This window comes from Flavobacterium artemisiae (assembly GCF_042678225.1).
GTDB lineage: Bacteria > Bacteroidota > Bacteroidia > Flavobacteriales > Flavobacteriaceae > Flavobacterium > Flavobacterium artemisiae.
The window spans coordinates 890,810-1,121,495 of record NZ_JBHUDZ010000012.1; the positions used below are offsets into that span (position 1 = coordinate 890,810).

A 230,686-nucleotide genomic window follows, 5' to 3' on the forward strand; every position below is an offset into this window, starting at 1 on the left:
AAGAAAGATTCTAAGGTTCTAAGTTGCTGAGAGAGTTATTCTTTCTGCGGTTTTCATGATTTAGTAAAATTATCTAATTGACACATTCCCAAATTATCTAATTGATTTTTTGAAGCAGAAATTTTGGTTTTCAAAAGACGTCTAGTCCCGCTATTCGTTTCAATCTTTTGTGTCTCGTTAAAGAAACGAGACACAAAAGGATTTCCACTTCTATCGGGGCTAAATTAGAAGTTTTTGTTTTCAGAAGAAATATTAAAGTAAAGTAACCACACCGTTTGTCATCTCGACGAAGGAGAGATCACACACGAAACCCCGATCCAACAATCGCCAATCTTTGTCGAGCTACTTGTGTGATCTCTCCTTCGTCGAGATGACAAAAATGAAGAATCAGCAACATCTGCAGAATCTGCGAGAAAATTAATCGTAACGTTTGTTTCTCGGCACGACAAGATTGCATTGAGAAATTATGTTCAAAGTGAAAATTAACCTTTGCGTCTTAGCGACTTTGCGAGACTAAAAACAACTATTTTATCCTAATCAATCTCCCTTTTCCAGTCACTTCATTAAGGTAATTAGCAGAAGAACTCTGCTTATCATGCATATAAAATTCAATAGTGTCTTTTTCAATTTGATCTTTCGAAATAGTTATAACCAAATCCGTATTAATGAAATGATCCAACAATATTACATTTCCATAAGAAACTTTTCCTTTCGGGAGATACTTGTTATCAAAAACAAAAACACTATCCTTAAAAGTAATTTTATCTTTTTGGATATATTGATTTTCGTCTTCTATCAAATAATTATAGCGACCATTGAGCTTCTCCGTTTTCTGATTGAAGTTTACAGAAAGCAGAACTATTAGTAAAGATAAATAATGCATAAAACTCTAACTGTACTGATTAATAAATTGTTGTACAACCATATCTGTATTTTCATGACGTTTCTTTTTCTCCAGAACAATTGGCGGGGCAGCTCTTTCTAGGCAATTTTCTACTGCACAGGTTTCGCAGGTAACGCCGACAATTCTTTTTACCAAAGGCTTTCCGTCAATAAATTTGAATTTCTTTTTCATTGCAGGATTAATCAAAATTCCAACCGAAATACTTCTCACCACATTTTCGGCAAAAGGATCTTTTGTAGCCGATGAAAAAACCAAATATTCGTTTCCGCTGTTGGCATAACTCGAAATCTGCGCATCAAAAAAATGAGGTTTATTTTGTCTGATGGCTTCGTCAATTGTTTTTACAGAAACCCATCTTCGGCAATAATGTTCGTTGGTTTCGTTGGCATGCGGTTCTTGCTGATGTGTAATGTGTAACTCTTTATTGATTTGATAAAAATCAGAACCGATTCTGTGTGACAATCTCAGGAAGAAAAGGTTTTTTAACTGAAAATCTTTTGGTAATAAATTAGTCAATCGCTGATAAAAAGATTCTGGCGAAACCTGAAAGCTTTCAATTAACGAAACAAATTCTTCTGGTTTTGGATTTTCATTTTCCAGAAAAAGATTAATCTTGTCTACAACTAATTTTCTCGGCAAAAGCAAAGCACCGGCAAAATATGAAGCGTAAAAATTATGCAGAACCTGATCAAAATTTTCAAACTTAATCCAACTGAAAGTCAGTAACCGATCTGATATTTTAAGGAAATTATAAGCAATTTCTTTAGCTAAAATAAAAGCTTTCTGCGGATCATCTAATTCGGTTGAAAGGAGCAAAGTTTTGCTTTTAGGAACATAAATCGAACGTAAATCTTCTAAAGCTTCTTGGTCTTTAAAAACGATTTCTTCAATTTTATAATCATATTCTTCTTTGAGAATGGCTTCCAGTTCTTCAATGCTGATTTTCGAATCCAAATTAATTTGAAAGGATTTCGAAAACGCAATTACTTTTTCTTCTAAATCTTCAAAATAGTTGCTGTGCGCTTCCTGATACGAACGCAATGCAGCAAGGAAAAAACTTTCTCGGCTTAAATTATAATGCTGTGCGATTTCGATAATGGTACTGATAAAAGCATTGACTTTCGCCGGTGCATTAGCAATAATATCAATTAAATCTGCTTCCTGAATTCCGAAAAGCTCCAGCGGAATCTCTTTTAAGATTCCGGATTTTAAAATTTCGCCAATCGGAGCGAGGTTATTATCTAGTTTTAAAGACACCATTTGATCGTAAGTCACGTCCAAATGTTCGCATAAAAGTAAAATTTTATCTGTTTTTGGATATTTTTTTCCCTTTTCAATCTCGTTTAAATACGATTTTGAAAGATTAGTCAATTTGGCTAAGCCAAAAAGTGACAGGTTTTTTTGAGTGCGAATTTGCTTGAGTTTTAGCCCAAAAATCAGTTTTATATAGTCTTTTTCGATATCCATAATGTCAAATATAGGTATTATAAAAACAATCGCAAAATAATTATTTTTTAAATTTAGCGAACGTTCGCTTGTTTTGTAAAAAACTTTTTTATAACATTGTACTGTCGAAACAAATTAATTATGAGTTAGTTATAATTTTTTGTTTTGATGAAATGAAAAATGATTGAGAAAGAAAACTTTTTGATCAAATAAAAATTAAAATCTGCAGCTATGAAAAACCAATTAGAGATTCCTGAAATGGCTTTAGAAATTCTGGCCGACAAGAAGCTTAGGTATCCAAAAATCTGGACCGAAGAAGCGATTGCATTTATTACCGAATTGCACAAAAAATTCGAATCACAGCGAAAATTATTGCTTTTGCAGCGAGAGCAAAAACAAACCGCTTTTGATCAAGGTGTCATGCCGGTTTTTACGCCGGAAACAAAAAACGTCAGAGAAGGTAATTGGACGGCTGGAGAAATTCCGAAAGATTTATTGGATCGAAGAGTAGAGATTACCGGACCGGTTGACCGCAAAATGATTATTAACGCTTTGAATTCGGGTGCAAAAACTTTTATGGCCGATTTTGAAGACAGCACATCACCAACCTGGCAAAATTTAATGGAAGGTCAGCTGAATTTAATTGATGCGGTAAACAAAACCATTACGTATACTGATTTGGTAAAACAGAAGTCCTATCATTTAAATGAAAAAACAGCCACATTAATTGTGCGCCCAAGAGGTTTGCATCTTCCAGAAAAACACATTTTAATTGATGGAAATGAAGTTTCTGGTTCTTTGTTAGATTTTGGTTTATACGTTTTTCACAATCATAAAAGGCTTTTAGAAAACAATTCTGGTCCGTATTTCTACATTCCGAAATTGGAACATTATCTAGAAGCAAGATGGTGGAATAGCGTAATTGATTTTACCGAAGATTATTTGAAACTGGATCGAGGAACGATAAAAGTGACGGTTTTAATAGAAACGATTACAGCAAGTTTTCAGCTGGACGAAATCATTTACGAATTAAAAGAACATATCGTTGGCTTGAATTGCGGACGCTGGGATTATATTTTCTCTTACATTAAAAAGTTCAGAAAAAATCCAAAATTCATTGTTCCAGACCGCGATCAGGTAAATATGACTTCGCCTTTTATGAATGCGTATTCCAATTTGGTTATCCAAAGATGTCATAAAAGAGGAATTCATGCAATTGGCGGAATGGCAGCGCAGATTCCGATTCGAAATAATGACGAAGCAAATGCACTGGCTTTCACTAAAGTAAAAGCGGATAAAGAACGAGAAGTTCGAAACGGACACGACGGAACTTGGGTTGCACATCCTGATTTGGTTCTTTTGGCAAAAGAAATTTTTGATAAAGGAATGCCAACGCCAAACCAAATTCATATTAAAAGAGAACACCGCAAAATAAGTGAAGCTGATCTAATTGAACCACCAATTGGATTAATCACTGAAAATGGTGTTCGAAAAAATATCAATGTCGGAGTTTTATACTTGGCTTCATGGCTGAACGGACAAGGCGCTGCAGCTTTACATAATTTAATGGAAGACGCCGCAACGGCCGAAATTTCAAGATCGCAATTGTGGCAGTGGCTTCAGAATAAAGTGGTTTTGGATAACGGCCGAAAATTAGATTTGGCGTATTATCACGAATTGGCATTAGATGAATTCCAGAAAATCAAAACGGAATTAGGTGAAGAAAATCACGAAAAACAACAATTTCCATTAGCTGAAAAAGTATTGGAAAGATTGGTTGTAAATGCTGATTTTGTAGATTTCTTGACGATTCCTTGCTACAAGTACTTATAATTAAAAATAAAAATCTGCTCAATCTGCGGAATCTGCGAGCAAAAAAAATTCTCTCGCAGATTTAGCAGATTAGGCAGATGAAACTAATTTTTAAACACATAGAAATATAGGATTTAGGTCTAGTAAAAAGGAAAAAGAAAAAACTAGTTTTCACACATAGCTATGTGCATTGAAACAAGTGAAACGCCTTTAACCACAAAGCAGAACTATGATTCTATGTGTTAAAACTTAACACGCGCAGTATTTCAAGTTTCAGAAAAAAACGGAACACTAAAAACTGAGAACTGAACACTATTACTTACTAACCACACTTTAACTATAACATTTATGAAAACAACAGAAGACAGAATTCAGGAATTGATTAACGATTGGATTACGAACCCGAGATGGAAAGGAGTAGAGCGTCCTTACACTGCGAGTGAAGTAGTGACGCTTCAGGGATCGTATAAAATTGAGCATTCTATTGCAAAAATAGGAGCTGAGAAATTATGGAGAAAGTTAAAAAGTCAGGATTATGTTGCGGGTTTGGGAGCGTTGACTGGAAATCAGGCGATTCAGGAAGTGGATGCTGGTTTAGAAGCAATTTATTTAAGCGGATGGCAGGTTGCGGCCGACGCGAATCTGGCTGGCGAAATGTATCCAGACCAATCACTTTATCCTGTAAACAGCGTTCCGATGGTAGTAAAAAAAATAAACAATGCTTTGTTGCGCGCTGATCAGATTCAGACCGTGAATAATATTGAAGATAAAAAAGATTATTTGGTTCCGATTGTAGCTGATGCCGAAGCAGGTTTTGGAGGAAACTTAAATGCATTCGAATTGATGAAATCAATGATTGAGGCCGGAGCTTCTGGTGTTCATTTTGAAGATCAATTGAGTTCTGCTAAAAAATGCGGACACTTGGGCGGAAAGGTTTTGGTACCAACACAAGAAGCAATTAACAAACTGATTGCTGCGCGACTGGCTTCAGATGTTATGGGAGTTCCAACTTTAATTGTTGCCCGAACAGATGCCGATGCGGCTAATTTATTAACCAGCGATGCTGACCCAAGAGATCGAAAATTTTTAACAGGCGAAAAAACGGCCGAAGGTTTTTTCTATGTAAATAACGGAATTGATCAGGGAATTGCAAGAGGTTTGAGTTACGCTCCATACGCCGATTTGATTTGGATGGAAACTAGCAATCCCGATTTAGATTACGCTAGAAAATTTGCAAAAGCCATGAAAAAAGAATTCCCAGACAAAATGCTGGCATACAATTGTTCGCCATCTTTCAACTGGGCGGCAAAATTAACGGTTGCTGAAATGGAAACGTTCAGAGAAGATTTAGCTACAATGGGATATAGTTTCCAATTCATCACTTTGGCAGGATTCCACGCTTTGAACACGAGTATGTTCGAATTGTCTAAAGCGTACAAAGAACGTGGCATGGCAGGCTATTCTGAATTGCAGGAAAGAGAATTCGCGCTACAAAAAAACGGATTCAGAGCTGTAAAACATCAGGCTTTTGTTGGAACTTCTTATTTCGACGCCGTTCAAAACACCGTAATGTTAGGAAAATCAGCAATAACGGCGATGAAACATTCTACTGAGGTTGAGCAATTTTAATTCAAATAAACACGGTTTCTAATGGAGCCGTGTTTTTTTGTCACAGATTTAAAGGATTAAAATGATTTAAAAAAAATGTTGCCACGAATTTCACGAATTCGCACGAATTTTTATTCAATTTTAATTAGTGGAAATTTGTGAAATTTGTGGCAAAAAAATCCTTTTAATCTGTGTAATCTGTGGCTGTAATTTATTTTTTCAAAAGGCGAGCTTTCATTTTGCTGAAAAATTCAGGCGTTACTCCAATGAAAGAAGCGATTTGTTTTTGAGGAACTTTGTGAACTAATGTTCCGTATTTTTTAGTGAATTTTTCAAAACGTTCTTCCGCGGGTAAACTTAAGTTGTCCATTAATCTTTGTTGATTCGCAACTAATGAATTTTCAATCAAAATTCTGAAAAAGCGTTCCAGTTTTGGGATTTCAAGATACAATTGCTCTTGATTTTCTTTGGATAAAGAAACAACTTCTGCTTCTTCTAAAACTTCAATAAAAAGCTGTCCCGGTTTCTGCGAAAAAAAGCTGTACATATCGCTCATCCACCAACCTTCGCATGCGAAAGAAAGTACATGTTCTACAATATTATCGTTGATATTGAAACTTCTTAAAATACCAGAATTTACAAAATACGAATGTTTACAAACTTCGCCAGCGTTTAGCAAAAGTGTTTTAGCTTTATAAGTGTTGGTTTCTAATTTAGATAAAAAAAGCGCCTGTTCTTCTGGAGTCAGAGAAACGTGTTTGGCAATGTTTTCAAGAATTAATGCCATTATTTTTTATCGTCTATTAAGGTAAATGAAGTTGCTTTAAATCTGTTTCCTTTAATTTCTCCTGTAACCAAAGCTTTGCTGATGGCATTGCAAAAACCTTTTTCAGCGTGAGCATCTCCGTGATCGTGAATCGTTGTTCCGTCCACAAAATAACTTTTTCCGTCGATGCGAACGGCTAAATCACAGCTTTTACCTTTCATTCCGAATTGACATTCTCCGCAAGAAGCTTCAACGATTGTTGGTTTATCAAATTTCTTTTTGTCTTGTGCTTGTGTTGAAATTCCAATAAATAGGAAAATCATGAATATAAGTTTTTTCATTTTTTAAGAATTTACAGTTATTAATTTTGCCGTTTCTTTGGCGCGTTCTGTTACTTCGTCAATTGGAGTCGAAAGTGAATCGTGGCTTAAAACGACTCCCATTCTTCGGTACGGTCTTGAAGTTGGTTTACCAAAAATTCTGAAATCAGTTTTAGGTAAAGCCGCTACTTTTTCGATTCCAGTAAAAGTTGGATTTGTTGAATCTTCTGATGCTAAAATTACAGCACTTGCTCCCGCTTTTTCTAAAGTAATTTCGAAAATCGGAAGACTTAAAATAGCTCGTAAATGTAATTCGAATTCGTTGAAGTTCTGAGTTCCAGCCAAAGTTACCATTCCGGTATCGTGCGGACGTGGCGAAAGTTCAGAGAAATAAACACCTTCGCTAGTTAGGAAAAATTCAACACCAAAAAGTCCAGCACCGCCAAGCGCTTCGGTAATTTTTTCGGCCATATCCTGTGCTTCGTACAAATCTTTTTCTGAAACCAAAGCCGGCTGCCAGCTTTCTTGATAATCGCCTCTTTCTTGTCTGTGTCCAATTGGAGCACAAAACAAAGTTGGATTGCCGTTTTGAGTAATTGTTAAAAGTGTGATTTCTGAATGGAAATCAACAAAAGCTTCTACAATTACTTCGATAACATCGCCACGTGAACCCGCAACGGCATATTGCCAAGCTTTTTCGATATCACCTTCAGATTTAATTGTCGATTGTCCTTTTCCAGAAGAAGACATTAAGGGTTTTACCACACATGGAATTCCAACTTCTTGAACTGCTTTTTGAAGCTCTTCTGCCGATGTTGCGTATTGGTATTTAGCGGTTTTTAATCCTAATTCTTTTGAAGCTAAATCACGGATTGCTTTACGGTTCATGGTAAAGTTGGCCGCTTTCGCTGAAGGAACTACGGTAATGCCCTGCTTTTCGTAATCGTAAAAACGTTCGGTGCGAATGGCTTCTATTTCGGGAACGATGAAATCTGGTTTGTGTTTGGCTACGATTCGGTCAAGCGCTTCGCCGTCAAGCATATTGATGACTTCAAAACCGTGTGCGACCTGCATTGCCGGAGCATTTTCGTAACTGTCAACTGCGATTATAGTTTGTCCGATTCGTTGTGCGGCGATGACAAATTCTTTGCCTAATTCGCCTGAACCTAGGAGTAATATTTTCATTTTGGAGTAGTGTATTGTTGGAGAAGTAAAAGTAGGGAAAAATGTTTTTAACCGCAAAGTTCTATTTGGATGTATTGAATGTAGAGGCGTACTGCATTGCTTGTACGTAATCTATAATTTAACCGCAAAGTTCGCTAAGTTTTTTGTTTTTTAAGTTAAAAGAAAAGGACGCAAAGAATTCTCTCGCAGATTTTGGAGATTCGGCAGATTTATTTTTTTTATTGAATTGCCTCCAGTTTTAGCTGGAGGTATTGAGGTAATAATCTTAAGTGCTTTAGCAAAACTTAGTTTTTGGCTAAAGCCTTATTGATTATCATTATTTAACCTCCAGCTAAAGCTGGAGGCAATTCAATTTAGGATTGTCTATTTTGACTTGCTTTCACAATTATTAAACTGCTTAAAAAAGTTAAAAACATTAATACAAATGATAGAAACAAAATCATTAGTAGAGAATATAAAATAACATATGGAATTTGTGATCTTAGCACAACAGAGATTCCATTGGTAAATAGTGCAATTGTATAAATTGTAAAAAGTGCAATTATAATTTTTGAACTTACTCCAAAAGAGAATTGCGAGCAAGCTTTAAAATAAGAGATTTGATTTAATGAAAAGCTGATTTTTTTCGCGGTATTCCAAAAAAGAAAAATAATAAATAAAGGAAATAAAATACCCCAGAAAATCGGATTCCAAAACAGACCAAAGTCACATATTTGAATACATAAATCTATGAAAAGACTTTTTGAAAAAATTAGAAGTGGAAAAAATGAACTCACAAAAAGTCCTGCAATGATTGCATGTTTTTGAATATTGGTTTTTGATTCCATTGATTTTTTTATAGTAAATATAAAGAAAAAGTTCGCAAAAGATTATAAAACAATCTTTGCGAACTTTGCGTATTCTTTGTGCCTTTGCGGTTAAAAAAAATTAATGAAAATGATCTTCTTCAATCTCAAATTCGGCATCTTTTTCCCAAATTTCCATTTCGCAGGGTTTGCAGTTGAATTTTAGTTTGTATTCTAACTCGCCCTGTTTTAAAACCAAAGGTTCTTTGACCTTAACACCCACAATATCTTTTTGGTGGATTGGGCATTTTTTTAATTCGTATTTAATGCAATATTTGGTCGTCATTACACGAGATTTTCCAGGATCCCATTGTAATTCGAATGCTTTTTCGATTTCGGTAACACCGTGGCGTTCGTAGAATTTACGAGCGGTTTTGTTGGAAACGTTGTACATGAAATCCAGTTTGGTTTCTGGATAAGGATGTGACGTTTTTACCAATTGGTGTTCTTCACGTTTGTAATTTGCCAGACGAATTTCTGATAATTGTTCGAAAACATTTCTTCTCATTTCGTTGATTTTTGAAATAGGAAGGAACCAGTTTTGAGAAAATACGACATCAATTTCATCGGCGCTGTAAGGTGTAAAACCTGTTTTAGCCAATTGTACTTTAATGTTTTCTTCTATTGATTCACCGGTTTTTGTCTGCTCTTTTGCGTGCTCTAATTTTACTGTGCTCACGTTTCCGTCTTCGTCGGTTGCGATTAATTCGAAACCATTTTCGTTTTCGGTGAGCAATAAAGTAGTTCCGATTTTACGGATGGCACTGTCTTCTCTTTCAACAATTTTGATGAAAGCAATATCGTTGTTACGGTAAATAAAAGTTCCGTCTTTGATTTCTTTAAGTACGTTTGGATATACTTTTCCGTTTTCAGCTTTGTTTACATAGATTCCATCGGCTTCGTTGTTTTCGTTGATGAAGCAAAGTCCGTCACCGTTGTTTAGCAATTCGCCGTTTTCGATTTCGTAAGCGTCTCCAATAGTTCGGATTAATTTACCAATATATTGTCCTTTTGATTTTGGGCTTTCCCAAGAACCAATACTAGCGTGTCTTTCGTTTACGAAATAATCGGTATAACCGCGGTTGAAGGTTCTGTTTAAAGTAGAATCGAAAGTATAGGTACATTTTCCAGAAGAAGCTTTGATGTATTTATCGCTTCCTTCTAAATAACTGTCTAATTTTTGACGTAGATAAGAAACGTTGTTTTTAACGTAAGCCACATCTTTTAATCGACCTTCGATTTTGAAAGAAACGATTCCGGCTTCAATTAAATTCGGAATCTGATCTGAAACGTCTAAATCTTTAATCGAAAGTAAGTGACTGTTTCTGATTAAAGTATCTCCGTTTCCGTCGATTAAGTTATAAGGTAAACGGCAGTTTTGAGCACAAGACCCACGATTGGCGCTACGTTCTCCATTGGCCACACTCATATAACAGTTTCCGCTGAAAGAAACGCAAAGTGCTCCTGTTACGAAAAACTCTAATTCAACGTCAGCTTCGTCGTAGATTGTTTTAATTTGATGCAAGTTTAACTCACGTGCTAAAACGACACGTTTGATTCCGGCATCTTTCAAGAATTTAATTTTATCTGCATCACGGTTATTGGCTTGTGTGCTGGCGTGAAGTACGATAGGAGGCAAGTCCATTTCCATAATCGCCATATCTTGAATGATCAATGCATCAACACCAATACCGTATAATTCCCAAATCATGGCACGACACGTATCTAATTCATTGTCGTATAAAATGGTATTCATTACCACAAAAACCTGAGCATTAAATAAATGTGCATATTTTACTAAAGCCGCAACATCTTCAATTGAGTTGTTGGCATTAGAACGGGCACCAAATTGTGGCGCACCAATATATACGGCATCTGCACCGCTATTAATAGCTGCCATTCCGCCAATTAAATCTCTTGCTGGAGCTAATATTTCTATCTTCTTCTTCATTTCTAAAACTTTAGCCTTTTGTGGTATTCACGAAAAAAAGTGTGCAAAGGTCTAATAAATTATTTGAGTTTGCTAGAGATGAAGCGATTTTTTTGAAATTGTTAACTTAATATGGAATGATGATAAACGAAAATGAAGCTTATACTAATCTAGAGGGAAAGTATAACCGACAGCAAATACCCCGGTTGATTGTTTTGCAGCTGGATGAAAATAGCCAGAAAAACCTATTTCAAAGCTGTTCTTTCTACCTAGAGCCAATCCAAAGTTAAATGGAATATGTAATAAAGCATCGCTTTTATTAAAATTAACGCTGGGTGTAAATGTTTCAAATTTACCTATTGATGCTCCAATACCACTTTCAATAAATGGTGCAACCCATGGTATTGGGGCGCAAATACGAATTTTCCCTCCCACTAAAAAAGCATTAGTTGTTACTTTATACTGAGGTTGATTCTGAATATTTTGATCTTTATCAACAGATTCAAAAATAGCGCCTGCGTATGGTCTTACGCTAAACCATGATTTTAATCCTATAATATATTCACCTTGAAGATAAAGTCCGCCACCCATAACATCGACTTCTTCTTGACTTCCGTAATCTTCTATGTAGTAGGAACTGCTAGAGCCATAACCTATAGATGCTTTTATAAAGTTACCTGTTTTTTGAGCTTGAGTAAGACTTGAAGAGAAAATTATAAAAAGAATAAAAAAATGGTTTAAAGTTAGTTTCATTTAATAAGGCTTTTTGGTTGAAATTTGATCGCGACGAATGTAAGATTTATTTTTAAATTTTAATAAAACAAAAAACTACCATTCCGAAGATCAAATAGATGTCAAAAAAATCTTGCTGTATTCAAAGTTGTGTCTTTTATTTATTTTCCGACAACCAATTCCAGCGTTTTGCCCAATCCATTAAAATAGCTTTTCTCCATTTTAAAATCGTTTTACCGCCTTGTATTTTTCCGTCATATAAATTCGGATCTGCTTTATCAGTATACCAATTGTCGCCTAACTTATAATCAGTGCTGTGTTTTTTGCCTGGCCATAAGTTATCTACAACCAATACTCCTTCCTGTGTTGGGAAGTCGGGCATATTTGAAACAAATTTATAATGCAAAATTTCAGCTTGTTTTGGAACGTATTTTATGGCATATTCTCCATTACTCAAATAATATCCCGGCCATTTTTGGACTTTGCCTTTAAGGCTGGTTTCCATCCAGAAGCAGGAAGAATCAGCAGGTATGTTTTTAACTGGACCTTTTAAGTGAAATTCTGTAACAGTACAATATGCGACCGTATCTTTAATCGTTGTAATTCCGTTGAAAACCACTCTTGGACTTTGAGTGAATTTTTCATAACTGCCTCCCCAGCTTTCACGTGTTGGATCGTTAGGATTTCCATCCATCATATAAAGAAGTGTTGGAGTGTCTCCCATTTTGACATTTCCATCATAATAGTTTTTAAAATCCGCGCCGAGATTGCCTGCATTCTTCATGTATTTATCGTAGTAATCGGTAGTTTTTACACTATCGGGTTCGTTATTATTGGAGAAAAAACCATAATAAGAAGAGTTGTTTTCAATAAACCAAAGGTTTGGAAAATGTTCAACGATGTAGGCATAACTGTTTGCACTCCATTTTTTGTTTGGACCGCCAATCCAAACCACTCGTATTTTGTTTTGAATTTCAGGCGAATCATGTAGAGCTTGAGCTAAATCTTCTAATCCACCCCAAACCAAAATCCATAAAGGTTCTTTACTTTCTTTTTTAGCACATTTTATAATCCACTCAGAACCTTCTGTTGCTGTTGTGTAGCCTTTGTATGGAGCTCCGCCGTGACGTCCCTGCTTTGTAATAGAACGTAAATAATCTGGAGAAAGTAATCTTTTTTGATGTTTTTGTAATTTCGGCAGATCTTTTTCATAAAGATTTATCATACGCAGAATCTCTTCTTTGTTTCCATCTCCAAAAGAAGGTGACGAAACAAGTCCTTCAATGTTGAATTGTTCACTATACATGAACAAATGTGTGAAGGATTGATTGTCATCTGGATCAGTACCGCCAATATCACTGCTAATAAGAATTCGAGGTTTTACAGGTACTTTTTGCTGGGCAATTGTGGTAAATGAAAGAATAAACAGTAAAGAGTACAAAATAGTTCTGATCATAACTGACATTGTTAAAGAATTAGAAATAGTATTATGCCTGTAATATAAGATTTTTTTTGCTTTTTTATAAAACAAAAAAACCACCCAACCCGAAGGTTAAAGTGGTTTCTCAAAAAAAAGCATGAATCGATCGATCGACTAATTAGCTCTCATTTTAATTTGTGATAAAGTATTTTCAATACTATTCAATTGTTTTGAAACTATAGAAACTTGGCTGTGTTCTAAGTGGTTTTCTTCGAGTGCATTTTTATATTTTTCGATAGCAGCTTCTTCTCCTGTTACACAGGCATTAATGATTGCTTCTGTGTCACCGCCTGTAAAAGATGATTTAATATCAATCCAAGTTCGGTGTAAAGCTCCTAATGGTCCTCCGCCGGCAGTATCTGTTGATTTTCCTAGTTTGTTGATTTCGTCTTGTAATTCAACAATAAATAAAGCTCTTTCGCGTGCGTATTCTAAGAAATCTGTTTTCATTGCTGGATTTTCTACATGCTCTGCTGCGTTAGTATATCCTAGTTTTCCGTCTTCAAGAATTGAAATTAATCCTTCTAAGGTTTTAACTGCTTCTTTTGTGGTTTCATCTGTATGTATCATGACAAATAATTTTTTGAAATTAATATATTACAAAGTTGGCACTTTATAAGTTGTTTTGTCTTATAGGATTACAATCGGTGTTTTATAATATTTTAGAATGGGAATTTTGAAAGTGATGTTTCTGGATGTAACCCAAGGTTGTCTTGTATCGTCAAAGTAAGCATCAATCATTAATCAATCACTTTATGAAAACAATTTCAAAATTCTTAATTATTGCGCTTTTGGTTTTTCAGAATTCATTTTCTCAAAATTTGGAAGCAAAAATAGACAGTCTAATTCCGCCAAAGTTTAAATCTGAAAATCCGGGAGCTGTTTTTTTGGTTGCAAAGAATAGGAAAGTGATTTATAGAAAAGCTTTTGGAATGGCAGATTTGGAATGGAACGTTAAAATGAAACCTGAATTTGTTTTTGAAATTGGGTCGATGACAAAACAGTTTACAGCAGTTTCTATTCTGATTTTGGCAGAGCAAGGAAAACTTAATTTGAATGACGAGATAACGAAATATATTCCCGATTATCCAACAAACGGAAACAAGATCACGATACATCATTTACTTACGCATACTTCGGGAATTAAAGATTTTACCAGTATGAAATCCATTAAAGATATTGCGAGAAATGATTTGTCGCCTAAGGAAATGATTGATTTTTTTAAGAATGAACCAATTGATTTTAAACCTGGCGAAAAATATAAATATTGTAATTCAGGATATGTTCTTTTAGGATATATTATTGAAAAGGTTTCAGGTCAACGTTATGAAGATTTTATTACACATCAGATTTTTGAGAAGGCGGGAATGAAGAATACTTTTTATGCTAATCATGAAAAGATCATAAAAAATAGGGTTTCTGGCTATCGTGATCGCGATGGATATGTGAATACAAATTATATCAGTTTTTCGATACCGTATGCTTCGGGATCAATTATGTCTAATGTCGATGATATGCTGGAATGGCAAAATGCAATTACGAAAAACACGCTGTTAAATCCGTTATTTACTGAAAAAGTATTTACAAATTATGGATTAAATGATGGATCAAAAATAGATTATGGTTATGGCTGGCACATCGAAAAAATAAAGAATAAAGTAGTTCGCAGTCATGGCGGCAGTATTTTTGGTTTTAAATCGATGGGAGTCTATGAACCCGAAGAAGATTTGTATGTAATTGGTTTGAGTAACTGCGATTGTAATTCGCCAACAGCTATTACTACAGCTATTGCTTCATTGCTAATTAACTAAAAACAAAAAAGGTGTGTTTTCTAAAACACACCTTTTATTTGCTATATAATTTTTTGAATTAAGCTGCTAAAGCTTCTTTAATTCTGCGTAAAGCTTCTTTTAAAATATCGTCGCTTGTTGCGTAAGAGAAACGAATACAGTTTGGATTTCCGAAAGCATCTCCAGTTACTGTTGCTACATTAGCTTCTGCTAAAAGATACATCGAAACATCGTTTGCATCTTTAATTTCGTGTCCTTTTAATGTTTTTCCGAAGAAAGAAGAAACGTCTGGGAAAACGTAAAATGCTCCTTCTGGAACATTGATTTTGATTCCTGGAATTTCTTTTAATAATCCAACAACTAAATCTCTACGTGTGTGGAATGCCTGAACCATGTGGTTTAATACGCTTGGGTCTGCATCTACAGCTGTAATAGTTGCGCGTTGTGCTACAGAGTTTGCGCCAGAAGTTACTTGCCCTTGAATTTTTGTGCACGCTTTTGCGATAAATTCTGGTGCTCCGATGTAACCAATTCTGTATCCTGTCATTGCAAATGCTTTTGCAACTCCGTTTACGGTAATTGTTCTTTCTAACATTCCTGGGATTGAACCAATACTGCAGAAAGTTCCTGAGAAATTGATGTGCTCATAAATCTCATCTGCAACTACATAAATATTTGGGTGTTTTTCTAATACTTTTGCTAAAGCTGTTAATTCTTCTCTGCTGTAAACAGATCCAGATGGGTTACAAGGAGAAGAGAACCACATCATTTTTGTTTTTGGTGTAATTGCAGCTTCTAATTGTGCTGGTGTAATTTTGAAATCTGTATCTACAGATGTAGGAACTTCAACAGGAACTCCGCCAGAAAGTTTTACGATTTCAAAGTAAGAAACCCAGTAAGGTGCAGGCAAAATAACCTCGTCACCGTCGTTTAACATTACTTGTGCAATGTTGTATAATGATTGTTTTGCTCCTGTAGAAACTACGATTTGAGTTGGTTTGTACTCTAATCCGTTATCTCTTTTGAATTTTCTGCAAATTACTTCTCTTAATTCTAAATATCCTTCAACTGGAGAATAGGTGCTGAAATTTTCGTCTACAGCTTTTTTAACTGCCTCTTTAATAAAGTCTGGAGTATTAAAGTCAGGCTCTCCTAAGCTTAAACTAATAATGTCTTTTCCTTGTGCTTTTAATTCGCGTGCTAAAGCAGCCATTGCCAATGTTTGCGAAGTCGCTAAGTTGTTGATTCTGTCCGAAAGAATATGATTCATTATAAAATTTTTGAATGTCCTTAAATTTGCTGTGTTGTTTAAGGAAGGTTAATTATTAATAGATTTTTTTAGTTTTATACTGATAATTCTGGTTTCATACCCAAATCACGTAAATGTTTAAAGTGAGCAATAATGGCACTTCGCATTGTTTTGTATTCGTAATATGGCAAGTTGCATTCTTTTGCAGTTTCTTTTACAATTTTAGCAATTTTACCGTAATGGATATGACTAATATTTGGGAAAATATGATGTTCGATTTGGTGATTTAATCCACCAGTGTACCAGTTTACAATGGCATTTTTAGGAGCAAAATTAGTTGTAGTAAACAATTGGTGAATCGCCCATGTATTATCCATTTCGCCTAAGTCGTTTGGAGTTGGGTTTTCTGTATGATCTACCACGTGCGCTAATTGAAATACAACACTTAAGATTAATCCCGCAGTATAATGCATTACAAAAAAGCCTAAAAGAACTTTCCACCATGTAATTCCAATTGCCATTGGTAATACAATCCAGATAGAAATGTAAATTAGTTTTGTAATTACTAAAGTTGTCCAAAGAATTTTAGGACTTTTAGGTTCTCCGTAAGATAATTTTCTTTTTAGGTAATTACGCATTTGTTTAAAATCGGTTGTAATAGCCCAGTTGAAGGTTAATAAACCGTATAAGAAAACAGAATAATAATGTTGAAAACGGTGAAAACTATGCCACTCTGCATGTTCTGTAAAACGAATAATTCTTCCTGCATCTAAATCTTCATCATGCCCAGGAATATTTGTATAAGTATGATGTAGAACATTATGCTGTACCTGCCAGTTGTAAACGTTTCCTGCCAGAACATAAATAGTTCCTCCCATGAATTTATTGATCCAGTTTTTGGTCGAATAAGATCCATGATTTCCGTCATGCATTACATTCATTCCAACTCCTGCCATTCCGATTCCGATTACAATAGATAAAAGAAGCATTACCCAAAACGGCATGTCAAGTGTAAGGATCAAAAAGTATGGTGTTAAAAACACAGCAAAAAGAATTACAGCTTTAAGATGTAATTTCCAGTTACCTGTTTTTTTGATGTTATTTTCTTTAAAGTAATTGTTTACCCTTGAGTTAAGGGTTCTGAAAAACTTCATGTTATCTTGCCTTGCAAATGTAGGTGCGCTGTTATTCATAATTATTTTAAATAGTTTTCAAAGGTAATTATTATAAATTTTCAATTTGCAAAATTGAGTTAAATATTTCAATCGTAAAGTAGTACTTTTGTTAAAAATTTATAGCAATGGATGAGATATTGAAATATTTTCCTGATTTGACCGACTTGCAAATCGAACAATTTCAAAAATTAGACTTTTTATACCACGATTGGAATGAAAAAATCAATGTTATTTCGCGTAAAGACATTGATTCCTTATATACAAAACATATTTTGCATTCTTTGGGAATTGCCAAAGTGATGAAGTTCGAACCTGGAGCAACTGTTTTGGACGTTGGAACTGGAGGTGGTTTTCCGGGAATTCCATTGGCAATTCTTTTTCCTGAAACTCGTTTTTATTTAATTGATGTTATTGCTAAAAAAATAAAAGTAGTTCAAGGAGTTGTTGATGCATTAGAATTAAAGAATGTAAAAGCAGAACAGAAACGTGCAGAAACGGTAAAAGGTGATTTCGATTTTATAGTAAGTCGCGCTGTAACCAATATGCCGGATTTTGTTTCTTGGATAAAAGACAAAATTAAAAAACAGCATAAACACACTTTAAAAAATGGAATCCTGTATTTAAAAGGTGGTGATTTAACAGAAGAATTAAAAGATTTTCCGAAAGCAACTTTGTATGATTTGACTTCAATTTTTGAAGATGAGTTTTTTGAAACTAAAAAAGTTGTGCATCTGCCTTTGAAGTTTAAATCTTAAATTTAAGATATCTATAAAATGTAAAACCACGGTTACTAAAGTGACCGTGGTTTTTTTTCAGAATTATTTAACCTACTTAATCTAAGACTGATTTACTGTCTTTTATTTATTTTTTGATCAAAACAAAATAGATTTGAACTGCAGTCGATTCTAGAAATAAAATTATGTAAGGCTTCTTTGGATTTTACTTCATCATACTTAAACGCTGCATCAAAAAAGAATTCTCGGCAAATAGAAGGTTCATTAGAGAAGTCATAAAATGAATTTTCAATTTCTACGGCTTTATTAAGATTTTGATTCGGAAATGTTTCAATCAAACCTTCCATAACATGATCAAACCACGCATCAAAATATTTCTTTTTAGGAGTTATATGTCTTGCCAATAAAACAAGTCCGACCAACTCGCTCTGAAGAAAATTGGAGCCTTGTTTGTAAAAAGTGTCGATCATACGTACATTCATTAATGCTGCCCAAATTGGACCATTTACAAAACCTAAAGCTGGGAAATCTAAATTCTCGTCAAAAACCAATGGTTTTGTATTTTTTGGATTTTCAATAGAACTCCAAATTGCTTCTATGCGCTGCTTAATTTCTTCGTTGCAAGTCCCAAAACCTTTAAATCTCCAATAAATCCACTCCAGAAGGGCTGCAGTAAGCCCCATAGCAGCTTTATGGCCAATGCTGTTAAGAAGATTTTCTAATTCATCATTTTTTTCTAAAGGATCAATTATATTTTCAATTGTTTTTTTTGTCCATTTGTAATTTAAAACATGTCCAAAGCTTTTGGCTTTTAGAATTATTTCAGGGGTATTTTTTAAATTTTCCATTCTATTGTTTTTTAAATTTATGATAGGCTCTATAAATTTTTCTTTTGATAAATTTTGGTTAGAAAATAGTTTATAAGATTTTTCAAAAGTAGCAGTAGAAAGGAAGTGTAAATTGCCTAAAAAGATTTAAAAGTATTAAAATAGGGTATTTTGGAAATGTATATATCTGGAAATCAATAAAATAAGAAAAGTATTACAAATTTGCTTATTGTTGAAAAGTGGAAAAAAATCGGGTATATTAATGATTTTTGTGTCTTTTTTTTATTGAAATAGTATTGTAACTTTTTGTTTTTGAGTTGTTTATTTGTTCAAATTTAAAAGATTTTAAAAAAGATTAAATGATTTTAGAAGCACCCTAAAAAACATTGAAAAACAAAAAAGCAGCAAAAAAATGTGATCGTGATTTTGTTATTATTTGGGAGTGTTTGTGTCTAAAAAAAAGAAAAATAAAGAATAATTCGAGAAAAAAACTTGCAATCAAAACAAATTTCTTTAAAGTCTTAACTGCAAAATAACAAAAAGCCGACTCAAAAAGAATCGGCTTTGTTACATAGACAAAGTTTCAAAAACTGAAACTTTAAACCTGAAACAAAATATTAACCTAAGAAAGGATATCTGTAATCTTCTGGAGTTACAAAAGTTTCTTTGATAGTTCTTGGAGAAGCCCAACGTAATAAGTTCAATGCAGAACCCGCTTTATCGTTAGTTCCAGAAGCTCTTGCTCCACCAAATGGCTGCATACCTACAACCGCTCCAGTTGGTTTATCATTAATATAGAAGTTACCAGCAGCGTTTTGTAATTTAGTAGTTGCTACTTCAATTGCATAACGATCTTGGCTGAAAACAGCTCCTGTTAAGGCGTACTCAGAAGTAGTATCAACTAATTCTAAAGTTTCTTCCCATTTAGCATCTTCGTAAACATAGATGGTAATAACTGGTCCGAACAACTCGGTTTCCATTGTAGTATATTTTGGATTTGTAGTTACAATAACCGTTGGTTCAATAAAATAACCCACAGATTTATCGTAATTTCCTCCAATGATGATTTCAGCATCAGCATCTTTTTTAGCTTGGTCAATATAACTTGCTAATTTGTCAAAAGAACCTTCGTGAATAACTGCTGTAATGAAGTTTCCAAAATCTTCTGGAGAACCCATTTTCATCGATTTTACATCTGCAGTTAATTGCTCTTTTACAGCTGGCCATAAACTTTGCGGGATATAAGCTCTAGAAGCTGCAGAACATTTTTGTCCTTGGAATTCAAATGCACCACGAGTAATTCCAGTAACTACTTGTTTTACGTTCGCGCTTGGGTGGGCGATGATAAAATCTTTACCGCCAGTTTCGCCAACGATTCTTGGGTATGTTTTATAATTGTGAATGTTTGCTCCAATTTTAGCCCAGATATCTTTAAATACATGAGTAGATCCTGTAAAGTGAACACCAGCAAAATCACGACTTGCTAAAACTGTATCAGTGATCATTAAAGCATCTCCGAAAACCACGTTGATAACACCATCAGGAACACCAGCTTCTTTGAAAACTTCAAGAATAATTTTTGTAGAAAAAACTTGGCTGTCACTTGGTTTCCAAACCACAACGTTACCCATCATTGCAGCACTTGCAGGAAGATTTGCAGCGATAGCAGTAAAGTTAAAAGGAGTAATTGCGTAAACAAATCCTTCTAGAGGTCTGTACTCTAAACGGTTCCAAACTGTAGAATCAGATTTTGGCTGATCGTTGTAGATTTGTGTCATGAATTCTACGTTGTAACGTAAAAAGTCAATTAATTCACAAGAAGCATCAATTTCTGCTTGGTGAATATTTTTAGATTGTCCGATCATTGTAGCAGCATTGATACGCGCTCTGTACGGACCAGCAATAAGTTCAGCAGCTTTTAAGAAAATTGCAGCTCTTTGTTCCCAAGCCATATTTGCCCATGCTTTTCTTGATTCAAGTGCATTTGCAATAGCTTTTTCGATATGTTGTTTTTCAGCTAAGTGATACTTTCCAACCACATGTTTGTGATCGTGAGGAGCTGTAATGTTTTTAGTATTTCCAGTTTTGATTTCTTCACTACCAATGTATAAAGGAACATCAATTTGAGAGTTCCACATTGTAGTATAAGCAGCCTGAACCGCTGCTCTTTCTGGTGAATTTGGTGCGTAACCTTTTACTGGCTCGTTTACCGCTTTTGGTACATGAAAGAATCCTTTAAGCATCTTATTTAAAATTAGTGAATTAGACAATTTAAAGTTCGACCATTCATTTTGTTACGAATAATCTAACGCTGCACAAAAGTACAAAGGATAAATTAATAAATTGACAATTTTATGATTAAGATAACGATAAAGGCAATAGTTTTAAACTATGTCTTAATTTAATGCAAAAGGAGCACACATTCTAAAAGTAGGAACAATTACTTTGAATGTTTTTGTCGTAGTAAAGTTGATCATATTAAAATGACCTTTCATAGCGCCATAAGGAGACGATAACAAACAGCCAGAACTATAAGTATGATTTTCTCCTGGTTTTAAAACTGGTTTTTTACCAATTACACCTTCGCCGTCAACAACCTCCAAGTCGTTTAGAGAATCAAAAATCTCCCAGTGACGTGAGGTTAACTGTACAGAATCTTTGCTGTGATTTTCAATGGTAACTACGTAACTAAAAGCAAAGTGAATCTTATAGTTCTTGAAGTAAGTACCTTCAAAACTTGTTAAAACAGATATTTTTATGCCTCTTGTAATTTGAGAAACCATACTAACGCAGTATATATGTGTGTGTTATAGTGGCAAAGCTACAAAAAAAAATCTTGTAATCTAGAACCTTAACATTGTTTTAATTGACTATATTGATAGAGTTTGCATTTCCTTTTCCGATAACACGCTGATATCGATCGGTTGCCTCTTTATAATAAACCAAAATAGTATACTCATTTTCGGTCTGATAGAAGTTCCCGTCAATCGCATTTTCGTAGTCGATCACGCCTTTTTTATCAGCAACAGTATATTGAAAATTCGTAAATCCCTGCTTAATCATAACGGCTTTTTCAAAAACACCTTTGTCGCTGTTATAATCCATTTTGTATTCTGGCGAAAGGCTGTAATTATTGAACATTCCCGTAATATAAATATCTTTGTTTAATCTAAAAGCGGGAGCAGAAAGCGTAAAATATACCCAAGCATAATCGGCTTCTATATCATTGTTAGAACCATTGATATTCTTCACGACAAAATTTCCGTTTACATCTTGATACAAAGTATAAATCTGATTTCCTCTTGCAGCGTTGGTGTATAAATAAGCATTGTAAATATCGTTGTTAGAACCTATACGTCCTACATTGTTATTTGCAGCGCGAATATCTTTATTTTCAAAATATAAAAATTCATTACCGCCCCAGAACTGTGTTTCCTTATCATATTTATAAACCAGTTGATTCCCGATAGTATATTGCGGCACAATATTTTTGATGGCAGTATTAAAATTTCCGTTTTGTAATAAAAGGACTTTTACATTTTGCAATGGCGTTTGAAAAACAATATCATTAGACAAAATCGCAAAATCTAGATTTTGTTTGTAATCAATATTAGTCAAATTTCGGCTTCTTTTTACCTGCGCCGTAACCGTTGCGTGATCTTCATATAAAATAAATTTTCTCGAAACCACAACTTCTTTATCTTCATTTAAAATTCGCAGCATATAATTTCCAGAAAGACGCAGCTGCGTTGTAAACTGGTTTGGAAATGAAAGTCTATAATGCGAATAAATCTGAAGCGTATTAAAAGAATTAGAATAATCCATAATTCTTTGATTATCTAAACCAGAAATATAATCTGTTTTCGGAATTTCAGTTTGTTTCCAGTTGTAATCGCAATGAATGACTTCGAAATAATAATTGGCTTCGTTAGCAAATAAGTCATCAAACTGAAAACTGAAAGAAGAACCCAATTCGAAAATAGGAACGACATTACTTCCATTTTGAACAAACGAAACCGTTTTAATGTTATAAGGAGGTTCAACTTCAGTTTGTACTTGTTGCGCAGTTATTGAAGTATATACGAAAAAAAACAGCAGACTCTGATATAAAAATTTTGACATCTTATTACGTTGTAAGATTGTAAATATACAATTTATCTAACGTAATAAGATGTCATTTATTGAAAGCATTTTCTTAAGAACCTAAAATGTATTCCAAATTACTTTCGATTTCTTCATTTATAAAACTTTCTTCTAAAAGCGAATCGGATAAAAGTTTTTTGTTTTCCTGCAGATTGATGATTTTTTCTTCAACTGTATTTTTCGAAATAAAACGAATCACATTTACCTTATTCATTTGTCCGATTCTATGTGCACGCCCGACGCCTTGTTTTTCTGCGAAAGGATTCCACCAAGGATCCAGAAATAAAACATAAGAAGCTTTTGTAATATTCAAACCAACACCTCCGGCTTTCAGCGAAATAAAAAATAACAAAGGTTCTTCTTTTTCCTGAAAACGTTTTACTTCTTGCTCTCTTTTATTGGCTGGCGTTTCTCCGGTAATTTCGCAATAGCTTATTTTATTTTCTTTACACCAATTGGTATAAAAACTCAAATTGGTTACAAACGAACTGAAAATAATAGCTTTCTGCTTTCCTTTAACCAAACTTTCCAAATAATTGGTAACCGCAATATATTTTCCAGAATCAATGTCAGAATCCTGATCGACCATTTTCGGGTGATTACTTAATTGACGCAACTTCATCAGCGTATTAATAATGCTGATTTTATCTGGTGAACCGTCAGTTTTCAATAAAAAGTTACGGGCTTTGGATTTTTCCTGCTCGTATAATTTTTCCTGTTCAGGATCCATTTCGCAGTAATAAATCTGTTCTGTTAATTCTGGTAAATCCTTTAAAACCTGTTCTTTTGTTCGCCTTAAAATATAAGGCTGTATTAGATTTTTTAATTCGTTTAAAACCTCTTCATTCTGTTTTTTCTCAATCGGAATTTTAAAGTTTTCTGCGAAAAAATTATAACTGCCTAAAATATCCGGATTGATAAATTCCATTTGTGACCATAAATCATCAAGCGAATTTTCGATCGGCGTTCCGCTCAAAGCAATTTTATGAATCGTATTGATTTTGTTAATCGCTTTAAAAATCTTAGAATTTTTATTTTTAATGTATTGACTTTCGTCTAAAATCAAATAGCGGAAATTGTATTTTTCTAAAATTGAAATATCTCGGTGAATAATACTGTAACTCGTAAAAATCAAATCAGACGATTCTAATCTGCTCGTCAATTGTTTTCTGTCGTTCCCCACATATTGAATTCTCGAAAAATGCGGCGTAAATTTTCCAGCTTCATTATACCAGTTAAAAATCAACGAAGAAGGTAAAACAATTAACGTTTTTAGCGGTTCTCTTTCGATAGTGGTTTCATTCGCAAACAAATCAAAATTGGTAGTTTTGGTTTTAAAACCCAATTGTTCCTGAACGGCAACCAGAACCGATAAAGTCTGAAGCGTTTTTCCCAATCCCATATCATCGGCAAGGCAAGCGCCCAGATTAGAATTAAAATGACCTAAAAGCCATTTTACACCTTCAACTTGATACGGTCTTAAAGTTGCTTTTACCAAATCAGAAGCCACATATTCTGCTTCTTGAACAGGATTTGCATCGTTTTTGAGTTCTGGAATGGTATCTAAAGCAGTAAAATTACTTTTACGCAAAAGAAGATTGCCGTTTTCTGTTTTGGCAAATTTTGCCAGCGAACTGTATTTACTAAACCATTCTAACGGAATCAAAAAGTAGTTTCCATCTGGCAGTAAAAACAATCTTTCTTTGCTTTTGATGTTTGGAATAATTTCACTGAAATTAATTGTGTAATTTCCAATCGTAATAATAATTTTAATGTCAAACCAATCTTCTCTCGTAGATTGTGAAGCTGTAACAATATGGTTTTCGGCTACAATTTCTTTGCTTTCTAGTTTTAGATTTTCAATGGTAAAACCTAAATTTTCCAGATCTTCTTTGTGATCAATAATTAATTGAATATTGAGATACGGATCTTCAATTTCTGTTTCTGGATTCAAACCAAATAATTCGTTTTTGATTTTTATTAAACCAATTTCTTCTAATTTTTTGGTGTATAAAACCTCAACTGCACTTCGCTTAAACTGAATTATTTTAGGCTCGTTCGCTATCGCAAAATCTACAAATGAATGTGTTTTTTTGGTTTTAGAAACATCAAAAGAATAACCATCATAATCAAAATAAAGATTGAGATAATAACAGTTTTTAAAGAAATCATAAACGGGTTGAATCGTACACGAAATGATTTGGTCTCGAAGTTCAATCTCAAAACCATCCGCTTCAATGTCAATCTTTTTAGCAATTTCGGGAATAAAACTTTTGAAATAATTATCGACTAATTTCGATGGAATTTCAATTGATTTTTTCTTTAAAAATGGCGTCAGTTTTTTTGCATTGAGTTCCTTTAACTTTCCTAATTTTTTGTCGATAATCAGCCAGCCGGGTTCGTCTAAAAGAATTTCTACATTTTTGTTCATTGGCAGAAATGTAGTTTCGTTTTCTTTTAAAGAAAGGGTATAAGTAATTCCTTCAGCATGTTTATCAAAATGAATCTGCGGTTCAAATTCAAGCGCTTCTACGCTGACTTTTGAACGATAGAAATCTTTTTCTGGTCCGATATTCAAAGACAACGGAAATTGTTTCTGCACAATTAAACTGTAAAAAGAAGTCAGATGAAATTTTAAATGCTGGCGAATTGCAAATTCAATTTTAGAATCTTTTTGCAGATCCGCAATAGATTTAGCCGATTTGATTTTCGCACTGAATTTCTTGAAGATGAATTCAGGTTTTAAAGAATCACATGCCGTTAAAATCTTTTTTGTATTCGGATTTAAATTTTCAAAAACAAGACCGAAACTTTCAAGAACGTCGTTGCTTGCTTTTTTATTTAAATATTTGATTTCGTCGATTCCTTCGACAATGTAGGCCGTTGGAAGATAGACATTCAGATTTTTATCAAAACTGATGTCAAAGCAGAATTGAAATAAGTTTTCCAAGATTAATGGTTTGGTTTTGGTAGAATTTTGGGGAATTCTGTTTGGTTAAAAAATAAAATACTAATCATTAAAAAGAAAAATTCTATCTAATGATTAGTACTTAAAATGCTTTTTAAATGAACTTATATCTTAATATGGTTCGGAAAAATCTAGTTTTCAGGCTTAAAGCAAAGCGGTATAATTTCGCCTTTCGCTAAACAATATTTTTCAACTAATTCTGGTGTGATTTTATTGGTATAATCTTCTTCGATTACGATAAAACCAATGCTTCTTAGTTTGTCAAAATAATCTCTTCCGTAGATACGAACGTGATCGTACTGACCAAAGATTCTAGCGCGTTCTTTTTGATCTGTAATAGAATCATCTGCAAAAGTAACGTCCCTATTTAAATCCTGTGGTATTTGAAGAACCGCCATTCCGCCTGGTTTCAAAACGCGGAATAATTCCTGCATCGCTTTTGTATCATCTGGAATATGTTCTAAAACGTGATTACATAAAATCACATCATATTCGTTGTCTTTAAAAGGAAGATTACAAATATCTGCTTTTACATCTGCCAAAGGCGAAAACAAATCGGTTGTAGTATAATCCAGATTTTTCTGCTTGCGGAATAACTTGTAAAAAGCTTGTTCTGGCGCAAAATGTAATACTTTTTTTGGTGCCGTAAAAAAATCAGTCTGATCATTTAAATACAGCCAAAGTAAACGGTGTCTTTCTAAAGAAAGTGTACTTGGCGAAAGCACATTATTACGTTGCTTTCCGTATCCGTAAGGCAAGAATGATTTAAAACTTCTTCCATCAATAGGATCCGTAAATTTATCTCCTTTTAATGAAAATGCTAAAATCGGACGGGCCACATAACTCAAACGAATTAATAATGGGCGGGGTATTGTATTTAAAACTAATTTAAAAAGTTTTTTCACTGTTAAATAAATTTGAACACGAATTTCACTAATTGACACGAATTACCGTTGCGGTGAAATTTCACGAACCTTGATTTGGGTTAAAGTATTATTCTTTTGTATTTAAGGCTGTCTTCTCCAAAATTGACTAACAAACCAAGTTTGTTTTTTGAAGCAGCCAAGTAATTTAATGTTTGTTTAATTTCACTTGTTGAAAGTGCTGTAATTGCTTTTAATTCTAAAATAATTTCATCAAAAATAACAAAGTCAGCAAAATAATAACTCGGTAATATAATGTCTTTGTAAACGATATTATATCTTAATTCTCTGTTATACGGAATCTCATTTCTTTGAAACTCATATTCTAAAGCATCGCCATAAACCTTTTCATTGTGCCCTTTCCCTAAAATTTTATGGACTTCCATACAAATCCCAATAATTTTATAGGATTCCTCTCTTAAATATAATTCACTCATTTATTTCGTTTTAGTGTAATTTTTAGGACAACACTAATCCGTGATAATTCGTGAAATTAGTGTTATAAAATAAGTGGTATTTGTCTGAATTCGTCTTCTTCATTGCTTTCGATTCCTAAAGCTTTGTAGATATATTTGAAAGTGGACAATAGCTCTGGTTTTCCGTCAATTAAAGCTACATCATGTTCGAAATGCGCGCTTGGTTTTCCGTCAGCCGTTAAGATTGTCCAGCCGTCTTTTAATTGTTTGATGTTTCTTGTTCCCATGTTGATCATAGGTTCGATAGCAACCACCATTCCTTCAACAAAAAGTTTTCCTCGGCCTTTTTTACCATAATTTGGCATTTCTGGTTCTTCGTGCATTTTTTGACCAACACCATGTCCGACCAATTCGCGAACAACGCCGTAACCGTGAGCTTCAGTATATTTCTGAATTGCATTTCCAACGTCCTCAACGCGGTTTCCAGCTTTAAATTCGCGGATACCAACATAAAGAGATTCTTTAGTAACTCTAAGAAGTTTTTTTACTTCTGGAGCTACTTCGCCGATTTCAAAACTATACGCATGATCTCCGTGGAAACCATTTTTAAAAGCACCGCAATCCACCGAAATAACATCACCGTTTTTAAGCGGAACATTATTTGGGATTCCATGAACAACCTGCGCGTTCGGACTCATGCAAAGTGAATTTGGGAAATCGTACAATCCAAGAAAACTTGGAATCGCACCGTGATCACGGATAAATTCTTCCGCTAATTTGTCAAGATATAATGTAGTAACTCCTTCTTTAATTTCAGAAGCAATCATTCCTAATGTTTTTGATACGATTAAGGCACTTTCGCGCATTAATTCAATTTCTTCTCTAGTTTTTTGGATAATCATATTTTTCCCATTTTCAGTTCGCAAAAGTACAACTTTTCATGTGATTTTCATGTGATTTTTTTCGCCTCGAATTTCACAAATTTACACGAATTGCTATTTCGGAATTTAGAAAGGAAAAATTAGTGCAATTCGTGTAATTCGTAGCAACTCCTTTTTTAACTTAATTTTTTCATCAAAAAGCCTTAAATTAGTAGTAAAAACGTTTACAATCATGGAAACTATAACAGATCAAGATATAATAAAAGTAAAGGCTTTAAGAAAAATGAAGCAAAATGCTTTGGCGCTTTTAGGAATTGCAGTGCTTCTTTTTATTGTTGCGATTTATTTTAAAATCCCAATACTTCAAGCTTTTAGTGAAGCGGCAATGGTAGGCGGAATTGCAGACTGGTTTGCAGTTGTGGCATTATTTCGTCACCCGATGGGAATTCCGATTTGGCATACAGCTATTATTCCGACCAAGAAAAATGAGATTGGAGAAAATCTCGGAAATTTCGTTTCGGAAGAATTTCTAAATCGAGAAAAATTAGAAATTAAATTGGACGAATTCAACTTTGCCAGTAAAGCATCAGATTGGCTTTCGCAGGAAGAAAATGCCAATAAAGTGGCCAATGTTGTAGCTGTAAATATTATTCCTGGAATCTTAAAAGCGATAAAAGATGAAGATATAAAACGATTCATTCAAGTTCAATTTAAAGAAAAACTCGAAGGCGTAAATTTTGGAGATTGGGTTGCAGTTGCATTAGAACCTTTGCAAAAAGGAGATTTGAAAAACCAAATGCTGACAAATCTTCTAGAGGTAATGAGCAGCGAATTGACCAATAATAAAGATTTAATTCGACAAAAAGTAAAAGCTTCAACACCGTTTTTGAGTTTTGGTCTTGCAGATAAAAGCATTACAGAAGGCGTTTTTAATGGTTTGCAGGATTTTTTGAATGAAGCTAAAAGACCTGAAAGCGAAGTACGTCTAAAAATTGACGAATACATTTTTAATTTCTTAGAAAAAGTAAAAAACTCAGAAGAAATGAGAATCAAAATTAACGATATGATTTTAGGTTTCGTCGGAAAAAAAGAAGTTCAAGATTATATTAACGGAATTTGGGATGAAATAAAACTTTCGATAACAACTGATTTAGAAAAAGGCGACGATTCATCCATCAAAAACAGCATTGCAGGGTTAATTCAAACTTTTGGAAATGGATTGAAAGAAGATAGAGTAATGTTTGAAAAAATAAACAGTTTTATTAAAAACGATTTATTATCGGTTCTTCTGAATAATAAAAAAGTAATAGGAGATTTGATTTCATCAACAGTAAAAAGTTGGGATGGTAAAGAGGTTTCGGAAAAACTGGAATTAGAAATAGGAAAAGATCTTCAATATATCCGAATAAACGGAACTTTAGTTGGCGGATTTATCGGACTTGTAATTTATGCTGTTGAGCAATTGTATCATTTGATTCTTTAATAAAAAAGTCCCATAGGGACGACATATTTGTAGAAAAAGATGATACATCGTTATCAGCCCCAGCGGGGCTAAATATTTTCTCGTAAAATGTGTAGCTCCGCTGGAGCTTTTTTTCGAGGGAATTTTGTTTAGCTACAAATATTATACTCCGAAGGAGTATTGATAGGTAAAAAAAAAGAGGCGAATTCTCTTGAATTCGCCTCTTTTATGAGTTATGTTTTAAATGAACTTATATCACTTATATGGTTAAAAAACATTACAAAAGCGAATGACAAGTCATTGCGTTTGGCTGTTGTACGCCCATCAATTCTAAAATAGTAGGAGCGATGTCGCCTAAAACACCATTGTTTATGTTTTTCAAATCTTTGTCAACCAAAATGATCGGCACCGGGTTTGTTGTGTGAGCTGTATTCGGGCTTCCATCAGGGTTGATCATTGTTTCGCAGTTTCCGTGATCTGCAATTACAATTGTAGTATAATCATTGGCAAGAGCCGCTTCTATAACTTGTTTTGCACAAGCATCAACCGCTTCGCAGGCTTTAATAGCTGCTTCCATAATTCCTGTGTGTCCAACCATATCTCCGTTTGCAAAATTTAAACAAACGAAATCCACTTCTCCTTTGTTTAATTCAGGAACAAGAGCATCTGTAAGTTCGTAAGCACTCATTTCTGGTTTTAAATCGTAAGTGGCCACTTTTGGAGAATTTCTTAAAATACGAGATTCACCTTCAAACGGAACTTCGCGTCCGCCAGAGAAGAAGAAAGTCACGTGAGGATATTTCTCTGTCTCTGCAATACGAATTTGTTTTTTACCCGCTTGTTCTAAAACTTCACCAAGTGTTTCAGTAATATTATCTTTATTGTAAACTACTTTTACGTTTTGGTATGTTTCGTCATAGTTTGTAAGCGTAACATAATACAAGTTTAATTTGTGCATGTTTTGCTCGTGGAAATCTTGCTGCGAAAGCGCTTCTGTAAGTTCACGTCCGCGGTCAGTTCTGAAATTGAAGAAAATCACAACATCACCTTCCACAATAGTTGCAAGAGGTTTTTGCTCTTCATCAACGATAACAACCGGAGCGATAAACTCGTCTGTTACGTCATGTTCGTAACTTTCTAAAACGCTTTTTACAGGGTTTGTAGACGGAATTCCAACTCCATTTACCACTAAATCGTAAGCCAATTTTACGCGTTCCCAACGTTTGTCGCGATCCATTGCATAATAACGGCCAACAATAGAAGCGATTTTTACTGGAGTATCTTTAATGTAATCTTCTAAATCATGAATGTATTTTGCTCCCGATTTTGGATCAACATCACGACCGTCTGTAAAGGCGTGAACATAAACCTGATCCAAACCATATTCTTGAGAAGCATCAATTAGTCCGCGAAGGTGTGAAGTATGTGAGTGAACACCACCATCTGAAACTAATCCTAAAAAGTGTACTTTTTTATTGTTGTCTTTAGCATACGTAAAAGCATCGATAAGAACTTGCTCTTTTGCTAAAGTTTTGTGCTCTACAGCTAAATTAATTTTGGCTAAATCTTGATAAACAATTCTTCCTGCACCAAGATTCATGTGTCCAACCTCGCTGTTTCCCATTTGACCTTCTGGTAAACCAACATTTAAACCGTCGGTTCTAAGCTGTGCATTTGGGTAATTTTTGTAAAGGCTGTTTATAAAAGGAACATTTGCATTGTCGATTGCAGATACTTTAGGGTCAGGAGATTTTCCCCAACCGTCTAAAATCATAAGGATAACTTTTTTGTTCATTACTTTTTGTTTTCTACAAAGATAAGTGATTTCTAAAATGTTCAAGAAAGTCGTCGATACAATTATGTTTAATAAAATGAAGCAAGTAAAAAAATACTAATTTAATTGCAGAAGTCTGAATTTTTTAAAATTATTTCACGCTACGCTCTCTTTCTAACTTTATTTTTGACAGCATTGTAGTCAATAAAGTATTTTACGCTGACAGAAAAGATGTGTTTTAGAGCATCATTATTCAGTAATCCAGCAACATTATGCCTGAAATCTTTGTCAATTACGCGCTCAAAGTTGGAAGCATTGTTTCGGTACAAAGCAGAAAGCTGACTTCCTGGAGCAAACCACCAAGAAAATGACAAATCGGTATTCCAAGAATAAAAACTGGAATTTTTGTTGGTTGTAAACTGCGGATAAGGCGTAAGAGTCCCGTCTGGCTCTAACTCCAGAATGTTTTTATTATCGGCATAAGACCAATACTGGCGAACTGCAAGATTAATCGTTATGGCGCTGTTTACAGCGTATTTTCCACTCAAAGTATTAGAATAGGTAATCACATTTCTGTTGGCAAAAACGATGGTATTTGGTGAGCTTTCGTTATCATCGTCATCTACGCTGTCAATATACCCTTTGTTGTTGTTTCTTCTAAAATAGCTAAAGAAATAAGTCAGCAGTAATTTATCGCTGAAACGGTATCTCGGACCAATATCAAAACCGTATGATATTCGTTCGGTTTCATCAAAAACATTAAAAGTTCCGTTTAAATCAATCGCAAATTTATGGTTGTAATTAGTCGAAATGCTTCCCCAAGATTCTATTCTTCGTGGAATTGCAACATATCTCCCGTCTACACGCGGTTCGTAATAATCGTAAATTTCCAACGGATAAAAAGTGATTCCTCCACCGTAGTAATTATTTTTTACGGTTGTTAAGTTAACATTTGCATTGATATTATTATCCTGCAATTTTCCAGATTCTTTGTTGAATTCTGAATACATATTATAATTAATACTAAACTTATTGAATTTCTTAGTCGGATTCAGGATTCTATAATTAGCGTTTCCGTAAAAGTTGTAATAATTGGTATAGAAGTTAATTCCCAAATCATTCGGATCAAAATCTTTACTTACATAATCAGTTCCAAAACTGTAACGATAGTTACCACTTGTTTCGGCAAAAGTAACAGTAGAATAAACACCTTTCTTATCTTCGGTATCGTTTATTGTGCTGTATTTTACATTTCCGAACAAGCTGTAAGTATTTGCTTTTGTATTTAAATCCCAAGCCAGCCCCGTTACGTTTGCATCTCTAAAACCGCCGTTTCGAATTACATTTGTATTAATTAAAGTAACCGATGAATTTTTGCGAAAGCGCTGATCCAAAACCAAAACATTATAATTGGTTAATGGTTCTACCACTACACGTCTGGTTTCTCCAGTAATAGTATCTTTTATAGAAGCAAAAGTTTTTTCGGTAACAGCATTTAAGATTCCAACACCTAAACCGTTTTTGGTTCTTCCAGAAACTTTTAAGGCATTTACAAGATTTACGGCTTGTGGAAATTCGGTTACTTCTTCATTATCTTTTAGTTCAGGATCTGTTGAAGGGCGCCCGCCGATTCTTCGTGAATAGAACATGTTTCCTTTACTAAACAAATCGGTACCTTCAGTAAAAAAAGCCCTATTTTCATTAAACTGCTGCTCAAACGGACCAAGATTCAAAATCTGATCATCGTATTTTGTCTGTCCGAAATCGGGAATTAAAATTGCGTCAAGCGTAAAAGCATCTGTAATTCCGTATTTAATATCCATTCCGCCTTTAATTGTTCCGTATGTTTTTTGTCCGTCTGCTGCATTCAAATAATAAGAAGCATAAGGCATCAAGAATAATCGAGTAGGAGGTTTGATGTTTTCAATTCCTTCAAGAAGACCATTTTGTTGGGTAAAAGTTCCAATTTTGGTATCAATCAGATTCCAGGTATATTTTTTACGCTCGCGTTTAATTTCCCTAAAAAAATTGATTCCCCACGTTTGTTTATTTTCACTAGAAAAACGCAAAGCAGCATACGGAATTTTAATTTCTACCGCCCAGCCTTTTTCATTCAAAACCGCTTTGCTGATCCAGACAGCATCCCATGAATAATCTTCTCCGTAGGCATCGGTCATAATACAATCGCCCTGAACATCTGCCGCAGAAACGAAAAACTCAAAGTTTTGCTGACCGTCATTAAAGCCATTTATAAATACGCCAAAAATATCTGCAGTTCCAAAATTATCACGCTGCGAGATTTCCTTTAAAATCTTATTCGGTTCATCGTCATACATCATCGCGCCTATATAAATGGCGTCGTTATTATATAGAACTTTTACTTCGGTTCTTCTGTTTTCTGGAATAAGTTTTCCGTTATCGGGTTCGAACATTAAAAAATCAGAAGCGGGAAATGCATTTTCCCAAGCAGGTTCATCTAGCTTTCCGTCAATAGATATAGACTGTGAAGTTACCTGCGCCTGAATTGTTTTTTTTTGATTCTGGGCATAACTACACAAGCAGGAAAAAAGAAAGCCGAAGAAAATGATGTTTTTCATTGAATTTTTGAATACGAATAATTGCAAAACGCCTTTAATATAAAAATAATAGACAGCATTTTGTTTTACTTGTTACACTTGAAGTTTCAAAATTCCCACTTTTTTTTCTTTTTTTTAAGAAAATCCTTCTTTTTCTTATGATTGTTAGCAGAAGAAAAAATCTTACAGAAACAACATTTTTATGTTAATAATGTTAAAATTTCAACAAAAAAGGCCTGAAAATCAGCATTGTATTTTGTCAAGGGTGAATTTTTTATACTTTTGCCCTACCCAAATTTTTTGTTTAACCTAAAGAAATTCAATGATTTACAAAATTTATCCGTTGTTTGTGTTTTTGTTATTGTCTTTTGGAAAAGAGTCTAAAAACACTACTGATCTTAAAAAAGAAGCAACTGTAAAAACAATTGCTAAAGTTGAAAAAGTTGCAGTTGACGCTAAAATTGAAAGCGTTTACAATGCTTTAAATCCGAACAATTATAAAATGCCTGAGCTTAAAACGTTCTCTGAAGCTTTGAAAGGATTTTATTTATTGAAAGACAAAGGAGTTATTAAAAAGAACATTTTAACTCTAATTGATTTTAGTTTGTCTTCAAACTCTAAACGTTTGTGGGTTATTGATTTAACAACCAATACCATTTTATTCAATTCGCTTGTGGCGCACGGAAGAAACACTGGAGAAGAATTTGCTACGGCATTTTCAAATCTTAATTCTTCTTTCAAAAGCAGTTTAGGTTTTTATGCTACAGGAGAAATTTACCAAGGAAAGCACGGTGCTTCTCTTCGTTTAGATGGATTGGAAAACGGTGTTAACGACAATGCACGCGAAAGAGGTGTTGTTATGCATGGAGCAGATTATGTTTCTGAATCTTTTATCAGAGATCATAAAAGATTAGGCAGAAGCCAAGGTTGTCCAGCAGTTCCAGTAGAATTGACGGATGAAATCATTCAATTAATAAAAGACAAATCGTGTTTGTACATCTATCATCCGTCAAGAAGCTTTGCGATGGAGGAGAGATTAATCTCTTAATTTAGAATACAAATCAGCATCTAAATCATAAATATCAGCTCTGAATAAGAGCTGATTTTTTTTGCTCCAAGCTGTCCAGTACCATTGGTATAAAGCATAGTTTTTAGTGATTTTGACACTTGTTGTTTTTTTAGAAGCAATAATAGTGTCAATTCTATCTTGTGGCCAAGTACCTTCATCGTCCAAAATATGTTGTGCCAATTCCAGTGGATTTTCCACACGAACACATCCAGAACTCAAAGACCTGTTGTTTCTTCCAAAAATATTACGATGATTGGTATCGTGAAGATATACGCTGTAATGATTCGGAAACATGATTTTCATTAAACCTAAAGAATTATTGTAACCTGGACTTTGAACATAACGATATCTATTCGGTTTGTTTTCGTTCCAGGCTGAAGGCTCCACAATGTTTCCAGAAGAATCGTAAATAGTGATATTCTTTTTAGCCAAGTAATTGCGGTTTCGTTTCATGGCAGGAACCACATCTTCTTTTAAAATAGTAGGCGGTACCGTCCACGTAGGATTAAAAACAACAGTTCTCAGTTTTGAAGTTAATACAGGTGTTTTCCTTTTATTTGTTCCAACGGCAATATTTCGAACCAAAGTTGTGTCTTTATTCTCAACAACATTTAGACTGTAATTGGCAATATTAATGATAAAGTAATTTTCTGCAAATTCTGTAGAAAACCATCTCCATCTTTCTAAATTAACAATAATCTGCTGTCTGCGATGTTCTTTAGAATAATTTAAAGCTTTAATTGTTCCAGCACCAATAACTCCGTCAGGTTCTAAACCATGTCTTTCTTGGAATCTCTTCACAGCCTCAAAAGTTTTTTGATCGTATATCTGAGTTAAACTGTCTTTTCCAGACATATCTTTCCAGAATAATAGTCTTTTTTTGATAGCAATTAAGGCATTACTGGTATCTTTTAAATTTAACTTTACAACACCTTCTATAGACGGAATATCTTTATCGTCAGGAAAATCTTTAATGATTTCTAATGATTTTAAAAGCTCTTTGTAAGTTTCTGCTTTTGGCTGTATGTTTTCGACAATGCTGTCTAATTTATTTCTATTAAAAGCTTTTACTAAAACAGTATTTACATCAAAAGTCTTTTCTTCTAAATCCCAATTACCATACAGTTTTTTAGGGTCTAGTTTTCCTTTATATAAATGATTAAGGTATTTTTCGAAATTATAAGTCAGTAAAATGTCATAAGTAGCAAGATCTGTATCGCTCAAAGAACTGATTCTTTGTTCGAATTTTTTCAACTGCGAAAATTTGTAATCTTCAGGTTCTAATCCTAACGCTTCTGCTTTTTCAAATTGAGATAAAACATAAGTTCTTTTTTTTAAATTTCCCCAGACAGTTTTGTTTTCAGAGGCCAAATAAAACTGTTTCAGCGTTTCGCTTTTATATCGGCCAATTGCGCCCGTATCGATCTCTACCGTTCTTTCGTCAGTAAGTATAATGGCTGGTACAGTTTTTTTTACTGTAACAGGTTTGGTTTTTGGAGCTTCTTTTTTGCATCCAATAACAATCAATAATAATAATGACAAAAGGTAAAGTTTCTTCATAAATTCTATAATTGCTTAAACATTAAATAATGTTCTCCGACATCTTTAATGTCAAAAGGTTCTCCTGCTACTTGATAATTCATTTTTTTATAAAACCCAACAGCGGCAGTTCTAGCGTTAAACCAAATTAAATCAACATTTTGACTCTCGCAATAGTTTTCGCAATGTTTTACCAGGGCTTCTCCAAAACCTTTTTTCTGATGATTTTCGAGAACGGCCATACCGCGAATCTGTGCTTGGTTTTCGGCGGCAAATATAGTATTGATTTGTTTGAATAACGAAATAATTCCTATTAATTTTTCATTTTCAAATAATCCGAAGTGATGTGTTGTTGGTAAATCATCGCCTTCAAAGATGCAACTTTCTATAGGTTTTCCTTGTCGAAGTACAGGTTGGCGTACGGCATAAGTTTCTTGAGACGGGATTTCTTTAATTGTATTCATAAAATTTGTAAAATAAATGAAATTATAACTTTTTAATTTTAAATCAGTTATAAATAATTGTTGATTTTAATTGAATTTTTTTGCAAAAATACTTGTTTTGAACTTAACTTTCTCTTTATATTTGCACCACCAATGCGAAAGTAGCTCAGTTGGTAGAGCTCCAGCCTTCCAAGCTGGTTGTCGCGAGTTCGAGCCTCGTCTTTCGCTCTAAGAAAACAAAAACTTAAAAGTTTAGTTTTTTAGTCAAAAGTAAATAATTTTTGATTTTTATTTTTTAATAATAAAAAATTGTTTATATTTGCACCCTGTTAATGCGAAAGTAGCTCAGTTGGTAGAGCTCCAGCCTTCCAAGCTGGTTGTCGCGAGTTCGAGCCTCGTCTTTCGCTCTTCAAAAGCCTCAAACATTGTTTGAGGCTTTTTTGTTTTTATATCCTTTTTGAACCATATAAGTTATATAAGTGATTTTAAGTTTTGCTTTGACTTAAATTTTAAATGAACTTATATAACTTATATGGTTCAAAAAAGAAAATTATTTTAAAGTGCTTAAGTCGCTTTCTGCTGGTAGTTCTTGCGGTTCTTGATTTTGAGTAAAAAGTCTTGCAGATAGATTTCCTTTTAAAGTAATCTTGTCGCCTTTTACTTCCAGCCAGCTTCCTTCTCTTAATCCTAAAACAGGAATCGAATTAAAAGCGTGAAATTCTTTAATTCTCGTTTCGCGAGTTTCTCCCATATGTTTTGACTGAAGATCTGCATCTAAATAATGCGGATTAAGATTGAAAGGAATTAGACCTAAAGTCTGAAAACTTGGCGGGTAAATGATAGGCATGTCGTTTGTGGTCTGCATTGATAAACCGCAGATATTACTTCCGGCGCTTGAACCTAAATAAGGTGTTCCGTTTTTTACAGTCTCGGAAAGTAACTGCATTATGTTGTTTTTGTATAGTTGTGTTACCAATAAAAAGGTATTACCGCCGCCAGTAAATATTCCCTCGGCGTCTTTTACAGCATCCTGAGGATTTTCAAATTCGTGAATACCTTTTACTTTAATTCCAATTGTAGTGAAAACCTGCGCCGCTTTTTGAGTGTATTCATCATGTGAAATTCCTCCTGGCCTTGCATAAGGTATAAAAAGTAAGCTTTTACAGTTTTTAAAATGTTCCTGTAAAGTAGGAATTATATATTCTAGATAACTGCCGCCATGCAGTGTCGAAGTACTGGCAATAATGATGCTTTTCATGATTTTTATCTCAAAATTTTAATGAGCTAAAGATATTAAAAACTCTCTCTTTGGTATGTTTCTTATTATTTTAATTAACATATTTTTACCATGTCCTTAATACTATATTGGCAGGACATTAAGATATTTTTACCGTTTTAGGAATTCTTTTAAATTGTTTTGCTTTGATTAAGAAATTTGCTTGTTTTTTGGTTATTACAGCTGTCCAATCTGTTTGGTGTCAAACGGAGGAACGTTCAGTCATAAACGGAAAAATTACCTCAAATACTTCAGATTTAGATGGAGTTTATGTGATTAATGCTCAGACAGAAGCGACTACAACTACAGATGCATCTGGTGCTTTTTCTATAATGGCAAAGCCAGAAGATGTTTTGGTGTTTTCTTCGGTTGGTTTTAAGGAAAAACGAATTACACTTGTTTCAGAGAATTTCTCAGATCTTAATTTTAGTGTAAAGTTAAGTATGGTTATGCATCAGTTGGAAGAAGTTATTGTGAAAAGATATGACAATATTAATGCGGTTTCGTTAGGGATCGTTCCTGCGGGGCAAAAACATTATACCGAGGCAGAACGAAAATTGCATACTGCAACCGCTTTAAATCCGACAGCAAATGCGGGTGGTATGGTTGGCGGTTCTATTTCGGCAGATCCGTTATTGAATTTTTTCTCAGGAAGAACAGCAATGCTTAAAAAAGAAGTTGAGGTAGAAAAGAAAGAGTTTTTTATGAAGCTTTTAGAAAAAATGTTTACTTGGGAGCATTTTGTAGAACGTTTAAAAATTCCTGCTGAATATGTTAAAGGTTTTGAATATTACGCAGTTGAGAATGATAAGTTTACCAAGATTTTAAATACAAAGAATAAAACATCAACAGAATTTTTGCTGGGAGAACTGGCAGTTAAATACAAAGAATTAATTGCAGGTGAAATTAAGTAATAGAATCATAATTGTGCTTTTAGTGCTTTTTGTTCAGATAAGTTTTGGGCAAAAGACAGTGGCAAAAGAATTGTTGGGCAGGGTTTTAGAGCAGTCGTCGGTTGTTGAGGGTGTTAATATTATTAATAATACTACGCAAGTGGCTACGATTTCTGATGCTGACGGAAATTTTTCAATTGCAGTTCGTGAAGGTGATGTTTTGGTTTTTTCTTCTGTTAATCTTGAGCCTTTAAAACATCGAATTACTGCCGAAGATTTGACTTTGAGTCTCATTGTTTTTAAAATGACTGCAAAAGAAGTGGAATTGAAAGAAGTTATTGTGAATGAAAATGCGCATATAACGGCAGAAAACTTAGGAATTATACCGCACGGACAAAAAAAATATACTCCAGCAGAGCGAAAAGTTTACACTGCAACTTCAACATCAGTTGACAAGATTCTGAATTCAATTTCGGGACGTACTGCGATGTTGAAAAAAGAAGTAAATGTGGAGAAAAAAGAAGCGCTTTTTAGAAAACTTGAATACCTTTTTGAAGAGAATTATTATACTGATCGTTTAAAAATACCTGTGGATTATATAAAAGGATTTCAGTTATTTTGTGTAGATGATGCTGAATTTGCCGTATCTTTGAATACAAAGAACAAAACAATGAGTATGTTTTTGATCACAGATTTAGCAAGGAAATATCTAACAATTCTCGAAAATGAAAAATAATTTAGTAGTACTCGTTGTATGCTTATTTTGTCAAATTGTAATAGGGCAAAACGGTTCGCGAAAACCTCTGCACGGTCAGGTAAAAAATGATTTTCTAGCGATAGAAAGCGGTTATGTAATGAATATTAATGCAAATGTGAGAACTTTTATAGGTTCTGGCGGTTTATTTGATATTATGGCTCGGCCAAAAGATACATTGTTGTTTTCGGGCTTGGCATTTCAATCTAAAAAGATTGTTTTGACTGAAAAGAATTGTGCAGAAGTATTGTTTGTTGCAAAATTAGATTTGGTAAACAATCAGCTGAAAGAAGTAGTTGTTCATAAAGAATTAAAAGTGAAGTCTCTTCAAGGAGGATCACAAGGAATAGTAGATATGCAGTTTGAAGATGATAAACTATCTTCTCCTGAAAATAAAGCAATGCTGTCTGATCAGACTATTAAATACGGAACCGATTTTGTGCGAATTTTTAAAGATGTTAAAAAGCTTTTAAGTAAAAAAGAAGAGGTTAAAGAAGAAGAAATTACAGATATTGCTTTTGTAGAATATGCTAAAGATAATTTTACCAAAGATTTTTACAACAAAACATTAGGACTTAAAGACGATGAAATAGAGTTGTTTTTAATGTACTGCTCAAATGATGCATCATCTCGACAATATTTAGAGCCGGAAGAGAAGTTTCAGTTAATGGATTTTATGATTAACAAGAACAAAGAATTTAAGAAAGCGGCTTCTGTTAAAAAATGAAAAATAAATTAGTTTATTGCGTATTGACGGCGGTGTTTTTTTTATCGTCGTCTTTTGCTTTCCACAAATTTTATGTAGGTGTTTTTCAGGTGAATTATGCTGCTGAAAAAAAAATGCTTCAAATTACTTCCCGAATTTTTATTGATGACCTGAATAATGCGATGGAGAAAAAATACCATAAAAAGACTTTTGTGGGAACAAGTAAAGAAACTCCAACAGATGTAGATTTGTTGAAAAAATACCTTTCAGAACATTTTTCAATTAAAGTTAATGGGCAATCCAAAACAATTACTTTTTTGTCTAAAGAAGAAGAAGCTGGAGATGTTTTGGTTTGTTATTCCAGAATAAAAGATGTAGATAAATTTAAAACTTTAGAAATCTCAAATTCAATTTTAGTCGACTGGAATGCTGAACAGCAAAACATTACACATATTTCAGCATTTGACACTAAAAAGAGTGTTCTTTTTACAGAATCATCAAGGAAAGAATTGTTAAAGTATTAATTAATTAGTTAAAATTATTATTTTAATTACTATTTTCACACCCAGATAAAATTACCATTAAATTTTTATGAAAAAACTTTCATTATTGCTGCTTTTTCCTGCTATGCTGGTTGCGCAGGAAAAAAATGCGACCAATCAAACACCTAGACAGCAAGGGAAATACGATACAAACAAATTTAGCCAGATGTACGATCTTTTGGCTACACCAAATATGTTTCGTACTGCTTCTGGTGCTCCAGGTCCAGCTTACTACCAACAACAGGCAGATTATAAAATTGATGTTGAGCTAGATGATAAAAACTCAAAATTAAGTGGTTTTGAAACTATCACCTATACAAACAATTCTCCAGACAGTCTGGAGTATTTATGGGTGCAGTTAGATCAAAATCAGGCTAAGGCCAATACCCAAACTTCATTGGCTGAAAGTGATAAGATTAATCAGGTTTTACCATTAGAAGGTTTTTCAACAAAATATCTTAAAAAAGATTTAGAGCGTGGTTTTAATATCGAGCAGGTAAAAGATGCTAAAGGAAGTCCGTTGTCGTATACAATCAATGAAACGATGATGCGTATCAATTTGACTTCGCCTTTAAAACCAGGAGAAAAAATCTCTTTTTCAGTAAAATGGTGGTATAATATCAACAATTATAGAAAAGAAGGCGGTCGTTCTGGATATGAATTATTCGAAAAAGACGGTAATAAATTATATGTAATTGCACAGTTTTACCCAAGAATGGCGGTTTACAATGATGTAGAAGGCTGGCAGAATATGCAGTTCTGGGGAAGCGGGGAGTTTGCACTTCCTTTCGGAAATTTTGATGTAAATATTACAGTTCCTGCAGATCACGTAATCGATGCTACAGGAGAATTAACAAATAGAAGTGAAGTCTTTACAGCAGAGCAGGTAAAACGTTATGAACAGGCTCAAAAATCATTTGATAAACCCGTCGTGATTGTAACGCAGGCTGAAGCTGAAGCTGCTGAAAAAGGTTTCTCTGACAAGAAAAAAACTTGGAAATTCAGCGCTAAAAACGTTCGTGATTTTGGAATTGCTACTTCAAGAAAATTCATTTACGATGCAATGGCTGTGAAATTGAATAATAAAGTAGTAATGGCAGAATCTGTTTATCCAAAAGAAGCCAATCCGCTTTGGGGAGAAACTTCAACGATGACTGTTGCACATACTTTAAAAAGTTATTCATCACATACATTTGATTACCCTTATCCAAAAGCAGTTTCTGTTTCGGCAGAAGATCAGGGAATGGAATATCCGATGATTTGCTGGAATTATGGACGTCCAGACGAAAAAGGCGTAACGAGCAAAGAAGTTAAAAACGGAATGATTGGGGTTGTTATCCACGAAGTTGGACATAATTTTTTTCCGATGATTGTAAACTCAGATGAGCGTCAATGGACTTGGATGGATGAAGGTTTAAACTCATTTTTAGAATATTTGGCAGAGCAGGAGTTAGATCCGACTTTTCCATCAAGAAGAGGACCAGCTAAAAATATTGTTCCTTATATGAGTGGTGACCAGAAATTTTTGGAGCCAATTATGTCTAATTCAGAAACGATTCACCAATTCGGAAATAATGCTTACGGAAAGCCAGCAACGGGTTTAAACATTATGAGAGAAGTGGTAATGGGAAGAGAGCTGTTTGATCATGCATTTAGAACGTATGCAAACAGATGGAAATTTAAGCATCCAACCCCGGAAGATTTCTTTAGAACAATGGAAGACGCATCTGCAGTAGATTTAGATTGGTTTATTAGAGGTTGGTTTTACTCAACAGATTTTGTAGATATTTCTATCAATAATGTGAAGCAATACTACGTTTCTGAAACACCAACAGCTGATTTGAAAGATGTAAAAGTTAGAAAAGGACGTTTCGGATTAGAAAAAGGACCATTTGTATATTTGGTTTCTGGGGATAGTAATGAAATAAGTGCATCTACTAAAAAACCATTAAAAATAGCTGATGTAAAACCTTTAGCGGATTATGTAGATCAAACTTTTTCTGCAGAAGATAAAGCAAATATCAAATCTCCGAAATATTTCTATGAAGTTGAATTTGGTAAACCAGGCGGGATGATCATGCCAATTTTAGTTGAGATTACTTACGAAGACGGCACCAAAGATAATTATCAATATCCAGCTCAAATCTGGAGAAAGAATAATGATACTGCTAGAAAAGTTTATGCTACAACTAAAGCTATTAAAAGTATTCAGGTTGATCCAAAATTGTTAACAGCAGATATCGATGTGACAAACAATTCTTGGCCGAAAGTAGAGACAAAGTCGAAATTTGACTAAATAAAATAAATTGAAAAGAAAAGTTCATCAGGTTTACAAAAGCTTGATGAACTTTTTTCTTTTGTATAAAATGCATTTTAAAGGACTTTTTAAGTTAATTTTAAAACTCTACGCTGCAAAATTTAATATCTTTGCGACACACAAAATCTAAAATTATGTTTGGTATAGGAGGAGGAGAATTAGTTTTTATACTATTTATAGTGCTAATGCTTTTTGGTTCAGACAAAGTGCCGGAAATTGCACGTACAATGGGTAAAGCAATGGCTCAGTTAAAAAATGCAACTAATGATATTAAAAGTGAAATTCAGAAAGGTGCTGAGGCTAACGGTCTTGATGCCAAATCATTGAATGACATTACAGGAAATATCAACGCAGAAATTAACAATGCAAAAACAAATTTGTTAGGCGATAATTCAAATTTATTAGGGGAGACGGGTAAGGAGATTGAGAAAATAAAAGAAGATATCGATTTGATTCCCGGACCTATTAAACGCCAAAGATAATGCTGGAAAAAATAAAAGAATTTGACATCAATCTTTTGGTGTATCTTAACGGATTAGGTTCTGAAACATACGATAAGTTTTGGCTTATTATTACCCAGCAGCTTTATTGGACGCCTTTTTTCTTGCTTCTTTTTTATCTTATTCATAAAAAAATAGGAACAAAACAAACGCTGTATATATTACTTTTTATAGCGATTTTGATTGCTTTTACAGATCAGACTTGTAATTTGTTTAAACATACTTTCCAGCGTCTGCGTCCTTGTAATAATCCGGATCTTAAATCAATTATACGTATTGTTCAAGTTAGAACTTCTTACAGTTTCTTTTCTGGACACGCTGCCAACACAATGGCAGTCGCTACTTTCTTATTCTGGATTTTAAGACGTTATTTTAAATATTTCGGATTCATATTCTTTTGGCCTCTAATTTTTGCTTACAGCCGTATTTATTTAGGCTTGCATTATCCAGGCGATATTCTAGCTGGATATTTCTTCGGTGCACTTTTCGGTTCACTGCTTTATTTAGTTTATCGAAAATTAAAGCCTCAGTATTTTCCAGACAAAGTATAACTTTTTTAAGTTACTAAGTTTCTGAGAAACTAAGAATTAAGTTTACTTAAAAACATATAAAAAAGGCTCTAGCTAAAAACACTAATGTTTTGCTAGAGTCTTTTTATTTTGACTTACTTTAATCGCTGAAGCTTATAAAAAAAGCTTTCTACTACGACATAGAGAATTCCATTTTTTCGCTCCATTCAATTCCCATCGGAAGTTCTTGTCTGCTAAATTCAATATGAATGACTCTTCTTCTTTCGTTGTTTGTAGTTTTATTTGATGCATGAAATAACAAAGGTTTCATAATCATGATACCGCCTTTGTCAACTTCGCAGATGGTTTCTTTGTTATTTTTAAAATCAAGATTTTCGATTCTCAAAATTCCTTTTGAATGGGAGTTATTGATCACTTTTAAAGCTCCGTTGTCTTTTGTCGTTTTATCAATATGAATTCTGATAGTAAAATTGTCTTCTAAGATTTCTGCAGATGGTTGAACAGCAAATTGATTTTGTTTTACAGTCCAATTTTGAAAGTTGTTAACTTCAATCTTTTTGTCAACAGAAATCGTTAAATCTTGATGATAAGCTACAAACCAATTTGATTTTTCTGGTTTATCAAAATAGATAGCCTTCTTTATAAAAAAGCCTTCTCCAAAAGTAGATTTTATAATATTCTGTAAATTTTCATTAAAGATAAAATCAAGTGTTTCCGGCACTTCTTTATGAAATTGCCTGATTGCAAATAAATCTTCTGATTTTCTGAAAGTAGTGTTTGCTTGATTATTTGCAGTTTTATTTTCAATTAACGAAACGATATTTTCAATTTCATTTTCTGTAAAAACATTATTTATTATCGAAAAACCTTCTTTGTCTATCTCGTTTAAATAGGGCATTGTAAAATTAGTTTTAAGTATGAAAAAGAAATCTCAGAATTGTAGTCTTTTAGATCTTAGTGTTTCAATTAAAGAACTCTAGAAACCGTTAATCCATCGCGGATTGGCAGTAAAACCGTTTCAACTCTTGGATCTTCTTTTAAAAGTTTGTTGTATTCTAAAAGCACTTTTGTACTCACATCATTTGGATGTACAGGATCAAGTATTTTACCGCTCCATAAAACATTATCAGACAAAATAATACCGCCTTTATTCATTTTAGGAACAATCATTTCCCAGTAGTTCAAATAATTTTCTTTATCCGCATCAATAAAAACCAAATCAAACTTTACGTCAAGATCAGGAATAATGTCGACTGCTTCACCCAAATGCTGAAAAATCTGTTTCCCCCAAGGTGATGCATCAAAATATTTACGCTGAAAATCGACTAATTCTTCTTTAATATCGATTGTATGTAACTGTCCGTTATCCTGCATTCCTTCGCACAAACATAAAGCAGCGTAACCTGTATAAGTTCCTATTTCAAGAATGTTTACGGGACGAATTAATTTAGAAAGCATACTTAAGACGCGACCTTGAAAATGACCGCTGAGCATTCTTGGTAAAAGAATTTTCTGGTAGGTTTCTTTATTTAATTTGGCAAGCAATTCTGGTTCGTTTTCAGAATGTTGTTCGATATAATCTTCTAATTCTTGAGAGATAAAATGCATTTGTAGTTTATTCAAATTTAGATTGCAAAAATACAAAAAAAGATACTGGATTTCGGGCATAAAAAAAGCCATTCAATTGGAATGGCTTTCGTTTATTAGCTTTTAAAATGTTATTTTTTCAAAGCTTCATTTACTTCTTTGGCAGTTTTTACAGTTCCGTCTTTCGCAACTTTCGCAGCATTTTCAACTTTTTGAGCTCCTTTTTTAGTAGCATCTTTTACATCAGTAGCTGTTTTTTTTGCAGCTTCTTCAACATCATTTGCTGCTTTTTTAGTCGCATCTTTTACGTCATTTGCTGCGTTTTCTGTAGCGTCTTTAGCTTTTGCAGTAGCACTTTCGGCTTTGCTTACAGCACTATCTTTTACTTCTTCAATGTCAGTTGTAAGCGAGTCAACTTTGTTTCCAAGAGTTAATTCATCTTCTGCTGGTTTTGGCTCTTTCTTCTCGCAAGATTGAACACCGAAAGCTAATAAAGCAATAATTGCTAAACTTAAAATTTGTTTTTTCATGATTACACTTTTTTTAGGTTGATAAAATCTAAAGGTTAATGGCCGAAAAATAAAAATACAAATTTTAAAATGATTGAGCTCTTTGTAAGATTACTTTTCTTTTGAGAGCAAAACAATTCTTGTGCCAAAATTTTTCATTTTCATAATTGAATGTTCAATTTTTTTGCAAACACGAATTTTAATTTTTATACAAGGTAAAGTCTATAACTATTTCGTCTTTCACTTTTATTAAACCGCCCATTTTTACAGGAGGTTCTAGCCCGATATCTGAAAAATTAAGATTAAAGCTTCCTTGAATTTTGTTGTCTGAAGTTTTTAAAATGAAGTCTTTGTATTTAAGAGTTTTATCTGTTATTGCAAACGTAAGGTTGCATCTATAGTTTTTAGCACAGGGCTTAATTTCAGAAATTGTAACAAAGCTGTTTGGGTATTTTTTGACTTTTACAGTAGATTGTAAATCTTTGGTCATGATTCTGTTTTTGCAGTCAAATGCTGCCATCGGAATCTGAGCAGAGATGCTGTTCTTTTTATTTAAGTTCAAAAAAATACTATCATTTTTTATCAATGAATTGTCACAATTGTAATCCCCAACAGTTGATTTTCCTTTAATTTTAATTTCAATTTTATTGATAACCAAAATTACGTCGTCATTGTTAAAGGGTGGGGTGGTACTTCCTAAGCAGCAGAAAAGTACCAATCCCAAGAATCCAATTATGCCTAAGTTTTTCATGGTAAAAATTAGAAAGTGATCACAGCTTCAAACATTAGACCTTTGAATTCCCCTTTATATAAATCGTTCGGATTACCCGCAGTAAACTGACTGTAATTTTTGTATTGCTGGTCAATGTAACCAAGTTTTGCTAAGATGTTTTTCGTCATAAACCAACCTGCACTCGTTTCAAATCGATTTATGTTTACAGCTTCTGCATCTGAATTTCTTAGTTTTCCGTTTACAACATTGTATTTAGCGCCTACAAATAAGTTTTCGTTATTTCCGAAACGGTAAACCAAATCTCCCACATATTGATTTACTGTACGAGTATCTTCGACACCTTTTGCATCTCCTCCAGAAGTAAACTCTAAAGTTCCAAAGAATTCTAATCCTTTATATTTGATAAATGGATTGACCATATAAGAAGTTGCCCAATTTCCATAATTTGGATTAAAGTTTCCCGTGTCTTTATTCGCAGTAGGATCAAAATTGTTTGCCACTGTATTTCCGTCAATTCCTGTGTAAGCAGAGTGGCTCATTACACCATAAAAACGGCTTCCGGCTCTATCAGAGGCATATAAATTACCGCTAGAATTTGCTGTGTGATACAAAGATCCGGTAATTCTAATTCTTAAATCTTCATCGATTTGTTTGTCAAAACCTAACTTAGCCAATATTGTCGGGCTGATGGTAGTGTTTTGAGTAGGCGTTGTTTGTACAATTTCTTGAACATTTTGGTTTAGTTTAGAGTTTGTCACCCCGATCATACTTACAAAACCGCTTCTGTTGTAGTAAAGCTCAGCACCCATTTCTGTAATAAATGCGTCCATAATATTGTTACCAATAAAAGGATTGTTTAGAGCATTTCCGTTATCAGATCTTCTAAAGTGAGCATCACCATAGTTGTTTTCCATTTGTCCGATTTTAATCGTAGCATATTTCATGAAACCTGCTAAGAAATCTTTTTTAATGAAATCCAATTTGTCGATTTGCAAGTAACCGCCTTTTACCCAAGTTTCGTTATGGTGACGAGAAGCCAAATAAACATCTAAGTTTACACGAACACCGTCAAAGAGTTGAGCGCCGATAGTGAAGTTGGCAGTTGGCAGGTTAAAATTGTTTTCTAGATTGTTTAAGCGATATCCTGAAATTGGTGCAGGTAAATTTTCCTGTCCGTTAAAAGAATCCACACCTTGAAATTGCAGCGCAAATGCAGCTCCCACATCAACGCTGAGTCCTTTGTATTCTGCATTATCTTTTACAACATCAAATTTGTTGATTCCGTTTTTATCCCTTGGAATTTGATTTTGGATATGTCCAAAACCGTTTTGTGCATTGACAGCAAACGTAGTAATCAAAGTTACAAATAGAACATAAATCTTCTTCATGGCTGTTATAAATTAAAGGTTAAATTAAATTTTATGGTAAGGTCCTGGCCTGTTTTGATAGTTCCCAGCATTGCAGTTGGAGACTTCATACCAAATTCTGTAAAAGTGATTTTGTTAGATCCCTGTAGGTTCAATCCGTCTTTTGTAACAGTTGTTTTTACAGTCGTCTTGTATACTTTACTAACTCCGGCAATGGTGTAAGTTCCTGTCAATTCCCAAGTATTGTCGTTTACTTTTTCGGCAGATTTCAAAACGTATTTAATGTTTTTATTTTTATCTGTTTTTAAAGTCTCGTAAGCCACTTTATCCATGCTTTTTTTCTCACTTTTTACGCTTTCTGCCAAAAGAGTTACAGATAATGATTCTATCTCTGTGAGTTTAGCGTTAGCAATTGTAAAGCTGGCTGTTCCGGTTCCAGATGCCGATTTCATTTCCCAATCGTGCAGTGTAGAAGTTCCGGCAACAGAAAAAGTTGATTTACCATCTAAAGCATAAGATTTCTGTGCATTCATAAATGATGTCATTCCTAAAAATGTAATTACAAGTGCGAATAATTTTGCTATATTAATTTTCATATCGTCATGTTTTAATAAATTGATAATTTGGTTTTCTATTTTTAGTACTAAGAATATTGTTATGATTTCTCAAGCGTCTAATTGTAAGTCGCCAGAAGAAAATCCTGTTTTTTATAATTGATTATTAATTGATAACCAGTACATTTTCATTTTTTGCGTAATCAATCAAATAGAGATTAAAAAAGACAGTTAAATCTTTACCAGCTTTAACAACTCCAAGAGCTGCTTTTGGAGGAGCCATTTCAAAATCAGCAAAAGTGATTTGATTAGAGCCCTGAATTTTAAAAGCGCCATTGTTTACAGTTATATTAACCTGCGTTTTGTATTCTCTGCTTACGCCGGCAATGGTATATGTTCCAACTAATTCCCAAATATTTTCGTTTACTTTTTGAGCAGATTTTAAAACGTATTCAATGTATTTATTGGTTTTTGTGTCCAAAGCCTCATAAGCTACATCATCCATACTGGTTTTACTGCTTTTTAAGCTTTCTGCTAAGAGAATAACTTTTAAGCTGTTGATTCCAGATAGTTTAGAATCTTTAATTATTAATATAGCATTACCAGTTCCTTCAGTAGATCTCATTGTCCAATCATGAACTGTAGAAGTTCCAGCAACCTCAAAAGTTGATTTAGAATCTACTGTATATTTTTTTTGAGCATTTACTTGAAATGTTAATGTGCTAATAAGTACTGTCAGAAAAATTGCTTTAATCGTTTCCATTTTTGGTGCGGTATTTAGTTATTCATTTAAGACCTTTTTGTTGTTCTCCTATTTGAAGAATCAACTTGTATCTTTTTGTTGTATCAAATGTATTATGTATGCATACCATTACACATGATAAAAATCATTGTTAAAATTTTATTAAAGACCTATAATGAAAGGAGAGGTATATTTTTATGAATGAGATGTTTATAATTATGAAACTTATTTTTGGAATAAGGTTTTGAAAATCAATGTTTTGAATAATCAGGTTTTTCTGTTTTAAGAATGATTATTTTATGAAAAATTAAAAAGTATATGAGAAGATTTTAGACGTACCCTAAAAGTCAGTGTTAATGCGCTGTAAGCGGTAATAAAACGATTGAAATTTTCATCAAAATATTTTTCAATTTTTCTGAATTTCAGTAAGAATGAATTTAAAAAACAGAAAAAAATAACAAAAGTGCTTAACTTTGCAGCATGCAAATGGAGAAAAAAGACATACGAGCGTTATCAAAAGAGCAGCTTCGCGATTTTTTTGTTGAAAATGGAGATAAAGCTTTCCGCGGAAATCAGGTTTACGAATGGTTATGGAGCAAAGGTGCTCACAGTTTTGAAGATATGACAAATGTGGCCAAAACCACGAGATCTATGCTTGAAAACAGTTTTGTAATCAATCATATTAAAGTAGATACCATGCAGAAAAGTGCTGACGGAACTGTAAAAAATGCTGTTCGTCTGCATGATGGCCTTGTGGTAGAGTCTGTTTTAATTCCGACCGAAACTAGAACAACGGCTTGCGTATCTAGCCAAGTTGGCTGCAGTTTAGATTGTAATTTCTGCGCAACAGCAAGATTAAAAAGAATGCGTAATCTGGAGCCTGGCGAAATCTACGATCAGGTTTTGGCGATTGATAAAGAAAGCCGTTTGTATTACAATCATCCGCTTTCGAATATTGTTTTTATGGGAATGGGAGAGCCTTTAATGAATTATAACAATCTCATTAAAGCTATCGACATGATTACGTCGGAAGAAGGTTTAGGAATGTCGCCAAAACGAATTATGGTCTCAACTTCGGGAATTCCGAAAATGATCAAAAAAATGGCAGATGATGATGTGAAGTTTAAGCTGGCGGTTTCATTACATTCTGCAATAGACGAAACCCGTGCGCGCATTATGCCTTTTAGTAAAAACTTCCCGCTAAAAGATTTAAGAGAAGCCTTAGAATATTGGTATAGAAAAACCAAAAGCAAGATTTCATACGAATATGTAGTTTGGAAAGGAATCAACGATGATAAAGCCTCGGTTGATGCTTTGGTGAAATTCTGTAAATATGTGCCGTGCAAAGTCAATTTAATTGAATATAATCCGATTGACGACGGGGAATTTCAGCAAGCCTCAGAAGAATCGATTATGGCGTATATAAAAGCCTTGGAGAATATTGGTGTAGTAGTAAAAGTTCGACGCAGTCGAGGAAAAGACATCGACGCCGCTTGCGGACAATTAGCCAACAAAGAAGCGTAAAATAATCCGCTAGGATTATCTCATAGGCAGAAAAAAATAGAGATAATTGAATTATTTCCCATCGGGACATTTTGATTGATGTAAACAAAAAAGCATTAAAAACGAGAGAAATCTTGTCTTTAATGCTTTTTTTTGGGCAAAAAGGATATTATTTTTTCAAATCTATTTCTTCTGTAACCCCATCTTTTGTTACCGTTGCAAGCGTATCACACTCTCCAGTTCCATAATCAATAACTGCCGAAGCACCGTTTTTAGTTACAGAAACAATACCTTTAACAGCAAAAGATTTTCTGCAAGAAGCTTTAAACTCTAGAGGAGTTGTAATTTCTGCCGAAAAAGTATCTCCGTTAGGGAAAGTTGTTGTACCGCTTCCTGTTACAACAAAAGCATTATCATCCCAGTCAAACCAAGTATCGTATCCAGAAGTCATTTCTTTAACCAAAGAACCTTTTCTTGCATACACTTTTCCGTCATCAAAAGTAATCGTTAAATCTATAGAAGCAGTAGAAACCGGATGCGGTGTCACTAAAATATTAGTCTCTTTAACAGTTCTCACAATACTTTTACTTCCCTGCAATTTTCTTCCATTATGATAAAATCCTTCAAAAGTATAACTGATAGTCTGTGTAGAAGTGTTGAAATTATTAGAAAAAGAAACTACCATTTTTCCTTTTACTGTATTTCCATTGTTTAAAGTACAGCCTTCAACACCAAAATCTACTGTTTTAGTCCAGGTATTATTGGTTAAAACTGTTGTTATTGTAGCGCAGCTCGGAAGGAAATTTTTTATAGGTCCGCCGGCCTTTGCGTTAATATTTAATTGTGTACTAAATTGATCTTCGGCAATATTAGTAACATCTTCTACAGAGGCGTCGATTTTAGAATTTGTGATAATTTCTTCATTTGTAATCTTTGCACTAGAGCCGTCATTTGTTTTTTCATCAGAATTACAGCTGATGAAAAAAGACAATGTAATAATACATGTTCCAATTAATAAAAATTTTGTTTTCATAAATAAATAATTTTGGGTTCTTAATTAATGAATTCAAATCAGTATTAGTTAGAGCTATTTTTGGTGGTTATTTTTAGGGTAGTCTATAAATTATTGAAATCCTAACCTAAAATACACAACGTATTTTTATTTAAAATAGTATATTTGGAGTCTAAATGAATATTACCTCTCAAATAAAACAACCTATTTTTAACGAAATGGAACTTTTCGAAAAAAAGTTCCATGAATCGATGACTTCAAAGGTTGCGTTACTAAACCGTATTACTTATTATATCGTAAACCGTAAAGGAAAACAAATGCGTCCGATGTTTGTTTTTCTGACTGCAAAAATGGTTTCTGGTGGTATTGTAAACGAAAGAACATATCGTGGTGCTTCAGTAATTGAGCTTATTCATACCGCAACATTAGTACACGATGATGTGGTTGACGACAGTAATCGCCGCCGCGGATTTTTCTCGATCAATGCACTTTGGAAGAATAAAATTGCCGTTTTAGTTGGAGATTATTTATTGTCAAAAGGTTTATTGCTGTCGATCGATAATGGTGATTTCGATTTATTGAGAATCATTTCAGTTGCCGTTCGCGAAATGAGCGAAGGAGAATTACTTCAAATCGAAAAAGCCCGCAGATTAGACATTACCGAAGACGTTTATTACGAAATCATCAGAAAGAAAACAGCAACTCTTATTGCAGCATGTTGTGCGCTTGGCGCGAAAGCCGTAATCGAAGACGACATTCAGGTAGAAAATATGCGAAAGTTTGGAGAGTTGATCGGAATGGCTTTTCAAATCAAAGACGATTTATTCGACTATAGCGAAGAAGCAATCGGAAAACCAACAGGAATCGATATTAAAGAGCAAAAAATGACATTGCCTTTAATTCATGTTCTAAATACTTGTACGCCGCAAGAAAAAAAGTGGTTGATAAACTCCATCAAAAACCACAACAAAGACAAAAAACGTGTAAAAGAAGTTATTGCTTTTGTAAAAAATAATAATGGTTTGGCTTACGCCGAAAATAAAATGGTGCAATTCCAGCAGGAAGCACTTGCATTACTTCAAAACTTCGATGATTCAGAATACAAAGACGCCTTGACTTTGATGGTGAATTATGTTATTGAGAGAAAAAAATAATTTTATTTTATTTTTTTACAATTAAAGAATAGAAATCTAAATCTGTTCTAATAAAAATGCTATTACTGTAATTCCATTTTTTATTGTAGTTTGTGTAAATTTTGAATTCGTCTGAATTTGGTCTTTTTGAAATTGAATCACCAATTTTTAGTTTCTCTTCATTGTTACAATACACATTAAAATATTTCTTAGTAGCAGTGCTTATTTCAGTACCTCCTCTGCCTTGCCTTATATTAATGATAATACCTTCTCTTTTTTCTGCGTAAAGGTTTTTAAAATTATAAAACCAAAATAAATCTTTTGAAAACCAAACCAGAATCATAGCTATTATGATTCTGATTATTTTTATTTTCGGAAATGTAGTCTGAGATAATATCACGTTGTTAGATTTCTAATCAAATATAATTAGTATAAGTTTGTTTTGCAAAATTAGAAAACAAGCCAGTATTGGAATTTGGAATTTTTTTTTGAAATTTTTCCAACCTCATGCAACCATTTCAAATCGACAATCGTCTATGCTAATAGAAGTCTGTTTCTAAAACCAAAACCAAAGCAAAACCGAAGCTTATTAATGAAAATTATTCAATTACATCAAGAAGAAGCTAAAATCATAAAGCTCGCTGTCGAAAACAATCGTCAGGCGCAGCAACAGATTTATAGCAGGTTTTCTTCAAAAATGTTAAGTGTATGTCGTCAATATATAAAGGACATTCAATTGGCAGAAGATGTAATGATAACCGCTTTTATGAAAGTGTTTACGAATCTAAAAAACTTTGAACACAAAGGAAGTTTTGAAGGCTGGATTCGCAGAATTATGGTTAATGAATGTATTTCGTATTTAAGAGTTCAGAAAAAAGTAAAATTTGCCGAAGATGAGTTTTTTACAGAAGAAAGCTTTAACGAAATCGACAGTCAGTTTACAGTAGAACAGATTCAGTTTTTAATTGATGCTTTGCCGGACGGCTATAAAATGGTTTTCAATTTATATGCGATAGAAGGTTACAAACATAATGAAATTGCCAAGATGTTAGGAATAAATGAAGGAACATCAAAATCGCAGTTATCGCACGCTAGAAAAATGCTGCAAACACAAATTACTATTTTAAAAAAACAAGATAATGGAACCGAATAATTTTGAAAAGGATTTCCGTGAAAAACTAAACAACCGTCAGATTGAACCAAGCAATAAAGGCTGGGACAGACTCGATGCGATGTTGAGCGTTGCCGAAGAACAAAAAACTAAAAAGAAAAATAGAAAATGGTTGTATATCGCGGCCAGCTTTGTCGGTTTTTTGTTAGTTGGAACTTTCTTTTTCAATCAAAACAAAAACACAATTGAAGCTCCAAAAACGGTTATTGTAGAAAAAGAAATGCAGCAAGAATCGGTTAATGAATCAGTTGTAAATGATAGTGATTCTATGAAAACTCAAATTGTGAGTTCTGAAAAAAACGTTGAGAAAAATATAATTAAACAAGAAAGAATCAATAATCAAACTTTAAATAAAAATCGTAAAAATGAATTAAATCAAATAGCGGAGTCTTCAATCATCATCAAAAACAATCAATCAAATCAAGTAGCAAACAATTCACCAGCAATAGCAGAAACGTCTAAAAAAGAAAATGTCGATCAATTGCTGCAAACAGCCGAAAATAAAGTTTTAGCTGAAAGTCCAACAAAAAAAGCAAAAGTTAGAGTCAATGCATCAGATTTATTAAATCAAGTCGATGGTGAACTTGAGCTTTCTTTTAGAGAAAAAATGATCACAAAAGTCAATAAGAACTTTCAAGAAGTTAAGGTCGCTGTAACGAACAGGAATAAACAGGAATAACATTTTTAATTATCATAATCATCAATCAAAATCAATCAAATTTTAAACAATCAATCATGAGAAATTTTACCATTCACCTTATTATTTTCTTCTTTCTATTAGTAAGTAAAGTAATGGGTCAGGAAACCTTTGAGTCTGAGGCAAAACGAATTGCCAATAAGATTGAGAAAATCACTAAAGAAGAAAAAGAAACTTTAAAACAAGAAATTGAAGCTGTAAATGTGCAGTTGTCTGAAGGAAAAATTACGCAGGAACAAGCTGACAAGCGCAAAAAAGAATTAGCAGAAGCTAGAGCGGTTATTATTGAAGAAAAAGTGACTTTGGCTCAAAATGAATTAAATGATCTGGTGCAGAAAAAAGTAGACGGAAAAATAAAAGAAGATTCGTCTCGCGTGTACATGATTCGATGGAAAGATATAAAACATCATAAAGATTCGATTCGCGGCGAAAAAAGAACCACCTCACAGTTTGTCTTTGCAATGGGTTTGAACAATATGCTGGCAGACGGAAAACTTCAGGATGCTAATTATCGTTTTATGGGATCGCATTTTTACGAATGGGGTTTTACCTATAATTCAAGATTAATGAAAAATGACAATTTGCTTCATGCAAAATACGGACTTTCGTTAATGTATAATAATATTCGTCCGACAAATAACAGAAGTTTTGTAGTAGACGGAGATCAGACCAATTTGGTAGAAAATACGATCAATTTAAACGAATCTCGTTTTAGAAATGTGTATTTGGTGGCGCCAGTGCATTTAGAATTTGATTTTACAAGACCAATTGAAAAAAATGGAAAAACGTATTTTAAAACCCATAAAAGTTTCCGTTTCGGAATTGGAGGTTATGCGGGAATCAACGTTAAATCAAAACAGATTTTAAAGTTTGAAGAAGAAGATTTAAAATATAAAACTACTATAAAAGGGGATTATAATGTAAATAACTTTATTTACGGATTGAGCTCTTATATCGGATACAGAGATTTGAGTTTGTACTTCAAATACGATTTAAACCCATTATTTCAGAATAATTTAGTCAAAGAGAACAATATATCGTTAGGACTTCGATTAGATTTGAATTAAGTACTGGTCGTTTAGTTAGTGAAAAAAGCATTTCGAAAGAGATGCTTTTTTGTTTTAAAAAATCATTAAAATTCCAATAGGATTTGCGTATTTTTGCAAGCTCTCAACGCTAAAAAATATTTTACATTTTGATTTCACAAAGTACCATAGATTCTGTTTTCGAAACTGCTCGAGTAGAGGAGGTTATCGGTGATTTTGTGAATTTAAAACGTGCAGGAAGTAATTTTAAGGGGTTAAGTCCGTTCTCAGACGAGCGTTCACCATCGTTCATGGTTTCGCCCGCAAAAGGAATTTGGAAGGATTTTAGTACCGGAAAAGGAGGAAATTCGATTAAGTTCTTGATGGAGCATTCCCAGTTTACTTATCCCGAAGCTATTCGTTATCTGGCAAAAAAATACAATATCGAAATCGAAGAAACCGAACAAACTGATGCTGAAAAAGCAATGACAGATGTTCGAGAAAGTATGTATTTGGTTTCGGAATTTGCAGCAAAGTATTTTGAAAATATTCTTTTAAATTCTGAAGAAGGAAAAGCAATTGGACTCTCTTATTTTAAAGAAAGAGGATTTACTACAGAAACGATTAAAAAATTTAATTTAGGATATTCTCCCGAAACGTGGGATGCTTTAACTAAAGAAGCTTTAGGAAAAGGTTATAAATTAGAGTTTTTAGAAAGTACTGGTTTAACAATTGCCAGAGAAGACCGTCCGTTCGACCGCTTTAAAGGACGTGTAATGTTCCCAATTCAAAGTATGTCGGGACGAGTTTTAGGATTTGGAGGACGTATTTTAACGAATGATAAAAAAGCGGCAAAATACCTGAATTCGCCTGAAAGTGAAATTTACCATAAAAGTAAAGTGCTTTACGGAATTTATCACGCCAAACAATCTATAGCGAAACAAAATAACTGTTATTTGGTTGAAGGTTATACAGATGTAATTCAGTTTCACCAAGCCGGAATCGAAAACGTTGTGGCATCTTCAGGAACTGCATTAACACCCGATCAGATTCGTCTAATAAATCGTTTGACTCGAAATATTACCGTACTTTTTGATGGTGATGCAGCGGGTTTAAGAGCAGCAATTCGAGGAATCGATTTGATTTTGGAAGAAGGAATGAACGTTCGTGTTTGTTCTTTTCCGCAAGGAGAAGACCCAGATAGTTTTGCTCGTAAAAATTCTCACGACGATTTAGTTGCTTATTTAGAAGAAAACAGCAAAGATTTTATACAATTTAAAGCTTCAATCTTAATGGATGAAGCGAAAAATGACCCTATAAAAAAAGCTGATTTGATTCGGGATATGGTAACGAGTATTTCTAAAATTCCAGACCGTATTCAGCGTGAAGTTTACATTCAGGAATGTGCTCGAATTATGGATATTTCAGAGCAGGTTTTGGTAAGTACGCTCGCGCAGCTGATTCAAAAAGATATTGCTGATGCTAATAAAAAACAAAAGCAGGAGCAAAAGCCTTTTGAGGTTGTTCGAAATAATCAGCCTCCACAGAATGCAGGTTTTTCTGGAGGAGATCCAGAAGATCCAAGAACAGGACCGCCAGATGGTTATTATCCAGAAGAACCAGGATTTTATCCGCCGGCGCAAGCAGAAAAAGTAGATATTTTAGATGGTTTTGAAAGAAAAATCATTGAAATATTGCTTCTGTACGGAAGTGTAGAAGAAAATTTTGAAGATGTTTTCTTAAAGGCAGATGATGAAGGAAATGTAAAAGAAGTTTCTGAGAAGAGACAATATAAAGTGTACGAAAAAATATATCTGAGTCTTCAAGAAGATGAGGTAGAATTATCAAACCCCTTGTTTCAAAATATTTTTACCAATATAATTAACTTTTATAATCAGAATGAAACTTTCAGTCTTGATAAATATTTGATGCATTTAGAACCTGAATTTGCGCAGGAAGTAACTAATATTTTGATGGAAGACGAAAGACTTACTATTCATAATTGGGAAGGTCAGAATATTTTTCCGAAACATAAAAATGAAACCATTGAGCAGAATGTGTCGGATACCGTATTTTCTATGAGGTGGTTTTTGGTTTCTAAAATTATATCAGAACTCAAAAATTCATTGATTACTGATCCTCAGGAGGATAATTCTGAGGTGATGATGATGGTTATAGATTATTCTAAACTACTAAATAATTTTTCTAGGAAATTAGGACGCGTAGTAGTTCCTTATCATTAAAAAAATAGCATAAAAAAAAACGCTGTCTATTTTTGATTTCTCAAATTAGACAGCATTTTTATAATCTTCCGATTATTTTAAAAAAGATAATCGATGTGTAATTAAATAATTTCTAAAGTCTTAGCTTTATTTACTAAGTCAACTAAGTTAGTAACGTTTAATTTAGTTAATAATCTCAGTTTGTAAGTACTGATCGTTTTCTCGTTCAGGTTTAAGATTTTAGAGATTTCATTATTTTTCTTACCATCACTTAAATAACGTAAAACCTCGATTTCACGGTTAGAAAGTTTTCTGTACAAACGTTCACTTTTGCTTTGTTTAGCAATAAGTGCCATGTTTTTGCGTACTGTTTCGTTGATGATAATTTTTCCTTCGTGTACTTTAATAATAGAATGACCTAATGTTTCAAGTTTTTCTGTTTTGTGTACATACCCGGAAACTCCTGCTTTAATTGCATTTGGAGCATACATTTGCTCAGCAAGATCACTAAAAATAACAATTTTTGTTTTTGGGAAATTTTTCAAGATTGACTTGATTTCAAAGATACTAGAAAGGCCTTCTAATTCTAGATCTAGAATTAAAATGTCGATTTCCTTCGTCTGAAGAATATCTCTAACCATTGAAAAATTGCCTACGTTGGCAACAATTGAAATTTGATCGTGGTCTTTAAAATAAGACTTTACACCAAAGTGCGTAACAGGATGATTGTCTGCTAGACATACTTTAATCATAATTTTTACCTTTTTTAGAATTGTTCATGTTTTTGGAACTGTAAAATTAATAAATAAATTCTGTAATTAATTGCAGACAAATGTTAAAAAAATTATTTTAACGTTTTTGGGATCAAACAAACGGGAATTGGATCCATTTTATGCTTGTTACTGGTGTTTAATCTTTTATAAATTTCAAAGACAGATTTTTCTCTCCCATCGAAGTCAGCCACCGTATTTCCTGACTCCGACGCTAACATGGCCCATTCTAATTCGTCGTAACTTGCACCTAATTGGTCTTCATCTGTTCGGTTGTCTCCAAAAAGTCCATCTGTCGGCGCAGCGCTTAAAATTGACTCCGGAATCGATAAAAATGCTCCTAAAGCATAAACATCTGACTTCATAAGATCGGCAATTGGACTCAAATCGACGCCGCCGTCGCCATATTTTGTGTAAAAACCTACTCCAAAATCTTCAACTTTGTTTCCGGTTCCGGCAACAAGTAAACCATGAATTCCTGCTAAATAATATAAAGAGGTCATTCTGATACGTGCACGTGTATTGGCTAAAGCTAAATTTACTTTTGCTTCATCATCAGTTTTAGGAACTGCGCTTTTAAAAGATTCAAAAACAGCAGTTAAATCTGTCTGAACGTTATCAACATTTGGGAAACGTTTTTTTAATTGATCAATATGTTCCTTTGCTCTGTTGACTTGACTTTCTGCCTGATGAATAGGCATTTCAACACATAAAACTTTCAGTCCTGTCTGCGCACATAAAGTTGAAGTTACAGCAGAATCTACGCCGCCTGAGATTCCGATTACAAATCCGTTTACTTTTGCATTCGCAGCATAATCTTTAAGCCACTCTACAATATGTGTATTTACTTTTTCTGTCTGAATTGTGCTTTTTTTAGCCATAATTGTTTAAGTTTTAAGATGCAGGGATGTATATTTGCAGAATTATTTGAAGTATGCATTTACTTTAAGTTCTGGTAACACAAATCTAATTAAAATAAAATGAAAATATATCGCTTTGCAGTGCTTCTGTGCCTGTTTTTTTTGTCTTGTGATCAAAAATCTAAGGTAGAAAAAGAAGTAGAAGAAATTCCGGTTGATGTTAAAATAGAACGTTTTGATAAAGTGTTTTTTGAAGCAAAACCAGAAGATCTTGCAAAAGTTAAAAAACAATATCCGTTCTTTTTTCCTGCAGGAACAGATGATAAAGTATGGATTGAAAAAATGCAGGCTCCAATTTGGAAAGATGTTTATGCAGAAGTTCAGAAAAAATACGGCAATTTTGAACCAGTTCATAAAGAGTTTGATGCACTTTTTCAGCACGTAAAATATTATTTTCCTAAAACCAAAACGCCTAAAGTAATTACGGTGATTGGTGAAATGGATTATACCGCAAAAGCAATTTATGCAGATAGTCTTGTAATTGTAGCTTTGGAATTGTATTTGGGTAAAGAACACGAATTTTATCAGTTTCCAAGTTATTTGAAACAGAATTTCGAAGAAAGACAAATAATGCCAGACGTGGTTTCGAGTTTTTCTTATAGAAATATTCCAAATTCATCAGATAAAACATTGCTTTCTCAAATGATTTTTGAAGGAAAACAATTGTATGCAAAAGATTTATTACTGCCAAATTATACAGATGCAGAAAAAATGGGATATACTCCAGAACAACTAAAATGGTGCGAAGAGAATGAAGCTTACATGTGGCGTTATTTCTTAGAAAACGAAATGTTGTATAACGTAGATCCAAAACTTAATACACGTTTTATAACGCCGGCTCCATTTTCTAAATTTTACTTAGAAATAGACAACGAATCACCAGGACGAACAGGTGCTTGGATAGGCTGGCAGATAGTACGTTCTTACATGAAAAATAATACTGTTTCTTTGGCTGAATTATTTAAAACCGAAGCCAAAGAGATTTTCGAAAAATCAAAATATAAACCTAAGAAATAATGGCAAATATAAACTCAGAGATTAAATTCAATATAGAATTAGATGAAAACCGCGTTCCTGAAAAGTTAACATGGAGCGCGCAGGATGGCGGTGTAAAAGCAGAAGAAGCAAAAGCAATTATGCTTTCTATCTGGGACAGTAAAGCAAAAGAAACTATGCGTATCGATTTATGGACAAAAGATATGCCGGTTGATGAAATGAAGATTTTCTTTCATCAGACATTAGTAGCAATGTCAGATACTTTTAAAAGAGCAACAGACGACGAAAAAATGTCAGACACAATGAAAGATTTCTGTGATTATTTTGCAGAGAAACTGGAATTGACTAAGCAGTAAAATTCCAATAAAAAAATCCCAAATTCTAATCGTAAAATTGGAATTTGGGATTTTTTATTAAATATTTTAAATTTTGGAACTTAATCCTTAAAATTCTGAGTTGTTTTTAAAAACTTCCTGATTCACTTCATCGATATAAGAAAGCAATTCTTCTTTTCCGATTGATTCTGTAGAAGAAGTTACAAAATACTGAGGCATTTCGGCCCAGTTATTCGCAAACATCTGTTTTTTGTAAGCGGCAATATGAGAATCGACTTTTACTTTACTGATTTTATCTGCTTTTGTAAAAATAATACAAAACGGAATCTCGCTTTCGCCCATATAAGACATGAATTCAATGTCAATATTTTGAGCTTCATGGCGAATATCGATTAAAACAAAAGCGCATACCAATTGTTGTCTGTTTTCGAAATAATCGGTAATAAATTGCTGAAAGATTGATTTTGTCTTTTTTGAAACTTTGGCATAACCATAACCTGGTAAATCGACCAAAAACCAATTGCTGTTAATCTTAAAGTGATTAATTAGCTGTGTTTTTCCTGGTTTTCCAGATGTTTTAGCTAAGTTTTTATTATTGGTAATCATATTAATCAATGATGACTTACCTACGTTAGATCTTCCAATAAAAGCATATTCTGGCAAAAATTCCGGAGGACATTTTGATGCGTCAGAATTGCTGACAATAAATTCGGCGGTGTTAATTTTCATGTTTCTTAGTTTTAAAACCTCCTAAAAAAAATAGATTTTAATGGCTATAAATTCTTTTCGGTAAGCCATTTTTCAAGAATTTCATTAAATTCCTGAGGGTGTTCCATCATCGCTGCGTGTCCGCATTTGTCAATCCAGTAAAGCGTTGAATTTGGTAAAAGTTTATCAAATTCTTCCGCAACATTTGGCGGTGTTACAGAGTCATTTTTACCCCAAATAATGCAGGTTTCTACATCCATTTTTGGTAAATCTTTAGCCATATTATGACGAATTGCGCTTTTGGCAATCGTAAGAGTTTTGATTAATTTGATGCGGTCATTCGCAGTTGCGTAGACTTCATCAATAAGTTCAGGAGTGGCAATTTTTGGATCATAAAATACAGCTTCCGCTTTTGTTTTTATGTATTCATAATCTCCTCTTCTTGGGTAACTGTCTCCCATTGCGCTCTCGTAAAGTCCAGAACTTCCGGTTATTACAAGTCCTGCGACTTTTTCAGGATACAATTTTGTGTGGTAAAGAGCGATATGTCCTCCAAGAGAATTTCCTAGAAGAATTACTTTGTCAAAACCTTTGTAGGTGATAAAATCTTTAACGTATTTGGCAAAGCTTTTTACGTTAGTTTTTAAAATACTCTGGGTATATATTGGCAAATCTGGAATAACAACTTTATATCCTTTTGTTGGGAAATATTGCGCTACACCATCAAAGTTACTAAGTCCTCCCATTAATCCGTGCAGAATAACGATTGGAGTTCCCTCTCCAGCTTCAAAATAGCTGTATTTGCCTTCTTTTTTATAGTGTTTGTCCATCTAATCTAATGCCAATTTCAATTTCGACAAATATAGGGTTAATTAAATAAAAATGAATTTTTGCTGCCATTTTTTAACTAGATAATTTGAGTAGAATTTATAAGTGATTAAAAATCAGTCCTTAAAGCGGGGTTTGTTATATTTCTAAATTGTTAAATCTATTGTGTTATAATTATTTTTTTAAGAGAATTACTATGTAAAATTTATAATTGTTAAAGGAAACTATTTCGATGCTGATTAATATGCAAAGTATTGATTAGGTATTAATTAGCGGAAGTGGTAGTAAAGTGGTTAAACTTATTAACAAAGTGGTAGAATGTGGTAGAATGTGGTAAAATTTTTTATATTTTTGCTGTATAACATGTTAACTAGTTTTTTTGAACACAATTGTTGGAACATATGAGTGTAAAGTTGATGCTAAAGGAAGGCTGATGATGCCTGCGCCTTTAAAAAAGCAATTGACTGCATCTCTTCAAGACGGTTTCGTTTTGAAGCGTTCTGTTTTTCAGCCGTGTTTAGAGTTGTATCCGATGGTAGAGTGGGATGCGATGATGAAAAAAATCAACAAGCTTAATCGCTTTGTAAAAAAGAACAACGATTTCATTAGAAGGTTTACGGCTGGTGTTAAAGTGGTTGAAGTTGATGCATTAGGAAGATTACTTGTGCCAAAAGACTTAGTGACTTTTGCGAGTATTTCTAAAGATGTTGTTTTTTCATCGGCGGTTAATATCGTAGAGATTTGGGATAAGGATTTATACGAAAAATCAATAAGCGGCGAAGATATGGATTTTGCAGATTTAGCCGAAGAAGTAATGGGAAATATTAATGACGACGAAGATGGAATATCATAATCCGGTTTTGCTTCATCCAACAGTTGATGGTTTAGATATTAAACCAGACGGAGTGTATGTAGATGTTACGTTTGGAGGCGGTGGTCATTCAAAAGAGATTTTAAGAAGATTAGGACCAAACGGAAAGCTGTTTGCATTTGACCAAGATGAAGATGCGCTTGCAAATGCACTGCCAGACGAGAGGTTTACTTTAATAAATGAAAACTTTAGATTCATAAAAAGGTTTCTGCGTTTTCATGGTGTTAAACAAGTTGACGGAATTTTGGCTGATTTAGGAGTTTCTTCTCATCAGTTTGATGTTCCCGAAAGAGGTTTTTCAACCCGATTTGATGCCGAGTTAGATATGCGGATGAGTCAGAAAAATGATTTAAATGCTTATCGTGTGGTTAACGAATATGAAGAACAGGATTTACGTCGTGTTTTTTTTGATTATGGGGAGTTGAAAAATGCACCGGTTCTGGCAAGGACAATTGTGGAAGCAAGAAAAGATCATCCGATTAAAACGACAGATGAATTAAAAGAAGTTCTTAAAAAATATTTGCCGGAGAAAGTTCGAAATAAAATTTTGGCTCAGATTTATCAAGCTATTCGAATCGAGGTAAATCAAGAAATGGATGTTTTAAAAGAATTTATTGAGCAGTCATTAGAAATTTTGAAACAGGGCGGAAGATTTTCTGTTATCTCTTATCATTCTTTAGAAGATCGATTGGTAAAAAGATTTATCAAAAACGGAATGTTTGAAGGAGAACCAGAAAGAGATTTTTACGGAAATTTTTCAGTTCCATTTAAAACAATAGGAAAACTGATTGTTCCAGATAACGAAGAAATAAAAATTAATAACAGAGCCAGAAGCGCGAAGTTGAGAATTGCTGAAAAAATATAATACATATATATAGGTAGAAAATGAAAGGTGGAGTATTTAGTATATTAAAAGCAAGATTTCTGATTCATGAAGATGCAGTAAAAAACTGGAGATTCATTGTTTTCATAATTCTGCTGGCTATTTTGATGATTGCCAATACGCAGCGATACGAACAGAAGGTTTTTGAAATTGCGAAATTAAATAATGAAGTGAAAGAATTGCGATCTGAATTTGTAGATCGACGTTCAGAATTGATGAAATTAAAAATGGAGTCGACTATTTCGGATAAAATGCAGGAAAAGCAAATTTTTCCGTCGACAGTTCCTCCAATAAAAATAGAAGTTAAAAAAGAAGAAGAAAAAGGTTTCTTTAAAAGAATATGGCAGTAGAAGATAAACATATATCCTACAGAATTTACCTAGTAGCAGTTTTCATCTTTTTGATGGCAATTGCTATTGTCGTTAAATTAACCAATATTCAATGGGTTCAGGGTGATCATTACCGTCAGCTGGCAAAACAGCGTACGGTGAGAAACTTTGTAATTCCAGCCAATAAAGGAAATATTTATTCTGCTGACGGAAGTTTACTGGCAACATCAATCCCAAATTATGAGATTCGTTTTGATGCAAAAGCGCCGAAATTAGAAACTTTTGAAAAATATGTAAAACAATTATCAGATTCTCTGGCAACTGTTTTGGATAGACCGGCGGGTTATTATGAGAAAGAATTAAGAAAAGCGAGAGCAAATAAAAACCGTTATTATTTAATTGCCCGTAATCTTAGTTACACAGAATATGTAAAAATTAAAGGTTTTCCATTATTTAATTTAGGAGCTTTTAAAGGTGGGATTATTGTTGAACAAGAAACGGTTAGAAAACACCCAATCGGAAAAATTGCTGAAAGAACAATTGGATACGACCGAATTGATCCAGCAACTGGAGTGGAAGTTGGAAAAGGAATTGAATGGGCGTTTAAAAATTATTTGAACGGAAAAGATGGTAAAATTCTAAAACAGAAAATTGCAAAAGGCCAATGGAAGCCAATTCGTGATGTAAACGAAGTAGATCCAATTGATGGTTACGATGTAATTTCGACTATAGATGTTTTTATTCAGGATATTGCGCACCACGCTTTGTTGAAACAATTGGAAGATTACGAAGCAGATCACGGTTGTGTGGTAGTAATGGAAACAGAAACGGGTTACGTAAAAGCAATTTCGAATTTAGGAAGAGCAGAAGACGGATCGTATTATGAAACTACAAATTATGCTGTTGCTGAATCTCATGAGCCAGGTTCAACTTTTAAACTAGTTGATTTAATGGCGATTCTAGAAGATAAAGTGGCAGATACAAGTAAGGTTTATGATACTCATGGAGGAGTAGTAAAATATTATGGGCGTAGTGTTCGTGATTCGCATAATGGAGGTTACGGAAAAGTTTCTTTAGCACGCGGATTTGAACTTTCGTCAAATACTGTTATGGTTCAGGCGGTTTATGAAAATTACAAAAGCAACCCGTCAAAGTTTATAGATCATATCAAAAGTTGGGGATTAAATAAAACTTTGGGTTTGCATTTTAAAGGAGAAGGAAGACCAAGAATTCCACAACCGGGAGATAAAAGCTGGTCAGGAATTTCACTTCCGTGGATGGCCTTTGGATATGAAGTTTCGGTTACGCCGATGCAGACTTTGACATTATATAATTCTGTAGCCAATAATGGTGTCATGGTAAAACCGCAATTCGTGTCAGAAATTAAAGAATGGAATAAAACCATCAAAAAGTTTGATACAGAAGTAATGAACCCAAAAGTTTGTTCGCCTGAAACACTTAAAAAAGTAAAAGCTGTATTGCAAAATGTGGTGAAGAAAGGAACAGGTTCTAAGTTGTATTCGAAAGATTTCTCGATGGCTGGAAAAACAGGAACGGCTCAGATGAATTACGGTGGTGTAAAAGGGAAGTCAGATTTGTATTATGCGTCATCTTTCGTAGGGTATTTTCCAGCAGATCATCCAAAATATTCTTGTATTGTAGTGGTTCATAAACCAAATACATCCAAAAATAATTATTACGGAGCAGACGTTGCGGGACCGGTTTTTAAAAGAATCGCACAAAAGATTTTTACAGATGCGCCTTCAACCAATAGAATAAAACAGCTGGATTCTAAAATTGCAAAACAAGAAACGAGCTATGATAAGTATGATTTGGATTCAAGAAAGAAAACAAATCAGATTCCAGATTTAAAAGGAATGCCTGGAATGGACGCAATTGCTTTACTAGAAAATTTAGGTTTGAAAGTAAGGGTAAATGGGATGGGAAAAGTTAAGAATCAATCTATTCAGGCTGGAACTAGTATTAGCAAAAACACAACAATTGTATTAGAATTATCGTGAAAGTATTAAAAGACATATTATATAAAGTTGCAATAGAATCTGTAAAAGGTTCTACAGATATTGCTGTTCATAAAATTGAATTTGATTCACGTAAAGTAGAAGCAAATGACATTTTTGTGGCTATTCGCGGAACACTTTCAGATGGCCACGATTATATCGGAAAAGCTATTGAGTTGGGTGCAAAAGCAATTATTTGCGATACGCTTCCAGCAGCTATTGCTGAAAATGTGACTTATATTCAGGTAAAAGATACTAATACGGCTTTGGCTTTTGTGGCAGCTAATTATTTTGAAGATCCTTCTTCAAAACTAAAATTAGTTGGTGTAACAGGAACAAATGGTAAAACGACGATTGCGTCATTGTTGTTTCAGATGTTTGAAAAAGCAGGATTTAAAGTTGGTTTGTTATCAACTGTAAAAATCATGGTGAATGATACAGAATATCCTGCAACGCATACAACGCCAGATTCTTTGACAATCAATCATTATTTAAATGAAATGGTTGAAGCTGGAGTTACGCATTGTTTTATGGAAGTAAGTTCGCATGGAATCCACCAAAAACGTACAGAAGCTTTGCATTTTGTGGGCGGAATTTTTACGAATCTTTCTCACGATCACTTGGATTATCATCCAACTTTTGCAGAATATAGAGACGTTAAAAAGTCATTTTTTGATTCGCTGCCAAAAACTGCTTTCGTTTTAACGAACATTGACGATAAAAATGGAGCGGTTGTGCTTCAAAATACTGCAGCAAAGAAATTGACATACGCTTTAAAATCATATGCTGATTATAGAGCACAGATTTTAGAAAGCCAATTGTCTGGTTTGTTATTGAAAATAAACGACAATGAAGTTTGGGTAAAGCTGATTGGTACATTCAACGCTTACAATGTTTTAGCAATTTATGGAACAGCAGTAGAGCTTGGGATTGATAGCCTTGAAGCGTTGCGCTTATTGTCTGATTTAGAAAGTGTTTCGGGTCGTTTTCAATATATCGTTTCAGATGGAAACATCACAGCGATTGTAGATTACGCACATACGCCGGATGCATTAGAAAATGTTTTAAAAACGATAAATGATATTCGTACTAAAAACGAACAATTGATTACAGTTGTAGGCTGCGGAGGAAATCGTGATAAAACAAAGCGCCCAATAATGGCAAAAATTGCTTCAGATTTAAGTACTAAAGCAATTTTGACTTCAGACAATCCAAGAAATGAAGATCCAGAAGTGATTTTGGACGAAATGGAACAGGGAGTTGAGCCTCATAATTATAAAAAAATGCTTCGAATTACTGATAGAAAACAAGCAATTAAAACAGCTTGTCAGTTAGCAGAAGCTAAAGATATTATCCTGATTGCAGGAAAAGGACATGAAGCCTATCAAGAAATAAAAGGGGTTCGCCACCATTTTGATGATATGGAGACGGTTAAAGAAATTTTAGAGCAACTAACAAAATAACAAAATGGAAATTCCAAGTTCCAATTTAAGTTGGAATTTAAAAATTGGAATTTAATTCGAAATCGGAATTTAAAAAATAGAAAAATATGCTGTACTACTTATTCGAATATTTTGACAAGACATTGGATCTTCCTGGAACAGGAGTTTTCCAGTACATCACATTTAGATCAGCTTTGGCATTTATGCTTTCGTTGCTTTTGTCAACAATTTACGGTAAAAGAATTATCAACTTTTTGCGTCGTCAGCAAGTTGGTGAAACAGTTCGTGAATTAGGTCTTGCAGGTCAAAATGAAAAAGCAGGTACACCAACAATGGGAGGTTTGATTATTATTTTCGCAACCTTACTGCCGGTTTTGTTATTTGCACGTTTGCATAACATTTATATCGTATTGCTTATTGTAACTACTTTATGGATGGGAACAATTGGTTTTGTTGACGATTATATCAAAATATTCAAAAAAGATAAACAAGGTTTAAAAGGTATTTTTAAAGTTATTGGTCAAGTTGGTTTAGGGATTATCGTTGGAGCGGTTTTGTATTTTAATCCAGCTGTTACGGTGAGAACAGATACGGGCCGTACAGACGTTTTTAGAGGAGCTGTAAATTCAACTGTAATTGTTCCAGCAGGTATTGAAGAAAAATCTACAGCAACGACAATTCCGTTCGTAAAAAACAACGAATTTGATTACGCAGAAGTATTGTCATTTATGGGAGATGGATATGAGAAATGGGCTTGGTTGATTTTTATTCCTGTTGTGATTTTTATCATCACAGCAGTTTCAAACGGAGCTAATTTAACAGACGGAATCGACGGACTCGCCGCAGGAACCTCGGCAATATCGGTCCTCGCGCTCGGGATTTTTACATTCGTTTCGGGTAATATCATTTTTTCGAATTATCTGAACATTATGTATATCCCTAATTCGGGAGAAATGACCGTCTTTATTTCAGCCTTTGTAGGAGCGTTGATCGGATTTCTTTGGTACAATTCATTTCCAGCCTCGGTATTTATGGGAGATACGGGAAGTTTAACAATTGGAGGAATCATCGCAGTTTTGGCAATTGCAGTGCGTAAAGAAATATTAATTGTTTTGTTCTGTGGAATTTTCTTAGCAGAAAGTGCTTCAGTAATTATTCAGGTAACTTATTTTAAATATACCAAAAAACGTTTTGGCGAAGGAAGAAGAATATTTCTAATGTCGCCTTTGCATCATCACTATCAGAAAAAAGGATATCACGAAAGTAAAATCGTAACCCGTTTCTGGATTGTTGCCGTAATGTTAGCCATTTTATCAATCATTACTTTAAAATTAAGATAAATGAGATTGGTGGTTTTAGGAGGAGGAGAAAGTGGTGTAGGAACCGCAATCCTAGGGAAGAAACAAGGATATGAAGTTTTTGTTTCTGATTTCGGAAAGATAAAAGAGAGTTATAAAGAAGTTCTTATCATTAATAAAATTGCCTGGGAAGAAGAGCAGCACACAGAAGATTTAATCTTGAATGCTGATGTTGTAATGAAAAGCCCGGGAATTCCAGAAAAGTCGCCAATTGTAAAAAAACTGGTGGAGAAAGGAATAAAAGTAATTTCTGAAATAGAATTTGCAAAACCTTACACAGAAGCTTTAACGGTTGGAATTACGGGAAGTAACGGTAAAACAACTACAACAATGCTGACCTATCATCTGTTAAAATCTGCAGGATTAAATGTGGGTTTAGGGGGTAATATCGGAAAGAGTTTTGCCTGGCAGGTAGCTGAAAACAAATACGATGCCTACGTTCTTGAATTAAGCAGTTTTCAATTAGACGGAATTATAGATTATCGGCCGGATATTGCCATAATTACAAACATAAGTCCAGATCATTTAGATCGATATGAATATAAATATGAAAATTATATCAATTCGAAATTTAGGATCACGATGAACCAGACCGAAAGCGATTATCTGATTTACGACGCAGATGATGAAGCTAGTACAGAATGGTTAAAAAACAACAAAACAAAAGCAAAATTAATTCCTTTTTCATTGACGAAAAGTTTTGACGAAGGAGCTTCTATAAATAACAACAAAATGGAAATAAAGATCAACCAAGAAGAGTTTACAATGGATACAGAACACATTGCGTTAGAAGGAAAACATAATATGAAAAACGCAATGGCAGCAAGCTCGGTAGCAAAATTGATGCAGATTAGAAATGCAACAATCCGCGAAAGTTTATCTAATTTCCAAGGTGTTGAACACCGTTTAGAAAAAGTATTAAAAATACAAAACGTTCAATATATCAACGATTCAAAAGCAACAAATGTAAACGCTACTTTCTTTGCTTTAGACAGTATGAATGCGCCAACAGTTTGGATTGTGGGAGGTGTTGACAAAGGAAACGATTACAACGAATTAATGTCATTGGTTCGCGAGAAAGTAAAAGCAATTATTTGTCTTGGTGTTGACAATAGAAAAATAATTGACGCTTTCGGAAATGTTGTCGACATTATGGTTGAAGTTAATAATATGAACGATGCTGTAAAAACAGCTCAAAGATTGACAGAAAAAGGTGATGTAGTTTTATTGTCTCCAGCCTGCGCAAGTTTCGATTTATTCGAAAACTACGAAGACAGAGGAAAACAATTCAAGCAAGCGGTGCACAACTTGTAATGTATTAGTTTCAAGTTTCAGGTTTCAAGTTGACTCCTGAAACTTGAAACCTGAAACAAGAAAAACCTGAAACAAAAGATTATGAAAGAACTCGTAAATAAACTAAAAGGAGACAGAGTAATATGGTCATTCGTGGCTTTATTAGCATTGTTTTCGTTTATGCCTGTTTTTAGTGCGAGTAGTAATTTGGCCTATATCGGACACGGAACAGGAAATACGCTTGGATATTTGGTTAAACATTTGGCGCATATCTGCATCGGATTTTTGATTATTTACTGGGTTCACAAGGTGCCGTATCATTATTTTAGGGCAATTTCTAAAATTGCGCTTCCTGTCGTGTGGCTTTTGTTATTGTACACTTTGCTGAAAGGAACTGTAATTGCAGGTGCAAATGCGAGTCGTTGGATTCAGGTTCCGTTTATCGGAATTACATTTCAGACTTCGACTTTAGCGGCAAGCGTTCTGTTTATTTACGTGGCGAGATATTTATCAAAAAAGAAAGAAGAGAATGAGCCTTTTCAAACGTCGTTTATACAGCTTTGGATTCCGGTATTCATTACTTTGATTTTGATTTTACCAGCCAACTTTTCAACCACGGCATTGATTTTTGCTATGGTAATGATGTTGACGTTCATTGGGAAATATCCATTAAAATATATTGGATTCATTATAGGTTCAGGAATTGCGATGCTGGCATTTTTCCTTTTGGTGGCAAAAGCATTTCCAGAATCAAGATTCTTTAGCAGGGTTTCAACATGGGAAAGTCGTATTGCAAACTTTACTACAGATAAACCAGACGAAGATGATTATCAAATTGAAAAAGCAAAAATTGCCATTGCATCTGGACAATTTGGTGGATTGGGACCAGGAAAAAGTGTTCAAAAGAACTTTTTACCGCAATCGTCTTCCGACTTTATTTACGCCATTATTGTAGAAGAATATGGCTTAATTGGTGGTGTTTCGATTGTGATTTTATATTTATTGCTTTTGTTCCGATTTGTGATTGCTTCGCATAAAGCCAATACGCTTTTTGGAAAACTCGTGGTAATCGCACTTGGCTTTCCAATGATATTTCAGGCGATGATCAATATGGCGGTTGCTGTTGAATTATTGCCGGTAACGGGACAAACACTTCCACTGATAAGTTCTGGAGGTAGTTCGATTTGGATGACTTGTTTCTCTTTGGGAATTATTATTAGTGTGACGAGAAAAGAAGAAGAAATAGCTGAAGAGAAAGTAGAAAAAGAAAAACGTAAAGAAGCGCTTCAAAGATTAATTGATAAAGAACTGGCGGAAGAAGATTTGCCAGTAGATGAAAGAGAAGAAATTTACGAAGAAGAAGCGATGTATTCTATTCAGGATAATTCAAGAAATCCTATGAATGCAGTTTTAAATAAATAAAAACAAACATTGTAATTTTTAGAAAAATGAAAAATTATAGATTCATACTTAGTGGCGGCGGAACAGGAGGGCATATCTATCCTGCGATTGCGATTGCGAATGAATTAAAATTACAATTTCCTGATGCAGAATTTCTTTTTGTAGGTGCCAAAGATAAAATGGAAATGCAGAAAGTACCTCAGGCAGGTTACGAAATAAAAGGTCTTTGGATCGCAGGTTTACAGCGAAAACTGACTTTGCAAAATATGATGTTTCCATTAAAACTCGCAAGCAGTTTATTGGAATCAAAAAGAATTATCCGAAAGTTTAAGCCAAATGTGGTAATTGGAACTGGAGGTTTTGCTAGCGGACCGTTATTGCAAGCAGCAGGTTCGGCAGGAATTCCGACTGTGGTTCAGGAACAGAATTCTTTTCCAGGAATTACAAACAAATTGTTGAGCAAAAAAGCGAATGCAATTTGTGTGGCTTACGAAAATTTAGAACGCTTTTTTCCAAAAGAAAAAATTGTTTTGACAGGAAATCCGGTTCGTCAGGATTTGATTGATATTGAAAGTAAGCGCGACGAAGCAATTGCGTTTTACGGTTTAGATCCGAATAAAAAAACATTGTTGATTTTAGGCGGCAGTTTAGGTGCAAGAAGAATCAATCAATTAATTGAAAAAGAATTACAAAATTTTCTTTCGCAAAACGTTCAGGTAATCTGGCAGTGCGGAAAATTATATTTTGAAGATTATAAAAAATACAATCAGCCAAATGTAAAAGTGGTTGATTTTATTGAAAGAATGGATTTTGTTTACGCAGCTTCAGATGTCATAATTTCACGCGCAGGAGCATCGTCAGTATCAGAATTGTGCATTGTAGGGAAACCAGTGATTTTTATTCCGTCACCCAATGTAGCTGAGGATCATCAAACTAAAAATGCTCAGGCAATCGTGGAAGCAAAAGGTGCAATTTTGTTGAAAGAATCTGAGTTAGAAACCGAGTTTAGCATTGTTTTTGAAGCGCTGCTGAAAGATCACGGAAAACAGAAACAATTAAGCGATAATATTAAAAAACTGGCTCGTCCAGATGCAACAAAGCAAATTGTAGAACAGATTAAAAAGTTGTTATAATATAACTTTTAAAGGAAATTATACAACATCAAAAATAAATTTGAACGCTATTTTAGGCAATTTAGGCCTCTAACCAGCTAAAAATTATAAAGGTTTAATAGTTAGTTTTTTACAAAAATAAAGAATTAGTAAAGGTCTGAAAAACAAGAATTAAAAATGAATTTAAATCAAATACAAAACGTTTACTTTATTGGTATTGGCGGCATCGGAATGAGTGCTCTGGCACGTTATTTCAAATTTATCGGGAAACAGGTTTCTGGTTACGATAAAACGCCTTCTATGCTTACCACTGAATTAATCGAAAGTGGTATTGATATTCATTTTGAAGATGATATTAATTTAATTCCCAAAGATTACTATGTAGAAAATACATTGGTAATTTTTACTCCGGCGGTTCCTAAAACACATTCAGAGTGGAATTATTTCATTGAAAGAAATTACGAAGTTAAAAAACGTGCAGAGGTTCTTGGAATTATAAGCAAAGATACTTTTTGTTTTGCAGTAGCGGGGACGCACGGAAAAACAACAACTTCTAGTATTCTTGGGCATATTTTGTTTCAAAGCGGTGCAGATGTTACAGCTTTTATTGGCGGAATTGTAGAGAATTATAATTCAAATCTTATCGGAAGCGGTAAAACAGTTACAGTTGTTGAAGCGGATGAATTTGATAGATCGTTTTTGCATTTACGTCCCGATATTGCCTGTGTGACTTCTATGGATGCAGATCATTTGGATATTTATGGAACAAGTGATGCAATTGAAGAGTCTTTTAGAGAATTTGCTTCGAAAGTTGAAGATAGAAATAAACTCTTCATTACAAACGAATTACCATTAGATGGTGTTCAATGTGCTGTAAATGAAGATGCTGTATATAAAGCGTTTAATGTTAGGATAGAAGATAGCAGTTATGTTTTTGATGTGCAGACGCCGTCAGAAATTATGAAAGAGCTGCGTTTTGGACTGCCTGGCAGACATAATTTAATGAATGTATTAATGGCTATTGCAATGGCGAAAACGTACGGCATTGCGACCGATGCTATCGCAAAAGCAATTGCGTCATTCAACGGGATTAGAAGACGTTTTTCATATCAAATTAAAAGTGAAAACTTAGTTTATATTGATGATTATGCGCATCATCCAACAGAAATAAATGCTGTTCATCAGGCGGTTAGAGAGCTTTATCCGGGTAAAAAAGTATTGGCGGTTTTTCAACCGCATTTATTCAGTAGAACAAAAGATTTTGTTGACGGGTTTGCTGCAAGTTTGTCTCAGTTTGATGAAGTTTTTTTATTGGATATTTATCCAGCGAGAGAACTTCCAATGGAAGGAGTTACTTCTGAATGGTTGTTAGGAAAAATGACAAATTCGAACAAAAAAATTGTTGCAAAAGAAAATTTATTAGGTGAAATCAAAGCCAGTGATGCACCAATAATTGTAACAATAGGAGCTGGTGATTTAGGTGAAATGGTTCCTTCAATTAAAAAGATTTTAAATGAAAATATTTAATTGGGCAAATATACGTTTGGTTCTCATTTTAGGGGCTGCGGTCTTTTTATATTCATTCGCACAACATCGAAATGGCGATAGAAAATTGAAGAAATCGATGGTTGTTTTTGTAGGGGAGAATACACTTTTTGTGAAGCCTGAATCGGTTAATAAATTGTTAATAGAAAATAAACGCGACGCTTCCACTATTAGAAAAGATGAAGTAGATTTGAATAAGATAGAGAAAATCCTTGATGCGCAAGACATGATTGAAAAGTCAGACGTTTTTGTAAGTATCGATGGTGTTCTAAAAGCAGTAGTAAAACAGAAGACGCCCATAGCAAGAGTTTATGATGGCGGCGCTTCCTTTTATATTGACTACGAGGGTAATAAAATGCCATTGTCAGACAATTTCACTGCGCGCGTTCCTCTTGTTTCGGGGGCAATAAATGAAAAAAATAACGAAGATTTAGCTGCTTTATTTCGCACAATTTATGACGATGCGTTTTTGAAAAAAAACATCATTGCTATACAAATTATGCCGAATGGCAGCCTAAAAATGTTTAATCGAAACTTTGATTACTTCATAGATTTTGGAAGAACAATGAATGTTGATAAAAAATTTAGAAACTATAAAGCGTTTTTTCAAAAAGCAGTTTTAGATAGTTCGTTATACAAATACAGTAAGATTGACCTTAGGTTTACGGAACAAGTAGTTTGCACTAAATAATAGAAAATGGAAAAAGATAATATTGCAGTAGGTCTAGATATTGGAACAACCAAAATCGTTGCCATGATTGGCAAGAAGAATGAGTATGGTAAGTTAGAGATTTTGGGCATTGGTAAATCCAAAAGTTTGGGTGTTGCCAGAGGAGTTGTAAACAACATTACGCAGACGATACAATCGATTCAGCAAGCGATAATCGAAGCAGAAAATAATTCAGGATACAAAATCAAAGATGTTGTTGTGGGTATTGCCGGACAACACATCAGAAGTATTCAACATACAGATTATATCAGTAGAAATAATCCAGAAGAGGTAATTGGTGAAAATGATATCCAAATGTTGATCGATCAGGTTAACAAATTGGCAATGCTGCCAGGAGAAGAAATCATTCATGTACTTCCTCAAGAATTTAAAATTGACGGTCAGTCTGAGATTAAAGAACCAATCGGAATGTACGGCGGAAGATTGGAATCTAGTTTTCACGTTGTAGTAGGCCAGGCTTCTTCAATCAGAAACGTGGGAAGATGTATTCAGAGTTCAGGAATCGAATTATCTGGATTAACATTAGAACCATTAGCTTCTGCAGATGCTGTTTTAAGTCAGGAAGAAAAAGAAGCTGGGGTTGCACTTATTGATATTGGTGGTGGAACAACAGATTTAGCAATTTTCAAAGATGGTATCATTCGTCACACAGCGGTAATTCCGTTTGGTGGAAATGTAATTACAGATGATATCAAAGAAGGCTGTTCGATTATCGAGAAACAAGCAGAGCTTTTAAAAGTAAAATTCGGATCTGCTTGGCCGGGAGAAAATAAAGACAACGAGATTGTTTCTATTCCTGGTTTAAGAGGAAGAGAGCCGAAAGAGATTTCGTTAAAAAATCTTTCTAAAATTATTCACGCGAGAGTTGTGGAGATTATAGAACAGGTTTTTGCTGAAATTAAAGCGTATGGTCATGAAGATCCTCGTAAAAAACTAATTGCAGGAATTGTATTAACGGGCGGTGGCGCACAGTTACAGCACATTAAACAATTGGTAGAATATATTACAGGAATGGATACCAGAATTGGATATCCGAACGAACATTTGGCAGGAAATTCTAGTGAAGAAATTTCAAGTCCGTTGTTTGCTACTGCAGTTGGATTAGTAATGAACAGTATCGAAAACAACTCACAAAGTGCTGTGAGAATGGAATTGGTTAACGAACAGCCAAAAGTTGTTTACAGAACAGTACCAACTCCGCAAGTGCAGCGATACGAAGTTGAAGAAAACTACGTTGAGAAAGTAGAAACTATTCAAGAGGAGCCAAGAGAAGTTAAAACAACTAAGGCTTCTTCAGAATCTACTGAAAACAAAATAAGAAGATCATTTTTTGATCGATACGTTGATAAAATCAAAGAATTTTTAGACAACGCAGAATAATTTAGAATAAAAAGAGAAGGAGATTACTTTTTGCCCCAAGTCAAGAAGTAAAAAATGTACTTAATAAGAATTTCAAAAAACCAAAAAGATGATGAGCAACTCAGAATTTGGAAGTATATCATTTGATTTACCAAAAAATCAATCAAATGTAATCAAAGTAATAGGTGTTGGAGGAGGCGGAAGTAACGCCATCAACCATATGTTTAAACAAGGGATTAAAGGCGTAGATTTTATCGTTTGTAATACCGATTCGCAAGCGCTTCAAAATAGTTCAGTTCCTAATAAAATTCAGTTAGGACTTAATTTAACTGAAGGATTAGGAGCAGGAGCAAATCCAGATGTTGGACAGCAGTCGGCTATAGAAAGTATTTCTGATATTGAAAAAATGTTGGATAGAAATACTAAAATGGTATTTATTACTGCTGGTATGGGTGGTGGAACAGGAACAGGCGCTGCTCCGGTTATTGCACAATTAGCCAAAGAAAGAGAAATATTAACAGTTGGTATCGTGACGATTCCGTTTCAGTTTGAAGGGAAAGTTCGTCAGGAGCAAGCGCTTTTAGGAATCGAAAAATTGCGTAAGCAAGTCGATTCGTTAATTGTAATCAACAACAACAAATTAAGAGAAGTATATGGAAATCTAGGTTTCAAAGCTGGATTCTCTAAAGCGGATGAAGTTTTGGCAACTGCCTCTAGAGGTATTGCTGAAGTAATTACGCACCACTATACTCAAAATATCGATTTACGTGACGCAAAAACTGTTTTGGCAAACAGTGGAACTGCGATCATGGGATCTTCTGTGGCGACAGGTGAAAATAGAGCAAAAGACGCGATCGTTTCTGCTTTAGATTCTCCGTTGTTAAACGACAATAAAATTACAGGTGCCAAAAACGTATTGTTGCTTATCGTTTCTGGAACAAATGAGATTACTCTAGATGAGATTGGAGAAATCAACGATCACATTCAGGCCGAAGCTGGTTACAATGCTAATATTATCATGGGAGTTGGTGAAGACGAAACTCTTGGTGAAGCTATTGCCGTAACTATTATTGCTACAGGTTTTGATGTTGAACAACAAAACGAAATTGTAAATACAGAACCAAAGAAAATCATTCATACATTAGAGGATGAGCAAAGAAGTGTTCATAATTTGACAAATAGACCGCTTACTTCTTTTGACTTAACTACAGATACACCTACAGCAAAAGTTGAAGAGAAAGTTGTTTTTGAATTAGTGGATGATGATGAAACATTTACTCCGACTTCGGCTCCGGTCCAAGCTGTTGCTCCAGCAATCAATCAGGAAGAGTTGGTGGTTATGTCTGAGTTTATCAAAAACCTTGATGTAACTTTCGAAATTGTTTCGCCAATAACAGATATCGATTTTACAATTTCAACTCCACAACCACCAGTTCAAGAAGTACAGCCAGTACAACAGCAAAGAACATTTGAAAGAGAAGAGCAGACCACTTTTTCTTTTGATCTTCCTTTGTTCAAACAAGAACCGGTAAAAAGAGAGCCAGTTATTGAAGATAATAGAGTTTTATTTGAATTAACAAACGAAACTCGTGAGATCAAAGTAAACGATCCTGTACAGTTTGTGCCAGTTACAGAGGTAGCAGACAACGGAATTATCAAATATTCTCTAGAAGAGTATATGGAGGTTGAAAATGATTTAATAGCTTCTAAACCAGTTGAAAAAGCAAAAGAAGAAACAATTCCGGCAGAATTGAATATCACTCTAAAACCAAGAGTAGATTTTACGAGCCAGCCAGATTTTTCTACAACTTCTGAAGTTTCTCCATTAGAATTAACTATTGAAGAAACATTGCGTTTAAGAGCTGAAGAAAGAAGAAAGAAACTGAAAGAATTTAACTATAAATTCCACAACAACGTTTCTAGAATTGACGAGTTGGAAAAAGAGCCAGCTTACAAAAGATTAGGAATAGATTTGTCTAATTCTCAATCCAATAATACAAATTCTAGAATCTCTGTAGGAACAGATAGTAATAATGATTTACAGTTACGTTCAAACAATTCATTTTTGCATGATAATGTAGATTAATTTAAAAATCTTAATATTAGGATAGCCCGAAAATTGGATTTAATTTTCGGGTTATTTTTTTTATCTTCGCACAGAATTTATAGATTTGACTTCTTAACTTAACTTTTAAAGTTAATTCTGTTGTCGGTTTGAGCAAATTGCTAAACACTTTCAATATCAAATAATCAATATATAAGCGAGCATTGCTTATCTAAATAAAATATTAAACATGAGTTTACAAACACAAATCATGGACGAGATTAAAACGGCCATGAAAGCAAAAGATACTGTAGCTTTAGAATCTTTAAGAGCAATTAAATCTGAATTATTATTAGCTTCAACAGCTTCAGGCTCTAACGAAGATTTATCTGAAGACGAAGAAATTAAACTGCTTCAAAGATTGGTGAAAACGCGTAAAGAAAGCGCAAGAATCTTTACAGAACAAAACCGTCCAGACTTAGCTGAGCCAGAATTGGCACAAGTTGCTGTAATCGAGAAGTTTTTGCCAGCGCAATTAAGCGAAGAAGAAGTAGAAGCTGTGATCGCAAAAATCATTGCAGAAACAGGCGCTTCTGGAATCGCTTCTATGGGTAAAGTAATGGGATTAGCGTCTGCTCAATTAGGCGGAACTGCTGAAGGAAAAACAATCTCTACAATTGTAAAGAAATTATTGTCGTAAATATAATTTTAGATTTTAGAGTTCAGATTTTAGATTTAATCTGAACTCTAAAATCATAAATCTAAAATAAACTGACCGCGTAGTTCAACTGGATAGAATATCAGATTTCGGCTCTGAGGGTTGGGGGTTCGAACCCCTCCGCGGTCACTATAAATTTTGAAAGCCTGCAAAGTGTATATTTTGCAGGCTTTTTTTGGTTCGAGAATGGAATCCTTCAACATTTTATTTTTTACTAAGTCGTTGTTGAGAGAAATGATCATTCATTTTTTATTCTGTTTCTTTTAATTTTTCTATAGTTTTCAATAACCAACTTTCTTCTACTTTTTTCAACTTTTTATTTTTCTCAATTTGTTTTTCGATTAACGAAATAAATTCTTTATCGTTGAATTCCTCTATTGCTTCTAAAATTAAAGAACCAAATTCATCAATATTTTCAAGTTCAGTTACTAATATTTCTTTTATTCTTTTGTCTTTTCGTTTTGCCAAACCAAATATTGCTTCAAATCTTGGAGTTTCGTATTTGTCGTTAATTCTTTTCCAAAGAGCATTTCTAATATCTTCATTATCAGTTTCTATTTGAGTTCCAAGACCAAATGTTGCCCAATCTCTTATTTCATAATCTTGATCTTTGCTTAATTCTATTAATGTATCAATTGCGTTAGGTTCTTCTTTTGTTAACAATGCAAAAGCTAAACTAGATCTAATTTTACTGTTTTTATTTTTCTTAAATGAACAAATCAAATCGATTTGCTTAATAGTTAAGTCTTCATTGTTGTGACCAATTCCATAAAATAAAGAACTTATTGCGTTTTTATCTGTTTCGTTTTTTAGTAAATGAAAGAACTTTTTTAAGATTATTTTTTTGTGTAATCTTGGATATCCAAATTGAGCCAAAACATCAATTCCAATAATTCGTTCTTTTGCTATTTTGGACTCCATTAGTAAAATACTTTTTTCAAAAATATCTTTTGATTTCCTTTTTCTTAATTCACTAACATAATTCCAATAATTAGCATTAGACTTATTACCTAATAGTCTAGTAAATATTTTTTCGTTAGAGTAATTGATTAATTTTTTCAAATTTTTGGTTTTCATTTTGTTTGGCTAAAATGACGCGCAATGTTTTTATTCTGGAGTGATTCTAGATAGAATTAGGTTCCATTCTTCGTTTTTGTTAAATCTTTCAAATTAAATCCCGATCGCGTAGATTTATCTCCGCAACGATCGCGCGGATTTGTAATGCGTGCCCACAAAGATTGATTAGTTTTCTTTGCAAATATAAAAAAGCACATTAATTTGTGTAATTTTTGTTTTAATGATTCGTTTTGTGTCTTACTGTTGCGGGCACGGATTGCAAATCCGCGCTATCGGAAAACAGTATATTTTACTTTGAAAAATCGTTTTAAAACAAAAGATTTTTCTAATACATCTTTAACTTTACTCTTTAAATTCGTGTGCTTATTTTAAATATCAGTCAAAGAAACAACAAGTATGACAAAGGAAGAGTCTATTAAAGAGTATTACTTTAGAATCAATAGAAGTATAGATTATATTAAAGAAAACCTTCAGGAAGAACTTTCTTTAGAAAAATTAGCTGGTCATTCTAATTTTTCAAAATTTCACTTTCATAGAATTTTTAAGTCAGTAACAGGAACAACAATCAATGAATTTATTAAAAATGCAAAAATAGAAAGAGCTTTATTTTTCTTAATGAATAATCCATCAAAAACGATTAGTGAAATTGCAGTCGATTGTGGTTTTTTAAGTATTTCATCTTTCTCAAGAGCTTTTCGCGAGGCAAAAGATTTGACACCAAGTGAATGGCGCAAACAGTATAAAAATAGCAATATTGGTATAATTGATAGCAATATTGGAAAAATGCAGTCAAAAATCGAAGACTACCTTGCACTCAAATTAAATAATTTAAAAAAAAGTGAAATGAGTGAAATTGTAAAACTTGATTTTGAAATCAAAAAAATGGAGGAATTTAATGTTATCTATATTAGAAACCTCAGTATCCACAATCACGACAGTGAAACATTTGGTAAGATGTTTGAACAGCTTTTTAGCTGGGCTGCTCCCCGAAATTTAGTTAATTTTCCTGAAACCAAAGCATTAACGGTGTATAGAAGCAATGCTAATTTATCTGGAATGCTTCAGGCAGATGTATGTTTGTCTGTTCCTGATAATATAGTAGGAGAGGGAATAATTGGCAATACCAAAATAAGTGGCGGATTATATGCTGTTTTTCATAAAGAAGCACCAATGTCTGAATGTTTTAAAACATGGAATTATATTTACGAAGTTTGGTTTGAAGAAAACGGTTATCAGCCTGATAATAGAAATTTCTTTTTGAGTCATCTAAATGATCCTAAATTACATCCTGAAAATCATCACATAATAGATATTTATATACCAATAAAATTACTGTGATAATTGTGAAGTTTCAAAAAATAAAAACTAACTAAATTTAAATGTAATGAAACTCTCATTTATTTTTTCATTTTCCTTTATAACTGGTTTTCAATTTAATTTTACAATAAAGTATTTCTAAGCGATTATATAGAGAATTTAAATTTTTATCAGTACGATTAAACATCACTTAAAATCTTTAAATGACCCAATAAAAGGTTCGAATTCTGCCCATCAAGGCATTTGACGGGACAAAGAAGATTATTTCTGCTTTGTCCCTTTTTCTTTGCGAGCGAATGCTAAAAGAAAAAGACGAAATGATGGCAAGACTTGAAAAGCTAATCAATAAATAATTCGGAAATATTGGTTCGAATTCTGGATTGCAAAGATCACGAAATAAATCAAAAGCCTGAGAATGTAGATTCTCAGGCTTTTTTATATCGTTTGAAAATTCTTTTTTATAAAGAGAAGTTCCAGTATATTTCAATTTAGTAGAAAATGAATATATTATAAACTCTATAAAGGTTTATGAAGAAGTTTTCCGTTTGAATCAAAATTTTTAATAATTAAACTTGATAATAACTTGCAATCCTGTATCTCTTTCGATAACTCTTTGTTTTTTTTATTTGTAAGTTTTGATTTAATATTATCAGCATTCAGTTCTATTTTACTTGAACAAGATAATTTGTATTGATGAAAGTATTTAAAGTTATTTTTAATATCAAATTCGACAATAACAAAATCACCATAATCATCTCTTTCCAACTTAGTATATTTATTTAAGGATATATCCTTAAGAGAAATATTGTTTTTTAATTTCATACCATCTTGAAATATATTCATTTTAGTTTCAATATTAGTAGGAGCAAAACCTTCTAAGTCAGTATAAGTAACTATAATTTTTTCCGATTTAGAATAAAAAAACTCACACACCAGCCATTTGTCATATTCATCATTGGCAATATATTTCTTGGTTTTAAACCAATCATATTTGAGCATCGTTTTATAGCTGCTGTTTAATATTTTTTGTTTAGTAAGAGTTCGAGGATCATTATTATTTGAACCAAAATGGAATAAAAAGCTAAGGAAAAAGACAGCTGTGAAATTGAAAAATGTTTTCATTGAAAAAGATTAAAAGTACTTATCATATATTAAAATCAAACTATCGTTATTTTTAAACATCAAAAAGCTTTTATTCTCAGAAAAAAGCAAATTACGATCATAATCCTCTTCCAGTGCAATATTGCAGTTTTCATCAATCAATTTGATGGTGTATTTTTTTGATGCAGTATCTTCAGAAAGTAAAGAATGCGTTAAATAGAACGATTTTAAAAGAAGCACATTTGTATATTTAGTTTCATTACAATCAAAAATGGTTTTTGCTGAAGGGATCTTTTTAAAAACTATTTTATTTAAATCTTTTGTATCTCTTATTTTATTGATCGCAGCAGTATTAAGTTTAAAATTGTTTTCAATTGTATCTTTTTCATAAGTCTCTTTCAAGAAGTAATTGTATTTATTTTTTGAAACAGAAATCCTTTTCACAGTCAATGAATCATTCATATCTAGTAAACCTGATTTTAATTCTTCAGCCGAATATACTTTAGTGAAAAAAACTAAATTTCTTTTTTTATCTATAAAGCAATTATCAGCCGAATAACTAAATTTTTGCATGAAGATATTATGTACTATTTTATTTTGAGAATAAATATTTATTGCGTTATAGATACAGAATAGAATCCAAAATAATTTTTTCATGATTCTTAATTACTCTTAAGCATTTTAAAAACATATTCTTTGTAACTAGCTCCAATCGGAATTTCGATCTGGCCGATTTCGACATCGTAAGCTGTAAATGCAGTAATGTTTTTTAAATTGATGATAAACGAGCGGTGTATGCGCAGGAAATTTTTATCTTGAAGTTCCATTTCAATATCGCTGATTTTATATTTAGCATTCAGTTTTACGCCGTCTTTTTGATGTACGATAATATAATCTTTTACACTTTCGATGTATAAAATAGAATCGACATTAACTTTATTAAACTTTGGTCCGTTTTTGATGTAAATAAAGTCTTCCTGATCTGGTGTAATAATTTTAGTATTGACAGGACCGCTGATTCGTAAATAACGATCTGTAGCCTTAAAAAAGCGGTCAAAAGTGATTGGTTTTAAAAGATAATCGACAATATCAAGCTCATAACTTTCTAATGCATATTCGCGGTAAGCGGTAGTAAAAATAACAGAAGGCGGATTTCGTAAAGTCTTCAAGAAATCAATTCCGGTAATTTGAGGCATCTTAATATCCAAAAACATAAGGTCAACGGCAGTAGTTCTTAAAACCTCAGCCGCCTTTAGCGCATTCGGGCATGTGCCAACAACTTCTAAATAATCTAATTTACTAATATGATTTTGCAGTAAACTGATTGCCAGCGGTTCGTCGTCGACTAATAAACACTTTATTTTCATCTCTATGCTAAATTATATTGGGAAGTAAGATTTATTTTTAATACTGCAGTAAAATCCTCATCTGTTTTGGTGACATTAAAAGTATAATTTTCTGGATAAATTTTATCAAGCTGCTGGATAATATTATTCAATCCAATTTTACCGCTTTCGGCTTCAAGTTCTGTTTTGCAGATTGTATTTCGAATCGTAAATTCAAAGTTGTTGTTTACTAATTTTAAGTCAATTTCAATTTTTGGTGCACTTCCTATATCTTCTCCAGCTCCATGTTTAAAGGCATTATCTACCAAAGAAAGTAAAATCAAAGGTGCGATCATTCCATTTTGATCCATTTCATGATTGAAAACCACGCTTAAACGATCGCCATAACGCAATTTTTCCAGCGAAATATAATTTTCTAACAATGTGATTTCTTGCGTAAGAGGCACATATGTACTGCTGCAACGGTATAAAATACAATCTAATATTTCGGATAAAACCGCAATGGACTGCGATGTTATAGGAGAATTTACAACAGAAAGCGAATAAATATTATTAAGTGTATTGAACAAAAAGTGTGGATTTAATTGTGCTTTCAAAATTTTTAATTCCGTTTCAGCTTTTTGTTTTTCTAATAATAAAGATCTTTTTTGAATGATATATTGATCTTTTATCAACTTTATAAAAATGAAAAATATGGATAAAGAAAGTATGTGCAGCGAATAGGAGACAAATAGAGTCGGCAAATCTGTGAGAATCTCTTGTATAGATTCCTGAGGAAAAGGCGGTGTGCGAGTAATAGTTTCAACGCCATAAACCATCGTTATTCTTGCAGCGGCAGAAATAATGTAGGCTCCTAAAAAAAGTTCTGCCCAAACCCAATTGTATTTTTGCGGCGTCATTAAACGAGGCAGGATTCTGTAGGATAAAAAATAAGCCCCAATCATCGAAAAGATTTCGTAATATACAGTGTATAATACATCAACCCATAATTCCTCGGGGTCTGAAGAAGTATTTTTACTAAAAAACATAATAAAAATAAACACCCAAAAAATAACGTGAGTAGTTATTCTGTGGGCTGTAGCGAAGTTTATAATTTTCTCGAATGGTGTCATGTAGTCAAAATTACGATTTATTTGCAAAGAGAATTTAATTGTCGATGAACAAGCAGAAAAAAGATACGAACAAATAAAAATTGCATATAAACACAACTTAAAGCCGTTTTTTGATTATTTATCGCTCAAAATTGCCCTTATATCATGCATGAGAATTTTGATTGGATTTATTAAAGAGTTTTGCTTCAAATTCTAAAATCAATCAAAATGGAACCATTCAAATTACTAATTGCATTATTATTCGGATTCGCTGCTTTTGCGCAATCACCAGAATTTACAATCAAAGGAAAAGTTGTAGATGCTAAAACAAAACAGCCTTTGCCATACGTAACAATTATTTTGTTGTCATCATCTCAAAAAGTAAAAGAAACTGCTTCGGATGAAAACGGAAATTACATTTTAAAAAGTGCCGCTGGAAATTACCAATTAAAGGTAGAATTCCTGTCTTTTAAGACCTTTATTTCAGAAAGTTTTACAATGAATCAGGATTTGGCTCAAAATATTTCTCTGAATGAAGGAGTTCATCAATTAGAAGAAGTAAATGTAGTATCCGAAAAATCGGCTGTAGAACTTAAATTGGATAAAAAAGTATTCAATGTCGGGAAAGATATTTTGTCTCGCGGTGGTTCTGCCAATGATATTTTAAACAACGTTCCTTCGGTAAACGTAGACGTTGCCGGCGTTGTAAGTCTTAGAGGAAATAATAGTGTTACGGTTTTAATTAACGGGAAACCATCGATTTTGGCGGCCAACAATGGTTTATCGCAGATTTCGGCGGCTAATATTGAAAAAGTAGAAGTAATCACCAATCCGTCTGCCGCTTATGAAGCGCAAGGTGGCGGCGGTATCATTAATATTATTCTGAAAAAGAATAGTTTAAAAGGTTTTAATGGTTCGCTTCAGGCTGGAATTGGAAATCCTGAAAATTATAATGTGAATGCGAATGTGAGTTATAAAACAGAAAAAATAAATCTTTTTTCGAATATAGGTTATCGTGAGTTGAATGTGTATGGTTATGAAAAACAATTTCAAAGAAACAACGATAATGGCGTTACGACTATTTTAAATCAGTACAATGATAATAAACGAAATTATAGTACGGTAAGTCTTTATTTTGGAGGAGATTATTACATCAATGATAAAAATACGTTGACGGGAAGTTACTACCGTTCTAAAAACACCAATAGAGAAAATACCAAATACAATTATAACTATTCTGATGCGAACAATGCAGCGGATAGTATTATTTCGAGATCTCAAAAATATGTAGAGCCTCAGATTTACAATGTTTTAGAGTTAAATTATGCGAAAACATTTGACAAAAAAGACAAAAAATGGACTTCAAGTCTGCAATATGTTTTTTGGAATGATAATGAAAATCAATACATCGACCAGCAAAGAACATTTCCTGATCAATCGCCGGTTTCTAATTTGTATACCAATGATATTGAAAGCAGTAATGATATTTTTATAAAATCAGATTTTGTGAATCCGATTAGTGAAAACTCAAAAATTGAAATGGGAATTAGAAGTGATTTGAGAGCCATAAGAAGTGATTATTACACTATTTTGGATGATATGCTCCAAGAGCAATTCACAAATAAATTGAAATACGACGAAAACTTATACAGCGCTTATTTTCAGTTTGGAAGCAAAATAAAGAGATTTAATTATCTATTAGGTTTGCGTTCTGAATTATCAGACATCAAAATTTCCGATCGAAAAAACACTTTCAATAACAGTAAAAACTACATCAATTTGTTTCCGACTGTACATTTGGTTTATAACTTAACATCAAAAACAGATTTGCAATTGAGTTACAGCAAAAGAATAAACCGACCTAGATTTTGGCAGTTGAATCCGTTTTCTGGACTTTCAGATTTAAGAAATTTAACCGTCGGAAATCCAGATCTTAACCCAATGTTCACCGATTCATTTGAGTTTACTGTTTTAGCAAAACCAGGAAAATTTAGTATCAATCCGTCAGTTTATTACAAGCATACAACCAATTTTTTTGAATACATAGTCGAACGCACCGATGAAAATTATTTTATAAATACTCCCGTAAATCTTGGAACAGAGAATCGCTATGGCGCAGAAGTTTCTACAACTTATAACCCAACAAAATGGCTTCGATTGTCGTTAGATTTTAATTATTATCACTTTAAACAAAACGGAGAATATAAAGGTGTAAGTTACAATGCCGAAGATCAGACTTGGTTGTCGAGTTTTCGTTCGGTGGTTAAATTTCCTAAGATTATTTCAGGAGATTTTAGTTTCAGATATCGCGGAAAAAATCAAGGCGTGCAGACGCTTACAGAGCCACAGTACAGTGCGAATTTAGGTTTGAGTAAAGATTTTCTTCAAGAAAAAATGTCGGTGACTTTAAATGTAAACAACCTTTTTGATTCTCAAATCAGAAAAAGCGAAACCAGAACTTCGTCCTATTATTTGGAATCAGAATTTAAGTCGCAAGGACGATATGTAAACGTAACTGTAATTTATCGTTTTAATCGTAACAAAACTGAAGCTGATAGATTGCCAAGTTCAATGTAATGTGTTGATTACTGTTTTAGAAATGTTGTAAATCATAAAAGAAAAAAGTCTATTTTATCACGAAATAGACTTTCTTCTTTTAGTATAACTGTTCAATTTTTCCATTTTTTTCCTTGTACAGCCCATTTTCGGAGACGATGTAAACATTAAACTTTGTTTTGTGAATATTTACAAACCAGCCTGGAAACTTATATTGTCGCAATATTTTATCATTAATAAATTGAGCATAATAGCCATATTCTTTGCCAGATTTCTTATCATAGCCGGTTCCAGCAATATGTACAACACTGTCCTTTTGAGCTATTTCTCGAATTTCACTACATAAATTTAGATGCGCTAATGTGTCTGTTTTATGAGGTCCCATTTTATAAAGCTTCACATTCTCAAACCGTTCGTGCGCTCCATAAGGATAATCAATTTCATCTCTCGTCAATTCAGGTTCCGGAATGGTTTTTACATAAACCCAGTCTTTTTTGTAATTTGTTCCTTTAAGTTTGTAAATTTTGTTTTCATCGGTAAGTATACTGAGTGGTTCTTTTGGATCTGAAACTATTTTTACAGGAAAAAAAATCTCGGTGTCAAAAGTTATGGTTTCCCATGAATTTCCAAAATCTTTTGAAATATGCATCTTAGCATAACTTGGTTCATGAATGCCTTGCCAGCTATCAATTCCAACAAGATTTTTTTTATCGGTATAGGTAACATCTTTAAACATTAATGACGTTTTAAAATGTTTCCAAATTTTACCACCATTTCTAGAAAACATTAAGCCTGAAATATAATTACAAGCAATAACCGTATCTTTTGAGATATCTGTAATATTCGTAATATACTTTTCTGCGGTCTGTTCTTCTTTTTCTAGAGATTTGATATCAGTGTGACTTAAAGAAACCTCATCTGTTGCTTGATTCGTTTTATTAGAACTGCGATCAACGCAACCAAAACATAAAAGTGCTAAAACTAAGATCTTGAATTTTCTCATAAGTAATTATTCGTTTTCGGCAGCAGCTAATATAACCCTATTTTGTTTTTTATTTTTACATTAGCGTCAGCAAATTCTTCCAAGAAAACTAAATTTATACAATGAAAGAAAACCTCGTTAAGGCCGAAAATAAGACCTCATACATTGTAACCTGCATTATCGGAATCTTATTTTTCCTGTTTTTAACAATTATGATAGGAAGTAAATATCAGGACGCAAAATACGAAGGAATTTCTATCTTAATCGGGTTTGCGTTTTTTTTGATATGTCCTGGAATATTTGTTTACGCTTTGATTAAAATGCCTCAATTGTACTATAATTCCATGAAAGTAGAGTTTCGAACTATTTTTGGAAGAACAAAAAAGACAATTTTACTTGCCGATATCACAGGCTGGGTGACACAGCAGAAAAAAAGCAAAAACAGCAGCTGGGAAAATCTAATTATTATTACCAAAGATCAAAAAAAACATAAGCTGCACAGCTATCATTATAGCGATTATGAAAGACTAAAAAGACATCTTACAAACGGTAAAAAGAAAGATGAAGCGCTCAAAAAAGAACTGGACCGTAAAGAAATTATACAATACGCCACAGTTACGTTTGGTATAGCAATACTATTTTTCGGTATTGCATCCTATTTGTTTACATATAGTAGTCTTAAAGTTAATCAGGTTCAGGAAGTTAAAGGTGTACTTTCAGAAGATATTCATGTAGAAAAGCATAGGAGAAGCGAAACCCTGCATTTCTATTTAGAAAATTATCCAAAGATGAATTTCGAAATCAGAAAAAGCATTTTAGCGGCAGATTACGAACAATTGCTTCAAGATTATAAAAAAGGAAATTCTATTTCTTTTAAAATTAAAAAAGATGATTTTCAAAAAAAATTACAGCCCAATCAAAATCTCAATTTTATAGAAAAATATTGGAATCCGTTTGAAGTAGAGATTGTCGAGTTAAAAGATCAAAATAATACGTATTTAACTTTGGAAAGCTATAACCAAAACAGTAGCGAAAGCAATTATTCTGGTTTGGGTTTTGTACTTTTTATAGGAATATTGTTTTTGTTTATCAGTGCAATTTTCTATAAAAACAGGAATAAAGTAATTAACTGATCCAGAAATATACAATTTCTTAAAAAAACAAAAAAGACAAAGAAGAACCAGATCTAATTTGTCTTTTTTAAGGAGCATATTCCAGCCATCCGCTGTATCTTTTATGGTGAACCCCACCATAAAAGGATGCCGCTACTGTCTGGGCTAGGCATTCGTTTTCATAAGAAGCTTTCTTTTATTTCGTATTCTCGAGGAAATTTTCGATATAATTAACCACCAAAGGTACATTCTGATGCTGTGGTGCGTGACCTGTCTGCGGTAAAACAATGAACTGTGTTGTTGGTAATTCTCGTGTCAGCGGATACCAGTTTTCTACAGCAAAACTAGTATCATGATCGCCAGAAATTGCTAAGATTGGTGTTTTAGTTGTTTTCAGTTTATTACGATAATCTTCTTTATCTTCGGCGGCGCCTTCGCCTCCTGCAAAATACAGTTGAAAAACTTCCATTGTCGACGGAATTTTAGAAACATCAATTCTTTTGGCAATTCGTTCATGAGATGCTTTGGCCGCTTTCCTGCTTTCTTCAGATTCAGGTTCAAAAAACAGGATAACCTCATCCTCAAAATCATTGATTGGTTTTAAAGCGTGATCTAGAAAAGACTGTTCCAAAGGCACAGCCCTTTTTCCGATAGGGCCTGTACCCAGTAATATTGTATGAGTCACCAATTCAGGAAATTGATGCATGGCAGCCTGAGTGACCAATCCGCCATAGGACCAGCCCATTAAAACGGCTTTTTTGATTTTTAGAAAATCGGCCAGATCTTTAACATCTTTTGCGACTTCTTTAATGTCTGTTGGAAGAGCTCCGGTCGAATATCCAATTCCAGAATAATCGAAGGTAATTACTTGATGTTTTTCGGCAAGAACATCTAGAAAAAGCGGATCCCAAGTATCCAAAGTTCCGCGGAAACGGTTGATTAAAATAATCGGATTTCCCTCGCCGATACTTCGATAAGCTATTTTTCGGTTGGAGACGTCGGCAAATTCAGTTTGCGAATTTGAAGCATTTGTTTTTTGAGCACTCATAATAATAGATTGTTTTTAGGTTATTACGTAACAAAATCAAACAATTTTAATGCCTTTTGAAAATTATTTTGCTAAACGTGGTTTTGTCCAGTGAAGCTGCTTTTTAATCTTTTTTATTTCGCTAATAGAAAGTGATTTTAGCGATATTTAGAAGAATCAGATCTCGATTGTTTCTCCAATTTCAGGAAGAAATAAATGCAATCCAGCTCCTTTAAAACTATCCAAAGCCTTTTGATGATCCATTTTAATGAAACCAAAAGTATCGTAATGCACGCCCAGAATTTTGCTAACTTCAACCAGTTTTGAGGCTTCTATAGCTTCTTCGATTCCCATTGTAAGTCCGTCTCCGATTGGGAAAACCGCAAAATCAAGTTTGGTAAATTTAGTAATCAGCTGCATATCCAGAGTAAGCGCCGTGTCACCGCTGTAATAGAAATTTCCGTCGGCAGTTGTCAGCACAAAACCAGAGGCAATACCGCCATAACTTCCGTCCATAAAACTGCTTGAATGCTGTGCTGTAACACACTTTACGGTTCCAAAATCAAAATCAAATTTACCGCCTGGATTAATCGGATGCGAATTTTCGATTCCGTTTTTCAAAAGCCAGTTATAGATTTCAAAATTTCCGAGCACTTTAGCGCCTGTATTTTTGGCAATACGTTCAACGTCAAGAATATGATCGTAATGCGCGTGCGAAATAAAAATATAATCGGCTTTTATAGCATCAACATCAATATGTTTTGCTAACTCGTTTGGAGTGATAAAGGGATCAAACAACAAATTTTTACCATTCGCATAAACAGAAAAACACGAATGACCGTAATAGGTTACTTTCATAAAATATTCTTTTAAAGTTAATAGTTTTAAGTTGTTGATATTCAAATGATATGCCGATATTAAATATAACAAAAAAGCACAACATTTGGTTTGTTGTGCTTTTTTAAAGTTGCTGCTATCTTAGAATTCATTTCACACAAACAGCAATTTATTAAACTATAGTTTCTATTTTTTAGAAAACAAATTCTCTACAACCCATGCCGGACCAATTAATAAGAATTGTAAGTCTTTTAAGAATGAAGGTTTTTTACCTTCGATATTATGACCATAAAACTGGCCGATCCAAGCAATCACAAAAACGCCGATTGAGAAAATCCATAAAGGCACAAACTGACCGATGTAGTAATTAACAACCAGACAAATTCCAGAAAAAATGGCAATTTTTACCGCCATTGCAATCGATAAACGGATGTAAAAAACAAGAACAAAAAGCAAAGTCACAAAAGCCCAATTTTCGATAATGGGTAAATTCAGTTTCAAAGTATTGGCAATAATCCCGCTCGGAATACTCATTAATAAACCCACAATAGAAAAGAAAATTGCAGGAACACAAATGTAATGTATCGCTTTGTTTTTTGGGTTTTGATGACTTACAGCATATTCTGCAAACCATTGGTCTAATGTTCTCATTGTTTGTGGTTTTAAGGTTAGTTAACGTAAATCTAATCAAATTTCTTTTAGAAGAATACGAAAGAAACCAATAATTCTAAAGAATTATACCACATTATATTGAAAAACATTATCCCACAATTCATCAATTTTAATAAGCGATTGTTCTAGCGAAATAACCGTCCATTTTCCGTCGTTTTCAATTCCAAGACCAATATTTTTCAGTTTAGATAAAGCATCAATGACATCAAAATCTAAAACAGTATTTAGTGTATCTTCGAACCAAGATTCGATTTGATTGTCTAATTCTTCAGCCGTTAATGGTTTTTCACTTTGATGTAAAAAAGAATAAGCCAAAATGGTTTCTTTTAAAACTTCTTCTTCAGATGAATTTAATAAGGAATAAAAAGCACCGCTGTTGTTTCCGAGATTCTTAAAATATAAACTGTCAGACAGCATTTTAGAATATCGAATCTTTTTATTGACAAAATTATTATATTGTCTAAAGCAATAAGCAGAAAGAATTCCCAGCGCTATTAAACCTTGATTTAAAGACGTTTTACTGTTTAACAAATCGATTGCTTCGCGGGTTTCATAAGCATCGTACATATTGATTAAAGCCGGAATAACCTTGGCACTCAATAACGAAAGTCCGCCAAAAAGTCCTGGAACCCAAAGCAGTAATTTGTCTTTTGTTGACATTCTCGGTATAGCATTCGGAAAAACCGTTTCGATATCATTTTTCGGAACTCTTTTAAAGATTTTTAAACCAATAGAACCAGGTTCAATCGGCATTTTTCCGAGTTTGACTTTCTTTTCATTTAAAACATCAGAATCGCTGTAGTTCAAGTAAATCAAGACGCGATCGTAATATTCGATTTCGATTTCCTTTTTCCAAAACCAGAATTTGGTTATTTTTTCTGTTGATTTATGATGACCTCGAACGTATATTTCGTAATCTTTAAAAGCATTAAAATCGATAGAAAGATTCAAACCGATTAAATCTGAATTTTCAAATGCTGCAGCTAACGTTTCCTGATCAATGCGAATGTAGTTGCCACGCTCTAAAACCTCTAATAAAGTTTCTTTGAAAACTTTGAAATCGCTTTTTTCGATAAAACTTTCACGTTCTTTCGGACTTAAATCGGGATCAAATAAGGCGTAATTTTGTTTTAAATTTCGATTAAGATTAAAAGCTTCGTAGTGATAATAATGTTCTACAATGTCGAATAACTTTTTAAAATCTTCAATCTTTTTTTGGTCTTCACCAAAAGCGTTTATTTGCTGCTCGAGTAAGAATTCCTTATGAAATGGAATGTAATTTTCTCGTGTCATGTTTGTTTTCAAGAATTTAGATATGTGGCGTTTATGAGATGCAAAAATACAAGAACTTTGAAATTTTACCGCAAAGTTTCGCAAAGAAAAAAGACGTAGAGTTTCACAAAGATTTATTTAAACTTTGCGGTAAAATTTTGCCCATAAAAAAATAAGGTTTTAATCGTTGGCATCGATTAAAACCTCACTAAATTGTTCCAAAAAAAATGACAGCATTTATAATTTACCTCAGCGGAAAATCTTAAATAAAAATTATCTGTTGCAATTTTACGTCTAATTTTATTTTTGACACCCCGTATTTATACCTGTTTTTTGCAAAAAATCTTGATTTTTGAACTGATAAAGCAATAATAAATACACTGTTTTTTCTTTTTATAAAACTAATCTTGCAAAGAAATAAAAGCTTAAGAAGCAGTATTTTTTGATTTTTTAAAAATGTAATGCACTTTGAGCCAATAAAAAACGATAAGCGAAAAAACGAGCAGACCAATATTAAGTTTCAATTGTAAAAGAAAATCTAAGTATTTCCAATTGTCATTGATCGTTTCTTCATAAGAATTGGCAATAAATCCAATTTGTTTTTGTTTGTTTACCCACGCATAATAATAGAAAATCGATTCGTTTTGAGGATCAGGAACGGCGTCAACTGTAATGTCGTTTTCAATAACAGCACTTCCGTCTGGAGTATTGAGATCGAAAGTAGTTTTGTAGTTGTCAAATTTTTTAGAGAAACCATAATAAAGTTCTCTTCTGGTTTTTTGCCCTACAGTTTTGTGGAAAATAGAATCCATCAAAACATATTCTTTGGAGTATTGTTTCGTATTATGAAACATTTCTCTATTCTTAAAATAAAATTGCAAATTGCTTCCTGTTAAGGCAATTGCAACAACAAATGAGAAAATAGCCAGTGCAAATGCGATTAACTTTAATTTGTACATTAATTATATGGTTATGATTTGGGATAAATGTATGTTTAAGATTCGGTTTGATTTTTAAAATCAATTATTTTCTGAATATACAGCACCAAGCTTTCTTTATCTACAGAAAAAGCGGCTTTCTCATCTTCTGTGCTGAGATATAAATTGGCAATATCTTCCGCATTCCTATCATGCGAAAGATGCTGATGTTCTACATATTCAATAAGATTATCTACAAAAAGTTCGAGTTGTCTGCCTTTTTCGACGGTTTCTTTATCGCCTTCTTTTATTTTTTCAAGTTCAGATTCTGGCAGATCAATAGTGAGATAAACGCAGTCTACGGCTACTTTAGAGAGCTGATCTTTATTTACTTTTCCCTCGCCGTTACAATAAGCGCAAGGCGCAGGAACCCATCTAAGTTGTTTGTTTAAGCGACGGATATCTTCCCAATCGACAAACCCTTTTCCGAGGCATCGCGGACATTCTATATTTGATTTTGTAAAAAAATTAAAAATAGTCATGATTCTAAATAAGTTAACAATTTGAGGCTGTGCGAAGTTAAATTATTTAGGTAAGAAAATTAACCCTATAGAAAGTTTTTTTTAAGGAAAAATTAACAATCGAAAATCGAATTGTAATAAGTTTAAAAGTAAAGTTACTCAATTACAGAAATGCCATATTTGATACCACTTTTTTCGAAAATTGCTTTAAGCATGTCGTACTTTTCATTACAAAAATCACCCAGACTAAATTGTTTATCACTGGTTCTGTATTTATTACAGCCAAAACAGATTTCGATATAAGCCATAATATGATTTTCTGCATCGAGAAAGAAAATAGCGTTTCGCGGATTATAACAATAAACTTCTGAGTCTTCTAGCGGTAGTTTTGTATAAGAAAAATTAAAAATAATGTCTGATAATTGATTTGTTTGTTCGGGAGTTAAAGTCGCAGTTTCGTCATATAATTTTTCATTAAAAACCTCTTTTCCTATTTTAATAGATTCTATATGACGTATTAATTCCGTTCCGGGCATTACATCTTTTACTTTATCTTTAAAAGAAATAATCTTAATCTGCGAAGCTTCAGAAAACGGAAAAAAACTCGACCGCTCTTTTTCTGAGAAAGTATTTTTTCTAATGCATTTTCCGTTCTGAAATTCAATTTGCGAAACAGAGTTTTGAGCCAGTAAAAGAAATAGGAAGAAGAGTTTTTTCATTTTTGGAATTGGTTTGGTAAAACGAAAATACGATTTTAAGAGAATAGAAAATAGAAAATAGAAAATAGAGAATAGAGGATAGAGCATCGACTGTTTTATTTTGACATGGATATTTCGCAGCTATTTGCAATTAACAATAGAAAGAAGTTTATTCTTTAATGTTTTACATTTGTTTGAAGATTTTTACTCAATAAACATTAAAGATGGAAAATATACAAACAACCAAAACGCAAAACTTTTTTAGAATTCTATTAGGGCTTTTTATGATTATGGCTGCGTTTGGCCATTTTACTTTTCAAAGAGCCGATTTTCAGGCGCAGGTTCCCAATTGGGTTCCGATGGATAAAGACCTTGTCGTGATTCTCTCTGGAATTGTCGAAATAACTTTAGGACTCAGCATGTTGTTTCTTACCCGATATAAAGTTTATGTAGGTATTGCGTTAGCGGTATTTTACATATTGATTTTCCCAGGCAACATCGCACAATATTTAAACAAAACTCCCGCATTCGGACTCGACACCGATCAAGCCCGATTGATCCGATTGTTTTTTCAACCTGTTTTGATTTTTCTGGCTTTGTGGAGTACTGGAGCGATTGGTTATATTAAAAGAAAGATTTAGTGTTAAAAAATGCTAAGCTGTCTCAAAACCAGCAGGATTTAGTGAATGTTTTGTCTCAGTTTTAAAGACAAGTAAATTCAAAAAGCTTGTGATAATGTGATGAAGGCGAAGGGTGTTTAAGGCTTTTATTTATTTTTTAAAAAATTGGAAAAGCTCCGTTTTTGGGGAGCTTTTTTGTTTTTGTAATTTTAAGGTTAAATTAGTTTTAGCCTATAGGTTAATTATCATCTAAAATAGATTTACCTTTAACGAGCCATGAAAAACCAAAAGCTTCTACAGCTACTACTTCCATCCAAAAGGTTATAGGGTACTTCTCATAAACTAATGGAAAAAATTGCCTAAAAATAATAATTGCAGCTATAGCTGCCACTATTAAAAATGCACAGATTCTATAAATTCTATTTCGAATTATTTTTTTCTTTCCACGACTTTGCGCTGGTAAATTAGATTTTGTAAATAAAAAAGCCGACATATATGCTAATGACAACAAGAAAATCCCAGCACATATAAAATGAAAGTACATTCTGAAATCACTTGTTTTAAGTACTGTTACGCATACAGGATCAAAATTTTGCGATAGGTTATCAGTTGGAAATAATAAAAGTAATAATGACGAAATTCCTGCTATAGTAGAAGTGTAAAAATCTGCGGTGTCTTCACCTTTATAGATAAGAAGAAAAACAGAAAGCATACTAACAATAATTACAAATATTCCCGCTGCTCGAGTGTAATAATAATGACTAATTGAAGGTAAAACTGTAGAGTAATTGCTATCAATCTCGATAAAAAGATAAAGTGCCAAGGGCAGAAACATTCCAAGAGCTCCAACAATTCTACGTAATGTATTTTGATTTTTTAAGGCTATATCGCCTGTTTCAGAGTAGTTAATATTTAGCATTTTTTAGGGTTTAATAGGTTTATTAATTTACAGCCAATAAACATGAGCTAAATGCTCACTCACGTAAATAAAGAGAATTTTTATTCAGTTTTTAAGGAAGATTTTCCAAAACCATAATTTATTCCAAATAATGTAAAAAGATTGTTTTCTGCACCAAAATTTTTCCCATATGTGCCTGTAAAATATAAATTATCATTGAGCTTATATTCAAGAAGACCAACTGTTCTTTCACTATTCAATTCACTATTATCAGAATATTCTCTTTTTAAATATTCAATTGAAACTGAAAAATCATTAACAGTATATTCAGCTTTTAAACCATAATCAAAAGCTTTATTTTTTTTAAACTCATTGAGGGTGTTTTCTACAAGTGTGTTATCCGTTATAAATCTTAAAGTTCCTAATATTGAAAGACAATCGTTTAATTTTTCCTTATTTATGCTGAGAGCATTAAATGAAGCATTAAGCCAAAAGCCACTTCTATTAAATCTGTTGTTTTCGTATTTATTTCCAGGAATAGCTTCAGAATATGCAAAAGCACCATCAAGTTGAAATAAAGGGAGCTGCTTCAGTAATTTTATATTTTTTTGAACCTCTTCGTCTGCATCTAGTTTTTTTTCTAACTCTTCAGGAGAAGCCTCTATTAAGTTGTCTATTTGAGTTTCAATTGAAGCAATTTTGGATATTATTACAGCCTTTTTGTCTTGATCAGTCTCATTATTTAATTCACTTCTATACTTAACACGCATACCGATTAATTTTCTCTTTTCTATATCATTGCTTTTAATCTCTTTTATTTTATCTGTAATATTTTTTAAGGATTGATTTAATTTCTCGTTTTGAGAAGCCTCTCGATATGTAAATAAAGTAGTACGAACACCAAATGAAATATAGTTAGTGTTTTTTATTAAACTTCCTGAGGTTGAATCGTTAAATACAGAAGCTATAGAAATACTCATTTTTCTAAGAATTCCTTTTATATCAAAAGTTTCTTTGTTCTCAGTATTAATACTTAAATATTGATAAACATTAGCGTTATCAGATTTTGTGTACCAGTAGGGAGAAATTTCCATTGCGAAGTTCTTTGGTATAACTGTTCCACTACTTGTTAAGCTAAGTAAACTCACCCCCAAAGCTTTTGGATTTGCTGGGCGCTCAATAGAAGTTGGTGCAATATCGAGAATTTGAAAACCAGGAGAATGAGGTGTTTTTAAGTCTTCAATACTTATGTCTTGTTGAGCATTTGCATTAAATATGATAAATAAAATAAGAATAATAGATTGAATACAATTTTTCATGATTAAAGAGTTATATCAATAAATTTTTCAGCTCCAATTGTTTTTCCAGATTTACTTTTATGTTTGTCTGCTGGCAGACAAAGAAAAGGCTGTTGTTGATCTGCTTTTCCTCCTTCTAAGTAATATTTAATCTGTAAATTTTTATAGCAAACAGGCCAGTCGTCTTTTGGAATATGATCCAAATAAATATCAGTGTCAATTTCGATAGATTTTCCAACTAATTCTTTACCAGTGCCTAATAGAGTTCTGGGAATAATGCCAGTCGCATTAGGAGAATTTGCAACAACAATATAACTTCCATTGGTTAAATATTTGGTTACTTCGGTTTCCGCAATTCCCGGTGTTAAAACCGTAACAGTAATAAAGACAGGGGTGTCATTATTTTCTACTTGATAAATTTCTGATTTCATAGTGCTAAGTTTATTTTGGGTTATCTTAAGCAATATTAACACTTGTTTAACTTTTTACAATGCGTATAAATACGGTTTTTTACTACAAAAAAAAGCCCAACTATTTAAAGTTGAGCTTTTCAAAAATTATCTAATTGACAAATTCTCAAATTATCTAATTCAAACATTATCTAATTATCAAATTGTCTAACAAAATCTGGTATTTCCGTCCCACAGGAATAACATCATTATTCGACATCGTTAAAGATTTAAAAGTAACCGAAATGATTTCGCGGGTGTTTACAATATAGGAGCGATGCACTTGAATAAAATTAGCACAATCAATTTCGCTGCTAATGCTCGAAAGCGAACCGTAAATAATAATTGGCGATTTAAGTTTACAGCTGTAGAGTTTCATGTAGTTTCCGAGACTTTCGATATACAAAATATCACTTAAGATAATATCAATCATCTGGCCGTTCGAACGATACGAAATGGTTTTTTCGTGGCTGTTATTTTCTTTTTTAATATTGTTTCCAGAATGATACGTTCGGGCTTTTTCGATTGCTTTAGAAAATTTTTCGAACGAAATGGGTTTCATCAAATAATCAATCGCATCGTTTTGGTACGCCGAAAGCGCATAATCAGAATACGCAGTAGTTACAATCGTGATGGGGCGGTTGGGCTGGGATTCCATTAATTCTACGCCAGAGATTACAGGCATATTAATATCCAGAAAAATAATATCGTATTTGTTTTCGTTAAGCATTTTAAGCGCTTCAATACCGCTGTAGGCGCTTCCAGAATGTTCCAAATCGTCAAACTTGGCAATATGCGATGCGAGCGCCTTGTGTGCAGGCGATTCATCGTCTATAATCAGGCAACGGTAGGTAAATTCCATATACTCAATTTTACGATAAAGGTATCTTTTTCTTTCTTGCACGACAAATCATGACGAAGGCCGTAGACTTTAAGACGTCGTTTGAGGTTTTCCATTCCGATTCCCGTACTCGATAATCGCGAACCCGATTCGAGACAATTGTTTTTTAAAGTAAAAGTCAGATTACGGCATTTTATTTTTAAATCGGCGGTAATAAACGGTTCTGGCATTTCGGCAGAAAACTTAACGGCATTTTCAACCAAAGGAAAAAATAGCAAAGGCGGAATTTCGAGATGCTCAAACTCCACTTCAAAATTTTGAGTTACGGCAAGTCTTTCATTTCGAAACGTATAATATTCGATATATTTTTTGATAAAGCTGATTTCTTCCGAAATAAAAACAAAATCCTTTTTAGTCGCTTCTAATTGATATCGTAATAAATCAGAAAGGTTCAGGATTCTGTCGGGAAGTTTGTCTGGTTCTGCCAGCGATTCTCCGTAGAGATTATTCATAGCATTCAATAAAAAATGCGGATTAAGCTGTTGTTTTAAAAACGAAAGCTCTGATTTAAAATTTATGATGTCTTTGTCGGTCTGCGAAATTTTTTTGGTAATTACCATATGAACAAAAAAGAATAAAATACCGTTTACAATTAACGATAAAATCTGCAGGGTTTTTAATTCTCCAAGTCCGACAAGAGGAAAAAACCAATTCATGAAAAAATAGAAAGTTGTCCAATACATCAAGAAGAGCAAGAAGAACAACTTGACTTTTTTTCGAAATAAAACTTCCTTGATAATAAAAACATTAAAACTCGTAATCCAGACAATACACGGAAAATAACCAATGGCAACCATGCTGAGAAGATAGGTCCAGTTGTGACCGCCTAATTTTACCTCATCATAAACGCACGCAATGATAATGACATAAATAAGGGTGTTAATAAAGAGATTTCGAAGAAAAAAGTTCTGATAAATTTTGAGAATCGTCATAACGGCAAAAATAAGTCAATAATATAATTTATAGCACTTTGCAGTTTAAAATTATGCGAACGCCATTCGTATAAATCATACGCCGTTGGTATAAAAAGGCTATATAATTAAGTACTTGAGATATATTTTTGTTTTGAAATTTAAAACTGTTTTCAAAAAGTTACAGTTTGCGTGTAACAGAAATAAAAGAGAAGCGTCTAATTGTTTTACAGTCACAAAAAGAAGCTCAAGGTTATTTTAGATTCTGAATTACAATGCATTTAAAAATGTTTTTAATTTAAAGTTTAGTCCAATAAATAAAAGTAATCATGGTAGAAGTTTTTAAAACAAATGTTCAAAAAGAAACCGATACAAATTATATTATTGCTGTAATCAAAAGACAGTTTCCGGCATATAAAATAAATTTTGACTTAGAAGACTGTGATAAAATCTTGCGTGTTGAGGGTGTTGATCTGCAATGGAAAAACATCATTAATTATGTAAATTGTCTCGGGTATAGTTGTGTAAAATTAGAGTAAACGATTATGATAAGTTTTATTATTACTTGTGTTGTACTGCTTTTGGAGCAGTTTTAAAACAATAGTTTTTTAGTTTTTATTGGAGAAAGGTTTCTGCGCATTATTTTCTAATTTTGCGCGGTATGAAAAAAGCACTCCAATTATTTGACTTTACTCAAAAAGTCAATTACAAAAACGAAATTTTAGCAGGTTTAACTGTCGCCATGACGATGATTCCGGAATCATTGTCTTTTGCTATTTTGGCTGGATTTCCGCCTCTTGCAGGTTTATATGCAGCTTTTATTGCTGGTTTGGTAACAGCCATTTTTGGAGGCAGACCTGGAATGATTTCAGGCGGAGCAGGAGCGACAGTAATTGTTTTGATCGCTTTAATGAAATCGCATGGAATAGAATATGTTTTTGCTGCCGTCGCTCTTGGCGGTATCGTTCAGATCTTGATCGGACTTTTTAAACTCGGAAAATTTATTAGGTTAGTGCCGCAACCCGTTATGTACGGTTTTGTAAATGGTTTGGCGGTTGTGATTTTTATGTCGCAATTGGAACAATTTAAAACCATGATCAACGGACAAACTTCTTGGCTACAGGGAACACCGCTTTATATTATGCTGGGTTTGGTGCTTTTGACGGTTGGAATTGTTTTGGTTTTTCCAAAAATCACAAAAGCAGTTCCGGCTTCTTTGGTTGCTATTATGGTAGTTTTTGCTTTAGTGATTGTTTTTAATATCGAAACCAAAACGGTAGAAGATATTGCGTCTGTACAAGGTGGTTTTCCGCCGTTTCATATTCCGAATATTCCAATTTCTTTGGAGACTTTTCAAGTGATATTTCCGTATGCGGTAATTGTGGCAGCGGTTGGTTTAACAGAAGGTTTGTTGACATTAAATTTAGTTGACGAAATAACAGGAACTCGCGGAAACAGTAATCGTGAATGTATAGCGCAAGGAAGTTCAAATATCTTAAATGGATTTTTCTTCGGAATGGGAGGCTGTCCGATGATTGCACAGACGTTAGTTAATCTTGGTGCGGGTTCACGTGCACGACTTTCTGGAATTATTGCTTCTTTGACTATTTTAATGATAGTGCTTTTCGGAGCGCCCTTAATCGGAAAATTGCCAATGGCTGCTTTGGTTGGCGTAATGATGATGGTTGCCATTACCACGTTTGAATGGGCAAGTTTCAGGATTATTACCAAAATGCCGAAACACGACATTTTTGTTGGAGTTCTGGTAGCGGTGGTTACAATTGTACTGCATAATCTGGCTTTGGCAGTTTTAATAGGTGTAATTATTTCGGCTTTGGTTTTTGCATGGGAAAGTGCCAAACGTATCCGCGCGCGAAATTATATTGATGAAAACGGAATAAAACATTACGAGATTTATGGTCCGTTATTCTTTGGCTCTGTAACCGCTTTTGCTGAAAAATTTGATATTCAGAACGATCCAAATCATGTCATTATTGATTTTAAAGAAAGCCGAGTTTCAGATATGTCAGCGATTGAAGCACTTAATAATTTGACTAAAAAATACAATCAATTAGATAAAGTAATCGAATTAGAACATTTGAGTCCAGACTGCAGACAATTACTTAAAAACGCAGATGCAGTCATTAAGGTGAATGTTATTGAAGATCCGAATTATAAGGTGGTGTCTTGAGAATTAGATAATGTGACAATTAGTAATTAGATAATTGATGATTTTAATAACGCTAAACCCGACAGGTTTCTAAAACCTGTCGGGTTTGTTTTATAAGCCCTTTTTAATAATTATCTAATTGTCTAATTATCTAATTGACACATTTTTTAATTGGCACATTTTCAAATTATCTAATTAATAATTTGATTTTCGTAACTTTGTAAAATGAAAATGACAGAAACCTTAGAAGATTTTTACACCGTTAAAATACAAGGAATGCCCGAGAATCTTAAAAAAGAAATCGGACATTTTAATGTTTTTAAATTGGACGAATATATTGGAAGTACTTGCAGTCCTTTGCCTTATACTCGAAAAGACTTTTATAAAATAAGTCTAATCATCGGAAAAAACAAAGTGCATTATGCTGATAAAGTTGTTCCTATTGAAGATCAGGCTTTGTTTTTTGCAAATCCCCAAATTCCATACAGCTGGGAGCATATTGATGAAAATCAAACCGGTTTTTTCTGCATTTTTACAGATGCTTTTTTTAGTCAGTTTGGTAATTTAAAAGAATATCCTTTGTTCCAGCCAGGCGGAAATCCGGTTGTTCCCGTTTCGCAGGAATTGGCAGCATCTTTGAAAACGGTATATTTAAAAATGTTAGAAGAAATTAATTCCGATTACGCTTTTAAATATGATGTTATTCGAAATTTGGTTTTTGAGATAATTCATCTTGCGCTTAAAACACAAACCGTAACTGCTTCATTATATAGTAAATCAAACGCGACTATTCGAATTTCTTCCTTGTTTTTAGAATTACTAGAGCGCCAGTTTCCGATTGAATCTATTTCGCAGCAGATTAATTTTCGTTCTCCTTCAGAATTTTCGCAACAGTTAAATGTGCATGTAAATCATTTGAATAAAGCTTTAAAAGAAACGACTGGAAAGACTACTTCTCAGATTATTTCAGAAAGAATTGTGCAGGAAGCGATGATTCTACTCAAACAAACTAATTGGAATATTAGCGAAATTGCCTGGTGTTTAGGATTCGATGAGTTGTCTCACTTCATTAATTTTTTCAAGAAAAATGTTCAGGTTTCGCCTAAAAACTATCGATTAACCGAAATTGTTTGATTTTTGCAGCTTCTTGCTTGATTGCTTTAATTTTTGAGAAGCACTTCGCCAATACCTTTGTCCTGTAATTATAACGTAAAAAATTAAAATCATGGGAAATAACAAAGTTTGGTTCATTACAGGAGCCTCAAAAGGAATCGGATTAGAATTGGCTAAAAAATTATTAGCGCAAGGTTATAGAGTAGCAGCAACATCAAGAAATGAAGCTTCGTTAATTGCTGTATTGGGAAATTCATCTGAAAACTTCCTTCCATTGGAAATGGATTTGGTTGATGAAAAAAGCGTGAAAAATGCAATTGATAAAACGGTAGGACATTTTAAAACAATCGATGTTTTGGTAAACAATGCAGGTTACGGATTGTTAGGCGCTTTGGAAGAATTAACAGATGCTGAATCGAGAAAAAACTTCGAGGTAAATGTTTTTGGATTGCTTAATGTAATCAGAAATACAATGCCAATTCTACGTGCTAACAAATCCGGACATATTTTTAATATTTCTTCTGTTGGAGGATATTTTGGAGAATTTCCGGGCTGGGGGATTTACTGTTCAACAAAATTTGCAGTTGCAGGTTTAACAGAATCATTAGCAGCAGAAATCAAACCATTTGGAGTTCATGCAACGATTGTATATCCAGGTTATTTTAGAACTGACTTCTTAAAAGATAGTTCATTATTATTGCCAGAAAATCCGAATGAAGCTTACAAAGAAGTAAGACAATCGGAAAGTGCCCACAAAGATCAGATCAGCGAAAATCAGCCGGGAGATCCAGTAAAATTAGCAGAAGCTTTAATTAAAGTAAGCGAAGATCAAAATCCGCCGTTGCATTTGTTTTTGGGTGAAGATGCATTCAATATGGCCAATCAGAAAATTGCAAGTGTCCAAAGTGAATTAGGAAAATGGAAAGAGGTTTCTGTTGGGACTAATTTTTAATTAGAAAATGTGGCAATTTGATAATGTGATAATTAGATAATTAGGCAATGGGATAATTGTTTGAGTAGATTATTTTATCTATAATTATTGTAGAGGCATACGTACCAAGAATCTAACATAATGCATATTTAGATGAATTGCCTTTAGCTTTAGCTGAAGGAAAATAAATGCCATTGAAAAAGGCTTTATCCGAACTAAAAAGTTTGGCTAAAGCCTTTTGTTTTCGCATTCTATAACCTCCAGCTAAAGCTGAAGGCAATTGATTTTTTTAGATAATTATCAAATCATCGCATTATCTAATTATCTAATTGATACATTATCTAATTATCAAATTGCCACATTATCTAATTAAAAAATTATCGAAGCATTAAATTTACATCACTCAATTTACCGTCGATTTCGCCGATTTGTAAACCTAAAATATGAGCAATTAGCGGATAAACTGAAACATTTTGAAATGTATTTACTTTTTTATTGACTTTAAAAGCTGGGCCTTTTGCATAAAAAATGGCGTGCATCTCTTTTTCATTATTATCATATCCGTGCGTTCCGCCCTTAATATGTGTGCTTTCTTTGCTTACTAAACTCCATCCTTTTTCAGCTACAATAACAAAATCATGCACTCTTGGATTTGTTCCGTAATGAAGTCTTTCTGGAACTTCAGTAGTTTTCCAAAACTTGATATGCGGCACTTGTTTTAAAGCATTTGCAATGGAATCTTGATAACCTGATTTTGCCTGTAAACTCATAATCGGATTAACAACGTCTTTATAACCCAGCCATTCTGGTTTTAAATAATCTAAAACAGCTACTTTTTTATCATTAGAAATATCGGCCATTCCGTGATCAGAAACGATTATTAAATTGATTTTCTTTCCGATTGGTAATTGATCTAATTTTCTAGAAATCTCACCCATAATTGAATCCATTTTGATGACCATTTTTTTGTTTTCCGGAGAAAGCGGACCAAAATTATGTCCTGTATGATCGGGTTCGTCAAAATATAAAGTTACTAGATGAGGTCTCTGTTTTTCGGGAAGCTGTAACCATTTTAAAACCGTGTCGATTCGTGCACCGTACGGAATTTTATTATCGTACTTTTTATAGATACTTGGATTTCTATTGTCAATATCAGATCCCGGCCAAAAGAAAGAGGCTGTTTTTACTCCTTGCTGTTCTGCCAGATTCCAAATAGGATTTCCACCATAAAAACGGGAATCATTCTTTGCATCGCTTGATAATGAGAAAGATTGATTTAGAGATGCATCATAAAAAACATTATTAATGATTCCGTGATGATCTGGATAAAGTCCTGTTACAATCGAATAATGATTTGGAAAAGTTTTAGTTGGATAAGAAGGTTTCATGGATTTTGCGTGAACGCCTTCTTTTTCAATCTGCTTTAAATTCGGAAGATCAAATTGTTTCTGAAAATCCCAACGAAATCCATCCATCGAAATTAAAACAACATAATTGTCTTTATTATTTTGGGCTTGTAAAAAGAATGAAAGTGAAAAGAAAATTAATGATAGGAGAAGAGTAAAATACTTTTTCATTTTTAAAATTTATTGAAGATGCAAAGTTATCCATAATAGATTTTTTAAAGAAAAAGAGAATGTTAAATAAAAAAGTTTGCCACGAATTGCACTAATTTCCACTAATTTTTTACGCAAAAAGTTACCACAGATTAAAACGATTGCAATTATTGCAATTATTTTTAACCACAAATTACACAAATTTCCGCCAATTCAATTTGTGAAAATTTGTGTAATTTGTGGCAAAAAAAACCTTCTAATCATCCCAATATTTATTGGCAGTGGCGAAAAAAAAAGCGCCAGATAAAAATCCAGCGCTTTTAAGTTTTAAGAAGAGAATGAATTACATCATTCCTGGCATACTGCCGCCCATTGGCATTCCGCCTCCAGCATTTTCTTCTTTAATATCAATTAATGCACATTCTGTAGTTAAGATCATTCCAGAAACAGATGCAGCGTTTTCAAGAGCTACACGAGTTACTTTTTTAGGATCGATAATTCCAGCAGAAAGCATGTCTACATATTCGTCAGTTTTTGCATTGTAACCAAAATCACCTGAACCTTCAGATACTTTAGAAACAACAACAGAACCTTCAAGACCAGCGTTTTCAACGATAGTTCTCAATGGAGATTCTACAGCGCGAGAAACGATTTGAATTCCAGTCGCTTCGTCAGCGTTGTCCGCTTTTAAGTCAGCTAAAGCAAGTTTAGCTCTTAATAAAGCAACACCACCACCAGCAACGATTCCTTCTTCAACAGCAGCGCGAGTAGCGTGTAAAGCATCGTCAACTCTGTCTTTTTTCTCTTTCATTTCAACTTCAGAAGCTGCACCAACGTAAAGAACTGCAACACCTCCAGCTAGTTTAGCTAGACGCTCTTGTAATTTTTCTTTATCGTAATCAGATGTAGTAGTTTCCATCTGACCTTTAATTTGGTTCACACGGTTTTTGATGATATCTGCTTCACCAGCACCGCTTACGATAGTTGTATTGTCTTTATCGATAGAAACTCTTTTTGCGTTTCCTAACATTTCGATAGTTGTATTTTCAAGAGTATATCCTCTTTCTTCAGAAATTACAGTTCCGCCAGTTAAGATGGCAATATCTTCTAACATTGCTTTTCTTCTGTCTCCAAAACCAGGAGCTTTTACAGCAGCAATTTTAAGAGCACCTCTTAATTTATTTACTACTAATGTAGAAAGAGCTTCTCCGTCAACATCTTCAGCAATAATCAATAATGGTTTTCCTGATTGAGCAACTGGCTCTAAAACTGGAAGTAATTCTTTTAAAGAAGATACTTTTTTGTCATATAATAAAATGTAAGGAGAATCTAATTCAACTTCCATTTTCTCTGGATTAGTTACGAAGTAAGGAGAAAGATATCCTCTGTCAAACTGCATTCCTTCAACAACGTCAACGAAAGTGTCAGTTCCTTTAGCTTCTTCAACAGTGATAACACCTTCTTTTCCAACTTTAGCGAAAGCTGTAGCGATTAATTCACCAATAACTTCATCATTGTTTGCAGAGATAGAAGCGATTTGTTTGATTTTGTCTGAGTCACTTCCAACAACTTTAGCTTGTTTTGCTAAGTCAGCAACGATAGTTTCAACAGCTTTGTCAATACCACGTTTTAAGTCCATTGGATTTGCACCTGCCGCAACGTTTTTCAAACCTTCTTTTACGATAGCTTGTGCTAATACAGTTGCAGTTGTAGTTCCGTCTCCAGCTAAATCATTAGTTTTAGAAGCTACTTCTTTAACCATTTGCGCTCCCATGTTTTCTAGAGCGTCTTTTAATTCGATTTCTTTTGCAACAGAAACACCATCTTTAGTAACTGTAGGTCCTCCGAAAGATTTTCCGATGATTACGTTACGACCTTTTGGTCCAAGAGTTACTTTTACAGCATTTGCCAATGCATCAACACCACGTTTTAAACCGTCACGTGCTTCAATATCAAATTTTATATCTTTTGCCATTTTAATTTTTGTTTAAAGTTTGATTTGTTTCAAGTTAGCGAAGTTCTTGATTCTTAATACTTCGTACTTAATACAATATATTTTTAGATAATTGCAAGAATATCATCCTCACGCATAATCAAATAATCAGTACCTTCTAATTTTAGTTCAGTACCAGCATATTTTCCGTAAAGAACAGTATCACCAACTTTTACAGTCATAGTATGATCTTTAGATCCGTTTCCTACTGCAACTACAGTTCCTTTTTGTGGTTTTTCTTTGGCAGTATCAGGAATAAAAATACCTGAGGCAGTTTTGGTTTCAGCTGCAACAGGCTCAATAAGTACGCGGTCTGAAAGCGGTTTAATGTTTAAAGCCATGATTTTATATTATTATAAGTTATACATTTTTTTTATGTTCTATAAACTTTCAGAAATTATGCCATGCTGGTAAAACTGACATTATTTCTTAAAAAAAATGCCAGCTTTGACAGGCTGGCATTAGATTTTTATATTAAACTAAAATTATTTAGTTGCTGGTGCTGCAGGAGCAGGAGTAGTTCCTTGTGCTGGAGCTGCAGGTGTAGTCGCAGGAGCTTCAGTTTTGTCAATGATTTTAGATTCAGTATCGCTTAAAGATCCTGTGAAACTTAAGCTAGAAAGTAAAATTAACACAATTAAAATAGTTGCTAAAGTCCATGTACTTTTATCTAAGAAGTCAGTAGTTTTCTGTACGCCACCTAACATCTGCGTTCCACTGATTGTAGAAGACAATCCGCCTCCTTTAGGATTTTGTACCATGATAACTACGATCAATAGAAAACAAACTATTGTAATTAAAACTAAAAAAATTGAAAATGTGCTCATTACTTAATTATTGTTATTGTTATTTTGTTGTAAAATCTTTATATCCGATATGCGGTCTGCAAAGAAAGTAATTTTTTCTGGATATTTCAAAATTAATATTTCATATGCCTGAATTGCCTTTGTATATTTCTTTTGTTCCAGATATACTCTGGCCAGAGTCTCGGTCATTATATATGAATTGTCCTCGTCATTACTCTCAAATTGAATAATCGGTGAGATGTTTCCAGATTTAATTGGTGAAATTTTCGGGTTGTTTTCGATAAACTTATCGATTATTTCTGCTTTTTTTTGTCTTACATCTACCACAGGCTGTTCTTTATTTTTGGTTTCAGCAACAGCATCATCGGATTCTGAATCTTCTGAAGCATCTTTAGAACGATCAATAGGTTCTGTTCTAGATAATTGAAGCCATTCTTGAAACGAATGTTTCTCGTTAAATGAAAAATCTAATGGTTTTTCAATCTCAAGATGTTCTTCGGCAATGTTTAGAGATTCGATAGATTCTTCTATTTCTTCATTTTCTTGTTCAATTACCTCTTCGGTTTGCTCCTCAATTTCGTTTACTGTTTCTTCTTCAACTTCAGTCTCGATTTCTTGTTTGGTTTCTGCTGTAATAGGTGTTTCAGTTTCTCTTACAGTTTCAGCTTCTTTTATCGAGGATAGAATAGATCTTTCAATTGGATTTATTTTAAATTCTGGAATTATCATTTCTTCGATAACCGAATCCTCTTCCTCTTCTATAGTATTTGAAACAGTTTCTTCTGCAAAAGAATCTGTTTTAGAATTTTCAATTTCTGTATCGACAGATTCTGCCTCTTTAATAGAATTTATAATTGATTGCTCAATTGCGGTGTCAATTTTGGGCTCTTCTGTTTTTTCTTCAACATCAACATTTTCAGCTGCTTTAATAGAATTTAAAATAGAACGTTCGATTGGGTCTGCTTTTGCTTCTTCTTCAGCAACAGCTTCTTTTGTGTTAGTAGTTGATTCTGGTTCAGCATTCGGTTTTTCATAAGTAACCGAATGAGCATCTTTTAATGTAGCAAAAATAGATTCGTCAATAGCAGGCAGTTCTTTTGGCTCTTCTTTTTTTACGACTTTTTCATAAGTAACCGATTGCGCTTCTTTAATAGCTAAGAAAATAGAAGGATCTATGTTAAGATGATTTTTTGGTTCTTCTGTTTTTGTAGGCTCTTCAAAACTTGCAGCTGTAATTTCTTCAACTGCATTAGAACTTTCGTTTACTACAGGAGTAATTACAGGTTCTTCTTTCGCAGGTTCTTCAATTATTATAGTTGTAGTTTCTGGAACTTTAGGTTGTTCTGTTTTTATCGGTTCAGCAACAGTTTTAGCTTCAGCTTCTTTTATTGAATTTAAAATAGATTGCTCAATTGGATCTACTTTTACCGCAATCGCTTTTTGAATTTGTTCTGGCGAAATAATTTCGCTGTCAAAAACTTTAATTTCAAGAAGGTCTCTCAGTTTTTGTTCAAAAAAGTCATTCTGAATAGACGTAAAAGTTTCAGAAGTAATAAAGTCGAATAAAACCGAACGATCTGCCGTATGTGCCGCTGTTACTTTTAAAGCATAATTATACTTAAAGCTGTTTTGATTGTAAAGCCCTTTTAAGCGCAGTGCGCGTGCACTCTGAAAATATGGAAATTCATTCAAAACACTGCTTAATGCATCTGCCTGTTTTTCTGTAATCACATCAGGTTTGTTCATTAAGTAGGTATAATCGGTAACGTTCATTTTTTACAGTTTATCGTCGAGTTTTATTTATTATATATATAGGTATGATTTATTTTTTTTAAATCAATTACCATTTTGCAAGAGTTTCATTAAAGATGTCCTGCGTAATTCTTTCGTAAATAGTTTTTATGGCATCGTTTAAGACAGAACCTGATGGAAGTGCTTGTCCGTCAAAATCATAATAAAATTCAAAAGCTCTTTCAAAGTCGTCAGTTTCTTTCTTTTTATTCGTAAATCTTACATTGATACGAATTGTCAAACGGTTTTTTGCTGCTTCTTGATTTGCAGTTGCCTCCATTGGAGTAGTTCTGTAATCGATGATTTCTCCTTCGTAAACCAAATCCCCGCCATTACTTACCAAGTTTAAATTGGTTTGATTCATAATCAAATCCTGCAAAGTCAATGTAAAATCTCTATCAATTCCAGGCTCAACAAGATCGGCATTGTTGTGGAAAAAGTTAACCTGAAATGTTTTTGCATCAATTGGTTTTGCTCCGGTAAAGTTATATATGCCGCAACCACTCAACATAAAAAGGCTTAGAAATGCGAAAAGAGAATATATTTTTTTCATAATGTTTATTAATCAAATTCCAAGGATTTTGAAACTCCAAATTCCAAATCTTGCCAAATATACTAATTTGGTATTTGGAATTTAAATATTGAGATTTATTATAGGTCGAATTGTTTGATTTTACGGTATAAAGTTCTTTCTGAAATTCCTAACTCGTCTGCAGCGGCTTTACGTTTTCCTTTGTTTTTTTCTAATGATTTTTTGATCATTTCGATTTCTTTTTGCTCCAAACGCAGAATTTCTTCTTCTTCAATGGTTTCTGCGAAAAGATAATTATCTTCTGGAATTTGATAGCTTTCTTCGCGAACAGCAGGCGCAGTCATAACAGCAGTTCTTGGTTCTTCTTCAAAATCAATTTCGCTGTCATTCTGTTGGTTGCCGTATATTTTCTGAATAAGATTTGGATTTATGTCTTGTACTTTTGAAGTGCCGTTTTTCATCAGCTCCAAAGTCAGTTTTTTCAAATCGTTCAAATCGCTTTTCATATCAAAAAGCACTTTGTATAAAATGTCTCTTTCGGTACTGAAATCGCTTTCTTTTTTATTTTCGCTGATAACAGAAGGCAGATTGCTTCCCTCTGCAGGCAGATATGATTTTAAAGTTGCCAGGCTAATGTCGCGATTAGTTTCTAAAACAGAAATCTGCTCAGCCACATTTCGCAGCTGACGAATATTTCCGCTCCATCTAAATTTCTGCAAAAGCTGCACCGCATCATCATCCAATCTTAAAGGAGGCATTTTATATTTATGAGCAAAATCGGCTACAAACTTTCTAAATAATAAATGAATGTCGTCGTTTCTTTCTCTTAAAGGTGGTAAAGTGATTTCTACAGTACTTAAACGATAGTACAAATCTTCACGGAATTTACCTTTTTCAATTGCGTTAAATAAATTCACATTGGTTGCAGCAACGATACGAACATTCGTTTTTTGAACTTGCGATGAACCTACTTTTATGAATTCTCCGTTTTCTAAAACACGTAATAATCTTACTTGAGTAGTTAACGGAAGTTCTCCAACCTCATCAAGGAATATTGTTCCGCCGTCAGCCACTTCAAAATAACCTTCACGTGTGCTTGTTGCACCTGTAAAAGCACCTTTTTCGTGACCGAAAAGCTCACTGTCAATTGTTCCTTCTGGAATTGCACCGCAGTTTACGGCAATATATTTACCATGCTTTCTGTGCGAAAGCGAATGTATAATTCTTGGAATGTTTTCTTTACCAACACCACTTTCCCCAGTTACCATAACCGAAATATCAGTTGGAGCAACCTGAATGGCTTTTTCGATAGCACGATTTAATTTCGGATCATTACCAATAATCTCAAATCGCTGTTTTATTGCTTGAACTGTTTCCATGTGTGATTTGTTTCAAGTATTTATTGTTTCAGGTTTTGCCTAAAACTTTGGCTTGTAATTTTTGTTTGCCACGAATTTCTCGAATTTCACTAATTTTTGAAATCGTGTCAATGAATAACTCTTTTGTGTTGTAATGTCTTTTTATTAAAATTAACGATAATTCCTAAATCACTATCAGCTAATTTTAAATAATTTATTGTTTGAGCGATATGTTCGTCAATAATTTCTTTTAATGCTTTCACTTCTAATATGATTTCATCATAAACCACAAAATCAGCATAAAACTTATGTGCTAAAACAATTTCTTTATATTGAATGTCATATTCTTTTTCACGTTCATAAGGAATATTATGTTTCCTAAATTCATATTCTAAGGCATCTTTATAAACAATTTCTAAAAGGCCTCCACCTAATATTCTATGAACTTCCATGCAAATCCCAACAACTTTATAATATTCTTCTTTTCTATACAATTCCATTATTTTGTTTTTCGGCAAAGATATAGAATTTTTTGAGAGAAAATTCGTGTAAATTTGTGTAATTAGTGGCTAAAAAAAATCAATTCATGCTACTAAGCCCAACAGCTTCACCCTTAAGAGTTCCACTTGTACAGCTTGTGATTTTTACGTTTACGAAATCACCGATTTTGTAATTCTCTTTTGGGAAAACTACCGTAATGCTTTGAGAGTTTCTTCCTGAGAATTCATCTTTAGATTTTTTAGAAACTTTCTCCACTAAAACTTCAACCGTTTTACCAACGAATTCTTCACTTCTAAACCAAGCGTGTTTTTGTTGTAAATCAACAATTTCCTGTAATCTTCTTGCTTTAGTTTCTTCTTCGACATCATCTTCCATTTTTCTTCCTGCAAGAGTTCCAGGACGTTCAGAATACGAATACATATAACCGAAATTATATTTTACATATTCCATTAAACTCATTGTGTCTTGGTGATCTTGCTCAGTTTCTGTTGGGAAACCAGCAATCATATCTTGGGAAATCGAAGCATCTGGAACAATTGCTCTAATTTTATCAATCAAAGCCATATATTCTTCGCGAGAATGCAGACGATTCATTTCTTTTAAAATTCGGTTACTTCCAGACTGAACCGGTAAGTGAATGTGTTTACATATATTTGGATATTTTGCAATCACGTGTAAAATACTTTCGTGCATATCCTGCGGATTAGAAGTCGAAAATCGAATACGCATTTTAGGGAAACCAACAGCAACCATTTCCAATAATTGATCAAAATCAACCGCAGTTGCTTTTTGCATTTCAGAAGCGTTTACGAAATCCTTTTTCAAACCGCCGCCGTACCAAAGGTAACTGTCAACGTTTTGCCCTAAAAGTGTAACTTCTTTATAACCTTTACTCCATAAATCTTGAATTTCAGTCATAATACTTTGTGGTTCACGACTACGCTCACGTCCACGGGTGAAAGGCACAACACAAAACGTACACATATTATCGCAACCACGAGTTATAGAAACCAAAGCGGTAATTCCGTTACTCATCAAACGGACAGGTGAAATGTCTCCGTAAGTTTCTTCTTTTGATAAAATAACATTGATCGCATCACGTCCTTCTTCAACTTCAGCTAATAAATTCGGAAGATCTTTATAAGCATCTGGACCAACAACAAGATCAACAATTTTTTCTTCTTCCAAAAACTGACTTTTCAAACGTTCAGCCATACAGCCCAAAACGCCCACTTTCATTTTCGGATTAGTGCGTTTTACTGCATTGTATTTTTCAAGACGTTTACGAATAGTTTGTTCTGCTTTGTCTCGGATAGAGCAAGTGTTTACCAAAACCAAATCGGCTTCTTCTAAAACTGAAGTTGTGTTGTATCCTCCGTCAGATAAAATCGAAGCTACGACTTCACTGTCCGAGAAATTCATCGCACAGCCGTAACTTTCTATAAATAGTTTTTTAGTATTCTCAGGTTTATTTTCTAAAACAAGACTTTCGCCCTGCTTGCTTTCTTCAATAATCTTTTCCATTGTAAAAATTCAAAGTGCAAAGATAGGGTAATTGTGCTAAATATGACAAGATGGCAGAAAAAGAATTTTAGATTTCTGATTTTAGATTTTAGGTTGTTGTAGAGTCTAAATAATAGACTTAGTCAGTAGTCTAAAATCAGCAATCTATATTTTTTGAATAAAGATTTTAGACTGAGCGGGATTTAAATCATTCATAATTGCAAAATCTAAAATCTACATTCAAAATCTAAAATTTAGAATAAAAGGACATTTTCGGGTAAAAGTTATACCTATATATATAATACAGAATATTACAGATAAATCTGCAATTTTAAGTTTCATAATATCAAAATACTTCAAAAATGCATCCTTAAGGTTAATATTTAAAAAAAATAAATACTTTTGTTGCAGAAAATAAGAGCAATGGCAAAGAATTTAGTAATAGTGGAGTCACCTGCAAAGGCGAAAACGATAGAGAAATTTCTCGGAAGTGATTTTCAGGTGGAGTCAAGTTATGGTCACATAGCCGACTTACCATCAAAGGAAATAGGAGTAGATGTAGAGAATGGTTTTAAACCTAAATATGAAGTTTCTCCGGATAAGAAAGCCTTGGTAACGAAACTTAAATCACTATCAAAGAATGCCGAAACGGTTTGGTTAGCGAGCGATGAGGACCGCGAGGGAGAGGCTATTTCATGGCACTTGGCGGAAGAATTAAAACTAGATACAAAAAAGACCAAACGAATTGTTTTTCACGAGATTACAAAAACTGCGATTCTAAAAGCAATCGACAATCCAAGAGAAATTGATTATAATTTAGTAAATGCACAACAAGCGAGAAGAGTTTTAGACCGTTTAGTAGGTTACGAATTATCTCCAGTTTTATGGAGAAAAATTAAAGGTGGACTTTCTGCTGGACGTGTGCAGTCGGTTTCTGTGCGATTAATTGTAGAGAGAGAACGCGAAATTCAAAATTTCAATGCTGTTGCAACCTATTCGATTGTTGCAGAATTTGTAAACGAAGCCGGAAAAGCTTTCAAAGCAAAACTTCCAAAAAACTTTAATACTAAAAAAGAAGCCGAAGATTTCTTAAATCAAAATATCGGTTCTAAATATAAGGTAGCAGATTTAGAAACTAAACCTACCAAAAAATCTCCAACAGCACCTTTTACAACTTCTACGTTGCAACAGGAAGCAGCGAGAAAATTATACTTGCCAGTTGGAATTACCATGCAGCTTGCGCAGCGTTTGTACGAAGCTGGACTTATTACATATATGAGAACGGATTCAGTAAATCTTTCTAACGAAGCAATGAATGCTGCAGAAGCAGAAATCATCAAATCTTACGGAAAAGAATATTCTAAACCTCGTGTTTTTGCTAACAAAAACAAAGGAGCACAAGAAGCGCACGAAGCAATTCGTCCGACAGACATGTCGCGTCATACTGTAAACATTGACCGTGATCAGGCTCGTTTGTACGATTTGATCTGGAAAAGAACTTTGGCATCTCAAATGAGCGATGCGCAGTTAGAGAGAACAAACGTAAAAATTGAAGCAGACAATCACAGCGAAATTTTTACAGCTTCTGGAGAAGTTTTGCTTTTTGAAGGTTTCTTAAAAGTATACTTAGAAGGTCACGATGATGATGAAGAAGAACAAGAAGGGATGCTTCCGGCTTTAAAAGTAAACGAGAAATTAGCAAATAACTATATTACAGCTACAGAAAGATATTCAAGACCGCCTGCACGTTACACTGAGGCATCTTTGGTTAAAAAACTAGAGGAACTTGGAATTGGACGTCCTTCTACTTATGCACCGACTATTTCAACTATTATCAACAGAAATTATGTTGAAAAAGGAACTTTAGAAGGTCAGGAGCGTAATTATACACAACTTACTTTGCAAAACAGCAAAGTTGGTGAGAAGCTTTTAAAAGAAAATACAGGTTCTGATAAAGGAAAATTAGTTCCAACAGATATCGGAACAATTGTAACGGATTTCTTGGTAAAGAATTTCGGAAACATCTTAGATTATAATTTCACTGCAAAAGTAGAGCAGGATTTTGACGAAATTGCCGAAGGAAATATCGATTGGGCAAAAATGATGCAGGATTTCTACAATCAGTTTCACCCAAATGTAAAAGAAGTTGAGGCTAATGCTGAACGTGAAAGCGGTGAAAGAATCTTAGGAAAAGATGCAGACGGAAGACAAGTTTCTGTTCGTTTAGGAAAATTTGGTCCAATGGCTCAAATTGGAGAAGCGGACGACGAAGATAAAAAATTTGCCAGCTTAATGGCAGATCAAAATATTGGAAACATTACACTTGAAGAAGCTTTAAATTTATTCCTGCTTCCAAAAAGTTTAGGTGACTATAAAGGAGAAGAAGTAGAAGTTAGTAATGGTCGTTACGGTCCTTATGTTCGTCACGGAAGTGTCTTTATTTCATTACCAAGAGGAGAAGATCCGTTGAATGTTTCTAAAGAAAGAGCTCAGGAACTAATCGATGAAAAAGCATTAGCTGATGCACCGATTGCTACTTATAAAGGAGAAGCGGTTCAAAAAGGAGTGGGACGTTTTGGTCCATTCATTAAATGGAACGGACTTTTTGTTAATGTGAGTAAAAAATACAATTTTGATAATTTATCACAAGCAGATGTTGAAGAATTAATTGAAGATAAACTGCAAAAAAATATTGATAAAGTACTTCATAATTGGGAAGAAGAAGGAATTGTAGTTGAGAAAGCACGTTGGGGACGTTCTGTAATCCTAAAAGGAAAGATCAAAATTGAATTAAGTAAAGATGTTGACGCTGCAAAATTGACATTAGCACAAGTTCAGGAAATGATCGCAGCTAAAACTCCAGCAAAAAAAACAGCGGCTAAAAAGACAACCGCAACCAAAAAAACAACAACCGCTAAAAAAGCTCCAGCTAAAACAGCTGCTAAAAAGAAATAATAGATGGAATTTGATTTTCTAGAACCAGTAAATGACGCAATTGTAAAATTCGTTGGTACACTGTCTTCACAAGAGCTTGGGAGTAAAATTGTATTTCATACCCAAGATCAGTTTCCTGATATCGAAAAAATAAATATTGCTATTATTGGTGTTTTAGAAGATCGTACAAACATCAATATGGTTAATGAAGTGAATCTTACTGCGGTTCGTAAAAAACTATATAGTATGTTTCCTGGTAACTGGGATGCATCTATTGCAGACTTGGGAGATATACTTGCAGGAGATTCTATAGAGGATACTTACTATGCTTTGAAGAAAGTTACGGCTTCCTTAATTAAGAATAAAGTGATTCCTATAGTCGTGGGAGGTTCTCAGGATTTGACTTATGCTTTATACCGTGCCTATGACGACTTAGAGCAAATGGTAAATTTAGTAGCTGTAGATAATAAATTTGATTTTGGAAAAGAAAATGAATTAGTTTCGGCTAATTCATATCTTACAAAAATCATAATCGATGCGCCAAATAATCTTTTTAACTATTGTAATATTGGGTATCAAACCTATTATAATTCACAAGAAGAAATCGATTTGATCGAAAAGTTGTTTTTTGATGCGTATCGTTTAGGAGAGATTTCAAATAAAATTGCTTTGGCAGAGCCTATTTTTAGAGATGCCGATTTAGTAAGTATCGATTTGAATTCGGTAAAATCTTCAGCATCAGGAAATTCGGTTTCTTTTGAGCCAAATGGTTTTAACGGAAAAGAGATTTGTGCTTTAGCAAGATATGCTGGAATAAGTGATAAAGTCTCTGCTTTTGGGATTTTTAATCACAATAGTACAATGGCAGAATCTGTTATAATTGCTCAGATTGTCTGGTATTTTATTGAGGGGTATCATTATCGTTCAAAAGAATATCCATTCGGAAGTCGTGCTAACTATTTAAAGTATATAGTTCCGTTAGAAGATGAAGAACTTATTTTCTATAAAAGTGACAAAACCGATCGTTGGTGGATCGAAATTCCATACCAATCTAGCGGTAACAATAAATTAAAAAGAAATACGTTATTACCATGTTCTTACGACGAATATTTGTCGGCTTGCAATCAAGAATTGCCAGAAAGATGGTGGAAAGCGCAGCGAAAAAACGCTTTATAATTGCAAAATTTGCTCGAAATTTTAAATTTTTAAAATTTCTTGAAAAAAGTTAAAATTAATTAGTAAGAAAATTAATATATACTATAAAAATTAACGTTTTACATCGAGTTTTTAATACAGTTTATCGATGAAATATTTTTTTTTTATTTTATTTAACATTATTTTTGAACGGTAAAATAAAATTCGCAACTAGTATTGTTTTTTAGATAAATAATAAATACGTTTACGGACTTTTAATAATGAATAGATAATCCAAATTTATATGAAGAAGTTTATTGCATTTGCAACAATGGTAACACTAGTAATCGGCTGTGGTAAGTCAGGTGACAAAGGTGAATTAGTTGGTGTTACAGGAGGGAAATGGCATCCTGAAAAACCATATGGAATGACTTTAGTTCCAGGTGGATCTTTTATTATGGGTAAATCAGATGCTGATTTGGCTAATGTAGAAGATGCTCCAACTAAAACAGTAACAGTTCGTTCATTTTATATGGATGAAACTGAGATTACTAATAGTGAGTACCGCCAGTTTGTGGAGTGGGTTAGAGACTCTACAATGAGAGTTCGTTTAGCAATTTTAGCTGACGAAACTGGACAAAAAGCTACTGGTGACGCTAAAGGAAAAAAAGGCGGAAGCATTGCTGATTATGCATTTAATGATTCTGATCCAGAAAAAATGACAGCTTACGATAAGTATATGTACGATAACTATTATAGTGTTGGTACAAAAGATGATCCGTATGCTGGAAGAAAATTAAACAGAAAAGTAAAACTTATTAAAGATACAAAAGCGTATCCAGATGAGTATTATGCTGAAGTAATGGACTCTATGTATTTGCCAATTGAAGAATCATACAATGGTTTAAGAACAGTTGATGTAAATAAATTGAAATTCCGTTATTCTTGGATGGATATTCAAGCTGCTGCAAAAGCAAAAGTTGGAAAAAGAAGTGACTTCGTAAAAACAGAGCAGATTAAGGTTTATCCTGATACTGCAGTTTGGATTAAAGATTTCGCTTATTCATATAATGAGCCAATGCATAACGATTACTTCTGGCACAAAGCTTATGGAGATTATCCAGTTGTTGGTGTAACTTGGAAACAAGCTAAAGCATTCTGTGCTTGGAGAACATTAAACAAAAACAGTTATATTAAATCTAAGAAAAAAGGACGTGACTTAGTTAACTCGTTCAGATTACCAACTGAAGCAGAATGGGAATATGCTGCTAGAGGAGGTCTGGAATCTGCTACTTACCCTTGGGGAGGTCCTTATACTAAGAGTGATAGAGGTTGCTTCATGGCAAACTTTAAACCAAGTAGAGGAGATTATGCTGCAGACGAAGCATTATATACTGTAGAAGCTAAATCTTACGAAGTAAATGGTTACGGATTATATAACATGGCTGGTAACGTTTCAGAATGGACTGACTCAGCTTACAATCCAAATGCTTACGAATACGTTTCAACAATGAATCCAAACGTAATCGATGGTAAAAACCAAAGAAAAGTGGTTCGCGGAGGATCTTGGAAAGACGTTTCTTACTTCTTACAAGTTAGTACTCGTGATCACGAATATGCAGATTCTGCAAGAAGTTATATCGGATTCAGAACGGTACAAGATTATATGGGAACTCAAGTAACCGGTAACAGAAAAAAGTAATTTATAATTAAATCAATTCAATATCCAACAAATCTATTTTAAAACCTAAAAAAAAAGTATTATGGCATTATTAAGTAAAAAAGCAATGAATTTCGCTTATGGTATGGGAGCGGCAGTGGTAATCGTTGGAGCTTTATTCAAAATTACTCACTTTGAAATTGGACCATTGACAGGAACAGTTATGCTTTCAGTAGGTCTTTTGACTGAGGCATTAATTTTCGCGTTATCTGCTTTTGAACCAGTGGAGGACGAGTTAGACTGGACTCTTGTTTACCCAGAATTAGCTAACGGACAAGCTAGAAAAAAAGAAGCTAAAGCTGAGACTCCATCTGATGCCCAAGGATTATTGTCTCAAAAATTAGATACATTATTGAAAGATGCTAAAATTGACGGTGAGTTAATGGCAAGCTTAGGTAATTCTATCAAAAATTTCGAAGGAGCTGCAAAAGCAATTTCTCCAACAGTTGACTCTATCGCTGGACAAAAGAAATATGCTGAAGAAATGTCTATGGCAGCTGCACAAATGGAATCATTAAACAGTTTATATAAAGTTCAATTAGAAAGTGCTTCAAGAAATGCACAAGCTAACAGTGAAATCGCTGAAAACGCTTCTAAATTAAAAGAACAAATGGCATCTATGACAGCAAACATTGCTTCTTTAAACAGTGTTTACGGCGGTATGCTTTCTGCAATGAGTAACAAAGGATAATTAGTTTTTAACTAGATATTACATTTATTAATAAGAACTAATTAGAAAAAAATGGCAGGAGGAAAATTAACCCCTAGACAGAAGATGATCAACCTGATGTATCTGGTTTTCATCGCAATGTTAGCAATGAACGTATCAAAAGAAGTGATTTCTGCTTTTGGTTTGATGAACGAAAAATTTGAAGGTGCAAATACTAGTTCTACAGAAACAAATGCAAGTTTATTACAGTCTTTAGATCAAAAAGCAGCTGAGGCAAAAGGAGAATTTGCTACTGCAGCAGTTACAGCTCACAAAGTAGAAACAATTTCAAAAGATTTTTATGATTATATCGCTACTCTAAAAGCTCAATCTATTAAAGGTTTCGAGGTAGAAAAAGAAACTGGAAAATTGCCTTACGAAGCAATGGATAGAGGAGATAATATCGACGACTGGTTTACAGGAGACGGTTATACTAAAAAAGGTAACGAAATTATCGCTAAAATCGAAAAATATAAAGCTGATATTAAAGCAGCTTTAGGAACAGATAAAAAATACGCTGGAATTATTTCTGAGGTTGAAAAGAAATTTGATGTTTCTGATGTGAAAAACAAAGAAGGTATCAAAGAAAAATATTTAGCTTACCACTTTAAAGGATTCCCAGCTATTGCATCTGCTGCAAAACTTTCAGCTTGGCAAAATGACGTTAAGAAAACTGAAGCTGACGTTTACAACAGTGCATTAGGAAAAGCTGCAGTTGCAGCTGCTTCTTACAGCAACTACCAAGCGATTGTTGTTTTAGACAAAAACGCTTATTTCCAAGGAGAAAAAGTTACTGGTAAAGTTGTTTTAGGTCGTTATGACGAAAACACAAAACCAACTTCTTTCCAAGGTCCTGGACAAATCGTAAACGGACAAGCTGTTATCTCTTTAACTGCTGGTGGAGTTGGAGAACAAAACATCAATGGACAATTTACATTCTTAGAAGATGGTAAAAACATTCCTTTGAAATTTGCTGGTAAATACGTTGTAGTACCAAGACCAAACTCTGCTACAATTTCTGCAGATAAAATGAATGTAGTTTATAGAGGTGTTGTTAACCCAATCTCTGTATCTTTCGCAGGTGTTGATGCTAACAAAATTAATGCAAGTGCTCCTGGATTATCTTCTGCTGGGAAACCAGGGAAATATAACATGAACCCAGGTTCAGGTACAGAAGCTACTATCTCTGTAACAGGTACATTGCCAAACGGTGATAAAGTAACAGACAAGAAAACATTCAGAATTAAAGGTATTCCTGGTCCAACAGGAACAATTAGAGGTGAAATGGGTGTTGTAAAAGGACCTAAATCTAACCTTGAGATTGCTACTATTGGTGCAAAACTTCTTGATTTTGATTTTGAAGTTGGTTTAGATGTTGTTGGATTCAATATGAAGATTGCTGGACAGCCAACTGTGGTTGTTTCTGGTAACAAAATGAATGCACAATGTAAATCAGTACTTTCAAGAGCAGGTAAAGGAGACCAAGTTACTATTTCTGAAATTAAAACTAAACTGGTTGGTGCAGGTAGTTATTTATTACCAAGAACTGCTCCAGTAATTTACGAAATACAATAATAGAGTAGTTTAAAACTACGTTCAATATCTTATAATGATACCACGATGAAAGTAAGAAATTTTTTATTAGCCATTGTTTCTATTGCTGGAGGTTTTGCTTCTAATGCACAATCTAATTTGCTAAATGCAAAAACACCAGATCAGATAGGACTTAAAACTCCTGCACAACTTATCTCAGACAACGATAAGCCTCTTGCTTACGGTTATGTAGATGATAGAGATGTTTTGATGGGAAAAACTACTTGGGAAATTATTGATTTAAATGAAAAAATCAACTTTCCATTGTATTTTCCAGTAGATACAGCTAATATTGGTTCTAATAGACGTTCTCTTTACGACGTTTTGACGAAAGCTGTTAAAAACGGCAAAATAACTGAGGTGTATGCTGATAGTTATTTCAATACCAAAAAATCTTTGAAAGACATTCAAGGTGCATTATCTCGTATTGATACTACAGATGCTGGTAGAGAATTAATTAACCAATATCCAGATGATTACAAATCACGTGTAGTGAAGAAAAAAGTAGTTACTGGTACTGGTAAAAAGAAAAAAGTTTCTTATGTAGAAGAAACAGTAGGGCCAACAAGAACGGTTCCTGCAGAATACATCTTGAAACAAGATCTTACAGCAGCTGATGTTACTCAGTATAAAATTAAAGGATACTGGTATTTTGACAAACGTCAAAGTGAATTAAAGTACCGTTTATTGGGAATCTGCCCAGTTACTCCAGACGTTTATACAATGAACAGTGACGAAAAAGATTATATCGAATTATTTTGGATATTCTTCCCGAACTCAAGAGATGTGTTGCATGAAGCAAAAGCATTTAATGACAACAACTCGGCGCTTCCGATTTCTTTTGACCAGATTTTAAATTCTAGAAGATTCAATGCAGTTCTTTACAAAGAAGAAAACTTGTACGGCGATCGTGAGATCAAAGAATACATGAAAGACAATGCACAGAATCAATTATTAGAGTCTGAAAGAGTGAAAGAGAAAATCCGTAACTTCGAACAAGATATGTGGAACTACTAAGTAGTTGAAACATAAATAAATAATATAAAAACTCTTACTATCTTTGTAGTAAGAGTTTTTTTTATTCCTATTATCAAAGTTCTGCCTCATCTAGAAAAAAAACTCTTATGTTCTCAAGCAATTAGTGTGATTTGGGATTTAAAAAGTAAGAAAAAAACATTAATTATTATACAGTTTTTGTTTTTTATTGTAATTATTGTAAGAATATTACAATATAATAGATAATTTTGCGTTTAATAATCTGTAAATTTTTATTAAGATGAGAGTAAGAAGAATTTTTGTAACTGTTTTTTTTGTGATTGGAGGATTAGCATCTTTTGCACAATCTAATTTGCTCAATGCAAAAACGCCAGCTGAGATTGGTTTGAAAACGCCGGCACAGCTTATTTCGGATAATGATAAGCCATTGGCCTATGGTTATGTAGATGATAGAGATGTTCTAATGGGAAAAATGGTTTGGGAAATTATCGACCTTAATGAAAAGATTAATTTTCCGTTGTATTTTCCAGTCGACACTGTGAATATTGGATCTGATAGACGTTCTCTTTATGATGTATTGACTAAAGCAATGAAAGATGGTAAAATAACCGAAGTGTATTCAGATAGTTATTTTAATACCAAGAAGTCTTTAAAGGATATTCAAGGTTCATTATCTCGTATTGACACTACAGATGCCGGTCGAGAATTAATTAATCAATATCCAGATGATTTTAAAACTCGTGTTATAAAGAAAAAGGTGGTGACGGGAACGGGCAAGAATAAAAAAGTAAACTACATTGACCAAACTGTAGGCCCAACAAGAACAGTTCCTGCTGAATATATTCTGAAACAAGATCTTACTGCTGCAGATGTTAGTCAATATAAAATTAAAGGTTTTTGGTATTTCGATAAACGTCAAAGCGAATTAAAATATCGTTTGCTTGGAATTTGTCCTGTAACTCCTGATGTTTATACAATGAATAGTGATGAGAAAGATTACATCGAGTTGTTTTGGATTTTCTTTCCAAATTCAAGAGAAGTGCTGCACGAAGCAAAATCTTTTAATGACAAAAATTCTGCAATGCCGATTTCATTTGATCAAATTTTAAATTCAAGGTATTTTAACTCTATAATTTATAAAGAAGAGAATGTTTACGGAGATCGTGAAATTAAAGATTACATGAAAGATAATGCACAAAATCAGTTGTTAGAATCGGAAAGAGTCAAAGAGAAGATTCGAAATTTTGAAGAGGATATGTGGAACTACTAGCGGGTTTCGCAGCATAATAACCAAAAACTCTTGTTACCTTTGTGCAAGAGTTTTTTATTTTATTACCATGTTAGATTATTTAATCGTTGGATCGGGATTAGCAGGGATTTCTTTTGCCGAAGTTGCCCTTAAAAACAATAAATCTTTTTTAGTTATTAGTGATGAATCGCAGAATTCATCTAAAGTAGCTGGCGGTTTGTATAATCCGGTAATTTTAAAGCGTTTTAGTGAAGTTTGGGACGCACAGCATCAATTGACTTTAATGAACGATTTTTATGATCGTGTAGAAGCTAAATTGCAGACTAAATTTAATTTTAAACTGCCGATTTTAAGAAAGTTTTTTTCGATAGAAGAACAGAATAATTGGTTTGCAGCTTCGGATAAAATAAATCTCGCTCCTTTTTTATCTACAAAATTGATTTTAAAAAAATACGAAAGTATAGATTCTCCATATGATTATGGCGAAGTATTGCATACTGGATATGTAAAAACCAGTTTATTGCTCGATAAATACAAAGAGTATCTTAGAGAAAATAATTTATTATTAGAAGAAACTTTTCATAGTTCTTATATCGAATTCATTGAAGGCGGCATTCAATATAAAAACATACAGGCAAAAAACATCATTTTTGCAGAAGGTTTTGGAATGCATAAAAATCCGTTTTTTAATTACCTTCCGTTAGATGGCACAAAAGGGGAGCTTTTTATAATAAAAGCTCCTGATTTAAATCTTGATGTAATTGTAAATACGAGTGTTTTTATATTGCCTTTGAAGGATAATTTGTTTAAAGTTGGAGCAACTTATAATTGGTACGACAAAACAGATGCGCCAACCGAAGAAGGTAAAAAAGAACTCTTGGACAGAATTAAAGAAATTATTACCTGCGATTTTGAAATTGTAGAACATTTTGGCGGTGTACGCCCGACTGTGGCAGACAGAAGACCTCTTTTAGGAACTCACGAAGTTTACAAATCTATCCATATCCTTAACGGATTAGGTACGCGTGGTGTTATGCTGGGACCGGCAATGGCTCAGGCATTATTTGATTATATAGAAAATGGAGTTCCGTTAGATTCTCACGCCAATATTACTAGATTTCATAAAAGATATCTTAAAAGTCTTATTCCTGACCGGCCGTAGGATCATAAGAAACAAACATGTTAATGTATAGGTTTCTAGACAAGCGAAGCACAAAAGGAAATAAAACGATTAAAGTCACGATAATCGAAATGAAAGCCTGTTCTATTGTTGCTCCAAAAAAGACAAAAGAAACGATAAACGCAGCAATTCCTACAGCAACATTCAATCCGTAGCTCACGTACATAGCGCCGTAAAAAAAAGAAGGTTCAATTTGGTATCGAAAACCGCAATGACTGCAATTTTCGTTCATTTTTAGAACTTTACCCAAATGAAGCGGATTTGTGTCTTCGTACATGCTTTCTTTTTGGCATTTTGGACAACTTCCGGTTATAATGCTGTTTAGTTTTGATCCTTTTTGAAACATTTTTATTGTGGTTTAGAATGTAAGAAAATTACAATTAAGTAATTGTCAGTGATTTCAGTAAATGTCTTGATTTTTATTGAATTTTCCTGACTATACAAAGGTAAGAATTAAGTTTGTTTTTTTTATTTTTCTTGTTTTCTTTAAATTATATATTGAATATCTCCTGTCCTCTTTTTTTAAACTCATAAACATTTCTATAAAATACGAAATTGCAGAAAATTAGTAGTATTTTTTTCGATTTTGTTGATAAATATTTTGCTTTTTACGTGATTCCTCATTCTTTCATGGTCTGCTTTTTTGTATCATTGTATAGTTTAAGAATTTAATTTAAATATTGTAATGGCAATAAATTTACAGAAGGGACAAAAGATTGATATAGGTTTATCTAAAATTACGGTTGGACTTGGCTGGGATCCAAATGAAGGTACTGGACATGCTTTTGATTTGGATGCGTCTGCAATAATGATCAATGCAAATAGAAAGCTTTTGGGCGAAAGTTATTTTGTTTTTTATAATAATCTAACTTCTCCAGATGGTGCATTAGAACATACCGGAGATGACCCTACTGGCGGCAATAGTGATGGAGATGATGATGAAGCAATTAAAGTAGATTTAAGTAAAATTGATGCTGGTGTTGAAGAAATCCTTTTTGTGGTTACAATTGAAGATTTTGAAAGAAGAAAACAAAACTTTGGCCAGGTAAGAAATTCATATATCAGAATTGTGGATGATGCCAATGGTCAGGAAATTGCAAAATACGAATTAGGAGAAGATTTTTCTATTGAAACCGGAATTGAGTTTGGCAGATTATATAAACGAAACGGTAATTGGAAATTTGAAGCATCGGGTATTGGTTACAGAGCAGACTTGAGTTTCTTTCTAGAAAAATATTATTCTGGCGAAATAATTAAATAAGATAAGTTGAAAATAGATTATGAAAAATACCACCACCTTTCTTTTGATTTGTGGCTTACATTAATAAAATCTCATCCTGAGTTTAAACAAAAAAGGAATTTATTGTTTAAAGATTTTTTTGAAGTTGAACAGGGAATTGAAAAGGTGAATGAAGTAGTAAGACATTATGATGTCTTATGTAACAATATTAACGAAAATACAGGATTAAATTTAGATACATACGAAATATATTATTTAATTTTAGGCGGTTTGGGCGTTGATCTTAGTAAATATGGAATTGACAAGCTTTCTGAGTTTTACAATCATACCGAAGAATTGTTTTTAAATTACAAGCCTGTCTTACTATATCCTGACGTACAAAAAATGTTTGTTGATGTTACCAATAAAGGGAAATCGATTAATGTTTTGAGTAATACTGGATTTATTAAAGGTAAAACATTAAGAAAATTAATGGATTATTATGGACTTGCAGATCACCTAAAATTTCAAATCTATTCTGATGAAGTGGGATTTTCAAAACCCAACAAAGAAATTTATCAATTAGTGTTTGATGAAATTAGTAAGTATAAAAAAATAGAGAAAGAAGATGTTTTACACATCGGTGATAATGCCATCGCAGATCATAATGGAGCATTGAAATTTGGTTTTAACGCATATCTTTTAAAAATATAAAAGTGAATATAAGCTACAGTCTACATAAAATTGTTGAACAAGAGACCTGCCCTTTTAAGGAAGCAGAATACAGCCGATTTAAATTTGGAGATAAGTTATATGCAGAAAAATTTGCAGAAGACCTTTTTGATGGATTTGTCGCGCAGCATAGGGACTTAATTTTGTCGGATAAGGATATTGTTATTTTGCCAAGTCCGTACTTGTCTATTCCAACAGCATCAAATTTTTTGTGCTATTATTTTAAAAAAGAGCTTAACAGCTATTTATTTAAAAATGGAAAAAAGGCCTGTATCGAATCTAAAATTTATAGAAATCAAACGTATGTGACCGATTACGGAAATTTGGATTTTGAACAAAGAGTAAAATTGATATCGAATGATACCTATTATATCGATCGTAATTTTATTGAGGGTAAACTCTGCATTTTTGTAGATGATATTAAAATAACTGGAAGCCACGAGCATACAGTAAATAAAATTCTGAATCAGTATAATGTTAAAGGAGATTTCCTATTTGTTTATTATGCAGAATTGTCCAACAAAGAGATTCATCCAAAAATAGAAAATCATTATAATTACTTTGCTGTCAAAAATGTAGAAGATATTGTTTCTATCGTAAACGGCGAAGATTTTCAATACAATACCAGAATTGTAAAATATATATTAAGTCTTGATGATAAGCAGTTTGCCTATTTGGTTTCGAATATTTCGAGAAAAAAAAGCAACGAATTGTTTCATCTTGCGATAAGCAATAATTACCATCAGATTTTAGAATATCAAAACAACATTAACGTAATAAAAATAGATTAGATTATGGCTATTAATTTGCAGAAAGGACAAAGAGAAAATATAAACGCACCAAAATTTACAATTGGTTTAGGATGGGATACCAACAACAGCAGTACAGGGACTAGTTTTGACTTGGATGCTTCGGCTTTTATTGTTGGTGCAAACGGAAAAATATTATCTGATTCTCATTTTATATTTTACAATAATCTAAAATCTCCAGATGAATCTGTAATTCATACTGGTGATAACTTAACAGGAGATGGAGATGGAGATGACGAACAAATCAAAATTGATTTAACTAAGATTGATAGTGCTGTTAAAGAGGTTTGTATTGTAGTTACGATTCATGATGCCGAAGCTAGAAGACAAAATTTTGGACAAGTGCGTAATTCATTCATTCGTATTGTAGACGATTCTAATAATACAGAAATGGTGAAATATGAATTGGAAGAAGATTTCTCTATCGAAACTGCAGTTGAATTTGGAAGAATTTACAATAAAGACGGACAGTGGAAATTTGAAGCAATGGGTGTTGGAATGAAAGGTGGTTTACAAGATTATTTAAATAAATATAACTAAGATATGGCAATTAATTTAGAAAAAGGACAACGTATTAATCTTGAAAAAAGTAACGGTACTAAACTGGTAAACATCTGTGTAGGTGTAAATTGGGGTGCAATTGAGAAAAAAGGATTTTTTGGTACCAAAAAAGAGCCGGTAGATTTAGATGCAAGCTGTGCTGTTTACGACGACAAGAAAAACCATATTGATTCGGTAAACTTTAGAAAATTAATTTCGAGTGACCGCGCTATTAAACACAGCGGAGATGATTTAACAGGAGATTTAAATGGTGACGACGGACTGGATAATGAAGTTATTACACTAGATTTTTCTCAGTTAACGCCTTCTGCAAGTTATGTTGCATTTTTTATAAACAGCTTTAGAGGTCAGGATTTTAAAGATATTCCTTTTGCTTCTATCAGAATCTACGAAGGAACTCCAACAAGAGTAAGCCAGGAATTTGCACGTTATGATATTGCAAATGATGCTTCTTTTGCAGGAAATGTTTCTATGGTTTTGGGTGTTTTTTACAAAAGAAACGACGAATGGAAATTTAACGCAGTTGGAGTACCAACAAACGATAAAAAATTAGAACAAACAATTGTTACAATTCAACAGAATCATTTATAATTATGTCAGAAAATCAATTAGTTACCCAAGAGAATACGGCTTTAATTGATAAAGATGGAAATGTAAACTTAGCTGTCATCACAGAAGCTGATGTTAACAATTACAAATCTATTTCGAATCAATTGAATGAGAACGACGCCAATTCTATTTTGAATTATGGTGCTGAAATTCAAAACTCTATTGCGAAACAAAGTGATACTTTCTTAACAAATGTTAGAACTTATAATTCTGGCGAAGTTGGAACTTTGATTAACGATCTGCTTACAGAATTAAACTATGTAGACGTTGACCAATTAAATCAAGGTCCGTTTAAAAGATTTGTTTCTAAAATTCCATTGCTGAACAAGTTAATTATTGACGTTAAAAAATTATTTCAGGAATACGACAGAATTACGGTTAATATTGATAAAATCAGTAATAAAGTAAAAGCCGGAATGATCAATTCTGTTAAGGATAACAGCGCGCTTCAAACAATGTTTGACGGGAATGTGAACCTCATCAAAGAAATGGAAAAACACATTATTGCAGGACAAATTCGATTTAAAGAATTGAATGAAGAACTTGCTGTAATGGAAGCAAACAGCGCACAATATCAGGATTATCAAATTTCTGACAAAAGAACTTTCATTAATCGATTAGACAAACGTCTTGCCGATATGAAAATTGTACGTTTTATCATGCTTCAGTCTTTGGCACAAATTAGAGTGGTGCAAAACAACAATACTTCTATTGCAGAAAAAGCACAGTCTATCCTGACTACAACAATGCCAGTTTGGAAAAACCAGCTGACACTTGCTGTTGCTCTTCAAAGACAAAAACAAAATATTGAAGTACAAAGAAAAGTTTCTGAAACAACGAATACCATTTTACAGAAAAACGCAGAAATGCTGAAACAAAATAGTATTGAAGTTGCCAAAGAAAACGAAAATACAATTGTATCACTTGAAACATTGAAGATGACAACAAAATCTTTGATCGATACATTGACAGAGGTAAAACAAATACACGAACAAGGCACCGAGACAAGAAGACAACTGGATGCCGGTTTACAAAGCTTAGAACAAGAACTTAAAAAAGGTGTTGTAAGCTAAGATTAATAAAAATTGAATGTTTGAAATTAGATAATGCAGGAGGAAGAGGAGAGATATCTTGAAATAATAAAAGAGAGTAAAAGAAAACTTGTGATTTTAGAATTGTTGTCCAATTTCTTTAATCACAAGGATCTTGTTGGAGTTTTGGTACGTACAAAAATCATTCATAAACTCTTTGAAAAAAATAGAACTTTAGATATTAATAAACTAGAACTCTTTCATATTCAATATACTAATAGTTTGATTGATTTATTTCAAAAACTAAAAAAATCAAAAGAGCAGCAGTATGTTTTGATTTCAGATGAGATTTATATTAATGAAGATATTTTAGTAAAATTAAAGTCAGAAATTGAGGAGACGAAGCTTTCTAAACAATTACAGCTGCACGCTCAGAATATGTCCAGAAAGATAGAAGAACTCTATCAATTGCTCGCTGCAGAAAAAGATGATTTTTTTAATTGGAATGACGTACTGTCGTTTTCAAAAAGTATTCAGGCCGAATATTATAGAGAAATCACAATTGAACAGTATGAGAAACTTTCGCAATTTAGTAAAAGCGTTTACGAAAATGCATATGCAAGATTTGAAAGAAAGCTTTTAGGACGATTGAATATTTTAAACTTTAAAATCAAATTTTTGTGCGGATTGGTTTGCAATAATGAAATAATTGAAATTTATGAATTTAGAGATTCTAATGACAAATTTGTTTTTGTAGCCAACGAAAAATCATTCTATTTCTTGAATGAAGAAGCGGTAAAAGACATTGATATTTCTAAAAATGATTCTTCAAAACAGGTTATTGTTAAAGATCTGAAGAATAAAAATGAAGCATTAAAAAGTGAACTCAGTACCATAAAAACATCTCTTCCTGAAAGCGTTTTGGAAGTATTGAGCGAATATCTGGAGAAAATTTCGTCTGTAGATTTTCTGGATGAATTACAGAATGTTGACGAACAGACAAATATTTTAAAAACAATGTTGAATATTAATATTAATTAAAAAAATAGAATGGCAATTAACTTAGAGAAAGGACAAAGACAAATTATTGATGCTCCTAAATTTACAGTAGGATTAGGTTGGGATAGTAATTCTAGCAGTACTGGAACAAGTTTTGATTTGGATGCTTCAGTTTTTTTAGTTGGAGCAAATGGAAAAATCCCAAACGATAATCATTTTGTTTATTATAATAATTTAAAATCTCCAGATGGTGCAGTTACTCACGCTGGTGATAATTTAACGGGAGACGGAGACGGAGATGATGAAAAAATATACATCGATTTGTCTACAATTTCTCCAGAAATTCATGAAATTTCTTTTGTTGTTACCATACATCACGCAGATACAAAAAGACAAAATTTTGGACAGATCAGAAATTCATTTATTAGAATTTTAGATCAGTCAAATACAGAATTGGTAAAATACGAACTTGACGAAGATTTTTCTATCGAGACGGCAGTAGAATTCGGAAGAATCTACAAAAGAAATAACGAATGGAAATTTGAAGCTGTTGGTATCGGAATGAAAGGCGGTTTACAGGATTACTTAAATAAATATAACTAATTAATTATTATTCAAAATGGCAATTAACTTAACCAAAGGACAAAAAATTGATTTAAGAAAATCTAGTGGAGAAACGTTAACAAACTTCTGTGTTGGAGTAAACTGGGGAGCAATCGAAACAAAAGGCTTTTTAGGATTATCTAAAAACGTTAAAGAAATCGACTTAGACTTAAGCTGTGTACTTATTGACGATCAAAATAAAATCTGTGATCATTTGTACTCGCCTTTATACAGAATTGAAGTTTTACAGCAATTTGGACTTCCAAAAGGAAAACTCATAACTGTAGACGGAGCTTTAAAACATACAGGAGACGATCTTGCTGGAGATACTGGAGGAGATGATGGTCTTGATAACGAAATTATTACAGTAGATTTATCTAGAGTTGATGCCAAAGTTAGCCAAATATTTTTCTTTTTGAATAATGCAGGAAACGAAGATTTCTCTCAAATTCCGTATGCTAAAATCAGAATGTACGAAGGAACGCCGACAAAAGTAAATTCAGAATTTGCTTCTTATAATGTAGCGGCAGACCGTCAATATGTAAACAAACGTTCTATCATTATGGGGAAATTATACAAACGTAATGGAGAATGGAAATTTAGTGCAATTGGTGATCCAACAAATGATACTTTTTTAGGACAAACAATTCACAAAATTGTAGAATCGTATCTATAATTGCAATTCGCGTTTGTATTGTTACCGTTTAAATTTTTGTAATTCTATTATCAATCATTTTTGCAAGGTTATATGAGAAGACTACCAGTATATTTTTTATTAGACACGTCTGGTTCCATGTACGGCGAACCAATACAAGCGCTTAATAATGCGCTGAGCGGTATGATTAATACATTACGCTCAGATGCACAAGCCTTAGATTCGTTATGGATCAGTATTATAACTTTTGACAGAGAAGTAAAAGAAATTGTGCCTTTGACAGAATTGGTTCATTTTCAACTTCCAGAAATAACCTGTCCTCAGAGCGGTCCGACCAATACTGGTGCAGGATTAGAATTTGTACTTAAAAAAGTTAAGAATGAGGTAATAAAAAGTTCTCCAACTCAAAAAGGAGATTGGAAACCCTTACTTTTTGTTTTTACAGACGGAAAACCTTCGGATATTCAGTTATATAGAGAGAAAATTGTAGAAATAAAAGCGCAGGATTTTGGTGCTGTCGTGGGCTGTGCTGCTGGTCATATGGCAAACGACAGTATTCTTAAAGAACTTACAGATAATGTGGTACATTTAGATTCTGCTGATAGTTCTACGTTAAAGCAGTTTTTTAAATGGGTTTCTGAAACAATCGAACAAGGAAACAAAAGCCAAGGAACAGGAGAAAACGTCACACTGCCTCCGCCGCCAAGCGAAATAACGGTTGTAATTTAATCTAAAAAATGCTTGACATGTTATATACATTTTCAAAAGCACTAATTCATGTAGCGACAGCAATCGACGAAGCTTATTACGAAGGAAAAGAAAATGAGCTTGAGAATATAGAACTTACTTCTGATCAAATATTAGAAACCATGAACATAGACAATCTTACGATTTGCTATAAAAGTACTGGGATCGAAAATTTTACTATCAAAAACATTGAGCAGGTTTTAAAACAAAATTATATTAAAAATGATTTTAAAATTCTGGATGTCATTGTGCGTAAAAATTGTGCGTATTTAAAAGTGATACACGGTATTCCATTCAGCGGCAGTAATAAATGTTACGGAACTTCTTTTTCGATAAATTACATGGAGCCAAATAATGGAGTCGCAGTATATGGCTTGGATACAAAAAATGCGAACGAAAAATTGGTTTTTAAAGAAATTGCAGAAGAAATTATCAGCGCAATTTCATAAAAATCTTCTTTATCATTCTTTCAAAAGCTCTTTAAAACTCCTTTAAAATGAGAAGACTACCTATATATTTTTTAATTGATATTTCAGAATCAATGGTTGGCGAACCAATTCAACAGGTTGAAGAAGGATTAGCAGCCATAATTCAGGCATTAAAAACAGATCCGCATGCTTTAGAAACTGTTTTTGTGTCGATTATAGTTTTTGCAGGTCAGCCCAAAACATTGGTTCCGTTACAAGAAATAGTTAGTTTTTATCCTCCAAAATTCCCTATCGGAAGTGGTACATCTTTGAGTAAAGGTTTAGGGCATTTAATGTTCGAATTAAGAAATAATATTGTAAAAACAACTTATGAAGTAAAAGGAGATTGGAAACCAATTGTGTTTTTATTTACAGACGGTGCTCCAACAGATGATACAAAAGCAGCTATAAATGAGTGGAAAAATAATTGGCAGCGAACGGCAAATTTAATTGCAGTTTCATTTGGAAACGAAACAGACAATCAATTGCTTGGAGAGCTGACAGAAAACGTACTTCATTTTAAAAATACTAACGCACAGTCTTACAAAGAGTTTTTCAGATGGGTTACAGATTCTATAAAAACCAGCAGTATTAGTGTCGAAAATAATTCATCAGGTTTTGAATTGGCAAAATTAGACGGCGAAACACTTTCTAAAATAGACTTGACCAAGACAGAACCAATTAAACAATATGTTGATGATAATTATGTGGTTTTAAACGGAAGATGTCAAAATACCAAAAGACCCTATTTAATGAAGTATCGCAAAACTCTTGCGCCGTCAATTTATGCAGGTGTAGAGCTGGCTTCAAAAAATTATAAATTAGTAGGCGCTTATCAGGTTGATAATTCTTATTTTGAACTGGCAGACACTACTAATTTCAATACCAAAGTTAATACAGAAGAACTTATTGGAGGTCCGACTTGCCCATGCTGCGGTAATCAAATTGCATTTGCTGTTTGTATTTGTGAAAAAATACATTGTATTGGAGACGAAGAAATCAGTACTTGTCCTTGGTGTAACAATCAAGGTTCTTACGGTTGCGGTGAAGGTGGTTTTGATGTAAATAGAACACAAGGATAATATTTATTATGGAAGAGACCAAAAGATATCTTCAATCCTTTTTATCTCAAAATAAAGTAGATATCCCAGAAAGTAAACAGCATCTTTTTGAGGATTTTATCCATAATGAATCAAATATTAATGCCGTAAAATTAATTAAGGAAAAACAGCAGATGATTATGAATAATTGGAAGTTGAAAAATCGAATTGATGACATTTTAAATCAGTCTGTTTTTCTACCAAACGGAACTGTCAATAAAACATATGAAGCAAAAATTGATTTTGAGCAATTAGAATGGCAGGATGTTGTTTTTTACGAAATTAAAAACCTAGAAGATACAGGACTTATATTTGATACAGACAAAAAAATCATTCACGGAATTCCTAAAGTTAATGGTGATTTAAAAATAAAATTCCTTTTCAAAATAAAGATAGATAAAGACGTTGAAGAATCTCCGTTAAACGAGAAAATCATCACGCTGATTATTAATCCAGATCCCAAATCATTGTGGAAAAGCATTGAAAGTGATGCAGCAGCTCCATTCAGTAAAAAAGATATTGAAGCGATTTCGGATAGATTTTTAGATAAAAAAATGGTTGCCGTTTCCAAAAGAGGAAGAAGTCACGCCAATGTCGGCGGATTTAGAGAAGACGATTTTAACGTTGCTAATTTCTCAAACGGCTGGAGTTTAATAGCCGTTTCAGATGGAGCCGGTTCTGCTTCTTTATCCAGAAAAGGTTCAAAATTAGCTTGCGAAACTGTTGTTCAATATTTTGAAGAAAATTTAGAAAAAGAAAATCTAAATGAATTTGACGAACTGCTTTATAATTATTACAATAAAACAGACGAGGAATCGATAACAAAAATAAACCATTTGGTTTATGACCTTTTATCCAAAGCAGCTCATTTTGTCAATCAAAAAATAGAAGAGTTTGCTAAAAATATAGATGAAGAAATAAATAAATTTCACGCTACCTTAATTTTTGCTCTAGTAAAAAAATATGAGTTTGGTTATGTAGTTTTGACTTTTGGAGTCGGCGATTGTCCAATTACTTTAGTTAATAAAGATCTCACGTCAGTCACATTAATGAATACGATAGATGTTGGTGAATTTGGCGGCGGAACACGATTTATTACAATGCCGGAAATTTTTCAAAATGAAAAATATGCATCACGTTTTGGTTTTAAATTATTGAATGATTTTTCATATTTGATGTTAATGACAGACGGAATTTACGATCCGAAGTTTGTTGTGGAAGCTAATCTCGAAAAAATTGAAAAATGGCAGGCGTTTTTGTCCGATTTAAATGGAAATAATGACGATAATGCCAAAGTTGATTTTAAAAATGATTCAGATATAGCAAGGCAGCTTTCTACTTGGATGGATTTTTGGAGTCCTGGAAATCATGATGACAGGACTTTAGTTATAATTTATTAAATCATGAATATAGTTACAGTACAATCCATTAACGATACCAGCAAGTCTTATCAATTTGAAGATAATGGCGAACCGATGCGTGGCGGGGTTAAAGACGTTTATTTTAGTCCAGACAAAAGATACGTTGTTGCTATTTTTAGAGAACAGCTCGATGATAACCAAAAAGAAAGACTACAACGAATAACCAATAAATATTTTGATCAAATTCAAAAAGGAGAAGCCAGTGATTTTTATATCAATGATATATTCAGATGGCCTACAGACGTGATTACGTATAAAGGCTTGACAGGAGTTATTGTACCGCTTTATAAACCTAAATTCTTCTTTAGAAAAGGATATCAAACCAGCGATTTAATTCAAGGAAAAGAAAAACACGGATTATGGTTTTCGAGTTCAAAATTTAGAAACCCGCATTATCCTTTGCGTATTGCAAATTCAGAATTAGGAGACTGGCTGAGTTATTTTCAGATTTGTGTAAACCTTACGCGCGGTGTCAAAAAAATGCACGCAATGGGTTTGTCGCATTCCGATTTATCACATAATAATGTTTTGGTAGATCCGGTTGAGAAAGCGGCCTGTATTATTGATATCGATGGTTTGGTCGTTCCCGGATTATTTCCTGCCGAGGTAATCGGAACTCCTGGTTTTATAGCTCCAGAAGTACTTGCAACAAAGCATTTACATAAAACAGATCCTGAAAGAAAACTGCCAAACAGATTAACCGATCTGCATTCGCTGCCCATTTTAATTTACATGTTTTTATTGCACAGACATCCTTTAAAAGGCGGAAAGGTTCATGATCTTGATACCGAAAAAGATGATCTGTTATCAATGGGAGAAAAGGCAATTTTTATAGAACACCCGACAGATGCAACTAACAGACCTAAAATCAATCAGGTTTCAAAATGGGATTTACCTTGGGCAGATAGCAGTAAATTGCCATATACTATTACAGGACCCTACTTAAAAGCGTTATTTGATAAAGTTTTCATAGACGGACTTCATAATCCGATGTTAAGACCAACTGCAGAAGAGTGGGAAACAGCACTTTTGAAAACTACAGATTTAATGCAGAAATGCCATAATACTTACTGCGAGCAAAAATGGTATGTTTTTGATAATACAAACAGACCAAAATGCCCTTTTTGCGGTACGCCTCATGAAGGAACATTGCCAGTTTTAGATCTGTATTATCAGTTTCAGGAAACAACTTGGAAACCCGAGAATCATAGATTGATGGTTTATAACGATCAATATTTGTTTCAATGGCATGTTAATCGTAATATTGCCAGAAATGAGAAATTAACCCCGCTGCAAAAAGTGCCGGTAGGTTATTTTACGTTCTTTAAAGACAAGTGGGTAATGGTGAATCAGAAACTAACATCTTTAAAAGATTTAACAGAAAACAAAGAAATTCCGATAGGAACAATGGTTGAACTTACACACGGGAAAAAAATACTGCTTTCTAATGAAGAAGGAGGAAGAGTAATCGTAGTAACAATGGCCAATACATAACTTTAAAAATTAACTTAATTAATATCTAAAATGAATCAACACCCAATCTTTTCGGAACATCCCGGTTTAATTGTCGTTTTCGCGATTGCAGTAGTCATTATGCTTTTACTGGATTTAGGAATCTTCAACAAAAAAAGCCACGTCGTATCAAATAAAGAAGCGATTACGTGGTCATTAGTATGGATCAGTTTAGCCATGATTTTTAGTGGTTTAGTATATCACTATGCCGGAGCAGCAAAGTTCTATGAGTTTCAATCAGCTTATTGGATAGAGAAAGCACTTTCTGTAGATAACCTATTTGTATTCATATTAGTATTTAAGTTTTTTGATGTAGCCAATCAAAACAAACATAAAGTATTGTTTTGGGGAATTATTGGAGCCTTGGTTTTAAGAGCGATATTTATATTCTCTGGAGCATTCTTAATAGAATTAACTTATTTAAACAAACTTTTAAGCCTTGCAGGAATAGAAGGATTTAAGTATGATATTAACTTGATTATGACTGCTTTTGGTTTATTCTTGGTTTATGCAGGAATCAAATCATGGTCTTCTGGTGACGATGATGACGATGAAGATTACAACAACACAAGAGGAGCAAGATTAATTAGAAAGTTTTTTAGCGTAAGCGATAAATACGACGGCGATAAATTCTTTACATTCGAAAACGGAAAAAAATTGGCAACACCGCTTTTAGTAGTTGTGGCAGTAATTGAGTTTACCGATTTGTTATTTGCAGTAGATTCTATCCCGGCAATTTTTGCAATTTCAAACGATCCGTTTATTCTTTACACCTCTAACATCTTCGCAATTTTAGGACTTAGAGCATTGTTTTTCTTATTAGACAACTTCATTCACCTGTTCAGTAAATTACAATACGGATTGGCAATTATCTTGTCATTTATCGGAATCAAAATGATCATTTCTCCATTTTACCACATCGATTCAATTTATTCGTTATTGGTAATCGGAGGCGTATTGATTATTTCAGTAATAGCATCTATTATGTTCCCTGAACCAAAAGAAGCTTAATTCAAAATTTAGCGCAAAACAAATTCCTGCGTTTATATAAACGGATTGATATTTAGTATCAATCCGTTTTTTTGTGTTTAAGAAATACAAAAGCGATTGGTTTTGAGGAGCGAAACTTCAATTAAAAGTTATACTTTTGCACTTTCAAAATCGTAATTCAAAAAGAAGCATATTCAAAAAGCTTTTACATGCGATAATTTAATAAACAACAATGGTTTAGTAAACCATTCTATTTTACAGCAATCAAGTTATGCTTAACATACACAATCTTTCTGTTTCTTTTGGAGGAACCTATTTATTTGAAGAAGTTACTTTTCGTTTAGGAGCCGGCGACCGCGTGGGTCTTGTCGGTAAAAACGGAGCCGGTAAATCTACAATGTTAAAAATGTTAGCAGGAGATTTTAAACCAGATTCTGGAGTAATTTCTCAAGAGAAAGATATCAGAATGGGATTCTTGCGTCAAGATATTGATTTTGAGCAGGGAAGAACCGTTTTGGAAGAAGCGTATGAAGCTTTTACAGAAATTAAAGTTGTAGAAAAAAAACTAGAACAAATCAATCATCAATTGGTTACCAGAAGCGATTATGAAAGTGAAGAATACGGACAGATAATCGAAGATCTTTCGGATTATACACACCGTTTTGAACTTCTTGGAGGGTATAATTATGTTGGAGATACAGAGAAAATCCTTTTAGGTTTAGGTTTCAAAAGAGAAGTTTTTAATAACCAAACCGAAACCTTTTCTGGAGGATGGAGAATGCGTATCGAATTGGCGAAATTATTATTACAGTCCAACGATGTATTGCTTCTGGATGAGCCAACCAACCACTTAGATATCGAGAGTATTATTTGGTTAGAAAACTTCCTTCGCAATTATCCTGGAGTTGTTGTAATCGTTTCGCACGATAAAATGTTCTTGGATAATGTTACCAACAGAACAATCGAAATCTCTTTAGGAAAAGCATACGACTTCAATAAACCTTATTCTCAGTATTTAGAATTGCGTCATGAAATTCGCGAAAAGCAATTAGCGACTCAAAAAAATCAGCAGAAAAAGATTGAAGAAACAGAAAAATTAATCGAGAAATTCCGTGCAAAAGCTTCAAAAGCTTCTATGGCGCAATCGTTGATTAAAAAATTAGATAAAGTAGAAAGAATCGAAGTTGACGAAGACGATAATTCTGTAATGAATATCTCTTTTCCAGTTTCTAAAGAACCAGGAAAAGTAGTAATCGAAGCAGAACATGTTACAAAAGCTTACGGCGATAAAACGATTCTTAAAGACATCAGTTTATTAGTAGAAAGAGGAAGTAAAATTGCTTTTGTCGGCCAAAACGGACAAGGAAAATCGACTTTCATTAAAGCATTGGTAAACGAATTTGAATACCAAGGAAATATCAAATTAGGACATAATGTACAATTAGGATATTTTGCTCAAAATCAAGCCGAATATTTAGACGGAGAAATCACATTGTTACAAACAATGGAAGATGCTGCAACTGACACCAACCGTATGAAAGTGCGTGATATGTTAGGTTCGTTTTTATTTCGCGGAGACGATGTAGAGAAAAAAGTAAAAGTACTTTCTGGAGGAGAACGTAACCGTCTAGCGCTTTGTAAATTGTTATTACAGCCAATCAATGTATTGCTGATGGATGAGCCAACGAACCACTTGGACATTAAATCTAAAAACGTTCTGAAGGCGGCACTTCAAAAATTCGGTGGCACTTTATTATTAGTTTCTCACGACAGGGATTTTCTTCAAGGAATGTCGAATATTGTTTACGAATTTAAAGATCAAAAAATAAAAGAATATCTTGGAGACATCAACTTCTTCTTAGAACAGCGTAATCTTGAAAATATGCGCGAGGTTGAGAAAAAAGATGTTGTAAAAACGGCTGCTCCGGTAAAAGAAGCAAGCAAAGTTTCGTACGAAGATCAGAAGAAAACAAAAGCGCTTCAGAACCGTTTAAGCAAAATCGAAAGTCAGATTCAGCAGTTAGAAAAAGACATTCAGCACAATGACAAAATGCTGGAAAGTAATTACGATAAACATATCGAAGATGCCTCTTTTTTTACAGCTTATAACAAAAAGAAAGCAGACTTAGAACAATTATTAATGGATTGGGAAATCGTTCAAGAAGAGATTGATAATTTTAAAGCTTAGTTTTTTGTTTTAAGGTTTCAACTTTCAAGTTTCAGGTTTCAAGTTTTCGCACGTAACTTGAAACCTGAAACTTGAAACAAAAAAACTACCCAATAATCCCAATAGATTTAGAATGTTCAATCGCTTGACTGCTTTCTTTAAAATAGCAAACCGAAACATTAAGACTTTCTAAATTCTGCAGTATTTTTTGAACTTCTTTTTTAGGCGAACTGCCTGTTTGTCTAATATAAACTGCAATCACAGTAACCGGGAATATCTTGCAGATTCTTTCATACAGCATCGGATCATGTTGCGAATCGTCGCCCATTAAAACATATTTTAAAGTTGGATAAAACTCTACAACATGTTTAATTTTTTCGAATTTATGATCGTGATTTCCTCTTCCGCTCATAAAAAAATCAGTGATTCCTCGTTTAATATCTTTTAAAAGAAAAACCGCTTTTGGCAATTTATGAATTCGCGTAAATTTTCTAATAAAGCGATACAAATTCCATTCACTGCTCGAAATATAGAAAAATGCATTTACCTCTTCCGTATTGGTTCTGCCTGCCGAACTCAAAGCCTGATAATGCGCAACAACATCTTTAAAAACCCTGCGGTCGTTCACATTTTTAAAAAGAAGAATATAAAGTTTTCGGAAGAAATTATTTGTATGAGAAATTAAAAAGGTATCATCAATATCCGAAATAATTCCAAGCTTGCCTTTGTGAGGTCTAATAAAGCTGCCATTACAGATTTTGGTTTCAGTTCCGTATTTTAAACTCACTTCATAAGGCATCCATCCAAAATGAGTTTCCTTTTCAAGCGGAATACAAAATTTAAAATAACCATCATCCAATGTTTTGGTGTGAATTACTTGGCCATTGTAATGAAGATAAACGTCAAAATTTTTGATCGTTTTTATTCGGAACAATTTTAGAATCGAAGTAGCATTTTTTAGCTTCCTTTTCTCAAAATCATAATTATGTTCCCTTTTTAAAACATGTCCCATTACAATTAATTCTTGTTCGTTTGCATAACCTCGATATAATTGTAAAATTGGTTTCATTAATTCCGTATATTTATGTAACTGTAATTTACTTAATATAATTGGTTTTAAAAATAAAATTTTGAAAAAGAACGTACTCTTTGTCGTAAATCCCATCTCTGGAGATTTGGACAAATCGGATTTAATAGAAGCTGTTCAAGAATTTGCAGCGACAAATCATTTTGATTTAGAAGTTTATGAAACAACTGGAAAGAATGATTTAAAAGAAATTCAAAAAATATACGATCAATACATTCCTGAACGAATAGTTGTTGCAGGCGGAGACGGAACAATCAAAATGGTCGCCGAAGCAATGGAAGAACACGATGTAATTATCGGGATTCTGCCAGCGGGTTCTGCAAACGGCCTTTCGGTAGATTTAAACCTGCCAGCCGGAATAGAAGAAAACCTTAAAATTGCCTTTTTAAATCACTATATCGAAATGGATATGATTTGCATAAACGGCAAAAAAAGCATCCATTTAAGCGATTTGGGATTGAATGCAAACTTGGTTAAAAACTACGAAAATAGCGATGTAAGAGGCTTTTGGGGATATGCATTGCAGGCTTTTACAACGTTGAAAGAATCGGAAGAACCTTTTGTAGCAACAATTTCGGCAAATAATAAAGTGGTAGAACATACTGCCAGAATGATTGTAGTGGCCAATTCGCAGAAATACGGAACAGGTGTAATTATCAATCCGAATGGCTCTATGAACGATGGAAAGTTTGAATTGGTAATCTTAAAAAGTCTCGATTTGCTTTTAATCGGAAAAATTATCACAGGAAATATGCCGATTGATTCCGACGATATTGTAATTATTTCGACAGATAAAGCAACTATTGAAACCGATTATCCTGTTAATTTTCAAATTGACGGCGAATATTGCGGCGCTCAGAAATCTTTAGAAATTCATATACTGCACAAACAAATGAAATTGGCTGTGCCTTGATTATTTAAAAGGATTTCGTTCCTGCCATTCTGTTTTTGGCTCCAAATAATTAAAAAACCTAGAAATGTTATGGTTTATTAATGCATTACTGTGCGTAATTAAACCATACATTTTTACAGGTTTTGCACCCACAGAACTTTTAATTTCAAGTGCCGTTCTGGCGAAAACAATTTCTTTAAAGCCTTTTTTGATAGAGTAGGCGATCATGTCGTACAACATGTTTAGATACAACATTTTTTCGCGTTGTACACTTTCATCATAACCTAAAAAATACGTGTCCATCGTATCTCCGTTTTTAATTAACGTATTAAAACCAATTAGTTTTTCGTCAACGAAATAACCATAGAGCAAAAAGTTTTCGCCCATAATTTCTTTGAAAAAGCTAAAATGATTTCGAGCTAGAAAAAAAGTATTAAACGGCGCATTTTTGGCTACATGAAAATACAAATCGTAGAGTACATCTTCGTATCGTTTTATATCCGACAAAGACAATTGCTGTTTCGTAATTCCTTCCGATTTTTTTCGGGCGCGTTTGTATTGATCGCGGTATTTTTTTGACAAAGCGTCGATATAATCCTGTTCGTTTTTCCAGTTTTCTCGAATTTCAAAAACCATATTTGGCTGCGTCGAAAAAGTATAGTTGTTTTTAAATTCAGCTTGCAAAGGTTTGATTTCTTCTGCAGTAAAATCTTTGACGCTCGTAATATGAACTTTTTTACCGCTTTCTTTCAACTCTTTTTTAAGCTGATTAATCGCTTTATGAAGTGTTTTTACGGCTTTAGATTCTTTGATGTTTTTATCAAAAATAAATGCATTTTGACCTGTGAGCATATTATTTCCGACAAATAATACATGCGATGCAAAATTTTTAAGTGCAAAATTTCGAACCGAAGTTTTCAGGCATTTATCGCGTTCTCCAAACGATTCTAGTTTTTCTGCAAATAAAAATTGCGTTAAAACAATTCCAACAAGTTTTGTTTCTTCAAAAAGTCCGATAAAATGACACGTCATGTTTACGGGGCAGGAATTTTCTAAAACTTCGAGATATTCACGCGTAAGAAATATATTGTCAACAGCCAGCAGATTCCATTCAGAAGGCAGCGAAGAAGTGTTTTTGTAAATCTGGAAAGAGTAAGTTGTAGTCAAAAGTGCGATGTAATTTCATCAAAATTAGATAATATTTATAATAACGAAATGGCTTTAAGTTATTATTAAGAAAAAACCCGTTTTAAGATTTAACTTCAAACGGGTTTTAAGAATTTTGATTATGCAAAAGCACAGATAATACCGCCCATCAGCGTAAGCGTAACAAGCCAGTAACCTGAGTTTACAAAAATATATTTCCAAGATTTTCTTTCAAACAAACCATTAATTCCAATTAGCGGAAACGCAAAAAATAATCCAGACATAAAGCCGTGAAGCGCACCATGTTTAAACGTTCTATAAGCCATTCCGTAATCAGCCATAAAAGCCGCAAACGATGGTTTTGCACTCTCCAGCTTCGGCGGTCCGCCAACCATTCCGATAGCTCCAGATTGATGAATGGTAAGCGACATTAAAATAACGGTAATCATTAACGAAAAAATATACGTTAATCCGAAGATTTTAAGCATATTTCCTTTTTTAAGATCTTCTTCGGTTAGATTATTTTCTCTCATCCAGATGGTTTCGAACACTTTTGGATTGTACCAAACAAAGCCAACTATCAGGGTAACAATTGCAGAAACGAATAATGCGGTAAATTTAAATTCCATAATATGAGGTTTTTAGAGTTAGTTAATTCAAATGTAATGAAAAAGCAAATAGACAGATGATTTTTTTGAACATTACACAAAAGTGTTAATTTATTTTTTGTTAACACTTTATCGACAAAATACCTGTTTTCATGTATGAATTTTCTATTTTTGTCGAGAAATTTGATGTAAGCCCCCTCATGAAAAGTCTAATCGCTTTTGTTTTAATATGTTTTTTTTCGATCCAAATTGGTGCAAAGCCAGTGTCGGAAAAAGATAAAAACGCGTTGCTTGCTTTTTATTATGCTGCAAACGGAAATGACTGGAAAATAAAGTGGGATTTATCAAAGCCCGTAACCAATTGGCACGGAGTTGAGATTGAAGACGGAAAAATAATCGGAATTTCTTTAGCGGATAATAACCTCAACGGACAAATTCCTGAAGCTTTTTTTGATTTAACGAATTTGGTAGCGATCGATCTTCATAAAAATAAGTTAGAAGGAAATTTAGCGTCTTCAGTAGGGAATTTAAAAGAGCTGGAAGTTTTAAATCTGTCTCAAAACAAATTATCAGGAAGAATTCCAACTGCTATTTCAGAATTAATAAAACTCAAAGATTTAGAGCTTTTTAAGAATGATTTTACAGGCGAATTACCGACTCAAATTGGAAAATTGAAACAGCTTGAAATTCTTGTTCTGTCTAATAATCAAATTCAAGGTGTTTTACCTGTTTCGATTTATAAAATGGATCATCTGCGGGTGCTTCTTTTAAACGGAAATAAATTATCAGGTTCACTAAACAGCGAAATTGCAAACTTTGCAGTATTGCAGAATCTAAGTTTGTTTGATAATAATTTTGAAGGAGAAATTCCGAAAGAGCTTGAAAAGTTAGCTGATTTGTCAGAAATAAATCTTTCGTATAATAAATTCAGCGGACAAGTTTCTCGAAATCTGGCGCTCTTAGATGCTTTAAATATGACCATGCTGGACAAAAGCGGGAATCCGTTTTTGCTCGAAATACATGAAGAAAATAAATTACAATAATTCCCAAAAATTAATCGTGCTTATGAATGAATTTTACTCTCGTTAACAAGTTGATTAAATATATTTAGTTAATTGCTGAAACCGTAACTTGTTACGGTTTTATGTTTTTTAGAAGGTAAATTTTCTTCAAAAAATAACATTTAATTTGGAACCTATTTTTTATGTTTGTCTAAATTTTTTATAACTTTAATATAAGTATTCGAACAAGCAAAAGCTGCTGCGTCAGCGGTATTACTAATCTTTAATAAACTAGAAATTATGACACTGCAATATCAAGGAGAACAACACGGAAAAGCTACTACTTTTACCTTAAGAATTATTGGTAATAACTTATCAAAAAGCAGTTCAAACTACCAAATCGATCTTTTGGTGGGCGATAAAAAAGTACCAACTTTTACAAGCGAAATCCATCAAAGTCTTTCTAATTGCTTAAAAGAAATCTATTTGTTTAGAAAATACAACGGAATCAAATTTGACGAATCATCAGAAAAAATTGTTTCGCTTTATGTTCCTTATGATAGAGTGTTGTTCAATTACAATAAATATGCTTTGTTTAGAGCATAATTTTCTCAAAAAATAGTATTTAAAAAGGCCATTCTAGAATGGCCTTTTTTTATGATTAAAACATTCAGAATTATTAAAAAAATAATTCAAAACACATAGAAACATAGATTTGCCTTGTCTGAAAAAGGTAATTAAAAGAAACTCGTTTCTCACACATAGCTATGTGAATTTATATAAGTGAAACGCCTTTTTAGTTCTAAAAAACTATGTTTCTATGTGTTAGAAATAATTGCGTTTAGTGGTTTAGATAGTATCTTCTTTAGATAATCGGTCTAATTCTTTCAGCAATGTCGGAAATCGAAACGCTCCAGCCATGCTTTCTACTTTTTTAAAAGCATCTTCCAGATCAATTCCGATCGAAGTAATATATAGCGGCTTTTGACTGTCGCCTCTAAATAAACTTTTTTTGTCTTTATTTAAAGAAGCAAAGTTGGTTTTGGCAACACCGATTACAGGGATTTTCGGATTTAGATTTTCGTATAAATGCCCTCCCAAGCCAAACTTTTTATCATCGTCCAAATAGACAAAACTATCTACAACTATAGCTTCAATATTCTTATTCTCAATTTTATTTAAAAGGCTTAAAATACAAGGCAGTTCTCTTCTATAGAATTCGCCTGGAATATATTCTTCTACATTCTCGATAATTTCGGTATGAACTTTATAGTTTTCCGTTTGATTCCATTCAGTAAATTCAATGCAGATTGTTTTTGCTTTTCCGTCAAAATAATACGTGTCAAAGGCTAGAATGGCTGGTTTTTCACTCATTTTTGTTTTGGTATAAAAGTATCCGCTTCGCTTAAAGTATAAGTTAATTTCGGATAGATAAAATTCATATTGTTGTTTTCCAATCCTCTTAATTGGTAAAATTCTTTTTTCTGATCTTCGTTGGCCAAGGTTAACAAATTTCCGTTAGCAAAATAAGGAAGATTGTCTTTAAAATGAATAAAGGTTTTCGATTTTCTAAAAGTCAGTCCGAGCCATTTATTGTCTTTTTCCATTTTCTTGAGACTCGGAAGCGACTCGAGAATAATTTTATGAAGATATTTTGAATTAGTCTCTAAATCAAACAAAACAATCGAATTGTGGGTTAACGGCACATCAAATTCTTCATTGCTTTCTTTGTTTTTGACTTTTAACTTTCGAATGTTCTTTTCGGTCAATGTCTCTGGATTTTCATAACAAGTAAAAAGTCCTATGTAAGAATCTTTTTCTAAATCTAAATCTTGATCCGAATGGTATTTCATAGTCGAATAATTACAGTCGTAAATTTCAATCAGAGCATTATTGAAATCCACTTTTGGCAGATATTCTTTTGCATGATTTTCGATTGCAGCATTTACAGTTTCAATAATTTGATGATGAACCGAAGAAAAATCAAAAGCAGGTATGCTGTAAATTGTGCTTGTTCTCACAATCGGAACCTCATCATTTTGCACGCGTACCAAATGATTTCCGATTCTGCCTTTTGTGACAGATTCGAACTCAGCAGAATCAAATAATTCGTCAAACAAATTCTGCTCAAACGGAAGCGTAATTTTATAAAAAAAAGGTTTGTTCACTTTGTTGAGGTTTAAAATATTGGTTTTTCGTAATCGCCGGAATTCATACTGAAATGAATTTTTCCGTATTCCATTTTCTTTTCACTAATATTTTCTTCGTAATAAGAATCTCTTAAATTAATCATCGTCTCTTCTGTCATTTGTTCTAATTTGACTAATTCGCCGTTTTCTTTAATATAAGTCTGATTATTCATAAAAATGGCTTCTAAGTTAGAACAACGCGCAACATAGCCCATTCTAACTGGAATTTGATCTGCGTTTAATACAGACGGTTTAATTTCGTGCGTATATAATCTGTTGGTAGAAAGGGGAATCAAGAAAGCAGAATTTGGATATAATGTAACGCTGAATTCTTTGTCTAAATCGGGATTTGTTACCGTATTTTTTAGTTTGAAATGCAGTCTTGTCAATCCGCTTGTTTGCTTATAACACCAATCGTAACGATCTTTTTTTGAAGGCAAAAGCTGTTCAAAATTAGATTTGTCATAAAAAGTACAAAACGCAATAAGACCGTCTTTGGGCATATCTTTTGTTTTATCCGAATGCGCTTTTATTTTAGATTTTACTTCTTTAGCATTTTCAGCACTTTTGAGTTTGTTTTCGTAAATCTGCGCTAGGACATGATTAAGTTTTGTTTCTTCTTCAAAAGTAAATTTAATAGCTTCATTAAGTGTGTTTATGATAAAATGATCGGCAGTGCGAAAATTATCTGTCGGTCCTGTAAAATTGCTGGAACACCTCAACAAACGATAATGGAATGCTTCGGCATCGTTTTCTGTTTTTTCTTTAGAAACTTCGGTTAAGTAAATACCTTTTCGTAAAGCTTTAGATTCTTTGTTGGATTCTGTTAATTCTTGAAAAGCATGTTCCGATTTTATTTTATTAAAATAATCTTCTTCAGTAAACATTTCTCTAAAATAAACTCCAGCTTTACTAATCAAAAGAGGTACTTTTCCGAGTTCGATTAAGTGAGTGTTTGAGTCAGCATTTTCAAAATTGATTGACAGCTCTTTTATGACCAATATATTGTTTCCTTTGTGTTCCAATTTTTCAATATCACCGCAGCAATAAATAATTTTGTTTTCTAAAGTAGTTTGAATTTCAGACAGATTATTTAAAACAGTTCCGCAGAAATTTTCAATTAAGTAACTCAGTTCAGAGTCAGATGCTATGTTTTCTTGTAAAACAATTAAGAAGTTTTTTGCTTTAGTAATTTTATTTTCTGCAGGTAATGTTGGTATCATTCGGCTATAGTTTTAAACAATTGAAAAGTAATATAATAGATTTAGAAAAAAAACTTTATTTAAGTGATAGTAAAGCAAGAAAAAGAATTATCGCTACAAGACCAATTATTACTGCTGGATCCATTTGATCGAAAAGAATGGGTTTGTTTTCGAAAGCAAACACAATAAAGCACATTAAAGAGATTCCAAATAACATGATGCATCCTCTTTTTCCATCACTGTTGTCTGCTGAATTACGGCATTCTATGTCAAGATAATCCCTGTCATTTTTAATAAGCGAATGAATTTCGCAAGAAGTTTCGGCGTCAAAATTTTCCATTTCTTTATTGAGAACCTGAATAGAAATAGTATCGCCAGTCTTTATTTCTTCTACTATTTCAGAACGGAGCGCGCATTTATAATCAAAGCCTTCAATTTCAAAAGTACTGTAATTTTCGGCGCATTTAAACTCAATCCATTTTCTTCCGTGTTTTCCTTTCTTTTCTTTAAAAACAGGGTTTTTAGAAATGACTAATTTTTCTATTGTAGTAAGATCAGCAGGTTTTATAACATAACTTTCGTTAATTACATTATAGAAGAAACAAGCTCCGGCAATTAAGCAAATTATGGATACGGCTAAATAATCTTTTCGTCTTTGCTGCCAAGTTTTCGGGGCTTTTTCCATAAAATATCAGTTGAAATATGGTAGTAATATAGAAAGATATTTAGATATATAAACTTAAAATTGCACAAAATCGGCGCTTATTTATTTGCATTTCGATACTCATTAGGCGTCAGACCTGTAACCTTTTTAAAGGCTTTGTAGAAAGTAGTTTTAGAGGTAAATCCTGCTTCTAGTCCAATCGTCAGCAGATTGTAGTTTTCATATTCAGAATTTAAAATCATTTCTTTTACAGCTTCTATTCGATATTTGTTAATGTAGTTTGCAAAATTATCCTCAGTAATAGTATTTACAATTTGTGAAACGTAACCTGCACTTATGCCCAATTTTTCTGCAATTACTTCGCGGGTTAACATACTGTCTGTATAAATATGTTGTTCTCGGCACAAAAATTCCAATTTTTGAAAATAAAGATTGTCGGGAGTAATAGATTCTTTGATTTCTTCTTTTATGGTATAATCATTTAAGAGCAGACTATTATCAGAAGTTACGATTTCTTTATTCAGAAAATTATAAATACCTGGCTGATCATTGGCTAGTTTAAATTTGAAGATTCCGATGTAAGTTGTCCAATGAATTAAAAATGTGCCAAATAATGCCAGACTTCTCATAATATAAGTAACATCATATTGAAAAAATAATGCAAGGATTAATGCAATGACCCAAGAAAATAATAAAACAGAAAAGATAATCCATAAAGTGGTCAGCCATTTTTTTTCCTGCAGATTTTTAGAATACTTCAAAAAACGATAAGAGTAGAGCAGCAGTAAAGGAATGAATGTTAAGGCTAGAAAAATTTCGATTTCACTCAATACCTCCAATATTTTGAGACCTAATGGCGGAATTTTATAAAAACCAAATACGTTATCAAGATCTGATGTTATATTAATGACGGCAGAAAATCCGAAAGGGAAAAACAATAATCCGATTTTGTTTTGATCTTTTAAAGTCCGGTCAACGCGCTGTATGATAAATAAAAAGAGAAAAACCGGTAAAAGAAATGCCCATTCGACATCGTCAATTAATCGTAAAAAAGGCAGTGATTCGTATGCGCCTCCAATATCCAGAACCAGATTTAGCAGCAATATTGAAAGAGTGAATATCGCGCAAGCCAAATATCTATTTGATTTACTATTGAATAAAGGCGATTTGAAAATAATTAATCCTAAAATTATTCCTTGAAAAATCGCAATATTTATAAGTGTTAGATAGATCAAAGTTATTTAAGTTTTGTTTTTGGATGTTTTACAAAACAGCAACATAAAGTCTGTTTGTCTGAATTGCGGGACGAATTTAAAAGAACTCCGAAAATTTTCTTACATCATTAAGAAATGATTAACTAAAACATTTTTTATCCTTAAAGGTGACGCATCCATCAATGCTTTTGAGTTTTCTGAACACGATAAATAAGTTCGGATTTGTGCAGTTTTAAGGTTTTGAAACCTTTCACTTTTTTAATCATTTAGTTTTGACCGATGAAAATCAACTTAATTATCTCAATCTTATATGAAATTAAATCGACTCCTTTTTACGACTGCAGTTTTGTCTGTGGCGGCTGTTCAATCGCAAACTGCTCCAAAAAAGAATCAGCTGGAATTTTCTGTGGGAAATAATTTCGGCTATTTAAAAAATCTCGAGTTTGCTCCAGTGTCTATGTATGAGTACGAAGGTTTGGTGTATAAATTAAACTACACCCACACGAGTAAAAATGAAAATTTGTTTGAAGTTAAGCTCGATTATTTGAAATCGGAATTAAAAACAAACGTATCATCCAATTTGAATAATGATTATTCAAAATTCGGAATAGGTTTTTCTTATCTCAAAAAAAATTATAACCAAGATAGACTCACTGTAAATTTAGGATTGCAGTCGCAAACCAATATATCAATTTACAATAATGAGAATGTAACTTTTAATAATGGGGATTACTATACTGTTCATCAAGAATTTGGTGTTGCAGGTAAGTTGAGTTATCAATTAAATGACAAACAATATTTATCATCAAAATTTGTTGTTCCTGTTGCGTTGTTTAGAGCTACCAATGCTGCAGGTAAATTTTACACTTTAAATAAGTTTCAGAGTGTTTTCTGGGATTTAGAGTATGGTTATAAACTTTCAAATCATTTTGATGTAAAGGCAATATACAACTTCAATTATTCCCGACTTCAGGTGCCAAGTGCTTACAGAGAACTGCAGCATCAGCTAAATCTGGGTATTAACTATAAATTTTAATCATGAAACATATCAAATTTACAATTTACACTTTTGTTGTTGTCACAGTTTTTTTATTAACGTCTTGTGCTGATATGCTAATGGGAGATGAAGGTAAGTATGATGAAGATGTATATTTGAATTACAAAACAAAAACAGTATTAGAATTACCCTTTGAAGACGATTGGTACATTGCTGCGGGAGGAAAATCTCTAGAGATAAATCATCATTTTGCTCCTAATCGCCATCAAAGATATGCGCTGGATATGTTTCATGTAATAAACAGGAGAGGAGGGATTGGAGACGGAACTAAAAATGAAGATTATTATTGTTTTGGAAAGCCTCTAAATGCTCCGGGCGACGGAAAGATTATAGCTCTTGAAAATGGTATTGATGAGAATGTTCCTGGAGTTTTAAACACAAAGAAGCCATTCGGGAATTATATTGTAATTGACCACTTGAATGGAGAATTTTCGTTTATGCTTCATTTAAAAAAGAACTCCATTATAGTAGCATTAGGAGATACTGTAATTAGAGGTCAAAAAGTTGGTCTGGCCGGAAACAGCGGTTATTCTACAGGTCCGCATTTGCATTATCATTTACAATCAACCTCATCTGTTGAAACTGGCGTCGGACTTCCGATACAATTTATAAATTACTATGCAGATGATGTTTTTACAGAAAGGGGAGAACCTATTACTTCTCAAATAGTAAGAAAAAAATAAACTGCAAACAGCATCTTGAGAAATGGATTGATCCAGAAATGATCTTCTCTGTGAATGTGATAAAAACAAAAAAGCTTCAGATTTCTCTGAAGCTTTTTTTTGTAGTCCGTGGGGGAATCGAACCCCCCTTACCAGGATGAAAACCTGGCGTCCTAACCGATAGACGAACGGACCTGCTTTGTTATTGCGGGTGCAAAGATGCAACTATTTTTGAGATGTACAAAGGATTTTAGAAAAAACTTTTTTCGATTTTACTAAAAGTATCGCATTTTGGAATTAATAAACCTTCGATAAATTGAGTTAAGTAAAATGTATTTATTTGATTAATAATTGGTTGTTTTGTCTTTATAAAATATATAATTGACTTTTTTAATTGAAAAATAATTTTGAATAAAATTTCAATTTTGTTGTTATGAAAGAATATTCTTTAGGTATTTTGTCCCTTTTTTTATTTATTCTAAAAATTTGCAAGCGTAACCAAACAAAATATACGAAGCGAAAAACAATACAGTAAATGCAAGTATAAAGACTAGAAAGTTGTTTTTGGGCTTTAAATTAATTTTGGTTAAAAAATAAAACAATATCGCTAGAATGTATGGCAAAACCAATAAACAGGCTAGTTCGAGATAAAAATTTTCAATTGTCTTTTGCTGATAGGTATTTATATTTATTAGATTTTTGTGGAAATCAATTTTTATCGCTTCCATATTTTTCCAAATAATGTGTATAGAAATGTATCTAATGACAATTGCTGTAATTATTGAAAATGATAATAATTTTAAAAACTCTTTTTTTTTATTTTGCATTTCTCTGAAGCGCTTAAAATTTCTTCTTTATTAAATAAACAATTCCTGATTTTCTGAAGGCTCTAAGAAAAAGCCATTTCAATTAAAAAGTCGTATTTCAAAGATAAAAAAATATGCGATCATGTAACTTTTAAATGTTTTTCACTAAAAATTATCTTATAATATCTGTATCAACAGGTATATAACCCAAATGTCTGCTAAGAGATAGAATCTGACCTTTATGATGATATTCGTGCGTTATAACATGTGTAAATATTTTGAAAGGTTCGGTTCTTGTTTTTTGACCATTTCTTTCATACTGAATTTCATTATCTGATTTTTCTGTTAATTCAAAAAAATCATCCATAAATTCATCTATGGATAGAAACAATTTTAGTACATCCTCAATGTTTTGATAATTTTCATAAGGACTGAAAACAATGCTTTTTTTCAAAGAGATATTTGCAATCCAAAATTCATAAGTATTTGCAATATGTACTAATAAATTTCGCATGCTTCCACCTCTTCCAAAAGAAGAATTTTCATTTATAAAGTCTTCATTTTTAATTGTTTTGCAATAATCAAAAAGAACATTCCTAGATTCTAAAACAAGATTGTATTGTTTTTTTAGATACATGATAACGTTGATTTTTAATGTTTTATAAAGTTAAGTTTTTTAAGTTAATTCCATTTAATAAAAAAAAGCTCCAGATTTTCTCCGAAGCTTTTGTCTTATTTTTAGATTGAAAAGATAAAGTTTTTCAAAATCGATATCCAGCACTTAGTCCAAATTTGGCAACAATATCATGATCTGTTTTATCTGCATTAACTAATATACTGCCATAACCAACATTTGCTTCCAAAAGAAAGCCGCTTTTACTGACCCATTTCCAGCCTCCGCCGGCACCGAGAGCAAAATTAATAACGGCGGGATTTTCGGTATATATGGAATGATCTTCCGAAGCGTATATTTTTTTGCCATCTGTTGAAGCGAGCATTCCAAATCCTTCAACAAACCAGCCTGATGCATATTTTTTACCAAAATATCTTCTGTAATATGGGGAAATTGAATAATTTAAATCTTTTTCATTCTTTGTATTGTCAAACACATAATAAAAAGAAATTCCTAGTGACGAATTATGATTTAAATGCCTTTCGTAACCCACCTGAAAGGATGCCCATATTGGAGCAAGTGCATTTAATTTAATTTCATTATTTTTCTGATAAGGATCAATTTCATTTTGTGCTTTAGCAGCATAAAAGACAAATAAAATAATAAGTAGTAAATATTTTTTTTTCATAAAATGGATTTCATTAATGTGCCGTTTCAAAAAGAAAACCCTTATTCAATAAAGAGTAAGGATTTTCATTTTATTAAGTTTTAGAAAAAGAAATAACCAACAGATACTTGAAATACTCCGTTTTTATTTTTAATAGAAGAATTATCGACGTTATTAATATTAGTCAATCCGAGATTATATCTTACGCCAAAATTAATCCCGTTCTCAAGTTTATAACCTAAACCAAAATTAACGCCGAAATCAACAGTGTTAAACGAATCTTTTACATTGGTTTTTTCGTTTTTGGCAGAAAGTAAAAATCCTACTTGCGGTCCTGCTTCAACACTAAATCCTTTTGTGATATAGTATTTTCCCATTAAAGGAATGTTGAGATAATTTAGCGCAACAATATCATCGCCGAAACTATATCCTTGACGCGAATACATTATCTCTGGTTGAAATGAAAATTTCTCAGAAAGCGGAATTTCTGATAAAATACCAACATGTTGCGATGTTACATAATCGATTTCGGTATTATCTCCGCTGACAGTTGAAAAGTTTAAACCTGCTTTAACACCAAATTTAATTTCTTGAGCATTTACATTTACAAAACCTAAAGCTGTAAAAACAGCTAGTACTAAAATTTTTTTCATAAAAATTGATTTGAATTATTGAAGTCCAAAATTGATATAAGAAAAATTAGAAAAGGTCTCAAAACCTTAAAAATGGATAAATTGATACCTATTTACGGGTGTTTTTATACTCATTAGGTGTCTGGCCAGTATGTTTTTTAAAGGCTTTGTAAAAAGTAGCTTTTGAGGTAAAGCCAGATTCTAATCCCATTGCCAGGAGATTATAATTTTCATATTCAGAGTTTGAAATCATTTTCTTAACTGCTTCAACTCGATACTGATTAATGTAATTGGCAAAATTATCTTCTGTAATTGTATTTATAATCTGCGAAAGATATCCCGCGCTTATTCCTAACTGTTCTGCTGCTTTTTCTCTGTTTAATGTGCTGTCAGTATAAATGTGCTGTTCTTTGCAAAGCAATTCTAGTTTTTGAAAATAAAGATTATCTGCCGTGATCGATTCTCTGTATTCTTCTAGTGTACTATTTTCTTCGATTAGGTTGTTTTCTATAATTTGCAGACTGGCAGGCGAAACTGCTAAATCGTTGTTTAGAAAATTATAGATGGCATCTTTGTTTTTGGCCAGTTTGTATTTGTAAATGCCTATATAAGCTGTCCAGTGCATTATAAATGTGGCTGATAAACCCAGAACGCTCATGACAGAAGAAACATCTGATTTAAAAAACCAGCCCACCAAATAAGTGGTAAGCCAGACAATTAACAGCAGAGACATACTAGTTAATAAAGTAATGACCCATTTTTTCTCTTTAGGATCCTTTAAATGCCTTATCATAAAATAAGAGTAAAGAGGTAAAAACAGAATAATGATAACGGCCAATAAGAGCTGAATCATCCTAAGTATATTGATGAGGTGCATGTAGGACTCTGGAATTTTATAAATTCCTGCTATAATGTCAAGATAGACGGCAACAGTAAGAACACTGTTATAGGCAAAAGGAATGTAATATACATACGTTTTTTGTCTGTTTTTTACCGCATCATCAATACGGTGTATAATAAACAAAAATGTAAAAACAGGTAATAAAAATATCCAATCGAAAGCCTCTATAAAATTTAATAAAGGATAAGACTTAAATACACCTTGAATTTCAAAAACATAATTTAGTAAAACAATAGAAAGTGTAAATAGTAAATAGGCCAGATATTTATTTGATTTACTATTAAATAAAGAAGACTTTAAAATAACGAATCCTAAAACTATTCCCTGAAAAATCGCAATATTTAAAAGTGTGGTATAAATCAATTTTTAAAAATAAAAGTTGTTTTTAAGATTTGCTTTGGGTTATTATGGCAATTAAGTTATTCTGGAAAACATAGTGTATTTCATACGAATTAACAGAACGAATTTATGTTAATGCGAATGATTTCCTTAACGGATTAAGAAATGATTAACTAAAATGATAATTTGCAGTGTTTTGGTTATAATGATAAAGCTCCAGATTTCTCCGAAGCTTTATTTCTTTGTAACGAAAAGGTATTTAATCCTTTAAGAGATATTTTTTAAAAAGCTTAAAAGCTGTATTTCTTTTTTAATTATTTTGATCATTAACAGGCCAAAAATCAGGAAAAAACCGAATCCGCTTATTACGATGTAAAGATAAAATCCGTTAGAGAAATTTTCTTTAAAAATAGGCAGTAGAATAGTAAAACCTGCTATGTAAATCAGATAAACTACTGGCGTAAAAATATAATGAATTTTTTTTCTCCATTGATAAAACTGTTGTGCCAGCTTGCTGTATTCGATCAATGAAACATCTGATTTTAGGTTTTTCAGCTTTTCCATACTAATCCATTCTAAAATTATACGGAATAGGAGCATCGTAATCATAATACATAATCCTACATTAAATAATGTATTTTTATAAGCACCAACCCAAATATAATACAAGATTAGTATTAATGAAGTCAGACTTAAAATTGCTCTGGTCCAAAAATGATTGCGTTTAATTTTTTTAGTGTGTGCCTCAGCTTTTTTTATAATTTCGACAGCAGCGGGTTTGGTATCAGATTCTGTCTGCTGATCCCAGATATTTTGTAGATCTTCAAATGTTTTCATTTTGTACACATTGAGTTAAACTTTTTTTGATTCTATGGATTCTAACACGAAGCGTTTCTTCGGTTATCCCGATCACTTCTGCTATTTCTTGATATTCTATTCCGTCCAAAGTCATCAAGATGATCATTTTGTTTGTTTCTTCAAGTTTCTGTATGCATTGATACATTTGTTGAAGCTGTTCGTCTTTTTGACTCGAATAGGTTTCTGAAACAGTTTGCGGTAGTATATCGGTTCTGATTTCTTTTCTTGAAGAGGACTTTCTCAAATAAAGAAGACAAGTGTTTACTGTAATCCTGTAAATCCAAGTGCTGATACTTGAGTCATTTCGAAAAGTATCTAGTTTCTCCCATACTTTTATGAAGATTTCCTGCGTTGCATCTGATGCTAACGTTGTATCTCCGCAAAAATAACCTTTACACAACCGAAATACTTTATTGTAATGTCTATTGTAGATGTCGTTAAAATGTTCTTTTTCAGCCACTTTATTTTAATTCAAGTTTTACTTTATCCATAAACCATTCGGGTTGATCGTACATCACAAAATGAGCTGCGTTTGCCGCATAATAAATTTTAACAGACGGTAAGTTTTCATACTGCGCTTTATAAGTGTTTTGTACAGTGTTCAGATCTGGATTTGTGGCAGCTAAAATTACTACCGGAATTTTAATTTTAGAAATTTCTTTTCGCAGATCCAGATTAAGCATATCAATATAACCATAAACATAAGTTTTTCTATCAGCAACACTCATCCATTCGTTTATTGTTTTCTGTTTTTCTTTGTTCAAACACATATAAGAAGTCGACTGCGAATTCATTGCATTAAACGCTTTTTTATCCATGCTCAGCATCATTTTACTTTGCGGATTGTCGTACGGAATCTTTTCTCCTTTGTAGTTCGGAATCATTAAAGCGGCGCTCGCCGGTAAAGCATCAACAATAATTAAATTTTTAAATAAATCGGGTTCCTCAGAAGCCAGCCATAAACTTAAAGTTCCGCCTAAACTATGACCAATTAAAGTCGCTTTCTTTATTTTTTTCGTTTTCACATAAGCGATCACTTCATTTTTTATAGTAGACAACCAAGGTTCTTCAATTGGAGAAACATTTCCAAACCCTGCAAAAGTAAAAATATGACATTCGTGATTTTTAGAAATTTCAGCTACCGTTTCATTCCAAACTTCTCCAGTACAGCCAAAACCAGGGAATAATAAAACAGGAGTTCCTTTTCCTTTTACCTCAACCTTAAAAGCAGTTTGCGAAAAAACAGGTTTAGAAATCAAAAGGATAAATGCAATAATTAAAATAGATTTAGTTTTCATAATGTTTGATTTTTTAAAGTTATATCCTTTTGATTCAGTGCCCTATTAATTGTTACCTCAAAAAAGCATTTTTTTTTAAAATATTTTTTTGTTGGTTTTGAGTTGTAAGGTAAGTTGTTGTAATTCAGTGCTTAATAGGCTTAAGAGAAAAGGTAAAATTTAAAATAAAAAGGAGAGGGGGAGAAAAATCGTTTTACGAAAAGTTTATTTTTGATGATTTACGAATGTCTTTTGACTTGTTTTAAATATTATATATTTGAAAATAAATAATGTTTTATTTTAGCGAAAAAACTACTGCAATGAAAAAACTCATTTTGTCGATATTATTATATTCATTTCAAATTTATGGACAAAATGCTGATTTAGAAAAAACTATAAATTTAATAATCGCAGAAATTACACCGAATAACTTTAAGTATATAAATCTTGTAGAGGAAAATTTAATTGAAAAAGAATTTGATTATAGTATTCAGAATTATCAAAAAAGAGAAATGTTAAGTAAAGATTCGCTTTTTCCTACTGAATTAATAACGACACCTCAAAAAGAAAAAAATAGAATAAGTTGGAAAACTTTTAAATTGAATAATTGCAAAATATATCCTGAGAAAGATTGTGAACGTATTGTTACAAATTCAAAATATTTTATCGAAGTAAAAAATAAATTAGAATATGATAGCATCATAAAACTAAATATTCCGAATACAGTTATTGTAATAACTAAATTGGGAGAACCTAAGGCAGCATTGAAAAGAAAAAAAGCAGTAGAAAAAGCAGAAAAGGAAGAACAAAATATGGAAGACAAATCTTATTTCAGTTTTTCAGTTCCTGTTTTTTCAGAAAATAAAAAATATTTCAGAATTACAATTTATGAAAATAAAAAAGGTAACGGAGAAGGTAGTTCAAAAATATATAAAATTGAAAATGATATATTAACAGAAATATTTGAATATAATCGATGGTCGACCTTCAGATCAATCGTAAATTAAATTTTAGACCACAATTATTGCAAACGATTTTGGCAATTGGTTTAATAGTAATGTATTTGGTTAGGATCTAATTTTCATATTCTTTTCATATTTTATATTTCCACTTAAATGATCAGTATCGAAAAAAAGTTGCCAATCTGCGATCTTTGACCATCTTTTAGAATTAAAAACATCTAGAAATGAGAATTTATTTAATTTCCTTAATAAATCTTTCTCTGTAAATTTTTCCTTTAAACCGATTATTAATGAGAAATTAAATAGAATGAATAACTCATATAATGTATGTTCATTATTAATAAAATCCTCTTTACTTATTATAATGTAATATTCAAGATAAGATGTTTTTTCTTTTTGGAGAAAAGTATGTTTTTCTAATATTCTAAAGATTTTGTCGAACGAGGATTGATATTTTGTCGCTCCTATATAGTTTTTATATCCCAAATTTTCAGAAGAAACTATAATCAATAAATCATCTGAATGAACATGATCTTTTAAAAAGAAGTATTTTTTATTTTCTAAATATACTTCTAAGTCTAAAATCGTGAAGGCATCCTTTATTATTGAATAATTTTTGAAATTAGATATTTTAGTTGATGTTATTTTGATATTATCTGTTAGCTTCATTAGAATTTTCAGTTTTGTAATGCTTGTACAGAGATTTTTAGAATAGGAATGAAAAAAGCAAATATAAAAAAAGCTCCAGATTTCTCTGAAGCTTTGGTCTTAGTAGCGGGAAGCATTCAATTATCTAACCAGATTTTCGTGGATTATTATAATATTTTAAAATGCGCATCTTGATTTTTCTCATGATGTTGTTTGCATAGCCACTCATATAAATGCCAAAAATCATCAATCAAATTAAAGGTCTTTTGATAATTCATAGTGAAAATATATATATATATTTGAAAGTAAATAATATGTGAAATTTAATACACATATCTGCCCCAAATTGTATCGCTTTGTGTGATTTTGTCACACAAGTTATAAGCCATTTCAAGAACGATTAAAAGACATTTATGGTAAGAAAAAATGATTTAATAATAAAATTCATTTCGGAAAATGAAACCAACGAGCTACTTCCTGCTTATTTTGATAAATGTTATGAAAATTTAAAAGACTTAAACAAAAGCGAGGAAAAATTTACTATTGGTTTGGTGCTATTAATTTTTCTGCATATTATTTTTAGTAAAGACAGTATAGAATCTTTCACTATTGGCCCAATAAGTATAAAAGATATTTCTATTATACCGAAGCTTCTTCCAATTTTAACTACTTATGTTTTGTTTAATATGTATGCTATTGAGAAACATAAAGCTAATGTAATCAATGCAATAAAGATCTATTCATACACATTTTATAAACAAGATTATTCATCCGAACATTTAAAAAAAATAAGAACTACATTTATAACCAGACTGTACCTCCCATTTTCATTTTCAGTTGTAATTAGCTCATTACTTGATGAAAAACCAAGTTTAATAAAATCAATAATGGGCTTCATAATTTTATTACCAACAATAATTCTTGGATTATTACCTTTTTATTTCTTTTACCAAATGTTGAAAACTATATTCTATCAATATTACGATGATTCATTAGGTTTTTATTCTTTTTGGGTTAGTCTTTGGGTTTTTATCTTGATAATCTTCTATATTATTTCTGAAACTATATCTGAAAACAAAGCTGATAAAAAAAAATTATTCTAAAAATTAAAGATAAGATGATAGATAATGGAAATATAGTTTTGTATTTGGGAAGATTCGACAACACAAATAATTGGCTTAATTTAGTCCTAAACCGCTGTAGTACCAAAACATTAGTAGTTATTTAATAAAGTATAGAGCTAAAATGAAACTTGAAGAAGCAAATATCGACATTGATTGTGTAAAAGAAATAGGAGAGCAATTAAATTCAGACTATCTAAAAATTATACATACTAAATATTGCGCTTCTGTGGAGCAAATCTTAACGATGATTTCAAGTCCGTTAATTTTAATGACATTTGCTATGGCTAAAGTCAAAGAAGACCACTTATCCATTCAAAGCGCGGTAAAACTTGGTTTTTTAGTTAACAATCCACCAAAAGACCCTAAAGAAACAGCAAAAAAATTAGTCGATTTTTTTGAAGAAGAATTAAAAAAAGAAAATGAGAATAATGTTGAGGATGCTCAAAAGGAATCCAATAAACTTTACGAAAAAAGTGAAGAGATTAGAAATTGCTTTAATAATATTGGCTTAAATGCTGTCGTAAATTCTTGGACATTGTTTGAAGCATATATGAAAGATATTTGGATAAAAACCTTAAACAACAAACCAGACTTACTAAATAACAAAATTATTAATGCAAAAAGTAATAGTGAAAACGGAGCAAGTAGTAAAACGATTCCTCTAAACTTATTATCAAAATATAATTATAATGTTTCAAATCATTTAGGAGAAATCTTATCTAACAAATATGATTTCACAGGAGTTGAAGGAATAAAAAAAGCCTATAAAGATTTATTTGACCTTAATGATTCTGAAATATTATTTCTTGAAAAAGTAAAATTAATACAACTCGAAATATGTCGACATATTATTGTACATAATGCCGGAATTATAGATAGTAGATATTTAGCAAGAAGTAAAAGAGCTAATGAAACTATTAATGAAAATTTAAAATTAGACATAATTGAAATAAGTGAAATGATAAATTATTCAATAGAATCTGTTAAGTCGATTTTAATATTAGTTGATGACAAAATAGACAATCGCTAAAAGCATCTAACAACCGTTACAAGTAATTTTGCGCATTAGGGTTAATTTGAAGGTGGTTTTGTATTTGGATGATTTGGTAAATCCCAAGAACGAGCTTAATTTAGTCCGAAACCCGCTGTAGCCCCCAAAACGTTATGCTATGTTACAATAGAATAATAAACATTATACAATCTAAGTTAACAACGAAAAATTGAATCTCAAAAAAAATGATATGACAAATTGGCTAGAAATGGATTATAGAGTTGAAAGTTTGACTTTAATAATAAATGGACTTGAAAATTCAATTCAAACAATAGTTAATAAAAATAAAGAATTTGATTGGTATGATGGAATTTGGATGAGAGAAGAAAGCGAACCAATTTATGGACTCGCTTTTATTGCTTTTCAAAATTATATAAATGGCAGTATAAATGATTTATTTGACAAGCCTGAAAATAAAGTGCAATATTATAAAAGAGACAATAAGCATAAAGATTTTGAAAGAACTCGTATTGAATTAATAATTGGACTTGCTAATTACTACAAGCATAAAGATGCAAAATTTCATAATGGAACAGCTGAAATATTAAAATCATTTAATTTAGATATTAATAGTGAGAACGTCATAGATGATTCTCCAATTTTTGAAGGTTTAGAAATTCTTAATTATGAATGGAACCTATTTGAAATCAAAAAAATAGTTACAGATTATAGAAAAAAACTTTTAGAGATCGCAACATAAAACCCAGCATACAACAGCTCCTAAAATAGATTGCGCAATAGGCTTAATAGAAAGCTGGTTTTGTATTTGGAGATTTGGCAAATCCCAAAAAAAAGGGCTTGATTTAGTTTCAAACCAGCTGTGCCAGCACGTTACCAACAATCACCAAAAGCCGAAATATAACACAAATTATAATTTAAACAGTAGAAAATGTCAGATGATATAAGAAGGGTTGTTTATTATTCAAATAATGATTTAGGCAGTAGAAGAAATTTAGAGAATGCAGAAAAAATTATTCAATTATTCGATAAGAATAACTCCTTTACCATAAATGATTTACTAGAATTATATAACATTCAATTATACTTTAAAAACAATCTGCGTTTACCTACTTGGTCTGATGAACAATATCAAAAATATAAAACTATAACAAGCAATTTTTGGGAGTTAATAAAAAGCTTTTTTTTATCAATTGATAACTCAAATTTCACTCAAATTTTCACAGAAATAAATTTCCAGTATACTCATAATTTTTTAGAATTATTCAACAAATTAAATGTATTTAAAAAAGTTGATTCTAGTTTAATTTCAGCTTTATTGGTTTCTAAAAAGTATATATTCCAAGAACTTTTATATAATCAAGAATTAGTAAATTACTATTCAAAGGAAATTGTGGAGCATTTCGAAAAAAATCCCGAAACTGCTGAAATAATTTTATCTCACTTTGAGGAAATTTCCTTTAGTGAGAAGAAAAAAATTTACATACCTAAAATCTTTTCTTTTGATAAAATTGAAACATTGATCAACCGATACATTTCACTTCCGGAACCAAATTTAAATTACATTAATCTTATTGTAAATTCTCAAAATTTAAAACTTGATTTTAAGACAAAATTTAGAGCTTCTAAAAAAGAACGTGAAATTACAAAATCATTTTTCAAGGAGAATAATGGAATATCATATGGTGTTGAAATTGGAATTTCAGGAGAACAATCAGAGCCTAAAACATTAAAACACGATGAAGTAAACAATAGATTAATTTATACCTATAGCAGAAATTATCTTGATAATGCAAGAGATTTTTTTTCGATATTCAAAAACTTCACTTTCTTATTTGAATATGCCAACTTTCAAGGTTGTATGAATTTAGTGCAACGAAATTGTGAGATGGGCACTATGGATAAGATTTTTATGCGTTCAAAAGGAGAATTTTTAAAATATATAAAATTTAATCAAAAAGAACTTCTCTCTAATGGACAATTTGCTATATATAAGCATTACTTAAGAAATAACAATGTTGACATTGAAGATGTTATTTCTTTTGTCGTTGTGGAAACACTACAAAAAGTCTATGGAATTGAAAAACTAAAAATTTCACTACCCTCAAAAGAAACTGAATTTTTTGAAAAGGTACGTATTCTAGCACCTGAATTAGAATTTCTATTAAAACAATATAATGCATTTATTGAAGACGGAAAGATAGATTTTGAATTATTACGATTTAACTCATCTCCTATCTATTTCAGCAAACTAAAAAGCAAAGTAGAGATTAAATATGTATATCCAAAAGGCGAAAATATTTATCGCATAAAAAATGGTTTGTTTTCCACACAATCATCTTTAACCTATATTGATCCCTTTAAGAATAAATATAGCCATCTGTATGAACTCCTTTTAAAAGAAAATATCACTTATGATTTATTTGAAGGTTTTCAACAACGTGAAATTGATTATTTATTAGAGAAAAAAATCATCTTTTTTGATATCAATAACTTTATTAGAGTTGATCAAATTATGTCTCTTATATTTAGTTTATTTCATTATCAAGAGGTTATAAGTTTTTGGCATTTTCCTTTAGAAATGCGAAATATTTTAATTGAGTTCGAAAAGCAGAATGAAGTAATATTTGAAAATTGTTTGTTTACTCGAGAAGAAATACGCTATTTAAACTATAATTTGAACAAAAAAGAATTTTCCAACGGTTTAGATTTACGAAATAAATATATTCACGGTTCAAACTCTGAATCAAAAGATGTTCAAGAAAATGATTATAATGTACTTTTGAAAATTTTGATATTAATTCTTATAAAAATTCAAGACGATATATTAATTAGTAAAGTAGAAAACTGAAAATAATAACTGCTAGTAGCAGTTATTATAACGGATTTGGGCAATTTGCTTAATAGAAAGTTTGTTTTGTATTTGAATGATTTGGTAAATCCGAAGAATGGGCTTAATTTAGTCCCAAACCCGTTGTAGTAGTGGAACGTTACCATCAAGCATAAAAATAAACGGAGAATTAAAAATTTATATCTGTAAATTTAATGAACGAAATAATTTCGCCAAAATACCAAATGAAACTTGTGAAATCCGTTCACGATGCTATTTGGGAGGAATATAAATCATACAAAGAAGTTAGTTTGTACATTAGTAAATGGTACGAGGGAGATCAATGGAATAATAATTGGGAAAACTTCCATATATACCAAAAAGACAACGGGGAAATTGACTTATTAAGTACTTTACACTCAATGATTGGAAGCGACATATTAAAAATAGCTATTGATATGGGAGTTGAGACGCCAGATTTTATTCCATCAATTCCAACATTCAAAAATGAATTGAAATCGGATTTCAAAATTGCTTATGATACTTTTACAAAAGCTTTTAAACAAATCGAAATAGATCCAGGTCTTGCAATTGGTTTAGCAAATTCAGCGTTAGAAAGTATTATAAAGGAAATTTTAAAAGATGAGCGAATAAGTAGTAAAGTCAAGGGAACTGAAACACTTTATAAATTGACTACAATAGTTTTAAAAGAATTTAATATTCTTGACGATAATCATCCTGTAGAACTAAAAACTATTGGGAGTGCACTTTTGTCTATAAATCAATCAATTGAAAAATTAAGAAGCGAAAAAACTAATTTCCATGGGAAAACATCGGATGATTATTTAATAAATGATACAGTTTTTACATATTTTGTAATTAATTCAGTCGCAACTGTTGGACTTTTTCTAAACTCATATTTTAAAACAAAATTTCCTAAACCGATAGAAATAAAAGAAGAAACTGACGATTTGCCCTTTTAGATTTTATAGAAAGAAAAAACCAGCCGGTAATTGCTACTATAACAGATTGGAGCAATAGATATAAGGAAAGTTGGTTTTGAATTTAGGATGATTGGCAATTCCTAAAATGGACATAATTTAAACAAACCCGTTTTAATACAAGAACGTTACCAGTAATTTTGAAACCATCTAAAGCTGTATTATGAAGCAATTAGTATTCTTGTTTTTTATTATTTTTGTTAAATTTGGGTTTGCGCAACAAACCGAATTTAGATTTTCAGAAGAAGGACTAACAGATTTCTTAGTGGTAGAATGTGAAAATAAAACTCAATCTCAACTATATAAGAAAACAATTGATTGGATAGCGGTAACGTATAATACTCCAATGGCAGTGCAAAAAGCTCAGATAGAAAATGAATATATAAGAATTGAAGGATCCGCCAAAGACCTTCTTGGTAGCGGTACAAAATATCAGATTGAAATCTCATTTAAAGACGGAAAATATAAATTTGATATAACACAAATTCAATTTTGGAATGAGCTTGATAATTTCTTACTTGGTGGCTCAGAGCCAATTTGGAAAGACTTTGAAATGACCCATACAAATAGGTATGTCGATAAAAAGGGACAGATTAAAGGTCGGTATAAATCCACATGTGAGAAAGTAATTAATTATTTCAATACTTTAAATCTAAGTTTAAAAGTTTTTTTGCTGAGTGAACAAATTCCAAGTAAGAATAAAGATTGGTAAAAAGACAACTTTTACCAGCCTGTCACCGCAATTGCGAAGGTCTCTGTAATTGACGATTCATTTTCACGACGAAATTCTATTTTAGAATAGGGAACTCTGTCTGCTTTGACTCGCGACTACTTTTGTTTATTAAAAATGAAGTGATTATGGAATATAATGGAGAAAAAAACTGGGTTTATTTCGTATGATAGAGAAGGACGAAGATTTAAAGAATACTTAAAAGAACTAGCTAAAAAGAGCTATAACAAACTGATTTAGGCAATTCACTTAAGAAAGTGGTTTAGTATTTGGTAATTGAAAGAACTTAAAAATGGGGGCTTAATTAAATCACTGTAGTACAAGAACGTTATTAGAAATAGAAAATCGTGAAAAAAAGAATAAATTATTATTATTTACCACAAGAATATTGGAAAAAACACGATTACTGTGAGTTTCTAATCAATCAAGTTGAAGATTTATTACTGAATAAAGTGTTTAAAGATTTAAATACTCAAACTATAACTTTTCCAGACGAATTCATGGAAGCTCTACAAGATATTGATGATGAGCAAAATCATATATTCGATTTTCTTGAAAAACACAAGTTCAACGATGAACTTACCCATATTGTCAGATGTCATTTATTAAGTGCTTTAATAAGAGAAACTTGCTACTCAATACAAGAAAGTTTACTTTGCTCATTGAAAATGAGACTGACTGTTAGTTTTACCCTTTTAAGAAAACCTTTTCTTGAAATTCTAATAGTACTTATGCGAATGCTAAATGAAACAGATTTTATTGAAAAATTTAATTATCAAGATAATTTTGACCCAATAAAAACGACACCTGAACAAAAAAGAAGATTAATCGCAAATACAAATAAATTCTTCTTTGAAAAATATAATTGTGAGGATTTATTCGAATGTATTTTTGATAAAGACGAAATTGAAAGTATTTTTAATATTACCAATAATGCTATTCATTTATTTACAGATCGAAACCCGAAAAATAAAACTGAAAAACAGAATTTAAATTTTATTTTTAGTGATTATCAAAACACCGATTCACAATGGGAGTATATCTATTTTACACTACCTATGATACTAAATTTTTTAACGGACTTAATTGATTTGTTAGTATTGAAATGTACTCCCGTAGAACAAAAGGTATTTACTTTAAGGATGCAAAAGAGAGACAGATTAAGAAGATTAAATAATGTCTGCTAACACTTATTTTAAGGGGTTTAGGTAATTGGTATAATGCAAATTAATTATAAAACTTAACCTGACGTTTTTTAAGGATCCTCTAATAATATTTTATTAAGTCGTGAGTTGATTCAAACGGCTTATCCACCACGAAAAGATATAATAAAATAGAAGTATTTACGACCCTGTTTAGAAAATATTTCTGTATTATTTAAAGATTTCAATTAGGGAATTGTGCGAGATCTTTTCAATTAAAAATCTAGGTATGTTTTAAATATTCTTATATTGCTTTCATAAAAAATAAATTATTGCAATTAAATATAGGAAATGCGAAAATTCGTCGAAAAAAAAGGAAAATATGTTATTAAATTACCAGAAGATTGGTTTCATAAAAATGCTTTGTATGATGCCAAAGAAAGTGACCCAAACAGTTTTGAATTAGTAGAAGAATCAGTCGGTACATTTCAAATTAATGTAATAGATATAGCTAAAGGAAAAATACCAGATTTAATAAAAAATAATAATATCCAAAATCAAGAATACGGAAAATCTAATTTAGATATTGTTGAACGTTTTATTGAAATGGATAAATTTGGAATGTATATGTGGTTTGTCAGAGTTGAGGATAATTTTGTTATTTCAAAATACATATATGATGTTGAAAGAAAAAATGATGAAAAAGTAAAGCTTGAAATTGAAAAAGCAAAAGAATCTCTTAAATCGTTAATTTTTGTTCCAGCTGAGATTAGAGAACAAATACTCATTCATTATCAATTTGACAAATTTATGTTCTCTTTAGCTAGCGCCGGAGATTTAATATCTCGAGCATATAAATCGACAAATCCAATTGAATTAGTGATATTACTAGCAAATCAAATTGATGCTTTATTAAGATTGTGCTTAATACTTCATAATCAAATTGAAACTAAAACAAAAGAAATAGATATAAAATTAATTTCACAAAGAGATGAAGATAAGGTTGTGATGGAAAAAAGTATTTATAAAATGACTTTTGAAAAAGGGATAATTACCAAAGAGTTACACGATGAATTACATAATCTTTATAATAAACGTAATAAAGTGGTTCATAGGTATATAATTAGTGACTTAACGACAAAAGATGTTTATGAAATTTCTATTGATTATAGCCTAATGGAAAAGAAAATTGGTGATATTGTAAAGTTTTATGAAAAAGAACAACATGATAATAAAATTGGAATGTATGGAAAAGGTGATTCTCCAAGCCGTGCTATGACTCAGGATGAAAGAACGATACTTCAATTGATGATTGATGAAAAGCATTCTCATTATAGTTTTATTACTAAGGAGAAATAACTGTAAAGAAAATCAGTTAAAAGATTTGATTTTTTTTGATTTGATTAAAGTTGGTTTTGTATTTATGCTCTTTATGACAAAATCAATATTTAAATAAAACTCATCTGAACGTCGCATAGCCATAAGACGTAAAGTGTAATTTCTAACAGAACAGAAAAGTAATACTCAATTAATAAGATAAATGAAAGAAGAAACTATTTATATAGACAAGCCTCAAGAAAGTTTAGATGAAATTCAAAAACTAATAGGAATAGTATATGAAGGTTTTATGGCTCTTGCTATGGATTATGGTTATCATATAAATAATGTTTTTGGGCAATCAAAAGATGGAAAGCACGAAATTTATGAATTAAGAGATAGTATAAACTATAGAATTAAAAGTGCAAATTTACATTTTTATCTATTACTTGTAAGAAAGCTTGAAATTGAAAATCGATTTGCAAATATGCTCAAAGAAAAGCCATCAGTGTTCAATGGTTTTATTATGGGAAATCCTCATTTTGATATGGCAAGTGATGAAATCATGGCTTTGTATGATAGTATAATATTTCATCTTTCTTCTTGCTTTGACTATTTAGCAATGCTTACGCAATTTATATTTGGTAAAAACCCCGAAACAAAATTGCAGTGGATTACTTTAGTTAAACATTGTCACAATAGAGAAAGTGAATTTGGGAAAAGAAAATTTGTTGAGAATATTAAACAGATTGATGCAGATTTTGTAAGCAAGTTTAATGATTATAGAGCAGAATTAATACATAGAAAGAAGTCGACATCATTTGCTGACGTTTCTTGGCAATTAAACTCTGGTAAAGTAATTACCAAATTTCTATGCTCGGATAAAATTAAAACTAATCTTAAAAAGATTATTGACAAAGACTTAAATTACTGTGTCACCTACGCTTCATCTGAATTAATAAAACAAACTCTGCTAAAAATTGCATATGTTTTAAACGGAATGCACGATGAATTCAGAGAAAACTATGTTCAGCATTCTCCAGTTATGAATAATGGTGGCTTTCAAATTATTTCAATGAATTCAGAAACGAAATTTGCAGAATCGCCTGCTATAGGTTTTTGGGAAAAGTTTATGGAATACAAAAAGTTTAATTCAAAATCATAAACAATAGCTTCTGTCAGCCGTTTGCCATTATTTATCAGATCGAATTAGTATAAAAAAACTCAAAGACTGAAATAAAATTTAATCACTAATAAATTATCAAAAGGATACAATTAAATGATAACTATAACTTATACTAAAGATGTTTAATGAATTATTAGAGATTATTGAATTAACAAAGATAAAGGAGTTTAAAACAGATATAACCTATGAACAGATTTTCCAAGCTAAAGAGATTATAAAAAAAGCACCTGAATCATCACAGCATTTATTTCTTATCCTTTGTGCAATGAACTTAATAAATGCGGCTATAAAAACAAAAAAATTTAAGGATGAAATACATTATGGCATGCTTAAACCAAAAGTTTCAGGGCTTTTAATGACAATATTAGATATTAATACGATAAACCTAGATGTTGAATTTTATATAGATAAATTAAAACAATGTGCATACATAGAGATTTACGACTTACAATTTGGCTTTCATAATATAACAATTTATAAAGAACTTGAAGATTTTATCAATTCTCCACTAAATAAAGCAAAAATATGGAAGGAAGTTCCTTTACAAAAAATTGCAGGGGAATTATTTGATTATGCAATTAAAAAGAATTAAAAATGAAGAATTAAGGTAAGTTAAATTTCATTATAATCATTTTTAATTGAAAAAAAGGTTTCAACTTAATTAAAAAGTCATACCCAGTTATTTTAGAACTTACACACTTTTAGGACAGTGTCATAGCCTTAGAAAGTTGAACCGCTATTTGCAGACAATTATGAAAAACTGTACTCTTTGTCAAGAACGCATAGCTGATAAATTAAATTCGCACATAATTCCAAAATTTATGTGCAAAAGGTTATTTGAGAATTCAAATCCAAGACATTCTATTCAACTATCAAAAGACGGAAAACAGTTTAAACTTCAAGATGTTCCCAAAGAGAATAATATTTTTTGTAAGCAATGTGAAAACCGATTTGAGAAGCTTGAAACATACTTTTCACGGGTATTAATTGAAATTAATTCACTCCAAAATGCAGTTAGAAAATATGAAATTGAATTGACGGATAATCAAGATGTTTTAAGTTGCAACGACATAACTCCATCCTTATTTCATTTATTCTTTTACTCTCTCTTGTGGAGGGCTTCTATTTCAAAACATATTTTATTTGACACTTTTAAAATTGGTACTGAAGTCCAAGAAGAACTTCGAATATTTTTAAATGAGAACCTTTTTGATACGCAAAAAGATTTATTATTAAATGCAAAAACGATAACTAAAATTCCAATCTATCATACTTGTTTTATAAAACCGAAAAATAATACTCGTGGAATTTTCAGTGCCTATAATTTTGCTCCAAATGCCTATGCTATCTATACCGTAGATTATGCACTTTTTTTCTACACAAAAGAAGATGATTGTATGCCTGCCCACAAATTATATGGAAATATAAGTAATGAAATAATCAAGGTTGTTTTAGCAAATGATGAGAATTGGAAGGTTTTAAATAATTCAGTTGTTAAAAACATGCTAGATTATCAAACCCCCAGATAAGATCTTTTTTGTCAAGATTGGTATTATATTCTCAACTGGAAATATATGTATCTTTACAACTTAGCAATAATTTTCGATTGCACAAAGTCTTGGAAGGTTATAATAAAGAAGGTGACTATTTTAAATATATGAAGATCCAAATGAAAAATTTTTTGTGGTTTACACATACTAATATCGACTGCTCGGCAAGAAGTGATTTTTCCTTTGATCTAACACCATATATAGAAGTTTTCATCAAGAAAGAATTGTGGAGAAAGAAAAGATATCGAACTGAATATAATTTTGAATTTGAAAAAGAAAATTTAGAAAATTTAAAATCTATTAAAATTAATTTTCACATAAAAGCTTCGCCTTATTCAAATTGTCATGAATATGAATTAATTTTAGAAAAGTACTTCCCACTAAAAAAAATTGAACGACTTAAAATAATTTCTTCTGGGATTTCAGATGCGTCTCGCATTGCAGTTATTGAAGCTCAATTCAAATCAAAAAAAATTCTACGTAGAAATTTAAAATATTTAGAAGAGAAAAATTATGAAAAAGTATTAGACCAATTAGATAATGAAAATCATGAATCTTGGGAGGAGTCAAACAAACTAAAATCTATTATTTCCGAATTTATTCAGTTTTTGACTTTCAATTTACACCTCAATTTCTTAACTCATCGATATTCGTTTAGTTTTACAGATAAGCCAAATCCATCTGGCTTTTCCTTAATTAATAAAAACAATAATTATTTTTATGAAACAGATAGGATGGAAATGCTTTCACATTATATAAAGTATGAAAGAGAAACTGATGAACTTGACTCATTAATGAGGAAGACTTCACAGTTTTGGACGAGGGATATAAATTCGATTCACTTTTTCATGGAAGCGTTAAAAAGTAACTATATTACTTCAAATAACTTTATTAAGCTGGTGTTTACATTAGAAACTTTTTTTGGACAAAATGTATCGAACGACTATGTTTCTCTTGTCATTCCGTTAATTATTTCCGACAACATTAGTGATATGAAAAAATTTAGAGAAATAATAAGAAAGAGTTTCAATCTAAGAAATCAAATTGTTCATGGCAACACTCTTGTTGACTTTAATTCTTCAGCAAAACCATATTTTAATGATATAAGAAATGACGAACTTTTTTTTGAATTAAAAAACGTAATTATTAACATTTTTCATTTTTACATAAAAAAAGATTTGTATCTGAAAAAACAGAATGTACATATAAATCATGAACTTATATTTCAGTTATTACCCAAAGGAATATATTAACCGAATATGATTTTCACTCTAGAAGTCCGTTTAATAAGATTTCACGTAGAAATAAAAATATTATAAGCCGAAATTATTATATTAGACAATGTAATTATGAGCTATAGCTACAATACACCTGAACAAGCAATAATTTCGTTAGAAAATGCATTTTCTAACAAGGATATTGTAAATGTGGTCGCTTCTAAAAATTTTGAAGCTGAAGCAAAAATAGTTTTGCAAAGAACAAATGTGGAGCTAAATGAAGAGACTATTGATTTGACTGCTAAATTACTTGAGCTATCACTTGTTGAGTATATTCTAAATAATGGGTTTCCTGATTTTTCTATGGTAAAAAGGCAATTTTCTGAATTAAGTGAAATAGATAATGATTTGTATTTCATCGAGGAAACATTAATTTATGAGGATGGTAAAACCTACAGCAATATAATTTTTCTAACAGTTGAGGATAATAAATGGAAAGTAGCTATGAATGAGGAAAAATAATTGTTGAAATTACTCATATAATTTTCCAAAAATACGCCAAACAAAAAATGTCAAAGATGTCAATAAATAAAACGCATAGTGCCAAAAGAAAAAATTTTATACATTTAAAATTATTAAAAACGGCATATAAGGAACTTAAATATTTATATCTAAAAAATATGGAAAGTTGCTATTCAGGAACTTTCCATATTGTTTAATTGTTCCAATATTCGTTTTTTATTCTCATTACTTCATTAACAAGTCGATTTCTTTCATCTTTATCAATTAGTCCAAACATAATACGGTCATCTAGTATCTGTATTACATTTATTGTTTGTTTATCAAATTCCTTTAAAAGTTCTTCTGCTTCTTCTACTTTTCTTACTACATTTTTATCATTCGAAAAATCTACTACTTTAATACCACTAAATACATCTGTCACAACTCTAATAAAACCTTTTTCTTCTGTCATATGTTACTAATTATAAGGTGAATAATATTGAAGGTAGTAATATTTTTAAGAAATCAAAATAAAAAATATTTTTTGTGCACATTACTATTTTATGACACCGCTTTTTATTAAAATATATAAATGTTTGAAAACAAAAAAGAGACTCGAAAGTCTCTTTAGGAATTAATATATATCATTTTATAAAAGCCTATTTTGCTTTTAGTAATTTTTCCAAATATTCGATTTTATCCTGTTCTGCTTTCAATAGTCGCTCGTAAAGTTTTCTATTTTCTTCTACAGATTCCATTAGTTTATCTAATGGATTAAACGTGCAATGATGATTCCCCACAGTTCCCTGACTATTATCGTAAAAATTGTTGAAATAGTTAAACACGCCTTCTTCTGAAAAATTCTTAATTGCCTCTACGCTTACTCCCAACGCTTTTGCTACTTCGATAAGTTTTTCTTCTTCTATAGTTTCGCTGTTTTCCATAATAGAAATGGCCTGCTGGTTTGTTCCCATAGCCTGGGCTAAAGCTTCTTGTTTCATGTCTTTTAATTCACGAATACGACTGATTTTTCGTCCTATGTGATTTGGTTTTGTAACTGTACTCATAGCTCAAAGATAATAATTAAGAATAAAAAAGTAAGTCTCCTGTATGATATAGAAATAGTCTTGTACGGTACAATACAAATTGATACGGTACAGTACGACTAATCACTTACTTGCCTGTGTGTTAAACAAAAATACAATTTTTCACACAAGTATTAATTAAAAAAATTAAAATTATGAGTAGTGCAATTCAATTTCAAGATCAGAAAGAATTGGAGAATGCCGTTAGAGAGCTCCAATCATTTATGGACATTACAGCGGTCACCCTGCATGAGGCAGAGACAGCAGGGAAAAGAGGTTATATACTTACTATAATCTTAAGGGAAGATTCACAGCAGATCGCATCGGAAATGTATGACTGGGCGGATAAGGTTTTAAAAAAATATCCGTCTGTACCTTTTGTAATTATAAATCTATGGGATGTACTGCATCGCTTAAAGCATGGGAGCTTGTATTATTTAAAGTGGTATTTATCAAACATAAGTCTGTTTAAAAACGAGGAGTTTGATTTTAAGATTAAAAAAGATATTCCCACTGTATCTGTTCTGCTTAAAAAAGCAGTAAAGAAAAACAGCGGGCTTTTATCCAAAGCAGAATCATTAAGAAGAGGTTCCCAGCATTATGAAGGAACAAATAACCATTATATGGCACTCTATACAATCCATCAGGCGGTAAACCTTCTTTTTGGTATAATCGGAGAACTGGTCATGGGAAAATCTCATTCGAATCATTATACACTAGAGCACTTAAATACGATAAAGGACTATGCGCCTATTTTGAAGCAGGTGTTCAATACTGATCATGATACGGATAAAGAAATTACTGATTTACTTGATAGAGCAAGGATTGAATTTCCTTATGGGGGCAAAACAAAGATTAAGAAATACAGGGTTAAAGAAGCACAAAAGAAACTTTATCGCATCTTAAAAGAAACTAAAAAAATCTTCCAAGACCAGCTTTCCTACTGCGAGGAAAAATCCGTTTTCTTTATTGAACCAAAACAGAATTCAGAAATTTTAAATGATCCAGTAATAGACTATGAGAAGCTTGTAAGTGATACCGTTACGTCTTATCTTAAGACTGAGGCAGTTTATTGTTTTGGAACAGCAGAAAAAAGGGTTAAACACTTTTATCTATTAATACTTGTCAAAGAAAGTAAAGCAAATGCAGTGCATGATCTGGCTGATATTATTAAAAGCAGAACCAAAGAGCAGTGCACGGCAACACTTTTGATTCATCATATTTCAGAGATTACGAGCGCAACAGGTGATCAGAAATATTTCTTTTTGAATGTTATAAAAAATGGAAAGGCTTTGTTTAAAAAAGAATCTGCTGTTGTGGAATTTGGAGATCTTCCAGTCCGCAGTTTAACATCATCAAAAGAATACCTGTGCTATAGAAATATTGTGGTGAACAATATGGAAAAATGGCAGGAAGATTATGAATGGGCATGTTATGCTCCTCTTAAAGGTTTGATGCTCCATACTATGGCAGAACAGATCTGTCTTGGAATGATTCGCTTGTTTATGGGGTATTCTCCAAATCATTTTTCCCTTTCCTATCTATTAGAAATCTGCGATCATTTTAACCCTGAAACAAGCAGTTACTTTCCGAGGGTTACAGAGCAGGACAGAAACTTGTTTACGATCTTAAGCAGATCATATGCTCAGCTAAGATACAGCGGTGCAGATACTTTTTCTGAAGTGGATATGAATCTTTTGCAGGATCGATACAATGACTTTGCTGGTTTCTGCACAGGTGTTGTACAAGATGAATTAAGACGTACTGAGAACCTGATTTCGGCTGAACCTTAAACAGACAGATCATGTATTATAATATTTTAACACAGAAAGACCATCCTAAATATCAGGCAGTCAAGAAAATATTGAAGCTCTTAGTCGAGTTTGTAGAAGCTGATTGTATTTACTTTTCGGATTCTGCTGTAGAATCAAAAACAGGGATTCTGACAATTGTTGTGAGCAATAAAAGCCCCAATTATTATGACGATGTTGTCTTCCATTTATGGAAAGTAGTTGAAAACTACAATAATTTCTCATTTTGTTTTTTTGACAGGGAGTGTATAAAGAGAGAAGTCGGAAAAGGAAATTTATTTTTTATTTTCAATTGTAAAGAAACGGATCTTGTTTATAGAAACACTGTAGGAAAACCTGTTCTGGATATAAAAAAAATAAATATGAAACGGCTTTTGAAAAAGACTGTTGCAAATTATCAAATGTGGATATTAGAGGTCAATACTATTGGAAGGGACTTAAAATACCACCGTGGAAACGAGAATCATTTAATGGCATTATATGTTATACATGAGCAGTTTCGATATCTTTTTATTAATGCCTCATGGGTTCTAACGGGTGAATGGGTGATGGATGGAAAAATTTCAGACCAGCAGGAGCGCATTGCGAAGTTTAATAGTGTCTTAGGCAACACTTTTGATTTAGATAACAAAGAAGAGAAAGAAGTTTTAAGAAAGCTTGACCTTGCCCGAAAAGCTGTCCAATGGGGAGAAGAAATTGAACCGTTAACTGCAGAAATTGTTGATTCAGCATATGAAAAAATGAAGTGGCTGATGACTGAAGTAAAAACAATGTATCAGCAGTATGCTGAGCAAACCAAACAAATATTTAAAGAATATGGAAACCAATGAAAATAAAAAGGCGGATGATTTTATCAAAGAACTGAAAAGCAGTTTTTATTTTAGAACATTGACCCCGCAGAGAGATAAAGAAGGCACTTATTATGCCAGTATAAAATTTACAAGCTACATCAATCTGATGTTCACTGTACAGGATCTTCTGAAAATAGCACTTCACACACTAGAGAATTCAGATCTTGAGAATTCCAGCCAGATCGCAGATCCTGCTTTTCATCTTACAAGTATTTTGGAAATTGCAATACAGCTCCTGCCGTGCAGTGAAGCGGAAGGGCTTGATAAACTGCATAAGCTTTATTTAGAGATTAATAGCGAAAATAAAAGTGAACAAATGGATAACTAATTTTTTAAATCATGAAAAAGAAGAAAAAAAACTTTGAGACCAAGTTCTGGGCTGGATTTGAGGCGGGAAATCCTTTTGAAGCATCTGATGCCCTTTTTGATTTTGCACATCTTGACTACTATAAGCGAAATTTAACACAGGCAGTACTATACAGCTTTAAAGAAGAAATCTGCAGTAATGATAGACAAAGCGAGATTTTTATATTCTATAAAGCGATATGGTCATTTTTGAAAACATACTACTGCCTGCATAAAAAAAGCAGTAAATGGAGAGTGAAAGAGTCAGTCCGCAACGAAAATGTATTTCATCTCACTTCACTGACAAAGCAGGAATATGACAATCCTTTCACAGTATTTCGAAAGGCATTTGCAGAGAAAAGCCTTAAGGAGTTTGAATTTTTCCTTTCTGAAATAGTGAGTCTTTCATTGTCTCCATACAAAGAAGAGGGGAATATTGACCTTACGACTCCATATATCCATTTAATAAAAATGCTTGATGCAGGAGAGCTTATGCGTGAAAGAGGGCTTGAAAAAATAAAAAAAGTTAATGAATCCAAAGAGAATGCCGAATTCTGAAGTTACTGTATAATTTCAGAGATGCTTGATTAACTAATAAAATATATTGATATGAAAAAAAATAAAATCAAATTAAATGATCTGGTTGAAAATCCGGAGCATTACTTTATAATGCTTAAACCTGCATCAAAAATGCGGAACGATATACACAATCTCGAAATCAATGTTCAGGGATATTCCGATCTGTTTTGTATGATTATGGATTTACTTAAGGCAGGAATGCTTGCATTAGACGGAATGGAAGTCAGTACAAATAATAGTCCGAGGCATGTTGAAAGATACGTTTACAGTCTGCTGAGGATAATAGAAATGCTGATCCCATTGGAAGAGGCAGATTTACTGGACATGCTTTACAGAAAATATTTAAAAGAAAATAAAAAGAGCACTTCGAACTAATCTATGTCCATTCATAATTCTAATTAAACGCCGACTTCGGAGGCGTTTTCCAGCCCCGCAGGGCAAGTTGTTTTGAGATGCTGAATTCATTTCAAGCATCTCAAAACACAACTTGCCGTTGTCCCGCGACAACTTTTTTAGGAATAAATTTAATTGAAAGGGCTTAATGCCCTTTTTTATAATAATCGTTATAAGATATTATGGCTATGCAAAAGATTATTAATATACAATGTGATTATATAAAATGTAATCTATCAAATTCTTCGATTGTTTTATAGTCTAAAAATGTATGCCTTCTTTCTTTATTATACCAATTTTCAATATATTCATATACATCAGCTCTCATCTGTTTTCTGGCTAGGAGTTTGTTCCCATTAATTAATTCTCTTTTAAAAGAACTGAAAAAACTTTCACAAACGGCATTGTCATTATGATTTTGCCTTCGACTCATACTACGTATTACACACTTATAAGAGTCTAATGTAGTGGCGAAAATTTTATTAGCATATTGAACACCTCTATCAGAATGAAAGATTAAATTTTTAGTAATTTTCCTGTTCTTAACTGCCATTTTCCAAGCGGGTAAAATTGTTGCTTTGGTACTCATTTTGGTGCTTAAAATCCATCCTATTATTTTTCTATCGAATAAATCCATAACAATGGTAAGATATAAAAAGCCTTTTGTTGTTTGTATATATGTTATGTCTGAAACCCAAGCTTTAGCAGGCTCACTAACGGTAAATTCTCTATTTAAAACATTTGGAACTACATAGTAATTATGATGTGAATCAGTTGTTACCTTAAACTTTCTTTTAACTTTTCTACGCAAGCCCAACATTCTCATGTATTTTTTTACTGATGAGTTTTTTATTTTAAACCCCCTGCTTTGAAGCTCTTTTGTAATTTTGGTGCATCCATATTCTCGTTTAAATTCATAATATATGGATGTAATTTCTTGTTTTAATAAAATTACTCGAGATTCTGTATCTGTAAGTTCTTGTTTTTTTCTTCTATAATATGTTGTTTCTGACACTTCTAAAACAGCTAACATTTTTGCAATAGAAAATTCAGATTTATTGTTTTCAATAAATTCTTTAGTCATTGCTTTTCCTTGAAAAACATATTTGGTTCCTTTACTTAAAATCTCGAGTGTAATTTTTGAATTTTTAATTTTCTTTTCAAGGTCAGTGACGATGGCTTTTTCAGGAGTCAATTTAGGGTGTCCAATTCCGCAAAAACTTCCTGTTCCAAATTTTTCAAAGTCTTGTCGCCATTTATACAAATAATCTGGAGCTATTCCCAATTCTCTTGCAAGGCTTGCAGTTTGCCTCTTGCCTCGCTTATAACTTAATTTAACTGCATTTTCTTTGAAAGCACGTTCGTATTTTTTCATAGTCAGAAGTTTGATAATTTACAGCAGAATATTTTTTAATGAAGATTTTCAATATATTCAGATATTTTTTCTTCCATTTGTTGTTTAGTCAGATGCATATTTAAATTAGCTAGTTCAGATTTAAGGGAAATAAAAAAGCTGTTAGGTATCTCATTATCTAAATGATTTCCTTTTCGACTCATGCTTCGTGTAATATGTTTATAGTCTAATTTACGAGTAAACATCTTGTTAGCATATTGAATACCTCTATCAGAATGAAATATAAGTCCCTTCTTGGTTTTACGATTACGAAGAGCCATTTCCCAAGCGGGGATTGAAGTTTCCTTTATTGTCAGCCCTTCACTCAAATTCCATCCAATAATTTTTCTGTCAAATAAATCTATAATAATTGTCAGAAATAAAAGTCCTTTCAATATTTCTAACCTTGTCATACCCGATACCCAAACCTGAGAAGGTTCGTCAGCTTTAAATTCACGATTTAGAACATTAGGAAAAATATAAGGATTATGGGGAATAAATGATGAGCCAGATAATTTGTGTCTGCTACTAAGTTTACTGACAAGACCCGTTTTTTTCATGTAATCGGCTACCGAATACTTATTTAATGTAAAACCGCGACTTTGTAATTCTGCGGAAATTTTCCCATTTCCATATCTACCCTTATATTCATAAAATATAGAAGTTATTTCTTTTTCAATTAAAGCTTTTTGAAGTTGTGTTGGAGAAAATATTTTATCTCTCCATCTATAATATGTAAGCATACGTATGCCTAAAACTTTACACATTTGCCAAAGGGGATATCTATCTAGATTCTTTTCAATAAAATGAAAAATCATTGGTTTCCCTTCAATAATATACTTACTTGCGCTTCTAAAAATCTCAATTTGAAGTTCTGCATATTTAAGTTCTTTCCTAAGTGTTCTTTTAAGGTCAGAATATCTTTGTTGTTCGGAGGTTCTAAAATGACCTCCCCCACAAAAGCTATCTGTCCCATATTTTTTAAGTTCAGCTTGCCATCTGTAAATATTCGTTTTCGCTATGCCAAGTTCTTCTGCCACTTTAAAACCATTTGTTTTAAGCGTTAATTTGACTGCATTTACTTTGAAATCCCGGTCATAAATTTTACGTTTTACCATTTCTTAAATTTCAAATTCTATACTTATGTGAATTTAAGAAATATAATGGTGTTGGTATATAAATAATAAAGATAATGTTGCGCTAAGTATTTTATTATCCGTGTGTTAAAAATTAATTAGGCTAGATTTAAAACTTAAAGTGGTAACCTGTGCATACAATTATTTATGCATGCAGGTAGACAAGTCCTAAGATATTCAAGCAATCAAGCAATAAGGCAATCAGGTATTCAAGTGCTCAAGTAAGTAGGTAAGGATGTATGCAGGTTGGCATTCCTGCCTGCAAGCCTGCAAGCAGTCACGCAATCAAGCGTGCATGTATACATAAAGTTCAGCAGGTGCTCAGCCAGTCCAGCAGTACCAATAAAAAAATATTTTTCCAAAAGAAAACAGAAAAAATGAAAAAAGAAAAAGAAAGCAATCCCAAAGGACGGGATTCAGACAGGCCAAAAGGAATCGGAATAAGTCCCGAAGGGTGTCTTGAGAGGAACGAGCAAGGCATTATGCCGAAGTCTTTTTGCCAGACTGTTAAGCCCGTCATACCTTCGGTTTCTTTTTATTATTTCTTTGGATAATTATAAATAAAAAAAATTCCAATATTAAAGGTTTAAGACTGGGCTAGGAACAAATAAGCCAAATGCTTCCAACTGCTTCCAAACACTTCCAAATTGGATTGTAACTCTGAGTATATTTTATATTGGTTTTAAGAAATTGAAATAAGAAGTTATGGAAAATGAAGAAAAAAAGAATCGGAATAAAGGAGGAAGACCTTCCAAAATAGATCCCGCCGTCCACCGCTATTCCATCAGTCTTAATGCAGAAGAAAATGCCCGCTTCCTGACTCTTTTTGAAACCTCAGGGATGCATGTAATGGCACACTTTATTACAGCGTGTGTTTTTCAAAAAGGAATAAAAACAGTTAAGATTGATAAAGCGACAATGGATTATTATATGCGCCTGACCTCATTTTACAGCCAGTTTAGGGCTGTCGGGGTAAATTACAATCAGGTTGTAAAGATTTTATATCAAAAATTTTCCGAAAGGAAAGCTTCGGCATATCTGTACAAACTCGAAAAGCAGACAATAGAACTCGTTGTTTTATCCAAAAAGATAATACAGCTTACAGAGGAATTTGAAGAAAAGTACATTAAAAAGCCTTGACATAACAGCGAATTTCAAGAAATATAATTCTACAGACGTGTTTAATTCGCGTCTAATGTATGAAACATGATTTTCAGTGTGCCATATATAAATAATTGATAAGATACATCGGTAAGATTTTATTAATTGCTGTTTATCGAAAAAACACCTTTCGGTTATGTTCTAGCCAAGCTTTAATTATTGAAATTGCTGTAAGCCTGCAATTTTCGTTTTGGATATTATGCCTTTAAAAGACAAAGAGTACCAGTGGCACTATAAACGTCATAGCTTCAAACATGCATAATTATATTTATTAAAATAAATATAATTAGGTGTAATTAGGAAGTATCGTGAAAGCGGTCTTTTACAGTTTAGAGCAGGAGGTGCACGATGAGAAATGAAAGAACGGATAAAAGAAAAACCACTATAGGCAGGGAGTTAGTAGAGCCACATGCTGAGAGCATAAATATAATGCTCGAACAAAGAGAGAGCGTTTCTGGTAATGAGAAAGGAAAAACCGAAAAGAATCAGCAAAAATTAACTATTGAAGAATTAAGAAGTTGTAAAGGTTTTGAAACAATATCCGAAGCGGAAGGTCAGGAGATAATTGAAAGCCTGTTTCAATTGGCAGTAATAGTTTATAATTTTTAAAACTAAGAATATGAGTATTGAAAATTTCAAAAAATTTCAAAAAGAAAAACTAACTCAAAAAGATGAGGTAAAAGAAATTTGGGGTTACACTAGGGTAAGCTCAAAACTACAGTTAGTAAATAATAGTCTGGAGGAACAGCGCAGTGAAATAGTTCAGTTCGCATCTAGGAATGGCTATACACTTAAGAACATACTTGGAGGTACTTATGAAAGCGCCTCTGGAGATTTCACAAGAAAAGAGTTTACAAAACTATTGGAAGAAGTTAAAAGCTCAAAGCAGAAACCTTTCGCAATTGCTATTAAATTTATCAGTAGGTTCTCCAGAACAGGAGGCAACGCTATCACTATAGTACATGAGCTAGTGGATAAACTGGGTGTTCATCTAATTGAGACATCATCAGGACTATGCACCAATGATGAATACAGTAAACTGGATATTTACAGCAAGCTTTTGGACGCCAGAAGGGAAAACATGGACAGATTGGAGAAAACAATTCCTGGCATGAAAGCACTACTACGGTCAGGGAACTGGCTGGGCAAAGCTCCAAGAGGCTATACAATGCGCGGAAGAAAAGTAGGCGACTATGCCTTAATGCAGGACACGCAATCTATTACAATTAATCAGGAAGGAGAGATTTTAAAAAAGGCATGGAAATGGAAACTTGCAGGGGAAAGAGATTATGTGATCAGACAGAAACTTGAAAAACTGGATTTGATTATTTCAAAACAAGGGATTAGTTCCATGTGGCGCAACCCTTTTTATTGCGGGATCTTAGTTAATGCATTAATTGAAGAACCAGTGAAAGGAAACTGGGCGGGATTAGTTAGTGAAGAAGATTTCCTGAAAGTTGATAATATGCTTTCGGAAAACAACGTAATCACAGTTAAAGAATATTGTAAAACCAAAGTCAATGAGTTTAGACCCCTTACAGGATTTTTAAGATGCGAGTGTGGTTGTCTGCTTACAAGTTATGAGGTTCGAAAAAAGAAAGCACACTATTATAAATGCCAAAAATGTAAAAATGCCAGCTTTAATGCTCTGACCACTCAAAAATCAAAAATGGAAGGTTTGAATGATTCTTTCGAAAGATTATTGGCAAAGTATACATTAAAATCAAAATTTGTAGAGCCTTTTAAAATACAGTTAAATAAATTCTTTGATGCTGTGAACGCAGAGGCTAAAGAGGAAACGAAAAGCTTACTTCTAAAGAAAAAAGAGATTGAAACTAAAATTGAGAATTTGGATAAACGCTATTTTGAGAATACAAATTTTGGAGATGATAAATACAATAGATATGCGCTTCAGTTTGAGACCGAACTAAAGATGATTGAAAGCCAGATATACTCCAATGCCAAAAAAATATCTAACCACAACAGACATATCGATAAGGTAGTTGAAAAAGTCTCTAACATCAGTAAATACTGGAGAGAGGGAGATATAGAGAGTAAAATAAGAATTCAAAACTTGGTGTTTCCAGAAGGATTGTCAATTAGGGCTGAAAACAGGGAATATCTAACCAATAAAGTAAACCTTGTTTTTAGGTTAGTATCAACATTTACAAGGCTTAATGGAGGTAATAAAAAACAAAAAACCCATCAAAATTTTGATGGGTTATTCTCTGTAGCGGGAACAGGACTCGAACCTGTGACCTTCGGGTTATGAGCCCGACGAGCTGCCTACTGCTCTATCCCGCGATGTTTCGGGTGCAAAGATACACACTAAATACGGTTATGCAAATAATTTTAGTACTTTATTTTTTATTATTTAAAATAAAGGCACGTTTTTTCAGATTTTGAAATCCAATAATTCTTGGTAAACATTTCCTTTTAAGCCTAATAGCAAGCCAAAAGCGGGTTCGGTTTTAGAGCCGTTTTTTTTCAATTTTATGATTTCCTGGCGGAAGTTTTCTCCTCGCAAACGAAGAATTTCATCTTCAATAACCATATGTTTGTATCCGTTTTGTTGTTTGGTCGGAATGTTTTGCCCGAAAATTTCGATTTCAAAACCTTCTAAATAAAAACTCGCAACAACAGATTCCTGATTGTCAATTAAAACTTCGTTAATGGTAAAATGACTTTCTTTTTCGTATAAATCTTTCACTTTTTCTATAAAAGATAATTTGTCTTCCCAACAACAGACAATATCCAAATCGCTGTTTTCGATATCAATATTGATTGGAATTGTGCCGACTAAAATTGGATCAAATTCGGCAATATTTTCTAAAACCCGAAATTGTGTCAAAACTTCAAACGCCATTTTTTGCCTTTGATTTCCGTTTTTTAAATAAGAAATATTCGTAAAATCAGTCATAGTTTTTTTCTTCAGCAATTTCCTGCTCCAATCTTTTGTTGATATTTATTTTGGCATTCGTAAAGACAAAAATAGTAGCTCCAAATTCTCTTGCATATTGATTGGTAATTTGTCCGCCAATAAATGCTTTTTCAAAAAATGGACTCGTTTCTGCAAATTCGGTGCTGTTTTCTTCAAAATCCTTAACACGAATTAGGTTTTTGTATTGAATATCGAGATTGAACCAATTTACATAATCAGCATTAAAAGAAACAGCTTTGATTCCTTTTTGTGTATAAAAATTAATTGCTCCAGCTTGTCCATAATTATCACATAGTACAATGGTTTCTTTTTGGTTGGGAAGCAAAGCATACAATGAATCTGTTTTTCGGGCCAATTCTTTCCAACCCAGCATATCCGCAAAATCCTGAGTTAACTGATGTTCTTTTCCATCTTCCCAGCGAAGCATTCCTAGTTTTCTATATTTTTCAGGATGTTCGGCCATGTATTTCGGACTTTTATTTGGAAATGCAATATCGTACATCGGAATAAAAAGCAACAACGGAATCAGGATAAAAACTGGTTTTAAGAAACGTTTCCAACACGAATTCAAAACATCGGATAAAAATACAGCTCCAAAAGCAATATAAACCGGGTAAAGGCCAATTGCATAATAAGCTTTGGCTTTGAAATAAATAAAAATAAGCAGTGTAAAAATAAACGCAGTAAGAAAGAACCTAAAATCTTTAAAAGGTTTATAAAATAAGAAAGCATACAATCCTGCCAGAATCACAAAAAAGGCACCAAGAAAAAATAAAATTTGTTCTTTTAGAAAATCAATCCGATCTACATTTACCAATTGTGTTTCGGCCAATTCTTTCATATGATGTACAATCGGAAAATGATTATTGTACTGCCATAAGAGATTAGGTAAAATGAGAAGAATGCCAAAAATAAGAGCAAAATAAACTTCTTTCTTAGCCAATATTTTACGTTGATTTGAAAGCAAAACGGCTGGAATTAATCCAAGTAAAAGGAATAAAATATTGTATTTGTTTAGGAATCCAAAAGCAAAAACAACAGCGCAGACATAAAGCCATTTTGATTTTTCTGTTGTAATATAAAGAATCAAAAAATAATAAAAAGTAGTCCAGCAAAGTACATCGAGCGAGTTAGGTTGGTAGAGCGTGTTTAAGCGCAAAAGACACGAAAATAAAACACATACCGCCCCAAGAATCAAAGCATAATTATTTCCTTTTAAAAGTTCAATAGTTTTCCAGACAACAAGCATTGTAAGCGCACCAAAAAGGGCAGGGAAGAACTTTATCCAGAAAACCGAATTTCCGAGAAGGTAAATGAGATAAGAAAACCAAGAAGTTACAGGTGGAACAGATAAATAGCCCCAAGACAAATGATGCGCCTGATCGAGATGTAGATATTCGTCACGCTGTAAATCGTATTCCGGACTGATTAAAATATATTGCAATGCAAATTTTAAAATTATAAATCCGATTAGAATGACGGTTTTTTTATTCATTTCTACTGGTTTTTTGGTCGTGTATTTAGAAATTAAATCTAAAGCTAATATATCATTTATTTTGGATTAAGTTAAAAAACCAGCAGTGTAACCTCAACATAAAAAAAGCCTCAGATAAATCTGAAGCTTTTAATAATTTTCTATTTAATCTTGAATTATTCTTCCACAGCGGTTTCAAATTCCATATGATCAATAATTTCTGCTGCTTTTTCTGGTTTAGAAGCTTTAAGAGTATTAAATCTTTCTAACATTTCTGTTTCGCCTTCTTCACCGCTGAAATAAGGAAAAACATCCATAATTGCTGTTTCTGTAATAGCTGGAATAGAATATTCACCCATCGTATTTTTCATTACGTGAAGTGTATTGTCAAAAGCTTCACGAACATCATTTGCCTGAATCAGCATATACATGCTTGTTTTTCTTTCTTTACCGCTTTCTTCGTCGTAAGCAATTAAAGTGATCTTAGATTTAAACCATCTATCTGCGTTTTCAAACGGATGAATTTCGGCATAATTTGCCACTTTTATAGCCGTGATTTTAAATTCTTCACTAGTATAAGCAGCCATTTCTTCGGTCATTCTTTTTTCGGCTTCTGTATAAGATAAAGCGTCAACCAAATAAGGCTCGGTTAAAACTTTTTGTCCGCCGGTTTCATCTGTCTTTCTATATTTTACTTTGCATTCGTACCAAATTGCGCTCATTTCTTTTAAAATTTTAAGGTGTCAAAGATAAATTTTACATCAAAAAAAAAACTTAAATATTAAAATAGATATTCACAATTTGAAAATGTTTTTTCTAATTTATTGATATACTTGAAGATGCGTTTTTAGAAACTAATTCTCAAAATTGATTGTAGGAAATTTTATTTTCAAAATATCTTTTGTTTTTAGCGTACACTCTTTTAATAAAATTAAAAATGTAAGATATTGTATTTCAATGAATTGTTTTTAATTCGCGTTAAATGCTTTATTTTTCTTTCTTTTTTCTAAACCAGAAACCGTATTTCTACGTAAGTGCGTAAAAGCGGTTTTTGGAAGTGGGATAAATTCAAATGATATTAGTTTTTGGAGCAAGAATCTTATCATACTTCTAAGAATCGTTTTTTATACTATAATTTTAATAAAATAAAGATTGGGAAAACTAAACGTTCAGAGATTAAAAGAAACTTTAAATTATCTTCAGAGTAAACAGCGAGAACTAAAAAGACAATCGGAAACAGATACCAGAAGTCTTGAATCGATGATAAAGTATTTAAAAAAAGACATGATGGAACAATACCAGCTTTCTGAGCATCATGTTTCTATAAAACAAGAAATTAAAGATACCGAAGCGTTTATTGAAAACGTAAAGAACATTATAGAAACCAATTCTTAAATTCGCTCCATTTTACTGTAGTTTTCATTTTTGAATTTTACTACATTGGTTTAGGGTAGTTTTTTTCTCGAAAAGCTTATTTTTAAAGGGCTAAAAGAAAAAAATATGTTTCTTAATTGCAATTTTTAGTAAAAAATTAAGTTTTTTTTCTTTAACAAAATGATTAACTTGTTGTTAAATAAGAAACAGTGTCAATTGTTTCAAAAACAAGTGTACTTTTATAATGTTTTGATTTACAGTTTTAAAGCTGAAATTTTAATAAGGTAAAAGTGCTTTTTATTCATTGTAATTAAAAAAGAAAAATTTATGCGAGTATCAGTAGTCCGAAAAAATATAAAATTCACTCCAGATTCCAGAAGAGTTGTTGCGCGATATTTTATGAACGGATATGAGCGGACCCAGCAAATGGTACTCCGAATAATGATGCTTGATGAAAAACAAGTATTACAGACTTTAGAGCAGACATTACGCGAATTTGCCAGACGACACAGAAATATTTCTGCTGTATTTTTTAAACATTGCGAAAAAATAAGACCCATAATAGAATCGATGCAGATTGATTATGAGGGAATGTCGCTTGACCGAAAAATGCTTATAGGTTCTTACTGCACAATGGAATATGCTATTGAATCGGCCGCAATTTTTAATCCTTCGATCGTAGAAGATTTTGACCAAACTGGGCTTGAAGCTGGAGAAAAACGAGTAATTATTTCTTTTAGAGCTACAGGCGAGGGACATATTTCGTCAATTGTTTTTAGAAGAGGAATTCTCGACAGAGACAATAATCTGCATATCATGAAGATTGGAAATCATATTGATAAAGCAGAAATTGAACATAAAACCTTATTCAATAAAGAACGATTTCTCACTAAACTGTCAGAAATGCATACTACAGATAAGTATATTGTTCAAATCATGCAGGATCTGCCTAATGAATTTGAATTTGCTATTCTAAAAAACATACTCAACACGGCTTTGGGCGATCCTTTGATTCGAGAAGAAAGAAAAATGGCGCTTCAGGAAATTCTCTGGCTGGCGAATTCATTTTATGATATTCAATTCAAACATGATTCGGATATTACTGAGCGTGTTATTTTCCCGATTTCAGAATCAGAAAGCAGAGGTATAGAAGATGCCCGTTTTGTACGCTTTAAAGACGATGACGGTTCTGAACGTGTTATGGCAACTTATACAGCTTATAACGGACACACTATATTACCAAAGCTTATTTCTACCGAAGATTTTTATAATTTTAGAGTAATGCCGTTACATGGAGTTGGTGCTCAAAATAAAAACTTAGCTTTATTTCCTAGAAAAATAAAAGGAAAATATGCCATGTTAGCCCGAATTGACGGCGTTAATAATTACATTATGTATTCGGAAAGAGTGACGCAATGGAATTCGCCAATTTTGCTTCAGGAACCTCGTTTTACTTGGGAGTTTACACAAATCGGAAATTGTGGTTCGCCATTATGGACACCAGAAGGCTGGCTTGTAATTACCCATGGAGTAGGAACGATGCGTCGTTATTGCATAGGCGCTTCGTTGTTTGATCTCGACGATCCGTCTAAAGAAATAGGAAGACTTACAGAACCGCTCCTTGCTCCGTTAGAAGACGAACGCGAAGGTTATGTGCCTAATGTTGTTTATTCTTGCGGTGCTATAATTCATAACGATAGTTTAATTCTTCCTTATGCCGTTTCAGATTATTGTTCGACTTACAGTGTCGTTAATATGGCAGAATTGATAGATGCGTTGAAAAAAAGTAAATAATTTTTGTTTTTTTGATAGTTTTGAATGAAATGTAATCGTAAAGACTAAAGAACAGAATTTGAAGCGAATAAATCTGAAAAATGTAAGAAAAGGATTTGATTTGCGATATTTATTGACAATTTAGTTTAAAATGAACATAAATACGTTAATAAATCGAAAGAAATAAAAATGAATTTTTAGATGATTTTTATAGCTTTGTAAAATATACGTTACCAAAAATTAATTGGAAACAATTATAAAATCCAAAGACAATGAAATTTAGTACAGCATCATTTTTAGTTTTAATTTTTATTTGTTCAAGCGCTTATTCACAATTAAGTTCAGATCGTATATTCGAAAGTTTTAAACAGGGAGAACGTACTAATTGTTCGTCAATTGCTTTTATAAAAGCGTCTTTAAATATTTTTGGATTAGACAATCTATTTACTACCGAAAAAGAAGATGACAATACGTATAAAATAACTTTAAAAAATAATGCTTCTTTTACGCTGACAAGTAAAGAACTCAATACTGCCACAATTTCTGCCGATTTTGTTTTTATTAAAAAGAATGAAGACAGTAAAAAAATCCGTGATTATGCCGTTTTAGCCTATGCTGTTATGGCAAAATACAAACAGATTATTGACAAAGAAGAGAGTTTCGAAAAAGCATTAGAAGACTTAGAAGAAGGAGAATTATACACACCAACGATTTACAAGTATTTAGGTTTCGAAAAAGGAAAACAAATCGAGCGATTAAAGCGTTTATCTGGCGGTGAATTCTGCGGTGTTGTAGCATGGTCAAATGCACATGCGGTTTTTGTATGCGAAGATTTTATGGACTATTACGGAAACAAAAAAAGTTTATGGGACAAATATCCTGGACGTTTTAGAATAATTAACGATCAAGGTGGAGCAGGCGAGATGTCTATCTCTGTGGCTCAGGAATCATTATAAGAAAAGCGCGAAAATCAAATTTGACTTTCGCGCTTTTTTTTGGATTAAAGTATAAAAGTAATTTTGAATGAAGTAAAAATGCTATTCCAGACTTATTTCTCTGGATGATATTTAGGATCAATAGTAATGAGAAGTCTTTTGAAGAGAAGAATTAAACGATTTCTTATTGATTTGAGGATCAAAGTCATCGCATCAAAATTTTCGACTTCTTTTTTGGTTTTAATAGCAATAATATTGCTTATGATCGAAATTCCGTCGCTGACAATAAGTAAGTCAACAACAATAGTTACAAACCATTTAAAGTTGTAATTTAAGCCTTTGCTCATCAACGCAAGCGCAGTCGGAATTAATAAAACGGCAAGTTTAGAGACAAATCCTAAAGCTAGTTTTTTGAAACTGAAGACATTGTTTAAAACAATGGTTTTTACAATGCCTAAAAAAGTATCCATAACCATCAAATAGAATAGCACCCTAACAATTCCGGTGTCCATATCTAAATAGATAAAAATGAGATAGAGTACTAATTTTAATTCATTTAAGTACTCTGAGATTTTCTGTATCACGGTCTTTGGGGTTTTGAGATTTAAGATAGATAATCTTTTGGGGTTTTTATACCCCAAAAGATTATGGTAAAGATGAATTAAGGATTTGGTTCTATTTCCTCTTTGTTATTATGTGCAGTAATTCCAGAAATGATATAATTGTCTACATCTTCAACATCTAACAGCGCAACTTCCAACGGTTCTTCTTTGAATGTAATCGATTCAATCGCTTTTGTTTTTCCTGTTTTATCAATTAAAAACATAGTTTCTACAACATTTTTGGTACAAACCCAACGAAGGTTTTCCCCATCTTCAGTAATCAATAATGGATGTAATCCAGTAACTTTAATGGTATTATCAGCTGTTTTGATTTCGAAATAATTAGGCTGAATGCTGGTTCTTTTGTTGACAACAGTTACTTCTGCTTTAGCGGCTTCACTTAATTTTCCATTCCAAAGCATGTAATCTCCATCAGATTCATCAATTTCATTCGGGAAAGTTAATCCGTGTAGTTTGTCTCCGGCAACAATGTTTTTCAATTTTTTAGATTGTCCAGACGCCATAGTTACCAGCGATTCTATGTCGAAGCATCCGCCGCCTCCGCTGCTGCCACCAGATCCCATAGCAACTGTAATTTCGTTTGAATAAGCCGATAATTTTCCAGTAGCATCTTTAGCCCTTACTCTGAAGTAATATATTGTGTTGAATGAACCGAAAACAGTGCAAAAGTTATCTGGAGTTCCTAAATATGACTCCGAAACGTCACCATTATATGTTCTTCTATAAACCACATATTCAGCAACACCCACATCATCGGTTGAAGCAGACCATGAAAATGTGATGTAATTGGTTTCCACAGAATAATCTGTTATAGTTGGAGCTGTTGGAGAAGCTGCATCTAAAATAGTTGTTACATCTATTTTATTGCTCGTACCTGAGAGATTTCCAGCAGCATTTTTTGCAATAACATAGAAATTATATTTAACTCCGGATGTTAAACTTTTGACATTGTATGTAGTAACGTTGCTTAAAGTTTCGACATGACTACCATCTTTGTACAATAAATAATTTGTTACACCACTAAAATCTGTTGGAGCATCCCAACTTAAAGTTAAAGTTGTACTGCTTATATTTGTTGCGGTTAAATTTCTAGGACTTGTAGTATCGCTTGTGGTTCCCTTATATTCAATAAATTGAACTACTCTATATGGACTCATAAGTGGGAAAGCTTTTCCTATACCTGTTTCTTTTGTTGTGAATGTTGTTCCCGTTGTACTATTTTTAACAAAATCGCTGCCCCCATCAGAGTTTGCTCCCCCAGTTCCAAGTCCCAATCCATGGCTGTGTTTTGGCATTTCATCAATACTAAGATTTTTGGCAACGTGACCACCTTCATCTCCTAAAGTTTCAAAAGGCCATACTAAATCTCCATTTTCGTTATAATAATAGGTTAAATTTTGGTAATAATTTTTTTGACCAATTTGTACCACACGTTCATTTTGAGAAGGATTATAAAGTCCAACAGGCATTTTTCCTCTTAAAGGAATATATTCTTCCCATCCTTCCGGAATAGGTGCAGGTTTCCCCCAGATTGCTACCATTCCGATTGGAAAAGCTGTTGATGTTGCGGTTTTCCTTTCTAAATCTGTAACTTTATCTATTAATGTTTGGATTATCGTATTGTTTACAACTACTTGACTTTCATTGTTTATTGATAAAAAATTATTTGAATTTCCAATATTTAGATTATTTCTTAAATACAAATGATGATTTCCAAGCTTCAAATCGCCTTCCATGGCTTTTGAACCATTTATCGGAAGGTAGGTTTGGTTAATGGTATTGATTTCATTTTCAATAGATTCTATATTTCCTTCAACATTTGTAATGTTAGTTTTTATAGCTTTGATATTAGCATCTATAGAATCTAGAATAGTTTCAATTGCTTTAATATCTTTTACGGTTTCAAAACCTGCTAAATTATAGTAAATGACAATTTCAATATCATCTGCATAAGGATTACCCATAGCATCTACATATTCTGCTTCATAATCGTAATAAGCAGTTTGAGATGATCCGTCTCCGTATATTAAATTGGTACTTTTTCTGGTTGTTTTTAAGTATGAAGTTGGAGTTTTTTTCTTAATCGGGTATAAAATTCCCACTGCATTTCCATTTTCATCCGTTTCGTCTTGATGAATAATTGCCCAGCCTTTTGTGTTAGGAGTTGCTGGCGCAACGATGTAATTGACATTGGTTTCAATGCTTAAATGTTTTTTTATGGCCTCGTAAAGCTCAGATCTATAAGCTGTCTGCAGTCTTTCTAATGTTTCTTGTTCAAGAGGAAAACCTCCCGCATGAGTAAAATTTACTTGTTTCATTTGTGATGATTTAAATTTCTGTTGTTTTAATTTGCTGATTTAGGTTGCCATATAATACAAGTAGCTTGCATAGCTTTTTCCAGCGAGTTTATAGAAGTTAAGCAGATTATGATATTCTATCGAAGTAACGTTAATTGCTTCTGTTTCCGGATTAGATGCGTTTCCATTTAATTCGGCGGGAATAGTTAGATTTTGAACTAAAATTTCGGGAATAAAAACTCTAAAGTTGGCGTATGATACTTTTGTATAATCATCAAAGTGAGCCAAATAAACAGGTTTGTTGTTTTTGTTTTTGTAATATTCATCATTGTTGAAAATCGTGAATAAAGGCATTCTTAATTTACCTTTAATTATCTTTCCTTCTGGCGTAACCTCATCCTTTTCATAATATTCTTTATGGAGATACAAATATTGCAGTGAAGGCTTGACAGATTCGTCGATGTAAATTAATCCTCGTTTTCTTTTTTCTTGGATGCTGAGATTTGGATCATATTCTTTTGTTATATTAAAAGCTTCATTTAATACTTTTTCCAAATAAATGACCTGCCCCGTGTGCTGCATTTTGTATAGAATATTTTCATAAAGCGAATGAAGAGGTGCAAGCAATGTGTTAAGCCAAACGGCATGTGTTCTTTTTCTGAGAATAGGAGGGATGAGCCATAACAGCAATTTTTCCCATTTTAAAACGGTGTATTTGTTCATTGTAAAAGTATTTGACTATTGTTTATCTCTGTAAAATGTATAAGGAATGTAGTTTACCTCGATCTGAAGCGCATCCAAATCAAAATATCCCGCTCTAGGAATAAAATATTCTATTTGAGTAACATCAGTTAATGAAGGTGCTGCATCGTCATTTGAATTTTTAGCACCCGAAGTCTCAATTTTACTCAAAACGGGAATTTTAATACCCTCAGCTTTTTGAATCGCATCAACTAAAAACGTCTTAACAAAAGCACCATTAAATTCAATGTTTCTTAGATGCTCTCTTATAGCATCATCTACTGGAAAAACCTTGTCATTTAATATTAACGCACCGTTTGATTTTGAAATAGGTCCGTGGCTGTTTATTTTCGCAATTTCCTCATCAGTTAATTTTCTGTTTAAGCTTTTTAATTGATAATATTCAATATCTTGTGGATCAATAAAAATTGTTAATGGATCTACATAGACATTTAGTTTTAAGTTCAAGATATCTCCGTCATCAGATGTAATGTAAACCTGATTTCCTGCATCTTTAATTTTCGCAATGTATTCCTTAAAAGCAAAAAGCTGGTTGGGAACATCAATTCTAGAAATTTTGCCGTTATTTTCGGTTGCTACTTTTATAAAAACAACTCCGACTTTATTATGGAAAAAATCAGAAAAAATTTCTTCTGGTAATTTATTTGGGTTCAATATAGTTTCCAAATCGATTTCGCTAACTGCGCAGTGTTTTATAATCTTGTAAGCTGCAAGATCCTCTTCGCTTAGTCCTTCTTTGATGTCAAATTGATATGAACCATCTTTCCAGATCAACGAAACTTCCTTTGTCGAATCTCCAGTCAAAGGAGACCCATAATGAAAATTTAAAGCCTGCTCACGATACCAGTTTAAAGTGTGTGGTCTTGAGATTAAAGCATTTTTTTCTACAATTTTTTCATGGACCCAGATTGCAGTAGCCATAATGTTGACCCAAAGCTTCCAAATACCCGTTTTCGATTCATTTGATAATTTGTTCAGGGAACTTTGCTTTCCCTTTTCCGCCAGAATTTCCTGTTGGATTTCAGCAATTGTGCGTGCCATATTTTTAGTTTTTGATATAGTTTATCCTGTAAGACATGTGTAATATGCTTATAGTTAAAGATTATGTGTTTTAGTGATTACTACAGGAACGTAGTTTGTTTTTAGCGATTTCTAAAAAAGGCTTGAAGATTTTTACCAGAATATTTTATTGAGAAAATGCTGTATCTGGTGATTTTTCTAGTAAATGATAAAATCGTCCTCGATAATCATGTAATCAATTCCAGAGAAGTTATCCAGTAAAAACTCTTCTTCTTCTGTAAGAGCAGTTGCCGGTTTGTGGTTTCTAGAATTGTAATATTCCACAATATCCTTTTTAAAGGCTTCTCGGCCAATTTTTAGATCATTGTAAACAGAAAGATTTTCTGTCAGGTCAAACTGATCGTTGTCTTCTAAGAGATCAAATACTTTTTCAATACTTCCGTATTCTTGCAGTGAAATATCAAAAATGTTTTGATTTTCTTGCGGTTTAATAGTTTCCATCGATTTTAATGTTTTGTAAATCGTTGACATCTAGTGTTTTTACATGAAAATTGTCATACGATAATTGTTTGTCTATTTCGTTTTCAAGCCTCAGCCTTGATGTGGCGTCTGGGCTGTTGATATATTTTTTGATTCCGACACCAAGAATCGGAAACTCTTTATAGCTTCCTTTTTGACTTAACAGCAAATGTTCAATATTTTGCTGATCAGCTTCTTTAATGGCGAAATCGTCTCCTTCGATTAAAAGGTCTTCTTCTATGATAAAATCTGTCATATATCTGTTTTTGTTATAAAATTTTGGGTGATTTTTTCTTCAAACCTGCGCGCCGTGTTTAAAGAATTACTGCTTTATTTCATACTGTAAAAATACGTCAAGCCTAAGCTTTTACCAAGAATTTGAGTGTTCTAGATCAGTAGTTTCAGTAAGTTGTAAAGTGGTTTTTGGTGTTGATAATCAGTTGGTTGTTTTTGTTTTATTTGAAATAAAATCCAAATTTTAAGCTCCTGGAATAATCAATTCCAAAATAAATTTGAAAATTGTTGAAATGATATTGTTTTTAAGCGAATTCAATTTAATTTTTGAAATTCCGGTTGTCTGCAAAGTTTGTAATGCCACCAAATCTAGCTGACTTTTTAAAAGCCATTCTAACTCTTCTTCAGTTAAACTTCCTGAAGAAAAAAGCAAAATCCAGCGTTCCAGTTTTTCTCGAGATTTTTCCAGAAAAGCGTTTAAATCTTTCTCTAATTCAGGTTTAAAATCGGCGTAGCTTTTGGTTATTACATTTTTCAGCCTATTTTTTAATTCTTCTAATACTTGATCGTTGTTCATATATCTAAGAGTTGAGGTTAATTAAATCCAAAAGCAGTTCTTTCGATTCTTTGTCTTTTTTAATTTCATATTGTATAAGTAAATCCAAAGCATCCGAAATTTGTTTTTTGGCTTCTTCTTGAAAAACAGGAGAAACAATTCCTTTAGTTTCCCAAACTTTGAAAAAACCTGCCAGAAGATTTTTCTCCTTATCACTCAAAACCTGCCACATGGCAAAAGTGATTTCGTTATTAGGTTTATTTTTTTCGTATTCAGTCAGTTTTTCAATACTTAACAAAAGAGATTGAATCTTTTCTTTTTGAGAAGTGTAAGGTGTATTGGCTTGATTCATAAGCTGTATTGTTTCGACTTTAATTTCTGTTGTTTTTTGATAGGAGTATTGATCGAATAACGCTGTTCTTGTAGAATTGCAAGATCCAAGCGCTAGAGAAATTAAGATTAAAAACGAAGCAAGTTTAAAGTGTATTTTTTTCATGATTATTTGTATAAGATTACATAGTTTTTTTTGTCGCGTTTTAGTTTACTGAGTACTTTCCAATCGTCATATCCTTTTTTGTCAAAATGTGGAAGATCTTTAAATGTTTTCCAATCGCCGCCCCAGTTCCAGTTGTGTTTTTTAAAAATATTCACACATTCCTGCCAATCCGAAATCTGGTCGTTATCCCAGTCTTTTACAGTGTCCCATGAAGCGGTTTTTCCATCAATGATTAAGCAGATATCTACTGCAAAACCATAATTATGAATAGATTGTCCGCCTTTTGCATTCGTTACTTTTTTCCCAGGTTTTGTTCTTCCAAAAGCATAAAGATCTTCTTGTTGTTGAAAAGTTCTCAGTCCTTGCGTAATGCGGACTTTGGCTCTTCCGGTAAGTGCAAGATCACATTCTTCGATAATTTTAGTGACTTCTTCCCTGACAGAAGGATGAAGTAAATCGATCTGTTTTTTTGTTGTTTGATCCATATTTGTGTATATTAATAATTTACAGTTTGAAGCATAAAAATCCTTTTTTGATTGTTTAGAACAATCAAAAAATCCAAATTTGACGATAAGAAAAATGTGTTTGTGAAATTTATTTCCAGCTCGATTTAATCGGAAAATAAATTCTTGAAAAGTGCTTTTTTAAAACCGCATTTAGAATAAGACTTATGTTTTATTGAGACTGTAAAAATACTTCAAAAAGGGCTTTTTTGAAAACAATATTTCTTTGTAAATCAGTAGTTTCAGTAAGTAGGGATTGGGTGTTGAGATTGTATTTTGTTGTTTGAAATTTCAAATATGAGCAAAAAATAACCCGTTTTTCTCAATTGAAAAACGGGTTTATGAGTTTTTGACGTTGTTATTTTATTCCAAAAATGAATCAAAATAGAAAAAAATTTTACATAAAAAAGCCAAATTGATCACAAGTAAAATAAGAGAAAAAATCATATAAGTTTTAGCCTTGAAAATTTTTTGAAATGTGTAAAATGAATACCCAAAAAGCAGGCTAGTGGTTATGTATAACATTTTTAAAAATGCGACGGTATCTGCATCAATTACAATTAAACTTCCTTCATTGACTTTATAAGGATCAATAATATAGCTGAATAGAAAAAGAAAAACTCCAATAAAAAAAAGGATTTTTGTAAATGTTTTCATCGATTAAAAAATCTTGCTTTTTTCAGTTGTTTTAAATCAATAGAGAGGCATATAAATTATCACCTTATCTTCGTTGGTATTTAATTTAATACTGTTTCTAGTAATTTCTAAAGAAGCAATAGGAGAATCTTTTATCTCATAGATTAATAGATTTTCTTTTTGGGTTTTGGTATATTCTTTTCCTTCAAAGGCTTTGTCTACTATTGCTAGAGGAATTTCTCTATCAAATTCTAATGATAAGTTCTGAATATAATACTCACTGTTCCAATAATTTTCAATAATTTCCTCATCTGACATAAATTGTTCAATATGAAATTGAGTAGTCATGCCAATTACTTCTTTTCTAAAAAAATTATAATAAACATATTTATTTTCATTTATAAGTCTTCCTTTTTCATTGATATAAGATAATATGTTTTCATCGTTTGAATCTAAAGAAATTGTACGGTAAAATTTATCTCTTGGATATTTGTCCTTATATATATAGACCATCAAATAAATAAGTTCCTCAAAAGAACAAGTTTCAACATAATCTTCAAAATGTCTTTCGTCCCAATCAGTTTGAGCGTAATAAAGTTCTTTTCTGTTAAAATAGTTTTCATCTGTGAATTCTAAATTAAAATATAAAAAGTCTAATTTTGGTAAATTGTTCATATAGTTTCTGTAGAATCTGACTAGAGATTAGTTGGCTTTATGAATTCGAGCCATCAACTTCTATATATCCTGCATTTTTCATTATATAAAGCAACTCTAAAGTTTCTGCATCAAAATAAGCAAAGCAAAACATACCTTCAAATAGTGAAACAATTTCACCTTTTTTATTGTATTCTATTTGGTCTTCAGTATTAAAAGATACTACATATACCTCTTTTTCTTTTCCATTTCTTAATTTCTCTAATTCTTTATCTCTACACCGCAAACCAAGATCTTTGTCATATGAAAAATTATTCTTTGCTATCCATTTTTTTAAGGACTCAACTACTTGTTGTTTTGGATTCATAGTTATTTTATTTTAGTGACATCAATTCCGCTTAAACTACACTCTTTAATTATTGTGTTTATATACCAATTCGCATGTTCTATTTCTTTTTCATTAAATCGAGTTTTGTTTTTCATAATTTCATCAAATACATATTTTTCTCTTTTATATTTCCTAATCAAAACCGCTGTAGGGTCTCCATTAAAAACTTTCATACCTTTCATGTATTCCTCTTTTCCTATTTTTTTATATTCTTCGAAATGTTTGAACTCATGGAATAGTTCATAATCAGTAACCCCTTTTTGGACATAAATATTACCGTCTGCTGCATTAAATGAAGCCGCTGCGTTGTTTCTCACAAATAGTTCATGGCCTCTAGGAAGAATAATTAATTCTGATTTTCCATTCGAAATTACATTTATTTTTTTAATATATGCTTTAATTTCTTTTTTTGATAATTTTTTTGCACCTCTAGAAGTTTTAGTTATTCCACTTACTGGTTTGCCTTCCCATTTACTAGATAAATGATCAAAAAAGTCTTCATATTCCTCTTTAGTCATTTTAGTAACGTCTCTGCCAGTTTCTGTTTCTATAATTCTGTTCGCCTCATTGGTAATCCTTCTGATCTCTCTAGCCTCTTCAACGGTTTCCGCAAGTTCTGCAGCAACATTTCCTTCTCTGGCAATTTTAGATAAATTAGGTAATCCAAAGGAAGCGAGATCTACGGTAACGCTGAAAGCTACCCAAAGTTGTGCCAGCCAGCTGTAACCATTAGCATGCAATTTTTCTAAAGTACCCTCACTTAACATAGTATAATGAGCCGCATCTTTTGCTAAAGTTAGTCCAGCTAAAGCTCGAACTGCTATTGGTGCACCTTTGGCAAGTACTAAACGCAGAGCTCCGTAAGCAGATAATAAACTCAATAAATCTGTAGCAATATTAAATAAATCCCAGTTGGATTGCTTTGTTGCCATATTGTGCAGTTTTAAAGCAATTACAAAAGTATTTTCGTCACCAACCTGCTCGCCCAAATCTCCTAGTTTTGTGCCAAAATTTAATTTTGCAAGTGGATTAAATGATTTATTTTTAATGTAATATTCTGGAGCATATATTTCCGTTGGGTTTTTATGCTCTTTAGTCAAAATCATTTTGGTTTCATCCTTATAATTACTCAGTGAAATATTTCCATCGATCCATTCAGTTTTAACGTGAGTATCTCTAAATAAGTAATAACTGTTGTCAAAATAGACTGTCGGTGTTGGTTTTGAGTTGTCAAATTCTTCCACCAGACGAGTTAGAAAACGAAGTAAATCTTGTACTTCTTCTCCTTGGAGTTTTTTATAAATCTCAAATAATAAACCACTGTCACTATCACCAAGGATAGTGTATAAAGTACGTCTGTCATTCATGGCATATAGAATTTGTAAAATGGCTTTATCTTCATTTGTACCTGCTGAACCGCCAAGTCGATACATGCTTTTTAAAATAAGATCTAAATGTTTGTATCGTTCTGCGTCATCTCCTTTGCCAAAAAGAATTTTTGGATAAGATTGATAAATGACATCTAATTTATCAGGATTGTCATTGGCTTCTTTTATTTTTTTGCGATAAAGGGCAATAAGAGCATGGTTTCCAATGTCTGTATATCGAATTCCTAATTCAACAAAAAGAGCCATAAAAAGATCAAAATCATGCATTGTCAACTTAAAAGCTATTTTTTCTAAGTCATCTTGAAAAATGGTTAAAGTGAAATCAGTATGTTCGTCACCAATTTCAATAGAAGCTTTAAACGTTTCTGGTTTTAAATTTATTCCTTTAAAAGAAAGCCATTTAAGTAGGATTACACCACTTTTTTTATTTCCTTGACTATCATCATATATTAAATTTTCAGCATTCATTGGAATACTGAAAGGGTACGGTTCTTCTCCTATTAAATTATTAAAAGCCATCGGTTTGTGGATTTGACCTAAATGTTTTTTAATACTTTGAGCAACTCTTCTTATTGATATTAAATTGGTATTGCTGTTTAATTGATAGTCCGCGAAAGAATTTTCAATTACTTTCGCATTCTTATCATCCTCAATCTGCTGACGCCAAATGCCAAGCATAATTTGTCTAAAGCGAGTCATTTCGGCTTCGCTGGTATCTTTAAGTAGTATATTATGGTTTCTAATCATGATGGTAAGGTTTTGCAGGAGGATAAACAAGAATTTGTTATATAATTTCGACTTTTACAGGTTTGGGCTGGATGTGATCTGAAAATGCTGTGGTGATATTAAGGCGTAAATCGTCTTCTTGTTCGATTTTGCCATCGCCGCCCAGATAGCAGTTTTTAAACAGTACTTCTAAGGCTTTAAATTCATCCATTTTAGAGGCTTGTAAAACTGCGGCACGAATACTCATGTCGGGTTTTTTGAAATAAGCAAAAAGAGTAGTTTCGTCATCATCTTGAATAGTAAGTTTTACTACTTTTTTATGTTTATATTTCCATTGACTTAGTTGTGCCTGTGTGATATTTCCGTCTAGGACATCGGCATTTTTTAATTCCGTTTTTTCCATTTTTAAAGCTTAGTTTTTATTGAAAAAAGGCTGCTTGAGCTGCATTTCAGAATGAAAAATGCTCAAGCAGCCTGTGAAGTAGATAATTATCTGCCCAAAAACGGACTCATTAAGAGCTTTAGAAATAAGTTAGCTGACAGAAATCATGTTGCTTTTGAACTTCTTTTCTGCATAACGCTGTAAGATTGGTTTTCTCTTTTGAGTCGGTTTTTCTGGCAGGAATTGTAATTAAGGAGTGTTTGTAAAGATTAGTTCCACTCGATGTGAGAACAGATTAAGTCAAAAGAAACGGCAATTTTAGTATCTCCTTGACTGATTCCTCTGCTGTTTGAGTTGAATTCGCAGTTTCTTACTGTATGTGTAATCACTTCATTGCTGTCGTCTAAGTAACTTACAATGATGCTGAACGGATTAATATCTTGTAATCTTTGTCCTTTTGGTAAAGCGGCTAAAATAGCTTCAACCTCATAATTGTATAAAGTAATCGAAGCTTTTGCTTCGTATTTGCCTCTTCCTCTGTGAACTGGCATATCGCCGGCTCCATAATGGTTTTCTTTAGAAACAGAATCGCTGTAATTTACGGCTGTAATTCCAGTAACAATGTTACCTGCAATGCTTACTTCGATAGATGACCAGCTGTGTTGTTGTCCGTTAATTAATGGTAATTTATTCATATGATGATTTTTTATTTTTAATAATTATGATGACGTTTCAGGACTATCATCACGATTTGTTTGTTGCAAATGAATCGTGATGATGTCGCCTGAGATTTTTTTATTGGCAAGAATGAAGAATAATTATGCTTGTTCGATTCCGAACGGATTTTTGAATCCTAAATCAACTTTAATTTTTCGAGCAGTTCCAACTGGAGTAATTTCAGCTTTTACTTTTAATTCAGAAGTTGCCAAAATGTTTTGTTTAGGATCAACATAAACATCAAAAGCAGAAACTTCTTGATTAGCAACCATTCCTTCTAGAGCTGATCTACATAGACCTTCAAAACTTTTTGATACCGATTGTGGTAATTTACCATCAATATCTACTAAAACTGGAGAAGCCAATTTTGGTAATAAAGCAGCGCGTAATAAACGAGTAGCTTTGTTAATTGTTCGATTATTTTCGATGTAAGCGAAATCTTCTGTTCCAGCTGTACAAGTATGGCTGTCATTGAAATAAATTCCGGCTAAACCTGTGTGAGTCTGAGTAAAAATGTATCTTTTGTCATTTATGGTTCTCAAAGTTCCAAGAGATTTAATTTCTTGTCCACCCACAAATCCAGGTTTAGAAAAACCTTCGCCTGTAAGATTAAACTTTTCGATCCAAGCAATGTTTTCGGATACTTTCGCTTTTGACAAAGCTCCTAATGCTAGACCAACAGCGGCGCTGTTTGGATATTTTTCTGCTTTTTCAAGATCCATGGCAACAACTACAGACACATTTTCGGCATCAAAAGAATCTAAGTAAACTGATTTTGCTTCAGATGTAGCATCAAATCCTTTTCCTTCTAAAATGATTTCAAACGGCATATATTCAGCATAAGCTTTTTCAGTTTGTGTTTTTGCTTTTTCGATAGCAGCTTCAGTTTGCTCAAATGTTGTTGGACCTGAATAAATAATTGCCAATTGACGAATGTTTCCATTCGCTTTTTCCTGCATGTCCATTGCTTTTTCAACAATACTTTCGTAAGAATCGCCTGTTGTAGCCATAACATATAAGTCACCAGAAGGATTAATTCTAAAGAATTGTTGAATTTGGTAGTAAACAGACTGTCCAGTGTAATTATCTATTGTTTTTGTAATTCCAAAGGCTTCAGCATCTTCTAATGATGCAAGACGCTCTACTTTATCAAATTCAACTCCTTCAAAAGAGTTAAAAAGCAATCCTGAAATCATGTCCTGCTCTGGACTTCTTCTTCCTAATCCGCCTGATAATTTGTTAATTACTACATCGTTTAATGTACTCATAATATAAATTGTTTTAAATGTTTAAAAATTTGTTTTTGGTTTTGCTTGAAAAAGGGCAAAAGGGGGCTTGTAACAAGTATTGGGACTTGTCAATATATAGAGGGTATTTTGATGATGATGTTTAAATTAATCCAGAAATCTAGATTACTTTTTGAATCAGTTTATTATGATTCTTGGGTTGGTTTTACCTTAGGCCGTATGGTAAAATTGTTTGATGTTTGTGAGAGCAAATTTAAGAATGAAAGTTGTGTTTTTCAAGTTTTTTGTCGGGTAAGATCAGTAGTTTCAGTGTATTAAGCTCTGGCGTCTGTAGAAAGTCCTTCGTTAATTATGGTATAAATAGTTCGCTCTGTAAGGAACAAAGAATCAGAAAGTTCTGCAACCAAAACTTTCATCTGTTTGGCTTGATTGGTGTTAAGATAGTTCATTACAAAATCTCTTCTTTTGTCTAATAATGTTCTGCTTCTTTTCATTTTCTTGGGGTTAATGATGAATGTATTTTTTTGTTTGTGGATTTTTGGATTGCTGTTTTTTAAAGATAGATTAAGTAGTGGTGCTTAAATCTAAATCTCCTTCAATTTGATTAGTATTGATACCGATTATTCCAGAAGTCAGATTGTATCCTAATTTTTCTAATTCTTCGTTGCTTAAACCATTATTGAAGAGAATATATTTCTTTTTTAAAGTATTCTCGATCAAAGTAGTTTTATAAGTTACTTCCCAAATGAAATAATCGTTTTTGCTCCAATAATCATTCTCATTGCAATACTGTTTTTCTTTTACTTTAAAAGTAGAATTGGTGTCAATCAGCTCATTGCTTACAGGAGACAAAATGGCTTTATCAATGCTGTGAGCTATTTCAAAAACATCTTCATAACTTGTAGAAGCAATTGGCATTACAATATAAAAACAGAAAGATACATCTGCTTTGTAATTTTTTTCAGAAGAGGTTTCCCAATTCACAGCATCGTATTTAAACAATACTGTTGGTTCTGAAATTGGTGTTTTAAAGACAGCATCACTGTAAAGATTGACTGTCGTTGTGCTGGAAGAAAGGACAGCTTCAACAGCATTTTTTTTCTCGGTATAAAATTCTTTTAAAATCATATGTTGGATTATTTTTAAGCAAATATAAAACATATGTTTTGTTTTTACAAACATATTACGTATAAATTTGCAGTTATTTCAGTAATATGATTTAACTATTTGAATATGAAATGGTACGATAATTCAGATTTTTAAGAAATATTTATTATTGAAAATCAATTAGTTGTGAAATATTTTAAAGAAAATGTGATTATTTGCCATATATTCTATAGCTTTGCAACATATACTTGAAGTTAAGCTTTAACCGAAACATATTACATAACGAAACAAACCAGAGTTGCAGCATGGAAATACATGATAAAATAAAACGTATTATAGATGAAATGAAGTTAAATAATAACTCATTTGCAAAATTAATCGGAGTAACAAGCACCACTATAGATAGTATTACTATCGGAAGGCTTCAGGCAGATGGTGAAAGAAAAAGAACCAAACCAGGTTTCGATCTGCTCCAGAGTATTATTACACACTGCAATGTAAACCCGGAATATTTTTTTGGTAATAGCGATGATATTTTTGCAAATAAAACCAGTAGTAATGCCGTAAGTCTGCATATTCCTAAAATTATAACGGTAAACGAAGAGGGTGATGAAAACATTAATTTCGTTGGAGTAAAAGCCCGTGCTGGATATTTGGAAGGATATGGAGATCCGGAGTATATGGAAAGTCTTCCGACGTTTAGTATGCCGATGCTTAAAAACGGAACTTATAGATGTTTTGAAATTAAAGGAAATTCAATGTCAACAACCATTCACGACGGAGATTACCTTTTCGGAAAATATGTTGATAATTTTGATGATATCCTAGATGGAAGAATTTATGTAATTGTCAGTAAAAATGATGGAGTGGTAGTAAAGAGGGTTTTAAATAGAATTCGAGAAAGCGGTAAATTAATCCTGAAATCGGATAACCGAGACGGAAATTACCCAATGTATTCTATTTATGCCGAAGATATTCTTGAAGTTTGGTATGCCAGTATGTATGCTTCGCGACAAATGCCCGATCCAGTTAATATCTATGAAAAACTTCACGCTCTTGAAAGTAAATATTATGAATTGGAAGAGAGTTTGAAAAAGAAACTGAATTAGTTTTTACTTATACACAAAAAAAAATACCTCTTGTTTTCAAGAGGTATTTTTTGTAATTATTTGGGAGGTTAAGAAACCCCCCCTGTTCCAGTTCCAGTCTGCGCTGATGCCGATCCGGTTGTAGTTACTGTGGTTGTTACAGTACCTGATTTTACGAACGCATCAATTGCGTCAGCTAATTTTAATGAAATATTATCAATAGATGTTCCTTGCTTTTCATTCGATTTTTCTTCTGTCAAAAGACTTTTGATGTCTTGTATTAATTTTACTTTATTTAATGCCATAATATTTTATTTTAGCAATTCTCCTAATGTAGTTTTGATTTTTGTAATTTCAGTTAAATTGATAGGTACGCCTGAAGGTCCCATTGGTGTGGTAACCGTAATTTTTCCTATTTCTTCAATCAAGTTATTTAACTCGGTCAACAGATTCTTTCCTCCAGCGCTAATTTTAAATTTATCATCCATTTCAAAATTTAATTGATCTTTTACAAATGAAGTTTTAGTATCAGTAATTAAAGCTTCAAAGCCATCTTTAATAGTTATTCTTGCTTCTTTATCTTGTAATCTAAAATAAACTTTTCCCTCATTTATACTCATAGAATTTCCGTAACTATTGAAATTACTCCTGCAAATTTCTTTACCCTCTTGATCATAAAAAGAAGCGGTCAAATTGGGTTTTCTTCCATAAAATTCTAATTGAGCAATGTTTTTGTAATTAGAAGGTACGGTTGAGGTCGAGTCGTTTTCGCCATCTTCTTTTTCTTTGAAAAGCATTTGAAATTTATCAACATCTGTGTTTATTTCTAAATATTGATTATTATCGTTTTTAAAACGGATAAAGGTGCGTTCGATTTCTGAAAACTGTGAAATAAACGCTCTGGTTTCAACACCATCGATAATCGAAGCCAAAACCCAGCTGTCTTTTTTAGGAATGGTAATAATTCCTTCTTCCAAATTTTGGATAGAGGCTTTTAGGCGCACATTTTTTATAATGGCGCCATCAGCTCTCATAATGTTTACTGTATAAGCATCTTTTGTATTATGAGACGATTCTATCTCATTATTTATTTCAATCACTTTTGCCGCAAATGTTTCAATATTCTGATTATTGCTCGCAACATTTTTTATTAAATCTGTAATATTTCCCATTTCCTTTTTTTATACTGATTCGACTCTTCTTCCTAAAAAAATCTTTTGGCGATAACCATTATCCCCATAACTTCGTTCAACTTTTTCTACCTGAAAAGTTCCGTTTTTCTCTTTATCTTTTGCATTTTCAAGAATTACTTTATCCGTAGGACGCACAAACGGTTCGCCAAAAGTGAGAATATAACCATCAAAACCATTTGGCTTAGATTCCATTGCTCTCAAAGCAGCGTATTGATATAATTCTGAAGCGATTTCGGTGGTTGCTTTTTTGAAACTTTCTGCATCTTTTGGCAATAAATCAGTATCACTATGGAGAACGTGGGTTTTTACTAATTGCCCGTTCGGATCTCCTAATTCAACATAAATTGGAGTATTAGAGTTTTTAAAATATTTCTCAACTCTAGTTCGGGTATTTTTTGATGATTCATTAATAACCACTAATTTATCATCAATGATATTATAGCGGAATTTAAAATTTACTCTTCCAGAAAAACTGCTGGATACTGATTCTGAAGCTTTATTTAATTGAGATACCAAAAGATTTAATCCCTGATTAACTAGTTTTTTTACAACAGCACCTGCTAATGGACTTTTGATAAAGTTTCGATCAATAAAACCAGATAATTCATTTGGCGTATGCTTTTGTGGATTATTAGTTATTGTAAGAACTGGACCAGAAGTTTCCATTTTAAAATAAGTAAAGATTCCTTTGTCTTTCAGCATTTCAAAAATTTGTGTCAAACTATGATTTCTGCTGATTATAATATTTCCTAAGTTTTCGTTAAGGGCATTAACTTTAAAAGGTAATTTTAGTTCTTTGATTCTCTTTTCGAAAAAAGTTTTTGGATTAAAATTTTCAATATTTATGGACGGATTTGATGCCACAACATTCAAAGTGTCTTTTTTATCCTGAACATCATCGTCTTTAACTGCCTTCGCTTTTTTAAAAGCATACATCGCATCTTGACATGTTATTACTGCATTTATATCCGATTGAACTCCTGTTATGTAACCTCTAAAAGCAGGTTTGTAATCACCATCGTAACCTAACAAGATTTCGATAAAATTCTCCACTTTAAAGAAATCATGTATTGTTTTTTCTGTTCCGTCGGCATTTGTAAATAAGTTTTGATCAAAACCTTTGGTATCTGTATATACTTTTTTCGGCATCACAATAGTCGCTGTATCGGTCAGTGATTTATAAGAACTGTTTATTTCGACATTTTTGACATAAGTAAACTCGTAAAATTTTGGAGTTGGAATCAGTCTGACTGTTTCGTAAACTCTAATTTTGGCATTTAGTTTAAGCATTATCTCTAATTATTAGTTCTACCGTTTCATCAGAAGTGGCGCTGGCAGTAAATTTTTGAATGTTTTTTGTACCAGAAATCGAAGGAATAGAATATGAGTCGATAACTAGTTCGTAAATTCCGAATCTGTTTAAAATCGCGTGTGTAACTCTTAAAGAATAAGGGGCATTTAAGAATTGTTTCAGCAAAAAGAGCTTTTCTTTTGGGTATTCATCTCCAGTTTCGTTGGCGATTAAACCTTCTATCGAAATGCTGAAATCGCCATTGGTAATATGCTCTTTGATTGTTGAATCTCGTCCTTCAACACTTTCTTTTTTGATCATTTTAGAACGACTAAGATTCACCGTAACGGCATCCACTCTTAAACTAGGCAGATTGAGATCGGTTTTTACAAGCGGTTCAAAAACCAAAGGAGCGAAAACGCGAAGATTGAATTCACCCCCGGTTTTATCTATGATAAAATCTTTAGATTCTGATTCATTATAATTAATGCCGCTGTATTCTATGTCTTGAGTTTCTAAAACTTCATTTACATTAAAATTGAATTTCATGATTTTTTATATTTTTTTAATTTGAAAATGTTTTTGAAAAAGCTGTTATAAGTGTGTTTTCAAGTCTTGTTTCGTTATGTTTTTGCAGCCAAAGTGCTTCTTCAAGTAATTTGTAAAACTCATCCATTGACAATTGATAAGGATCAACCTGAAAAGCAGCTCGAATTAAAGCAGCCGATTTTTTGAATTCGTCTTTTTGAGGTGTTGCATTAATTGAAAATTCACTGTCTTTTTTGATCATTTCTACAATAGAATTTCCAGCAGAAAGCATAAATTCATCATCGTAAATTTCGTTTTCTAAGACACATTCTTTAAACAAAAACAAAATGGCTTCATGTGGATTATCTTTGTAAATATTTTGATAATTTAGAAATGCATTGAAAGAAGGTTTTTTGCAGTAAACAGTAACCGATTGATCATCAGAAGTAAGTTTAAGCAAAGAGCCGTGTTTTTCTTTTAGGTTTTGGATTGTTATTTCGTCAAGCATTTTTTACGTTTTTGATAAGAATTAAATATTGCTGTCTCTACATTCTTTTTTGACTGCTTCTTCCAAGCTTTCATTTTTGGGAGAAATGTTTAATGGAGTAATTGTAAATTGATCAATAAAAATGTTTCCTTCAGAAGTTTGAGCCAAAGGATTTTTAAAATTGCTCATGTCTGGTGCTGGAGGTATTTCTCCTAAATCTTTTGGTGTAAAATCCATGATTAGTGATTGTTTAATTATTATGAAAAAGTTGAGGTAATTATTTTTTTAAAGTCTTTAAAAATGAAGTGTTTGTGTCTGCTTTGAACAGATTTCTTTTCGACTTTAGTGTATGTAAAAGTAGGGCAGAAGTGGCTGAAAAACGAAAATTTGATGTTGTGTTTTCAGTAGTTTCAGTAGATTTTTTTTATTAACTTGTTGGTTTTGAGTGTTTTTTAAAGGGAGGTTAGTTTTGCTTTTGAAACAGTAAAAAACACCCAGGATTATTAGGAAATGTTTATTCTCCTTATAATCTTTGGGTGTTAATTGGTAAAGGTTGTTTGAATCCCGTGGCAGATTATGCAGTTATAGTTACCAAGTTGTTAGAGCAGATCTAACCCAAGTGTTTACTGCTGTACATACATATATGTAATCTGCTGTTACTCTTATTTCTCCTACATTACCAGCAGCTGTTGAACTAGTTGGAGCAGTATTTAGAGAATCAAGTTTATATGATTTAGCACTCACGGCACCTCTCAATATAGTTTTAGTAATATTAGCATTCCCTAAAGTAACAGAGTTACTTCCTGCACCTATTGCATAATCTCCAATTACAACCTCGTTAGACCCTTCATTTTGTAAGGCCATTGTTCCTGATCCTAGAAAAATTGAACCATTTGAGGAGGTATTACTGGTGTTTCCATCATATATGTACCTTCCAGCGTACATTCCAAGGGCAACATTCCACGAACCATCAATGCTATTTTTTAAAGCATGAGCTCCGATAATAGTATTGCATGATCCGTCAATGTTAGATTGTAAAGACTCTTCACCAATGGCTAAATTATTATTACCATTTACTGTAAAAATCATTGCTCTTGTCCCAATTGCAAGGTTTCGAGAAGATACGTTACTAAGTAAGGCAGCATATCCAATTGCGATGTTATCATTACCAGTAGTATTGCCATTTAAGGAACTATGACCAACTGCTATATTATTGTTTCCTGATTTATTGAGGAACATTGCTCCATTTCCTAAAGCTATGTTATCTGAACCTTCTTTATTAGAGATTAAAGATCCCCATCCCACAGCTGTATTGCTAAATCCTGTAGTATTACTTCGTAGCGATGAGCAGCCAATTGCTGTATTTTGACTTCCAGAAGTATTAGGGCCTAACGTACCAGTTCCGAATGCTGTATTTTCTGTACCAGATGAAGCATTCCACATTGAGTTAGGACCAAAAGCGACGTTATTCAATGTATTGTCGCCAGCTACACTGGTAACAGAAGAATAGTTAATCCATAATCTAGTCGAATTTCCTAAGTTATCCGTTAAATTTCGGAATGTTCCATCTAGAGATAATCCTCCTGCGATTTTAATTGCTCCATCAGGCATAGAAGCTGATGATAAAGTTAAATCTCCTTCTCCAACAATAGACTCGCCGTTTATAGTCTTAAAATCCGCTGTAGTGGCTAAAACATAATTACCTGCAGTTTCTTTATTTGGAAACGATATTTCTGTATTAACTGTTGGATTTGCTGATAAGTTAATCATCGTATATTTCCCTGTAGTGGTATTTTGATTAGTTATCTTTAGTTCTCCATCTTTCAAGTTTAGCGAAATTGCCTTTTTTAAACCTGTATCAAGATTATTTAATTCTACCATCTCTCCACTTAGATAAAATCTAGAGTAATCATTATTTGAGGTGCATAGTATTCCAGCTTCTCCATCAATCATGGCAGCACTTCCAGCATCCATTACTTGTTGCAAAGTTGGAGTACTGCTGATATCCCCTTCTCCTAAAATAGATTCACCATTAATAGTCTTAATATTAAATCCAGAATATAATGCATCTTGCTTGTTATAGATTTGATTTTGTAAATCTGAATCTCGCTGTTCTAATGCATAAATATCTGGTTTGTTTAAGATTTGAGCTGGTCCCCAATTTGCATTCCAATCGGCATTTACCTCAATCTCGTTTCTAGGAATAAATTTTACGGTTTTGTCAGCTCCTTGTACAAGTATATTAACTGTCTCATTCTCACTTCTTGGTACTGTATTTAATTTTAATGGCTTACCGACGTATTGTTTTGGTTCTTGATTTTCCATTTTGTTTTAGATTTTTTATTGATTATTCTTTTTTGAGCTTTCTGAATTATTCTACGTTTTGTATTACAAATTCTTCCGAATCTTCGAAATCACCGAGATTATCTGTTAATTTAAGGATGGTGCCAGGAGTCAATTCAAGCCATGATACCCATGTTTCTGGATAATATCCGCTCGGCCATATACTAGAAAATTCAAGTTCTCCAGGTTTTTTATACAGAATATAAATTCCATTGTAGGCGCCACAAGAAGTATATCTTAGTCGAACATCGTCATTAAGTTCATAAATAATTTTTTCACCATAATAATAATCAGTTGTGAAGGATAAAATTCTTCCTACCGTGCTATTTGGTTTGGTAAAACTGCTCATCAAACTTGTATCTCCGCCGTAATAGGTTGCTTCACAAAGGAAATTCCCTTCGCAATAGCCAACTACGCTATCGCCGACTTCTAAGTAATTGCCTGTATTTGGAGCTACTTTGAATATCATAAATTCTCCAGATCTAACAACTTTGCTTTCGGTAAGTGCTTGGTCAAGACCTTCAATATCTTTTGCATAAATCTTATCATATTTATGTCTAAAAGAATCCCAAGTATCCCAAAATTGCTGTTGAGATGGTTTTAAACTAGTTCTAAACCAGCTTTTAATAGTGTTTAATGTTTGTATAGCCATTTTTTACTTTTTAAATAATTGTTAATCGAAATGTTTTTTGGAATTGTTGACTCAAATTTTTAAAATGGCATTTGTCAGGAATTTTTAATTTTTTTTCCATAGTTGTAGATTTCAGTTACTTTATTTTTAATGTGATTTTTCAGAAGTATTTTCAAATTATGCGAGAGTAAAATGGTGCATCTTTGAAATTTTAGGGATGTAAAAGTAAACCCTAAAAAGAGATAGAATAGTGTAAAAGATCTTGATAAATCAGTAGTTGCAGTAGAAGTAAGAGGTTTGAACTACAATGAAACTGTATGCTGAAAGGTGCTGAAAAAATAAGTTGGCATTAGAAAACCAAAACTTCTAATGCCCGCTTTTTAATAAATCAAATTAAAAAAATAGAAATTTTTAATTTCATTTTTCTCTCATTTTGATGAGATTTTTACTCTGTTTTTTTAAAATATAATTCTGAAATACTTGGTAATACTGCTGATAAAACCAAACCAGCTAATTTAATTCTGTTTATTGTCAACAACGATAATCCAGCATCTTGTAAAAGATCGAATTTGGTGTCGATAAAACCTGTTAATACAATTGAAATACTAATCAATACTGCGATTTGTGATTTGTTCATATAATTTAAATTTGAGATTATTACCAAGTAGTTAAAGCAGATCGAACCCATTTATTTGTAGCCGTACAGACATAAATATAATCAGCAGTGTATCTTATTTCTCCAACAGTCCCTGTGGCTGTTGCTGAGTCAGGAGCGACGTCTAATGCTGTTTTGTTTAGTTGTCCTGTAAACTTCCAATTAGTTCCGTCATTTTGAGCTTTTATGTTTCCAACACCATTACTGATCACAATATTGTTTTCTAATGCTGCATTTAATCCAGCAACTTTTCCTAAAATTACGTTACCATTTCCTGTCGTAATTCCCGTAGTATTTCCATTATTAGGAGAAATGATCATATTATTATTTCCCGTTGTAATCCCGCCGCCAGCTTGAATAAAACCAGTTCCAGCAACTATTACATTTCCGTTGCCAGTCGTAATACCGCTTCCGGCTTGTAGACCTATAGAAATATTATGTGTCCCTGTAGTTTGCTGACTCATTGCAAAATTACCAATTGCTATTCCGTGTCCTGTTGTATTTAACTGCATAGTACCTCCGCCAATTGCAATGCTTCTATGGCCGTATATATTTGATCCATCCGTTCCTACATTGTCTCTTAAAGCATTAAAGCCAATGGCCACATTCTGACTTCCGAATTGGTTTCTGTATAATGCCCCAGTACCTATTGCTGTGTTGTATAATCCACTAATATTTTCATATAACGACCTATTGCCTAAAGCAGTATTATAACTCCCAGTAGTATTTTTGCTTAAAGAAAGACGGCCAAAAGCATCATTGTAAGTACCTGTTGTATTTGAGTTTAGAGCTGATACTCCTACTGCAGTATTAGAGTTGCCTTCTGTATTAGAAGCGAGAGTCGCAAAACCAATTGCAGTATTGTTTGATCCAGTTGTATTTTCAAATAATGAAAGAGTTCCAATGCCTGTATTATTATTTCCTGAAATAGTGTTAACTCCTGCATCTGAACCGACCATTGTGTTATTGATACCAGTTGTCAAATATTGTAAAGGACCTTCAACTTCTCCATCACCATTTCCAATAGCAACATTATACTGTCCTGTAGTTACAGATGCTAAACCGTTTCTTCCGATTACTAAGTTATTCTCGAAATTAGCATTTCCTTTACCAATTCTGATTCCGTTAATCAATTTATCTGAACCTCCCAATTCCTGTAGAGGCTCATTATTGATAATTCCTGATTCTGTTGCTGAAACAGGCAGTCCGTTTTTTATATCATCTCTTGTGGCGATTGTATAGTGCCCTGCTGGCTTAAATTGATCAAAGTTGTAGATTGCATCTCCATCAACATATCTATTGGTCAAATTGAGCGTATTAACACCATCTAAGCCGCCTTCGATGTTAAAACCTTGAATATTTTCTTTTGATATTTTTACAGAACTGTTTTGAGGGGAATCGGTTGCTTCCAAGCCTTCCCAAGAAATATTGATTCTGTCACTGTATGAAGGAGAATAGAATACAGCACTTTTACTTGTTGTATTGCCATGATCTAAAACTTCCTCTAAAGAGGAAGCGTTATTTGTTGTAATATCTCCAGAACCTATCAACGATTCCCCATTAATAGTTTTGAAATCAGATTGGGCAATAATTTCCTTATTGGTTAAGATAATTTTTCCTTCGTCATCTAATGTCAATAAAGCATCACCACTTTGCTCAGAAATTTTTATAATATTATAAGAGGCACTATTACTAACATACACTACTCCTGATTGAGTAACGGCCATATATCTTGGCGAATTACCGGCATTTCCAACCATGCTGAATGCTCCATCAGGAGAAATTTTATATACTAAACCATTGTCGTAGTCATTATTATGAACATACAAAAAGCCATTTTCTAGAAGACATAATGCATGTGGTCTGTACGGCATCGAAACATATACAGTGATAGTTGTTCCTAGTTTATCAATAAAGTAGATATTCTTATCTTCATAATTATTAGAAGTTATATATAAAGAACCATCTGGTTTTACACAGCCTCCTCCTAACTCGAAACCAAGGTTAATGAAAACAGATTTATTTCCATTTGGATCTAATTTATAGATTATATTGTAATTATCGTAATGGTAAAAATAGCAATTAGATTCAAGGTCAAAACCTAAAATACTCATTGTGATATCTCCGTCATAATATAAGCTATTACTTGATGTTGAGGTATCTACTTTTATCGTTGTGGTTGTTGAAGGCTCATTAATATATATATTATCGTTTTTGTCAGTAGCTTCATTATAACAATAGATATTAGATGATCTTAAAACAGATAAAACTCCAGTCTGGTTAAATTTTATTAAATGGTAGAAAGAATCATCGTCTTCATATAATAAGAACAAATCTAAATTTTTGGAACTAGTAATAATTTTGCTACTTATTAAACATCCTTCGGGTAATGAAAAATAATCTGTTATGGTATTATCAGGATTTACTTTTTTTACTACGTTTCCATACGCAAAATAGGCAGTTCCATCAATTGCAACAGTTGGCATAACGTCGGCAGGAAATATGATTTCACTTTTTGCCTTTTTTTTATTTTTTAATTGACGGAATTTTAAACCGCTTTCTCCTTCGATTTGACTGTCAATTTCTGTTGCAGAATTTATAATTACTTGGTTTTCTAAATCTTCTATATTAGAGTCTTTTAGAACAATATTTCCCTCTAAGTCATTTCCTATTTTAGTTACTCTATTAAGGTTTCCTTCTACAGGTAATTTAGGAGTAGTTTCTTTAATAAATTCACTAAGATATTCGATTTCCTTTGCGTATATCTTGTCCTCTTTATGTCTAAAAGAATCCCAAGTATCCCAGAATTGCTGTTGTGTTGGTTTTAAGCTGGTTCTAAACCAATTTTTGATAGTCTCTAATGTTTGTATTGCCATTTTTATTTTTTTAATAATTATTAAATCGAATTGTTTTTGGAGTGTATTTCAAGAATTTTTGAAAATGACATTTGTCGAGGATTTTTAGTTTTTTTTCCATAGGCTTAGATTTTGGTTACGGTCTTTTTTTATATGATTTTTTTAGGAAGAATTTCAAATTCTCAGTGTACTCCGATTTGAAATTTGAAGGGTGTAAAAGTAAATCAGAAAAACAGAAAAAGAAGCATAAAAAGCCCTGTGAATTCGGTAGTTTCAGTAAGTTCTGTTTCTGCTGAAACTACTGAATTGTAGTGTCTTAAAAATTCAAAATTGCAGATTGGAGAACTACTTTTACAGCCTGAAAAAAACGTAGTGATGAAAAAAAATACAATCCACAATTTCAATATTTCAATACAAAATAGTGCTGACATAGAAAGCTCAGAACAGTTGACTCAAACCATGATCAAAGAGCTGGCAAAAGTCTCCAAAGAAATCCATCAGCAAAAAGATATAGAGCAGCTTTGGCAGGAACAAAATGCTGGTTTAAACCTTTCTACTTCCGTAACCGAAGAAGGCGCCAAAGACATCAAAGTGGCAATGTTCGAAAAAAGAGCCATGTCTGAAGGCAATACTTCTTTGGTTTCTGGGAAGAATATTTTTGGAGATATTTGGTCTTCATCTGATACTTCAATTTCAAACGCTCCAAACGGGGGAGGCGCTGCTGATACCACTGACAGAATCACAATCAATTCGGTCTCATCTGCTGGCAATACTTCTCCGTTCTCGAGAGCAGAGGAAAGTCTTCAAAATGTAAGCTCAACAGGACAAGTTTATGGATTTACAGGACAGCAAAGCTTATCGGTACCGCAAATGTTTCAAACGAATACCAATGATCCATCAATAGCAATAATTAAAGCCGAAATTAAAAAGAAATTAGATTTCGCAAAAGCAAACAATACAGGAGAAATAGATTATTGGGAACGTATTTCTAAAGCTTTTGATAATGGCGCTGTTGCGGCAGATTTTGATGGTAAACCCGAAGAAAAACTGTTTACACACATGTATGCAGATTTGAAAAAATCGATGTTGTCATCCATTGAAATACAGAATTTTAATTGGGAAGACGTTCGTGTAAAAATGATTAAAGCGATTGATGACAATATACTCACAGAATCTATTTTTCCACTAAATAAAGAACGCTGGGAAGCTATTAAAAAGCTCCTATTAAATGAGAATATAAATGTTGCCAATCTTTTTGAGCAATACGATGAATTATTTCTATTACTAAAAGAAGTTGAGGGCCTTGAATCTTTGCCAAATACTTTAACTATAACAACGAAAACAAAAATTTATCCGAACCTAAGTGTCGATAAGATGTATCCGAATATTGGAAAAGAAGCTCTTTATGTGTTTCTTAAACAAATTAACGAAACAAATTTTGATGGAAGAGGCGTAAATAAAGGGGCTGTAAAAATTAAAAATGTGAGAACATCTTCGTTTATTGTAGGTGAAAGTCTTGACTTTTTTGTTGATGAAGCTTTTATAAGTAAAGGACAAAATCAAAAAGAGAATATTAATTGGATCGTTTATAATGTTGGTACTGAGGAAGAAAATATTTTTAAAAACGAAGGTGTTTCATTTAGCTACAATTTTGATAAAGAAGGAACTTATAGAATCGATGCCTACGGAAAAGATTATACAGTTAAACAAAAACAAAGTGCAGCAACAGCTACTTACATAGAATTAAAAATAATTGCTCAGCAAATTATAATTACATCTTCTGCCGTTACTCAAGAGGGAATTACAAGAGTATCTGCAAAAGATAAATTTTTTAAAGTTGCTTTGAAAAATTCTAAAGTAAAAACATTAAATCCTTTGAAACTTTATTATAAGGTTGAAAATAAGACTGCTAATAAAGTAACTGTCATTTCAGAGGAAAAAGAATTGGATTCAGCAGGAATTATTAAATTTTCTATACCAAGTTTAGGAGAATATTGTATTAAAGTTAGAAGTAAAGATCAATATGCATTAAAGTTTGACTATAAGATTAATGCAGTTAAAAATGAAGTTGCAAGCATTGGTCAAATCGGAAAAGCATTAAATAAAAATGTCTTCTTGTTAGGACTTTCAAACAATAATCTGTCTTTAGAAACCAAAACCTTCAAAATAAATCCAGCTACAGACGAAGAAAAAGAAGATGTAAAATGGATAATTTATGATGCAAACCATAAGCCATATTTCCAACCAGGATCTCCAATGCTTATGGATGATCATAATCCGAAAAAAATGTACCTACATAAATGGACTTATTTTGATGTGCCTTTCCCTCACAAAAAAGGGGAATATACAATTGAAGCTTATAGTGATACCAGACAAGGCTCCAAAGCAAAGGCAGTTTTTAATTTAGAAATGAAGAATGCGCAAATAGCAGAGGCTTTTTGGGCGTCAAAAAATGGGAGTAAAAAAACAAAATCTGGTTTTGCTGGAGAAAGCAATTGGATTACTGCACATATACCTTATTATGAAAATCAATTGGTTAGGGTTTATTTTTATTTAAGAAATAAAAAAACAGATTATTATATTGATGTTAATACTAATGAAAATGGAGATATTTTTAAAGAAATAAAGTTTGACTCGAGTTTTAGAGAACTTATTGGTTTAGAGGATGATGGAAACGCTAAAATTGGATTTAGACTATTAGGAATCCAGAATGGGAAACCGTATAAGTTTATTAGTCCAGTAAATTATGAATCGGATACCGTTATATCTACTACGACTGATAAAGATGTAGTTGAAATTTACTTTAGATATGATGGGAAAAGATTAAGATCTGAAGATCAAGTTCCGTTTGGAAAAGAAGGAGCAATGGTAGCTATAGTTGCTAAAACCCAAAATATGGTAGGAGACGAGGTTACGCTGAAAGTACATAAAGCGAACGAAGAACCAGTTTACATAAGCAAAGTAAGAGTCAATTCTGATGGGGTAGCCGCCGCAAGTTTTCTTATGAGAAACCTTGATAAAAAACTTAAACTTGGGGAAGTCGTAAAGTATTACGCTGGTGTTGAAGAATATTCTACAATAAAATTAAAAGACAAAGTTTTGGTTATGATTGTAGGTGAAGGGAAGAATAAAGATATAGTTGATGAAAATGATCCTTTACTAATTTGGGGTGGAAAAGTAAGCAAAGAATTTAGGGTGAAAGTATATAAGATTTGTAAAGAACTTTGGCCAGATAATTCATTAGAAATGGCAAATGGATTGATGGCAGTAATGAATAGAGAGACAGGGGAGACTTTTGCTCCTCATCAAATAGAAGGTAAAAAGCTAATTCCAAAAGAAAAATTAACTATAGATTCATTTAATAGTGTTGATAGTAAGGGCAAGAGATCTTCAAGAGCAGTAGGGCTAATTCAATTTACTCAAAAGCCACTTACTGATATGGGAGAATATAAAGGAGGTGGTTTTGATGAACTTCACAAGTTAAAACTTCAATATGCAAATATGACACAATTAGAACAGTTAGAAAAAGTCAAAAAATATATGAAGACGGTAGCTAAGTTACCAACTAAGCCAGAAGATATATATTTAGCTGTTTTTGCTCCAGCTTTTCTTGGGAATGATTTGAATGATACAATGTATAAATTAGGCACTGAAGAATATGATAAAAATGCAAGTTTAGATGTAGACATAAAAAAGAATGGTATACAGTTGAAAGAACTAATTGTTAAATATTATGAGAGTTTTAATGATGGTGAATATGGTAGAAATATATGGCATAACCCATTAGATAATATGGAGTTAAGAGGGTGGTATAGATCTGGTTGGGATATTAACGAAAGTAACTATTTACTAGAAACAAATAAAAGAAGCAAAGGTAAACATTTAGGACTAGATCTTTATTCACCTGTTGATAAACCTGTATATGCATGTGTTGATGGAATTGCGTTAATTTTATATCCTGAATATTCTAGCACCTTTGGATTAAATGTTAGAATTGAAGGTTATTATAATCAAAAAAAATATAATTTTTTCTACGCTCACTTGAATAAAATAGTCGTAAAAAATCTTGAGAAAGTTAAAGCAGGTACTCTTATTGGTTACACAGGTCAAACTGGGGAAGCAGAAGGACAGCCATCAAAATTTAATCATTTGCATTTTGAGGTTAGAAGCTCTAGAGCTGGTAGAGGAGCTGCTTTAAATCCTATGGAAGAAATAAGCAATTTAAAAGATGCTGTAAATACTAATCCAATAAAAGAAAATCAAAAATAATACAAAATTTCTTAAAAAAAAGATCAATATTATATAATGTTATTTGATATATTAGCTAATAAAACAAAATAAATAAAATAAATGAAAAGAACATTTTTTATAATAACAGTTATCCTTTTTATCTCTTGCAAAAAAAATGATAAAGAGGAATTAATAAAATCTACTATCAAAAATGATAGTCTTAAAATTTATACTTCTGATTCTCTCCAGTCATCTGTAAAGAATGACTTAAAAATAGGTAATACATACAACAGTGCAGAATTAAGTGTAGCAGGAATATTCATCAATTACAATAATGGTAAATATAAATTTGAAGAAGATCATCCGGATTTTTTAATTGATTCGACTTTGTCAGAGGATGAAAAATATCAAGTTTTATCGGCATTAAACAATGAAAACTTAAAAGTAGAAAAAGCTATTAGAATTACAGATTTTGGAGTACTGAATGTAAATGACAAAGGAAATATTTTAGAGGTGCTTTTTAAAAAAGAAAAGAAAGATTATTGGAAAGTGGTCGATATTTTAAATATTGGTAAAGCAATAGATGAGGATGAACACCAATATAAAATAGAAGGAAACAGATATTTATCATTTAGCTGTGAAAATAATCAGCACCATCAATATTTTGGCGTTGTAATCAATAAAATAGATAAATCTGGAAAATATGAAAAAGTATTAAGAGCCTTTAAATTTGACTTGGAAAAGGAAAAAATAATTGAAGTAGATCTTAAAAAAGAAAAAGTTGAATGTTTTCCAGAAATTGGCGATGAATAAAAACTAATAATTTCTAGAGTATAACATCAATCTACAAAAACTGCGTAAAAATCGTTTTAGACTTTTACGCAGTTTTTTTATTCCATATAATCTCAAAAAAAACAAAAAAAGTAGTCATAAAAAGTTGACTTATTGTAAGAATCAATTAATTAAATGATTTTTGTTTAAAACTAATCAAAACCAATTATACCTTTTTATGATTTTCTTTCTTTAAATTAAAAAATCAGGTGTTTTAATTTCAGAAATGATTCCTGTTTTTACGCTGCAAGTTTTTTTAATGCCTCTTTTTATTCATTTAGGACAACTAAGTAAAGAAGATAAAATCTAGAAGAGAAAACTAATTTTTTAATTTATGAGTACAGGACAATGCTTGAATTGTGACCGAATAGTTTCTGAAAATTATTGCCCAAATTGCGGACAGGAAACCAGCACACATCGCTATTCTTTAAAACATTTTTTCGTTCACGATTTTATTCACGGAATTTTCCATTTTGACAAAGGTTTTTTCTACACCATAAAAGAACTTTTTACAAGACCAGGACATAGCGTAAGGGAATTTATTAACGGAAAAAGAACAAAACATTTTAATTACTTCGCCACTGTAATTATCCTGCTCACTCTCAATTACTTTTTAGCCAAATGGTCGAAAGTAGATCTGACAGAAGTTTTTAACAGCGCTTCTGGTCTTTCTAAAGTGATTAAAGATTATTCAAAAATTACAAGCTTTATCGTGATTCCAATTTATGCTTTATTCAGTTATATAATCTTTAGAAAAAGCAAGCAGAATTATACTGAAAATTTAGTACTCAATATATTCCTTTTGGCAGGAATCATTACTTTTCGTCTTTTTATTTATTGCAGTATGATTTTGACAAATGATGTTGAGGTAATCCAAATCACAAATCTTATCATGACCATTTTGGTCTATATTTACATTGCTGTTTTCTTTTATCAATATTTTTCGGCGTACAATTACAATAAGATCAATTTATTAATTAAAGTATTCTTAATAGCCGCTTTGTTTTTAATTACAAAACAAGGAATTAATAATTTAATTAATGAAATTGGAATGCGATATATGCATTAATAATTTTTTAGATTTGAAAGAATAAAAAAAGCTTCAGAGAAATCTGAAGCTTTTTTTGTGATTATATGAGAACGAAATACCTTTAGAAATTAGTATTTACCTTCTTAGAACGATCTGCAATGTAAGAGATTAACCAAGTTACTTGTCCGTCTTTTACAAAGTAAATTTTCTTAGATCCTAAATCTGGAATACTTTCAAGACAAGTTGCAAGTATATTGTTTGCAGAGATCAAGTATTTTTGGTCATAAGTGTTTAAAACTCTTGCAGCTTCTTTGTTTGTTTTTGCAAGGTTGGTATACTTGTTAAAGTTGTTTTTTAGAATAGCGTCATAATCGACAACATCCTGAAGTGTTAGCGTAATATAATGGTCTTTAACATTTTCGTCATAAAAAAGAGTTGAGAACGCCCAAACAGCACCACCAGATAAATATAATTTATCCTTTTTAGCTAAAGGAGGGTTGGCATCAAATAATTCTTTAGTCTTTTTACGTAAAATTACATTATAATCAAAAGATTTTTCCTGAAAAGTCGACATATCATTTACCTGACTTTTATTTACCACTGTTTTTTCTACAGCATCAGTAAGTGTCATTGTTCCAAAACTAAGTTCTAGAGGAACAAACTCTAATTTATTGTCTTTAAGTTCGTCAATGTAACCTCCTTTAGTAGTTTGAGCACCAATATCAAGTAAGAAAGCTGTAGCAAAATCAACCGGCGGAATAGCACCTTTTACTAATGTTTTTGCCTCTTCGCTTACATTTAAAACATCAACACTTTTATTAGTTAAAGTAGAAATTTTATTAGTTAAAGCTTCAACGTTACGTGCAGATGCAAAAACTGGCGCTGCAACGATAAAGATGTTTTCTTCAAGGATTTTGTAGTTAGCTCTTATTTGTTTTAATTGATCAACTACTATTACGCTGGTTTTGGTAATATCTTCTTGAGTAAGTTCTCCATTAGCTGCAATATGATCTGCAAACGGAATTCTTTCTGTCCAAAAAGAAAGGATTTTATAATCCGCTTTTTTGATATTGTTTACATCCACAACAGAAACTTTTATTGCTCTGCGTCCAATTTCAATTCCAGCATAGATGCTTTTTTGAGAAAATGAATTGATGGAAAAAAATAAATTTAAAAGAATAAAAAATAAAATTTGGGTTTTGTTTTTTTTAAGCATTATGATTTAATTGTGGTATTAATATAATTTGATAAGAGTATAATAACTCATTATCAAGTTGAAAAGTATAAAGTAAAAAATATTAAATTTTGAGATCGCAAATTTATAAAAACATCTAGGAATACAAACTTAGTTGCAAAGAAAATATCATTATTAAATCATTAAATTTGTCGGATTCTTAACATTTGCGCAGGAATTGCCGTGTCGGAACTGCTTTTTTTGTATTATTTACAATAAATACGCGCAAATTGAATTACCCGATAAATGCAGGACATTTCTCTAATCCTTTCTTTTTAGTGTTGAGGTTCTTTATAAAAATAATTATATATTAGTTGAATAAATGAATCGGAATGATTTTAAATTTAAATGATAAAATGAAAACAAGCATTTTAAAATCAAAAATCAAACGAAATAATTTAGGTGAATATGCAGGAGATTATTTTAGAGATGATACTTCGCAAATTGTTAGTTTTTTAAATAAAGAAGGAAAATCGGCCTTGTTTGGAATACAGAGAGAAGACGGGATTTATACCATAATTGGTGAGAAATCAGTTTATTATTCTACTGTTTCGGGTAAAACGGGAGAAATCTCTTTAAGCGAATTTTCAGAAATTTTACATCATAATGTAATGCAAAAAGGCAAGGGAGGAGATTTTGAGTTTTTGCAGATAAATGATCAAAGAGATCTGCTTTGGTTGTATAATCAGAAAGCTATGAATGCCCTTTGGAATATTATTCTGTGGATTAATCAATAATATCTGGCTTTACTAAATTACTATATTACTGCTTCTTATCTAAAATTTAGAATCTTATGAAATATTTCTTTTTGATCTTGCTAACCGTTACAATTCTGTCTTGTAATAATAAAAAAGCATATTATACAGAAGAAGAAAGTGAACATATAGAAGTACATGAAGAAATCGAAAAAATAGATAAGGAGTTTCAGAAATTTCAAACTATTTTAGTAAAGCTCTACAAGGAGGGAGAAAAAAATCCTAGAAAAGTACTTTTGCAAATAGATACTTTAATTGCTTTAAATAATAAAGAAAAAGAAAAATATAAAGTACAGATTAAATCTGATGTAAACGAAAGTTTGTTTAGTCTTAAAGCTGAATTATTCTATAAAATTGGCCAATACGAAGAATCAATAAAAGAATTAAATAAAAGCAAATACAAATCGGGAGATGCAGCAGTTACTTACGCAGCAAACTATATAAAACTAAAAGATTATGAAAAAGCAAAATCATTTGTTGACAGCATAGGTAAAGGCTGGTATCTTTATGATTATGCGCTTGGAAATTATTTTGAATGTGTTGGAAATAAAACTCAGGCATTAAAAATATACAAAGAAATAAAAGAAGATAAAACAATAAAGCATTATGCTTATTACAAGTTGGCTGTAAATAGGTTTGATGAACTCCAAAAAAGTGACGCAACACTTCTGAATGAAATCTATTATCCTACTGAAGACCCAAGTTTTGAAATAGCCGATTCCGACAATGAGAATAGAAACAAAATTTTTAAATTGATGGAGGAGCTTCCAGAAAACCAAGAATGGGCTGGAACTAGTATTTTAGAATCTCCTCAAATTAATGATAAAAATTATTATTTGGTCAGGGTTACAAATAAAGATAAGGAGGAGTTTAATTATTTCATTTACGAAGAAACATTTGAAATAAAGTTTTTAGATACTAAAAGCAAAAAAATAATGACACTCGACGAATGGAGAAAATCAAAATCTTTATTATATCGTTTATTTAATTAGATATTCTAATGAGAAATAAGATAAAGTCGAATATAGATTATTAACACAAAAGCTTCAGAGAAATCTGGAGCTTTTGTGTTAGCTGTGATTCGTAATAAGAGTCTTTATACTATTATGGAATTTGCATTTTAAATAGTAATTCTCACAAAAAATTTAGAATTAAAAACTGAATTCGTATATTGTTGTGCCAAAATTACATCAATAATATACATTTTAAAATTGCTGTTTTCAAACGTTTTTCGATTGATTTTAATAAAAATAATCTAGATTATGAAAAAACCATTAATGCTCTTTATTGCATTCTTAGCTCTTACAGCTTGCTCAAAACATCAAGGAAAAAAAGATGTTGCGATCACCGGAATAGATTCCACACTGCGGCCAGGTGATGATTTTTTTAAATATGTAAACGGGAAGTGGTATGATTCTGTATCAATACCTGCCTCTCAAGCTGGAGTTGGGGCTTATATGTTTATGAATTTCCCACAACGAATGCGCCTGCAGGGAATATTGGACAGTATTTCGAAAAGTGAAAATGCACCAGGAAGCATTGCACAAAAAGTTGGAGATTTTTATGCATCAGGTATGGATACTGTAACTATCGATAAGCGCGCTTATACTCCTATCAAACCACTTCTTGCCAAAATTGATGCAATCAACGATTTACCCTCTTTAATGAAATTTGTGGTTAATGAAGTAAAAGTAGATAATTCATCTATTATTGAGTTTGGAGTATCGACCGATGATAAAAACAGTAGTATGAATATTGCTCAAATTTATCAAACGGGAATCGGTTTGCCAGACAGAGACTATTATTTCAAATCAGATTCTTCAACTGTTGCCATACAGCAATCTTATAAAAAATACCTTGCAACATTATTTCAATTAACAGGAAGTAGTGCTGGCGATGCAAAAAAGAATGCAGATTTGGTTTACGATATTGACAAGCAATTAGCCGTTTCGCACAAAACAAAAGTAGAACTTCGTGATGTGCAGGCAAATTACAATAAAATGGCTGTGACAAGTCTTTTAAAAAGACATCCCAATATAGACTGGACGACTTTCTTAAACAATTTAGGAGCAAAAACAGATTCTATTAATGTATCGCAGCCTGCTTATTATGATGCGTTGAATAAACTTTTAAAAACCATTCCGATTAATAATTGGAAAGTTTACCTGAAAGCAAATTCTATCGAAAGATATGCAGATGATTTAAGTAAACCTTTTGTAGATGCTTCATTTGAATATACGAAGGTACTTTCTGGTCAGGCAGTTCAAAAATCACGTGGTGAAAAAATGGCTAATGTCGTTGATAGTTACTTAGGCGAAGCGTTGGGTGAGTTGTATGTAAAGAAATATTTTTCTGAGGATGCCAAAAAACGTATGTTAGTTCTTGTGAACAATCTGCAAAAAGCGTATGCTAAAAGAATCGATAAATTGGATTGGATGAGTAACGTTACCAAACAGAAAGCAAAAGAAAAATTGTTCGCCATTACCAAGAAAATTGGATATCCAGATAAATGGAGAGACTATAGTAATGTAAAGATTGCTAAGAATACTTATTTTGAGAATATGGTTTCGGCATCTGCAGCTGCATATCAATTTCAATTGGCAAAATTGGGCAAACCAGTCGATAAATCACAATGGTATACGACAACTCCAACAGTTACTGCCTATAATAACCCTACAGCAAATGAAATTGTTTTTCCTGCAGGTATTTTACAAGCTCCATATTTTGATAATAATGCAGATGACGCACTTAATTACGGAGGTATCGGAATGGTTATAGGTCACGAAATAACCCACACTTTTGACGATCAAGGTGCTCAATACGACAAAGATGGAAACTTAAAAAACTGGTGGACAAAAGAGGATTATGCACAATTTAAAGCCAGAATACAACAGGTTATCAATTTATATAGTACTTATACTGTTCTGGATGGTCTGCACGTTAATGGTGCTATGACAGTTGGCGAAAATACAGCAGATATTGCAGGAATAGCAGTTGCTTATGATGCTTTTAAAATGACCGAACAAGGAAAAGGAAATACAAAAATTGACGGTTTTACTCCAGATCAACGTTTCTTTATTTCGATAGCCAAAATATGGCGAGTAAAAATGAAAGACGAGTTCCTGCGTTTGTGGATCAACAACAACCCGCATTCACCACCAAATTGGCGTGTGAATGGACCTCTAATGAATACAACACCTTTTTACGAAGCATTTAATGTAAAACCTGGAGATAAAATGTTTCTTCCGCAGAAGGACAGAATCACAATTTGGTAATAGCCTCGATCTCCGAAGTGCTCCCATAAAAAAGTGCGCAAATATCTCTATGAAATTTGCGCACTTTTCTGTATATATTGGAATTGTATATCCTTAAAAATCTCCGATTTTAATATCTTAAAAAGTTTGGATATAGAACTTGATATTTTTTCTTAAAAATAGGTTGACTCCAAATAAGGATCGTAGATATCTACATCCCATTGGTTATCATTATATAAATCTGCAAGGTCTTCACCATCTTCTGAATCAATAGTATTGTCGCTTTCTTCGTAATAATTACTAATGCTTAGAAATTCGC

General features: G+C 32.5%; 223 protein-coding genes and 5 tRNA genes (1 of these 228 only partly in view). 108 read left to right on the top strand and 120 right to left on the bottom strand.

From position 1 onward, the window contains the following. Window positions 1-523: 523 nt before the first annotated feature. Together ACFSC2_RS14515 and ACFSC2_RS14520 are read right to left on the bottom strand one after the other, a co-directional pair. The gene (locus ACFSC2_RS14515; RefSeq protein ID WP_379814699.1) at window positions 524-883 is read right to left on the bottom strand and encodes a hypothetical protein; all 360 of its coding nucleotides are present in this window, start codon (window positions 881-883) and stop codon (window positions 524-526) included. Between the two features lie 6 nt (window positions 884-889). After that, window positions 890-2,371 carry a helix-turn-helix domain-containing protein gene (locus ACFSC2_RS14520; RefSeq protein WP_379814698.1) on the bottom strand — a complete coding sequence of 494 codons (1,482 nt, stop codon included), beginning with the start codon at window positions 2,369-2,371 and terminating at the stop codon, window positions 890-892. A 210-nt stretch (window positions 2,372-2,581) separates the two neighbouring features. Between ACFSC2_RS14520 and aceB the strand changes: the two genes are divergently transcribed. Both aceB and aceA read left to right on the top strand, forming a co-directional pair. Beyond that, window positions 2,582-4,183, top strand: coding sequence for a malate synthase A (aceB, locus tag ACFSC2_RS14525; protein ID WP_379814696.1), 1,602 nt, complete (start codon window positions 2,582-2,584; stop codon window positions 4,181-4,183). A 327-nt stretch (window positions 4,184-4,510) separates the two neighbouring features. Further along, window positions 4,511-5,791: an isocitrate lyase gene (gene aceA / locus ACFSC2_RS14530; RefSeq protein WP_379814695.1), complete on the top strand. Its 1,281-nt coding sequence runs from the start codon at window positions 4,511-4,513 to the stop codon at window positions 5,789-5,791. 190 nt (window positions 5,792-5,981) lie between these two features. On the opposite strand, the gene ACFSC2_RS14535 is transcribed toward aceA, so the two are convergent. The 8 genes from ACFSC2_RS14535 to ACFSC2_RS14570 all read right to left on the bottom strand — a co-directional run bounded on the left by ACFSC2_RS14535 (window position 5,982) and on the right by ACFSC2_RS14570 (window position 13,598). After that, entirely contained in the window at window positions 5,982-6,557 is a 576-nt protein-coding gene (locus ACFSC2_RS14535) for a Crp/Fnr family transcriptional regulator (protein ID WP_073407828.1), read from the bottom strand. Further along, a complete protein-coding gene (locus tag ACFSC2_RS14540) occupies window positions 6,557-6,877 on the bottom strand; it encodes a DUF6370 family protein (protein ID WP_308100193.1) in 321 nt (106 codons plus the stop codon). Before ACFSC2_RS14540 ends, ACFSC2_RS14535 begins: the two co-directional genes overlap by 1 nt. A gap of 3 nt (window positions 6,878-6,880) precedes the next feature. Continuing rightward, the gene (gene purT, locus ACFSC2_RS14545) at window positions 6,881-8,041 is read right to left on the bottom strand and encodes a formate-dependent phosphoribosylglycinamide formyltransferase (protein ID WP_379814694.1); all 1,161 of its coding nucleotides are present in this window, start codon (window positions 8,039-8,041) and stop codon (window positions 6,881-6,883) included. A gap of 353 nt (window positions 8,042-8,394) precedes the next feature. Further along, complete coding sequence (locus ACFSC2_RS14550) at window positions 8,395-8,868, bottom strand: hypothetical protein (RefSeq protein WP_379814692.1); 474 nt, start codon at window positions 8,866-8,868, stop codon at window positions 8,395-8,397. A gap of 100 nt (window positions 8,869-8,968) precedes the next feature. Beyond that, entirely contained in the window at window positions 8,969-10,837 is a 1,869-nt protein-coding gene (locus ACFSC2_RS14555) for a peptidase U32 family protein (RefSeq protein ID WP_379814691.1), read from the bottom strand. A gap of 144 nt (window positions 10,838-10,981) precedes the next feature. Further along, complete coding sequence (locus ACFSC2_RS14560; protein WP_379814690.1) at window positions 10,982-11,569, bottom strand: hypothetical protein; 588 nt, start codon at window positions 11,567-11,569, stop codon at window positions 10,982-10,984. Window positions 11,570-11,705: 136 nt separating this feature from the next. Beyond that, the gene (locus ACFSC2_RS14565; RefSeq protein ID WP_379814689.1) at window positions 11,706-13,004 is read right to left on the bottom strand and encodes a DUF1593 domain-containing protein; all 1,299 of its coding nucleotides are present in this window, start codon (window positions 13,002-13,004) and stop codon (window positions 11,706-11,708) included. A 138-nt stretch (window positions 13,005-13,142) separates the two neighbouring features. After that, complete coding sequence (locus ACFSC2_RS14570; protein ID WP_379814688.1) at window positions 13,143-13,598, bottom strand: ferritin-like domain-containing protein; 456 nt, start codon at window positions 13,596-13,598, stop codon at window positions 13,143-13,145. Between the two features lie 185 nt (window positions 13,599-13,783). Between ACFSC2_RS14570 and ACFSC2_RS14575 the strand changes: the two genes are divergently transcribed. Further along, entirely contained in the window at window positions 13,784-14,839 is a 1,056-nt protein-coding gene (locus ACFSC2_RS14575) for a serine hydrolase domain-containing protein (RefSeq protein WP_379814686.1), read from the top strand. Window positions 14,840-14,897: 58 nt separating this feature from the next. Here the strand turns inward: ACFSC2_RS14575 and ACFSC2_RS14580 are convergent, their stop codons facing one another. Next, complete coding sequence (locus tag ACFSC2_RS14580; protein ID WP_379814685.1) at window positions 14,898-16,088, bottom strand: pyridoxal phosphate-dependent aminotransferase; 1,191 nt, start codon at window positions 16,086-16,088, stop codon at window positions 14,898-14,900. A gap of 74 nt (window positions 16,089-16,162) precedes the next feature. Next, on the bottom strand, window positions 16,163-17,260 hold the full coding sequence (locus ACFSC2_RS14585) for a fatty acid desaturase family protein (RefSeq protein ID WP_379814684.1): 1,098 nt from the start codon (window positions 17,258-17,260) through the stop codon (window positions 16,163-16,165). 107 nt (window positions 17,261-17,367) lie between these two features. On the opposite strand from ACFSC2_RS14585, the gene rsmG reads away from it, so the two are divergent. Continuing rightward, a complete protein-coding gene (gene rsmG, locus ACFSC2_RS14590; protein WP_379814683.1) occupies window positions 17,368-17,997 on the top strand; it encodes a 16S rRNA (guanine(527)-N(7))-methyltransferase RsmG in 630 nt (209 codons plus the stop codon). Between the two features lie 92 nt (window positions 17,998-18,089). Here rsmG and ACFSC2_RS14595 read toward each other — a convergent pair whose 3' ends face one another. From ACFSC2_RS14595 to map, 8 genes are all read right to left on the bottom strand, one after another. Beyond that, window positions 18,090-18,824: a hypothetical protein gene (locus ACFSC2_RS14595; RefSeq protein WP_379814682.1), complete on the bottom strand. Its 735-nt coding sequence runs from the start codon at window positions 18,822-18,824 to the stop codon at window positions 18,090-18,092. A 596-nt stretch (window positions 18,825-19,420) separates the two neighbouring features. Next, window positions 19,421-21,046 (bottom strand): L-glutamate gamma-semialdehyde dehydrogenase, encoded by a 1,626-nt coding sequence (gene pruA, locus ACFSC2_RS14600; RefSeq protein WP_379814681.1) that lies wholly within the window; start codon window positions 21,044-21,046, stop codon window positions 19,421-19,423. Between the two features lie 153 nt (window positions 21,047-21,199). Continuing rightward, a complete protein-coding gene (apaG, locus tag ACFSC2_RS14605) occupies window positions 21,200-21,586 on the bottom strand; it encodes a Co2+/Mg2+ efflux protein ApaG (RefSeq protein WP_008467225.1) in 387 nt (128 codons plus the stop codon). 79 nt (window positions 21,587-21,665) lie between these two features. Further along, window positions 21,666-22,925: a type IX secretion system plug protein gene (locus tag ACFSC2_RS14610; RefSeq protein WP_379814680.1), complete on the bottom strand. Its 1,260-nt coding sequence runs from the start codon at window positions 22,923-22,925 to the stop codon at window positions 21,666-21,668. Between the two features lie 73 nt (window positions 22,926-22,998). Next, window positions 22,999-25,896, bottom strand: a complete 2,898-nt coding sequence (locus ACFSC2_RS14615) for a DEAD/DEAH box helicase (protein ID WP_379814678.1) — start codon at window positions 25,894-25,896, stop codon at window positions 22,999-23,001. A 149-nt stretch (window positions 25,897-26,045) separates the two neighbouring features. Continuing rightward, window positions 26,046-26,819 carry a class I SAM-dependent methyltransferase gene (locus ACFSC2_RS14620; protein WP_379814677.1) on the bottom strand — a complete coding sequence of 258 codons (774 nt, stop codon included), beginning with the start codon at window positions 26,817-26,819 and terminating at the stop codon, window positions 26,046-26,048. Between the two features lie 80 nt (window positions 26,820-26,899). Continuing rightward, window positions 26,900-27,274 (bottom strand): GxxExxY protein, encoded by a 375-nt coding sequence (locus ACFSC2_RS14625; protein ID WP_379814676.1) that lies wholly within the window; start codon window positions 27,272-27,274, stop codon window positions 26,900-26,902. 62 nt (window positions 27,275-27,336) lie between these two features. Continuing rightward, the gene (map, locus tag ACFSC2_RS14630) at window positions 27,337-28,155 is read right to left on the bottom strand and encodes a type I methionyl aminopeptidase (RefSeq protein WP_379814675.1); all 819 of its coding nucleotides are present in this window, start codon (window positions 28,153-28,155) and stop codon (window positions 27,337-27,339) included. Between the two features lie 211 nt (window positions 28,156-28,366). Here map and ACFSC2_RS14635 point away from each other — a divergent pair, with 211 nt between their 5' ends. Next, entirely contained in the window at window positions 28,367-29,617 is a 1,251-nt protein-coding gene (locus ACFSC2_RS14635) for a DUF445 domain-containing protein (RefSeq protein WP_379814674.1), read from the top strand. Between the two features lie 256 nt (window positions 29,618-29,873). Here the strand turns inward: ACFSC2_RS14635 and gpmI are convergent, their stop codons facing one another. Then, window positions 29,874-31,391 carry a 2,3-bisphosphoglycerate-independent phosphoglycerate mutase gene (gpmI, locus tag ACFSC2_RS14640; protein ID WP_379814673.1) on the bottom strand — a complete coding sequence of 506 codons (1,518 nt, stop codon included), beginning with the start codon at window positions 31,389-31,391 and terminating at the stop codon, window positions 29,874-29,876. Between the two features lie 140 nt (window positions 31,392-31,531). After that, window positions 31,532-33,967 carry a DUF5916 domain-containing protein gene (locus ACFSC2_RS14645; RefSeq protein ID WP_379814672.1) on the bottom strand — a complete coding sequence of 812 codons (2,436 nt, stop codon included), beginning with the start codon at window positions 33,965-33,967 and terminating at the stop codon, window positions 31,532-31,534. Between the two features lie 301 nt (window positions 33,968-34,268). Between ACFSC2_RS14645 and ACFSC2_RS14650 the strand changes: the two genes are divergently transcribed. After that, window positions 34,269-34,994 carry a murein L,D-transpeptidase catalytic domain family protein gene (locus tag ACFSC2_RS14650; RefSeq protein ID WP_379814671.1) on the top strand — a complete coding sequence of 242 codons (726 nt, stop codon included), beginning with the start codon at window positions 34,269-34,271 and terminating at the stop codon, window positions 34,992-34,994. Here the strand turns inward: ACFSC2_RS14650 and ACFSC2_RS14655 are convergent. Both ACFSC2_RS14655 and ACFSC2_RS14660 read right to left on the bottom strand, forming a co-directional pair. Continuing rightward, window positions 34,983-36,575 (bottom strand): L,D-transpeptidase family protein, encoded by a 1,593-nt coding sequence (locus tag ACFSC2_RS14655; RefSeq protein ID WP_379814670.1) that lies wholly within the window; start codon window positions 36,573-36,575, stop codon window positions 34,983-34,985. The genes ACFSC2_RS14650 and ACFSC2_RS14655 overlap by 12 nt on opposite strands. 5 nt (window positions 36,576-36,580) lie before the next feature. Further along, on the bottom strand, window positions 36,581-37,018 hold the full coding sequence (locus ACFSC2_RS14660) for a GNAT family N-acetyltransferase (protein ID WP_379814668.1): 438 nt from the start codon (window positions 37,016-37,018) through the stop codon (window positions 36,581-36,583). A gap of 134 nt (window positions 37,019-37,152) precedes the next feature. Here ACFSC2_RS14660 and ACFSC2_RS14665 point away from each other — a divergent pair. Both ACFSC2_RS14665 and ACFSC2_RS14670 read left to right on the top strand, forming a co-directional pair. Continuing rightward, window positions 37,153-37,225: transfer RNA gene (locus ACFSC2_RS14665), tRNA-Gly, on the top strand. 106 nt (window positions 37,226-37,331) lie between these two features. Then, window positions 37,332-37,404: transfer RNA gene (locus ACFSC2_RS14670), tRNA-Gly, on the top strand. A 143-nt stretch (window positions 37,405-37,547) separates the two neighbouring features. Here the strand turns inward: ACFSC2_RS14670 and pepE are convergent. After that, window positions 37,548-38,255, bottom strand: a complete 708-nt coding sequence (gene pepE / locus ACFSC2_RS14675) for a dipeptidase PepE (RefSeq protein ID WP_379814667.1) — start codon at window positions 38,253-38,255, stop codon at window positions 37,548-37,550. A 164-nt stretch (window positions 38,256-38,419) separates the two neighbouring features. On the opposite strand from pepE, the gene ACFSC2_RS14680 reads away from it, so the two are divergent. The 7 genes from ACFSC2_RS14680 to ACFSC2_RS14710 all read left to right on the top strand — a co-directional run bounded on the left by ACFSC2_RS14680 (window position 38,420) and on the right by ACFSC2_RS14710 (window position 44,536). Beyond that, window positions 38,420-39,187 (top strand): carboxypeptidase-like regulatory domain-containing protein, encoded by a 768-nt coding sequence (locus tag ACFSC2_RS14680; RefSeq protein WP_379814665.1) that lies wholly within the window; start codon window positions 38,420-38,422, stop codon window positions 39,185-39,187. Next, a complete protein-coding gene (locus ACFSC2_RS14685; RefSeq protein ID WP_379814664.1) occupies window positions 39,174-39,902 on the top strand; it encodes a carboxypeptidase-like regulatory domain-containing protein in 729 nt (242 codons plus the stop codon). The genes ACFSC2_RS14680 and ACFSC2_RS14685 overlap by 14 nt, the downstream gene beginning before the upstream one ends. Further along, window positions 39,892-40,647 (top strand): hypothetical protein, encoded by a 756-nt coding sequence (locus ACFSC2_RS14690; RefSeq protein ID WP_379814662.1) that lies wholly within the window; start codon window positions 39,892-39,894, stop codon window positions 40,645-40,647. The genes ACFSC2_RS14685 and ACFSC2_RS14690 overlap by 11 nt, the downstream gene beginning before the upstream one ends. Continuing rightward, the gene (locus tag ACFSC2_RS14695; RefSeq protein ID WP_379814661.1) at window positions 40,644-41,150 is read left to right on the top strand and encodes a DUF6702 family protein; all 507 of its coding nucleotides are present in this window, start codon (window positions 40,644-40,646) and stop codon (window positions 41,148-41,150) included. The genes ACFSC2_RS14690 and ACFSC2_RS14695 overlap by 4 nt, the downstream gene beginning before the upstream one ends. A 67-nt stretch (window positions 41,151-41,217) precedes the next feature. Further along, on the top strand, window positions 41,218-43,464 hold the full coding sequence (locus ACFSC2_RS14700) for a M1 family metallopeptidase (protein WP_379814660.1): 2,247 nt from the start codon (window positions 41,218-41,220) through the stop codon (window positions 43,462-43,464). A 155-nt stretch (window positions 43,465-43,619) separates the two neighbouring features. After that, a complete protein-coding gene (locus ACFSC2_RS14705) occupies window positions 43,620-43,967 on the top strand; it encodes a Sec-independent protein translocase subunit TatA/TatB (protein ID WP_379814658.1) in 348 nt (115 codons plus the stop codon). Then, complete coding sequence (locus ACFSC2_RS14710) at window positions 43,967-44,536, top strand: phosphatase PAP2 family protein (RefSeq protein ID WP_379814657.1); 570 nt, start codon at window positions 43,967-43,969, stop codon at window positions 44,534-44,536. Before ACFSC2_RS14705 ends, ACFSC2_RS14710 begins: the two co-directional genes overlap by 1 nt. A 151-nt stretch (window positions 44,537-44,687) precedes the next feature. Here the strand turns inward: ACFSC2_RS14710 and ACFSC2_RS14715 are convergent, their stop codons facing one another. From ACFSC2_RS14715 to ACFSC2_RS14745, 7 genes are all read right to left on the bottom strand, one after another. Further along, on the bottom strand, window positions 44,688-45,413 hold the full coding sequence (locus tag ACFSC2_RS14715; RefSeq protein WP_379814656.1) for a phytanoyl-CoA dioxygenase family protein: 726 nt from the start codon (window positions 45,411-45,413) through the stop codon (window positions 44,688-44,690). Window positions 45,414-45,481: 68 nt separating this feature from the next. Beyond that, window positions 45,482-46,123 carry an O-methyltransferase gene (locus ACFSC2_RS14720; protein WP_379815444.1) on the bottom strand — a complete coding sequence of 214 codons (642 nt, stop codon included), beginning with the start codon at window positions 46,121-46,123 and terminating at the stop codon, window positions 45,482-45,484. Window positions 46,124-46,233: 110 nt separating this feature from the next. Then, window positions 46,234-46,632, bottom strand: a complete 399-nt coding sequence (locus ACFSC2_RS14725; protein ID WP_379814655.1) for a hypothetical protein — start codon at window positions 46,630-46,632, stop codon at window positions 46,234-46,236. A 178-nt stretch (window positions 46,633-46,810) separates the two neighbouring features. After that, window positions 46,811-47,362 (bottom strand): YceI family protein, encoded by a 552-nt coding sequence (locus ACFSC2_RS14730; protein WP_379814654.1) that lies wholly within the window; start codon window positions 47,360-47,362, stop codon window positions 46,811-46,813. 8 nt (window positions 47,363-47,370) lie between these two features. Next, a complete protein-coding gene (locus ACFSC2_RS14735) occupies window positions 47,371-48,732 on the bottom strand; it encodes a hypothetical protein (RefSeq protein ID WP_379814653.1) in 1,362 nt (453 codons plus the stop codon). A gap of 5 nt (window positions 48,733-48,737) precedes the next feature. After that, the gene (locus ACFSC2_RS14740) at window positions 48,738-49,307 is read right to left on the bottom strand and encodes a YceI family protein (RefSeq protein WP_379814652.1); all 570 of its coding nucleotides are present in this window, start codon (window positions 49,305-49,307) and stop codon (window positions 48,738-48,740) included. 124 nt (window positions 49,308-49,431) lie between these two features. Next, window positions 49,432-50,028, bottom strand: a complete 597-nt coding sequence (locus ACFSC2_RS14745; protein WP_379814651.1) for a YceI family protein — start codon at window positions 50,026-50,028, stop codon at window positions 49,432-49,434. Between the two features lie 459 nt (window positions 50,029-50,487). Between ACFSC2_RS14745 and rlmN the strand changes: the two genes are divergently transcribed. Continuing rightward, a complete protein-coding gene (rlmN, locus tag ACFSC2_RS14750) occupies window positions 50,488-51,531 on the top strand; it encodes a dual-specificity RNA methyltransferase RlmN (RefSeq protein WP_379814650.1) in 1,044 nt (347 codons plus the stop codon). A 148-nt stretch (window positions 51,532-51,679) separates the two neighbouring features. Here rlmN and ACFSC2_RS14755 read toward each other — a convergent pair whose 3' ends face one another. Beyond that, the gene (locus tag ACFSC2_RS14755; protein WP_379814649.1) at window positions 51,680-52,543 is read right to left on the bottom strand and encodes a hypothetical protein; all 864 of its coding nucleotides are present in this window, start codon (window positions 52,541-52,543) and stop codon (window positions 51,680-51,682) included. Window positions 52,544-52,698: 155 nt separating this feature from the next. Here ACFSC2_RS14755 and ACFSC2_RS14760 point away from each other — a divergent pair, with 155 nt between their 5' ends. Further along, window positions 52,699-53,676 carry a polyprenyl synthetase family protein gene (locus ACFSC2_RS14760; protein WP_379814648.1) on the top strand — a complete coding sequence of 326 codons (978 nt, stop codon included), beginning with the start codon at window positions 52,699-52,701 and terminating at the stop codon, window positions 53,674-53,676. Window positions 53,677-53,683: 7 nt separating this feature from the next. Here ACFSC2_RS14760 and ACFSC2_RS14765 read toward each other — a convergent pair whose 3' ends face one another. Next, a complete protein-coding gene (locus ACFSC2_RS14765) occupies window positions 53,684-54,055 on the bottom strand; it encodes a hypothetical protein (protein ID WP_379814647.1) in 372 nt (123 codons plus the stop codon). A gap of 192 nt (window positions 54,056-54,247) precedes the next feature. Here ACFSC2_RS14765 and ACFSC2_RS14770 point away from each other — a divergent pair, with 192 nt between their 5' ends. The 4 genes from ACFSC2_RS14770 (at window position 54,248) to dnaG (ending at window position 58,791) form a co-directional block, all read left to right on the top strand. Further along, a complete protein-coding gene (locus ACFSC2_RS14770) occupies window positions 54,248-54,808 on the top strand; it encodes an RNA polymerase sigma factor (RefSeq protein ID WP_379814646.1) in 561 nt (186 codons plus the stop codon). Continuing rightward, entirely contained in the window at window positions 54,795-55,505 is a 711-nt protein-coding gene (locus ACFSC2_RS14775; protein WP_379814645.1) for a hypothetical protein, read from the top strand. Before ACFSC2_RS14770 ends, ACFSC2_RS14775 begins: the two co-directional genes overlap by 14 nt. A gap of 56 nt (window positions 55,506-55,561) precedes the next feature. Next, window positions 55,562-56,590 (top strand): hypothetical protein, encoded by a 1,029-nt coding sequence (locus ACFSC2_RS14780; RefSeq protein ID WP_379814644.1) that lies wholly within the window; start codon window positions 55,562-55,564, stop codon window positions 56,588-56,590. A gap of 128 nt (window positions 56,591-56,718) precedes the next feature. Continuing rightward, window positions 56,719-58,791: a DNA primase gene (dnaG, locus tag ACFSC2_RS14785; protein ID WP_379814642.1), complete on the top strand. Its 2,073-nt coding sequence runs from the start codon at window positions 56,719-56,721 to the stop codon at window positions 58,789-58,791. A 101-nt stretch (window positions 58,792-58,892) separates the two neighbouring features. Here the strand turns inward: dnaG and ACFSC2_RS14790 are convergent, their stop codons facing one another. Next, window positions 58,893-59,522: a response regulator transcription factor gene (locus ACFSC2_RS14790; RefSeq protein ID WP_008467169.1), complete on the bottom strand. Its 630-nt coding sequence runs from the start codon at window positions 59,520-59,522 to the stop codon at window positions 58,893-58,895. A 92-nt stretch (window positions 59,523-59,614) separates the two neighbouring features. After that, complete coding sequence (nadE, locus tag ACFSC2_RS14795; protein ID WP_379814641.1) at window positions 59,615-60,421, bottom strand: NAD(+) synthase; 807 nt, start codon at window positions 60,419-60,421, stop codon at window positions 59,615-59,617. Between the two features lie 99 nt (window positions 60,422-60,520). On the opposite strand from nadE, the gene gldB reads away from it, so the two are divergent. Together gldB and gldC are read left to right on the top strand one after the other, a co-directional pair. After that, a complete protein-coding gene (gene gldB, locus ACFSC2_RS14800; RefSeq protein WP_379814640.1) occupies window positions 60,521-61,477 on the top strand; it encodes a gliding motility lipoprotein GldB in 957 nt (318 codons plus the stop codon). Then, window positions 61,477-61,812, top strand: coding sequence for a gliding motility protein GldC (gene gldC / locus ACFSC2_RS14805; RefSeq protein ID WP_289665132.1), 336 nt, complete (start codon window positions 61,477-61,479; stop codon window positions 61,810-61,812). The genes gldB and gldC overlap by 1 nt, the downstream gene beginning before the upstream one ends. An 87-nt stretch (window positions 61,813-61,899) precedes the next feature. Here the strand turns inward: gldC and yihA are convergent, their stop codons facing one another. Beyond that, window positions 61,900-62,520, bottom strand: a complete 621-nt coding sequence (yihA, locus tag ACFSC2_RS14810) for a ribosome biogenesis GTP-binding protein YihA/YsxC (RefSeq protein ID WP_379814639.1) — start codon at window positions 62,518-62,520, stop codon at window positions 61,900-61,902. A gap of 44 nt (window positions 62,521-62,564) precedes the next feature. Beyond that, window positions 62,565-63,329: an alpha/beta fold hydrolase gene (locus ACFSC2_RS14815; RefSeq protein ID WP_379814638.1), complete on the bottom strand. Its 765-nt coding sequence runs from the start codon at window positions 63,327-63,329 to the stop codon at window positions 62,565-62,567. A gap of 377 nt (window positions 63,330-63,706) precedes the next feature. Here ACFSC2_RS14815 and ACFSC2_RS14820 point away from each other — a divergent pair, with 377 nt between their 5' ends. From ACFSC2_RS14820 to ACFSC2_RS14890, 15 genes are all read left to right on the top strand, one after another. After that, window positions 63,707-64,180 (top strand): division/cell wall cluster transcriptional repressor MraZ, encoded by a 474-nt coding sequence (locus ACFSC2_RS14820; RefSeq protein ID WP_035691746.1) that lies wholly within the window; start codon window positions 63,707-63,709, stop codon window positions 64,178-64,180. Further along, a complete protein-coding gene (gene rsmH, locus ACFSC2_RS14825; RefSeq protein WP_379814637.1) occupies window positions 64,155-65,063 on the top strand; it encodes a 16S rRNA (cytosine(1402)-N(4))-methyltransferase RsmH in 909 nt (302 codons plus the stop codon). The genes ACFSC2_RS14820 and rsmH overlap by 26 nt, the downstream gene beginning before the upstream one ends. A 20-nt stretch (window positions 65,064-65,083) precedes the next feature. Then, window positions 65,084-65,431, top strand: coding sequence for an FtsL-like putative cell division protein (locus ACFSC2_RS14830; RefSeq protein ID WP_379814636.1), 348 nt, complete (start codon window positions 65,084-65,086; stop codon window positions 65,429-65,431). Next, window positions 65,422-67,431, top strand: a complete 2,010-nt coding sequence (locus ACFSC2_RS14835; protein ID WP_379814634.1) for a penicillin-binding protein — start codon at window positions 65,422-65,424, stop codon at window positions 67,429-67,431. Before ACFSC2_RS14830 ends, ACFSC2_RS14835 begins: the two co-directional genes overlap by 10 nt. Continuing rightward, entirely contained in the window at window positions 67,428-68,891 is a 1,464-nt protein-coding gene (locus tag ACFSC2_RS14840) for a UDP-N-acetylmuramoyl-L-alanyl-D-glutamate--2,6-diaminopimelate ligase (protein ID WP_379814632.1), read from the top strand. Before ACFSC2_RS14835 ends, ACFSC2_RS14840 begins: the two co-directional genes overlap by 4 nt. 86 nt (window positions 68,892-68,977) lie before the next feature. Continuing rightward, window positions 68,978-70,210 (top strand): phospho-N-acetylmuramoyl-pentapeptide-transferase, encoded by a 1,233-nt coding sequence (gene mraY / locus ACFSC2_RS14845; RefSeq protein WP_379814630.1) that lies wholly within the window; start codon window positions 68,978-68,980, stop codon window positions 70,208-70,210. After that, entirely contained in the window at window positions 70,211-71,542 is a 1,332-nt protein-coding gene (gene murD, locus ACFSC2_RS14850; protein WP_379814629.1) for a UDP-N-acetylmuramoyl-L-alanine--D-glutamate ligase, read from the top strand. It begins immediately after the preceding gene. Window positions 71,543-71,623: 81 nt separating this feature from the next. Further along, entirely contained in the window at window positions 71,624-72,943 is a 1,320-nt protein-coding gene (locus ACFSC2_RS14855) for an FtsW/RodA/SpoVE family cell cycle protein (protein ID WP_379814628.1), read from the top strand. Between the two features lie 26 nt (window positions 72,944-72,969). Continuing rightward, complete coding sequence (murG, locus tag ACFSC2_RS14860) at window positions 72,970-74,055, top strand: undecaprenyldiphospho-muramoylpentapeptide beta-N-acetylglucosaminyltransferase (RefSeq protein ID WP_379814627.1); 1,086 nt, start codon at window positions 72,970-72,972, stop codon at window positions 74,053-74,055. Between the two features lie 156 nt (window positions 74,056-74,211). After that, window positions 74,212-75,561 carry a UDP-N-acetylmuramate--L-alanine ligase gene (gene murC, locus ACFSC2_RS14865; protein WP_379814626.1) on the top strand — a complete coding sequence of 450 codons (1,350 nt, stop codon included), beginning with the start codon at window positions 74,212-74,214 and terminating at the stop codon, window positions 75,559-75,561. After that, window positions 75,548-76,270 (top strand): cell division protein FtsQ/DivIB, encoded by a 723-nt coding sequence (locus ACFSC2_RS14870; RefSeq protein ID WP_379814624.1) that lies wholly within the window; start codon window positions 75,548-75,550, stop codon window positions 76,268-76,270. Before murC ends, ACFSC2_RS14870 begins: the two co-directional genes overlap by 14 nt. 6 nt (window positions 76,271-76,276) lie before the next feature. Next, window positions 76,277-77,689, top strand: coding sequence for a cell division protein FtsA (ftsA, locus tag ACFSC2_RS14875; RefSeq protein ID WP_379814623.1), 1,413 nt, complete (start codon window positions 76,277-76,279; stop codon window positions 77,687-77,689). 88 nt (window positions 77,690-77,777) lie between these two features. Next, window positions 77,778-79,754, top strand: coding sequence for a cell division protein FtsZ (gene ftsZ / locus ACFSC2_RS14880; RefSeq protein ID WP_379814622.1), 1,977 nt, complete (start codon window positions 77,778-77,780; stop codon window positions 79,752-79,754). 208 nt (window positions 79,755-79,962) lie between these two features. After that, the gene (locus ACFSC2_RS14885; protein ID WP_379814621.1) at window positions 79,963-80,412 is read left to right on the top strand and encodes a GatB/YqeY domain-containing protein; all 450 of its coding nucleotides are present in this window, start codon (window positions 79,963-79,965) and stop codon (window positions 80,410-80,412) included. A gap of 73 nt (window positions 80,413-80,485) precedes the next feature. Further along, window positions 80,486-80,559 (top strand) — tRNA-Arg (locus ACFSC2_RS14890). 120 nt (window positions 80,560-80,679) lie between these two features. Here ACFSC2_RS14890 and ACFSC2_RS14895 read toward each other — a convergent pair. After that, the gene (locus tag ACFSC2_RS14895; protein ID WP_379814620.1) at window positions 80,680-81,507 is read right to left on the bottom strand and encodes a hypothetical protein; all 828 of its coding nucleotides are present in this window, start codon (window positions 81,505-81,507) and stop codon (window positions 80,680-80,682) included. Window positions 81,508-81,903: 396 nt separating this feature from the next. On the opposite strand from ACFSC2_RS14895, the gene ACFSC2_RS14900 reads away from it, so the two are divergent. Beyond that, on the top strand, window positions 81,904-82,845 hold the full coding sequence (locus ACFSC2_RS14900; protein ID WP_379814618.1) for an AraC family transcriptional regulator: 942 nt from the start codon (window positions 81,904-81,906) through the stop codon (window positions 82,843-82,845). A 495-nt stretch (window positions 82,846-83,340) separates the two neighbouring features. On the opposite strand, the gene ACFSC2_RS14905 is transcribed toward ACFSC2_RS14900, so the two are convergent. From ACFSC2_RS14905 to ACFSC2_RS14920, 4 genes are read right to left on the bottom strand one after another with little or no spacing between them, the layout of a single operon-like run. Further along, window positions 83,341-83,946: a hypothetical protein gene (locus ACFSC2_RS14905; protein ID WP_379814617.1), complete on the bottom strand. Its 606-nt coding sequence runs from the start codon at window positions 83,944-83,946 to the stop codon at window positions 83,341-83,343. 9 nt (window positions 83,947-83,955) lie between these two features. Then, a complete protein-coding gene (locus ACFSC2_RS14910; RefSeq protein ID WP_379814615.1) occupies window positions 83,956-84,582 on the bottom strand; it encodes a hypothetical protein in 627 nt (208 codons plus the stop codon). Between the two features lie 5 nt (window positions 84,583-84,587). Then, window positions 84,588-85,292: a LytR/AlgR family response regulator transcription factor gene (locus ACFSC2_RS14915; RefSeq protein ID WP_379814614.1), complete on the bottom strand. Its 705-nt coding sequence runs from the start codon at window positions 85,290-85,292 to the stop codon at window positions 84,588-84,590. A 2-nt stretch (window positions 85,293-85,294) separates the two neighbouring features. Beyond that, the gene (locus ACFSC2_RS14920; RefSeq protein ID WP_379814612.1) at window positions 85,295-86,383 is read right to left on the bottom strand and encodes a sensor histidine kinase; all 1,089 of its coding nucleotides are present in this window, start codon (window positions 86,381-86,383) and stop codon (window positions 85,295-85,297) included. A 207-nt stretch (window positions 86,384-86,590) separates the two neighbouring features. Here ACFSC2_RS14920 and ACFSC2_RS14925 point away from each other — a divergent pair, with 207 nt between their 5' ends. Further along, window positions 86,591-88,939 (top strand): TonB-dependent receptor, encoded by a 2,349-nt coding sequence (locus ACFSC2_RS14925; protein WP_379814611.1) that lies wholly within the window; start codon window positions 86,591-86,593, stop codon window positions 88,937-88,939. Between the two features lie 79 nt (window positions 88,940-89,018). Here the strand turns inward: ACFSC2_RS14925 and ACFSC2_RS14930 are convergent, their stop codons facing one another. Further along, window positions 89,019-89,921, bottom strand: coding sequence for a hypothetical protein (locus tag ACFSC2_RS14930; protein WP_379814610.1), 903 nt, complete (start codon window positions 89,919-89,921; stop codon window positions 89,019-89,021). A gap of 101 nt (window positions 89,922-90,022) precedes the next feature. On the opposite strand from ACFSC2_RS14930, the gene ACFSC2_RS14935 reads away from it, so the two are divergent. Beyond that, complete coding sequence (locus ACFSC2_RS14935) at window positions 90,023-91,033, top strand: hypothetical protein (protein WP_379814608.1); 1,011 nt, start codon at window positions 90,023-90,025, stop codon at window positions 91,031-91,033. Between the two features lie 175 nt (window positions 91,034-91,208). On the opposite strand, the gene ACFSC2_RS14940 is transcribed toward ACFSC2_RS14935, so the two are convergent. The 7 genes from ACFSC2_RS14940 to ACFSC2_RS14970 all read right to left on the bottom strand — a co-directional run bounded on the left by ACFSC2_RS14940 (window position 91,209) and on the right by ACFSC2_RS14970 (window position 96,977). Next, on the bottom strand, window positions 91,209-92,060 hold the full coding sequence (locus tag ACFSC2_RS14940; RefSeq protein WP_379814607.1) for an alpha/beta fold hydrolase: 852 nt from the start codon (window positions 92,058-92,060) through the stop codon (window positions 91,209-91,211). Between the two features lie 156 nt (window positions 92,061-92,216). Further along, window positions 92,217-92,897: a metal-dependent hydrolase gene (locus ACFSC2_RS14945; RefSeq protein ID WP_379814606.1), complete on the bottom strand. Its 681-nt coding sequence runs from the start codon at window positions 92,895-92,897 to the stop codon at window positions 92,217-92,219. 165 nt (window positions 92,898-93,062) lie between these two features. Further along, on the bottom strand, window positions 93,063-93,527 hold the full coding sequence (locus ACFSC2_RS14950; RefSeq protein WP_379814604.1) for an Mpo1 family 2-hydroxy fatty acid dioxygenase: 465 nt from the start codon (window positions 93,525-93,527) through the stop codon (window positions 93,063-93,065). An 84-nt stretch (window positions 93,528-93,611) separates the two neighbouring features. After that, window positions 93,612-94,841, bottom strand: a complete 1,230-nt coding sequence (locus ACFSC2_RS14955) for a TMEM143 family protein (protein ID WP_379814603.1) — start codon at window positions 94,839-94,841, stop codon at window positions 93,612-93,614. A gap of 404 nt (window positions 94,842-95,245) precedes the next feature. After that, complete coding sequence (locus ACFSC2_RS14960) at window positions 95,246-95,779, bottom strand: hypothetical protein (protein ID WP_379814602.1); 534 nt, start codon at window positions 95,777-95,779, stop codon at window positions 95,246-95,248. 35 nt (window positions 95,780-95,814) lie between these two features. Further along, on the bottom strand, window positions 95,815-96,279 hold the full coding sequence (locus ACFSC2_RS14965) for a hypothetical protein (RefSeq protein WP_379814600.1): 465 nt from the start codon (window positions 96,277-96,279) through the stop codon (window positions 95,815-95,817). Between the two features lie 134 nt (window positions 96,280-96,413). Continuing rightward, entirely contained in the window at window positions 96,414-96,977 is a 564-nt protein-coding gene (locus ACFSC2_RS14970; RefSeq protein ID WP_379814599.1) for a hypothetical protein, read from the bottom strand. A 203-nt stretch (window positions 96,978-97,180) separates the two neighbouring features. Between ACFSC2_RS14970 and ACFSC2_RS14975 the strand changes: the two genes are divergently transcribed. Beyond that, window positions 97,181-97,597, top strand: a complete 417-nt coding sequence (locus ACFSC2_RS14975; RefSeq protein WP_379814597.1) for a DoxX family protein — start codon at window positions 97,181-97,183, stop codon at window positions 97,595-97,597. A gap of 217 nt (window positions 97,598-97,814) precedes the next feature. Here ACFSC2_RS14975 and ACFSC2_RS14980 read toward each other — a convergent pair whose 3' ends face one another. The 5 genes from ACFSC2_RS14980 to ACFSC2_RS15000 form a co-directional block, all read right to left on the bottom strand. Continuing rightward, window positions 97,815-98,495 carry a hypothetical protein gene (locus tag ACFSC2_RS14980; protein ID WP_379814595.1) on the bottom strand — a complete coding sequence of 227 codons (681 nt, stop codon included), beginning with the start codon at window positions 98,493-98,495 and terminating at the stop codon, window positions 97,815-97,817. Between the two features lie 80 nt (window positions 98,496-98,575). Then, window positions 98,576-99,793: a hypothetical protein gene (locus tag ACFSC2_RS14985; RefSeq protein ID WP_379814594.1), complete on the bottom strand. Its 1,218-nt coding sequence runs from the start codon at window positions 99,791-99,793 to the stop codon at window positions 98,576-98,578. Window positions 99,794-99,795: 2 nt separating this feature from the next. Further along, a complete protein-coding gene (locus tag ACFSC2_RS14990; RefSeq protein WP_379814593.1) occupies window positions 99,796-100,203 on the bottom strand; it encodes a hypothetical protein in 408 nt (135 codons plus the stop codon). A gap of 166 nt (window positions 100,204-100,369) precedes the next feature. Continuing rightward, a complete protein-coding gene (locus tag ACFSC2_RS14995) occupies window positions 100,370-101,083 on the bottom strand; it encodes a LytR/AlgR family response regulator transcription factor (RefSeq protein ID WP_379814592.1) in 714 nt (237 codons plus the stop codon). After that, window positions 101,059-102,054, bottom strand: a complete 996-nt coding sequence (locus tag ACFSC2_RS15000) for a sensor histidine kinase (protein WP_379814591.1) — start codon at window positions 102,052-102,054, stop codon at window positions 101,059-101,061. Before ACFSC2_RS15000 ends, ACFSC2_RS14995 begins: the two co-directional genes overlap by 25 nt. Window positions 102,055-102,362: 308 nt before the next feature. Here ACFSC2_RS15000 and ACFSC2_RS15005 point away from each other — a divergent pair, with 308 nt between their 5' ends. The 4 genes from ACFSC2_RS15005 to ACFSC2_RS15020 all read left to right on the top strand — a co-directional run bounded on the left by ACFSC2_RS15005 (window position 102,363) and on the right by ACFSC2_RS15020 (window position 106,268). After that, window positions 102,363-102,572 (top strand): hypothetical protein, encoded by a 210-nt coding sequence (locus tag ACFSC2_RS15005; protein WP_379814589.1) that lies wholly within the window; start codon window positions 102,363-102,365, stop codon window positions 102,570-102,572. 122 nt (window positions 102,573-102,694) lie between these two features. Continuing rightward, window positions 102,695-104,224, top strand: coding sequence for a SulP family inorganic anion transporter (locus tag ACFSC2_RS15010; protein WP_379814588.1), 1,530 nt, complete (start codon window positions 102,695-102,697; stop codon window positions 104,222-104,224). A gap of 204 nt (window positions 104,225-104,428) precedes the next feature. Further along, complete coding sequence (locus ACFSC2_RS15015) at window positions 104,429-105,337, top strand: helix-turn-helix domain-containing protein (protein ID WP_379814587.1); 909 nt, start codon at window positions 104,429-104,431, stop codon at window positions 105,335-105,337. Window positions 105,338-105,428: 91 nt separating this feature from the next. Next, window positions 105,429-106,268: an oxidoreductase gene (locus ACFSC2_RS15020; RefSeq protein ID WP_379814586.1), complete on the top strand. Its 840-nt coding sequence runs from the start codon at window positions 105,429-105,431 to the stop codon at window positions 106,266-106,268. Between the two features lie 356 nt (window positions 106,269-106,624). Here ACFSC2_RS15020 and ACFSC2_RS15025 read toward each other — a convergent pair whose 3' ends face one another. The 9 genes from ACFSC2_RS15025 to miaB all read right to left on the bottom strand — a co-directional run bounded on the left by ACFSC2_RS15025 (window position 106,625) and on the right by miaB (window position 116,308). Further along, window positions 106,625-107,824: an alkaline phosphatase family protein gene (locus ACFSC2_RS15025; protein WP_379814585.1), complete on the bottom strand. Its 1,200-nt coding sequence runs from the start codon at window positions 107,822-107,824 to the stop codon at window positions 106,625-106,627. A gap of 322 nt (window positions 107,825-108,146) precedes the next feature. Then, window positions 108,147-109,778, bottom strand: a complete 1,632-nt coding sequence (gene groL, locus ACFSC2_RS15030; protein WP_379814584.1) for a chaperonin GroEL — start codon at window positions 109,776-109,778, stop codon at window positions 108,147-108,149. Window positions 109,779-109,861: 83 nt separating this feature from the next. Then, on the bottom strand, window positions 109,862-110,137 hold the full coding sequence (locus ACFSC2_RS15035; RefSeq protein ID WP_012023920.1) for a co-chaperone GroES: 276 nt from the start codon (window positions 110,135-110,137) through the stop codon (window positions 109,862-109,864). A gap of 144 nt (window positions 110,138-110,281) precedes the next feature. After that, complete coding sequence (gene secG / locus ACFSC2_RS15040; RefSeq protein ID WP_379814583.1) at window positions 110,282-110,623, bottom strand: preprotein translocase subunit SecG; 342 nt, start codon at window positions 110,621-110,623, stop codon at window positions 110,282-110,284. Between the two features lie 3 nt (window positions 110,624-110,626). Continuing rightward, window positions 110,627-112,375, bottom strand: a complete 1,749-nt coding sequence (locus tag ACFSC2_RS15045; protein WP_379814582.1) for a tetratricopeptide repeat protein — start codon at window positions 112,373-112,375, stop codon at window positions 110,627-110,629. A 67-nt stretch (window positions 112,376-112,442) separates the two neighbouring features. Continuing rightward, a complete protein-coding gene (locus ACFSC2_RS15050) occupies window positions 112,443-112,946 on the bottom strand; it encodes an LptE family protein (protein ID WP_379814581.1) in 504 nt (167 codons plus the stop codon). Between the two features lie 98 nt (window positions 112,947-113,044). After that, entirely contained in the window at window positions 113,045-114,304 is a 1,260-nt protein-coding gene (locus ACFSC2_RS15055) for a sigma-54 interaction domain-containing protein (RefSeq protein ID WP_379814580.1), read from the bottom strand. A gap of 107 nt (window positions 114,305-114,411) precedes the next feature. Next, entirely contained in the window at window positions 114,412-114,783 is a 372-nt protein-coding gene (locus tag ACFSC2_RS15060; RefSeq protein ID WP_379814579.1) for a GxxExxY protein, read from the bottom strand. A 79-nt stretch (window positions 114,784-114,862) separates the two neighbouring features. Next, window positions 114,863-116,308, bottom strand: a complete 1,446-nt coding sequence (gene miaB / locus ACFSC2_RS15065; protein WP_379814578.1) for a tRNA (N6-isopentenyl adenosine(37)-C2)-methylthiotransferase MiaB — start codon at window positions 116,306-116,308, stop codon at window positions 114,863-114,865. Between the two features lie 402 nt (window positions 116,309-116,710). On the opposite strand from miaB, the gene topA reads away from it, so the two are divergent. The 8 genes from topA to ACFSC2_RS15105 all read left to right on the top strand — a co-directional run bounded on the left by topA (window position 116,711) and on the right by ACFSC2_RS15105 (window position 127,784). Continuing rightward, the gene (gene topA / locus ACFSC2_RS15070; protein ID WP_379814577.1) at window positions 116,711-119,242 is read left to right on the top strand and encodes a type I DNA topoisomerase; all 2,532 of its coding nucleotides are present in this window, start codon (window positions 116,711-116,713) and stop codon (window positions 119,240-119,242) included. A gap of 3 nt (window positions 119,243-119,245) precedes the next feature. After that, on the top strand, window positions 119,246-120,397 hold the full coding sequence (locus tag ACFSC2_RS15075) for a formimidoylglutamase (protein WP_379814576.1): 1,152 nt from the start codon (window positions 119,246-119,248) through the stop codon (window positions 120,395-120,397). Window positions 120,398-120,659: 262 nt separating this feature from the next. After that, the gene (porK, locus tag ACFSC2_RS15080) at window positions 120,660-122,057 is read left to right on the top strand and encodes a T9SS ring complex lipoprotein PorK/GldK (protein WP_379814575.1); all 1,398 of its coding nucleotides are present in this window, start codon (window positions 120,660-120,662) and stop codon (window positions 122,055-122,057) included. Window positions 122,058-122,118: 61 nt separating this feature from the next. Next, window positions 122,119-122,766, top strand: coding sequence for a type IX secretion system motor protein PorL/GldL (gene porL, locus ACFSC2_RS15085; RefSeq protein ID WP_379814574.1), 648 nt, complete (start codon window positions 122,119-122,121; stop codon window positions 122,764-122,766). 51 nt (window positions 122,767-122,817) lie between these two features. After that, window positions 122,818-124,359 carry a type IX secretion system motor protein PorM/GldM gene (gene porM, locus ACFSC2_RS15090; RefSeq protein WP_379814573.1) on the top strand — a complete coding sequence of 514 codons (1,542 nt, stop codon included), beginning with the start codon at window positions 122,818-122,820 and terminating at the stop codon, window positions 124,357-124,359. A 45-nt stretch (window positions 124,360-124,404) separates the two neighbouring features. Then, window positions 124,405-125,394, top strand: coding sequence for a type IX secretion system ring subunit PorN/GldN (gene porN / locus ACFSC2_RS15095; protein WP_379814572.1), 990 nt, complete (start codon window positions 124,405-124,407; stop codon window positions 125,392-125,394). A gap of 259 nt (window positions 125,395-125,653) precedes the next feature. Beyond that, a complete protein-coding gene (porN, locus tag ACFSC2_RS15100; RefSeq protein ID WP_379814571.1) occupies window positions 125,654-126,643 on the top strand; it encodes a type IX secretion system ring subunit PorN/GldN in 990 nt (329 codons plus the stop codon). 67 nt (window positions 126,644-126,710) lie between these two features. Next, window positions 126,711-127,784 (top strand): NAD(P)/FAD-dependent oxidoreductase, encoded by a 1,074-nt coding sequence (locus tag ACFSC2_RS15105; protein ID WP_379814570.1) that lies wholly within the window; start codon window positions 126,711-126,713, stop codon window positions 127,782-127,784. Here the strand turns inward: ACFSC2_RS15105 and ACFSC2_RS15110 are convergent. Continuing rightward, a complete protein-coding gene (locus ACFSC2_RS15110) occupies window positions 127,765-128,148 on the bottom strand; it encodes a DUF983 domain-containing protein (RefSeq protein WP_379814569.1) in 384 nt (127 codons plus the stop codon). The genes ACFSC2_RS15105 and ACFSC2_RS15110 overlap by 20 nt on opposite strands. A 339-nt stretch (window positions 128,149-128,487) precedes the next feature. Between ACFSC2_RS15110 and ACFSC2_RS15115 the strand changes: the two genes are divergently transcribed. The 16 genes from ACFSC2_RS15115 (at window position 128,488) to ACFSC2_RS15190 (ending at window position 143,445) form a co-directional block, all read left to right on the top strand. Then, the gene (locus ACFSC2_RS15115; RefSeq protein ID WP_379814568.1) at window positions 128,488-129,063 is read left to right on the top strand and encodes a TerD family protein; all 576 of its coding nucleotides are present in this window, start codon (window positions 128,488-128,490) and stop codon (window positions 129,061-129,063) included. A 6-nt stretch (window positions 129,064-129,069) separates the two neighbouring features. Then, entirely contained in the window at window positions 129,070-129,735 is a 666-nt protein-coding gene (locus ACFSC2_RS15120) for an HAD family hydrolase (protein WP_379814566.1), read from the top strand. Between the two features lie 2 nt (window positions 129,736-129,737). Then, a complete protein-coding gene (locus ACFSC2_RS15125) occupies window positions 129,738-130,544 on the top strand; it encodes a phosphoribosyltransferase family protein (RefSeq protein WP_379814564.1) in 807 nt (268 codons plus the stop codon). Between the two features lie 3 nt (window positions 130,545-130,547). Next, window positions 130,548-131,102: a TerD family protein gene (locus ACFSC2_RS15130; protein WP_379814562.1), complete on the top strand. Its 555-nt coding sequence runs from the start codon at window positions 130,548-130,550 to the stop codon at window positions 131,100-131,102. Window positions 131,103-131,105: 3 nt separating this feature from the next. After that, the gene (locus ACFSC2_RS15135) at window positions 131,106-131,714 is read left to right on the top strand and encodes a TerD family protein (RefSeq protein WP_379814560.1); all 609 of its coding nucleotides are present in this window, start codon (window positions 131,106-131,108) and stop codon (window positions 131,712-131,714) included. Between the two features lie 2 nt (window positions 131,715-131,716). Further along, window positions 131,717-132,805 (top strand): toxic anion resistance protein, encoded by a 1,089-nt coding sequence (locus ACFSC2_RS15140; RefSeq protein ID WP_379814558.1) that lies wholly within the window; start codon window positions 131,717-131,719, stop codon window positions 132,803-132,805. 33 nt (window positions 132,806-132,838) lie between these two features. Then, window positions 132,839-133,804, top strand: coding sequence for a hypothetical protein (locus ACFSC2_RS15145; protein ID WP_379814556.1), 966 nt, complete (start codon window positions 132,839-132,841; stop codon window positions 133,802-133,804). Window positions 133,805-133,813: 9 nt separating this feature from the next. After that, on the top strand, window positions 133,814-134,365 hold the full coding sequence (locus ACFSC2_RS15150; RefSeq protein WP_379814554.1) for a TerD family protein: 552 nt from the start codon (window positions 133,814-133,816) through the stop codon (window positions 134,363-134,365). A gap of 16 nt (window positions 134,366-134,381) precedes the next feature. Then, complete coding sequence (locus ACFSC2_RS15155) at window positions 134,382-135,041, top strand: TerD family protein (protein WP_379814552.1); 660 nt, start codon at window positions 134,382-134,384, stop codon at window positions 135,039-135,041. Window positions 135,042-135,113: 72 nt separating this feature from the next. Continuing rightward, on the top strand, window positions 135,114-135,749 hold the full coding sequence (locus tag ACFSC2_RS15160) for a vWA domain-containing protein (protein ID WP_379814550.1): 636 nt from the start codon (window positions 135,114-135,116) through the stop codon (window positions 135,747-135,749). A 17-nt stretch (window positions 135,750-135,766) separates the two neighbouring features. Continuing rightward, window positions 135,767-136,216 (top strand): hypothetical protein, encoded by a 450-nt coding sequence (locus ACFSC2_RS15165; protein WP_379814548.1) that lies wholly within the window; start codon window positions 135,767-135,769, stop codon window positions 136,214-136,216. Between the two features lie 47 nt (window positions 136,217-136,263). Beyond that, window positions 136,264-137,316, top strand: coding sequence for a TerY-C metal binding domain-containing protein (locus tag ACFSC2_RS15170; protein ID WP_379814546.1), 1,053 nt, complete (start codon window positions 136,264-136,266; stop codon window positions 137,314-137,316). An 8-nt stretch (window positions 137,317-137,324) separates the two neighbouring features. Beyond that, window positions 137,325-138,734: a PP2C family serine/threonine-protein phosphatase gene (locus ACFSC2_RS15175; protein ID WP_379814544.1), complete on the top strand. Its 1,410-nt coding sequence runs from the start codon at window positions 137,325-137,327 to the stop codon at window positions 138,732-138,734. Window positions 138,735-138,737: 3 nt separating this feature from the next. Continuing rightward, window positions 138,738-140,249 (top strand): helix-hairpin-helix domain-containing protein, encoded by a 1,512-nt coding sequence (locus ACFSC2_RS15180; protein WP_379814542.1) that lies wholly within the window; start codon window positions 138,738-138,740, stop codon window positions 140,247-140,249. Between the two features lie 30 nt (window positions 140,250-140,279). Then, a complete protein-coding gene (locus tag ACFSC2_RS15185; RefSeq protein WP_379814540.1) occupies window positions 140,280-141,278 on the top strand; it encodes a TerC/Alx family metal homeostasis membrane protein in 999 nt (332 codons plus the stop codon). A 250-nt stretch (window positions 141,279-141,528) separates the two neighbouring features. Further along, the gene (locus ACFSC2_RS15190; RefSeq protein WP_379814538.1) at window positions 141,529-143,445 is read left to right on the top strand and encodes an ABC-F family ATP-binding cassette domain-containing protein; all 1,917 of its coding nucleotides are present in this window, start codon (window positions 141,529-141,531) and stop codon (window positions 143,443-143,445) included. Between the two features lie 85 nt (window positions 143,446-143,530). Here ACFSC2_RS15190 and ACFSC2_RS15195 read toward each other — a convergent pair whose 3' ends face one another. Then, window positions 143,531-144,493, bottom strand: a complete 963-nt coding sequence (locus tag ACFSC2_RS15195) for an App1 family protein (RefSeq protein WP_379814536.1) — start codon at window positions 144,491-144,493, stop codon at window positions 143,531-143,533. 61 nt (window positions 144,494-144,554) lie between these two features. Here ACFSC2_RS15195 and ACFSC2_RS15200 point away from each other — a divergent pair, with 61 nt between their 5' ends. Continuing rightward, window positions 144,555-145,424 carry a diacylglycerol/lipid kinase family protein gene (locus ACFSC2_RS15200; RefSeq protein WP_379814534.1) on the top strand — a complete coding sequence of 290 codons (870 nt, stop codon included), beginning with the start codon at window positions 144,555-144,557 and terminating at the stop codon, window positions 145,422-145,424. Here ACFSC2_RS15200 and ACFSC2_RS15205 read toward each other — a convergent pair whose 3' ends face one another. Together ACFSC2_RS15205 and ACFSC2_RS15210 are read right to left on the bottom strand one after the other, a co-directional pair. Continuing rightward, window positions 145,425-146,570, bottom strand: coding sequence for a GNAT family N-acetyltransferase (locus ACFSC2_RS15205; protein WP_379814532.1), 1,146 nt, complete (start codon window positions 146,568-146,570; stop codon window positions 145,425-145,427). It abuts the gene before it with no gap. Between the two features lie 119 nt (window positions 146,571-146,689). Further along, a complete protein-coding gene (locus ACFSC2_RS15210) occupies window positions 146,690-147,178 on the bottom strand; it encodes a DUF1761 domain-containing protein (RefSeq protein ID WP_379814530.1) in 489 nt (162 codons plus the stop codon). A gap of 179 nt (window positions 147,179-147,357) precedes the next feature. On the opposite strand from ACFSC2_RS15210, the gene ACFSC2_RS15215 reads away from it, so the two are divergent. After that, a complete protein-coding gene (locus ACFSC2_RS15215) occupies window positions 147,358-148,200 on the top strand; it encodes a leucine-rich repeat domain-containing protein (RefSeq protein WP_379814528.1) in 843 nt (280 codons plus the stop codon). 258 nt (window positions 148,201-148,458) lie between these two features. Then, a complete protein-coding gene (locus tag ACFSC2_RS15220; protein WP_379814526.1) occupies window positions 148,459-148,764 on the top strand; it encodes a hypothetical protein in 306 nt (101 codons plus the stop codon). A 243-nt stretch (window positions 148,765-149,007) separates the two neighbouring features. Here the strand turns inward: ACFSC2_RS15220 and ACFSC2_RS15225 are convergent, their stop codons facing one another. The 5 genes from ACFSC2_RS15225 to ACFSC2_RS15245 all read right to left on the bottom strand — a co-directional run bounded on the left by ACFSC2_RS15225 (window position 149,008) and on the right by ACFSC2_RS15245 (window position 153,448). Continuing rightward, the gene (locus tag ACFSC2_RS15225) at window positions 149,008-149,532 is read right to left on the bottom strand and encodes an endonuclease V (protein WP_379814524.1); all 525 of its coding nucleotides are present in this window, start codon (window positions 149,530-149,532) and stop codon (window positions 149,008-149,010) included. Then, window positions 149,529-150,326, bottom strand: coding sequence for an alpha-ketoglutarate-dependent dioxygenase AlkB (locus ACFSC2_RS15230; RefSeq protein WP_379814522.1), 798 nt, complete (start codon window positions 150,324-150,326; stop codon window positions 149,529-149,531). Before ACFSC2_RS15230 ends, ACFSC2_RS15225 begins: the two co-directional genes overlap by 4 nt. 11 nt (window positions 150,327-150,337) lie before the next feature. After that, window positions 150,338-151,570 carry a hypothetical protein gene (locus tag ACFSC2_RS15235; RefSeq protein ID WP_379814520.1) on the bottom strand — a complete coding sequence of 411 codons (1,233 nt, stop codon included), beginning with the start codon at window positions 151,568-151,570 and terminating at the stop codon, window positions 150,338-150,340. 55 nt (window positions 151,571-151,625) lie between these two features. Then, a complete protein-coding gene (locus tag ACFSC2_RS15240) occupies window positions 151,626-152,234 on the bottom strand; it encodes a hypothetical protein (protein ID WP_379814518.1) in 609 nt (202 codons plus the stop codon). Between the two features lie 77 nt (window positions 152,235-152,311). After that, complete coding sequence (locus ACFSC2_RS15245; RefSeq protein WP_379814517.1) at window positions 152,312-153,448, bottom strand: helix-turn-helix domain-containing protein; 1,137 nt, start codon at window positions 153,446-153,448, stop codon at window positions 152,312-152,314. Between the two features lie 289 nt (window positions 153,449-153,737). Between ACFSC2_RS15245 and ACFSC2_RS15250 the strand changes: the two genes are divergently transcribed. Together ACFSC2_RS15250 and ACFSC2_RS15255 are read left to right on the top strand one after the other, a co-directional pair. After that, complete coding sequence (locus ACFSC2_RS15250) at window positions 153,738-154,463, top strand: hypothetical protein (protein ID WP_379814516.1); 726 nt, start codon at window positions 153,738-153,740, stop codon at window positions 154,461-154,463. 2 nt (window positions 154,464-154,465) lie between these two features. Beyond that, the gene (locus ACFSC2_RS15255) at window positions 154,466-155,167 is read left to right on the top strand and encodes a M23 family metallopeptidase (protein ID WP_379814514.1); all 702 of its coding nucleotides are present in this window, start codon (window positions 154,466-154,468) and stop codon (window positions 155,165-155,167) included. Between the two features lie 102 nt (window positions 155,168-155,269). Here the strand turns inward: ACFSC2_RS15255 and ACFSC2_RS15260 are convergent. The 8 genes from ACFSC2_RS15260 to ACFSC2_RS15295 form a co-directional block, all read right to left on the bottom strand. After that, a tRNA-Glu gene (locus ACFSC2_RS15260) sits at window positions 155,270-155,341 on the bottom strand. Window positions 155,342-156,124: 783 nt separating this feature from the next. Next, a complete protein-coding gene (locus ACFSC2_RS15265; protein WP_379814512.1) occupies window positions 156,125-156,589 on the bottom strand; it encodes a DinB family protein in 465 nt (154 codons plus the stop codon). Between the two features lie 124 nt (window positions 156,590-156,713). Next, window positions 156,714-157,253 carry a DUF3575 domain-containing protein gene (locus tag ACFSC2_RS15270; RefSeq protein WP_379814511.1) on the bottom strand — a complete coding sequence of 180 codons (540 nt, stop codon included), beginning with the start codon at window positions 157,251-157,253 and terminating at the stop codon, window positions 156,714-156,716. A gap of 80 nt (window positions 157,254-157,333) precedes the next feature. Further along, on the bottom strand, window positions 157,334-157,885 hold the full coding sequence (locus ACFSC2_RS15275; RefSeq protein ID WP_379814510.1) for a porin family protein: 552 nt from the start codon (window positions 157,883-157,885) through the stop codon (window positions 157,334-157,336). An 88-nt stretch (window positions 157,886-157,973) separates the two neighbouring features. Next, complete coding sequence (locus tag ACFSC2_RS15280; protein ID WP_379814509.1) at window positions 157,974-159,128, bottom strand: helix-turn-helix domain-containing protein; 1,155 nt, start codon at window positions 159,126-159,128, stop codon at window positions 157,974-157,976. Between the two features lie 243 nt (window positions 159,129-159,371). Continuing rightward, complete coding sequence (locus ACFSC2_RS15285; RefSeq protein WP_379814508.1) at window positions 159,372-159,941, bottom strand: hypothetical protein; 570 nt, start codon at window positions 159,939-159,941, stop codon at window positions 159,372-159,374. Beyond that, the gene (locus tag ACFSC2_RS15290) at window positions 159,928-160,422 is read right to left on the bottom strand and encodes an RNA polymerase sigma factor (RefSeq protein ID WP_379814507.1); all 495 of its coding nucleotides are present in this window, start codon (window positions 160,420-160,422) and stop codon (window positions 159,928-159,930) included. Before ACFSC2_RS15290 ends, ACFSC2_RS15285 begins: the two co-directional genes overlap by 14 nt. Before the next feature lies 1 nt (window position 160,423). Next, the gene (locus ACFSC2_RS15295; protein ID WP_379814506.1) at window positions 160,424-161,260 is read right to left on the bottom strand and encodes an alpha/beta fold hydrolase; all 837 of its coding nucleotides are present in this window, start codon (window positions 161,258-161,260) and stop codon (window positions 160,424-160,426) included. Between the two features lie 299 nt (window positions 161,261-161,559). On the opposite strand from ACFSC2_RS15295, the gene ACFSC2_RS15300 reads away from it, so the two are divergent. Then, window positions 161,560-162,246 carry a hypothetical protein gene (locus ACFSC2_RS15300; protein ID WP_379814505.1) on the top strand — a complete coding sequence of 229 codons (687 nt, stop codon included), beginning with the start codon at window positions 161,560-161,562 and terminating at the stop codon, window positions 162,244-162,246. 60 nt (window positions 162,247-162,306) lie between these two features. Here ACFSC2_RS15300 and ACFSC2_RS15305 read toward each other — a convergent pair whose 3' ends face one another. Beyond that, complete coding sequence (locus tag ACFSC2_RS15305) at window positions 162,307-162,870, bottom strand: hypothetical protein (protein ID WP_379814504.1); 564 nt, start codon at window positions 162,868-162,870, stop codon at window positions 162,307-162,309. A 392-nt stretch (window positions 162,871-163,262) separates the two neighbouring features. Here ACFSC2_RS15305 and ACFSC2_RS15310 point away from each other — a divergent pair, with 392 nt between their 5' ends. From ACFSC2_RS15310 to ACFSC2_RS15370, 13 genes are all read left to right on the top strand, one after another. Next, entirely contained in the window at window positions 163,263-163,952 is a 690-nt protein-coding gene (locus ACFSC2_RS15310; protein WP_379814503.1) for a hypothetical protein, read from the top strand. A gap of 142 nt (window positions 163,953-164,094) precedes the next feature. Continuing rightward, window positions 164,095-165,003 (top strand): hypothetical protein, encoded by a 909-nt coding sequence (locus ACFSC2_RS15315; RefSeq protein ID WP_229990206.1) that lies wholly within the window; start codon window positions 164,095-164,097, stop codon window positions 165,001-165,003. Window positions 165,004-165,214: 211 nt separating this feature from the next. Beyond that, window positions 165,215-165,724 (top strand): hypothetical protein, encoded by a 510-nt coding sequence (locus ACFSC2_RS15320; RefSeq protein WP_229990207.1) that lies wholly within the window; start codon window positions 165,215-165,217, stop codon window positions 165,722-165,724. Between the two features lie 189 nt (window positions 165,725-165,913). After that, a complete protein-coding gene (locus tag ACFSC2_RS15325; protein ID WP_379814502.1) occupies window positions 165,914-167,833 on the top strand; it encodes a hypothetical protein in 1,920 nt (639 codons plus the stop codon). Window positions 167,834-168,027: 194 nt separating this feature from the next. Then, entirely contained in the window at window positions 168,028-168,795 is a 768-nt protein-coding gene (locus ACFSC2_RS15330) for an abortive infection family protein (RefSeq protein WP_379814501.1), read from the top strand. Between the two features lie 181 nt (window positions 168,796-168,976). Beyond that, a complete protein-coding gene (locus tag ACFSC2_RS15335) occupies window positions 168,977-169,525 on the top strand; it encodes a DUF4468 domain-containing protein (protein ID WP_379814500.1) in 549 nt (182 codons plus the stop codon). A 365-nt stretch (window positions 169,526-169,890) separates the two neighbouring features. Beyond that, window positions 169,891-170,730: a hypothetical protein gene (locus tag ACFSC2_RS15340; protein WP_379814499.1), complete on the top strand. Its 840-nt coding sequence runs from the start codon at window positions 169,891-169,893 to the stop codon at window positions 170,728-170,730. A gap of 306 nt (window positions 170,731-171,036) precedes the next feature. Then, window positions 171,037-172,044, top strand: a complete 1,008-nt coding sequence (locus ACFSC2_RS15345; RefSeq protein ID WP_379814498.1) for a hypothetical protein — start codon at window positions 171,037-171,039, stop codon at window positions 172,042-172,044. A 181-nt stretch (window positions 172,045-172,225) separates the two neighbouring features. Further along, on the top strand, window positions 172,226-173,167 hold the full coding sequence (locus ACFSC2_RS15350; RefSeq protein ID WP_229990213.1) for a hypothetical protein: 942 nt from the start codon (window positions 172,226-172,228) through the stop codon (window positions 173,165-173,167). A gap of 139 nt (window positions 173,168-173,306) precedes the next feature. Next, window positions 173,307-173,780: a hypothetical protein gene (locus tag ACFSC2_RS15355; protein WP_229990214.1), complete on the top strand. Its 474-nt coding sequence runs from the start codon at window positions 173,307-173,309 to the stop codon at window positions 173,778-173,780. Between the two features lie 160 nt (window positions 173,781-173,940). Next, the gene (locus ACFSC2_RS15360) at window positions 173,941-174,717 is read left to right on the top strand and encodes a hypothetical protein (RefSeq protein ID WP_379814497.1); all 777 of its coding nucleotides are present in this window, start codon (window positions 173,941-173,943) and stop codon (window positions 174,715-174,717) included. A gap of 128 nt (window positions 174,718-174,845) precedes the next feature. Further along, complete coding sequence (locus ACFSC2_RS15365) at window positions 174,846-175,991, top strand: hypothetical protein (RefSeq protein WP_379814496.1); 1,146 nt, start codon at window positions 174,846-174,848, stop codon at window positions 175,989-175,991. 96 nt (window positions 175,992-176,087) lie between these two features. Beyond that, window positions 176,088-176,477 carry a hypothetical protein gene (locus ACFSC2_RS15370; protein WP_229990217.1) on the top strand — a complete coding sequence of 130 codons (390 nt, stop codon included), beginning with the start codon at window positions 176,088-176,090 and terminating at the stop codon, window positions 176,475-176,477. Window positions 176,478-176,670: 193 nt separating this feature from the next. Here ACFSC2_RS15370 and ACFSC2_RS15375 read toward each other — a convergent pair whose 3' ends face one another. Further along, window positions 176,671-176,928, bottom strand: a complete 258-nt coding sequence (locus ACFSC2_RS15375; RefSeq protein WP_379814495.1) for a hypothetical protein — start codon at window positions 176,926-176,928, stop codon at window positions 176,671-176,673. A 187-nt stretch (window positions 176,929-177,115) separates the two neighbouring features. Beyond that, complete coding sequence (locus tag ACFSC2_RS15380) at window positions 177,116-177,523, bottom strand: helix-turn-helix domain-containing protein (RefSeq protein WP_229990219.1); 408 nt, start codon at window positions 177,521-177,523, stop codon at window positions 177,116-177,118. 173 nt (window positions 177,524-177,696) lie between these two features. Between ACFSC2_RS15380 and ACFSC2_RS15385 the strand changes: the two genes are divergently transcribed. From ACFSC2_RS15385 to ACFSC2_RS15405, 5 genes are read left to right on the top strand one after another with little or no spacing between them, the layout of a single operon-like run. After that, window positions 177,697-179,334 (top strand): hypothetical protein, encoded by a 1,638-nt coding sequence (locus ACFSC2_RS15385; protein WP_379814494.1) that lies wholly within the window; start codon window positions 177,697-177,699, stop codon window positions 179,332-179,334. 11 nt (window positions 179,335-179,345) lie between these two features. After that, window positions 179,346-180,182: a hypothetical protein gene (locus ACFSC2_RS15390; protein WP_379814493.1), complete on the top strand. Its 837-nt coding sequence runs from the start codon at window positions 179,346-179,348 to the stop codon at window positions 180,180-180,182. Next, window positions 180,169-180,531, top strand: coding sequence for a hypothetical protein (locus ACFSC2_RS15395; protein ID WP_379814492.1), 363 nt, complete (start codon window positions 180,169-180,171; stop codon window positions 180,529-180,531). Before ACFSC2_RS15390 ends, ACFSC2_RS15395 begins: the two co-directional genes overlap by 14 nt. 11 nt (window positions 180,532-180,542) lie before the next feature. After that, the gene (locus ACFSC2_RS15400; protein ID WP_379814491.1) at window positions 180,543-181,106 is read left to right on the top strand and encodes a hypothetical protein; all 564 of its coding nucleotides are present in this window, start codon (window positions 180,543-180,545) and stop codon (window positions 181,104-181,106) included. Window positions 181,107-181,157: 51 nt separating this feature from the next. Further along, window positions 181,158-181,502, top strand: a complete 345-nt coding sequence (locus ACFSC2_RS15405; RefSeq protein ID WP_379814490.1) for a hypothetical protein — start codon at window positions 181,158-181,160, stop codon at window positions 181,500-181,502. Between the two features lie 235 nt (window positions 181,503-181,737). Here the strand turns inward: ACFSC2_RS15405 and ACFSC2_RS15410 are convergent, their stop codons facing one another. Further along, a complete protein-coding gene (locus ACFSC2_RS15410; RefSeq protein ID WP_379814489.1) occupies window positions 181,738-182,895 on the bottom strand; it encodes an IS3 family transposase in 1,158 nt (385 codons plus the stop codon). Window positions 182,896-182,930: 35 nt separating this feature from the next. Next, window positions 182,931-184,031 carry an IS3 family transposase gene (locus ACFSC2_RS15415; protein ID WP_379814488.1) on the bottom strand — a complete coding sequence of 367 codons (1,101 nt, stop codon included), beginning with the start codon at window positions 184,029-184,031 and terminating at the stop codon, window positions 182,931-182,933. 257 nt (window positions 184,032-184,288) lie between these two features. On the opposite strand from ACFSC2_RS15415, the gene ACFSC2_RS15420 reads away from it, so the two are divergent. The 4 genes from ACFSC2_RS15420 (at window position 184,289) to ACFSC2_RS15435 (ending at window position 187,482) form a co-directional block, all read left to right on the top strand. Beyond that, complete coding sequence (locus tag ACFSC2_RS15420) at window positions 184,289-184,603, top strand: hypothetical protein (protein ID WP_379814487.1); 315 nt, start codon at window positions 184,289-184,291, stop codon at window positions 184,601-184,603. 151 nt (window positions 184,604-184,754) lie between these two features. Beyond that, window positions 184,755-185,189, top strand: coding sequence for a conjugal transfer protein MobA (gene mobA, locus ACFSC2_RS15425; protein WP_379814485.1), 435 nt, complete (start codon window positions 184,755-184,757; stop codon window positions 185,187-185,189). A gap of 369 nt (window positions 185,190-185,558) precedes the next feature. Continuing rightward, the gene (locus ACFSC2_RS15430) at window positions 185,559-185,819 is read left to right on the top strand and encodes a hypothetical protein (protein WP_379814483.1); all 261 of its coding nucleotides are present in this window, start codon (window positions 185,559-185,561) and stop codon (window positions 185,817-185,819) included. A 10-nt stretch (window positions 185,820-185,829) separates the two neighbouring features. Then, window positions 185,830-187,482: a recombinase family protein gene (locus tag ACFSC2_RS15435; protein ID WP_379815443.1), complete on the top strand. Its 1,653-nt coding sequence runs from the start codon at window positions 185,830-185,832 to the stop codon at window positions 187,480-187,482. Here ACFSC2_RS15435 and ACFSC2_RS15440 read toward each other — a convergent pair. From ACFSC2_RS15440 to ACFSC2_RS15455, 4 genes are all read right to left on the bottom strand, one after another. Then, a tRNA-Met gene (locus ACFSC2_RS15440) sits at window positions 187,442-187,514 on the bottom strand. The genes ACFSC2_RS15435 and ACFSC2_RS15440 overlap by 41 nt on opposite strands. A gap of 91 nt (window positions 187,515-187,605) precedes the next feature. Beyond that, window positions 187,606-188,130 carry a DUF4269 domain-containing protein gene (locus ACFSC2_RS15445; RefSeq protein WP_379814481.1) on the bottom strand — a complete coding sequence of 175 codons (525 nt, stop codon included), beginning with the start codon at window positions 188,128-188,130 and terminating at the stop codon, window positions 187,606-187,608. Then, the gene (locus ACFSC2_RS15450; RefSeq protein ID WP_379814480.1) at window positions 188,123-189,646 is read right to left on the bottom strand and encodes a glycosyltransferase family 39 protein; all 1,524 of its coding nucleotides are present in this window, start codon (window positions 189,644-189,646) and stop codon (window positions 188,123-188,125) included. Before ACFSC2_RS15450 ends, ACFSC2_RS15445 begins: the two co-directional genes overlap by 8 nt. A gap of 155 nt (window positions 189,647-189,801) precedes the next feature. Beyond that, window positions 189,802-190,347 carry a DUF4494 domain-containing protein gene (locus ACFSC2_RS15455; RefSeq protein ID WP_379814479.1) on the bottom strand — a complete coding sequence of 182 codons (546 nt, stop codon included), beginning with the start codon at window positions 190,345-190,347 and terminating at the stop codon, window positions 189,802-189,804. A gap of 430 nt (window positions 190,348-190,777) precedes the next feature. Between ACFSC2_RS15455 and ACFSC2_RS15460 the strand changes: the two genes are divergently transcribed. The 3 genes from ACFSC2_RS15460 (at window position 190,778) to ACFSC2_RS15470 (ending at window position 193,728) form a co-directional block, all read left to right on the top strand. Then, complete coding sequence (locus tag ACFSC2_RS15460; RefSeq protein ID WP_379814478.1) at window positions 190,778-191,020, top strand: hypothetical protein; 243 nt, start codon at window positions 190,778-190,780, stop codon at window positions 191,018-191,020. 306 nt (window positions 191,021-191,326) lie between these two features. Next, a complete protein-coding gene (locus ACFSC2_RS15465; protein ID WP_379814477.1) occupies window positions 191,327-192,793 on the top strand; it encodes a glycoside hydrolase family 130 protein in 1,467 nt (488 codons plus the stop codon). Between the two features lie 251 nt (window positions 192,794-193,044). Further along, a complete protein-coding gene (locus ACFSC2_RS15470) occupies window positions 193,045-193,728 on the top strand; it encodes a hypothetical protein (RefSeq protein WP_379814476.1) in 684 nt (227 codons plus the stop codon). 92 nt (window positions 193,729-193,820) lie between these two features. Here the strand turns inward: ACFSC2_RS15470 and ACFSC2_RS15475 are convergent, their stop codons facing one another. The 17 genes from ACFSC2_RS15475 to ACFSC2_RS15555 all read right to left on the bottom strand — a co-directional run bounded on the left by ACFSC2_RS15475 (window position 193,821) and on the right by ACFSC2_RS15555 (window position 207,983). Further along, window positions 193,821-194,291, bottom strand: a complete 471-nt coding sequence (locus tag ACFSC2_RS15475; protein WP_379814475.1) for a phage holin family protein — start codon at window positions 194,289-194,291, stop codon at window positions 193,821-193,823. Window positions 194,292-194,368: 77 nt separating this feature from the next. Beyond that, window positions 194,369-196,648 carry a fibronectin type III domain-containing protein gene (locus ACFSC2_RS15480; RefSeq protein WP_379814474.1) on the bottom strand — a complete coding sequence of 760 codons (2,280 nt, stop codon included), beginning with the start codon at window positions 196,646-196,648 and terminating at the stop codon, window positions 194,369-194,371. Between the two features lie 39 nt (window positions 196,649-196,687). Continuing rightward, a complete protein-coding gene (locus ACFSC2_RS15485) occupies window positions 196,688-197,350 on the bottom strand; it encodes a hypothetical protein (RefSeq protein WP_379814473.1) in 663 nt (220 codons plus the stop codon). Window positions 197,351-197,365: 15 nt separating this feature from the next. Next, complete coding sequence (locus ACFSC2_RS15490) at window positions 197,366-198,430, bottom strand: hypothetical protein (protein ID WP_379814472.1); 1,065 nt, start codon at window positions 198,428-198,430, stop codon at window positions 197,366-197,368. A gap of 177 nt (window positions 198,431-198,607) precedes the next feature. Beyond that, a complete protein-coding gene (locus ACFSC2_RS15495) occupies window positions 198,608-198,910 on the bottom strand; it encodes a hypothetical protein (RefSeq protein ID WP_379814471.1) in 303 nt (100 codons plus the stop codon). Next, entirely contained in the window at window positions 198,897-199,184 is a 288-nt protein-coding gene (locus ACFSC2_RS15500) for a hypothetical protein (protein WP_379814470.1), read from the bottom strand. Before ACFSC2_RS15500 ends, ACFSC2_RS15495 begins: the two co-directional genes overlap by 14 nt. A gap of 222 nt (window positions 199,185-199,406) precedes the next feature. Further along, window positions 199,407-199,739 (bottom strand): hypothetical protein, encoded by a 333-nt coding sequence (locus ACFSC2_RS15505; protein WP_379814469.1) that lies wholly within the window; start codon window positions 199,737-199,739, stop codon window positions 199,407-199,409. A 4-nt stretch (window positions 199,740-199,743) separates the two neighbouring features. Then, window positions 199,744-200,214 carry a hypothetical protein gene (locus ACFSC2_RS15510; protein ID WP_379814468.1) on the bottom strand — a complete coding sequence of 157 codons (471 nt, stop codon included), beginning with the start codon at window positions 200,212-200,214 and terminating at the stop codon, window positions 199,744-199,746. Window positions 200,215-200,216: 2 nt separating this feature from the next. Continuing rightward, a complete protein-coding gene (locus ACFSC2_RS15515; protein ID WP_379814467.1) occupies window positions 200,217-200,699 on the bottom strand; it encodes a M15 family metallopeptidase in 483 nt (160 codons plus the stop codon). A 711-nt stretch (window positions 200,700-201,410) separates the two neighbouring features. Next, window positions 201,411-202,028 (bottom strand): hypothetical protein, encoded by a 618-nt coding sequence (locus tag ACFSC2_RS15520; protein ID WP_379814466.1) that lies wholly within the window; start codon window positions 202,026-202,028, stop codon window positions 201,411-201,413. A gap of 37 nt (window positions 202,029-202,065) precedes the next feature. Continuing rightward, window positions 202,066-202,374, bottom strand: a complete 309-nt coding sequence (locus tag ACFSC2_RS15525; RefSeq protein ID WP_379814465.1) for a hypothetical protein — start codon at window positions 202,372-202,374, stop codon at window positions 202,066-202,068. A gap of 2 nt (window positions 202,375-202,376) precedes the next feature. Continuing rightward, entirely contained in the window at window positions 202,377-204,530 is a 2,154-nt protein-coding gene (locus ACFSC2_RS15530; RefSeq protein WP_379814464.1) for a zincin-like metallopeptidase toxin domain-containing protein, read from the bottom strand. 37 nt (window positions 204,531-204,567) lie between these two features. Beyond that, the gene (locus ACFSC2_RS15535; RefSeq protein WP_379814463.1) at window positions 204,568-204,912 is read right to left on the bottom strand and encodes a hypothetical protein; all 345 of its coding nucleotides are present in this window, start codon (window positions 204,910-204,912) and stop codon (window positions 204,568-204,570) included. Between the two features lie 248 nt (window positions 204,913-205,160). Then, window positions 205,161-205,586 carry a hypothetical protein gene (locus ACFSC2_RS15540; RefSeq protein ID WP_008461938.1) on the bottom strand — a complete coding sequence of 142 codons (426 nt, stop codon included), beginning with the start codon at window positions 205,584-205,586 and terminating at the stop codon, window positions 205,161-205,163. Between the two features lie 123 nt (window positions 205,587-205,709). After that, complete coding sequence (locus ACFSC2_RS15545) at window positions 205,710-206,876, bottom strand: DUF2586 domain-containing protein (protein ID WP_379814462.1); 1,167 nt, start codon at window positions 206,874-206,876, stop codon at window positions 205,710-205,712. A 293-nt stretch (window positions 206,877-207,169) separates the two neighbouring features. Then, on the bottom strand, window positions 207,170-207,349 hold the full coding sequence (locus ACFSC2_RS15550) for a hypothetical protein (protein ID WP_379814461.1): 180 nt from the start codon (window positions 207,347-207,349) through the stop codon (window positions 207,170-207,172). Between the two features lie 70 nt (window positions 207,350-207,419). After that, window positions 207,420-207,983, bottom strand: coding sequence for a hypothetical protein (locus ACFSC2_RS15555; RefSeq protein ID WP_379814460.1), 564 nt, complete (start codon window positions 207,981-207,983; stop codon window positions 207,420-207,422). Window positions 207,984-208,267: 284 nt separating this feature from the next. On the opposite strand from ACFSC2_RS15555, the gene ACFSC2_RS15560 reads away from it, so the two are divergent. After that, window positions 208,268-209,071 (top strand): XRE family transcriptional regulator, encoded by an 804-nt coding sequence (locus ACFSC2_RS15560; protein WP_379814459.1) that lies wholly within the window; start codon window positions 208,268-208,270, stop codon window positions 209,069-209,071. 68 nt (window positions 209,072-209,139) lie between these two features. Here ACFSC2_RS15560 and ACFSC2_RS15565 read toward each other — a convergent pair whose 3' ends face one another. From ACFSC2_RS15565 to ACFSC2_RS15610, 10 genes are all read right to left on the bottom strand, one after another. Further along, complete coding sequence (locus ACFSC2_RS15565; RefSeq protein WP_379814458.1) at window positions 209,140-209,355, bottom strand: hypothetical protein; 216 nt, start codon at window positions 209,353-209,355, stop codon at window positions 209,140-209,142. Window positions 209,356-209,361: 6 nt separating this feature from the next. Beyond that, window positions 209,362-210,222 (bottom strand): hypothetical protein, encoded by an 861-nt coding sequence (locus tag ACFSC2_RS15570; protein ID WP_379814457.1) that lies wholly within the window; start codon window positions 210,220-210,222, stop codon window positions 209,362-209,364. Between the two features lie 9 nt (window positions 210,223-210,231). Beyond that, the gene (locus ACFSC2_RS15575; RefSeq protein WP_379814456.1) at window positions 210,232-211,533 is read right to left on the bottom strand and encodes a hypothetical protein; all 1,302 of its coding nucleotides are present in this window, start codon (window positions 211,531-211,533) and stop codon (window positions 210,232-210,234) included. Next, the gene (locus ACFSC2_RS15580; protein WP_379814455.1) at window positions 211,526-212,083 is read right to left on the bottom strand and encodes a DUF6046 domain-containing protein; all 558 of its coding nucleotides are present in this window, start codon (window positions 212,081-212,083) and stop codon (window positions 211,526-211,528) included. Before ACFSC2_RS15580 ends, ACFSC2_RS15575 begins: the two co-directional genes overlap by 8 nt. 16 nt (window positions 212,084-212,099) lie before the next feature. Continuing rightward, complete coding sequence (locus ACFSC2_RS15585; protein WP_379814454.1) at window positions 212,100-212,570, bottom strand: hypothetical protein; 471 nt, start codon at window positions 212,568-212,570, stop codon at window positions 212,100-212,102. Window positions 212,571-212,591: 21 nt separating this feature from the next. Continuing rightward, on the bottom strand, window positions 212,592-212,786 hold the full coding sequence (locus tag ACFSC2_RS15590) for a hypothetical protein (protein WP_379814453.1): 195 nt from the start codon (window positions 212,784-212,786) through the stop codon (window positions 212,592-212,594). 351 nt (window positions 212,787-213,137) lie between these two features. Next, window positions 213,138-214,874, bottom strand: coding sequence for a hypothetical protein (locus tag ACFSC2_RS15595; protein WP_379814452.1), 1,737 nt, complete (start codon window positions 214,872-214,874; stop codon window positions 213,138-213,140). 46 nt (window positions 214,875-214,920) lie between these two features. Next, window positions 214,921-215,544: a hypothetical protein gene (locus ACFSC2_RS15600; protein WP_379814451.1), complete on the bottom strand. Its 624-nt coding sequence runs from the start codon at window positions 215,542-215,544 to the stop codon at window positions 214,921-214,923. A gap of 424 nt (window positions 215,545-215,968) precedes the next feature. Continuing rightward, window positions 215,969-216,160: a hypothetical protein gene (locus ACFSC2_RS15605; RefSeq protein ID WP_379814450.1), complete on the bottom strand. Its 192-nt coding sequence runs from the start codon at window positions 216,158-216,160 to the stop codon at window positions 215,969-215,971. 20 nt (window positions 216,161-216,180) lie between these two features. Next, complete coding sequence (locus ACFSC2_RS15610; RefSeq protein WP_379814449.1) at window positions 216,181-219,054, bottom strand: hypothetical protein; 2,874 nt, start codon at window positions 219,052-219,054, stop codon at window positions 216,181-216,183. A 309-nt stretch (window positions 219,055-219,363) separates the two neighbouring features. On the opposite strand from ACFSC2_RS15610, the gene ACFSC2_RS15615 reads away from it, so the two are divergent. The 3 genes from ACFSC2_RS15615 (at window position 219,364) to ACFSC2_RS15625 (ending at window position 225,163) form a co-directional block, all read left to right on the top strand. Then, complete coding sequence (locus ACFSC2_RS15615) at window positions 219,364-223,302, top strand: M23 family metallopeptidase (RefSeq protein ID WP_379814448.1); 3,939 nt, start codon at window positions 219,364-219,366, stop codon at window positions 223,300-223,302. A gap of 81 nt (window positions 223,303-223,383) precedes the next feature. Then, window positions 223,384-224,076: a hypothetical protein gene (locus tag ACFSC2_RS15620; RefSeq protein ID WP_379814447.1), complete on the top strand. Its 693-nt coding sequence runs from the start codon at window positions 223,384-223,386 to the stop codon at window positions 224,074-224,076. 352 nt (window positions 224,077-224,428) lie between these two features. After that, the gene (locus tag ACFSC2_RS15625) at window positions 224,429-225,163 is read left to right on the top strand and encodes a DUF3667 domain-containing protein (RefSeq protein WP_379814446.1); all 735 of its coding nucleotides are present in this window, start codon (window positions 224,429-224,431) and stop codon (window positions 225,161-225,163) included. 82 nt (window positions 225,164-225,245) lie between these two features. Here the strand turns inward: ACFSC2_RS15625 and ACFSC2_RS15630 are convergent, their stop codons facing one another. After that, on the bottom strand, window positions 225,246-226,340 hold the full coding sequence (locus ACFSC2_RS15630; protein ID WP_379814445.1) for an exopolyphosphatase: 1,095 nt from the start codon (window positions 226,338-226,340) through the stop codon (window positions 225,246-225,248). A 374-nt stretch (window positions 226,341-226,714) separates the two neighbouring features. Here ACFSC2_RS15630 and ACFSC2_RS15635 point away from each other — a divergent pair, with 374 nt between their 5' ends. From ACFSC2_RS15635 to ACFSC2_RS15645, 3 genes are all read left to right on the top strand, one after another. Then, window positions 226,715-227,095, top strand: a complete 381-nt coding sequence (locus ACFSC2_RS15635) for a hypothetical protein (RefSeq protein ID WP_379814444.1) — start codon at window positions 226,715-226,717, stop codon at window positions 227,093-227,095. Between the two features lie 56 nt (window positions 227,096-227,151). Then, a complete protein-coding gene (locus ACFSC2_RS15640) occupies window positions 227,152-228,105 on the top strand; it encodes a hypothetical protein (RefSeq protein ID WP_379814443.1) in 954 nt (317 codons plus the stop codon). 270 nt (window positions 228,106-228,375) lie between these two features. Next, entirely contained in the window at window positions 228,376-230,388 is a 2,013-nt protein-coding gene (locus tag ACFSC2_RS15645) for a M13 family metallopeptidase (protein ID WP_379814442.1), read from the top strand. 152 nt (window positions 230,389-230,540) lie between these two features. Here ACFSC2_RS15645 and ACFSC2_RS15650 read toward each other — a convergent pair whose 3' ends face one another. Further along, window positions 230,541-230,686, bottom strand: partial view of a hypothetical protein gene (locus ACFSC2_RS15650; RefSeq protein ID WP_379814441.1) — the final stretch only. The gene runs 163 nt beyond the window's last position; only the last 146 of its 309 coding nucleotides appear in the window; its start codon lies off the right edge, out of view — the gene reads right to left on this strand; its stop codon occupies window positions 230,541-230,543.

Bases quoted from the DNA above. Each gene is read 5' to 3' on its own strand.
- ACFSC2_RS15010 (WP_379814588.1), top strand. From the start codon at position 102,695: ATGAAAAAAGCACTCCAATTATTTGACTTTACTCAAAAAGTCAATTAC.
- miaB (WP_379814578.1), bottom strand. From the start codon at position 116,308: ATGGAAAAGATTATTGAAGAAAGCAAGCAGGGCGAAAGTCTTGTTTTA.
- ACFSC2_RS15165 (WP_379814548.1), top strand. From the start codon at position 135,767: ATGTTATATACATTTTCAAAAGCACTAATTCATGTAGCGACAGCAATC.
- ACFSC2_RS14770 (WP_379814646.1), top strand. From the start codon at position 54,248: ATGAAAATTATTCAATTACATCAAGAAGAAGCTAAAATCATAAAGCTC.
- ACFSC2_RS15035 (WP_012023920.1), bottom strand. From the start codon at position 110,137: ATGGCTTTAAACATTAAACCGCTTTCAGACCGCGTACTTATTGAGCCT.
- pruA (WP_379814681.1), bottom strand. From the start codon at position 21,046: ATGCTTAAAGGATTCTTTCATGTACCAAAAGCGGTAAACGAGCCAGTA.
- ACFSC2_RS15450 (WP_379814480.1), bottom strand. From the start codon at position 189,646: ATGAATAAAAAAACCGTCATTCTAATCGGATTTATAATTTTAAAATTT.
- ACFSC2_RS15140 (WP_379814558.1), top strand. From the start codon at position 131,717: ATGTCAGAAAATCAATTAGTTACCCAAGAGAATACGGCTTTAATTGAT.
- ACFSC2_RS15250 (WP_379814516.1), top strand. From the start codon at position 153,738: ATGAAATTAAATCGACTCCTTTTTACGACTGCAGTTTTGTCTGTGGCG.
- ACFSC2_RS14570 (WP_379814688.1), bottom strand. From the start codon at position 13,598: ATGATACATACAGATGAAACCACAAAAGAAGCAGTTAAAACCTTAGAA.
- pepE (WP_379814667.1), bottom strand. From the start codon at position 38,255: ATGAAAAGCATCATTATTGCCAGTACTTCGACACTGCATGGCGGCAGT.
- ACFSC2_RS15285 (WP_379814508.1), bottom strand. From the start codon at position 159,941: ATGAAAACATTTGAAGATCTACAAAATATCTGGGATCAGCAGACAGAA.
- ACFSC2_RS14655 (WP_379814670.1), bottom strand. From the start codon at position 36,575: ATGAAGAAACTTTACCTTTTGTCATTATTATTATTGATTGTTATTGGA.
- ACFSC2_RS15500 (WP_379814470.1), bottom strand. From the start codon at position 199,184: ATGACAGATTTTATCATAGAAGAAGACCTTTTAATCGAAGGAGACGAT.
- ACFSC2_RS15420 (WP_379814487.1), top strand. From the start codon at position 184,289: ATGCAGGTTGGCATTCCTGCCTGCAAGCCTGCAAGCAGTCACGCAATC.
- ACFSC2_RS15525 (WP_379814465.1), bottom strand. From the start codon at position 202,374: ATGAATCCAAAACAACAAGTAGTTGAGTCCTTAAAAAAATGGATAGCA.
- ACFSC2_RS15370 (WP_229990217.1), top strand. From the start codon at position 176,088: ATGAGCTATAGCTACAATACACCTGAACAAGCAATAATTTCGTTAGAA.
- purT (WP_379814694.1), bottom strand. From the start codon at position 8,041: ATGAAAATATTACTCCTAGGTTCAGGCGAATTAGGCAAAGAATTTGTC.
- ACFSC2_RS14775 (WP_379814645.1), top strand. From the start codon at position 54,795: ATGGAACCGAATAATTTTGAAAAGGATTTCCGTGAAAAACTAAACAAC.
- ftsA (WP_379814623.1), top strand. From the start codon at position 76,277: ATGGAAAAAGATAATATTGCAGTAGGTCTAGATATTGGAACAACCAAA.
- ACFSC2_RS15145 (WP_379814556.1), top strand. From the start codon at position 132,839: ATGCAGGAGGAAGAGGAGAGATATCTTGAAATAATAAAAGAGAGTAAA.
- porL (WP_379814574.1), top strand. From the start codon at position 122,119: ATGGCATTATTAAGTAAAAAAGCAATGAATTTCGCTTATGGTATGGGA.
- ACFSC2_RS14725 (WP_379814655.1), bottom strand. From the start codon at position 46,632: ATGAAAAAACAAATTTTAAGTTTAGCAATTATTGCTTTATTAGCTTTC.
- ACFSC2_RS14975 (WP_379814597.1), top strand. From the start codon at position 97,181: ATGGAAAATATACAAACAACCAAAACGCAAAACTTTTTTAGAATTCTA.
- ACFSC2_RS15190 (WP_379814538.1), top strand. From the start codon at position 141,529: ATGCTTAACATACACAATCTTTCTGTTTCTTTTGGAGGAACCTATTTA.
- ACFSC2_RS15045 (WP_379814582.1), bottom strand. From the start codon at position 112,375: ATGAACGTTACCGATTATACCTACTTAATGAACAAACCTGATGTGATT.
- ACFSC2_RS14560 (WP_379814690.1), bottom strand. From the start codon at position 11,569: ATGAAACTAACTTTAAACCATTTTTTTATTCTTTTTATAATTTTCTCT.
- ACFSC2_RS15575 (WP_379814456.1), bottom strand. From the start codon at position 211,533: ATGCTTAAACTAAATGCCAAAATTAGAGTTTACGAAACAGTCAGACTG.
- ACFSC2_RS14935 (WP_379814608.1), top strand. From the start codon at position 90,023: ATGAAAGAAAACCTCGTTAAGGCCGAAAATAAGACCTCATACATTGTA.
- ACFSC2_RS15395 (WP_379814492.1), top strand. From the start codon at position 180,169: ATGGAAACCAATGAAAATAAAAAGGCGGATGATTTTATCAAAGAACTG.
- ACFSC2_RS15175 (WP_379814544.1), top strand. From the start codon at position 137,325: ATGGAAGAGACCAAAAGATATCTTCAATCCTTTTTATCTCAAAATAAA.
- ACFSC2_RS15400 (WP_379814491.1), top strand. From the start codon at position 180,543: ATGAAAAAGAAGAAAAAAAACTTTGAGACCAAGTTCTGGGCTGGATTT.
- ACFSC2_RS15265 (WP_379814512.1), bottom strand. From the start codon at position 156,589: ATGTATCTAAAAAAACAATACAATCTTGTTTTAGAATCTAGGAATGTT.
- ACFSC2_RS15075 (WP_379814576.1), top strand. From the start codon at position 119,246: ATGGAATTTGATTTTCTAGAACCAGTAAATGACGCAATTGTAAAATTC.
- ACFSC2_RS14790 (WP_008467169.1), bottom strand. From the start codon at position 59,522: ATGATTAAAGTATGTCTAGCAGACAATCATCCTGTTACGCACTTTGGT.
- murC (WP_379814626.1), top strand. From the start codon at position 74,212: ATGAATTTAAATCAAATACAAAACGTTTACTTTATTGGTATTGGCGGC.
- ACFSC2_RS15470 (WP_379814476.1), top strand. From the start codon at position 193,045: ATGAAATTTAGTACAGCATCATTTTTAGTTTTAATTTTTATTTGTTCA.
- murG (WP_379814627.1), top strand. From the start codon at position 72,970: ATGAAAAATTATAGATTCATACTTAGTGGCGGCGGAACAGGAGGGCAT.
- ACFSC2_RS14610 (WP_379814680.1), bottom strand. From the start codon at position 22,925: ATGTCAAAATTTTTATATCAGAGTCTGCTGTTTTTTTTCGTATATACT.
- ACFSC2_RS15380 (WP_229990219.1), bottom strand. From the start codon at position 177,523: ATGAGTACAGTTACAAAACCAAATCACATAGGACGAAAAATCAGTCGT.
- ACFSC2_RS14760 (WP_379814648.1), top strand. From the start codon at position 52,699: ATGAATATTACCTCTCAAATAAAACAACCTATTTTTAACGAAATGGAA.
- ACFSC2_RS15605 (WP_379814450.1), bottom strand. From the start codon at position 216,160: ATGAACAAATCACAAATCGCAGTATTGATTAGTATTTCAATTGTATTA.
- ACFSC2_RS14585 (WP_379814684.1), bottom strand. From the start codon at position 17,260: ATGAATAACAGCGCACCTACATTTGCAAGGCAAGATAACATGAAGTTT.
- ACFSC2_RS14945 (WP_379814606.1), bottom strand. From the start codon at position 92,897: ATGAAAGTAACCTATTACGGTCATTCGTGTTTTTCTGTTTATGCGAAT.
- gpmI (WP_379814673.1), bottom strand. From the start codon at position 31,391: ATGAACAAAAAAGTTATCCTTATGATTTTAGACGGTTGGGGAAAATCT.
- ACFSC2_RS15275 (WP_379814510.1), bottom strand. From the start codon at position 157,885: ATGAAAAAAATTTTAGTACTAGCTGTTTTTACAGCTTTAGGTTTTGTA.
- ACFSC2_RS15060 (WP_379814579.1), bottom strand. From the start codon at position 114,783: ATGGAATTGTATAGAAAAGAAGAATATTATAAAGTTGTTGGGATTTGC.
- ACFSC2_RS14555 (WP_379814691.1), bottom strand. From the start codon at position 10,837: ATGAAGAAGAAGATAGAAATATTAGCTCCAGCAAGAGATTTAATTGGC.
- ACFSC2_RS15005 (WP_379814589.1), top strand. From the start codon at position 102,363: ATGGTAGAAGTTTTTAAAACAAATGTTCAAAAAGAAACCGATACAAAT.
- ACFSC2_RS15225 (WP_379814524.1), bottom strand. From the start codon at position 149,532: ATGAGTGAAAAACCAGCCATTCTAGCCTTTGACACGTATTATTTTGAC.
- ACFSC2_RS14700 (WP_379814660.1), top strand. From the start codon at position 41,218: ATGAAAAAACTTTCATTATTGCTGCTTTTTCCTGCTATGCTGGTTGCG.
- ACFSC2_RS14980 (WP_379814595.1), bottom strand. From the start codon at position 98,495: ATGCTAAATATTAACTACTCTGAAACAGGCGATATAGCCTTAAAAAAT.
- ACFSC2_RS15495 (WP_379814471.1), bottom strand. From the start codon at position 198,910: ATGGAAACTATTAAACCGCAAGAAAATCAAAACATTTTTGATATTTCA.
- porN (WP_379814572.1), top strand. From the start codon at position 124,405: ATGAAAGTAAGAAATTTTTTATTAGCCATTGTTTCTATTGCTGGAGGT.
- ACFSC2_RS15050 (WP_379814581.1), bottom strand. From the start codon at position 112,946: ATGAAAAAAATATATTCTCTTTTCGCATTTCTAAGCCTTTTTATGTTG.
- topA (WP_379814577.1), top strand. From the start codon at position 116,711: ATGGCAAAGAATTTAGTAATAGTGGAGTCACCTGCAAAGGCGAAAACG.
- ACFSC2_RS15390 (WP_379814493.1), top strand. From the start codon at position 179,346: ATGTATTATAATATTTTAACACAGAAAGACCATCCTAAATATCAGGCA.
- ACFSC2_RS15415 (WP_379814488.1), bottom strand. From the start codon at position 184,031: ATGGTAAAACGTAAAATTTATGACCGGGATTTCAAAGTAAATGCAGTC.
- ACFSC2_RS15535 (WP_379814463.1), bottom strand. From the start codon at position 204,912: ATGGAAAAAACGGAATTAAAAAATGCCGATGTCCTAGACGGAAATATC.
- ACFSC2_RS15515 (WP_379814467.1), bottom strand. From the start codon at position 200,699: ATGGATCAAACAACAAAAAAACAGATCGATTTACTTCATCCTTCTGTC.
- ACFSC2_RS14960 (WP_379814602.1), bottom strand. From the start codon at position 95,779: ATGTACAAATTAAAGTTAATCGCATTTGCACTGGCTATTTTCTCATTT.
- ACFSC2_RS15110 (WP_379814569.1), bottom strand. From the start codon at position 128,148: ATGTTTCAAAAAGGATCAAAACTAAACAGCATTATAACCGGAAGTTGT.
- ACFSC2_RS14970 (WP_379814599.1), bottom strand. From the start codon at position 96,977: ATGAAAAAACTCTTCTTCCTATTTCTTTTACTGGCTCAAAACTCTGTT.
- ACFSC2_RS14855 (WP_379814628.1), top strand. From the start codon at position 71,624: ATGAAAGAACTCGTAAATAAACTAAAAGGAGACAGAGTAATATGGTCA.
- ACFSC2_RS14705 (WP_379814658.1), top strand. From the start codon at position 43,620: ATGTTTGGTATAGGAGGAGGAGAATTAGTTTTTATACTATTTATAGTG.
- ACFSC2_RS15635 (WP_379814444.1), top strand. From the start codon at position 226,715: ATGAAAACAAGCATTTTAAAATCAAAAATCAAACGAAATAATTTAGGT.
- ACFSC2_RS14835 (WP_379814634.1), top strand. From the start codon at position 65,422: ATGGCAGTAGAAGATAAACATATATCCTACAGAATTTACCTAGTAGCA.
- ACFSC2_RS15350 (WP_229990213.1), top strand. From the start codon at position 172,226: ATGAAAGAAGAAACTATTTATATAGACAAGCCTCAAGAAAGTTTAGAT.
- ACFSC2_RS15160 (WP_379814550.1), top strand. From the start codon at position 135,114: ATGAGAAGACTACCAGTATATTTTTTATTAGACACGTCTGGTTCCATG.
- ACFSC2_RS14535 (WP_073407828.1), bottom strand. From the start codon at position 6,557: ATGGCATTAATTCTTGAAAACATTGCCAAACACGTTTCTCTGACTCCA.
- ACFSC2_RS15015 (WP_379814587.1), top strand. From the start codon at position 104,429: ATGAAAATGACAGAAACCTTAGAAGATTTTTACACCGTTAAAATACAA.
- ACFSC2_RS15020 (WP_379814586.1), top strand. From the start codon at position 105,429: ATGGGAAATAACAAAGTTTGGTTCATTACAGGAGCCTCAAAAGGAATC.
- ACFSC2_RS14830 (WP_379814636.1), top strand. From the start codon at position 65,084: ATGAAAGGTGGAGTATTTAGTATATTAAAAGCAAGATTTCTGATTCAT.
- ACFSC2_RS15310 (WP_379814503.1), top strand. From the start codon at position 163,263: ATGGTAAGAAAAAATGATTTAATAATAAAATTCATTTCGGAAAATGAA.
- ACFSC2_RS15445 (WP_379814481.1), bottom strand. From the start codon at position 188,130: ATGACTGATTTTACGAATATTTCTTATTTAAAAAACGGAAATCAAAGG.
- ACFSC2_RS14715 (WP_379814656.1), bottom strand. From the start codon at position 45,413: ATGCCCTATTTAAACGAGATAGACAAAGAAGGTTTTTCGATAATAAAT.
- ACFSC2_RS14575 (WP_379814686.1), top strand. From the start codon at position 13,784: ATGAAAACAATTTCAAAATTCTTAATTATTGCGCTTTTGGTTTTTCAG.
- ACFSC2_RS15630 (WP_379814445.1), bottom strand. From the start codon at position 226,340: ATGCTTAAAAAAAACAAAACCCAAATTTTATTTTTTATTCTTTTAAAT.
- ACFSC2_RS14735 (WP_379814653.1), bottom strand. From the start codon at position 48,732: ATGAAGAAGATTTATGTTCTATTTGTAACTTTGATTACTACGTTTGCT.
- ACFSC2_RS15345 (WP_379814498.1), top strand. From the start codon at position 171,037: ATGCGAAAATTCGTCGAAAAAAAAGGAAAATATGTTATTAAATTACCA.
- ACFSC2_RS15220 (WP_379814526.1), top strand. From the start codon at position 148,459: ATGACACTGCAATATCAAGGAGAACAACACGGAAAAGCTACTACTTTT.
- ACFSC2_RS14710 (WP_379814657.1), top strand. From the start codon at position 43,967: ATGCTGGAAAAAATAAAAGAATTTGACATCAATCTTTTGGTGTATCTT.
- nadE (WP_379814641.1), bottom strand. From the start codon at position 60,421: ATGGCTAAAAAAAGCACAATTCAGACAGAAAAAGTAAATACACATATT.
- aceA (WP_379814695.1), top strand. From the start codon at position 4,511: ATGAAAACAACAGAAGACAGAATTCAGGAATTGATTAACGATTGGATT.
- ACFSC2_RS14755 (WP_379814649.1), bottom strand. From the start codon at position 52,543: ATGAAAACAAAATTTTTATTAATTGGAACATGTATTATTACATTGTCT.
- ACFSC2_RS15150 (WP_379814554.1), top strand. From the start codon at position 133,814: ATGGCAATTAACTTAGAGAAAGGACAAAGACAAATTATTGATGCTCCT.
- ACFSC2_RS14520 (WP_379814698.1), bottom strand. From the start codon at position 2,371: ATGGATATCGAAAAAGACTATATAAAACTGATTTTTGGGCTAAAACTC.
- gldC (WP_289665132.1), top strand. From the start codon at position 61,477: ATGGCAAATATAAACTCAGAGATTAAATTCAATATAGAATTAGATGAA.
- ACFSC2_RS15130 (WP_379814562.1), top strand. From the start codon at position 130,548: ATGGCTATTAATTTGCAGAAAGGACAAAGAGAAAATATAAACGCACCA.
- map (WP_379814675.1), bottom strand. From the start codon at position 28,155: ATGATTATCCAAAAAACTAGAGAAGAAATTGAATTAATGCGCGAAAGT.
- ACFSC2_RS15565 (WP_379814458.1), bottom strand. From the start codon at position 209,355: ATGGCATTAAATAAAGTAAAATTAATACAAGACATCAAAAGTCTTTTG.
- ACFSC2_RS15360 (WP_379814497.1), top strand. From the start codon at position 173,941: ATGAAAAACTGTACTCTTTGTCAAGAACGCATAGCTGATAAATTAAAT.
- ACFSC2_RS14550 (WP_379814692.1), bottom strand. From the start codon at position 8,868: ATGGAATCAAAAACCAATATTCAAAAACATGCAATCATTGCAGGACTT.
- ACFSC2_RS15505 (WP_379814469.1), bottom strand. From the start codon at position 199,739: ATGAACAACGATCAAGTATTAGAAGAATTAAAAAATAGGCTGAAAAAT.
- ACFSC2_RS14515 (WP_379814699.1), bottom strand. From the start codon at position 883: ATGCATTATTTATCTTTACTAATAGTTCTGCTTTCTGTAAACTTCAAT.
- ACFSC2_RS14740 (WP_379814652.1), bottom strand. From the start codon at position 49,307: ATGAAAATTAATATAGCAAAATTATTCGCACTTGTAATTACATTTTTA.
- ACFSC2_RS14925 (WP_379814611.1), top strand. From the start codon at position 86,591: ATGGAACCATTCAAATTACTAATTGCATTATTATTCGGATTCGCTGCT.
- ACFSC2_RS15055 (WP_379814580.1), bottom strand. From the start codon at position 114,304: ATGGAAACAGTTCAAGCAATAAAACAGCGATTTGAGATTATTGGTAAT.
- ACFSC2_RS15620 (WP_379814447.1), top strand. From the start codon at position 223,384: ATGAAAAGAACATTTTTTATAATAACAGTTATCCTTTTTATCTCTTGC.
- ACFSC2_RS15335 (WP_379814500.1), top strand. From the start codon at position 168,977: ATGAAGCAATTAGTATTCTTGTTTTTTATTATTTTTGTTAAATTTGGG.
- ACFSC2_RS14870 (WP_379814624.1), top strand. From the start codon at position 75,548: ATGAAAATATTTAATTGGGCAAATATACGTTTGGTTCTCATTTTAGGG.
- ACFSC2_RS15485 (WP_379814473.1), bottom strand. From the start codon at position 197,350: ATGAACAAATACACCGTTTTAAAATGGGAAAAATTGCTGTTATGGCTC.
- ACFSC2_RS15000 (WP_379814591.1), bottom strand. From the start codon at position 102,054: ATGACGATTCTCAAAATTTATCAGAACTTTTTTCTTCGAAATCTCTTT.
- apaG (WP_008467225.1), bottom strand. From the start codon at position 21,586: ATGGTTTCTCAAATTACAAGAGGCATAAAAATATCTGTTTTAACAAGT.
- ACFSC2_RS15300 (WP_379814505.1), top strand. From the start codon at position 161,560: ATGAAAAAACTCATTTTGTCGATATTATTATATTCATTTCAAATTTAT.
- ACFSC2_RS15610 (WP_379814449.1), bottom strand. From the start codon at position 219,054: ATGGCAATACAAACATTAGAGACTATCAAAAATTGGTTTAGAACCAGC.
- rlmN (WP_379814650.1), top strand. From the start codon at position 50,488: ATGCAAATGGAGAAAAAAGACATACGAGCGTTATCAAAAGAGCAGCTT.
- ACFSC2_RS15325 (WP_379814502.1), top strand. From the start codon at position 165,914: ATGTCAGATGATATAAGAAGGGTTGTTTATTATTCAAATAATGATTTA.
- ACFSC2_RS15435 (WP_379815443.1), top strand. From the start codon at position 185,830: ATGAGTATTGAAAATTTCAAAAAATTTCAAAAAGAAAAACTAACTCAA.
- ftsZ (WP_379814622.1), top strand. From the start codon at position 77,778: ATGATGAGCAACTCAGAATTTGGAAGTATATCATTTGATTTACCAAAA.
- porN (WP_379814571.1), top strand. From the start codon at position 125,654: ATGAGAGTAAGAAGAATTTTTGTAACTGTTTTTTTTGTGATTGGAGGA.
- ACFSC2_RS15645 (WP_379814442.1), top strand. From the start codon at position 228,376: ATGAAAAAACCATTAATGCTCTTTATTGCATTCTTAGCTCTTACAGCT.
- gldB (WP_379814640.1), top strand. From the start codon at position 60,521: ATGAAAATATATCGCTTTGCAGTGCTTCTGTGCCTGTTTTTTTTGTCT.
- ACFSC2_RS14930 (WP_379814610.1), bottom strand. From the start codon at position 89,921: ATGAGAAAATTCAAGATCTTAGTTTTAGCACTTTTATGTTTTGGTTGC.
- ACFSC2_RS15570 (WP_379814457.1), bottom strand. From the start codon at position 210,222: ATGGGAAATATTACAGATTTAATAAAAAATGTTGCGAGCAATAATCAG.
- ACFSC2_RS14780 (WP_379814644.1), top strand. From the start codon at position 55,562: ATGAGAAATTTTACCATTCACCTTATTATTTTCTTCTTTCTATTAGTA.
- ACFSC2_RS15270 (WP_379814511.1), bottom strand. From the start codon at position 157,253: ATGAAAAAAAAATATTTACTACTTATTATTTTATTTGTCTTTTATGCT.
- ACFSC2_RS14915 (WP_379814614.1), bottom strand. From the start codon at position 85,292: ATGAAAATAAAGTGTTTATTAGTCGACGACGAACCGCTGGCAATCAGT.
- ACFSC2_RS14955 (WP_379814603.1), bottom strand. From the start codon at position 94,841: ATGACACGAGAAAATTACATTCCATTTCATAAGGAATTCTTACTCGAG.
- ACFSC2_RS14720 (WP_379815444.1), bottom strand. From the start codon at position 46,123: ATGCATTTTATCTCTCAAGAATTAGAAGATTATATCGAACAACATTCT.
- ACFSC2_RS15235 (WP_379814520.1), bottom strand. From the start codon at position 151,570: ATGATACCAACATTACCTGCAGAAAATAAAATTACTAAAGCAAAAAAC.
- ACFSC2_RS15155 (WP_379814552.1), top strand. From the start codon at position 134,382: ATGGCAATTAACTTAACCAAAGGACAAAAAATTGATTTAAGAAAATCT.
- ACFSC2_RS15025 (WP_379814585.1), bottom strand. From the start codon at position 107,824: ATGAAAAAGTATTTTACTCTTCTCCTATCATTAATTTTCTTTTCACTT.
- ACFSC2_RS15480 (WP_379814474.1), bottom strand. From the start codon at position 196,648: ATGAAACAAGTAAATTTTACTCATGCGGGAGGTTTTCCTCTTGAACAA.
- ACFSC2_RS14580 (WP_379814685.1), bottom strand. From the start codon at position 16,088: ATGAATCATATTCTTTCGGACAGAATCAACAACTTAGCGACTTCGCAA.
- ACFSC2_RS15365 (WP_379814496.1), top strand. From the start codon at position 174,846: ATGAAGATCCAAATGAAAAATTTTTTGTGGTTTACACATACTAATATC.
- rsmG (WP_379814683.1), top strand. From the start codon at position 17,368: ATGGATGAGATATTGAAATATTTTCCTGATTTGACCGACTTGCAAATC.
- ACFSC2_RS15455 (WP_379814479.1), bottom strand. From the start codon at position 190,347: ATGAGCGCAATTTGGTACGAATGCAAAGTAAAATATAGAAAGACAGAT.
- ACFSC2_RS14660 (WP_379814668.1), bottom strand. From the start codon at position 37,018: ATGAATACAATTAAAGAAATCCCGTCTCAAGAAACTTATGCCGTACGC.
- ACFSC2_RS14690 (WP_379814662.1), top strand. From the start codon at position 39,892: ATGAAAAATAATTTAGTAGTACTCGTTGTATGCTTATTTTGTCAAATT.
- ACFSC2_RS14940 (WP_379814607.1), bottom strand. From the start codon at position 92,060: ATGAGTGCTCAAAAAACAAATGCTTCAAATTCGCAAACTGAATTTGCC.
- secG (WP_379814583.1), bottom strand. From the start codon at position 110,623: ATGAGCACATTTTCAATTTTTTTAGTTTTAATTACAATAGTTTGTTTT.
- ACFSC2_RS15410 (WP_379814489.1), bottom strand. From the start codon at position 182,895: ATGAAAAAATACGAACGTGCTTTCAAAGAAAATGCAGTTAAATTAAGT.
- ACFSC2_RS15550 (WP_379814461.1), bottom strand. From the start codon at position 207,349: ATGAAAAGAAGCAGAACATTATTAGACAAAAGAAGAGATTTTGTAATG.
- ACFSC2_RS14695 (WP_379814661.1), top strand. From the start codon at position 40,644: ATGAAAAATAAATTAGTTTATTGCGTATTGACGGCGGTGTTTTTTTTA.
- ACFSC2_RS15640 (WP_379814443.1), top strand. From the start codon at position 227,152: ATGAAATATTTCTTTTTGATCTTGCTAACCGTTACAATTCTGTCTTGT.
- ACFSC2_RS14730 (WP_379814654.1), bottom strand. From the start codon at position 47,362: ATGAAAAACTTAGGCATAATTGGATTCTTGGGATTGGTACTTTTCTGC.
- ACFSC2_RS15210 (WP_379814530.1), bottom strand. From the start codon at position 147,178: ATGGAATTTAAATTTACCGCATTATTCGTTTCTGCAATTGTTACCCTG.
- rsmH (WP_379814637.1), top strand. From the start codon at position 64,155: ATGACGACGAAGATGGAATATCATAATCCGGTTTTGCTTCATCCAACA.
- ACFSC2_RS14985 (WP_379814594.1), bottom strand. From the start codon at position 99,793: ATGAAAAATTGTATTCAATCTATTATTCTTATTTTATTTATCATATTT.
- ACFSC2_RS15215 (WP_379814528.1), top strand. From the start codon at position 147,358: ATGAAAAGTCTAATCGCTTTTGTTTTAATATGTTTTTTTTCGATCCAA.
- ACFSC2_RS14650 (WP_379814671.1), top strand. From the start codon at position 34,269: ATGATTTACAAAATTTATCCGTTGTTTGTGTTTTTGTTATTGTCTTTT.
- aceB (WP_379814696.1), top strand. From the start codon at position 2,582: ATGAAAAACCAATTAGAGATTCCTGAAATGGCTTTAGAAATTCTGGCC.
- ACFSC2_RS15185 (WP_379814540.1), top strand. From the start codon at position 140,280: ATGAATCAACACCCAATCTTTTCGGAACATCCCGGTTTAATTGTCGTT.
- ACFSC2_RS15305 (WP_379814504.1), bottom strand. From the start codon at position 162,870: ATGAAGCTAACAGATAATATCAAAATAACATCAACTAAAATATCTAAT.
- ACFSC2_RS15320 (WP_229990207.1), top strand. From the start codon at position 165,215: ATGACAAATTGGCTAGAAATGGATTATAGAGTTGAAAGTTTGACTTTA.
- ACFSC2_RS15195 (WP_379814536.1), bottom strand. From the start codon at position 144,493: ATGAAACCAATTTTACAATTATATCGAGGTTATGCAAACGAACAAGAA.
- ACFSC2_RS15105 (WP_379814570.1), top strand. From the start codon at position 126,711: ATGTTAGATTATTTAATCGTTGGATCGGGATTAGCAGGGATTTCTTTT.
- ACFSC2_RS14885 (WP_379814621.1), top strand. From the start codon at position 79,963: ATGAGTTTACAAACACAAATCATGGACGAGATTAAAACGGCCATGAAA.
- ACFSC2_RS14900 (WP_379814618.1), top strand. From the start codon at position 81,904: ATGACAAAGGAAGAGTCTATTAAAGAGTATTACTTTAGAATCAATAGA.
- ACFSC2_RS15240 (WP_379814518.1), bottom strand. From the start codon at position 152,234: ATGGAAAAAGCCCCGAAAACTTGGCAGCAAAGACGAAAAGATTATTTA.
- ACFSC2_RS15585 (WP_379814454.1), bottom strand. From the start codon at position 212,570: ATGCTTGACGAAATAACAATCCAAAACCTAAAAGAAAAACACGGCTCT.
- mobA (WP_379814485.1), top strand. From the start codon at position 184,755: ATGGAAAATGAAGAAAAAAAGAATCGGAATAAAGGAGGAAGACCTTCC.
- ACFSC2_RS14645 (WP_379814672.1), bottom strand. From the start codon at position 33,967: ATGAAAAACATCATTTTCTTCGGCTTTCTTTTTTCCTGCTTGTGTAGT.
- ACFSC2_RS14950 (WP_379814604.1), bottom strand. From the start codon at position 93,527: ATGAGAACATTAGACCAATGGTTTGCAGAATATGCTGTAAGTCATCAA.
- ACFSC2_RS14635 (WP_379814674.1), top strand. From the start codon at position 28,367: ATGGAAACTATAACAGATCAAGATATAATAAAAGTAAAGGCTTTAAGA.
- ACFSC2_RS14745 (WP_379814651.1), bottom strand. From the start codon at position 50,028: ATGGAAACGATTAAAGCAATTTTTCTGACAGTACTTATTAGCACATTA.
- ACFSC2_RS15315 (WP_229990206.1), top strand. From the start codon at position 164,095: ATGAAACTTGAAGAAGCAAATATCGACATTGATTGTGTAAAAGAAATA.
- ACFSC2_RS14565 (WP_379814689.1), bottom strand. From the start codon at position 13,004: ATGATCAGAACTATTTTGTACTCTTTACTGTTTATTCTTTCATTTACC.
- ACFSC2_RS15580 (WP_379814455.1), bottom strand. From the start codon at position 212,083: ATGAAATTCAATTTTAATGTAAATGAAGTTTTAGAAACTCAAGACATA.
- ACFSC2_RS14815 (WP_379814638.1), bottom strand. From the start codon at position 63,329: ATGGACAAACACTATAAAAAAGAAGGCAAATACAGCTATTTTGAAGCT.
- ACFSC2_RS14595 (WP_379814682.1), bottom strand. From the start codon at position 18,824: ATGGAAAATTTAAAAAATACCCCTGAAATAATTCTAAAAGCCAAAAGC.
- ACFSC2_RS15385 (WP_379814494.1), top strand. From the start codon at position 177,697: ATGAGTAGTGCAATTCAATTTCAAGATCAGAAAGAATTGGAGAATGCC.
- ACFSC2_RS15560 (WP_379814459.1), top strand. From the start codon at position 208,268: ATGGAAATACATGATAAAATAAAACGTATTATAGATGAAATGAAGTTA.
- ACFSC2_RS14625 (WP_379814676.1), bottom strand. From the start codon at position 27,274: ATGAGTGAATTATATTTAAGAGAGGAATCCTATAAAATTATTGGGATT.
- ACFSC2_RS15355 (WP_229990214.1), top strand. From the start codon at position 173,307: ATGTTTAATGAATTATTAGAGATTATTGAATTAACAAAGATAAAGGAG.
- ACFSC2_RS14995 (WP_379814592.1), bottom strand. From the start codon at position 101,083: ATGGAATTTACCTACCGTTGCCTGATTATAGACGATGAATCGCCTGCA.
- ACFSC2_RS14905 (WP_379814617.1), bottom strand. From the start codon at position 83,946: ATGAAAACATTTTTCAATTTCACAGCTGTCTTTTTCCTTAGCTTTTTA.
- yihA (WP_379814639.1), bottom strand. From the start codon at position 62,520: ATGAAAATTAACACCGCCGAATTTATTGTCAGCAATTCTGACGCATCA.
- ACFSC2_RS15330 (WP_379814501.1), top strand. From the start codon at position 168,028: ATGAACGAAATAATTTCGCCAAAATACCAAATGAAACTTGTGAAATCC.
- ACFSC2_RS15430 (WP_379814483.1), top strand. From the start codon at position 185,559: ATGAGAAATGAAAGAACGGATAAAAGAAAAACCACTATAGGCAGGGAG.
- ACFSC2_RS15520 (WP_379814466.1), bottom strand. From the start codon at position 202,028: ATGAACAATTTACCAAAATTAGACTTTTTATATTTTAATTTAGAATTC.
- ACFSC2_RS15465 (WP_379814477.1), top strand. From the start codon at position 191,327: ATGCGAGTATCAGTAGTCCGAAAAAATATAAAATTCACTCCAGATTCC.
- murD (WP_379814629.1), top strand. From the start codon at position 70,211: ATGAGATTGGTGGTTTTAGGAGGAGGAGAAAGTGGTGTAGGAACCGCA.
- ACFSC2_RS15545 (WP_379814462.1), bottom strand. From the start codon at position 206,876: ATGAGTACATTAAACGATGTAGTAATTAACAAATTATCAGGCGGATTA.
- ACFSC2_RS15490 (WP_379814472.1), bottom strand. From the start codon at position 198,430: ATGGCACGCACAATTGCTGAAATCCAACAGGAAATTCTGGCGGAAAAG.
- ACFSC2_RS15555 (WP_379814460.1), bottom strand. From the start codon at position 207,983: ATGATTTTAAAAGAATTTTATACCGAGAAAAAAAATGCTGTTGAAGCT.
- ACFSC2_RS14920 (WP_379814612.1), bottom strand. From the start codon at position 86,383: ATGACACCATTCGAGAAAATTATAAACTTCGCTACAGCCCACAGAATA.
- ACFSC2_RS14990 (WP_379814593.1), bottom strand. From the start codon at position 100,203: ATGAAATCAGAAATTTATCAAGTAGAAAATAATGACACCCCTGTCTTT.
- ACFSC2_RS15600 (WP_379814451.1), bottom strand. From the start codon at position 215,544: ATGGCTATACAAACATTAAACACTATTAAAAGCTGGTTTAGAACTAGT.
- ACFSC2_RS14910 (WP_379814615.1), bottom strand. From the start codon at position 84,582: ATGAAAAAATTATTTTGGATTCTATTCTGTATCTATAACGCAATAAAT.
- mraY (WP_379814630.1), top strand. From the start codon at position 68,978: ATGCTGTACTACTTATTCGAATATTTTGACAAGACATTGGATCTTCCT.
- ACFSC2_RS15405 (WP_379814490.1), top strand. From the start codon at position 181,158: ATGAAAAAAAATAAAATCAAATTAAATGATCTGGTTGAAAATCCGGAG.
- ACFSC2_RS15625 (WP_379814446.1), top strand. From the start codon at position 224,429: ATGAGTACAGGACAATGCTTGAATTGTGACCGAATAGTTTCTGAAAAT.
- ACFSC2_RS15135 (WP_379814560.1), top strand. From the start codon at position 131,106: ATGGCAATTAATTTAGAAAAAGGACAACGTATTAATCTTGAAAAAAGT.
- ACFSC2_RS14540 (WP_308100193.1), bottom strand. From the start codon at position 6,877: ATGAAAAAACTTATATTCATGATTTTCCTATTTATTGGAATTTCAACA.
- ACFSC2_RS15295 (WP_379814506.1), bottom strand. From the start codon at position 161,260: ATGAAAACTAAATCTATTTTAATTATTGCATTTATCCTTTTGATTTCT.
- ACFSC2_RS15530 (WP_379814464.1), bottom strand. From the start codon at position 204,530: ATGATTAGAAACCATAATATACTACTTAAAGATACCAGCGAAGCCGAA.
- ACFSC2_RS14895 (WP_379814620.1), bottom strand. From the start codon at position 81,507: ATGAAAACCAAAAATTTGAAAAAATTAATCAATTACTCTAACGAAAAA.
- groL (WP_379814584.1), bottom strand. From the start codon at position 109,778: ATGGCAAAAGATATAAAATTTGATATTGAAGCACGTGACGGTTTAAAA.
- ACFSC2_RS15180 (WP_379814542.1), top strand. From the start codon at position 138,738: ATGAATATAGTTACAGTACAATCCATTAACGATACCAGCAAGTCTTAT.
- ACFSC2_RS15115 (WP_379814568.1), top strand. From the start codon at position 128,488: ATGGCAATAAATTTACAGAAGGGACAAAAGATTGATATAGGTTTATCT.
- ACFSC2_RS14965 (WP_379814600.1), bottom strand. From the start codon at position 96,279: ATGACTATTTTTAATTTTTTTACAAAATCAAATATAGAATGTCCGCGA.
- ACFSC2_RS15170 (WP_379814546.1), top strand. From the start codon at position 136,264: ATGAGAAGACTACCTATATATTTTTTAATTGATATTTCAGAATCAATG.
- ACFSC2_RS15510 (WP_379814468.1), bottom strand. From the start codon at position 200,214: ATGAAAAAAATACACTTTAAACTTGCTTCGTTTTTAATCTTAATTTCT.
- ACFSC2_RS15375 (WP_379814495.1), bottom strand. From the start codon at position 176,928: ATGACAGAAGAAAAAGGTTTTATTAGAGTTGTGACAGATGTATTTAGT.
- porM (WP_379814573.1), top strand. From the start codon at position 122,818: ATGGCAGGAGGAAAATTAACCCCTAGACAGAAGATGATCAACCTGATG.
- ACFSC2_RS15255 (WP_379814514.1), top strand. From the start codon at position 154,466: ATGAAACATATCAAATTTACAATTTACACTTTTGTTGTTGTCACAGTT.
- ACFSC2_RS15590 (WP_379814453.1), bottom strand. From the start codon at position 212,786: ATGGATTTTACACCAAAAGATTTAGGAGAAATACCTCCAGCACCAGAC.
- ACFSC2_RS15595 (WP_379814452.1), bottom strand. From the start codon at position 214,874: ATGGAAAATCAAGAACCAAAACAATACGTCGGTAAGCCATTAAAATTA.
- porK (WP_379814575.1), top strand. From the start codon at position 120,660: ATGAAGAAGTTTATTGCATTTGCAACAATGGTAACACTAGTAATCGGC.
- ACFSC2_RS15540 (WP_008461938.1), bottom strand. From the start codon at position 205,586: ATGAATAAATTACCATTAATTAACGGACAACAACACAGCTGGTCATCT.